The 230686-nt window shown below is 36.4% G+C and carries 177 protein-coding genes and 2 tRNA genes (2 of these 179 running past the window's edge); 82 read left to right on the top strand and 97 right to left on the bottom strand.

What is annotated here, in order from left to right; genetic code table 11:
• The 5 genes in view from IPJ53_10625 to IPJ53_10605 are tightly spaced (at most 49 nt apart) and all read right to left on the bottom strand, a layout consistent with a single transcriptional unit that may run on beyond the window.
• Positions 1-2262: the 5' portion of a tetratricopeptide repeat protein gene (locus IPJ53_10625; protein MBK7799560.1), read on the bottom strand. 489 nt of this gene lie to the left of the window's left edge; the window shows 2262 of its 2751 coding nt (coding positions 1-2262); its start codon is at positions 2260-2262; its stop codon lies off the left edge, out of view.
• Positions 2263-2274: 12 nt separating this feature from the next.
• Positions 2275-5268 (bottom strand): tetratricopeptide repeat protein, encoded by a 2994-nt coding sequence (locus IPJ53_10620; protein ID MBK7799559.1) that lies wholly within the window; start codon positions 5266-5268, stop codon positions 2275-2277.
• 8 nt (positions 5269-5276) lie between these two features.
• Positions 5277-7178, bottom strand: a complete 1902-nt coding sequence (locus tag IPJ53_10615; GenBank protein MBK7799558.1) for a tetratricopeptide repeat protein — start codon at positions 7176-7178, stop codon at positions 5277-5279.
• A gap of 49 nt (positions 7179-7227) precedes the next feature.
• Positions 7228-7833 carry a hypothetical protein gene (locus IPJ53_10610; protein MBK7799557.1) on the bottom strand — a complete coding sequence of 202 codons (606 nt, stop codon included), beginning with the start codon at positions 7831-7833 and terminating at the stop codon, positions 7228-7230.
• 31 nt (positions 7834-7864) lie between these two features.
• Entirely contained in the window at positions 7865-8461 is a 597-nt protein-coding gene (locus IPJ53_10605; protein MBK7799556.1) for a hypothetical protein, read from the bottom strand.
• A gap of 610 nt (positions 8462-9071) precedes the next feature.
• On the opposite strand from IPJ53_10605, the gene IPJ53_10600 reads away from it, so the two are divergent.
• The 7 genes from IPJ53_10600 to IPJ53_10570 all read left to right on the top strand — a co-directional run bounded on the left by IPJ53_10600 (position 9072) and on the right by IPJ53_10570 (position 17994).
• A complete protein-coding gene (locus IPJ53_10600; GenBank protein ID MBK7799555.1) occupies positions 9072-11096 on the top strand; it encodes a caspase family protein in 2025 nt (674 codons plus the stop codon).
• Positions 11097-11107: 11 nt separating this feature from the next.
• The gene (locus tag IPJ53_10595) at positions 11108-12652 is read left to right on the top strand and encodes a hypothetical protein (protein ID MBK7799554.1); all 1545 of its coding nucleotides are present in this window, start codon (positions 11108-11110) and stop codon (positions 12650-12652) included.
• A 16-nt stretch (positions 12653-12668) separates the two neighbouring features.
• Positions 12669-13256 (top strand): sigma-70 family RNA polymerase sigma factor, encoded by a 588-nt coding sequence (locus tag IPJ53_10590; protein ID MBK7799553.1) that lies wholly within the window; start codon positions 12669-12671, stop codon positions 13254-13256.
• 5 nt (positions 13257-13261) lie between these two features.
• Positions 13262-14092 carry a hypothetical protein gene (locus tag IPJ53_10585; GenBank protein MBK7799552.1) on the top strand — a complete coding sequence of 277 codons (831 nt, stop codon included), beginning with the start codon at positions 13262-13264 and terminating at the stop codon, positions 14090-14092.
• 7 nt (positions 14093-14099) lie between these two features.
• On the top strand, positions 14100-15674 hold the full coding sequence (locus tag IPJ53_10580; GenBank protein MBK7799551.1) for a M48 family metalloprotease: 1575 nt from the start codon (positions 14100-14102) through the stop codon (positions 15672-15674).
• Positions 15675-15717: 43 nt separating this feature from the next.
• The gene (locus tag IPJ53_10575; GenBank protein MBK7799550.1) at positions 15718-16947 is read left to right on the top strand and encodes a CHASE2 domain-containing protein; all 1230 of its coding nucleotides are present in this window, start codon (positions 15718-15720) and stop codon (positions 16945-16947) included.
• 117 nt (positions 16948-17064) lie between these two features.
• Complete coding sequence (locus IPJ53_10570) at positions 17065-17994, top strand: hypothetical protein (GenBank protein ID MBK7799549.1); 930 nt, start codon at positions 17065-17067, stop codon at positions 17992-17994.
• A 73-nt stretch (positions 17995-18067) separates the two neighbouring features.
• Here IPJ53_10570 and yajC read toward each other — a convergent pair whose 3' ends face one another.
• Together yajC and IPJ53_10560 are read right to left on the bottom strand one after the other, a co-directional pair.
• Positions 18068-18358 carry a preprotein translocase subunit YajC gene (gene yajC / locus IPJ53_10565; GenBank protein MBK7799548.1) on the bottom strand — a complete coding sequence of 97 codons (291 nt, stop codon included), beginning with the start codon at positions 18356-18358 and terminating at the stop codon, positions 18068-18070.
• Between the two features lie 61 nt (positions 18359-18419).
• Positions 18420-18905, bottom strand: coding sequence for a DUF1573 domain-containing protein (locus IPJ53_10560; GenBank protein MBK7799547.1), 486 nt, complete (start codon positions 18903-18905; stop codon positions 18420-18422).
• A 36-nt stretch (positions 18906-18941) separates the two neighbouring features.
• Between IPJ53_10560 and IPJ53_10555 the strand changes: the two genes are divergently transcribed.
• Both IPJ53_10555 and trxB read left to right on the top strand, forming a co-directional pair.
• Positions 18942-19454, top strand: a complete 513-nt coding sequence (locus IPJ53_10555; GenBank protein MBK7799546.1) for an AAA family ATPase — start codon at positions 18942-18944, stop codon at positions 19452-19454.
• Between the two features lie 29 nt (positions 19455-19483).
• Positions 19484-20416, top strand: coding sequence for a thioredoxin-disulfide reductase (trxB, locus tag IPJ53_10550; protein ID MBK7799545.1), 933 nt, complete (start codon positions 19484-19486; stop codon positions 20414-20416).
• A gap of 38 nt (positions 20417-20454) precedes the next feature.
• On the opposite strand, the gene sppA is transcribed toward trxB, so the two are convergent.
• From sppA to IPJ53_10485, 13 genes are all read right to left on the bottom strand, one after another.
• Entirely contained in the window at positions 20455-22242 is a 1788-nt protein-coding gene (gene sppA, locus IPJ53_10545; GenBank protein ID MBK7799544.1) for a signal peptide peptidase SppA, read from the bottom strand.
• A gap of 11 nt (positions 22243-22253) precedes the next feature.
• Positions 22254-22904 (bottom strand): deoxynucleoside kinase, encoded by a 651-nt coding sequence (locus IPJ53_10540; protein MBK7799543.1) that lies wholly within the window; start codon positions 22902-22904, stop codon positions 22254-22256.
• The gene (folK, locus tag IPJ53_10535) at positions 22904-23413 is read right to left on the bottom strand and encodes a 2-amino-4-hydroxy-6-hydroxymethyldihydropteridine diphosphokinase (GenBank protein ID MBK7799542.1); all 510 of its coding nucleotides are present in this window, start codon (positions 23411-23413) and stop codon (positions 22904-22906) included. Before folK ends, IPJ53_10540 begins: the two co-directional genes overlap by 1 nt.
• Complete coding sequence (locus IPJ53_10530; protein MBK7799541.1) at positions 23395-24945, bottom strand: M28 family peptidase; 1551 nt, start codon at positions 24943-24945, stop codon at positions 23395-23397. Before IPJ53_10530 ends, folK begins: the two co-directional genes overlap by 19 nt.
• A 10-nt stretch (positions 24946-24955) precedes the next feature.
• Entirely contained in the window at positions 24956-26302 is a 1347-nt protein-coding gene (locus IPJ53_10525) for a hypothetical protein (GenBank protein ID MBK7799540.1), read from the bottom strand.
• Between the two features lies 1 nt (position 26303).
• Positions 26304-28133: a UbiD family decarboxylase gene (locus IPJ53_10520; protein MBK7799539.1), complete on the bottom strand. Its 1830-nt coding sequence runs from the start codon at positions 28131-28133 to the stop codon at positions 26304-26306.
• A gap of 49 nt (positions 28134-28182) precedes the next feature.
• Complete coding sequence (locus tag IPJ53_10515) at positions 28183-28965, bottom strand: SDR family NAD(P)-dependent oxidoreductase (GenBank protein MBK7799538.1); 783 nt, start codon at positions 28963-28965, stop codon at positions 28183-28185.
• A gap of 5 nt (positions 28966-28970) precedes the next feature.
• A complete protein-coding gene (locus tag IPJ53_10510; protein MBK7799537.1) occupies positions 28971-30317 on the bottom strand; it encodes a TlpA family protein disulfide reductase in 1347 nt (448 codons plus the stop codon).
• 95 nt (positions 30318-30412) lie between these two features.
• Positions 30413-31135: a hypothetical protein gene (locus IPJ53_10505; GenBank protein MBK7799536.1), complete on the bottom strand. Its 723-nt coding sequence runs from the start codon at positions 31133-31135 to the stop codon at positions 30413-30415.
• A gap of 111 nt (positions 31136-31246) precedes the next feature.
• Positions 31247-31648: a CBS domain-containing protein gene (locus IPJ53_10500; protein MBK7799535.1), complete on the bottom strand. Its 402-nt coding sequence runs from the start codon at positions 31646-31648 to the stop codon at positions 31247-31249.
• Positions 31649-31702: 54 nt separating this feature from the next.
• Complete coding sequence (locus IPJ53_10495; GenBank protein ID MBK7799534.1) at positions 31703-33730, bottom strand: urocanate hydratase; 2028 nt, start codon at positions 33728-33730, stop codon at positions 31703-31705.
• A 3-nt stretch (positions 33731-33733) separates the two neighbouring features.
• The gene (locus IPJ53_10490) at positions 33734-36181 is read right to left on the bottom strand and encodes a glycoside hydrolase family 2 protein (GenBank protein ID MBK7799533.1); all 2448 of its coding nucleotides are present in this window, start codon (positions 36179-36181) and stop codon (positions 33734-33736) included.
• A 188-nt stretch (positions 36182-36369) separates the two neighbouring features.
• Positions 36370-36792, bottom strand: coding sequence for a hypothetical protein (locus IPJ53_10485; GenBank protein ID MBK7799532.1), 423 nt, complete (start codon positions 36790-36792; stop codon positions 36370-36372).
• A gap of 195 nt (positions 36793-36987) precedes the next feature.
• Between IPJ53_10485 and IPJ53_10480 the strand changes: the two genes are divergently transcribed.
• Together IPJ53_10480 and IPJ53_10475 are read left to right on the top strand one after the other, a co-directional pair.
• A complete protein-coding gene (locus IPJ53_10480; GenBank protein ID MBK7799531.1) occupies positions 36988-37323 on the top strand; it encodes a hypothetical protein in 336 nt (111 codons plus the stop codon).
• Entirely contained in the window at positions 37320-40421 is a 3102-nt protein-coding gene (locus IPJ53_10475; GenBank protein MBK7799530.1) for a M4 family metallopeptidase, read from the top strand. The genes IPJ53_10480 and IPJ53_10475 overlap by 4 nt, the downstream gene beginning before the upstream one ends.
• 20 nt (positions 40422-40441) lie before the next feature.
• Here IPJ53_10475 and IPJ53_10470 read toward each other — a convergent pair whose 3' ends face one another.
• Positions 40442-40948 carry a Smr/MutS family protein gene (locus IPJ53_10470; GenBank protein ID MBK7799529.1) on the bottom strand — a complete coding sequence of 169 codons (507 nt, stop codon included), beginning with the start codon at positions 40946-40948 and terminating at the stop codon, positions 40442-40444.
• A gap of 105 nt (positions 40949-41053) precedes the next feature.
• On the opposite strand from IPJ53_10470, the gene IPJ53_10465 reads away from it, so the two are divergent.
• From IPJ53_10465 to IPJ53_10435, 7 genes are all read left to right on the top strand, one after another.
• Positions 41054-42154 (top strand): Re/Si-specific NAD(P)(+) transhydrogenase subunit alpha, encoded by a 1101-nt coding sequence (locus tag IPJ53_10465; protein MBK7799528.1) that lies wholly within the window; start codon positions 41054-41056, stop codon positions 42152-42154.
• Positions 42154-42453 (top strand): NAD(P) transhydrogenase subunit alpha, encoded by a 300-nt coding sequence (locus tag IPJ53_10460; protein MBK7799527.1) that lies wholly within the window; start codon positions 42154-42156, stop codon positions 42451-42453. The genes IPJ53_10465 and IPJ53_10460 overlap by 1 nt, the downstream gene beginning before the upstream one ends.
• The gene (locus tag IPJ53_10455; protein MBK7799526.1) at positions 42453-43862 is read left to right on the top strand and encodes an NAD(P)(+) transhydrogenase (Re/Si-specific) subunit beta; all 1410 of its coding nucleotides are present in this window, start codon (positions 42453-42455) and stop codon (positions 43860-43862) included. The genes IPJ53_10460 and IPJ53_10455 overlap by 1 nt, the downstream gene beginning before the upstream one ends.
• A 317-nt stretch (positions 43863-44179) precedes the next feature.
• Positions 44180-56431: a T9SS type A sorting domain-containing protein gene (locus tag IPJ53_10450; GenBank protein MBK7799525.1), complete on the top strand. Its 12252-nt coding sequence runs from the start codon at positions 44180-44182 to the stop codon at positions 56429-56431.
• Between the two features lie 1027 nt (positions 56432-57458).
• Positions 57459-61829 (top strand): T9SS type A sorting domain-containing protein, encoded by a 4371-nt coding sequence (locus IPJ53_10445; GenBank protein ID MBK7799524.1) that lies wholly within the window; start codon positions 57459-57461, stop codon positions 61827-61829.
• 140 nt (positions 61830-61969) lie between these two features.
• Positions 61970-66478, top strand: a complete 4509-nt coding sequence (locus IPJ53_10440) for a T9SS type A sorting domain-containing protein (GenBank protein ID MBK7799523.1) — start codon at positions 61970-61972, stop codon at positions 66476-66478.
• A gap of 133 nt (positions 66479-66611) precedes the next feature.
• Positions 66612-70874: a T9SS type A sorting domain-containing protein gene (locus IPJ53_10435; GenBank protein ID MBK7799522.1), complete on the top strand. Its 4263-nt coding sequence runs from the start codon at positions 66612-66614 to the stop codon at positions 70872-70874.
• Positions 70875-71005: 131 nt separating this feature from the next.
• Here the strand turns inward: IPJ53_10435 and IPJ53_10430 are convergent, their stop codons facing one another.
• Both IPJ53_10430 and IPJ53_10425 read right to left on the bottom strand, forming a co-directional pair.
• On the bottom strand, positions 71006-71719 hold the full coding sequence (locus tag IPJ53_10430) for a response regulator transcription factor (protein MBK7799521.1): 714 nt from the start codon (positions 71717-71719) through the stop codon (positions 71006-71008).
• 5 nt (positions 71720-71724) lie between these two features.
• Entirely contained in the window at positions 71725-72783 is a 1059-nt protein-coding gene (locus IPJ53_10425; protein ID MBK7799520.1) for a histidine kinase, read from the bottom strand.
• Positions 72784-72925: 142 nt separating this feature from the next.
• Here IPJ53_10425 and folE point away from each other — a divergent pair, with 142 nt between their 5' ends.
• Genes folE through IPJ53_10405 form a run of 4 tightly spaced genes read left to right on the top strand, consistent with a single transcriptional unit; the run spans position 72926 to position 76876 of the window.
• Complete coding sequence (gene folE / locus IPJ53_10420; protein MBK7799519.1) at positions 72926-73504, top strand: GTP cyclohydrolase I FolE; 579 nt, start codon at positions 72926-72928, stop codon at positions 73502-73504.
• Positions 73504-74391 (top strand): ACP S-malonyltransferase, encoded by an 888-nt coding sequence (gene fabD / locus IPJ53_10415; GenBank protein MBK7799518.1) that lies wholly within the window; start codon positions 73504-73506, stop codon positions 74389-74391. The genes folE and fabD overlap by 1 nt, the downstream gene beginning before the upstream one ends.
• A complete protein-coding gene (locus IPJ53_10410; GenBank protein ID MBK7799517.1) occupies positions 74388-74957 on the top strand; it encodes a YqgE/AlgH family protein in 570 nt (189 codons plus the stop codon). Before fabD ends, IPJ53_10410 begins: the two co-directional genes overlap by 4 nt.
• Positions 74958-74968: 11 nt before the next feature.
• Entirely contained in the window at positions 74969-76876 is a 1908-nt protein-coding gene (locus IPJ53_10405) for an ABC-F family ATP-binding cassette domain-containing protein (GenBank protein MBK7799516.1), read from the top strand.
• Between the two features lie 380 nt (positions 76877-77256).
• On the opposite strand, the gene IPJ53_10400 is transcribed toward IPJ53_10405, so the two are convergent.
• The 4 genes from IPJ53_10400 to ribF form a co-directional block, all read right to left on the bottom strand.
• Positions 77257-78999 (bottom strand): hypothetical protein, encoded by a 1743-nt coding sequence (locus IPJ53_10400; GenBank protein MBK7799515.1) that lies wholly within the window; start codon positions 78997-78999, stop codon positions 77257-77259.
• A gap of 65 nt (positions 79000-79064) precedes the next feature.
• On the bottom strand, positions 79065-79709 hold the full coding sequence (locus IPJ53_10395) for a response regulator transcription factor (GenBank protein MBK7799514.1): 645 nt from the start codon (positions 79707-79709) through the stop codon (positions 79065-79067).
• Positions 79710-79814: 105 nt separating this feature from the next.
• Entirely contained in the window at positions 79815-80540 is a 726-nt protein-coding gene (locus tag IPJ53_10390; protein MBK7799513.1) for an RluA family pseudouridine synthase, read from the bottom strand.
• Between the two features lies 1 nt (position 80541).
• The gene (gene ribF / locus IPJ53_10385) at positions 80542-82551 is read right to left on the bottom strand and encodes a riboflavin biosynthesis protein RibF (protein MBK7799512.1); all 2010 of its coding nucleotides are present in this window, start codon (positions 82549-82551) and stop codon (positions 80542-80544) included.
• Between the two features lie 85 nt (positions 82552-82636).
• Here ribF and IPJ53_10380 point away from each other — a divergent pair, with 85 nt between their 5' ends.
• From IPJ53_10380 to IPJ53_10370, 3 genes are all read left to right on the top strand, one after another.
• Complete coding sequence (locus IPJ53_10380) at positions 82637-83731, top strand: Mrp/NBP35 family ATP-binding protein (protein MBK7799511.1); 1095 nt, start codon at positions 82637-82639, stop codon at positions 83729-83731.
• Between the two features lie 18 nt (positions 83732-83749).
• On the top strand, positions 83750-84559 hold the full coding sequence (pyrF, locus tag IPJ53_10375) for an orotidine-5'-phosphate decarboxylase (protein ID MBK7799510.1): 810 nt from the start codon (positions 83750-83752) through the stop codon (positions 84557-84559).
• Positions 84560-84678: 119 nt separating this feature from the next.
• Positions 84679-85143, top strand: coding sequence for a CAP domain-containing protein (locus tag IPJ53_10370; GenBank protein MBK7799509.1), 465 nt, complete (start codon positions 84679-84681; stop codon positions 85141-85143).
• A 10-nt stretch (positions 85144-85153) separates the two neighbouring features.
• Here IPJ53_10370 and IPJ53_10365 read toward each other — a convergent pair whose 3' ends face one another.
• Positions 85154-87271, bottom strand: a complete 2118-nt coding sequence (locus tag IPJ53_10365; protein MBK7799508.1) for a VWA domain-containing protein — start codon at positions 87269-87271, stop codon at positions 85154-85156.
• Positions 87272-87420: 149 nt separating this feature from the next.
• Here IPJ53_10365 and IPJ53_10360 point away from each other — a divergent pair, with 149 nt between their 5' ends.
• From IPJ53_10360 to IPJ53_10345, 4 genes are all read left to right on the top strand, one after another.
• A complete protein-coding gene (locus IPJ53_10360) occupies positions 87421-88680 on the top strand; it encodes an asparagine synthetase B (GenBank protein ID MBK7799507.1) in 1260 nt (419 codons plus the stop codon).
• Positions 88681-88703: 23 nt separating this feature from the next.
• The gene (locus IPJ53_10355) at positions 88704-89783 is read left to right on the top strand and encodes a M48 family metallopeptidase (GenBank protein ID MBK7799506.1); all 1080 of its coding nucleotides are present in this window, start codon (positions 88704-88706) and stop codon (positions 89781-89783) included.
• Between the two features lie 111 nt (positions 89784-89894).
• Positions 89895-90881: a hypothetical protein gene (locus IPJ53_10350; GenBank protein MBK7799505.1), complete on the top strand. Its 987-nt coding sequence runs from the start codon at positions 89895-89897 to the stop codon at positions 90879-90881.
• Positions 90842-92305: an O-antigen ligase family protein gene (locus IPJ53_10345; GenBank protein ID MBK7799504.1), complete on the top strand. Its 1464-nt coding sequence runs from the start codon at positions 90842-90844 to the stop codon at positions 92303-92305. Before IPJ53_10350 ends, IPJ53_10345 begins: the two co-directional genes overlap by 40 nt.
• Positions 92306-92307: 2 nt before the next feature.
• Here IPJ53_10345 and IPJ53_10340 read toward each other — a convergent pair whose 3' ends face one another.
• From IPJ53_10340 to pdhA, 7 genes are all read right to left on the bottom strand, one after another.
• On the bottom strand, positions 92308-93039 hold the full coding sequence (locus IPJ53_10340; GenBank protein ID MBK7799503.1) for a methyltransferase domain-containing protein: 732 nt from the start codon (positions 93037-93039) through the stop codon (positions 92308-92310).
• Positions 93040-93117: 78 nt separating this feature from the next.
• Positions 93118-93669, bottom strand: a complete 552-nt coding sequence (locus tag IPJ53_10335) for a hypothetical protein (protein MBK7799502.1) — start codon at positions 93667-93669, stop codon at positions 93118-93120.
• Positions 93670-93676: 7 nt separating this feature from the next.
• Positions 93677-94240 carry a hypothetical protein gene (locus IPJ53_10330; protein MBK7799501.1) on the bottom strand — a complete coding sequence of 188 codons (564 nt, stop codon included), beginning with the start codon at positions 94238-94240 and terminating at the stop codon, positions 93677-93679.
• Positions 94241-94382: 142 nt separating this feature from the next.
• Positions 94383-95231: an MBL fold metallo-hydrolase gene (locus tag IPJ53_10325; protein ID MBK7799500.1), complete on the bottom strand. Its 849-nt coding sequence runs from the start codon at positions 95229-95231 to the stop codon at positions 94383-94385.
• A complete protein-coding gene (locus IPJ53_10320; GenBank protein ID MBK7799499.1) occupies positions 95228-95713 on the bottom strand; it encodes a 6,7-dimethyl-8-ribityllumazine synthase in 486 nt (161 codons plus the stop codon). The genes IPJ53_10325 and IPJ53_10320 overlap by 4 nt, the downstream gene beginning before the upstream one ends.
• A 9-nt stretch (positions 95714-95722) precedes the next feature.
• Positions 95723-96442 (bottom strand): tetratricopeptide repeat protein, encoded by a 720-nt coding sequence (locus IPJ53_10315; protein MBK7799498.1) that lies wholly within the window; start codon positions 96440-96442, stop codon positions 95723-95725.
• Positions 96443-96530: 88 nt separating this feature from the next.
• The gene (gene pdhA, locus IPJ53_10310) at positions 96531-97574 is read right to left on the bottom strand and encodes a pyruvate dehydrogenase (acetyl-transferring) E1 component subunit alpha (protein ID MBK7799497.1); all 1044 of its coding nucleotides are present in this window, start codon (positions 97572-97574) and stop codon (positions 96531-96533) included.
• Positions 97575-97638: 64 nt separating this feature from the next.
• Here pdhA and recF point away from each other — a divergent pair, with 64 nt between their 5' ends.
• Together recF and IPJ53_10300 are read left to right on the top strand one after the other, a co-directional pair.
• Positions 97639-98748: a DNA replication and repair protein RecF gene (gene recF, locus IPJ53_10305; GenBank protein ID MBK7799496.1), complete on the top strand. Its 1110-nt coding sequence runs from the start codon at positions 97639-97641 to the stop codon at positions 98746-98748.
• Complete coding sequence (locus IPJ53_10300) at positions 98735-99025, top strand: DUF721 domain-containing protein (protein MBK7799495.1); 291 nt, start codon at positions 98735-98737, stop codon at positions 99023-99025. Before recF ends, IPJ53_10300 begins: the two co-directional genes overlap by 14 nt.
• Before the next feature lie 18 nt (positions 99026-99043).
• Here the strand turns inward: IPJ53_10300 and mqnB are convergent, their stop codons facing one another.
• Both mqnB and IPJ53_10290 read right to left on the bottom strand, forming a co-directional pair.
• Positions 99044-99712 (bottom strand): futalosine hydrolase, encoded by a 669-nt coding sequence (gene mqnB / locus IPJ53_10295; GenBank protein MBK7799494.1) that lies wholly within the window; start codon positions 99710-99712, stop codon positions 99044-99046.
• 13 nt (positions 99713-99725) lie between these two features.
• Entirely contained in the window at positions 99726-100373 is a 648-nt protein-coding gene (locus IPJ53_10290; protein ID MBK7799493.1) for a deoxynucleoside kinase, read from the bottom strand.
• A 113-nt stretch (positions 100374-100486) separates the two neighbouring features.
• Here IPJ53_10290 and IPJ53_10285 point away from each other — a divergent pair, with 113 nt between their 5' ends.
• A complete protein-coding gene (locus IPJ53_10285; GenBank protein MBK7799492.1) occupies positions 100487-101161 on the top strand; it encodes an ABC transporter ATP-binding protein in 675 nt (224 codons plus the stop codon).
• Between the two features lie 23 nt (positions 101162-101184).
• Positions 101185-101733, top strand: coding sequence for a cob(I)yrinic acid a,c-diamide adenosyltransferase (locus IPJ53_10280; GenBank protein ID MBK7799491.1), 549 nt, complete (start codon positions 101185-101187; stop codon positions 101731-101733).
• A 6-nt stretch (positions 101734-101739) separates the two neighbouring features.
• On the opposite strand, the gene IPJ53_10275 is transcribed toward IPJ53_10280, so the two are convergent.
• Together IPJ53_10275 and IPJ53_10270 are read right to left on the bottom strand one after the other, a co-directional pair.
• Positions 101740-101925, bottom strand: a complete 186-nt coding sequence (locus IPJ53_10275) for a hypothetical protein (protein MBK7799490.1) — start codon at positions 101923-101925, stop codon at positions 101740-101742.
• On the bottom strand, positions 101885-102436 hold the full coding sequence (locus tag IPJ53_10270; protein ID MBK7799489.1) for a hypothetical protein: 552 nt from the start codon (positions 102434-102436) through the stop codon (positions 101885-101887). The genes IPJ53_10275 and IPJ53_10270 overlap by 41 nt, the downstream gene beginning before the upstream one ends.
• Positions 102437-102494: 58 nt before the next feature.
• Here IPJ53_10270 and IPJ53_10265 point away from each other — a divergent pair, with 58 nt between their 5' ends.
• The 9 genes from IPJ53_10265 (at position 102495) to IPJ53_10225 (ending at position 112066) form a co-directional block, all read left to right on the top strand.
• On the top strand, positions 102495-103409 hold the full coding sequence (locus IPJ53_10265; GenBank protein ID MBK7799488.1) for a CPBP family intramembrane metalloprotease: 915 nt from the start codon (positions 102495-102497) through the stop codon (positions 103407-103409).
• Complete coding sequence (locus tag IPJ53_10260) at positions 103396-105240, top strand: M1 family metallopeptidase (protein MBK7799487.1); 1845 nt, start codon at positions 103396-103398, stop codon at positions 105238-105240. Before IPJ53_10265 ends, IPJ53_10260 begins: the two co-directional genes overlap by 14 nt.
• A gap of 312 nt (positions 105241-105552) precedes the next feature.
• A complete protein-coding gene (ribA, locus tag IPJ53_10255; GenBank protein MBK7799486.1) occupies positions 105553-106137 on the top strand; it encodes a GTP cyclohydrolase II in 585 nt (194 codons plus the stop codon).
• A 1-nt stretch (position 106138) separates the two neighbouring features.
• Positions 106139-106906: a nucleoside triphosphate pyrophosphohydrolase gene (gene mazG, locus IPJ53_10250; GenBank protein MBK7799485.1), complete on the top strand. Its 768-nt coding sequence runs from the start codon at positions 106139-106141 to the stop codon at positions 106904-106906.
• 203 nt (positions 106907-107109) lie between these two features.
• A complete protein-coding gene (gene rpsO / locus IPJ53_10245) occupies positions 107110-107385 on the top strand; it encodes a 30S ribosomal protein S15 (GenBank protein ID MBK7799484.1) in 276 nt (91 codons plus the stop codon).
• A 121-nt stretch (positions 107386-107506) separates the two neighbouring features.
• Entirely contained in the window at positions 107507-109657 is a 2151-nt protein-coding gene (gene pnp / locus IPJ53_10240; protein ID MBK7799483.1) for a polyribonucleotide nucleotidyltransferase, read from the top strand.
• Between the two features lie 93 nt (positions 109658-109750).
• The gene (locus IPJ53_10235) at positions 109751-110614 is read left to right on the top strand and encodes an RNA polymerase sigma factor RpoD/SigA (protein ID MBK7799482.1); all 864 of its coding nucleotides are present in this window, start codon (positions 109751-109753) and stop codon (positions 110612-110614) included.
• Positions 110615-110674: 60 nt separating this feature from the next.
• A complete protein-coding gene (locus tag IPJ53_10230) occupies positions 110675-111103 on the top strand; it encodes a hypothetical protein (GenBank protein ID MBK7799481.1) in 429 nt (142 codons plus the stop codon).
• Positions 111104-111115: 12 nt separating this feature from the next.
• On the top strand, positions 111116-112066 hold the full coding sequence (locus IPJ53_10225; protein ID MBK7799480.1) for a phosphoribosylaminoimidazolesuccinocarboxamide synthase: 951 nt from the start codon (positions 111116-111118) through the stop codon (positions 112064-112066).
• Here the strand turns inward: IPJ53_10225 and IPJ53_10220 are convergent.
• Entirely contained in the window at positions 112063-112386 is a 324-nt protein-coding gene (locus IPJ53_10220) for a CDC27 family protein (protein MBK7799479.1), read from the bottom strand. The two genes, IPJ53_10225 and IPJ53_10220, sit on opposite strands and share 4 nt — an antisense overlap.
• Positions 112387-112442: 56 nt before the next feature.
• Between IPJ53_10220 and IPJ53_10215 the strand changes: the two genes are divergently transcribed.
• Genes IPJ53_10215 through IPJ53_10205 form a run of 3 tightly spaced genes read left to right on the top strand, consistent with a single transcriptional unit; the run spans position 112443 to position 114773 of the window.
• Complete coding sequence (locus IPJ53_10215) at positions 112443-113183, top strand: electron transfer flavoprotein subunit beta/FixA family protein (GenBank protein MBK7799478.1); 741 nt, start codon at positions 112443-112445, stop codon at positions 113181-113183.
• Positions 113184-113191: 8 nt separating this feature from the next.
• Positions 113192-114142, top strand: a complete 951-nt coding sequence (locus IPJ53_10210; protein ID MBK7799477.1) for an electron transfer flavoprotein subunit alpha/FixB family protein — start codon at positions 113192-113194, stop codon at positions 114140-114142.
• Positions 114143-114194: 52 nt separating this feature from the next.
• Entirely contained in the window at positions 114195-114773 is a 579-nt protein-coding gene (locus tag IPJ53_10205) for a bifunctional nuclease family protein (GenBank protein ID MBK7799476.1), read from the top strand.
• Between the two features lie 271 nt (positions 114774-115044).
• On the opposite strand, the gene IPJ53_10200 is transcribed toward IPJ53_10205, so the two are convergent.
• A complete protein-coding gene (locus tag IPJ53_10200) occupies positions 115045-116082 on the bottom strand; it encodes an aminotransferase class I/II-fold pyridoxal phosphate-dependent enzyme (GenBank protein MBK7799475.1) in 1038 nt (345 codons plus the stop codon).
• 85 nt (positions 116083-116167) lie between these two features.
• Between IPJ53_10200 and IPJ53_10195 the strand changes: the two genes are divergently transcribed.
• From IPJ53_10195 to IPJ53_10170, 6 genes are all read left to right on the top strand, one after another.
• A complete protein-coding gene (locus IPJ53_10195) occupies positions 116168-116866 on the top strand; it encodes a CoA transferase subunit A (GenBank protein ID MBK7799474.1) in 699 nt (232 codons plus the stop codon).
• Positions 116867-116877: 11 nt separating this feature from the next.
• Entirely contained in the window at positions 116878-117531 is a 654-nt protein-coding gene (locus IPJ53_10190) for a CoA transferase subunit B (protein MBK7799473.1), read from the top strand.
• Between the two features lie 158 nt (positions 117532-117689).
• A complete protein-coding gene (locus IPJ53_10185; GenBank protein MBK7799472.1) occupies positions 117690-119273 on the top strand; it encodes a DUF1800 domain-containing protein in 1584 nt (527 codons plus the stop codon).
• A 19-nt stretch (positions 119274-119292) separates the two neighbouring features.
• On the top strand, positions 119293-120981 hold the full coding sequence (locus tag IPJ53_10180; GenBank protein ID MBK7799471.1) for a DUF1501 domain-containing protein: 1689 nt from the start codon (positions 119293-119295) through the stop codon (positions 120979-120981).
• Between the two features lie 20 nt (positions 120982-121001).
• Complete coding sequence (locus IPJ53_10175) at positions 121002-123908, top strand: T9SS type A sorting domain-containing protein (GenBank protein ID MBK7799470.1); 2907 nt, start codon at positions 121002-121004, stop codon at positions 123906-123908.
• Between the two features lie 142 nt (positions 123909-124050).
• On the top strand, positions 124051-124260 hold the full coding sequence (locus IPJ53_10170; GenBank protein MBK7799469.1) for an alkylphosphonate utilization protein: 210 nt from the start codon (positions 124051-124053) through the stop codon (positions 124258-124260).
• 171 nt (positions 124261-124431) lie between these two features.
• Here IPJ53_10170 and IPJ53_10165 read toward each other — a convergent pair whose 3' ends face one another.
• From IPJ53_10165 to IPJ53_10135, 7 genes are all read right to left on the bottom strand, one after another.
• The gene (locus IPJ53_10165; GenBank protein MBK7799468.1) at positions 124432-126102 is read right to left on the bottom strand and encodes a formate--tetrahydrofolate ligase; all 1671 of its coding nucleotides are present in this window, start codon (positions 126100-126102) and stop codon (positions 124432-124434) included.
• Between the two features lie 274 nt (positions 126103-126376).
• Positions 126377-127648 (bottom strand): hypothetical protein, encoded by a 1272-nt coding sequence (locus IPJ53_10160; GenBank protein ID MBK7799467.1) that lies wholly within the window; start codon positions 127646-127648, stop codon positions 126377-126379.
• 432 nt (positions 127649-128080) lie between these two features.
• Entirely contained in the window at positions 128081-128428 is a 348-nt protein-coding gene (locus IPJ53_10155) for a hypothetical protein (protein ID MBK7799466.1), read from the bottom strand.
• Between the two features lie 353 nt (positions 128429-128781).
• Positions 128782-131508: a CotH kinase family protein gene (locus IPJ53_10150; GenBank protein ID MBK7799465.1), complete on the bottom strand. Its 2727-nt coding sequence runs from the start codon at positions 131506-131508 to the stop codon at positions 128782-128784.
• Positions 131509-131620: 112 nt separating this feature from the next.
• A complete protein-coding gene (locus IPJ53_10145) occupies positions 131621-136540 on the bottom strand; it encodes a gliding motility-associated C-terminal domain-containing protein (GenBank protein ID MBK7799464.1) in 4920 nt (1639 codons plus the stop codon).
• A 609-nt stretch (positions 136541-137149) separates the two neighbouring features.
• A tRNA-Arg gene (locus IPJ53_10140) sits at positions 137150-137221 on the bottom strand.
• A 106-nt stretch (positions 137222-137327) separates the two neighbouring features.
• Complete coding sequence (locus tag IPJ53_10135; GenBank protein MBK7799463.1) at positions 137328-138404, bottom strand: endonuclease; 1077 nt, start codon at positions 138402-138404, stop codon at positions 137328-137330.
• A gap of 53 nt (positions 138405-138457) precedes the next feature.
• Between IPJ53_10135 and IPJ53_10130 the strand changes: the two genes are divergently transcribed.
• The 5 genes from IPJ53_10130 (at position 138458) to IPJ53_10110 (ending at position 149088) form a co-directional block, all read left to right on the top strand.
• Complete coding sequence (locus tag IPJ53_10130; GenBank protein ID MBK7799462.1) at positions 138458-138805, top strand: MmcQ/YjbR family DNA-binding protein; 348 nt, start codon at positions 138458-138460, stop codon at positions 138803-138805.
• Entirely contained in the window at positions 138792-139910 is a 1119-nt protein-coding gene (locus IPJ53_10125) for an FAD-binding oxidoreductase (protein ID MBK7799461.1), read from the top strand. The genes IPJ53_10130 and IPJ53_10125 overlap by 14 nt, the downstream gene beginning before the upstream one ends.
• 10 nt (positions 139911-139920) lie before the next feature.
• Positions 139921-145893 carry a hypothetical protein gene (locus IPJ53_10120; GenBank protein MBK7799460.1) on the top strand — a complete coding sequence of 1991 codons (5973 nt, stop codon included), beginning with the start codon at positions 139921-139923 and terminating at the stop codon, positions 145891-145893.
• A gap of 64 nt (positions 145894-145957) precedes the next feature.
• A complete protein-coding gene (locus IPJ53_10115) occupies positions 145958-146581 on the top strand; it encodes a DUF697 domain-containing protein (protein MBK7799459.1) in 624 nt (207 codons plus the stop codon).
• Positions 146582-146856: 275 nt separating this feature from the next.
• A complete protein-coding gene (locus IPJ53_10110) occupies positions 146857-149088 on the top strand; it encodes a TonB-dependent receptor (GenBank protein MBK7799458.1) in 2232 nt (743 codons plus the stop codon).
• Here IPJ53_10110 and IPJ53_10105 read toward each other — a convergent pair.
• From IPJ53_10105 to IPJ53_10085, 5 genes are read right to left on the bottom strand one after another with little or no spacing between them, the layout of a single operon-like run.
• Positions 149079-149471, bottom strand: a complete 393-nt coding sequence (locus IPJ53_10105; GenBank protein ID MBK7799457.1) for a c-type cytochrome — start codon at positions 149469-149471, stop codon at positions 149079-149081. The two genes, IPJ53_10110 and IPJ53_10105, sit on opposite strands and share 10 nt — an antisense overlap.
• Positions 149452-150063, bottom strand: coding sequence for an SCO family protein (locus IPJ53_10100; GenBank protein MBK7799456.1), 612 nt, complete (start codon positions 150061-150063; stop codon positions 149452-149454). The genes IPJ53_10105 and IPJ53_10100 overlap by 20 nt, the downstream gene beginning before the upstream one ends.
• A gap of 42 nt (positions 150064-150105) precedes the next feature.
• Complete coding sequence (gene nth / locus IPJ53_10095) at positions 150106-150735, bottom strand: endonuclease III (GenBank protein MBK7799455.1); 630 nt, start codon at positions 150733-150735, stop codon at positions 150106-150108.
• 12 nt (positions 150736-150747) lie between these two features.
• The gene (locus IPJ53_10090) at positions 150748-151767 is read right to left on the bottom strand and encodes an acyl-CoA reductase (protein MBK7799454.1); all 1020 of its coding nucleotides are present in this window, start codon (positions 151765-151767) and stop codon (positions 150748-150750) included.
• Between the two features lie 27 nt (positions 151768-151794).
• Positions 151795-152874 (bottom strand): RluA family pseudouridine synthase, encoded by a 1080-nt coding sequence (locus IPJ53_10085; GenBank protein MBK7799453.1) that lies wholly within the window; start codon positions 152872-152874, stop codon positions 151795-151797.
• A 32-nt stretch (positions 152875-152906) separates the two neighbouring features.
• Between IPJ53_10085 and IPJ53_10080 the strand changes: the two genes are divergently transcribed.
• The 5 genes from IPJ53_10080 (at position 152907) to IPJ53_10060 (ending at position 160091) form a co-directional block, all read left to right on the top strand.
• Positions 152907-154115, top strand: a complete 1209-nt coding sequence (locus IPJ53_10080) for an aminotransferase class I/II-fold pyridoxal phosphate-dependent enzyme (GenBank protein ID MBK7799452.1) — start codon at positions 152907-152909, stop codon at positions 154113-154115.
• Positions 154116-154230: 115 nt separating this feature from the next.
• Positions 154231-156024: an elongation factor 4 gene (lepA, locus tag IPJ53_10075; GenBank protein MBK7799451.1), complete on the top strand. Its 1794-nt coding sequence runs from the start codon at positions 154231-154233 to the stop codon at positions 156022-156024.
• Between the two features lie 27 nt (positions 156025-156051).
• Positions 156052-157890: an arginine--tRNA ligase gene (locus IPJ53_10070; GenBank protein ID MBK7799450.1), complete on the top strand. Its 1839-nt coding sequence runs from the start codon at positions 156052-156054 to the stop codon at positions 157888-157890.
• 15 nt (positions 157891-157905) lie between these two features.
• The gene (locus tag IPJ53_10065; protein ID MBK7799449.1) at positions 157906-159582 is read left to right on the top strand and encodes a glutamine--tRNA ligase/YqeY domain fusion protein; all 1677 of its coding nucleotides are present in this window, start codon (positions 157906-157908) and stop codon (positions 159580-159582) included.
• 38 nt (positions 159583-159620) lie between these two features.
• Entirely contained in the window at positions 159621-160091 is a 471-nt protein-coding gene (locus IPJ53_10060; protein MBK7799448.1) for a DUF962 domain-containing protein, read from the top strand.
• A gap of 53 nt (positions 160092-160144) precedes the next feature.
• Here the strand turns inward: IPJ53_10060 and IPJ53_10055 are convergent, their stop codons facing one another.
• From IPJ53_10055 to IPJ53_10000, 12 genes are all read right to left on the bottom strand, one after another.
• Positions 160145-162628, bottom strand: coding sequence for a T9SS type A sorting domain-containing protein (locus IPJ53_10055; protein MBK7799447.1), 2484 nt, complete (start codon positions 162626-162628; stop codon positions 160145-160147).
• 123 nt (positions 162629-162751) lie between these two features.
• Entirely contained in the window at positions 162752-163720 is a 969-nt protein-coding gene (gene ftsY, locus IPJ53_10050; protein MBK7799446.1) for a signal recognition particle-docking protein FtsY, read from the bottom strand.
• A gap of 80 nt (positions 163721-163800) precedes the next feature.
• Positions 163801-163977, bottom strand: a complete 177-nt coding sequence (locus IPJ53_10045; protein ID MBK7799445.1) for a DUF4295 family protein — start codon at positions 163975-163977, stop codon at positions 163801-163803.
• A 2-nt stretch (positions 163978-163979) separates the two neighbouring features.
• On the bottom strand, positions 163980-164168 hold the full coding sequence (gene rpmG, locus IPJ53_10040) for a 50S ribosomal protein L33 (GenBank protein MBK7799444.1): 189 nt from the start codon (positions 164166-164168) through the stop codon (positions 163980-163982).
• 19 nt (positions 164169-164187) lie between these two features.
• Complete coding sequence (rpmB, locus tag IPJ53_10035) at positions 164188-164421, bottom strand: 50S ribosomal protein L28 (protein MBK7799443.1); 234 nt, start codon at positions 164419-164421, stop codon at positions 164188-164190.
• 22 nt (positions 164422-164443) lie between these two features.
• Positions 164444-164520 (bottom strand) — tRNA-Arg (locus IPJ53_10030).
• A 56-nt stretch (positions 164521-164576) separates the two neighbouring features.
• Positions 164577-166163 carry a S8 family peptidase gene (locus tag IPJ53_10025; GenBank protein MBK7799442.1) on the bottom strand — a complete coding sequence of 529 codons (1587 nt, stop codon included), beginning with the start codon at positions 166161-166163 and terminating at the stop codon, positions 164577-164579.
• Complete coding sequence (locus tag IPJ53_10020; protein MBK7799441.1) at positions 166160-166951, bottom strand: ABC transporter substrate-binding protein; 792 nt, start codon at positions 166949-166951, stop codon at positions 166160-166162. The genes IPJ53_10025 and IPJ53_10020 overlap by 4 nt, the downstream gene beginning before the upstream one ends.
• A gap of 4 nt (positions 166952-166955) precedes the next feature.
• Entirely contained in the window at positions 166956-167849 is an 894-nt protein-coding gene (locus tag IPJ53_10015) for a hypothetical protein (GenBank protein MBK7799440.1), read from the bottom strand.
• Between the two features lie 11 nt (positions 167850-167860).
• On the bottom strand, positions 167861-169417 hold the full coding sequence (gene lepB / locus IPJ53_10010; GenBank protein MBK7799439.1) for a signal peptidase I: 1557 nt from the start codon (positions 169415-169417) through the stop codon (positions 167861-167863).
• Positions 169418-169513: 96 nt separating this feature from the next.
• Positions 169514-170062, bottom strand: a complete 549-nt coding sequence (locus tag IPJ53_10005) for a pseudouridine synthase (protein MBK7799438.1) — start codon at positions 170060-170062, stop codon at positions 169514-169516.
• Between the two features lie 60 nt (positions 170063-170122).
• Positions 170123-173221: a glycosyl hydrolase gene (locus tag IPJ53_10000; GenBank protein ID MBK7799437.1), complete on the bottom strand. Its 3099-nt coding sequence runs from the start codon at positions 173219-173221 to the stop codon at positions 170123-170125.
• Positions 173222-173377: 156 nt separating this feature from the next.
• On the opposite strand from IPJ53_10000, the gene dusB reads away from it, so the two are divergent.
• A complete protein-coding gene (gene dusB / locus IPJ53_09995; GenBank protein MBK7799436.1) occupies positions 173378-174385 on the top strand; it encodes a tRNA dihydrouridine synthase DusB in 1008 nt (335 codons plus the stop codon).
• Positions 174385-175821 carry an HD domain-containing protein gene (locus tag IPJ53_09990; protein ID MBK7799435.1) on the top strand — a complete coding sequence of 479 codons (1437 nt, stop codon included), beginning with the start codon at positions 174385-174387 and terminating at the stop codon, positions 175819-175821. The genes dusB and IPJ53_09990 overlap by 1 nt, the downstream gene beginning before the upstream one ends.
• Positions 175822-175829: 8 nt before the next feature.
• Here the strand turns inward: IPJ53_09990 and IPJ53_09985 are convergent, their stop codons facing one another.
• The 9 genes from IPJ53_09985 to IPJ53_09945 form a co-directional block, all read right to left on the bottom strand.
• On the bottom strand, positions 175830-176192 hold the full coding sequence (locus IPJ53_09985; GenBank protein MBK7799434.1) for a hypothetical protein: 363 nt from the start codon (positions 176190-176192) through the stop codon (positions 175830-175832).
• Positions 176185-176706, bottom strand: a complete 522-nt coding sequence (locus IPJ53_09980) for a hypothetical protein (GenBank protein MBK7799433.1) — start codon at positions 176704-176706, stop codon at positions 176185-176187. Before IPJ53_09980 ends, IPJ53_09985 begins: the two co-directional genes overlap by 8 nt.
• A gap of 27 nt (positions 176707-176733) precedes the next feature.
• On the bottom strand, positions 176734-177327 hold the full coding sequence (locus IPJ53_09975) for a hypothetical protein (GenBank protein ID MBK7799432.1): 594 nt from the start codon (positions 177325-177327) through the stop codon (positions 176734-176736).
• A gap of 103 nt (positions 177328-177430) precedes the next feature.
• Positions 177431-178489: a selenide, water dikinase SelD gene (gene selD / locus IPJ53_09970; GenBank protein ID MBK7799431.1), complete on the bottom strand. Its 1059-nt coding sequence runs from the start codon at positions 178487-178489 to the stop codon at positions 177431-177433.
• Positions 178461-179525: a tRNA 2-selenouridine(34) synthase MnmH gene (gene mnmH / locus IPJ53_09965; GenBank protein ID MBK7799430.1), complete on the bottom strand. Its 1065-nt coding sequence runs from the start codon at positions 179523-179525 to the stop codon at positions 178461-178463. The genes selD and mnmH overlap by 29 nt, the downstream gene beginning before the upstream one ends.
• Before the next feature lie 10 nt (positions 179526-179535).
• Positions 179536-180252, bottom strand: coding sequence for a DUF4412 domain-containing protein (locus tag IPJ53_09960; GenBank protein ID MBK7799429.1), 717 nt, complete (start codon positions 180250-180252; stop codon positions 179536-179538).
• Positions 180253-180312: 60 nt separating this feature from the next.
• Entirely contained in the window at positions 180313-180858 is a 546-nt protein-coding gene (locus IPJ53_09955; GenBank protein ID MBK7799428.1) for an exonuclease domain-containing protein, read from the bottom strand.
• 13 nt (positions 180859-180871) lie between these two features.
• Positions 180872-182548 (bottom strand): 1-acyl-sn-glycerol-3-phosphate acyltransferase, encoded by a 1677-nt coding sequence (locus IPJ53_09950; protein ID MBK7799427.1) that lies wholly within the window; start codon positions 182546-182548, stop codon positions 180872-180874.
• 55 nt (positions 182549-182603) lie between these two features.
• On the bottom strand, positions 182604-183212 hold the full coding sequence (locus tag IPJ53_09945; protein MBK7799426.1) for a YihA family ribosome biogenesis GTP-binding protein: 609 nt from the start codon (positions 183210-183212) through the stop codon (positions 182604-182606).
• An 82-nt stretch (positions 183213-183294) separates the two neighbouring features.
• Here IPJ53_09945 and IPJ53_09940 point away from each other — a divergent pair, with 82 nt between their 5' ends.
• Positions 183295-183936 (top strand): PorT family protein, encoded by a 642-nt coding sequence (locus IPJ53_09940; protein ID MBK7799425.1) that lies wholly within the window; start codon positions 183295-183297, stop codon positions 183934-183936.
• On the opposite strand, the gene IPJ53_09935 is transcribed toward IPJ53_09940, so the two are convergent.
• The gene (locus IPJ53_09935) at positions 183933-184988 is read right to left on the bottom strand and encodes an ABC transporter permease (GenBank protein ID MBK7799424.1); all 1056 of its coding nucleotides are present in this window, start codon (positions 184986-184988) and stop codon (positions 183933-183935) included. The two genes, IPJ53_09940 and IPJ53_09935, sit on opposite strands and share 4 nt — an antisense overlap.
• A 169-nt stretch (positions 184989-185157) precedes the next feature.
• Here IPJ53_09935 and bshC point away from each other — a divergent pair, with 169 nt between their 5' ends.
• The 4 genes from bshC to IPJ53_09915 all read left to right on the top strand — a co-directional run bounded on the left by bshC (position 185158) and on the right by IPJ53_09915 (position 189104).
• Positions 185158-186765 carry a bacillithiol biosynthesis cysteine-adding enzyme BshC gene (gene bshC, locus IPJ53_09930; protein MBK7799423.1) on the top strand — a complete coding sequence of 536 codons (1608 nt, stop codon included), beginning with the start codon at positions 185158-185160 and terminating at the stop codon, positions 186763-186765.
• An 86-nt stretch (positions 186766-186851) separates the two neighbouring features.
• On the top strand, positions 186852-187868 hold the full coding sequence (locus IPJ53_09925; protein ID MBK7799422.1) for an NAD(P)/FAD-dependent oxidoreductase: 1017 nt from the start codon (positions 186852-186854) through the stop codon (positions 187866-187868).
• 12 nt (positions 187869-187880) lie between these two features.
• Complete coding sequence (locus IPJ53_09920; GenBank protein MBK7799421.1) at positions 187881-188198, top strand: 2Fe-2S iron-sulfur cluster binding domain-containing protein; 318 nt, start codon at positions 187881-187883, stop codon at positions 188196-188198.
• A 3-nt stretch (positions 188199-188201) separates the two neighbouring features.
• Positions 188202-189104, top strand: a complete 903-nt coding sequence (locus IPJ53_09915; GenBank protein ID MBK7799420.1) for an EamA family transporter — start codon at positions 188202-188204, stop codon at positions 189102-189104.
• A gap of 3 nt (positions 189105-189107) precedes the next feature.
• Here the strand turns inward: IPJ53_09915 and IPJ53_09910 are convergent, their stop codons facing one another.
• Together IPJ53_09910 and IPJ53_09905 are read right to left on the bottom strand one after the other, a co-directional pair.
• Positions 189108-189953, bottom strand: a complete 846-nt coding sequence (locus tag IPJ53_09910) for a mechanosensitive ion channel (GenBank protein ID MBK7799419.1) — start codon at positions 189951-189953, stop codon at positions 189108-189110.
• A 47-nt stretch (positions 189954-190000) separates the two neighbouring features.
• Positions 190001-193150, bottom strand: a complete 3150-nt coding sequence (locus IPJ53_09905) for a hypothetical protein (protein ID MBK7799418.1) — start codon at positions 193148-193150, stop codon at positions 190001-190003.
• Between the two features lie 73 nt (positions 193151-193223).
• Here IPJ53_09905 and IPJ53_09900 point away from each other — a divergent pair, with 73 nt between their 5' ends.
• Positions 193224-194960 (top strand): ABC transporter ATP-binding protein, encoded by a 1737-nt coding sequence (locus IPJ53_09900; GenBank protein MBK7799417.1) that lies wholly within the window; start codon positions 193224-193226, stop codon positions 194958-194960.
• Between the two features lie 8 nt (positions 194961-194968).
• Here IPJ53_09900 and IPJ53_09895 read toward each other — a convergent pair whose 3' ends face one another.
• Positions 194969-196333, bottom strand: coding sequence for a peptidoglycan synthetase (locus tag IPJ53_09895; protein ID MBK7799416.1), 1365 nt, complete (start codon positions 196331-196333; stop codon positions 194969-194971).
• A 107-nt stretch (positions 196334-196440) separates the two neighbouring features.
• Between IPJ53_09895 and IPJ53_09890 the strand changes: the two genes are divergently transcribed.
• The 5 genes from IPJ53_09890 (at position 196441) to purB (ending at position 200026) form a co-directional block, all read left to right on the top strand.
• A complete protein-coding gene (locus tag IPJ53_09890; protein ID MBK7799415.1) occupies positions 196441-196608 on the top strand; it encodes a hypothetical protein in 168 nt (55 codons plus the stop codon).
• Positions 196609-196664: 56 nt separating this feature from the next.
• Positions 196665-197339: a tRNA (5-methylaminomethyl-2-thiouridine)(34)-methyltransferase MnmD gene (gene mnmD / locus IPJ53_09885; GenBank protein MBK7799414.1), complete on the top strand. Its 675-nt coding sequence runs from the start codon at positions 196665-196667 to the stop codon at positions 197337-197339.
• 84 nt (positions 197340-197423) lie between these two features.
• Positions 197424-197960, top strand: coding sequence for a hypothetical protein (locus tag IPJ53_09880; protein MBK7799413.1), 537 nt, complete (start codon positions 197424-197426; stop codon positions 197958-197960).
• 16 nt (positions 197961-197976) lie between these two features.
• A complete protein-coding gene (locus tag IPJ53_09875) occupies positions 197977-198678 on the top strand; it encodes a TIGR02206 family membrane protein (protein MBK7799412.1) in 702 nt (233 codons plus the stop codon).
• A gap of 13 nt (positions 198679-198691) precedes the next feature.
• Complete coding sequence (gene purB / locus IPJ53_09870) at positions 198692-200026, top strand: adenylosuccinate lyase (protein MBK7799411.1); 1335 nt, start codon at positions 198692-198694, stop codon at positions 200024-200026.
• Positions 200027-200068: 42 nt separating this feature from the next.
• On the opposite strand, the gene IPJ53_09865 is transcribed toward purB, so the two are convergent.
• Positions 200069-200698 (bottom strand): aquaporin, encoded by a 630-nt coding sequence (locus IPJ53_09865; GenBank protein ID MBK7799410.1) that lies wholly within the window; start codon positions 200696-200698, stop codon positions 200069-200071.
• 54 nt (positions 200699-200752) lie between these two features.
• On the opposite strand from IPJ53_09865, the gene ribD reads away from it, so the two are divergent.
• Both ribD and IPJ53_09855 read left to right on the top strand, forming a co-directional pair.
• Positions 200753-201754 carry a bifunctional diaminohydroxyphosphoribosylaminopyrimidine deaminase/5-amino-6-(5-phosphoribosylamino)uracil reductase RibD gene (gene ribD, locus IPJ53_09860; protein MBK7799409.1) on the top strand — a complete coding sequence of 334 codons (1002 nt, stop codon included), beginning with the start codon at positions 200753-200755 and terminating at the stop codon, positions 201752-201754.
• A gap of 100 nt (positions 201755-201854) precedes the next feature.
• Positions 201855-202409 carry a DUF255 domain-containing protein gene (locus IPJ53_09855; GenBank protein MBK7799408.1) on the top strand — a complete coding sequence of 185 codons (555 nt, stop codon included), beginning with the start codon at positions 201855-201857 and terminating at the stop codon, positions 202407-202409.
• A gap of 148 nt (positions 202410-202557) precedes the next feature.
• Here the strand turns inward: IPJ53_09855 and IPJ53_09850 are convergent, their stop codons facing one another.
• The 16 genes from IPJ53_09850 to IPJ53_09775 all read right to left on the bottom strand — a co-directional run bounded on the left by IPJ53_09850 (position 202558) and on the right by IPJ53_09775 (position 219942).
• Positions 202558-202794 (bottom strand): hypothetical protein, encoded by a 237-nt coding sequence (locus IPJ53_09850; GenBank protein MBK7799407.1) that lies wholly within the window; start codon positions 202792-202794, stop codon positions 202558-202560.
• A 13-nt stretch (positions 202795-202807) separates the two neighbouring features.
• Positions 202808-203338 (bottom strand): DUF420 domain-containing protein, encoded by a 531-nt coding sequence (locus IPJ53_09845; protein ID MBK7799406.1) that lies wholly within the window; start codon positions 203336-203338, stop codon positions 202808-202810.
• A complete protein-coding gene (locus IPJ53_09840) occupies positions 203339-203926 on the bottom strand; it encodes a hypothetical protein (protein ID MBK7799405.1) in 588 nt (195 codons plus the stop codon).
• Between the two features lie 9 nt (positions 203927-203935).
• Positions 203936-204430: a cytochrome C oxidase subunit IV family protein gene (locus IPJ53_09835; protein MBK7799404.1), complete on the bottom strand. Its 495-nt coding sequence runs from the start codon at positions 204428-204430 to the stop codon at positions 203936-203938.
• 16 nt (positions 204431-204446) lie between these two features.
• The gene (locus tag IPJ53_09830; GenBank protein ID MBK7799403.1) at positions 204447-205286 is read right to left on the bottom strand and encodes a cytochrome c oxidase subunit 3; all 840 of its coding nucleotides are present in this window, start codon (positions 205284-205286) and stop codon (positions 204447-204449) included.
• Between the two features lie 17 nt (positions 205287-205303).
• Positions 205304-205885, bottom strand: coding sequence for a cytochrome c oxidase subunit 3 (locus IPJ53_09825; protein MBK7799402.1), 582 nt, complete (start codon positions 205883-205885; stop codon positions 205304-205306).
• Position 205886: 1 nt separating this feature from the next.
• Positions 205887-206780 carry a protoheme IX farnesyltransferase gene (locus tag IPJ53_09820; GenBank protein MBK7799401.1) on the bottom strand — a complete coding sequence of 298 codons (894 nt, stop codon included), beginning with the start codon at positions 206778-206780 and terminating at the stop codon, positions 205887-205889.
• A 24-nt stretch (positions 206781-206804) separates the two neighbouring features.
• The gene (locus IPJ53_09815; GenBank protein ID MBK7799400.1) at positions 206805-208655 is read right to left on the bottom strand and encodes a cbb3-type cytochrome c oxidase subunit I; all 1851 of its coding nucleotides are present in this window, start codon (positions 208653-208655) and stop codon (positions 206805-206807) included.
• A 16-nt stretch (positions 208656-208671) separates the two neighbouring features.
• Positions 208672-210177: an OmpA family protein gene (locus IPJ53_09810; GenBank protein MBK7799399.1), complete on the bottom strand. Its 1506-nt coding sequence runs from the start codon at positions 210175-210177 to the stop codon at positions 208672-208674.
• A gap of 16 nt (positions 210178-210193) precedes the next feature.
• Entirely contained in the window at positions 210194-211477 is a 1284-nt protein-coding gene (locus tag IPJ53_09805) for a hypothetical protein (protein ID MBK7799398.1), read from the bottom strand.
• Positions 211478-211510: 33 nt separating this feature from the next.
• Positions 211511-212335, bottom strand: a complete 825-nt coding sequence (locus IPJ53_09800) for a cytochrome c (GenBank protein MBK7799397.1) — start codon at positions 212333-212335, stop codon at positions 211511-211513.
• Position 212336: 1 nt separating this feature from the next.
• On the bottom strand, positions 212337-212858 hold the full coding sequence (locus tag IPJ53_09795) for a DUF3341 domain-containing protein (protein ID MBK7799396.1): 522 nt from the start codon (positions 212856-212858) through the stop codon (positions 212337-212339).
• A 29-nt stretch (positions 212859-212887) separates the two neighbouring features.
• On the bottom strand, positions 212888-214312 hold the full coding sequence (nrfD, locus tag IPJ53_09790) for a polysulfide reductase NrfD (GenBank protein ID MBK7799395.1): 1425 nt from the start codon (positions 214310-214312) through the stop codon (positions 212888-212890).
• Between the two features lie 18 nt (positions 214313-214330).
• Complete coding sequence (locus IPJ53_09785) at positions 214331-217534, bottom strand: 4Fe-4S dicluster domain-containing protein (protein ID MBK7799394.1); 3204 nt, start codon at positions 217532-217534, stop codon at positions 214331-214333.
• 16 nt (positions 217535-217550) lie between these two features.
• Entirely contained in the window at positions 217551-218921 is a 1371-nt protein-coding gene (locus IPJ53_09780) for a c-type cytochrome (GenBank protein MBK7799393.1), read from the bottom strand.
• Between the two features lie 226 nt (positions 218922-219147).
• Complete coding sequence (locus tag IPJ53_09775) at positions 219148-219942, bottom strand: thymidylate synthase (GenBank protein ID MBK7799392.1); 795 nt, start codon at positions 219940-219942, stop codon at positions 219148-219150.
• Between the two features lie 175 nt (positions 219943-220117).
• On the opposite strand from IPJ53_09775, the gene IPJ53_09770 reads away from it, so the two are divergent.
• Positions 220118-221185, top strand: a complete 1068-nt coding sequence (locus IPJ53_09770; GenBank protein MBK7799391.1) for a hypothetical protein — start codon at positions 220118-220120, stop codon at positions 221183-221185.
• On the opposite strand, the gene mutS is transcribed toward IPJ53_09770, so the two are convergent.
• Positions 221182-223764, bottom strand: a complete 2583-nt coding sequence (gene mutS / locus IPJ53_09765; GenBank protein MBK7799390.1) for a DNA mismatch repair protein MutS — start codon at positions 223762-223764, stop codon at positions 221182-221184. The two genes, IPJ53_09770 and mutS, sit on opposite strands and share 4 nt — an antisense overlap.
• A gap of 176 nt (positions 223765-223940) precedes the next feature.
• On the opposite strand from mutS, the gene IPJ53_09760 reads away from it, so the two are divergent.
• The 5 genes from IPJ53_09760 to IPJ53_09740 all read left to right on the top strand — a co-directional run bounded on the left by IPJ53_09760 (position 223941) and on the right by IPJ53_09740 (position 230048).
• Positions 223941-224426 carry a hypothetical protein gene (locus IPJ53_09760; protein ID MBK7799389.1) on the top strand — a complete coding sequence of 162 codons (486 nt, stop codon included), beginning with the start codon at positions 223941-223943 and terminating at the stop codon, positions 224424-224426.
• 165 nt (positions 224427-224591) lie between these two features.
• The gene (locus tag IPJ53_09755; GenBank protein ID MBK7799388.1) at positions 224592-225737 is read left to right on the top strand and encodes an efflux RND transporter periplasmic adaptor subunit; all 1146 of its coding nucleotides are present in this window, start codon (positions 224592-224594) and stop codon (positions 225735-225737) included.
• A 42-nt stretch (positions 225738-225779) separates the two neighbouring features.
• Positions 225780-229127, top strand: a complete 3348-nt coding sequence (locus tag IPJ53_09750; protein ID MBK7799387.1) for an efflux RND transporter permease subunit — start codon at positions 225780-225782, stop codon at positions 229125-229127.
• A 6-nt stretch (positions 229128-229133) separates the two neighbouring features.
• On the top strand, positions 229134-229586 hold the full coding sequence (locus IPJ53_09745; protein ID MBK7799386.1) for a ribonuclease: 453 nt from the start codon (positions 229134-229136) through the stop codon (positions 229584-229586).
• Between the two features lie 93 nt (positions 229587-229679).
• On the top strand, positions 229680-230048 hold the full coding sequence (locus IPJ53_09740; GenBank protein MBK7799385.1) for a barstar family protein: 369 nt from the start codon (positions 229680-229682) through the stop codon (positions 230046-230048).
• An 11-nt stretch (positions 230049-230059) separates the two neighbouring features.
• On the opposite strand, the gene IPJ53_09735 is transcribed toward IPJ53_09740, so the two are convergent.
• A protein-coding gene (locus IPJ53_09735; protein MBK7799384.1) for an aspartate kinase crosses the window boundary here: on the bottom strand, positions 230060-230686 show its 3' end. 669 nt of this gene lie beyond the right edge of the window; 627 of the gene's 1296 nt are visible here — the last part of the coding sequence; the start codon falls outside the window, past its right edge — the gene reads right to left on this strand; the stop codon is at positions 230060-230062.

Here is a 230686-nt window from a genome sequence, read left to right as displayed (position 1 = left end):
TCGATAAAGATTCCCCAGATTCAGATAGGCATCTGTATAGGTCGGATTGAGTTCAATTGCTTTTTTATAAAGCGGCGTTGCATCCCCATATCGGCGGATTTTATAGTAAAGGTTTGCAAGGCCATAATACCCGTGTAAAAAGGTCGAATCAAGTTGAAGTGTTTTTTTGTATTGATGCTCCGCATCAGTATAACGCTGAGTATTCTGGTACAAATTCCCCAGTTCCTGATAGCCATATACAAAGGTCGAATCAAGTTGAATTACTTTTTTGTATAGTTGCTCCAATTCTTTATAGCGGAGGGAAACATTATAAAGAATACCCATATACATATAGCCATCGACCTTATTCGTATCGAGTTGAATGAGTTTTTTATATACTTGCTCCGCATCGGTGTAGCGTTGATTAGCCATATAAACTATCCCCAAATTGTAGTAGGCATTATTAAATGTCGAATCGAGTTGAATGACTTTTTTGAATTGTTGCTCCGCTTCGTCATAGCGACGGGTATCCTTGTAAACATACCCCAGATTGTTATGCATACAAGGGAAACAAATATCCTCTCCAGAACTGTTAATCATCTTTTTAAACCAATATTCGGCTTTTTCAAAATTTTTGTGACTTTGGTAAAATCTCGCTTTTGCATACCAGACCAATATGGAATTGGAATCGACCTTTGTTGCCCGGTTCAACATTTCTTCTTCTTTATCAAACTGTTTTGCTTTAAGATATACCGAAGAAAGATTGAGATATGGTTTTACCCATGCCGGGGTAATTTCCATCGCTTTTCTGGTATAGTATTCGGCAGAATCGATCTGATCTACTTCATAAATGGAAATCAGCGCAGCATATGCATGCGGCATTGCTGGCTGCCAATGTAGTGCCTGAAAAAATTGCTGCTTTTTTTCAACTTCTTTTGTTTGAAGGACGCCTTCAAAATAATGTTTACGCGCCTGCAGTGTGGCAAACATATAATGGTCACTTCCCAACAATTGAGCTGCCCGCGCGAGGTAGGCCGGATAGTTTCTATAGATCACGGCAGCTTTTGCACCAGAAAGAATTTCTGAAGTCAGGCCAGTTTTGAGCATGATATTCATGACCTGTTGGGCGTCGTCTTGCAGAGCGGCGGCATAATTGCGGGTAATAGTAGAATGTAGTCGCTGCATTTTAGTGTCTGAAATAAGACGTCTGTAATAAAAATCAGCGCATGCATTATCCGGCTTCAAAAAATCTTTATCTACGATCGCTTTTTTAAAAAGTCGGTACAACTCTTTTGTTGATGTATCTAAAGTGGTTATTACATCTTCTTCAATCCCTTTGGAATCTATCGCCGACAACATTGCCATTTGATTGCTTTTCCCTGTTTGTATCGATGCCAGAATATCCGGTTTGACAGTTGCTATTTTTTCATTTCGATTTCCCAATACCATTGGCAACTGACTCACCGGTGCAACCTCAGTAGTGACGTGGTCCTCCAAGTAACGGCCTATTTCCTGTAGAGTAATAGATAAATCCTTGTTATTATCTGCAAGACCATATAATGCATTTACCAAATTGAAAGAAAAAGCGCCTCTGCCGCCGCCCCATTGTTCTCCTTCTATGGAGTATTCGTTGGGCTGGCAGGATAATATTTTGATCTCATTCGCAAATTGCTTAGAAAGATTGGAAGCAGTAGCTTGTGCGCCACCCACAGAATTACCTGCTAGTTTTCCAGAACGGCAAGCATCCGTAATGACAATCACTTTAGCTTTATTCTGAATAGAGAGTGTAGAAATAACTTCTTGCAACATCGGCAATGCAAATGCCCCACCTGCCATATAAACGCGTGCAGGAGCATCCCAACAAAGTAGAAAACCAGGCTGGGTTAAACTTTTTTTCTCTACATCGCCATGTCCGGAAAAATAAATGATGGCTTGATCACCTTCCTTGACATTTTCCCAAAGCCAATCCAGAGCATTGGCGAATTGTGCCATCGTAGCTTCTTTGTTTAATAACATTTTAAGATGATCTTTATCTAATTTACCCCCAGCTTCAGATCGCAGAAAATTGGCAAACGCCTCGGCGTCCTTATCGGCATATCTCAGGTCGGGGATGTCATTGTCCTGGTAATCGGAGATGCCGACTACGACGGCGTAGGTGGCTCCTGAAGTAGATTGCTCCGTTTTAGTTCCTAAAGGAGATGCTCCCCTCCCTACGGAGGAGGCAGGCTTATTTTGTGAAAACGCCAGAAAAGGCAATAACATAATGAGGACAATGTATTTCATGAATCTACTTTTTTAGTCTTTGAATTGGTTGGGGAAGTGTTTTTTCATCAGGGCTTTCCAGCGCTCTCCATGGGCGCGGAGGGGGACTAGGTCGGTGTCTTGCTGCATCCAGTCATAGTCCTTCCAGCCGTTGGTCAGCGACAGCTCGAGGGACTCGAAGGCCTTGTCCAGCTCTCCTTTCAGGCTTTGCTCGCAGGCGAGGTTGTAGTAGACCTGATCGGCAAAATGCTTTTTCATCAATGCATCCCACTGCTCCTTTTGGGCTCGCAGTGGGGCGAGGTCGGGGTGAGTTTGCAAGCCTTGATAATCGTTGAAGCCCTTTTGGATGGCTTGTTCCAGATAGGAAAATGCCGCTTGCAAGTCGCCCATTTTGATTTTTAAACTGGCGTAGTTTCGGTAAGTGGGCATGAAGTCGGCATTCAGAGTAAATGCCTTGCGGTACATTTTTTCGGATTCGTCGTATCGGTTGGTTTCCCGATAGATGTTGCCGAGGTTGTTCCAGCCGGCAATGAAGGTGGAATCCGCTGTAACAATGCGCCAAAAAATAGGCTCCGCTTCGGCGTAGCGCTGGGTTTTGAAGTACAAAAACCCGAGACCGTTCCAAGGACTGAGCAACGTCGAATCCAGCGAAATGGCTTTTTTTAAAACCGGTTCTGCTTCAGAGTACCGCTTACTATTGTTGAGCAATAATCCCAGGTTGTTTAATGGCTCTTTAAACGTCGAATCCAGCGCAATGGCTTTTTTAAAATTTGGCTCCGCTTCAGCGCTGCGTCCGGTATTGTTATACAAAGAACCAAGATTGTTCCAAGCACGGGCATATGTCGAATCCAACATAATGGCTTTTTTCAAAACCTGTTCCGCTTCGATGTAGCGGCGGGTACTTTGATATAAACTACCCAGGTTGCTCCAGGAACTGGAATTTGTAGAATCCAACACAATGGCTTTTTTCAAAACCGGCTCTGCTTCTGAGTAGCGGCGCGTTATTTGATACAAATAGCTGAGGTTAACCCAACTCTGGAAGTTTGTCGAATCTACCGCAATTGCTTTTTTCAAAACCGGCTCTGCTTCAGAGAAACGACTGGTCATGTTGTACACAGCCCCGAGGTTTCCCAAGACCGAGATATGTGTGGAATCCAGTTCTAAAGCCCTTTTCAAGCTCAACTCTGCTTCATCATATCGGCGGGTTATGAGGTGCAAATAACCTAGGTTGTTCCATAATGCACAATTTATAGAATCTAGAGCAAGGGCTTTTTTTAATTGCCTTTCTGCTTCTGAGTATTTTTTCTCACCAATACTTAATGAAGCCCAATTATACAAAACTTCTTCTGAATCAGAATCTACCAGGCTTGCCATCTCCATAAACCTCCTTGCTCGGTCATATTGCTTGATTTCGATAATAAGCACACTAGCGGCATCCAGAATGGGCTTTGTCCAGTTTGGATAAAGCTTGAGAGCCTTTCGGGTATAATATTCGAGTGAATCGGGTTGCCGGAAGCTATAACCGAACACTTGACTAATCTGCCAATATACCTGTGGCTGTTCTTGTTGCCATTTTAGTGACTGGCGGAAAAGTAATAAAGCTCGTTCACCTAATTCTGCGTTAGGGTTTCTGTTTGAATTGGCCAGAAGGTAGCCTTCGAAAAAATATTGCCGGGCTTTCAGGGCAGCGTACATGTAGTGCTTGCTGCCCAGTAGTTCGGCCGCACGTTCGAGACAACGAGGGTAGTTCTTGACTTTTTCCGTGAATACCTTTAGTGGCAAACGATCACTGGCCATGGCTCCGAGGGATACTTCCTGGCTGGTTTTCAACCACTCGTTCAGGGTCTGTTGCGCATCGTCCTGCAGGGCGGCGGCATAGTTGCGGGCCATGGTGGAGTGCAGGCGTTGCATCTTCGGCTCGACTATCAGGCGCTCGTAATAGGCATCGGCGCAGGCAATTGCAGGTTCCCTTGCATTGGGGACAAGGAAGACCTTGTCCTTCAACGCCTTTTTGAACAAGCGGTACAGTTCCCGCACGGTTGTGTCCACACTCGCCAGCACCTCGTCCTCTATACCACGTGTCTCAATGGGGGAGAGCATTTGCATCTGGCTGGTTTTGCCGGAGCGCAGGGCAGACAATAGTTTGGCGTCCACGGTGGCGAGTCGTTCGCTGCGGTTGCCCATCACCATGGGCACCTGACTCACTGGAGCCACCTCGGCAGTTACGTGGTCTTCCAGGTAGCGCCCTACCTCCTGTAGGGTAACGGAGAGATCGTTGTTGCCATCGGCCAAACCATATAGAGCATTTACCAGATTGTAGGAAAAAGCACCGCGGCCACCGCCCCACTGCTCGCCCTCGATACTGTACTCCTCAGGCTGACAGGAGAGGATTTTGATCTCGTTGGCGTATTGGCGGGCGAGGTTGGAACCCGTTACTTGCGATCCACCCACCGAGCTACCTGCTAGTTTTCCGGAGCGGCAGGCGTCAGTGATGACGACCACTTTTGCTTTGTTTTGGGCAGATAGGGTGGTTACCACATCCTGAAACATCGGAAGAGCAAAAGCACCACCACCCATGTACACCCTGGAGGGTGCATCCCAACAAAGCAAGTATCCAGGCTGCGTGATGCTTTTTTTCTCCACATCGCCATGGCCGGAGAAATAGATAATGGCCAGATCTCCCTCTTTACTCACTTCCCAAAGCCAGTCGAGGGCTGCAGCAAACTGCCCCATCGTGGCCTCCTTGTTGGTCAGCACCTTGAGGTGGTCCCCATCGAGTGACCCACCTGCAGGCGATCGAAGAAAATTAGCAAACGCCTCCGCATCCTTATCGGCAAAGCGCAGATCGGGAATGTCTTTGTCCTGGTAGTCGGAGATACCTACAACGACGGCATAGGTATTTTTATGGATAGAATTCTGAAGTTCATTATTACCAATGGGAGATACTCCTTTTGAATTCTGCTTTACCGATTGAGAATATAGAATGCTGAAAAAACAAAGATGAACAGTTAAAAAAAAATATTTCATTGGTTCGTTTATTTTTTGTTCAGATGATTTGGAAAATATTTGGACATCAATTGTTCAAATTCAAGGGATTTCCTTAAATTATTGAAATCAGCATCCTGATAGATGTAATCAGGCTCGTTAAACCCTAACCGGCAAGCATTTTCAAGCAATTTAATGGCAGCAGGAATTTCATTTTGGATCGATCTTATACAAGCAAGATTGTAATAGGCTTCTGAATATTTTGGCTCAAGTTTTATAGCACGAACAAAACACCCTTCAGCATCTTCAAAATTATTATTACGCAAATACGCTGTTCCAAGGCTATTCCATGCAAAAACATTCGTCTCATTTAATCTTGTCGCTATCTTTCCATATTTAATGGATTCCAGTGGACTGTTAGTACTTAATTTGCTGAGATTTGAGTAGGGAATGCTCCAACTGGGGGTGAGTTCAATGGCTTGCAATAAATATTTTTTTGCCAATTCTGGTTGGTTCGTACTCGCATAAATGTTGGCAATTTCATTATGTATAAAAGAGGCTTCCGGTTCAAATTCCAAACCTTTAAATTCCATATCTAAAGCTTCTGAAAATAAGCTTTCATCTTTTTGGTCAATGGCTTCAAATCTTTTATTCAATCCCAAAAAATAGTATTTTTTAGCTTCCAAAATTTTATACATAAAATTTTGGGGTCCTGAAAGTTGAATTGATTTATCAAGGTAGGCAGGGTATTTTCGGTATTTATCTTTAAAATTACTTCTCCTGAGTAATTCTTTCGAATCAGCATTCAGATATGCATTGATTGCTTGTTGAGTTTCATCCTGCAATGCGGCGCTTAGTTTTCTCTTGAAATCTGAATTCAATGATTTTATTTCTTCATGGCTTGCCAAAGAGTCCAACAGCATTGATGCGCTTGGTTCGTCTGGAGGCATCAGATGTCCAAGCTTTATGGTGATCAGAAAATTTTGATAAAGGTCTTTGATGTTTTGATTTAGTCCTGAGATTATTCTTTGTTCCTTCTCTGTGCTTTCAGATTTTAGAATGGAAGGGAAAGATGGGAAGTCTTGATTTTGTATGTTCTTCATAAGCGCCATATCTACCTCTGAAATATGGTAATTTAACTTTGAGCAAGCTAAATACAGCAATCCTGATCCTGTTTCCTTTGGTACTTTCAATTGGCTAAAATAATCGCCGATTTCTTTGAAACTAACCTGCATGTTTTTATTCTGGTCTGCCAATCCTAACAAGGCATCCATCAGATGATGGTTTAAATTAATTTTTGCTGAATTCAATTCAGATAAATCGACATTTGGATCCGTAGCTTTGTGATTAAAAAACACCTCGTTTTTAAAAATTGCTTTTCTTTTATCAAGTGGAATTGGATTTTCAAAGTTGTAATTGGACTGTCGAGAATAAAGATGGTGAATGATCAAATAGGGATTTTTTTTTGTTTTGATCAATTGTGCAAAATGTTGCATCATAGGGTAGGAGCCTGCGCGGACGGCATCAGAAGGAGTGTCGTTAAAGTAAAAGAAATCAAGTAAACTCTCAGGTCTTAATTTTTCTGCACCATATCCTGTAAAATATAAAATTATGCCATCATTTTTAGTAGTGATTTGGGCAAGCATATTGATGGCATTTGCAACCCTGGAAAGTGTTGCCTGTTCATCTGTGAGCAGTATTACGTTTTCCTGAGGAAGATTTCCACCACTTTTGGAATAGAGGAAGGCTGCAAAAGTTTCTGCATCCCTTCTGGCATCTTTGAGGTCTGCAATTGCGGGATCCTGATAATTAGAAATACCCACGACAATGGCGTAGGTATTTTTTGGTTTGTTATTAAGAGGTTTATTGAAATGAAAAACATCTTTTTCTTTACACTCAATTATGGTTATTTGAAAACAAAAATAGAATAATAAGAAAAAGATGTTTTTCATATATGGAAGATATAGAAATCAAAGGGAAAATATTTTTCCCTTGTAGATATTATTTGGTTGTCTGGTTGTTGCACCAGATTACCATGTCTTTGCAGGCTGTTTCTCTACAGGCTTGTCTTGGTTGCAACTGTTCTTCACAGGCGCAGTATTTTGCGGCATTGCATGGATCCGCGCTGCTCATGCTGTGGCAGAAGTCGTTGATGAGTTCAACCACACAAGAAGATGGCTTTGCATTTAAAGTTTCACCCTTTTGTAGATTGGTATTCTTTTGCAGGGCAAAAAACTCCGTGCCGGATCCTAATTTACATGCTTGAGCAGCATTGTATTTGATGGATCTTTTAAATCCATCAGCATCCACTTTGGTGATTTTGTTATTTGCTCCAATCACCACAAATTTTCTAGGCATCAAGGCTCTTTTTACTTCAACGATGTCATTTCCACATTTTGAATAGATAATGCCGGTGTAAATTAATTCCTCAGGATTTACTGAACTGGAACCCTCTATAACTTTGGGTTTTCCGGCTTTCATTCCAGGTTTGGTGGTTTGAGTAGGTGGTGTAGACTTTTTTAAATCCTGTCCAAATAGATTAACGTTGGTTAAGTTGAATGCTAATAGCAAACAAAAGGAAAGAGATAATTTTGTAATTGAATTCATTGTTTGTAAATTTATAGTTTATAAAATTAAATTAATCTTCTTTGAAGTCAGGACAGATCATGACCATGTCCTTGCAGCCAGGGTTGCCACATGCACCATAAGTCTCACCTTCACATGAACACATTATAGAGCTGCTGCAATTTTTTGCATATCTTTCCAAATTACAATCTTTGGTCATTTCTTGAGCACAATTGGTTGGAATGGCCCTTGAGTGGGATTTTCCTTGAATATTGGCGTCTTTGGTAAGTGAAATAAAGAAATACTCTTTTCCTGCGCCATCAGGTTCTTTGCACAAACTGGTTGGTTTGTAATTCATAGCAGTTTTAAAGCCGGCAACATCCACTTTACTTACCTTTCGGTCGCTCCCAAAAGTCAACAATTTTCTAGGTAAGGCAGCCCTTTTTACTTCTCGCAATTCCTTTCCGCACTTTATGTAGATAATGCCTGTGTAAACCAATTCGTCCGGATTAATCGAGACACTTGATTTTAAAGTTCCCTTTTTTGGTTTTTCAACGGATTTGGAATCTTTGGAAAGTGGGGTGATTTTTTGATCTTGCGCAAAAGAAATGTTCAGGCAAAATGCAAGTAAAAAATTAAGAATTACGCAGTTAATTGATTTTAAATTCATAAGTATTTATTTTTTAGTTTCAGAAATTATTTATTATATTTTAATGCACATAAGTAGAGTACTGGTTTTTTATTTTGGTTATCACTTTAATTTATTTTTATTTGTTTATTATATTTTATAACCTGTCAATTTTTATAAACCTCAAGATTGAACCGTTTTAAAAACTTGCTTTACTTGAGGTATTTGTTTTTCTGGATTTAGAGTGTTTTCAGATTTAGAGCATTTCTGGGTTTAAATTTTAGAGTTTAATATTAAGTCTCACAAGGACAATTTTAGAAATTTTTAATCTTTGTCAATTAGTAAGCGATTAATAATCAAATTGTTAGCTAAAAGTCAGGCCATAGAAATCGCTCTTGAGCCAAAATTCAGCCATTCCAAATGCAATCTAAAATGTTTTTTGGATAATATACAATGTTGCCTTATCTTTAATTTACACCTTTGTTGAGTTTGTTTTTGACTGTAAATCCTGTAAATAGACTAATTTTAAACTTACAATCCTTCATGTGAACATATTGTTTTCCACTAAGTATTGAAATTATTACCTCAAACTGATAACCATTACCTAAAATATGGCATATAGGGTTGATATTACAAGTTATATATTTGAAACATGAAAAATATTAATTCATTCGTATTCTTTCTTTATTCACTGACCTTGGTTTTGACATTTGCCATAACCAGTGTTTCCGGACAGGGGCAGACAAAAAAGGCGATGTTGATTGGAGTAGGCAGTTATCCTGAGTCTGGAGGATGGGCTTCAATTAATTCTGCCAACGATATAAAGCTGATTAAAACTGCATTGGAAAGTCAAGGTTTTAAAGCTGAGCATATAGCGGAAATCAGTGACTCAAAAGCAACCCGTCAGGGAATCTTAGCTGCAATAAAAAACGACTTGTTGCCAAAGGTTAAAGCCGGGGATATGGTTTATTTTCAATTTTCAGGGCATGGTCAGCAACGACCGGACAAAGACGGAGATGAAATTGATGGATTGGATGAATGTATTGTTCCTTATGATTCTCCAAAAAAATTCAAACCAGGTGTATATGAAGGGGAGAATTTGATAACGGATGATGAGCTTAATCAAAATCTCACTCAGATAAGAGAAAAACTTGGGCCCAATGGTCAGCTTTTGGTAGTTTTGGATGCCTGTCATTCAGGAACAGGAACAAGAGGCTCAGTGCTCGCCCGCGGAACCACTGAAGTGATGGCAAGTGAAGAGTATCTAAAACGGAATCAACAAGTAGTGCTCAAGAAAGACAATAATGAATTGCAGCAAAAAGGAACTGTCACTAATTCCGTAAAACTTTCGCCCATGGTGGCATTCTTTGGATCAGCACAGAATCAACTTAATTATGAAATGACGACTGAAACCGGTGAACATTACGGTTCACTTACTTATGCTCTGTCAAAATGGTTGGTAAAGGCAAAGCCAGAAGAGTCTTACAGAGCTCTTTATGATAAAATAAGAGTGGAAATGAGTGTGATCGCACCGCTTCAACAACCTCAGGCAGAAGGGGAGTTAGATCTTGAAATTGCCAATGGTAAACTATTGGGCAAAGCTTCTTACTATCAGGCTGTTAATGTTTTTTCAGAAACCGAGCTCAGTATCAATACCGGGGAACTGAATGGTGTGTTTAAAGGATCAGAAGTTGCCTTGTTCCCACCCGATACAAGAGACCTGGATCATGCCAAGCCTTTTGTAACAGGAAAAATAACCAAAAGCTTTCCAACTTCTTCTTCAGTAACTTTAGATTCAGCTATAGATAAAAATATCATTAAATCCTCCTGGATTTACATTACCCAAAAAAATCTTGGAGTAATATCTTTACGTATAGGAATCGATATTGCAGATCCTGATTTGGGGAGGCAAATTGAGGATATCTTATTTAGCAAACCATACCTTGTTAAAGATCTGCAAGCACCCAAAATTTGGGTAAGTTATGTTCCACATTCAGATACTGATGGTGCTCTAGTTATAAAAACATTGGATCATTATACACTTGACAGTATAGCGATTTATAAAGCTCAATTGCCAAAGAGTTTATCTTTTAAAATTCATAAAAAATTAAAAGAATATTTACATGGAGATTTTATTCGAAAGCTTGAATTGGAAGGATCTGATATAAAAGTTAGCTTTAAAATCATCCCATTGGATAGTATTGTTGATGAAAAGGATGTAGATAATTTAAAGTACTTAAATGTAGATATTTCAGGATCAAAACAGTTATCGTTAAGTACTAAGGTCAAAATACTGATTGTCAACGAAGGTATAAAACCCGCTTATTTTACTTTACTAGATGTTCAACCTGACAATGTAATCAATGTGTTACTGCCATCGGGAGCTGCTACCCCGGAAGAGATGCGGATCCTTCCTGATCAGAAAATATTATTCCCGGTTGAATTTGAAATAGGTGTGCCATTGGGGAATGAGGTCTTTAAACTAATAAGTTCTGATAAGCCTATTGACCTCAAAGCAACCTTAGGGACAAGAGGTGGAGTTCAACAAAGTCCATTTGAAAAATTATTCAACGAAACTAAATCAGAAGATTCAATGCAAACGAGAGGAGGAAAACCTGTGAGTTTTCCTATGTCTGAAATAAACATTTATTCCGATTCATTTATCATAATTAAATAAAGTTTAAATTTATGAAATTCTTATTCTTTGCCCTTCTTTACTCATTTGGCTCTTTAATACAGGCTCAGGATCTGCATATATATTACAACCTGTACAAGGACAGCTTGTGGTATGAAAAGAACGGAAAGCCAACAAAAGAGCTTGCTGTGAAGCGTGGAAAACAAATATATCTTCATCTGGTGGAATACAACAACTATATTTATCAGTCTGAGATTGAAACAACCTTTCATACTACTCCTCCTCCGGGTTATGAAAACGAATCCAATAGCTTCCTGGGTCTTATGCCAACATTAATCGGTAGTTTGGTGCCTGGTGGAGGGGCTGGTCTGCCTATGATGAATATGCCAGTCTTTGGGAGTATTTTGTCTGCACTATCTGGTCCTAATGCATTGAACTCATCTCGGGGTGATCAGGAAGATCTCGAAGCTTATAAAGGTTTGTTAAAAGAAATGGAATCAGAGAGCATTGAAATAAATAATCAACTTACAGAGATCAATAAAAGGCTCAAATCTTCAAGTCTATTATTGGGCGATATGAGTTTTGTAAACAGCCTCTCGCTAAATTCCAATATCGCGCCTTCCGTGATCAAAGAACTTTTAATGACTTACTACAATGAAGCATTGATGATAGAGGAAGGAACTTCGTTCAACATTAAGGATATTTCAGAATTGAATTTAAAATTGCAAGAACTACCAATGTTGCAAACGAATGTGGCATCAAAAGTGAACCAATACAATAAAAAGCTTTCTGAATTAAGACGTTTACACAACAATCTTAAAAATTCCGACCATGGAATTGAAGCACTCTATCCTTTGCTCAAACAATACGACCAGCAGCAAAATGCAATATCTGGTTCAGTAGCAGCGCTTGAAAATAAGGTGGCTTTGGTAAAAAATAGTAGCGAAGTTGATCACTTAGGTGCCATCCAAAAAGTGTATATTAAATACATGGAAACCATCAACAATAACTTTTCTATTACTTACCATACAGAGGCAACCAGCAAGTTCATTTTGTATGAATTAAAAGTTTATTTGAGGGATTCAAATGTCAATTCAACATTAGCTCCTGAAAGTAGCCTCCAGATATTTAAAACATTAAAACTAAAAATCAATACATACGGAAATTTTGGGGTGTCTACCTCAATGGGAATACAGGGTGCTGCATTTAATAATACACCACAAACTTATTATGTGCAAAACAATGTTTTGACAGCAGAGGATGCAGATAAATACGTCCCTTTGATCAGTTCTATGGTAAATTTAAGTTATCAATTGAAATCTTCTGTAACGCCAGCACTTTCACTCGGTTTTGGAGTGCCTTTGACCAATCAGCAGGCTACTGATAAGTTGGCATTTTTTGTTGGCCCAAGTATAATGATTGGAAAATCCCAGGATCTGGTTATTTCAGGAGGATTTATGTTTTCGAAGGTGAAGCGGTTATCTAAAAATTTTCAAGTAGGGGATGAAATTGTAATTGGAGATGGCATTATACCTACAGAAGGTAAGTTAGAAAGTGGATATTTTCTAGGGATTTCCTACAATTTGGGTGGTAAGTAATTAAATAATTGACAACATGAACCAGGCAAATAACTTAAGCACTGATCTAAATACCACATTGTATTCAAATGATGATCAAATTGAAATTAAAATTGGTACTTTGTATAAATCTTATTTTCCATTGGTCATGCAATACATTGTAAACAATAGTGGGAATGTTGATGACGCTAAGGACATATTTCAGGAAGTGGCGCTTTTGTATTACAAAATATGTCAAAAGAAGGAGCCCGGTCAGATTACTAATGAAAAGTATTATATACTTGGCATGACAAAAAATATTTGGCTAAAAAAATTAAGAGATAAAGGTCGATATATAAATGTAGAGTTTAATGATCATGATGATTCCATTGCAGCAATAGATGAAATGCCTGAACTTATACAAACCAATGCGCTAATTGACCTCGTACTGAATAAATTAACTGAAATTAGTGAGGAATGCAGGAAAATAATTTATGGTGCGTTTTACCTGAAGCAATCTGCTGTAGAAATAGCTCATGCTACAGGATACAGTGAGAGCTTCATAAAGGTAAAAAAATACCGTTGTTTGCAGGGACTCAAAAGATTGGTTTCCGGGTCCCCGGATTTTAAAAATCTTCAATCTTAAATATTATGGACAGGATTATACAAATGGAAGAAGACGTCGTTCGATATTTGGAAGGTGAAATGAGTAAGGAAGAAATCTCAATTTTTGAAAAAAGATTGGAATCTGAACCGGAGCTCAACAATCTATTGTTGGAATATCGTGGTGTTCTGAATGGGGTAGAATATTGGGGAGATGAACAGGTGAAAGCTACAATTGCTAAAGTCCAAAAAGATCTGGAAGTACAGGATTTCTTCAATAATACCAATGCTACCTCTGGAAATTATTTTTTAAAGAGCGGCAATCAAATCAAGTCTGCCATTAAGTTTTTAGTTGCTGCATGTATTCTGAGTGCTGTTGCTTTCTCTGTCTTTATTTGGTTGACACCGGCCAAGATAAATGGGGTGGAATTGTTTTCTTTTTATAACAAGGTGGACAAAAATCAAATACAAAAGGATATTGAAAAATTCAATGTTTCTGGCCTGATTGCTGGAGCTCAGGCTGAAGATACCATAAAGCAAGCTTTGATTTACCTGGCTGAAGGGAATTACAAAGCGTCTTCTATATTGTTGGAATCTTTTAATGCTGAAAAATCTGGAATTCCTTTGGTGCAATTTTATTTGGGGCTTAGTTATTTGAATTTAGAGATGTATGATAAATCGGAATCTTTTTTTAAAAATCTGTGCAAGCTAAATGGTTTTGAACTTAGAAATGATGCCTGCTGGTATTATGCTTTGCAGATGGTTCGCAGAAATCAAAATACAGAGATAGCAAAATCAATATTGCTTGAATTGTCTTCAAACACTTCATTTAATAAGGCATCTGACGCGAAGGAATTATTAGAAAAATTGGATAATTGATTTCTGAATGTTGTCTTTTCTTAAAAATTTCTTTATTGTATTTTTTCTGGTCATCTTATTTAATAGTCAGGTCCAGGCCGGGCACAAAAATTATAAATTGAGAACTGTCGAGAAGGTTCTGTCGAATTTATACCGTGCTGCTTCGATTCCTCAAATCCACAAGCCAAAAATAGCTCTGGTAAAAGGCTCCAGCATTGGAGCTGTTTATGTTCCTGGTCAAAATCTTATCAGGATTGAAGAAAAGCTCTATGATATTTGCATAGAATTTAACAAGGATTCATTGAATGCTTTGGCGTTCGTTATTTCGCATGAATTAAGTCATGCCATTCAGAAGCATGTAAAATTCAGCAATGATGCTTCTAATTTCTTAATGACAAATAACATGGGTAAATCTAAATTTCATGAGGAGAAAGAAGCTGACCTTCAGGGGGCATTTATTTGTTATTTGGCAGGCTATAATCCTTCAAAAGTTTTAAAAAATTTAATTAATTCTATATACGATCAGTATAAGTTAAAGGATGAAATTCTTGCCAATTATCCTCCTAAATCTGAGCGAATTAATAGTTCGGATTCAGTTTTGGAAATGGCAAATGAATTATATCAATTATTTGAATGCGCCAATATTTTGATCATTCAGGCTGAATATAAATTAGCTGATTTGTGCTATCGGTATATTTTGAAAAAGTATCAGGGAGCTGAAATTTACAATAATCTTGGATTGGTGAGTTTGTATTTGGCTTTTGAATTGCATGATGAAGAAAAGGATTACTATGCATATCCATTCGAATTGGACTTAAACTCTAATCTAACTAAAATCAAAAGAGCCAGAGGACCTATTTCGGAAGAAGACAGGATCATTAGAAAAAGGCACATTGTTCAGGCGGTTCAATTATTTGAGAAATCATTGGAACTTAATCCTGAATATTCTACTGCCGCGATAAATTTAATTTGTGCGCTCAATCTTGAAGGAAATTATCTGAAGGCTGTTTCATTTTATAATCAGTTTTTAAAAACCAATAGAAGTTTATTGCCTGATAAATTGATGAAATTAAAAATGGCAGTGGGAATTAGCTTTGCATTGCAGCAACAGAGTAGTTGTTTAACTTACTTTAAATCAGTAATAAAATCACCTGTTTTATTACTAAAGCATATGGCTTACCACAATATAAATATTTTCAATAATTGCTTGCCGGGTCCTTTAAGTTCTGAACCTTGCTTACTTAAAGAGCCGAGATCAAAAGTAGATGATGTTATTTTGAGCTTATATGAATCCGATGTTAGAGCATGTGTGTTAGATGATCGGAATGGTGGTTTTAAATTTTTGTATCGTGTTGATGGTCATTTGATTAGATATCAATTTCAAGCGCCTATAGGACCTGTTTTTTCGATTCAAAGACATTTTGAATCCTCTTTGGAAAATCTAAATTATTTGCCAGTTTTAAATCAGGTAATTGGAAACAGCAATACTTTTTATGCCCAAACCCCCAGTGGAAATTATTTGCATTGTAAGCAAACGGAATTTGTATATTTGCTAGATAGAAAAGGGAATATAGTGGAGAAAATTACTGCGAGGCAATATTAATTTTTTTGAATTTCATTTTATTGTTAATTTAAGTTATTTATTTTTGAATCAGTTTAAGTATTATCACGGTTTTATTTTTTCAATCATATCGGTGTTGTTTCTGTTTTTATTGCACCACCTTCCTGTTAATCAATTATTTATAGATCCTTTTAGTGAAGCAATAAAGCATCAGGATTTGATTGATGTTTCTTTTTCAAAATTCAGGGATCACAGTGATCCAAAATTATTCGACAGCAGAATCTTTATCATAAATTCAGGAATCACTGACAGAAGAAAAGTCGCAACGACAATTAATTACCTTTCCAGGAAATCAACCAAGGTGATTGGTATTGATTTGCTTTTTGATACCTTGTATTCAACTCCTGCTGATACACTTTTGAGAAATGCAATTTTAAGTTCACCGAAATTGACTTTGGCATACTCTTTTGAAGAAGCAAAGTTGCATAAGCCATCGACTATGGAAATGCACAGTCACCCGTTTTTTACCAAGAGTGATAACCAAGCCTATGTAAATCTTGCCACAAACGATGGATTTTCTGTTCGCACTTTTGAACCATTTCATAATGTGGAAGGCAATTTAGTACCATCTTTTTCCACAAAAATTGCATTGATTTTTAATCCTGATATTTTAAGCAGTCTTAATGCCAGAGGTGTAGACAAGGAGTGGATAAATTTTAGAAGAGTTCAGCCAGGAGTCTCCGGCATGATTTATCCTATTAACAGTGGACAAAATTCACATTACGCATTGGTGAACATTGATCAGTTTCTTAATGATACCAGTTCATATGACGATAATTATTTTAAAGATAAAATTGTGCTGGTTGGTTTTTGTGGTGAACATGATGCCTCTCTTTCCATGAAAGATCGGTATTATACGCCTCTTAATGAAAGGTCATCGGGAAGATCTATTCCGGATATGTTTGGGGTAATCATTCATGCCAATATTATTTCTATGTTGCTGGATGAAGATTATATTGATGATGTGCCTGAGTGGTTGTTGTATCTTTTTTCCTTTTTTATATTTTTTATCAATTACTATATTTTTTTAAAAGTAGTCGAGAAAAAACTTTTTTTCACAGTGGCTTTTATCAGGCTTATTCAAATTTTACAGTTTGTTTTTTTATATTCTTGCTGCATTTTACTTTTGTGCGGATTAAATATCAAACTAGGGTTTATTCTAATTATTACATCGGTGATCCTTTCGTTTGAATTGTTTGAGTTTTATCAACATCGGTTTAAGCATAGAGTGAATAAAATTTTGTCAACATATTGATGTTGTGAATTGTTAATTTGAATATTTTTTACATAAAATGTAATAGACTTATTAATTTATTGATAACCTATTGGGTTTTTAGGTACTGTAATACATAGTCCAATTAAATCTAAATTTATGTCACTCAGAGTTGTAATTGTTTTACTTGTAAGTTTTATCTATTCGGTTAGTTTTGTCAAAGGTCAGGAACTTGCTGCCGTGTATATTCAGGGTAATGTCAAAGTATGTAAGCAATCCGAAAATTCAAATTTAGCCAAAATGCTGGTTCATGGACCCGTATTTCTGGATCAAAAACTGATTTTGGCTCAAAATGCAAAAGTTAAACTTCTTAAATCCAGTGGTGAAGTTTGTGAGATTTCAGCACAGGGGACTTATTTAGTAAATTCGTTAAAGTTTGTGGCCCTTCCTGAGAGCTCCATCTTCAGTCGGTTGGGAGATTATTTCCTTTCTTTTTTTACAACCCACACTTCATCCGAGTCTAAAGAAAATTACAATAATACCGTACTTGCTTTTTCCCGAGGAGAAGACGCTGCACCACTATTGAATTTTCCAATGTCAGGTCTGTTATCTGCTGATTTATATAATATAGATTTTAAATGGACTCATTCTTGTGATTCTTGTAATTTTATTCTTCAGATTTATGATTTTGATTCAAAAGCGCTCGTATTTCAGAGCTATGTAAATTCAGTAAATTATACCCTTGTAAGTCCATTAAAATATCTTACGCCAGGCAAAAAGTATTTTTGGAATATTCAGTTGGATAAAAGTGTAATAAAGTCAAACTCATCAAGTTTTACCGTTTCTAAAAAAGGTGATTTTAATTTAAAAATCAGTGAGATTGACAATGCCTTGAGCAAAGAGACACTTAAGTTGCAATCATTGCCACGTACTTTGATGGTTATGAGTAATTTGCAAGAAAATCAGCAAATAAATTATGCTTTCCAGTATGCCAAATTGTCAAAGGCCAAGCAACCTAAAGACAAGTTATTAGCAGAATACTTGGATAAAATTTACTTTGAAGAACTGAAGAAAAGGTTACAGCAATAACCCCTATTTGTTCTTAATAAATAATGCGTTAAGAATGAATAAATCTAAAGTCGACCTTACTTGGTGACTCAATTTAATCTAAATAATTTTTGTCCTTTAAAGATTCAGTTGCTTCCTTTGAGATAGAAGATTTTAGAACTTTGATAAAGGACTTTGAATCAATCTGAAGCTCTACAACAAAATCTTCAATTTTCGTTATTCTCCCTATCATTCCTGCTCCTGTTGCAACCTGATCACCCTTCTTAAGGTTTGCAGAAAAATTGTTTTGTTCCTTTTGCTTTTTTATTTGCGGTCTTAAAAAGAAAAGGTACATAATTCCAAAAATCAAAATCCAAGGCAGCAACTGCATAATCATTCCTTCCATATTCAAATATTTTTATAGCTGTATGTTTACTTGCAAAGCTAATTGCTTTTATTAATTGGTTTCATTTTCTTTTATTTTTTTGAACAAAACACCTTATAGTGACTTCATTTTGAGTGGGTTGTGTGTTTGCAACCACTGCAATGGTTTTGAGTTGCCAACCTGCTTTGTCATGGCTGTCAAAAATAATATTGATCTTACCGGTGTCACCTGGTCGGATAAAACCTTTTGGCCAAGCTGGAAATGTACATCCACAGGAAGAGTTGACATCATTGATCAGAAGTCGCGCATTGCCTTTATTGACAAAGAAAAAGTCATGGGAAACACTGTCTCCTTCTGTAATTGTTCCGAAATCATATTCCTTTTCCAGAAATTCAATTTTAGCAATTCGATCCTTACTATGTGGGGCATCTGCAGTGGCAGAAATTCTAATGGCATCCAGATAAGGATCCAGATACTCCTCTTTTTTAACCTTGGAATCCCTATTTTTGGGTTCGCAGGAATAAAGGCTTAAAGAGAATACAATGTATACAAGGACTAATCGCATCATGCAAATTAATGAACAATTTACAATTGATAAAAGCAAATGACTTTAAATAAACACATTGTTCTGATTGGAATGTCCGGTGCTGGTAAATCTACCCTGGCAAGAGCCTTGGCTGATACATTTAATTTGAATTGTTACGATACCGACCAGTTAATTGAATCAGCTTATGAACTTGATATCAATAATATATGGAAAAATTATGGTGAATTCGAATTTAGGGTTATGGAGCGAAAAGTTTTGTTTAATGTTCTAAACTGTAATCCGGGGGTGGTTGCAACTGGAGGAGGATTGCCATTTTTTTTTGATCATATGCACCAATTGAAACAATGCAGTACAGTTTATCTTAAAGCTGATTACCATCTACTTCTGAGCCGCATTGCTGAATTAGATAAACCTTTGTTTAAGAATGATATACATAAAGAAGATGCCATAAAATACATCTTAAATACAAGGCAATTTTTCTACAATCAAGCAGAGTTAAAATTGGATGCTGGACAGAAAACTGAACAATTGGTGAACATTTTAGGACGGATATTCTTATTAGAAGGCTAATTTTGCTATTATCAATTAAAGTTTCAAAAATGAACATTCATCATTGTATTATAATTGGGTCGGGGCCATCAGGTTATACAGCTGCCATTTATGCAGCAAGGGCTAATATGCATCCTGTACTTTTTACAGGTAGTGAACCAGGCGGGCAACTCATGATAACCACAGAAGTTGAAAATTATCCCGGATATCCTAAAGGGGTGCATGGTCCGCAAATGATGGATGACTTTAAGAATCAGGCTGAAAGATTTGAAACGGATATTAGATATGAAAGGATTACTGGAGTGGACTTTAGCGGTCCTGTCCATAAAATCTGGACAGAATCCGGAGAGGTGTTGCATGCTCATGCCATCATTATTTCTACAGGAGCAAGTGCCAAGTGGTTAGGATTGCCGGCCGAGCAAAAACTTATGAATAAAGGAGTTTCAGCATGTGCGGTCTGTGATGGTTTCTTTTTTAAAGGATTGGAAGTTGCAGTAGTAGGAGGGGGAGATACCGCTGCTGAAGAGGCCAGCTATTTGGCAAAGCTTTGCCCGAAGGTACATTTACTGGTGCGGAAAGATCAAATGAGGGCATCCAAAATTATGCAGGAAAGAGTTGCCTCAAATCCAGCAATACAGATCCATTACAATACAGAAACATTGGATATTTTAGGGGAAGAGGAAGTAACCGGCATGAAAATTATTAATACAGTTACCAAGCAAATATCAGAAATTCCAATAAAAGCTTTTTTTGTAGCTATAGGGCATAAGCCAAATTCTGACCCTTTTCTAAATTGGCTGGATATGGATGAACAAGGTTACATTAAAACCATTCCGGGTACCAGTAAAACTAAAGTGCCAGGAGTTTTTGCCAGTGGAGATGTACAAGATAGAATATATCGTCAGGCAGTAACAGCAGCTGGCAGCGGTTGTATGGCCGCTCTGGATGCAGAAAGGTATTTGGCTGAAAACGGGATTATTTAAGTTTAATATTTTATCGTTTTATACTTCTTAGATTTTACTCAATAGAGAATTTTAATAGGGAGCCTCATTTGAACTCCGGTATTTTTTTGGATGTTTAACCACTCCTCATAATATGGATAAACTGATCCAAGGTTTTCTTTGAGAATCTTTTTTGTCATCGTGGATTTTATATCATCTTCATCACCTTTGATTTGATCAATGAACTTTTGGACAGGATCTTTTTGTTGAGGATACTCTGTAATTCTATAACGATCTATTGAGGCTAAAGTAGCAGCGGATTTGATGGCGTCGTCTAATTCTCCAATTTTACTGATTAAGCCATTTTGCAGAGCCTTTGAACCTAACCAGATTCTACCTCTGGCAATCTCATTAACTTGATCAGTAGACATGTTCCTGCCTAAAGAAACTACTTTTAAAAACGTCTTGTAAGTGTGGTCAATATTCTCTTGAATAATATTAGCTTCCTCAGTTCCCCAATTTTGAGTCAGATTAAATTTGCTGGCCATAGGTCCAGTCCCAATTGTGTCAAAATCAATACCAAGCTTTTCGTCTGTCATTGTTTTTACATTTGGGATCATCGCGAATACTCCGATGGACCCGGTTAATGTATGAGGGCTTGCAAAAATACTGTCTGCGTGGCATGCGATGTAATATCCACCTGAAGCAGCATAATCTCCCATACTGACTACTACAGGTTTGCCTTCAGCCCTTGCTAAGTCGATTTCCCTTAGGATTTCATCAGACATCATGGCTGAGCCTCCCGGTGAATTTACCCTAAGCACTATAGCTTTAACATTTTTATTTTCCCGGATATCTCTGATGATTTTGACATACTTTCTGCCAATTTCTCCTTCCTGACCGGGTCCATCAATTATATTTCCTTCAGCAAAAACAACTGCTATTTTATTTTTTGCACTGTAATCCTGTTTTGACTTTCCGTTGGCTAAAAAATATTCATTTAAGTTGACAAAATTAATTTTAGCTCCGGCATCAAGACCAAGCTTAAATCGTAAGTTGTTCTGCGCGTCTATTTCATAGGCGATGGAATCAATCAACTTATACTCAAGTGCCTTCATGGGGGAAGAGGCTAGAAATTGATCAAAAATATTTTTTAAATGGGCATTTTCAAGGTTTCGGCTCTTCGCCACTTGTTCGGTATAGAGGGCAAATTGTCCATTCAAATATTCAGATAATTGAAGTCTGTTTTCGGGACTCATTTTACTAAGTCTGAATGGCTCTGTAGCTGATTTGAATTCTCCGGCATAATAAATGTTAAATTTCAAACCGATCTTTTCCATCATCTCCTTATAAAATGGAATTGAAGCACCAAAACCTTTTAACTCAACAAATCCGAGCGGATGCATGTAAATTTGGTCAGCAACAGAATTTATAAAATAGTTTTTATGATCAGTGAAATTTACATAAGCCATGATAAATTTTCCTGAATCTTTAAATTTCAACAAGGCATCCCTAATTATTTTCAAGGTTGCATAACCATGTGCGTAATTCGAACTGATCAGGTAAATTCCTTTGATTTTTGGATCTACAGCAGCATTGATAATACATTGGGCAATGTCATGAACGCCCAATACTTTTTGCTCTTTGAAGCTGAATCCGGAAAACTGAACATTATTTGTTTGTTCTGGAAGAAAATCAGGTATTTTAATTTTCAATACAGAAGGATCAGAAATGGTGGCACTTCCTTCTCCGTCCATACTTTTGGAAGCCATACTGGTTCCTATTCCTATGAGAATTAGAAAAAGTAACAGGCCTGCAAGTATGGTTCCTAAACAAGATGCAAAAACAAATTTTAAAAATTGTCCCATTTTTTATTTTTTTAAAACATTATTCTAATATGGTGGAGTCCAGGGTTATATTTATTGGTCAAGATGTTCTTAATTTCTCCATAATGGACAGGGTTATTAATAAAATCAAAATGTTCTGCATCTAACACCAAAACAGGAATAATGGTTTGCGCCTTAAAGAAATCAAAGTATGAATTTTGAACAGTCTCCAAATATTGGTCCGAAATATTCATTTCATATGGTCTGGCTCTCTGGATAATGTGCGTTTTAATTTTTTCAAGAGGGCGATGCAGGTAAAGTATTAAATCAGGTTTAGGTATTTGTTGACTCAACGATGTAAATATTCTTTGGAACAAGGCAAATTCATCCGGAGCTAGATTGTGTTTTGCAAACAACATACTTTTTATCAAAGAATAATCTGCCAGCGTGAATTCAGTAAACAAGTCCTTATTCATTATGGTCGCTTGAAGCTGTTTTTGCCTTTCTGCCAGAAAAAACAATTCAACGGCAAGCGCATAACGTTCCGGCTCCTTATAAAAGTATTCAAGAAACGGATTTTCTGCAAATTGTTCCAAGATCAGGTTGCTATTCAAATCAGTAGCAAGTTTTGTAGTTAAGGTCGTTTTTCCTGCTCCAATATTGCCTTCAATGCAGATATAGTTATAAGGGATATTCTTCTTCATCAATTTATCGTATAAACTTCCAGAGGGTCTTCACATTCTTCATAAAGTTCCTCAATGCTTTTTTTAAATATTGGGTGTATTTCGTTACCGGCAATTTCCATTAAGGGGACAAGTACGAAATTACGTAAATGCAATTTTGGATGAGGAATCTCTAAATCCATTCCTTTAATAACATTCTTTCCCCATAATAAAATATCGATGTCTATAATTCTAGGCTCGTTTTTCTCCTTGCGGACTCTACCCATTTGTTTCTCAATGTTATGAATTTCTTGTAACATCTGATCCGGTGTCAATTGAGTTTTAATTGCGATAGCCTGATTTAAAAAACTCGATTGATCAGGATTTTCCCAAGGTTGGGTCTCATAAAGCGAGGATTCTGACTGGATTTTTCCAATCAAATTTTCAATAAATCCTTTAGCCTTATCTAATTGATATTTCCTCTTCCCTAGATTAGTGCCAAGAAGAAGATATACGATTGAACCGTTAGTGTTTAATGGTTGAGCAGACATTTAATGGTTTTCGTTCGACTGCCTTTTGACAGTGTTGCAAAATACAAGCCTCCTGGAAGATGACCTAAGTCAACAATCTTTCGATCGCTTCCATCTTCTTTTAATATTTTTTGGATACAAATCTGACCCTGCTGATTAATTAGAGTTAATTTGAAACTTTCACAAAAGGCAGGACATTCAATCCATAGCTTTCCTTGATAAATATTTAGCCTGGTTTGAGAGATTATTTGGTCATCATTTTGGGTCTGTTCACTTAAGGTGAAATTTTTACTGGTACCATGTTCTATACCAGCCACCTCAATGAGGCTTGCAATGGTTGCCTTTAAAACATTGGAAGCGAAGGCAAGATCAAGGTAGTGAAGGCTGTCTTTTGGAGTGTGGTAATTTTTGTTTCTAAAATTTGCCCCGTCAGTCAACATCAATGCAGGTATATTTTTGTCCCAAAAATTAGCATGATCACTTCTTCTCAAGTCAGGTACCATACTCCCGGTACCAGGAACTTCCAAAGAAATGTACTTTAAAGAGGGTACATAATTCTTACATGCATTTGCAAAAATTTCTATAAGTTTTTTCGAATTGGTATTTCCGACATTGGTAATAAAATCTCCTTTTCGCTTATTGGCGATGACTTGATTATAAGCCTCCGGGAATAAAAAGTTAAATCCGGTTGGTAAATCCTGAGTATTTTCTTTTTCAGTATAGTAACCAATCATTTCAAAATTGAAAACTGACTCTACAGTATCTTTTTTATTGATTTGATTATTGAGATAAATATTAGAGCCAACCAAACCTGATTCTTCAAGATCAAAAAGAAGGTAGCGAACAGTTTTTTTGGCTGCATACTTGGATAGTACCCGTAAGATTTCCAATACGCCGGCCGTTCCCGAGCCATTGTCATCTGCTCCCGGTGATTGCCCATAACTATCATAATGTGCATCCACTATTTGAATTTTTCCAGGCAGGTCAGTTCCCCATTGATTGGATTCATAGTTAATACAAGTGTATTGAGGTACTGTGGACTTTAGCTCTGTTACCGGAAGATGAGCAGCCATTTGTTCAGTGAGATAAGTCCTTGATTTTTGTAAAAACGCAGGATCAGTCACTGCATTTCTTTTGCCTTGTAACGTAAGAAGATCATTTTCAAACCGTGTGACATTTATCTGATTTAAAATGTCAGAAATATCAATATTTTCGCGATCATAAGCACTTAATATGATTCTAATTTCACCTTGAAATCCATTTGGATTTGAAGTCTGTATGGTAACTTTCTTATTGGCTCCAGGATTAATTGGAAATCCAAAGTCTCCTGAAAAGTTAAGATTGGTGATTTCTTGATGTGCCTGAATACCATTCGCCCAAAAAACTTTACAACGAATCTCAAGCTCTTGGTTATCCTGATCCTTAAGTTCATAAAGCACTTCTATTTTGTCTGATCCAATGCGGTTTATAAGGCATTGTTCTAATTCTGGAATGGAATTGGCCCTTAAAACTTGAAAGATGCAAAGAAATAAAAGGATAAAGATCTGGCGCATAAGCATAAAATTACAGTGAATGAATTCTGATTTCCTTTGGCAGGTAATTTTTAAATTTTCCATTAATTTGTTTCAACCACCCAAGATTCGCCTCTTCAAATCGGGCAATCTGCCAAACTTGCTCGCTATTAGCTTCTGGTAACAAGTATTGGTTAGCCCGAAGATAATCCAAAGCTACATTTTTTTCTAAATTAACAAAAGTCAAATTTGAATTAAGAAATGGGGATTGAGATAAACCATGGGCGGGAAACCAATCCTTCCCCTTGTAATGACCCAATGGAATTCCTATGTGTCTGATTCTCAATCCGGATTCGTAAATTTTTAAGATGGAATCTTCTAAATGCGATGGAATGATTGATGGTGTTGACTGATGGATGATAGTGGAAGAATCAAACGGCAAATCAAGGAATTCAGACCCTTTTAGGGGCAAATCTTTCTTGTGAGCCCAAGCTTTTGTGTGATGTTCCTTATCAGGTTTATTTCCATGTTTTTTTAAAATTGAAAAACTAAATCCTTCGCCTTTATTTCTATGCGGAAAACTCTTATAAACGTGGACATTATTTTCATGGGAAGATATTAAGTCTATGCCATCAATTTCAGTGATTTTAATGGATTCAAAATTCCCATCACTTATGAAATTACTGATTCTGTCTTCATTTTCGAGCTTATTAAAGGTGCAAGTAGAATAGATGATAAATCCACCATCAGCCAATAAATCTGCCATTGATTTTAATATTTCCTTTTGCATACTAACACAGCCCTCGATTTTTTTTCTATTCCACTGAGTGCTGGCCTCCTTTTCTTTTCTAAACATACCTTCACCACTGCAAGGTGCATCAATCAGTATGAGATCGTATTTAACACCGCTTTTTAATAAGTTTTGCAATGGACCATAACTTACCAGGCAATTGGGATAAGCCCATTTTTCTATATTTTGTCTTAGGATTTCACTCCGATGTGAATTAAACTCATGAGAATGAATCAAGGAAGTCAATGGGAAAAGGGAAGATAAGTGAGTGGACTTTCCCCCGGGTGCAGCGCAAGCATCTAAAATGTTTGGTGAAGGGGGTAGGGGAAGTTGTTTTACAATGGATTCAATTACCATTGAAGATGCCTCCTGAGGATAATAGTGTCCTGCATGAAAATAGGGGTCCAGAGTATATATTGGTTTTTCTTCTAAATAATAGGCATGGCTTGCCCAAGGTACCTTTTGAATTAGATTAAAATTATTTTGAGGTTTTAATGGATTTAATCGAATGCTGATAGGAGGTTTTTCATTTAATGCATTTGCAAATGAATCAAATTCATCACCCAGAATTTCATCCATCATGATTTTAAAATCCGGATGTATGTTCATTTTAAGCAAATGGTTTTAAACAAGCAACAGAATGAAATAACTCATCAACTTTATCTTGAACATGTTTGTCAACAATTAATTCTGGCGCATGATGGGGTTTTATTCGTGCATCAATAATTAATGAGCCTTTACAACCCCAATGTTTATTTTCTATGAATTCATCAACTCCATAAATATCGTTCGCAGGATTACTTCTTGTAAATGTTACCCATAAAAAGTTGTTAAAATTGCTGGATACAAATTCAGCATCATCGACCAGGATCAAAAGAGGAAAACCATTGGTTTCGTTATGTTTTAATCCTTCACTGATTGCTTCTACTTCCGATTTGGTTTGAATAGCATTCTTGTATTTTGGGACTCCAAGTGCGATTATCCCTGGAGCTATCAACTTAATTTTTTGAACAGTTGAAATGTTTGGAAAATCACCCAATTCCCGAGAAAGAGTTCTTTGTATATTTCGATTACAGGCCACCACCAACTTTGAGCCACTGTTCCAGTTTTCACCGGAATAGTCAAGTGTGTCAATTGTTGTCTTCGTATAAAAATGCAGATCATTTTTCCAATCTACCCTGCGCAGAAAGTAATCAAAAAATTCAGGGACATTTTTAGTTGTGAGATTCGGTGCATCATCATTAGTTGAAATGAATAAATATTTTGCTAAAGAAGTTTGTCCCTTTCCAAGAATATGGTTTGCCTGAGTAAGAATTTCTTCAGGGGATTTTTCTCGAAATGGCATGTATCTTTCTGATCCAATAGCCAATAACAGAGGATGCACACCTGCCACATCCACGGCATGAATTTCCTTAACCCCCGGAAATTCATTAGTAGTAAGTTCCTTTACCATCTGATGTATGAGGTGGCCGAAACCTGAGTCTTCCTGGGGAGGTCTTCCAACTACTGTAAAGTGCCAAATTGGATCAGTCTTATGAAATATTTTGTGAACTTTTAGAACCGGAAAATCATGTGTAAGACTGTAATACCCCAAGTGATCTCCAAATGGACCCTCAGGTTTTAGTTGATCTTTTAAGACAGTACCCGTGATACAGAAATCAACTTCAACTGGAATGAAATAACCTTCATGCCAGGTGTATGGATATCTTTTATTACCAAGCAATCCGGAAAAAAGTATTTCACTCATTCCTTCAGGTAATGGGAAGATAGAACCCAAAGAATAGGCCGGAGGTCCACCCACTCCAATACTAATTTTAAATTCTTTTGTCGTTTGATTATAGGCTTTATGGTGAATTCCAATTCCTCTATGCAATTGATAGTGCAGTCCTACCTCCTCTTCAGGAAGGTATTGGTTGCCGGTTAACTGAATCCGATACATCCCAACATTGGCATCTTTAAGCGATTTGGATTCGGGAGGGAAACTGATTACTTGAGGTAAGGTTATAAAGGCCCCTCCATCATCAGGCCAGGATTTAATTAAAGGTAATTGACTTATTTTGGTTTGATGTTGAAGCACTGGTTTATTGAAAATAACTTTTTTGGGAAGTGCATTGGTAAGAAATGGTAAAAGGCGTATTGATTTAAACGGAGATTTCAGCAGTTCTGCAGGATTTACTTTTAATCGAATGAGTTGCTCCATTTTTGCCAGCGAACTTCTGAAAATAAACTCCGATCGTTCATTCGTTCCATAAAGATTGGAAGCTGCCATGAATGGACTGGACTTTACTTTTTCAAATAGAATGGCAGGTCCTCCTTTGTCATAAATCCTTCTGTGTATTTCAGCCATTTCCTGATCAGGATCCACTTCTACCGGAATTCGGAGGAGTTGTCCAGTTTTTTCCAGATCATTTAAGCACGAAACTAAATTGGGGTATGACATTTGATAATTTCTTTCAATCCGATCAGTCTATATTTTTATGTTTGAATTCTTAAATGTCCTCATATTTTCTACCACTTCGGTCTACCAGACTTGCAGAAGCCTGTTGGGTACTGGTCATCAAAATGTCCTGAATATTTACATGCGGAGGACAACTTGCCATGTAATAAATTGCATCAGCCACATCTGAAGCCTTCAATGGGGTAAAATCTTTATAAATATCAGCTTTAATTTGATCTCCTTCAAAGCGATTGATGGCAAACTCAGTTTCCTCAACATGTCCAGGACTCACTTGCCCAACTCTAATTCCGTGTGTGACCAAATCTTGCCTGATGCCTTTGGTTAAAGCCTCTACTGCAAATTTTGAAGCACAATATACATTTCCCTTTGGATAAACTTCTTTTCCTGCAGTGGAGCAAATATTAATAATATGTCCACTTTGCCTTTCGATCATTCCTCTGGAAATCAACTGGGTCATGAAGAGAAGACCTTTTACATTGGTGTCGATCATTGTATTCCAGTGTTCAAGTTTACCATCTTGAATAAAATCTAATCCAAGGGCTAATCCGGCATTGTTCAGAAGGATGTCGATTTTATCAAAAGGTGGACTAAGAGATTCGATCGCTTTTTCGCATTCTTCGTAGTTTCTGACATCAAAGGATAATTGACATACCTCAGCGCCATAGTCTTTAATTAATTTTTCGGCAAGTTGATTGATTCTATTCGATCTGCGACCACAGATGATCAATCTGTATAATTTAGTGCTTGCAAATTTTATCGCTGTAGCAAGTCCTATTCCGGAACTCGCACCCGTAATTAAAATATTCTTTTTCAATATTTTTACTTTAATAATTCTGATATAGTTTTTTCAAATTCTTGCTTAAAACTTGTGTAAACTGAGGTTGCCGGGCCATCAAACCCAGTATGAATTTTATGAATTTTGTTGGTTTTATCAAGGAAAATCATGGTTGGAAATGATCTGATACCATCCACCTGTGGAAACGCATTACTTGCGGAATCTTTATTGGCAATCCCACCATACAACACTTGGTACGGCAGCTTCATGGCAGCTTTATAATCTGCAATTCTTTTAAACGCTTTTTTCTTGTCTGGATTTCGTTCAAATGTAATCGCAATCACTTTAAGATCCTGGTTAGGGTGTTCTGTTAAATAATTTTTTAAAAATTCACTTTCATCCCGACAATTTGGACACCAGGTACCCATTATCTGAATAATCTTAACTTTATTTTCATATTCAGAATCCAGATTACTAATTTGAATTCCATCCTGATTTTCGAACTTAAAAATCATTGGTTTATCCTTAACCGATTTTGTAATGTTCTCTGGATTATTAAGTTGAAAATCTTCATTTCTGTTAGCTTCAAATTCAGCTTTATAATTTTTTCCCGAATAAAAGGTACCCTGCATTTTATTAGTTCCAACACTGGCTTCAAATAAAAATAAATGGGCACCATCAAAGCCAGATATGCTCATTTTGTTTCCTGAAATTTCACCGGATAAAAACCTGTAATCACCGGTTTCTGTTCGAAATGTGCCTTGTACATTATTTCCTTGCTGTACAAACTCTCCGATTCCTTCATATTGATCAATGGAATCTTTATCAAAGATTGTTTGCCATTTTCCACTAATATTATACGAACTATTTTCAGGTGTTCGATAGAATCGGTAGGCTTGACCGTAAGTTGCTTGAAATGGAATGCTGTAATTTGATTTATCCAAAACAATAAAATCTCCCGACATTTTATTGTATTCAAAAATACCTTTTATTTGGGCATCATATGGAGTCAGGTGAATGATAAAAGTGTCATTGCCCGTTCTGATATCTCTTCCATGTTCTACGCTGTCAAAACGAATTCTTTCCGTTCCATTGATAAATTCAACATGAAACTCCTTCTCTGCATCATAAATAACCTCAAAATTGACTGGCACAACAGTTTTTTGTGATTCAGGAATAGGGTCTCTTACGATTTCTTCATCTTTGCCTTTGGTTACAATCAATTGGCGTCGGTCATCCAATATAAAGGTTCCTCTCCAAATACCGGGCGTAAGAACATCATTTTGCTTTGGTATGGAAATGCATGATTTGAATAAATTCAATGAAACGATGAACAGTAGAAGAAAATGCAGCTGAAATTTAGCGGGTATTGAGAATTTTGAAACAGCCATTTATTTATTAGTTAGCCTTTAATTTTCACTCATAATACAATATTCAAAGCAAATTTGTTGCAAAAAAGATGCAATGAAAATATAAGTGGTGAAAATTAATTAAGCTCCTTAGTGTTAAGAATTGCGGATGCCTGCATTGGCCAGGATTCAATAATTTTATCATCAATTTCTTCAAACTGGACCATCAATTTTCTAATTTCTTTATTCTGGAGGCTTGAAATTTGTTCAAAAGTATTGATTCCCTGATTTTGCAATTGTTTTGAAACCTCGTCATCAATGCCCATAATCCAATGCAGAGGATCTGAAGGTTTTGCTTTTTTGTGAATACTTTCGAATTTTTCGTCACCAATGAGGTTATTAATAATTTCGAGATGTTGATCTAATATTAATTTTAATTCCTTGATAATGGATTTATCTGAGATCGTTTCAGTCGCATTTACTTCTTTATTCAGTTCTGTTTGGAATGGTTTAACTGTTGCCTTGATCTCAGGGACAACCTGTGATTCGACGTAGTTAGGCTTTGATTCAATTTCTTTTTTAAGCAGAATAAAACGATTTTCAAGCATTTCATATTTGGCTTTCCAATCTTCATAGGCTACTTTATAGGTCTTCTCTTGTGCCTGAATTAAACTAAGCTTATCATCAGCGTCCATTTTTTCTTTTCGACATAAATCAAATGCTAACTTAATTTGATCTTTTTCATTCAGAGCAGAATCAGTTAAAGTCTTTTGCCTTTTAAGATTAAAGAACAATGTCAGAATACTAGCCAAAGCCAATATGGCAAAAATGGAAACAAAAAAAATGTATGTATTGCCCATAAAAGATCTTAAATTAAATCAAAATCATTAATCAAAACACTCTGCCTTGTATCTTTCCATTTAAAAAAAATGAACAGCAGATATTATACGAAATCTAAAATGCAAACAAGTTTAAACTTGTTTGGCAGGATACTCTCTTTGATATTCGTATTTTAGCACATCAAAAGTGGTTATAATTCCTACTAATTCTCCATTGTCTACTACTGGAAGTGCATGAAATAAATGTTCCATGAAAACCTCCGCCGCAGTCCCAATTTTATCAGTTGATTCCAAAAAGGCCAGTCTTTTAGTCATGACGTTGCCAACTTTGGTTTTTTCATAATCCTTATGATCGACGTTCAACTTAAATAAGTCATAGGTAGTTACCAAGCCAACCATTTTTTTCCCTTCCACCACCGGAACATGGTGAATACGGTTGTTGATTAAAATCTCTTTTACTGTTTGCAGTGAATCTTCTTGGCTGACTGTCAGTAGTTTAGTAGTCATAATGGAGCCTACTGTTTCATTCATCATATGCTTGAGGTTTTAAAATTTTGTCCAAAATACAAAGTTATTCAAATTGTCCTATTAAAATAATTTATCTATCAATTCCTGGTCTGCGTTTACAGGAATTGTAATGTTTAATCCACTTTTTTGCTCCATTATCTGACGTGCAGTTGTAACTGCTCCCGGATTCCTTCCCCAGGCTCTTCTGGCAATTCCATTGGCTACATCCCATAACATCATTGATTCAATATTTTGTTCAGACTGATCTGTTCCATCTATGACCATTCCAAACCCACCGTTGATTACTTCTCCCCATCCGACACCCCCTCCATTGTGAATCGAAACCCAGGTTGCTCCGCGGAAACTATCACCTATGACATTTTGGATGGCCATGTCTGCTGTAAACTTAGACCCATCGGTAATGTTCGAGGTTTCCCTATAGGGTGAGTCTGTCCCGGAAACATCATGATGATCCCTTCCCAGTACAATCGGGGCACTGATTTGACCAATTCGGATGGCTTCATTAAGTGCTTTCGCTATCTTAATTCTTCCGATCGTGTCTGCATAAAGTATTCTGGATTTGCTTCCTACCAGGGGTAGATTAGCAGATGCATTTTTGATCCAATTTAAATTATCCTGATTTTGTGATTTGGTATTGCCTTCTGTCTCGTTTACTAACCTTTCCACAACCTCCGCAGCAATTTTATCTGATTCTTTAAGATCTACCAGATTTCCTGAGGTGCAAACCCATCTGAACGGTCCAAAGCCATAATCAAAACACATCGGCCCCATAATATCTTCAACATATGAAGGATATCGATAGGTTCCTTCAGATTCTGATTTCCATATTTCCGCGTTTGCCTTACCGGCTTCCTTTAAAAATGCATTCCCGTAATCCCAGAAATACATGCCTCTTGATGAAAGTACATTGATTGCAGAAACATGCCTCCTCAGTGTTTTTCTCACTTCTTCCATAAACTGGGCTTTGTTCTGATTTAACAGAATTTGAGCTTCTTCAAAATTATATCCAGAAGGACAATAACCCAGGTCATCAATGTTGTGGAGGGAGGTTTGGTCGGAGCCAAGAGCAACATTTATATTTTGAGCCACAACAAATTCCCAGAGGTCAACAATATTACCAGCATACACCAGACATACGCCTTCTTTTTTCAACTGCCATTCTTTCGCCACTTCAAAAAGATCTTTTAAATCATAAAACACATTCTTTTCGAGAATATAGCCGTCAAGAACTCTTTGATTGATAGCAGCAGGATCTACTTCAGCGATGATGCAACAAGCCTTGCAAATGACAGCCGCAATGGATTGAGCGCCCGACATGCCGCCCAATCCAGAAGTTATAAACAGGTGGCCTTTTAAATCATTTTGACCCAAACCCTTCAACCTTCCGGCATTCAATAATGTAATGGTTGTTCCGTGAACAATACCTTGTGGGCCAATGTACATAAAACTTCCGGCCGTCATTTGGCCGTATTGTGTTACCCCCATGGCATTAAACTTATTCCAATCTTCTTTTGAACTGTGGTTGGGAATCATCATGCCGTTGCTTACGACCACCCTCGGCGCATTTTTATGTGATGGGAATAATCCAAGTGAATGCCCGGAATATAATACCAGTGTTTGGTCTTCTTCCATTACAGCTAAATATTTCATGCATAACCGGTACTGTGCCCAATTTTGAAAAACAGCGCCATTTCCTCCATAAGTGATTAATTCTTCCGAGTACTTGGCAACCAAGGGATCAAGATTGTTTTGGATCATCAGCATAATGGCAGCTGCCTGTTTCGTTTTACAGGGATATTCTTCTATTGGTCTTGCATACATGGAATATTCAGGTGCAAATCTGTACATGTATATCCTTCCAAATTCCTCCAATTCTGAAAGAAATTCAAGTGCAAGAATTGGATGCATTTTTGCGGGAAAATATCTCAATGCATTTTTAATTGCCAGCTTCTTTTCCTCAACAGAAAGAACCCCTTGAATATTTCTTTTTGGAGCATGTGGGAACAAAGGGTTTCTGTTTCTGGATTCTGGTAAATTATCTGGAATCCCCTGAAGAATTTGATCCTTAAATAGATTTTTGGAAGACATAAATTACTTTTCTAAATGATCGTAAAGGCTAATGATTTCAAGATCTTTAAGGTCTATTGATTTGTTTTGAGTCTTGCAACTAATGGACAATTGTTCACCCGGAGCCAGATCAAAAAAATTAGGAAAAAAGGAAGATGACTCATTCTCTTCAATATAAACTGCCTTGCAAAATTCAGTAGAACTGATGAGAAATTTATATCCTTCATTTGTCAAAACCAATGAGTCAATTTTAAAAGTTGGTTTTCTGAATTTTACATGTTTAAGTTTTGTAAAAAAGGTAAGGGATTGACTTGATATGGAGTCATAGTTCCAGTCAATTTTTAAAACTGTTTGATCTTCTTGAAGGTTTTCAAATAATTTTATTTTGTCAAGGGTATAAATTCTTTTACACTGTTGTGTGCCCATTTTTATATACAAGGTATCCAAAGCAATGTCTCTTTTGTCTAAAGTCTGAACAGCAATTTTGACTGTTACCAGGATCGGAGCCATTTTATCTGAATTTGCAAAAATTTCTATTTTGTCTCCAGTAGTTTTTGCAGAAACCAGTACTGGTTGAAATACGTTTTTGGTTTTGTGTTGAAGGGCTTTCCATCGTCCCCAGTAATCAATGCTTGACCAGGAAATTCCCGGCCAGCAATCGTTCAACTGCCAATACAAAGTGCCCATACAGTAAGGCTTAGCAAGTCTGTGTGCAGTAATTGCAAGTCCTATACCTTCTGCTTGGTTAAGTTGGTTTAAGTAAATTAGACTTTTAAAATTTGTAGGAGACGGTAAATCTCTTTGTAGATATTCATATATCAATTTATTTCCTCGGGGATGTTTTTGATGCGCCAATAATGATTTAGAATCAAGATTTAATTCTTCTTCAGGCGCAAAAGTTATGATGGTGCTTAATGCAGGCAATGCCTGAAAACCCATCTCACTCATAAATCTTGGCACTCTTTGTTCAAATTCTTCAAATTTCATTTCATCATGCCAGATACCCCAGTCATGGGCATCACCTTCTGTGCGAAATTTTGTATCTCCACGCCCGAAGAGTGGGGATGATTCCCAATAGAAATTTGAATTCGAATTTTCCTTGACTATTTTAGGTAATAGTTGATTAAATAGGTAAGTGTAATCATTCCAAAGTCTATTTTTGGTGGATGCGTCAAGTCCAATTTGCCACCCCCATCTTTGCCAGCCTTCATTGTTTTCATTGTTTCCGCACCATATTGCCACACAAGGGTGAGCGCTAATTCTTTTGACTTGTTCTTCTGCTTCCAATCGTACATTTTCCATAAAATCCTGATCTCCTGGATACATCCCACAAGCAAACATAAAGTCTTGCCAAACTAAAAGTCCAAGCTGGTCACATTTTGAATAGAATTGGTCAGTTTCATATTGTCCGCCTCCCCAGATTCGAATCATGTTAAAATTACATTTCTGCAGGTCCTCCAAGAGCAAATTTGCCGAATCCTCTGAGGTTTGGAACAGATCCCTCGGTATGTAATTCGCTCCTTTTGAAAAAACAGGCTTATTATTGACCAAAAAATAAAAAGATTTACCCCATTTATCAGGTTTGTGCACCAAGGAAATAGTCCTTATTCCAGTTACAATATTTGATTCATAAAGTGTGTTTTGTAAAGTATCCTTGCAGGTAATTTTAACATCATATAATTTAGCTTTACCACTGCCATTGGGCCACCATAATTCCGGGCTTTTGATCTTAAATTTTAATCGATATTCTCTAAACGCCGGGCTAAACCAAACTTTCCGCGTGACTTTGGTAGATCCAAAATCAATATTAATTTCATAGGGTGTAAGGCAGTTAGATTTTCCATCCAAAACAAGCTCCAGATCTGCATGCGTTTTTTTTAATTGAAGCGTATTGATTCGGAGATTTTCTATCATTACATCATCATAGGCAATTAAGGATGGACTTGTTCCAAAACCCATGGTTATATATTTTGGACCAAAATCCCACCCAAAATGAAATTGAGGTTTTCTGGAAACAACCCTGATTTCTCCAGGTAAAGCTGTAGGTGATTTTTGGTAAATTTCCTGTGATTTTCTTTGGGTTGAGGTAAAATGTACGATCAGTTCATTGCCGGAAGCTTTAAGTAATTGCTTGCACTCAAATTTCCAGGTGCGGAAGGCATTATTTGTTTCTCCAAGCAGGGTTCCGTTGAGACTCAACTTCGCATAAGTGTCAAGTCTGGCAAATTGAAGTTCAATTTTCTTACGCAAGAGCATAATTGAGTCCACATCAAATATGCATTTAAAGATCCAGTCTTTCTCTCCAATCCATTGAAGTGTGGATTCGTTTTGTGAATAATAGAGTGGGGGGATGTCGCCATTTTCGAAAAGTATTTTGTGCACAAAACCTGGTATAGCACAAGGTGTCCAATCTTTCTGATCCAATTGTCTGAAATGCCATGTTTTATTAAGTAATTTTATCTCAGGAGTCATAGCATCCAGTTGATTAAAGATTAAAAAGGGTATCAAAACAAGATATGAAATGAAGCGACGCACAAGGATAAAATTGTATTTTACATGGCAATTGAAACAGGATACAAAAAAAACTTGTTTTTTAACTCTACATAATAAAAAAAAAGGCCCTCGTTAAGAAGGCCTTTAATAATAAGAATTAGAATCAATTAATTAACTGAACCTGAAGATTTTACCTCTCCGGTGCTTGCTGAACCTTTGGAACAACATTTACCTTTTTTGGATCCACAAGATTTACCTGAATTAGGAGTGGTAGATGCTTCACTGGCTGTATAATTTACGAAAGTCGCTTTTGCTTCATCGTAAACTACTTCCTGAGCTACCTTATTTCCGTTGGCATCAACACTGTTTTTAAAAAAACAAACGCTTTTAGTGTCTTTGCAAGTTCTTTTTTCAATGGATGCATCGCTTTCTGCAGCTTTCAGTGCTGCATCACTAACAGAGGCTGATTTAGTACAAGAGGAGGCTTTTGCGGCACAACAAGCTTTTTTGGATTGTGAGCAAGACTGTGCAGAAAGGTTTAAAGAACCAAGGAACAGAACAAATGCGGAGAAAAAGAATAGTTTTTTCATTTTTTTATACTTGTTTAATTAATTATTAGATAAAGGTAAAACGATTTTAGAACTCATATAGTTCATAGTTTGTATTTTTAACGAAAATTTAAGTAAAAAATAAATATGTACTTGAAAAACAATACCTTGTGTATTATTATCAGTTCAATTGTTTTAATGTTTGGCTGCTCGGGTTCAAAGACTAACCAAGAAGGAATGAATGATTTTATTGTTAATTTTGGTCATGGTGGGGGATTTGTTGGAAAGGAAGAACGAATTGCAATAGACAAGAAGGGGAAAATCAGCATCTCCAACGGAACCCATACAAAGCTCTCCAAATCTGAAATCAATCAAATTCTTTCCAACATCCAAACACTTGGTTTGAAAGATATGAACTTTTCTGAACCCGGGAACATTTATGAATTTATAGAGATCCTTGATTCTGGTAAGGTTAAAAGATTTGCCTGGGACCCCGGTTCTACTGAAGTGCCTGCATCTTTGAGGTTGTTGTATTCAAATTTAAATTATCTTGTAAAAAATAAAAGCAAGTGAAGAAACTCTTATTTTTATTAACAGTCTTACTCTTAAATCTATGCGTCGTTCAAGCGCAAGTATTAAAGGGTAAAATTGAATTCAAAAACACAGAGCCACCCAAAGTTTTAAAAAAACTTGTTAAAAAAGGCAGGAGTCAAAATCCGGGTCTAACTTCTGGACTGGCGTTTGATTTTTCAAAATTTAAACCTTTGTCTAATGCTCAATTTATTAAATTAAATGGTCAAATTGATGTCATAGACTGGGATAAGAATGGTAATCCTTCTGTCTTTTCTGCACATTTACCTGTTTCAAGAAGCAGAGAAACGAATGATTCCAGAGTTTATGTAGATTTTTTAAAGGGACTTTTAAATCTAAATTTAAACCCAGGGTTGGATTTTAGTTTGATAAAAAGAAGTGCCGATGAAATGGGGACGCAACATCTAAAAATGAACCTAACTTACGAAGGTTTACCGGTGGTTGATGCCGAATATGGATTTCATCATTATGCGAACGGAGAAGTTTTTATTCATGGCAATTTGCTTATCCCGAAAGAGGTTCCAAATATAGAGTCTGCAACCAACGTCAATATAGAATATGCGATTACAGATTATTTTCATAAGGCAGGGATAAATTGTCATTTAAATCAATCGGCAGGACCCTTGAATTCGGGCATTAAGAATAAGCAGGATGCTTATTGGATGAATGTTGAAACAGGCCAATGGCATTTGGTCTCCATGGTCAATGTTACACCGAATTTGCGTCAAAATTGGGACTTGATTATTGATTTGATTTCAGGGAAAGTGCTGAAAGCTCATTCAAATGTTTGCAATTTAGTTCATAACCACTTAGAAGACAAACTTGCCGGTCCATTAGGAAGTGAGCCTGCGAGTGGTAAAGATTTATTTGACATTACGCGCAACTTTAATGTTTGGAAAGAAGGAAGTACTTATTATTTGGTTGATGCTTCTCGAGGTATGTTTATTCCCAATCAATCAAAAATGCCGGCTGACCCGGTTGGTGGAATTCTTACTTTAGATGCAAGAAATACGAGTCCGAGTTTGAGTAATTTTAGTGTGGATCTTGTTCGATCATCAAATAATACCTGGTCAGATAAACTCTCAATTTCTTCCCAGTACAACAGTATGAAGGCGTATGAATATTTTCTAAATACATTTGGTAGGAATTCAATTAACGGAAGTGGAGGTACTATTGTTTCCATTATCAATGTCGCGGACGACAATGGGCGCTCCATGGACAACGCCTTCTGGAATGGAGAGGCTATGTTTTATGGAAATGGTGATGCATTTTTTACTAAATTGGCTAAATCCTTGGATGTAGGCGGGCATGAAATGTCGCATGGAGTGGTGCAGAATACGGCGAATCTTAAGTATGAAAATGAATCAGGTGCTTTAAATGAATCTTTTGCTGATATTTTTGGCGCTATGATCGATCGCGATGATTGGAAAATGGGAGAAGACGTGGTAATTAAATCATTTTTTCCCTCCGGGGCCTTAAGAGATTTAAGCAATCCTCATAATGGAGGTACGAGTAGAAGTCAGATTTATTTTCAGCCAAATCATGTTTCAGAACAATATAAAGGAACTGAAGACAATGGTGGGGTACACATTAATAGTGGAATTCCAAATTATGCCTATTATTTATTTGTGCAGGAATTAAAAAAAATAAGAACAGAGGAGGAGTCAAAAAAAATAGCCGAAAGAGTTTTTTACCACACTCTGACTAACTTTCTTACGAGATCTTCTGTGTTTAAGGATTTGCGAATAGGTGTTGAGAAGAGTTCAGTTGATTTATATTCCGGAACACCGGATGTTTTGGTGAGTGCAAGGAGAGCATTTGATTTGGTTGGAATATTAGGAAATTCCGGAGGAGGAACTGTGCCAAAGAAAGATCTTAGTGTAAATCCGGGTAAAGAATACCTGGTGTGTACAGACGCAAATCAAGAAGGTTTGTATTTATATGATTTTGTAAATCAGCCGGTTGTTTTAAGTAATCAAGACGTGCTGTCTAAGCCAAGTGTCATCGATAATGGGACAGAGATCTATTTTGTGAATGGAAATAACCAACTTTACTATTTGTATTATGATCAAGTGCTCAAAAAATATGTGGAGGAAGAATTAGACAATGATGACATTTACAGAAATGTAGTCGGATCTAAGGATGGTAATTTAATTGCAGTCTTGTTCACGAATGAAGAAGATAAAATTCATGTGTATGATTTTGTGAAAGAGGAGTGGAAGTCTTTTAAGTTATATAATCCTACCTATTCAAATAGTGTTACAGGTGATGTGAGGTATGCGGATCAAATGGATTTTGATCATTCCGGAGAGTATCTGATGTATGATGCATTTAATGAAATAAGCAAGAGTACTGGAGGGGAGTACACCTATTGGGACATTGGATTTTTGCATGTATTTGATAAATCTAAAAATACTTTTGGAACAGGTAAAATAGAAAAATTAATAGCTTCTCTTCCGGAGAATACCAGTGTAGGAAACCCAGTTTTTTCAAAGAATAGCCTGGATGTGGTCGCCTTTGATTATATTGAGTCCGGTCTGTTTTCTGCTGATTATGCCTTGTTGGGAGCTAACATTGAGAAATCTGAAATTAATGTCATAGCAGACAACAGGGAACGTTTAGCTTATTCCAGTTATTCCGTTAAAGATGACAAGATTCTTTTTGACAGTAAAAATGCTTCGCAGTCACAGTGTATTTCAGTCAAACCATTGTCAGCGTCGAAGATTAGCTCAGGAGGTAATGAACAAGTTCTATTGAATGGTGGCAAATGGGCGACTTGGTTTGCATTTGGAAACCGTAGTTTAGTTGGAACCACGGATCCTCAATTGGATGTTGTGGCTTCTTTGGAACCAAATCCATTTTTAAACAGCGCTGTTTTACACATTAATTCAAAGGAAAATGCGGAGGTCGTAATTTCAATATTTTCCTCAATTGGGCAAAATGTTTTTTCAGAGCGGCTTAAACTGTTCGAAGGTGAAAATAAGAAATCACTCAATCTAAATCAACTCTCATCAGGATTATATCAGTTAGTAATCTCCGATAATAACGGGTCAAGGGTATTAAAAATAATTAAAGGTTAAATAGGTAGATATTTCTGAGGTTAATCGAGCCAGACCTCAGTTGCACCATCCTTATTTACTGGAAAGTAAAATCTGACACGGGAGATTGATTTAAGTTCAGATCTGATTTGTTCTCGCAATATTCCCTCTCCTTTACCGTGTATAATTAGTAAATTGGAGCTGTTTAAGTTTAAATTGTGTGCCATAAACTCTCTGAATTTTTCCAATTGGAAACTGAGAATACGCTCCTTATTACCGTTTATCAAGTGGGGGGCTAGCTTATCAATGTGCAGATCGATTTCTTGCCGGTGATTAGATAATATTTTTTTCTTTTTTACAGATTCAATGGGCTCAGGATCCTCCCAAATAAATTCAACCTCCTCACATTCAGGAGCGATTCTAACTTCCGAAGGACTGCAAATCCTGACAGATCCGTTAATTTTTATTTTAAGGTGACCTTCCGGGGCCGTACCTTCAAAAGTACCAATAGAGCCATCTGATAAAAACTGAAGCACTTCACCGATCCAAAGACTTTTAGCATCTATCATAACGATTTTAAAATAAAGGAAAGTAGCCGATTGTTCACTCGTAGCTTTAATTGACGTAAATTTTTTGATTTAATTTTTATCTTCGCAGCTCCAAAAAGAAAGAAATTGAAACTAGCCGTTATAAAAGAAACCAGGCCCAATGAGAAGAGGGTAGCACTTAGCCCTCAGATTGTAAAGCAATTAATTGCCAAGGGTTATGAAGTGATTGTTGAGCAAGGAGCTGGAGAGTTGTCTGCATTTACCGATCAGGATTACGAAACTGCTGGCGCTCAAATATCTAATTCAAAGACAAGCCTTTTTAGAGATGGGGATGTGTTTTTAAAGATCAATTCCTTTAGTTTGGAGGAAATAAGTGAGTTGAAAAATGGGTCTATCACATTAAGCCTTATGTATCACTCCAACCATCCAGAAATGCTGCAGGCACTGGCAAATCAAGGAGTGTCCTCTTTTTCTATGGATGCGATACCAAGGATATCAAGGGCACAAAGTATGGACGTTTTGAGTTCTCAGGGGAATCTAGCCGGATATAAATCGGTAATACTCGGGGCAGAGAACATGACACGAATTTTTCCCCTGATGATGACTGCAGCCGGGACGATAACTCCCAGCAAAGTATTAATTTTTGGGATTGGAGTTGCCGGGCTTCAGGCAATTGCTACGGCCAAGAGGTTGGGTGCAGTGGTTGAAGCCACAGATGTGAGACCTGAGACCAAGGAACAAGCAGAATCTTTAGGAGCAAAGTTTATAACGGTAAAAGATGAAGGAGTTAAAGTAGAGGGCGGATATGCCAAGGAAGTAACAGCTGAATACTTGGCCAAACAGAAGGAAGCCGTCAATAAATCCTTGTTTCTGGCTGACCTCGTCATTACAACGGCTTTGGTAATGGGGCGTAAGGCTCCTGTTCTCATTACTGAAGACCAGGTTAAGCAAATGAAATTTGGATCAGTCATAGTAGATATGGCTGCGGAGCAGGGAGGGAATTGTGAATTAACTGAGCCGGACAAAGTGGTTATTAAGCATGGCGTTAAGATTGTTGGCATAACCAATCTTGCCTCCACCATGGCTACAAACGCCAGTGAATTATATGCCAAAAACGTACAAAATTTACTTCAGCATTTGTCTGATAAAGAAGGGTTTAAATGGGATCTCGAGGAGGAGATTACCAAAGGGACTCTCATTGTTCACCAAGGAAAAGTACTTAAATAATGGGTGTGTTGGAATTTATCCACCAGAATATTGACATCATATATCTGGTAATATTAATGATTTTTGTAGGCATCGAGCTCATCTCACATGTACCTTCTGTATTGCATACGCCATTAATGTCCGGAGCAAATGCAATTCATGGGGTGGTGATTATTGGAGCCATCATAGTAATGGGTCAAGCTGAAGGAGTCTTAAGTTTGATCTTGGGCTTTATCGCTGTAATATTAGGGACACTGAATGTAGTTGGTGGCTTTGTTGTGACTGACCGAATGTTGGAAATGTTTAAGAAAAAGAAATAATGGAACATATTCTTGTATTAATATATCTGATTGCCTCAGTAACTTTTATGTTGGGCTTAAAAATGCTGAGCAAGCCTGATACAGCTCAAAGAGGAAATCTTATTGCCGGTTTAGGCATGACGCTTGCAATTTTTGCGACCATATTCCTTTATCGAGATGGTCAGGGAAATCATTTAGGAAATTTATTTTGGATCTTTGCGGCCTTGTTCGTTGGAACAGTGATTGGTTATATCATGGCCAAAAAAGTACAGATGACAGCTATGCCACAAATGGTATCTTTTTTCAATGGTATGGGAGGAGCTTGTGCAGCATTGATTAGCATCATAGAATATAACCACATGCTTCATATGACGGAAGCTGTAGACATAATGGGTAGTGGGAAGATGATCATTATTCTAGCTGGTTTGATTATAGGTTCGGTATCTTTTGCCGGCTCTATGATTGCATATGGAAAGCTGGAAGGAAAAATCAATGATTTTAATTTACCCGCACAGCAAGTGGTCAATATTGGCCTTGTGCTTGGGATTGCCGTTCTTTCTGGACTATTTGTTATGGACATAGTTACGGGACCATTTTGGTTTTATTTGATATTGACTTTATCTATTTTTTATGGATTATTGTTTGTTTTTCCGATTGGAGGAGCAGATATGCCGGTGGTTATCTCTTTGTTGAATTCATTCACGGGGGTTGCCGCGGCATGTGGTGGATTTCTGTACGACAATTATGTGATGTTGATTGGAGGGATTTTGGTTGGATCTGCCGGGACCATACTTACAGTAGCCATGTGTAAAGCCATGAACAGGTCACTTTTGAATGTTTTGGTTGGAAATTTTGGTGGTGGTGGGGCATCTATTTCATCAGACGGGGGCGCCCAGGGTTCTACAAAAGAAATAACCCGGTCAGATGCGGCCATTCTGATGAAATATGCAAGTAAGGTGGTTATTGTTCCTGGTTATGGCTTGGCAGTAGCTCAGGCACAACACATTTGTCATGAATTGGAAAATTTATTGGAAGAGGGTGGTGTTATTGTAAAATACGCCATACATCCCGTTGCCGGAAGGATGCCCGGACATATGAATGTTTTGTTGGCGGAGAGTAATGTAAGTTATGATAAACTTGTCGAAATGGAGGACATTAATCCTGAGTTTAACACCACAGATGTAGTTTTAGTCGTAGGGGCAAATGATGTGGTGAACCCGGCAGCAAAAACAGATCCCAGTTCGCCAATTTATGGTATGCCTATTTTGGAAGTTGAGCAGGCAAAAAATGTGATAGTGATGAAGCGTTCTATGAAGGCAGGTTATGCTGGAATTGACAATGCACTTTTCTATCAACCTAAAACTTTTATGTTATTTGGTGATGCAAAGGACACTTTAACCAAGCTAGTAACAGAAGTCAAGAGTCTTTAGAGTTAAGATCAATTTTTATAATCATTCCACTTTGAAATTATCCTAATCCTAGCTGCCAAGGTTTGTTAGTACTATAGCCTATCATTTTATGCTGGATAGCATGTTGAATCTGTTTTTGAGGAGGCAGATTCTTTTAATTATGGTTTATATATTTATAAATTTAATATAAATATTTTACCCATAGGTTAGATTTGTAGTCATTTTGTATCTACATTTACATGGTAGAATGTTCTTGTTTGAGATTAGAATGTGATTTTATATAGTCTTGAATTAGAGTGTTTTACAGATATTTTTGTTAGAACCTAACCAACCTGCTCATGAACTCAAAGCATGTTTTCTATGCTGCTATTGCCTTTTTTGGCAAAAGACTCACCTTGATTTTATTTATTTTTCTTAGTTTAAATCTTGTCGTAAGCGGCCAGGTCACGATATCTGGAGGATCAAATGTTAATGGTCCTTATGCAACTGTGGCTGCTGCAGTATCTGCTTTAAATGGAGCTACAATTTCTGGACCTGTAATGGTTAGTGTAACAGCAGGTCATACTGAGACTGTGCCTGCTGGAGGGATCGAACTTACTGCCACCGGCACCGCCATAAACACCATTACATTTTTTAAATCAGGGGTGGGGGCTAATCCGTTGTTGACAGCTTATGTAAATGGAACCGGTACTCCTGGTACTGCTGTTCAGGATGGTGTTTTTAGATTGGTTGGGTCTGATTATATCACTATTGATGGCATAAATATAACCGAAAATTCCCTTAATATTTCCAATCCCTCTACAATGGAGTATGGTTATGCTTTATTTAAGCAAAGTGTAACAAATGGCTGTCAATTTAATACTATAAAGAATTGTTCGATAACATTGTCTTATATAAACAACGCTTCAGGTACACTACCGGCAGTAGATGGATCAAGAGGGATCGATGTTCTCAACTCAACACCTGTAGCTACAACAACCGCCTTAGTGCCAACGATTGCAGCCGGCACGAATTCATTTAATAAATTTTACGCCAATACCATTTCCAATTGTAATTATGGGATTGTATTGAGTGGTTATGCTGCGCCAACTCCATTTATTCTTGGAGACACTTTGAATGATGTTGGAGGAAATTCATCTATGACCGGGAATACTATTTTTAATTATGGAGGGGCTCCGGGCGCTACTAATCCTTCTGCTGCCATCAGAGCAACTAACCAGTGGGGCGTTAATATTTCCTTCAATACGATCAATAATAACAACGGTACTCATTTCAACCATGTGACTACGTTCAGAGGTATTTACGCACAATCCGGTACCAGTGCCTCCGCTACGATTAACAACAACAGCATTACTTTAAAAGGCGGGGCAACGACTTCACAGTTAGCATTTATCGAAAATGGGATAGGTTCTACACCTGTTGGAAATACAGTAAACATAAATAATAACACTTTGACAGGAAGTTATTTAACTGCTACTTCTGGTGTATGTTATGGTATTTATAATTTTGGAGCAACACCTTCTATTTTAAATATTATGAATAACACCGTGAAGGATATCAATTACAGTGATCTAGCATTGACCGGTAGCGGAACATTATATCTTATTTACAATACATCAAGTATTGCGAATATGGCTGTAAATATTATCAACAATACTGTTAAAAATATTAAGCGTTTTGGAACTTCAGGTGGAACTACAATTGGTGTATACAATTCATCAGGAGTTACAGGAATGGCAGTTACGGTCAAGAAAAATTTAGTAGACTCAGTGAGCATTGATGGAGCAGGAACTGCTAGTACCATGTATGGAATTCAAACCTCTACTGGCACAGTAGTCTGTGATAGCAATACTGTAAGTAATTTAAGATGTATTAAATCTACTGGTTCTTCAGCAATGTATGGTATTTATAATTTCGGATCCCCAGTGAATGAAAACTATAATTATAACAATGTTATTAATCTTATCCATTCAGGGACGGGTATAACTTATGGAATATACACCTTTACGACCACTGGTGTTAGGACAGTTTCCTACAATACAATTTACAATATCTCTTCATTTGGAACAACCGTTGGGGGTATTAATCAATCGAGCAGTGCGCCTACTATCTTTAATAATAAGATTTTTGACATTATTAGTTATTCTACCGGAGCTCCTACTGTTTTTGGAATCCAGATTACCAGCACTGGAACTGCCAACAATGCGAACGTTTACAACAATTTGATAGGGAACCTAAAAGCCCCATTCGCAAGCACTTCATCTGCAACTACTCCAACTTTAAGAGGAATAAATTTGACTTCCACGACGGCAACGACCACTTTAAATGTGAGCTATAACACTATCTATTTGGATGCCCAATCAACAGGAGCGAATTTTGGTACATGTGGTTTGTTTGCAACAACCAGTGCAACAGCAACATCTGCTACGTTAAATTTAAATAATAATAATATCGTTAACCTATCCAATCCTAAAGGAATTGGTAAAACTACTGCCTACCAAAGGTCTTCTATAACACTTACCAATTATGGCACTGGGTCTAACAGAAATAATTTTTATGCTGGTGGAAGTTGTATTAATAGATTGATATTCTTTGATGGCACAAATGCTGATTCTGTTTTAGCTGATTTTAAAACCAGAGTTTCCACCCGCGAAGCCAACTCTGTTTCAGAGAGTCCAAATTTCTTAAGTGTTGTAGGTTCCAATGTGAATTTTCTTCATATTGATCCGGCAAAGCCTACACTTTTAGAGAGTGGTGGGGCTGCTGTAGCGGGTATCACAACTGATTATGATGGGAATTCCAGAAATGCATCTACGCCCGATATAGGAGCGGATGAATTTACAGGAACTGTGGCCACTGCATGTTCAGGCCAACCGGTTGCCGGAACCATAACTGCCAATCCAAATCCACTTTGTTCTAATGGAATAACTACCATTTGTGTCTCTGGACAAAGCACAGGGTCGGGGCTTACTTATCAATGGAAATCTTCCAACGCTCCTGGGGGGCCATTCGCAGATATACCATGTGCAAAGGATAAATGTTTTACAACTGATCCATTGGCTACCGGTACCTATTATTACAAGTTAATAGTTACTTGCCCTGCATCCGGCATGTCTGATAGCACTTCAGTTATTTCAGTAATTGTTAACACAAACCCTGTTGCAAATGTCTCACCTGTTAATCCATTCATATGTGAAGGAGGATCTACAACACTTACTGCAAGTGGCGGTGTAAATTACTTGTGGAGTACCGGAGCTACCACACCTTCAATAAATGTGAATCCTCCTTCTGCAACAAATTATACTGTGACTGTGACAGATGCTGTAGGTTGTACAGCTTCTGCATCTTCAAAAGTAACGGTTATAAACAAACCAGTTATTACTTCTGTATCAGCAATTCCTCCTTCAATTTGTAAAGGAGAGAATTCTCAATTGAATGTCGAGGTGGATACCAATTATTTCTTTATCCCTGTAAATTATAATTTAATTGATTCGACAGGGAGTAATGCAATTAAATTGGTAACTGCAGGTGTTGCGGTGACGCCTCTAACTTCTGGAAGCTTGGACGATGGATATTGGTCTCCAATAAGTTTACCATTTCAATTTAATTTTTATGGAATATCCTATTCTTCTTTAACCATTAGCACAAATGGTAATATTCATTTTGAAACTGCAACTGCTTCTGGCTATAACAATACTATGCCAAATACTCTGACCCCCAATGCTACCATCGCTGGTGTCTTTTCAGATCTTAATATGGGGACGAATGTCTCTACAGATGTTTGGTATTTTATTAAGGGTTCGGCCCCAAATAGACAATTTGTTTTGATTGTAGATACTACCAATTTTTTTTCAGGCACAGGACAATGTTCATACCAAATAATTATCAAAGAAGGCTCCAATGAAATTGAAATTCATACCGGGTTAATGACTCAGACCACCTCAAATAAAGTTCAGGGCATAGAAAATGCCACTGGCACCTTGGGATTAGTAATTCCTGGAAGAAATAATACACCATTATGGTCAGGAATTCCAGATGCATACAAGTTTTCGAGGGGTTTAAATTATGTGTGGTCCCCTACAAATTATTTGAACAATAACTTGATAAAAAATCCATTGGCGTCAAATGTCCAAACTTCTACTCTTTACAATGTAACAGTAACCGCTTCAAACGGTTGTTCTTCTTCTGGTTTCACCAGCTTGATTGTAAATCCAAATGCAAATATATCAGAGACAGACAATTCTGGTAATGCCCCAAATGACAGTACCATATGCGCTGGAGATCTTGCTGTGATTACAGCTACCGGTGGCACTATGTATTCATGGAGTAATGGTGCCACAACGGGCGCTATAAATGTAAATCCGATTGTCACTACAAATTATATTGTTACGGTCACTGATGCAGGTGGTTGCAGTGATGTCTTGAGTAGAAAAATTACGGTTACCCAAAAGCCAGTGATTGGAATTAGCTACATGGAAAGCTCCGGAAATACACCTAACGACAGTATTATTTGTAATGGAGCGTCTGTAATGATCACAGCATCAGGAGGAACAGGATACCAATGGAGTAATGGAGGCAATTCAGCAAAAATAACCGTTAATCCTTCGATTAATACATCTTATACAGTAACCGTGACGGATGCCAATAATTGTTCTTCAACCAGAACTACTCAAATCGTGGTTAACCCATTGCCAAATGCAGCGATTGTGCCTCTGAATCCAAGCAATTGTTCAGGAAAAAATATTATCCTAACTGCATCAGGAGGCACCGGTTATTCATGGAGTACAGGGGGTATGACAGATGCAATTACTGTAGCTCCTGTAATGAATACCACCTACACCGTAACGGTTACGGATGCAAATGGCTGTACTAAAACAGCAAGCTCCACTGTGAATGTACTTCCTAACCCTGGGTTATCGGAAAATCACATTGAGCCTACAACTTGCGTTTCTACAGATGGTTCGATCAATCTTACAGTTACCCCAACCGGCACTTATACTTATGCATGGATAGGTCCAAACGGGTATACTAACAATATTGAGGATATTTCCGGACTGGTTGCGGGAGGTTATTCCGTAACCGTAACTTCAAGCGGAAACGGTTGCGCATCCGTTTTAGCAGTAACTTTAAATGGTCCTGGTGGATGTAATGTTTGTCCTGCTATTGGCATTCTTACAACAACCCCGGCAAATGAAGCATGTGATGGCATGAATGTCAATTTGCTGGCTTCGGGTCTTTCTAATATGGGCAATACCTATGGCATAACATTTAAAAGATCAAATGTGGTACTTGCAGACCCATATTCCGGAGGAACTATCATTGCGACAATTCCAAATGCTAGCCTAGGAGGAGGAGGAACAACTGCTACCACCAACCATATTTTTCCTGGTACCGGAACGTATTATTTGTATGCGATACTGTCTCCGGTTCCTACTGATATTTCGTGTAGACCATCAGCTTCCAGAACTCTTGTCATCAATCCAACCCCTGTAGTTAATATAACTCCTGCAGTCGTAAATACTTGTCAAGGTCAACCGGTAAATATGAATGGTAACCCTTCTGGCGGAACTGGGACCTATACTCATCTTTGGACCGGCACAGGAGCAGCTTTCTTAAGCAATACTGGAATTGTTAATCCAATCTTTAATTGCCCAACTCCCGGAACATATTCGCTAACCTATACGGTAACTGATTCAAAAGGATGTTCTGCTTCTTCAACCAGAAGTGTGACAGTAACTAATTGTACATTGACTATCAAGGATCCATGCAGTTGCTTAAATAATGCTACCACTTTAACCAATGGACAATTTAGTGAATTAGTTCAGGTTAATGCACCTTCAGGTCAATCCTGGTCTGTAAGTGCCGTGAGTGGATTGTTTTTAAATTCAAGTCCACCTCCACCGGCAGCTCCTTTAGCCATACCAATAGGCACAACATTAACAGTTGGTACAGCAGATGGTATAGACAATGATAATGACGGACAATTTGATGAGGCGGACGAGAACGTTTATTATACATTGAGAGGTAAGCATGTGGATGCTATTGGTTATACAGTTTCTGTTACAAATAGTCTGGGTGTAACCCTAAGCATTGGAAATACATGTTATTATCCAAACCCACAAATCAATGGGTTAAATGCTAATTACTGCATTACAGATCCAGCTGTTGTATTAAATGGATCTGCCACTTTAGGGGATGGATCCGGTCCAGCATCAGGAGTAGGCGTATTTAGAGTGAATGGTGTGGTAAATACTGTATTTAATCCAGCATCAGTTGGATTAGGAAATCATACGGTCCAATATTGTTTTGACGCTGCAGACAATGTGCCTAATAACAGACATCCTGGTTGTACCCAGTGCGTCAGTCAGGCTGTAACCGTTAATGGTCCACCAACAATCAGTTGTCCTGCGCCACTTACTGTTGGATGTGCTATAGATGTTCCGGCACCAAATCCAGCCAGCGTTGTTGTTACTTCCAATCCATGCGCAAGTCCTGCAACGGTGACTCATGTCAGTGATGTGATCAGTAACCAAACTTGTGCCAACAGATATGTGGTTACAAGGACATATCGCGCAGTAAATAGTTGTTGCCCTGGAAGTGCAGTAACTTGTACTCAAATAATAACAGTTAATGATATTACTGCACCATCGGTAGTTTGTCCTCCTCCGGTTACAGTACAATGTGCTAGTGCAGTTCCACCAGTTAATGTGGCCAGTGTTATCACTGCGGATCATTGTGGAAACGTAGGCATTGTAGTCACTCATGTGGGAGATGTGATTACAAATATGACTTGCGCCAACAGGTTTACAGTAACCAGAACTTATAGATCTACTGATGTCTGCGGTAATTCGGGTACTTGTGCTCAAGTAATTACCGTTTTCGACAATACAGCACCGGTTGTTGTATGTAGAAATATAACTATCTTCCTGGATGCAAACGGCAATGCGACAGTCACTCCACAGCAATTATTATCCAGTGTTTCTGACAATTGTACTGCCACTCCTGCAATAGTTATAACAGCTGTGCCATCTAGCTTTACTTGTGCCAACATAGGTCCAAACAATGTTAATTTGAGGGCTACAGATGAGTGCGGAAACGTAGGCACCTGCTTAGCTGTAGTTACGGTTGTGGATAATTTGCCACCGGTAATTATGGGTTGTCCTACGAAATCACCTGTTACCATAAACCTTGGTCCAGGGGAGTGTGAAGCCAGTTGGGATGCACCGCCATTTATGGCGATGGACAATTGTCCTGCAGGCGCATACTTTGGTAACCGAAATACAACTACCGTATGTTTGCCACCGGCATCTTACTGGTCTATTACCGGAGGAGCTGCCAGTTGGGGAGTGATGTTTGACCTGATCAATACTTCAGGAAGTTTATTGAATTTACAGTTGTTGGGTGAGCGAGCTTTTGCGAACGTACCCCACAACATATATTATACTAGGAATCCTGGTGGGCATGCGCCGGTAGTGGCTACGCCGAATGCTTGGACATTGTGTGCTACACGGACACCGACATCAGGAGCACAATTCACCACGGTGATCGACAGCTTTAGATTGTTGACGGGCACCAGAACGGATACTATTAAACGTTGTGCACCGATCCAAACTGAGACTACGGTATTGGGCTGCTTGACAATGGCACCTGGGGAGACCAGAGGAATCTATATCCATGCACCGGGCACAGGAGGCACGAACGCTTCTTTGTTTAGTGGCTGTGCGGCAAGGCCAATGGGAGATGCAAATATCAATACACCTATAAACGGAGCGACGTATACTGGAGGACAGTTTGCAGCGCCATTTATCAACAGCTCATTTGGATTTGGAGGAGCCAACTGGATGGGTGTGATAGGATACAATTTGGCGAATTCGAATCGGGTGCCATTGGTACAAACTTGTGGTGCGCCATATGGCCCGGGATGTTTTTTCCCTATAGGCTGTACGAAACTATGTTACCGAGCGACAGATGCATCGGGCAATGTGGGTACATGTGAGTTTGAGGTTTGTGTGAATAAATACGCAAATCCGACCAGAGCGTTGGCTTGCAATGACGACATACAAATCAGCCTGGATGATAGCTGTAGAGCTACGATTTATCCGGATATGGTATTGGAAGGAGGTCCATACTCTTGCTATGATGACTACATAGTAGAAGTAAGAGATTGGAAAGGAGGTCCACTGATTGACCGAGAGCCTAATAGACGCGGGGTACAAATCAATGGCAACGACATAGGAAGAGAATTAAAGATAACGATCATAGATCCGGTTACCGGCAACAGCTGTTGGGGCCATGGAAGAGTAGAAGATAAGATAGCACCAAAAATGACATGCCCTCCAGATATAAGCTTGTCTTGCGCATCAAGTACAGCACCAATTGTAGCAGGTCTGCCAAGTGTTTACGAGAATTGTGGAGGAGCGAATATAGGTTATCATGACAGTGAAGTTCAGGGGGGATGTCCTCAGGGCTATGCACGAAGGATAACCAGAACATGGACTGCAACGGATGCATCCGGAAACAAGTCAGTTTGTGTACAGACCATTACAGTAAAAATCGGAGATTTATTTGAGGTGACCGTTCCATCGAACTATGACAATTTGGATCAGCCTGCGTTAGAATGTGATGAGAAGATAGACAGGAATAAGAATGTAACACCACACATGGCGGATTTCCCTGAGTGTGTTGATGGGTATATCCTGGATTCAGCGTTTTGGTTGGCAAATCCTAACGCACCGGATCAGTATCCAAACAGAAGGTTACCGAGAGTGTTGGGCTGGAATTGTATCGATGATTTGAATGATCCACATTATGGACATCCAAGTCCTGATCCAGTGTATTATCCACAGCACAGACAATGGTCACCAAACAATCCATTGTGCTGGGGCCCTGACCGCCACATCATGTGGGTAGGAACAGGACGTCCTGGAGGAGCGGAGTGTTCAAACCTTACGGTAACATACAAGGACATCGTATTTGACCTGGCGACGCCGGGATGTGATGCAGGTCCGATAGGTTGCTACAAAGTATTGAGACAGTGGACAGTGATGGATTGGTGTACAAGCCAGTTGGGTGGCCATAATCAAATCATCAAGGTGATAGACGATGAAGGTCCACAGGTGTTGTATCCGGATAGTGCACGAGTAAATATGGAGAGCTGGACCTGTACTGGAAGATGGGAGGTGCCTGCGCCATGGATATTGGACAATTGTTCAAATGAGGTGCACTATACGGTAGAAGTAGACAATGGAACAGTGTTGGGAGATGAGACAGCAGGATTTGTGGTATTGGATATGCCAGAAGGAATATACAATGGCTATATAGTAGCGACGGATTGCTGTGGCAACATTACGAAGAAGCGAATAGTATTGAATGTGATAGACCGTGTACCACCGCAGGCAGTATGTAGAACAGCTACAGTAGTGAGCCTGAGTGGAAATCAGAGTCCATTGACGAATTATGCGAGATTGCATGCAGAGGATCTTGATGAAGGAAGTTTTGACAATTGTCAGCCGCATGTTTACTTCAAGGTGATCAGAATGGCAGAATTGCTGGGAACGAATAATGGAAGTAATTCAAACAATGTGGTAGCATGTCAGGGACGCAATGGAGATGACAACAGCATACTTGCAGGAAATCAGATCTATTTTGATGATTATACAGATTTCTGCTGTGCGGATGTAGGTACGAAGGTGATGGTAGTGTTACGAGTGTTTGATGTAGATCCGGGAGCCGGACCTGTGACACCGATCAGGATGACGAGCACGAGCAGTGTGTTGAATGGCAGATTCAGCGACTGTATGGTAGAAGTGGAAGTACAAAACAAGGCAGTGCCTACGGTAATCGCACCACCGAACATCGTGGTAAGTTGCTGGTTCTGGTTTGATGTTACGAAACTGACCAATCCAAATGATGCAACTTTTGGAAAGGTAGTAACAAGCTTAACAGACAGGAGGAAAGTGGTAACCAAGGATTTGGTATGCTACAAATTCTGTGAGCGCAATGATTATACAGGTTACCCTGGATATGTACAGACGAATGCACAACCGAAACCTGCACCAAACCAGGCGTGTGAATACTACTATCAGTATTTTGATACTGCGCATTGGGACAGGAAGTATGAGTTAGTATGGGGCTTTGACGGATATGTATTGAGTCCATGTGGATCGACGCCTACGATCACGGTCAATGACCTGAGAGAATGTGGTCAGGGTGTGATCCAAAGGATTATCTCTACGACGGGACCTAATAACATCAATGTAACGGCGATACAGACGATCTGGGTAGTAGATTGCGATCCATTCTATATAGATGATGTGGCTTGTAACGATCCAAGATATACAGACTTGTTGTGGCCAAACGGAGTGTGTACACAGACGCCGGTGACCTTGGATGGCTGTGGAGCAGATATTTCACCAGACAATCCACAATTGGGCAGACCACAGGTGATCAATAATGCAGATGACAACTGTGCGTTGTTGTCGATAGAATATTTTGATGAGCAGTTTAACATAGAGCCGGATGCATGCTTCAAGGTGTTGAGGAGATGGGTAGTGATCGACTGGTGTCAGTACGATCCATTCATCGATCCTAATCATGGAAGGTGGGAGGCCTTACAGGTGATCAAAGTAAGAGATCAAAACCGTCCTGTGGTAAGTTGCAGTGTGGGACCATGTGAGCCTGCGAAAATCGACAGTAAGTTAGGAGTGTGTGTAGGACACATAAGTTTGACAGCAAGTGCTACAGATAATTGTACACCAGCAGACTGGTTGTTCTGGGAATATAAGATCGATGCATTCAATGATGGCAAGGGTGTACATGGAGGCTATGACTTCCGGGTAGGTACATTGACCAGCAAACAATATGCAGCAGGAGATACAGTGGAGTACAGCCACAATCCATTTGCAGACGACAGTCATAATCCGTTCAACGCGAGTGGTACGTACCCGATAGGTATCCACAAGATCAAGTGGTTTGTGGAGGATGGCTGTGGCAATGTGGGAGTATGTGAGAGCTTGTTTGAGATCAAGGATTGCAAAGCACCGACACCATATTGTTTGACAGGTGTGATCACTGTGCCAATGCCAAGCAGCGGCTGTGTGGATATCTGGGCGAAGGATCTGGATAAGGGAAGTTATGACAACTGTACAAGCCAGGAAAATCTGAAGTTGTATTTCGATAATGATCCTACAAAAACTTCTATCACAGTTTGTTGTGATGATTTTGTAAACGCAGGACAGAATGATGAGTTGATTATCGATGTAGAGCTTTGGGTTGAAGATGAAGAAGGAAACAAGGATTATTGTAAGACCATTATAGTTGTTCAGGACAACCAAGATATATGTCCTGATAAAGGGTCTGCAAAAGGCAAGATTTCCGGAAACATAAAGACTGAAACTGGAGTTGAGACCAAGCCTGTTGAAGTTAGTTTGTTCCACAATGGATCTATGATGCGACAGATGATGGGTAGTCCATATAGCTTCGGAGATTTGGCAATGAATACCACGTATAGCATTAAACCAGAGCGTAATGATGAACATGCAAATGGAGTTACAACTCAGGACATCGTAAAGATCCAGAAACACATTCTTGGTCTGGCAGAGATTACAGATCCATATAAGTTGCTTGCGGCAGATGTGAATGCCAGCAAAACGATCACTGCATCGGATATGGCAGAATTGAGGAAATTGATATTGGGAATCAACAGTGAGTTCAAGAATGTGAAGAGCTGGACGTTTGTACCTGCAGACTATGCATTCGCGGATCCAAAATCACCATGGGATGCACCAAGAAGTGCTGATCTGATGTTGGATAAGAGTAAGGTGATAGACTTTATCTCAGTAAAAATGGGAGATGTAACTGGAGATTCCAGAGCAAACGGAGCCCAGAGCAGTCAGAGCAGGACAAGCGGCAAGTTGAGTTTTGAAATCAAAGACCAGGAAGTGATCGCAGGAGAAAGTTACCGGGTGAGCTTCAAGTCATCAGACTTCAGAAATATTTCCGGATATCAGTTTACGTTGAAGTTTGACGAGAATAGTTTGATGTATGAGGGAATAGAGTCTGGTGTATTGAAGACTACAGAAGCCAACTTTGGAACAAAGAGGATATCTGAGGGAATGTTGACGACCAGCTGGAATGCCGATAAGGGAATAAGTTATGGTAAGGAGGAAGAATTGTTTGTAGTTAACTTCAGAGCGACCAGAAATGGAAAGCTGAGCAGTCTACTTACAATTAACAGCAACCTGACGAGTGCTCAGGCCTACGATGAGAAGGACAATGTACTGGAGCCTGTAATGTTTGTAAGGACAGATAAGGGTATCGTAGAGAGCGGAGTATTCGAATTGTATCAAAACGAACCGAACCCATTCAGCAAAGAGACTGTGGTGAGCTATCGATTACCGGAATCAGGTGCTGTGAAATTGACAGTATACGATGTAACAGGGAAAGTACTTCGGGTGTATGAGATGAAAGGTCAGAAAGGATTGAATCATCAGCAGATCAGTAAAGGAGACTTGAATGCCACCGGAGTATTGTATTATCAACTGGATGCTGCAGATCATACAGCTACCAGGAAGATGATATCTGTAGAGTAATATTGAACAAAATATTTTAAAAAAAAAGGCCTGCAGCAATGCAGGCTTTTTTTTTGCTCAGAATTAATTTTTGAAACTTAAGGAAAGCATGAGACTGTAAATCATTTTATGTATTTTATTTCTTGAGATTTTTATTTTTATTGAAAAATAAAAATTTATAGCTACATACTTTAAATTATTTTTTTAACCCTTAAAAATTCTAAAATTGACAATCACCCTTTAAATTAAATTTAGAATTTTCTGTAAACTATAATTTTAATTACAATTTCAAATTTCAATTAATTGATTGCATAATTCAACCAACTAATTGTGTTTAATTGGAAGGTATTTTTTTTAATGATAGATTCTTTGAAGTTGTTATATTTTTTCTGGTTTTATCAATTTTAGTTTCCTATTATTTAAGCAGTTTACATTTGAATGAATTCAGGATAAAGTTGTTGTTGTGTAATTTTAAATCCTGCCAATTTCATTTTGTTCTATTCCGAAATAATTCAAAATAAATCAAGATCATTATATAAGTTATTATTTATGGATAATCAAAAAATATTTAATTAGTTCAAAGTTTAAAATTTTTCAAAGAGCAAGGAGGTGTTATTTGGTTTAAAATGGAGCCTAAGCTTTTGAGCGAAAAATATAATAGATTTATTTGTACACAGCAATTATCGCCCTTTTTTGATGAGTGGATATGATTATGAGTAAGCTTGATATATTTCTTATACAAAATATTTTCACTGATAAGATATTTTTATTAACTGTAAATTATTAATTAGTAATAGTTAATATATGTGAAGTGTTTTTAATATGTATATATTAACTATTTTAGTCATGAGTACAATTCCGGACCTCTTTTTTGGAACACTACTTGCACTTTATTGCGAAGATTAGATCAAGTGAATTCAGGTCACTCGTGCCCTGATATTATTTGATCTGGTTATATCCCCCACAAGTATATCCCCCATGGATCTGTGTTGCCGGCGCAGAGTCATACTGATTTTGGCAAAAACGAATTTACAAAACTTCATTTTTTATGAAAAGACCGTTATTTACAAATTTTTCCTTTTCGTGGACTTTGAGAAGAATAATCCCCATGTTCTTATTGGTGGGTTCTTTCTCCATGTTAAAGTTGGAGGCACAGACATGTGCGACATTAAATTTGGCGCCAAATGCCTATGTGTGCCAGATTAACTCTCCGGCATCTTATTTTATTAACAATTTTGACATTGCGAATGGTTATTCGTTCCAGATAATTTCTGGGTCAGCTACAATCGTTCAAGTGTTACAGACAGTTCAAATTACCTGGCATACCCCGGGTGATGTTGTATTTAGGATGGTGGAAACTCCTCCATTGTTGTCTTGTACTCCTGATACATTTCGTATTAGAGTAGGGGCATTGTCTGCACCACAGGTGAATTGTAATGATACAGTTAATCTTTCATTAGATGAATTTTGTCAAGGTGTTGTAACTCCAGAGATGGTAATTGAAGGCAACGGGTTTAATTATGCGGATTACAATATCGTTGTAAGAGACCCGATTACTAAAATTACAATTCCTGGAAGTCCAAATGTAAATTCAAGTTATATCGGGAAATTTCTTGAAGTTTCTGCCATCCACCGATGTTCAGGTAATTCTTGCTGGGGTGTTTTAAGGGTAGAAGACAAACTTAAACCTATTTTAGCATGCAGAAGTGTAATTGTTAATTGTGGGGACGGAATTTTACCTACTTCACCGGGTGTTGGTTTTCCCAAGCCAATTGGAGCACCAAACCCAACCGCAGTAGTTGGAAAGCCTAATACATTTACGAGTGCATCTTCATTTTATGATAATTGTGGGCCTACGTTATTTACTTATTCTGATCGTGAGGTTCAAGTCGTGTGTCCACCGGCTGTAACATATATTGACACTGTTTTTAGGGATTGGACTGCGACAGATTCATATGGTAATCAAACAAAATGCACTGACACCATTTTAATCAGAGCTGGCTCTATAGCAAATATCGTTTGTCCCCCAAGTTATGATGGAATTGACCCGGATCTTGGTGGGCCTCTTCCAAAAAATCCAGACCCATTACAATGTAATGCAAATTTTGCAAAGGATGGTAATGGAAATCCTCATCCGAGTGTTACAGGATTTCCTACAGGTGTAAATTGTAGGAATATCAATTATACATATACAGACATAAAATTAGGAGTTTGTGTTGGGTCGTACAAAATTTTAAGAGAATGGTTTATTGCAGATTGGTGTACTGGTCAAGATACAACGTGCATTCAATTAATAAAAGTTGTTGATGATAGAGGGCCAATTTTAGTGTGTCCTTCAAGAGATACTGTTGTGACGGCTACTCATTCCTGTTCTGGATCATATGATCTTCCTTTGCCGAGAATTATAGGAACTGAATGTTCCAACCCACTTAGTTATGATGTTTTAGTAAAGAGGGGAGTACCAAATGTAATTCCTTCTTCACTAGAAGCAACAAGAGATGGCGTGACAAAAAGATATGCAGGTACAAATTTGATAGGTTTTCATATTGAAGATCTGCCAGTAGGGTTGTCCTGGCTTTTTTATATAGTTACAGACGCATGCGGAAATTCAACTGAATGTGCAACTGAGATATTTGTTGAAGAAAAGTCAAAACCAACACCAGTGTGCCATCAGGAAACTGTTGTAGCATTAACTGATGCAGGCACTGCAAATGTTTTTGCAGTTTCATTTGATGATGGGTCTCACGATAATTGTGCACTTGATTCATTTAAAGTAAGAAGAATGAATCCATCACCTTGTGGTGGATCTGGTAATACATCTTTTGCGGATTATGTTGATTTTTGTTGTCAGGATATTGTGAACAACCCTATTATTGTAATACTGCAGGTAAAAGATAAGGCTGGGAATACAAATGAATGTATGGTTCTTGTAACCGTACAGGATAAAAAACCTCCAGTGGTTACTTGTCTTCCAAATATCACTGTTAGTTGTGGATACGATGTTACTGACCTTAATAAATTTGGATACTATAGAAGAAATGAATCTGATATAAAGCAAATCATTCTTAATGATCCATCAAATTCAGCATGGGTACAACCGCATCTATGGGGTTATGATGGATTGGTTATTGAAGATTGCAATCTTAAAGTAGATTCATCTATAAATTATTCAATTAATAATTGCGGTACAGGTGCAATCACAAGAAGGTATACTTTTAGTGATGATTTTAATTCACCATACACATGTGTCCAAACCATAACATTAAATAACTTTAAACCATACAATGGAGCATCCATTAAATTTCCTGTTGATACTACACTGGAAGGATGTTTGAGCAGTGTTGATTCAAGCGTGACGGGTCGACCAACATGGCCTGCAAATATTTCTTGTGCAACGATTTTGACTACTTATGAAGATGAAGTATTTAGTCTGGTTGAAAATGTATGTTACAAAATATTGCGAAAATGGACGGTAATTGATTGGTGTAGTTACAATCCATCTACTGGTGCAGGACGATGGACTGACGTTCAGGTAATTAAAGTAAAAAATACTCAAAAACCATTTTTTACAAGTTCATGTAACAATAGAAATTACGATGCAATTTCTGGTGAATGCAATGGATTTGCAGAATTGATTGCAACAGCAGATGATGAGTGTACAGATGATCAGGATTTAGTTTGGTCTTATAAAATTGACCTTGGTAACAATGGAAGTATTGATGTAAATGGTGCTTCAAGTGATGCAAGTGGAGTTTATCCAGTGGGTACGCATAAAATTACCTGGACTGTGGAGGATAGATGCGGAAATGTGACTACTTGTACCTATTTATTTACGATGGTGGATCGCAAACAACCGACTCCTGTTTGTCGTGCTGGAATTATTACAGTAATTATGCCTACCACTGGCCAAATTACTATTTGGGCAAGTGATTTAAATGCAAATAGTTTTGACAATTGTACAACAGCCGGTAGATTGAGGTATTCATTTTCTTCCAATCCGTCCGATGCATCAAGGACCTATTTCTGTGCGGATCTTGATCGTGGTATATCCAAGACATTCGAAAATGTATCTGTGTATGTGACAGATGAAGCTGGTAATCAGGATTTTTGCACAACTAAGGTAATTATACAAGATGGTTTAGGAAATGCATGTCCGGACAATTTAGGTGGTGGAAATACTACTGCAGGTTTGGTTTCAGGTACCATTTCTACCGAACAAAAAAGTTCATTGCAAGAAGCCATGGTTTCTATAAACGGAAACATGCCTTCTATGCCTAAATATCATATGACCCAGCAGGATGGACAATATGCATTTGCATCAGTTCCGCTTTCTGAAAACTATACCATTAAAGCGGTAAAGAATGATGACGCATTGAATGGGGTTACCACAAATGATATTGTGATTATACAAAAACACATTTTAGGAATCGCGCCTTTGGATAATCCATATAAATTAATAGCAGCAGACGTAAACGAATCAAAGAGTATTACAGCACGGGATATTGCAGATTTAAGAAAATTAATTCTTGGTATCACCAGTGAACTATCCATTAAAAAATCATGGGTGTTTGTTGAATCAAATTATAAATTTTCAGACCCAACCCAACCTTGGTCATATAGTGATGTAATCAAAGTGGACAATTTAAAGTCTGATATCTCAGAAAATAATTTCGTGGCGGTTAAACTTGGAGACATAAATGGCAATGCCAAAGCCAATCAGCTGGCAACTGTTGCGTCAAGAAGTTATGCAGAGGCAACATTACAAGTCGGTGAAACGAAATTTCAAAATGGAGAAGAAATCATTTTACCTCTGAATTTAAATGGATTGAATATGCTAACCGGATTACAGGTAGAATTTGAGTTTGATCCTGCTAAGCTTGAGCTTGTAGACATTAAATCTGGTGCATTAACTGTAGAATCTTACAATTACAATCATGATATGATATCTAATGGTAAAATTCGTATGAGTTTTGATCAGGCATCCGGAGTGTCTTTTGAAAAGGAATTGTTTAGTTTTGTTTTTAAAGCCGTTGGTAGCGGGGAATTAAGTAATTCATTTGCCTTAAGTAACGAAAATTTTTCATCACAAGCTTATGGTGCTCAAAATGATGAGATAAACCTTAAGTTATCATTTTTAGATTCCAAATCTGAAGTAAAAGGATTTTATCTATATCAGAATAAACCAAATCCATTTAGTACATATACGGATATTTCTTTCCTTTTACCGGAATCCGGCTTAGCCGTGTTAAAAATCTGTGATGTAAACGGAAAGGTTATTAAACAAATAAGCAGAGAGTTTAAATCTGGCTTAAACAATATCCAGATTAATAACAAAGACTTAAATCAGACAGGAATATTTTATTACATCCTTGAAACGGAGAATAATAGGGCAGTAAAGAAAATGATCCTTATTAATTAATTATTTAATTTATAATCCCCCCAATTTATTACCCTTTTTTACCACATGGTATTCTCGAAGGACCGTTTGAGGATCTCAGAAATTGTCAGATTAAAACTCAATAAATGAAAAATATTAATACAAATAAAAAATTATTCAAGATGAGCGAATTATTTACTTCGACACAACTTTCAAGCTTAAATAGAAGCACAAGTAGGCTTAATTTAAGGCAGTGGGTTGTAATGTTGTTGTGTGCCTTTGGAATAAGCATTCAACTAGAAGCTCAGTGTTTTACCGTTACAAAAACCTTGTTGGGTGTCGCACCTGCAACCAGTGGGATTCAGGGAAATATTGATGTTACCTACCAAATAGTAGTAACCAATACCAACTGTTTGATCGCTGCGAATATGGATGTGCGTGACAATGCAGGGTTAGGGTCTAACTTTGGTACAGCATTGGTTGGTGTCGTTGGTGCGCCTGTTTTGGTTTCTATTGATAATCCATTACCTAACAAGGGTGGAATTATCAATCTAGCCTTCACGGGAAGAGCCCCTAATGACAATCTTACAGATGGATCTGGATTTCTACTATTAGGAGAAAGAGTTATTTACCAGGTAACCTTTCAAGTTAATCCAAGAGCTGCAGGTGCTCCTTCTACACTTAACAATGTAGTGACTGTAAATAATTCACTGCCTACTCCTGGTGGGGTTGCAACTTCAAATGTATCTGCGATACCAAACTGTTGGACGAATTGTCAATTGGCTTGCAACAATACTGTTCAAGTTTCTGTAAACAGTATGTGTGAAGCTCAGATTGTATCTCAAATGATATTGGAAGGTGAATCTACTGAATGCGCAGATTTAGGCTTTTATCAAGTGACCATTTATTATAATAATCAACTAGTCACTTTGCCATTAGGGCAATCCTGGATTGGAAAAAAACTAAGAGTCAATGTGAAAAACATAGTCTGTGGAAACAGCTGTTGGGGGAATTTACTTCTTGAAGATAAAACTCCACCCGTACTTGTTTGTGATCCGAGAGATACTTTTAGCTGTGGTATTAGTATCGATCCAATAAATCTTGGGTTTCCAGTAAATCCTGCATTTGTAAATACAAATGTTTATCCATATATCGTAAATGGAATTGATGCTTGCGGTACAGTAAGTTTGAAATATCGTGACAGTATTGTGAGGTATGATTGCTTGAATCGTGCTTTAAGTGCAACAATATACAGAACATGGTGTGCCACTGATCCCGGAGGATATACAAATTGTTGCACAGACACTATTGATTTACAGAGAGGTACTATCGCAGATATTACTTTGCCTCCTCATTTTGATGGGCAACCGGGCAATCGACCTGCACTTTCTTGTTCAGGTAAATGGAAAAAACTATTTAATGGTTTACCAGATACTTCTGAAATTAAAAATGATTTGATCACCGGCGAATTAATTGGTGGAACAGGAAGGCCTTTAGGTATTTTCTGTGGCAACATTCAATTTGATTTTAGTGATGATACCATTGCTGTATGTCCCGGTACTTATAAATTATTAAGAAGATGGTTGATTATAGACTGGTGTGATCCGAATAATCGTGTAAATTTTATTCAACTTATAAAAGTTGTTGATGAAAGTGCACCTAAAGTTATATGCCCTACAACTATTACAATTAGTACAAATCCTACAACTTGTACCGGTTCTTATATTTTACCTGTTCCGCAGGATTTGTTACCAGGCATCATTCCGGATAGTAGAATTCCATATGTATTGGAAAATTGTTCAAATTGGACTTATTCGGTTTCACATCTGGCTGCAATTGATCCTAATGATTGCACCCCGGATCCAAATACTACAGGATCTACAAAAAATATTACTCGCTTACCTGATGGACGATATCGTGTAGACAATATGCCTTTGGGTTGTAATTGGATTTATTATACGATTTGTGATGCTTGTGGAAATTGTACACCTTGTACCTTCGATATATTTGTTGAAGATAAAACGCCACCAGTAGCGGTATGTCAGCAGAAAACTGTTGTTTCCTTAACCTCTAATGGCTGGGCAACTATACCGGCAAGTGTATTCAATGGTGGTAGTCATGACAATTGTGAAATGGGTTCATACAAAGTAAGAAGAATGAATTTCGGACCATGTGGTATCGCAGGAACAACATTTGCAGATTCTTTGGCATTTTGTTGCTCAGATATCAGAAATAATCCAATCAGAGTTGTGCTTAGAGTTTTAGATAAAGCAGGAAATAGTTCAGAGTGTATGGTCGATGTAATTGTTCAAGACAAACTTCCTCCTGTAATTACTTGCCCAGTTGATACTGTGGTAAGTTGTGAGACTGATTTAAGTAATCTTAACGTATTCGGAACTGCTACTGCAACAGACAATTGTGGGTTTGACATAAGTACAAGAATTGAAAATGGTTTATCCAATTGTGGAGTCGGTGTAATCACTAGATGGTTTATTGCAACAGATGATGGAGGAAGGAAAGATTCCTGTGCACAGACTATTACTGTAAGAGATACCATGCCTTTTAGACTGAGTGATATTATATGGCCTGCTGATTTAGTAATTACAGGTTGTAAGAATAGCGTATCAACAGATGTAACAGGTAAGCCAATTTATAAAAATCAGGATCATTGTAATCAGGTGGTTGCATCATACAAAGATCTTAGTTTTAATTTCGTCGAAGGTGTTTGTTATAAAATATTGAGACAATGGACTGTTATAGATTGGTGTACTTATGATGCACATAATCCAACTAACGGAGTGTGGTATCACACACAGGTTATAAAAATAAATAATACCAAAGCGCCAGACTTTACAAGTTCTTGTGATGACAGAGAACTTTGCATAACAGAAAATTGTGCGGTGAATGCATCTTTCAGTGCTACTGCAACAGATGATTGTACGCCACAAGATGAGTTGCTTTGGTCTTATGCTTTGGATAAATTTAATAATGGAAGTGTTGATGCAAATGGATCGAATCCAAGATTCAATGCGTCGCTTGAAGTAGGAACGCATAAAGTCACATGGACCGTAAGTGACCAATGTGGCAATAAGTCAACTTGCAGCTACTTGGTGAAAGTTAGGGATTGTAAAGCACCAACTCCTTATTGTAATCCAGGCATCATTACTGTAATTATGCCTAGCAATAGGGAAGTAACCATTTGGGCTAAAGATTTTGACTTGGGTAGTTCCGATAATTGTACGCAAGCTTCAAATCTAAAATTTTCATTCAGTCCTGACATCACAAACATTTCCAGAACGATCCGCTGCAGCGATATTGACAATGGTAAATCTGATACTTTTAATGTAGAGGTATATGTAACAGATGAAGCTGGAAATCAAGATTTATGTCGTACAACTCTTATTGTTCAAGACAATCAAAATGTTTGTCCGGATAGAAATGTCAATTCAACTACTGTTGCCGGTTTGATCACTGTGATTAATAATACAAAAGCCGAAAGTGTACCTGTTAAAGTAATACAGGAAACTACGGGGGAAGTGTTAGAGCAAATGACCAATCAGGATGGTAAATTTAGTTTTGTTGATCTGAAAATGGATGAAAGCTATTTTGTTAAGCCTGCCTTGGATGTAGATCCTTTGGAAGGTGTTAGTACCAAAGATATTGTGATGATTCAAAAACACATTTTGGGAATTCAGGAATTACCAAGTCCGTATCAGTTAATTGCAGCAGATGTGAACAAATCAGAATCTGTAACAGCAAGAGATCTTGCTGATCTTAGAAAGTTAATCTTAGGAATTGCAGAAGGATTTCCAAATAACACTTCTTGGAATTTTGTAGATTCAAAGTTTGTGTTTGATCCTTCTAATCCTTACAAGTATCCATCTAGTATAACTTTGAAAGATGTGGATCATGAAATGATGGAAAACAATTTTGTTGCAATAAAGACTGGAGATGTGAGTGGTGAAGCAAGCACAGGATTAGGAAATTCTGCAAACAAACGAAATTTGAAAATTTCCGGTCTTGAAATGGAATTATCAACATTGCAGATGGGACAATCATATACTATCCCAATCTATGCATCTAATGATATGAGTGCTGTTGATGGTTTCCAATTTGAGTTGAAAGCTTTAGAAGGTTCCTTGATTTTTGAAGGTGTTGAAAGTGCTTTAATCAATGTTGATCCATCTCATTTTGCAATCAAGAATCAGCGACCAAGTGAAATGCGCATGTCTTGGTCTGCTGACAAGACAGTGTCAGTTGAAAGGGGACAATTACTTTTCTATTTAAAAGTTAGAGCGCTTCAGAATATGGAATTGAATGGCAATACATTAAAGTTAAGTCAATCAGGCCTTCATGCAGAATTGTACATTGCAAATGAAGAAACAGATTTGAAATTATTGTTTAGATCTGAGGAGCAAAAACCGTTAGAAGGATCTTATGAATTGTACCAAAACATTCCGAATCCTTTCACTGGAAATACTACCGTCTTTTATAGATTGCCTGCTGACGAAAATGTTAAGTTAAGTATATTCGATATGTCTGGAAAATTATTACAGACTTATAATCTCACAGGAAGAAAGGGGATTAACACTTCTGAAATTAATATAGAAACTGAATATAGCGGAATTCTATATTATCAATTGGATACAAAGAATTTCATTGCCACACGTAAAATGGTAGTTATAAGATAAACGGTTCTTGGGTAATTTGGCTAAGCCGGGAGCCGAAAGGTTCCCGGACTCTAGCTAATATCTAAGCTTAAAATCAAACTAACCGATTAAAAAAATGAACATGAGAAATTCAATACAAAATAAAACTGGTCTTATGAATCCAATTATTACTAAACCTTGGGCTGGTCTCAAACTATTGCTTGCAACAGTATTGTGGATGGCTCTAAGTTACAACTCTCAAGCACAATCCTTGGTGGCACAGTTCGGAACTGACACCAGTGTGTGTCCTAACAGTGCATCCAGAGTTTACAACATTAGTCCTGCCGCCGGAGCATGGACATTTAGTTTGCCTAATGGAGGTGGAACAATTGCATCTTCTTCTGCGACTTCAGTTACAATAAACTGGGGATCAGTAGGTGGCACTTTTTATGTGAGGGCCACAGACGGATTCACCGTTTTACTTCGCAGTGTAGTGGTGGAAGGTGACCTTGCTTTGGCTTGCGACGACCTTGTAAATGTTTCGTTGAATGACCGTTGTGAAGCACTGATTACTCCTTCTGTTGTAATTGAAGGCAGTAACTATCCTGATGACAGTTATGCAGTAACGGTGTATAATACAGATGGAAGTATCATTCCTGGTAACTTGGTGAATTATTCACACTTAGGAAAAAAACTGAGAGTACATGTAAGGCATATATGTTCAGGTATTACCTGTTGGGGATATATTTTTATTGAAGATAAATTTATACCTAATCTGACTTGTAGAACTGCAGATATTAGAGTGAATTGCTCTGATGATGTAAGTCCGGCTTCTTTAGGATTTCCTGTGCCTCCTTCTGCGACCATCACTCCGGTTGTCGGAGACAATAAATGTTTTACAGTTAGGGGATTTGATCTTTGTTGTGATGTAGAACTATGTTATTTTGATATTTACACAAAGTATGGCTGCAATCAACCGAATTATGCTCAATATGACAGAACATGGGTTGCAAAGGATTGTAAGGGAAACACAACTACTTGTAAAGAAAGAATATTGGTTCAACAAAGTACTTTGCTAGGTATCGTATGTCCACCAAATTTTGATGGTTTTACCAATCCTGCTTTAAACTGTGATGATAAAGAACCGGCCTCCGGACCTTATCCATCAGGTTGGAATGCCTTAGATAATGGAAATCCATCTCCTTATGATTATGTCAATGCTGCTGGACAATTAATATGGAGGGGTACAGGATATCCTTTAAATGTAAATTGCGATCATCTTGCTGTGTCATATAGGGATCTTAAGATTCCTATTTGTGGCAATTCATTTAAAATATTCAGAAATTGGAAAATTTTTGACTGGTGTACAGGTCAATATATTGAATGCAATCAATTGATAAAAGTGGCTGACCACAAAGCGCCGATTATTGCATGCTCCAACAATTATCAAGTATTTCCAATGGACTATTATTCCTGTACAGGAACAGCAACGGTAAGTGGACCGGACTTGATACTTGATTGCAGTCCTACCACGTTGGCTGTTTCTTTTAAGAAAGCAGGCCCTGATGGAACTCCAGAAGATGGAGATTTTAGAACTGACGGTGTAACTTATTTGGGTGGTGGGAAGGTTAGAATTTCTGGATTGCCTGCAGATACTTCTTGGGTAAGATACACGGTGACTGATGCATGTGGTAATGAAACCAGATGTGTAGTGGAAGTGATAATTGAAGACAACCTTGATCCAGTTGCAGTTTGTGATGAACATACTGTAGTATCTCTTGGAGACAGCGGTGTTGCAAAGATTTTTGCAGCCAGTTTGGATCAGGGCAGTTTTGACAATTGTGCTGTTGACTCAGTATTGGTCAGAAGGATGAGTGATAATTGCAACATATTAGGCAACACAACATTTGGTCCATTCGTCAAATTCTGTTGCGAAGATGTTCAGCAAAGCCCGATTATGGTGGCCTTGAGAGTCATCGATAAGAATGGTAACTTTAATGATTGTATGGTTTTAGTCACAGTTCAGGATAAAATATCACCAGATATCACTTGTCCAAAAGATGTAATCGTAAGTTGCACAACGGATATTTATAATTTTGCAAATGTTGGACAGGCTACAGCTGTAGATAATTGCCCTGGCATTAAAATTACTTATAAAGATGATTCTACTGGATTTAAATGTGCTACTGGCGTAATCAATAGAAGATGGAGAGCTGAAGATCCGGGTGGAAGATTTGATTTGTGTGATCAAAAAATAACTATTGTCGATCCTAATCCATTGACATTTTCTCAAATTTCCTGGCCGGGGGCAGATATCACTGTGGCTGGTTGCAAAATCACTGATGCAGATCCAAATTTAATTAACTCTTTCCCTAGATGGGCTGCAAGACCTTGTGCCAATATTATCAGAGGATATGATGATGAAAAGTTTTATAATGTTGAAAATTTCTGTATTAAGATCATTCGTCATTGGAGGGTTATTGATTGGTGTCAATATGATGTAAATTCTCAAACGCCAACTGGAGTTTGGACATTTGATCAAATTATTAAAGTTCAAAATACCAGACCACCTACAATAGATCCGGTTAGCTGTGGCGTTAAAGCACCAGTATGTGCTCAAGGATCCGCTTGTTCGGCATTTGTAGACCTTTATGGATACGCGACAGATGATTGCACGGATACAACTTCCTTGAAATGGAGTTATACCATTGACTTCGATAACAATGGTTCAGTCGAAGTGACAGGTAATACAAAAAATGCTTCTGGAACTTATCAAAGAGGAACGCACAGAGTAAGATGGTCTGTGACTGATTTATGCGGAAATACCGGGACATGTGATCAGATATTTTCTGTTAAAGATTGTAAGGCACCAACACCATTCTGTAAAGCTGGATTAATCACTGTTGTGATGTCGTCTAATGGTTCAGTTACAGTTAAGGCAATTGATTTTAACGAAAAGAGTGAAGACAATTGTACTGCGAAGCCAAAGTTGAAATATTCCTTTACCGCTAATGTAAATGATACAGCAAGGACTTTTAGGTGCAGCGATATCCCTAATGGAATTTCAAGAGACACTTCTGTAAGGATATATGTTACGGATGAAGATGGTAATCAAGAGTTTTGTATCACAACACTAACTCTTCAGGATAATACAGGAAATGCATGTCCAAACAGATTGACCAATGGAGGAACTGTTTCAGGATTGATCAGTGCAAATACAAATGCTCCTTTGAAAAATGCAACCATAGAACTGAAGAAGTTGAATTCAAAAATGGGTGAGATTAATACCCCGGATGAAGGATTGTTTACCTTTTTAGACCTACCTTTTGGTGAATCATACGATTTAGCACCTTATAAGAATGATGATCCGGCCAATGGGGTATCTACAGCTGACATTGTAATGATTCAGAAACATATTCTTGGCCAGCAAACATTTGATTCTCCATATAAATATATTGCTGCAGATGCCAATAATTCAGGAACAATAACTGCTGCAGATATTTCAGAGTTAAGGAAACTGGTCTTAGGCGTGTCTGACAAATTTAAAAACAATCAGAAATCATGGAGATTTATTCAAGGTGGATTTAAATTTGAAGATGAAACCAATCCATGGTTAAACAACGGATGGCCTGAATTTATACATGTTGATAACTTACAAGGGGAAGTTAAAGACAATAATTTTATGGCTATTAAAATTGGAGACATTAACTATACGGCAAAGACTAACCTGGCACTTGCATCACAAAGCAGAACTGCTGGTAGAATTTATTTTGAACTGGAAGATAAGTCATTGTTGCCAGGTGATCAAATGAGAATTCCCGTCTTTGGTTCATGGAACAATAGAATATCTGGGTTCCAATTGTCATGGAAATATAATCCGAATGTATTGGAGGTTGTTTCTGTTCAATCCGGTCAAGCTATAATTACGGAGGGAAATTACAGTCTGTTAGAAGGGGAGAAGGGCATTTTGTCAATGAGTTGGAATGGCAACGACCCTATTAAGGCATCAAGTAATTTACCTTTGTTCTATATCATTGTCAAATCTAATCATACAATAAATCCTGCCAATGATTTTACTGTCGCGAATTCTGGAATTGAAGTCGAAGCTTATACAGATGAATTGGAAATATTGGATATTCAACTTAGAGATCGAAGTTCTCACAAAGAACTTGTGAAGTTTGAGCTATTCCAGAATACGCCAAATCCTTTCGGCGACAAAACAAATATTGCTTTTTATACCCCAGTTCAGTCCAGTGCTTTGATAAAAATTCATGACCTATCCGGAAGATTGTTGCTTGTGAAGCAAATTAAAACTTCGGTAGGGGTGAATAATGTTCAAATCGATCAGAATGAATTCAGCAATCATTCAGGTGTGTACTACTATACCCTGGAAACCTCAGAATTTGTTGCAACTAAGAAGATGATACTATCTAAATAATCATTGTTAATCAATCGGTTTAGTGAAAGTGTCCTTTGATCCCAGAGGGCACTTTCTTATTTTTAATAACTGCTGAAAAATGAAAGGCTGTTTAACAGGAATAACAGAATTTTTTTAATTTATTAATAAAATTATAGTTTTCTCTTTTCAATCATTTTTTCTATTTCTTCCTTGTAGTTATTACCTATAGGAATGTGTTTGTTTTGTCCTTTTTCAATAATCTCTATAGCGTTCCCTACAATTGCGTTAATTCTGTTGAGATTGACAATGAACGATCTGTGAACTCTAATGAATTTAGTAGATGGAAGTTTTTCTTCCAGGCTTTTCATGGTTTGTAGTGTTATAATTTTGTTTTGGTCAGTTCTTATGATAACATAATCTTTTAACCCCTCTATGTAGAGGATTTCACTAAAGTTTACTTTGATAAGTCTTTTATCTGCCTTGACAAAAATATATTCAGTATTTTGTTCAATTTCAGGCTTAATGTCAAATTCATTTTTTTCAAACAATTTATTGATGGATTTTACAAACCTTTCCATGGATATTGGCTTCAACAAATAATCAAGCGCATTTAACTCAAAACCTTGGACAGCAAATTCAGGATAAGCTGTGGTGAAAATTACTTTGGGTGGGTTTTGAAGTGACTTTAAGAAATCAGTCCCCAATAATAAAGGCATTTCTATATCTAGAAACATTAGGTCTATCTTTTCAAGTTGAAGCACCCTGTTGGCTTCTAATGCATTTGAACACTTTGCCACCAAATGTAATTGGGGAATTTGGGATACATAGGCCTCCAGTATTTCAATCGCTAGAGGTTCATCATCTACAATCAATGTTTTTATCATAAAGATTAATTTTTGTTTGAAATAAAAAGGAAGAGGTGAATTTCATAGGAGTCAGGAAATTCTGATATTTTTAATGAATGTAAGTTTGGGTAAATTAGCTCCAGTCTCTTTTTTACATTTGTGAGCCCTATTCCACCAATTTTTTTACCTGTAAATCCAGGCATTAATTGAGATTTGGAATTTTTTACAATAAATTCAATGGTGTCATTTCTAACTATAAAACTTACTTTAATATAGGCTTTTTCTAAACTAGTTTTAAGTCCGTGTTTAAAACTATTCTCAATAAACGGAATGAAGAGGAGTGGCGCTACTTTTGTGTTGTCAATGTTGCCTGTCACTTCAATTTCAATGTCTGCATTTTTACTTAATCTTATTTTTTCCAGCTCTATATAATTTTTTATATAAAGAATTTCTTTTTCTAAAGGAACTACTTTTTCATTGCATTCATACAACATGTACCTCATCATATCAGAAAGTTTCAGAACAACCTCTGGAGCATAATCGGATTTTTTTAAAGTAAGAGCATATAAATTATTCAATGTATTGAATAGAAAATGAGGGTTGATTTGATTTTTCAAGAATTGTAATTCCGTCTGGATGTTTTTTGTGATGAGATCTTTTTTTTCTTTTTGAACCTTAAGCCAGTCTAATGGAATTCTTACCAAGGAAGAAATGGCTGTTATAACCAACAAACTGATAAAACTAATTTTGGAATCAAGTACCCATTCAAGACATTGTATTTCATATGTCAAGCATAATTGTTGGTTGAAGTAAACTTTGATGGGGGTTAGAATAAGCGCCATCCCAATGATGAAGCCGGTGTAAGTTATAATGGATTGGGATTGAATTAATCTGGGGAGTAAAATCCATAGGTTAATATTAACTGTGAGGACAAAGAAAATGGTGTTTCCCAGGCTCCAGATAGCAGCCAGGGCCTGAGGCCATGTGCTTGGCGCTATATAAAGCCAGATCGTATAAAATATGAGCCAAAAGAGAATTTGGGTCCATGTCCAATTGGTATGGCCGGAAATCTGATTGAGTTTAATTTGTTCTTCAGGACTCATATTATTGCAATATTAATGCAGGTGTTTAATAATTGAATTGTTTTTTCGATTTAATGCACCATTTCATAGACTATTTTTAAAATAAGTCATATCGGTAAACTAATTCTTTATCAGTTGGTTTCGTAATCTATATTTACACAAAATGAAAGAAAATCAAATATTGAGAAATAAAGAGCTCGTCGGATTTTTCGAGCAAATAATTAGTGGTTTAGGAGAGAATTCTGATCGTGAAGGATTGGCAAAAACCCCTACAAGAGCTGCAAAGGCCATGGAATTCCTTACTCAGGGCTATCGTGACAATCCTGTTGGGATTTTGGAATCAGCCCTTTTTAAGGAAGATTACAGTGAAATGGTGCTGGTAAAGGATATTGAACTGTATTCTCTTTGCGAACATCATTTATTGCCTTTTTTTGGAAAAGCACATATCGCCTATATTCCTAATGGATATATTGTCGGTCTGAGCAAGTTGCCCCGATTGGTAGATGTTTTTTCAAGGAGATTGCAAGTGCAGGAAAGGCTTACACTGGAAATAATGAACGCCATCCAGGATACTTTAAAACCTCATGGAGTCGCCGTAGTGATTGAAGCCAGACACATGTGTATGATGATGAGGGGGGTGCAAAAGCAAAATAGTATGACTACAACCTCGGCATTTACAGGAGTTTTTAAGACCTTTGAGACGAGAAATGAATTTATGAATCTTATTAATAAAAACAGTTGATGCTAAATAAAGCATATATATTTCCTGGACAGGCAAGTCAGTATAGGGGAATGGGGAAAGATCTTTATGAATCTTCTGATGTGGCAAAATCACTTTTTGAGCAGGCAAACGATTTCCTAGGGTTCAGGATTTCAGACATTATGTTTGAAGGGACAGATGATGAACTTAAACAAACGCATATTACTCAACCGTCTGTGTTTATACACTCAATAGTTAAGCTTAAATCAAGCGGGAATATTGATGGTATTAAGGGAATGGCAGGGCATTCTCTTGGTGAATTTTCAGCATTAGTTGCATCGGGGGTTATAAGTTTTGAAGCTGGCTTATCTTTAGTTCGGACCAGAGCACTTGCTATGCAGGAAGCTTGTGATTTGAACCCAGGTTCAATGGCTGCCATAGTAGGTTTGTCTGATGAGCAAATTGAGGAGGTTTGTGCTTCAATAAATGAAGAAATAGTGGTTCCTGCGAACTATAATTGTCCAGGTCAACTAGTTATATCCGGTAGTCTTGCTGGATTGCAGCTTGCAGAGAAGAAACTTATGGAAATTGGGGCTAAAAGGTTTATCCTATTGGCGGTTGGAGGTGCTTTTCATTCACCTCTTATGGAACCTGCGCGGGAAAAACTGGCTGCAGCAATCGACAATACCACATTTTCCGAACCAATATGTGCCATTTACCAAAATGTTGATGCTTGTCCATATTCAGATCCCACTCAACTAAAGAGGAATTTAAATCTTCAGTTAACCTCCCCAGTAAAATGGACTCAAACCATGCAAAACATGATTGCTGATCAAATAAATCACTTTACAGAAGTGGGGGGCAATGGTACTGTTTTATCCGGTTTTTTAAAAAGAATTGACAGAAATATACCTGTTGAAACATTATGAGTGAGGGAACAAATACTCCGATCAAGTCTGGGCAAGTACTCTTGTCAGAACCTTTTATGTTAGATCCCAATTTTAAGCGCTCGGTGGTATTAATCGTAGATCATACCGAAGAGGATGGAACAGTTGGATTTGTTCTAAATAAAGAAACTGATTTTGAGCTTTCGGAGCTTGTCGAGGATATAGAGGACTTTCCCTCCAAGGTATTTGCCGGAGGCCCTGTGGCTACCACTACTTTGCATTATCTGCATAATGTTGGGGACATGTTGGAAGAATCGGTCAAAATTGCAAATGGAATTTATTGGGGTGGGGATTTCACAGCCTTGAAGTTTTTAATTGATCAGAAGCTTATTCTTCCTGAAAATATTAGATTTTTTCTTGGCTACAGTGGTTGGACGGCAGGACAATTATCTACTGAATTAGATGAACGTTCTTGGATTATTTCAGAAATGGATCCTAATTACTTGTTTAATAACAAGATAGATGAACTATGGAAAAGTATGCTCAAGGACAAAGGGGAGCATTTTGAAGCCATCAGCCAAATTGATGGGGATTATATTTTTAACTAACAATTATTGCTTTGATCAGAATTCAAAACTTAACACTCAGATTTGGGGAGAGGGCCCTTTTTGATAAAATCTCTTTTACAATTACAGAAGGGGAGAAGTTAGCTGTAACCGGGCGTAACGGAAGTGGTAAATCAACCCTGATTAAAGTTTTGTCAGGCGTTATATCACCTGATGAGGGTTTTATCGAAAAACCTAAAAAACTCACTGTTGGGTATCTTCGTCAGGAGTTACCAGAGGATGAAGGCCGGAGTGTTAAAGATGAAGTTCTGGCATCAATGGAAGAAATAGAAAGTCTTAAAACTACTCTTCAAGAATGTGAGGATTTACTTCATAAACCTGATTTGGATCATGATGTAATGATCAGAGCTGTAGAGACGATGTCTGAAGTTCAGCATCGACTGGAATACCTAAATGCGGATAAATTGGATGGAGAAATTGAAAAAATCCTTACCGGTTTGGGATTTAAGCCAACTGATTTAGTTAGACCGACCAGAGAATTTAGCGGTGGCTGGAGGATGAGGGTGGAGCTTGCAAAGTTATTATTAGCCAAACCGGATTTAATGTTGCTGGATGAACCTAATAATCATTTGGATATTTTATCCATTCAATGGCTCGAGAAATATCTTATTGCCTATGAAGGGAGTGTTTTGTTGATTTCGCATGACTTGATGTTTGTGAATAACATAGCTAAGCGCATCATAGAAGTAGATAGAGGTAGAATTTATGATTACGTTGGTACATATTCTGATTTTATAAACTATAAAAAGGAGCGACGGGAGGTTGAATTAAATGAATACAAATCCCAGCAAAAGCTTATTCAACATAAAGAACAGCTAATAGATAAATTCAGAGCCAAAGCAAATAAAGCAAGTTTTGCCAAATCCTTGCAATCTGAATTAGCCCGAATGGATGTCATAGATGAGCCGGATGATGAACAAGGTTCAATAAGATTGCGATTCCAACCTTCTCATCCTGGAGGGAGAATTGTGGTGGAAGCTCATCATCTTTCTAAGTCCTATGGTCCATTGGAAGTATTAAAGGATCTTGATTTTGTCTTGGAGCGTGGGCAAAAGTTGTCGTTTATTGGTCAAAATGGTCAAGGAAAAAGTACGATGGTGAAATTGCTCAGCAAAGCAATAGAGCCCACTCATGGACATTTGAAATATGGGCATGAAATTAAAATTGGATATTTTGCTCAAGAACATGGTGAGATTTTGAATCCGGATTTAACCATAATGGAAACGGTAGAATATGCCGCACTTCCACAAATTCGTCCAATGATCAGAAAAATTCTTGGTGGATTGGGATTTAGTGGAGAGGATGTGGATAAGCGTATAAAAGTATTGAGTGGTGGTGAAAAATCAAGGGTAAGATTGGCTGTATTGTTAGTTCAGGAGCACAATTTCCTTATACTCGATGAACCTACTCATCACCTGGATATTCCCTCAAAGGAATCTCTAAAAGAGGCAATCAAACAATACAAAGGAACTGTCGTTATTGTGTCTCATGATAGAGAGTTTTTAAGAGATCTTGCCGAACGTACTTGTTTTTTCTCAAATAAAACTATTCGTTTTTTTGAAGGAGACATTGATTATTTTTTAGAAAAAATTGAGGCAACTGATCTTGAAAATACTTTTGCTAAGCAGCAAATTGCAGTACCTATTGAGCAAAATTTAAGTCAGAAAAGCGAATCTCTTAATACTGAAGAAAAGAAAAAGCTTGTTAAGAGAATTCAAGTCCTGGAAAAAGACATAGAATCTCGTGAGAAAAAGAAAAAAGATTTTGAATTAAAAATGGCTGACCCAGATTTTTATAAAGCTCCTGACAGCCAGAAATTACTATCAGAATATAATAGTTTAAAATCAGATATTGAATTAAAAACGATTGAATGGGAACAACTCATTGAGTTGGCAGGATAAAATAAAAAAGGCCATTTCTTCTCAGAAATGGCCTTTTTAGAATGGCTTTGGGGATAAACCTAAATCAAATATATTCTATCACGACTTTTTAACCTTTAAAACCAAGAAGGACTATCAGTACTTTATTTCTATAGCTGCAGAAGCAGTAGATAGAACGATCTCATTGATATTTACCAAAGAATTAATCCCGTATTAGCTAACCAAAACTAATTAATGCCATACTGATAGTCCTTTTCCTGGATCCCATTTTCAATATTCAAATCAAGCATCGTAACTATTAACTTTTTAATCGTTATCGACAGTACAAAGATTGGCTATAATAATTACTTGGAAATCAATGAAAACCCCGATTTTTAAAAATCAGGGTAAACCCTGAGTTTTTAACTTTTGACGGGAACTTGGATGAGCGTGGAGGTACCTTCATTTGGTCTGGATTTAATAGAAAGTTCTCCTTTAAGATATTTAATTCTTGATTTAATATTCTCCAAACCCATACCCTTGTTGATAGCTTCCGGCTGGTAACCTATGCCATCATCCTCTACAATGATTTCAAGATCAGGTTCCTTCAAACTGAGTTGGACAAGAATTTCTTTTCCCTTGGAGTGTTTAATGGAGTTGTTGAGCAATTCTTGAACTATTCTATAGACTTGTAGTGCCCTTGAGGATTCGATGATCTTCTCATTGCCATCAAAACCGTAAGCTTGAAAAATTATTTCGGGACCCTTTTCACGATTGTAACGATTCAGCATATCTTTTATGGCTTCAATCAAACCAAGATCCTCCAGTGCGCCTGGCTTTAAGTCATGAGAAATATTTCTTACCTCCACACATGCCACATCAATCAAATCATGTACTTTGTTAAAATCCGGACTGCTTAGAGCTACCTTATTATCTGATTGTAGTTTGTCAAATCTGAGTTTAATCGTGGATAGTAAGCCTCCCAGACTGTCGTGTAGGTCTTTGGCGATCCTTTCACGTTCCTCCTCCTGGCCAGCTATCATTGATTTCATCGTTTGAAGAGTCAGGTTGTTTTCCAGTTCTGTAATTTTCTGTTGATTGATTTGTTCATTTTGACTGTGGATGATCTCATTTGCCGATAATTTTTGTTGATAAAACAAAATGATGATGAATCCCGCTAAAAGGATAGATGCTATGCTGAATAACAAACCATATAAGGTGAAATTAGATCTTCTGTTTTTGAGTTCGAATAAACGTTGATTTTGAGCAAGGTCGATTCTGTCCTCACGAATTTCTTTTTGTTCATACCGATCAATTGATCGGTTAAGAATTTCATTGCGTTCAATGTGGTGTAGACTGTCATTAGTTTCAATATATTTAAGTAATGCCAGGCTTGCTTCCTGATGTTTTTCCTGATTTCTCAGACAGTCAAATATTTTGCTGTTCAAAGCTTTGTGGTCAGCAAGAAAGCCAATAGCTTCAGCAATTTCAGCAGCTTTTTGGTAGGCTATACATCCTTGTACCGGATTGCCATTTAAAGAATAAAAATCTCCCAAAAATGAATAACAATTGGAAAGCATTTCATTCATTCCATTAGTCTTGGCATATTTTAAAACTTCAAAAAGTTTTGGTTTAGCCAGTGGGTTGTTAAGACCTAACCGTATAAGGGCATCCAAAAGCATATTTTCATTGAAACAAAGTGGGTTGTTTTTGGATGGTTTCTCAGCTTCCGCCTGGCCAAGAAAGTATGCAGCCATTTCATTATTGCCCATTTTATAATAAACAAGAGTCATAAAATTATAGGTTCTCACCAAGTCAAGAATTCGATTGTTCTGACGAAAAAAAACATGACAATATTCAAGATTGACGATTGATTTAGGGTACCATCCGAGGATATAATAGACTTTTGAAAGTAAAAAACGATATTGGTGGACCTTGTTCAAATCATTTAAATCAAGGTATTTTTCTATTAACCGAATGGTAGGAATAATGATCTCATCAAATTTATGCTCCTTTATCAAAGAATCGACTTTGAATGCCAGGCTATCCAAATAAGGGCTGGATTGCTGATTTGCCTCAGTATTGCTAAATAAAAAATCCAAGTCTTGTCCGGACAAATTAGCCAGACTGCTCAGGATTATAAATATAATCAGATAGTTTTTCACGGGTAAACGCAAAGTTAACTGATTGTAAAAGAATTAAAATCAGGGTTTTCCTTGATTTTTTAGAGTCAGATGAGTTTTAATTCATACGCAGCTCTGACCAGCCCGGCGGTATTCTTTACATTCAATTTAGAAATTAGATTGCTTCTGTGGGATTCAACAGTCTTCAAACTAATAAAAAGCGAATTCGCAATATCCTGAGTGGTGTACTCTTTTACTATGAGCGCAAGGACTTCCTTTTCTCTTCGAGAGATTTTAGGAATTAGCAACCTGCTTGATTTTTTTGCAGGATTGTTTTTTAATAATCCTGACATGATGGTTTCAGTGACTTCTGAGCTGAAATATGTTTCTCCAGTGGCAACTGTTTCTATTGCTTTTAGCAATTCTGCTCGTCCGGTGTTCTTAAGTATATATCCAAGGGCACCATTTTTAAGGATTTCGGTAACAAAACTCTTTTCATTGTACATGGATAAAGCCAGGACCTTAACCTTGGGGAATTCTTTTTGAATTTTAGAGGTTACTTCGATTCCACTCATCACAGGTAGGTTAATATCCAACAGAAGAACATCAATCCGATCTCCTGCCAACATTTGAAAAACGGCACTTCCGTCAAAGCACTTATCAACTAAATGGATGTTTGCTTCACTTTGTAAAATGGATTCAATTCCATCAACAAACATAGCATGATCATCAGCAATTGCAACTCTTATCATGAATATTTCTCTTTTTTGTAAGGGAGTGTAGAGAGTGGATAAGAAACAGGATTGAAATGCAAGTTTACATAAATTATATTAATTTATATACGAAAATGTGAAAGTTTATTTTAAACTTCTCCATTTATCTAACTGATGGATAACTGCCCTAAAATCTTTTGGCGGTTCCGCTTGAAAACTCATGGTCTTATCATGCAACATAAAACTTAAGGAATAAGCATGCAAGGCTGTACGATTAATAAGTGGTCTGAATTCTTCTTCTTCCTTTGATAATTTACTTTTCACCTTGATGTCTTTAATTGTTAGCTGATCTCTGATCCCATATAATTTGTCAGCTACAATGGGGCAGCCCATATATGCAAGATGAACCCTGATTTGATGAGTTCTACCGGTTTGGGGTTTTAATTCCAGCAAACAAAACTGCTTCCAAGCCTTCAGAAGTCGGTATTTTGTAACGGATGGTTTTCCTTTTGGGTGATTGACCATTCTGCCATCACCGCCAGCCGAATGTGCGATGGCTGCATTTATAAGCCCTTCATTTTCCGGAGGAGTTGATTCGGCTATGGCCAGGTATGTTTTGACTACCTCTCGGCTTTCAAAGCTCATGCTCAATTCCTTATGGGATTCTGCATTTCGACCAAAACAAATTAACCCGCTGGTCTCTCGATCCAATCGATGTACAATAAACAATGGATCATATTGTAGTTTAAGCAATTGAAACAGATTCTCTTTTGATTGATCATACCTATCCGGAATACTCAAAAGTCCGGATGGTTTATTGACGATCAATATCTGTTCATCCTGATAAATAATATCAATTAAAGTTTTCAAATTAATCAAGGTATTGGGATCCTATATCAGATGTTTTCTTATTGCCAAAGAGGTAATAGTGCAAAAACAAAGAACCTCTAAGCAAACCTGCAAATTGAGTAGGGCCAATCTTTGCTTTTTCTATCATAGAGTTGTAGTGATCCTTTTTGTGCATAAGGTACAAGGTGGACAATATTGAAATAACATACGCTTCAATTACTTTAAAAAAAAGAATGAACTGTCCTGAAAGCAAATACTTAATGCTTATTAAAAAATCTATCATCAACCTAAATGGAAGCAGAATAAAAAGGAAGATGTAAGGAACGTTTTTAAATATAGTTGAAAGATTATTTCTGAAATTTAAAAAGATTTTTCGTGGGTTGGTATATTCCAATGTACCTCCACCAAGGTGGTAAATTCTGGATTTAGGTTCATACCAAATATTGCCACCTGCACGCTGAATCCTCCAACATAAATCAATTTCCTCTTGATGGGCAAAATAATCTCCATCAAACCCACCAAGTGCTTTAAACATTTTTGCATTGACCATCATAGCAGCTCCACTGGACCAGAAAATTTTTTTCGCACTCTCATATTGAGATTCATCTTTTTCCACTAGACTTAACATTCTCCCTCTTGAAAAAGTATAACCGAGTAAATCGATTAAACCTCCCGCAGCACCGGCATATTCAAAACTACCGGGATCTGATACAGAAAGAATTTTAGGCTGGCAAGCCATGTTGTTTGGATCAGCCTTCATCCGAGATAAAAGGGGGCCTATCCATTCTTCATTTACTTTTACATCTGAATTGACTAAAATGAAATAATCTGATTCAATCTGCGCCAAACCTTTGTTATAACCTTCCGCATATCCGTAATTCTTCTTGAGAATAATTCTTTTGACCTCCGGATAATTGTGTTGCAAAAAAAGTACACTGTCATCTGAAGATGCATTGTCGATTACATAAAGCTTTGCATAATTTGGTAGGTGTTTGAATAAATCTGGAAGATATTCTCTTAGGTACTTTTCACCGTTGTAGTTCAATACAACAACTGCAACTTTAGGACTCCTTTTTAATCCGGCCTCTGTCAAATGATAGCGGAATAAAATATCGGTAATCTTTCGATCATCATCCTTAATTTGGTCAGTAAGTTGATCTAAATTTTCAAATTTTCTATCGGGTCTGATGAATTCGACTACTTCAACTAATATTTGCTGCCCATAAAGATCTCCATGAAAATTTTTAAGATGAATTTCAATGGATTGTTGAAGCTGTTCGCCAATGGTTGGCCTTGAACCTATATAAAGTAGGGCATCATAACTTATGTTATTTATTTGGGCAATGGCAGCATAAATTCCTGAATTGGGAATTAGTTTTACTTTTTCAGGTAGCTCAAGATTTGCAGTAGGATAGCCTATCTGAGTTCCTAGATGTTGACCTTGGACCACCTTACCCATAACCATGTAAGGGCGCCCTAAAAGTCTGGTTGCCTTTGCAAAATCATTTAATTGAATTGCTTCCCGGATTTGTGTTGAACTTATCTTGATTTGTTCATCTTCTTTTTTGGCAATTTCAATGAGTTTGAAAGAATGATTGTCAGCATAAGAATGCATGAGTTGAATGTCTCCTAAACTATTCATGCCAAATCTATGATCAAATCCTATGATCAATGTATGAGGAGAAAATTGCTTGATCAGAAAATCTTCAATGTACTCTTCAGCAACCATTTGTGAAAAGCCAAAAGTAAATGGAACTATTACCAAATAATCTAAATTCGTTTCTCCCAGAAGAAAAACTTTCTCCTCCAAACTATTTAGCAAATAAAGATTGGCGGGATCTTGATCCAAAATTTGTCTTGGGTGGGGGTCAAAAGTTATCAAAACAGATTCTCCTCCTACCAGTTTTGCTTGTGCACAAACTTGATCAACAATGTCACGATGACCTTCGTGAAATCCATCAAATGCGCCTATTGTAACAACGGCATTCGTAAATTTAGGTAAAGGGTCTCGTTGAAGATAGATGACTTTCATGGCTCAGCCACAAAATTAATAAAAATTGCCTGCTACAATGTATTTCACTACCCTCAATGTACTTTTGTGAATTATTTAACAAATTATGAACTCATTGATAGAAAACTTAATAGAGGCAATGAAAACCATTGTCGAGCCGATATCGGGAAAGGACATTATTTCCCTGAAAATGATCAGAGAACTTAGGGTGGAGGGGCAGAATATTTATTTTAACATTGTATTGCCAGGTAAAAACTATGCTTCTAAGGAAGATCTCTATCAACTTATTTACCAGGATTTAAGCAGCAAATTCATGGATTACCAAATTCATGCTCATTTTGTTACTCAATCACCTTTTAGCGACACTCCAAATTCTTTATTGCCCCAAATCAATAATTTTATTGCGGTTTGTTCCGGGAAAGGTGGTGTTGGAAAGTCCACCGTATCCGTAAATCTTGCTTTAGCCCTTCACCGTTTGGGATTTAAAACTGGTCTGCTTGATGCAGATCTTTACGGACCGTCTTTACCTACCATGCTTGGAATTAAAAATCAAAAACCCCAGGTAACGGATGTGGATGGGAAAAAACTTTTGGTGCCAATCATGGTCAATGGAATTCCGGTTATTTCCCTGGGAAATATAATTGAACCCGAACAGGCAGTTGTTCTTAGAGGCCCACGGCTGGCAGCAATCATCAAGCAATTCTTTCAAGAAACTTATTGGCCGGATCTGGATTATTTGATTATTGATTTACCTCCTGGCACTGGAGATGTACAACTAACACTGGTCCAAACCATCCCCCTTACCGGAGTGGTGATGGTCACTACACCACAAGAAGTTGCAGTTATTGATGCCATTAAGGCTGCCAATATGTTTACCATGGATCAGATCAAGGTTCCGATACTGGGAGTTGTCGAAAACATGTCCTGGTTTGTGCCGGAAGATGATAAGAGCAAAAAATATTATATTTTCGGAAAGAATGGTGGCACTAGATTGGCCAATTTTACCCACTCTTTATTATTGGGTCAAATCCCAATTGTTGAGACTCTCAGGGAGCGTTCGGATTCCGGGAATGTGTTTGATGCAAATAGCAATGATGAGTATATGAATATCTACCTGGATATTGCTGAAAAGATGGATAAAAAAGTTCAATTGCGCAATCTGGTGTTGTCTCCAACCAGAAGAGTCGAACAAAATGGATAAAAGTCAAAAGGGCTATTTATGTTTAAAGATACTTCGTTTCTGACTTCACAAATTCGATTTAAAAAATCTTTTCTTTGTATCGGTTTGGATCCCGATTTGGAGAAAATGCCATCAAATTTTCGTTCTTTGAATCAGCCATTTTTTGAATTCTGTAGTGAAGTTGTAAGGAATACTTCCCATCTGGCTGTAGCATATAAAATTAACATCGCATTTTTTGAGACTTTGGGCCCAGAGGGTTGGATTCAATTGGAAAAATTGGTAAAAATAATCCCTGAGGAATGTTTGATAATCGCCGATGCAAAACGTGCGGATATTGGAAATACATCAAAAAAATATGCGGAATATTTTTTTGAGCGACTTGGAGCAGACGCTGTTACCTTGCATCCATATATGGGTGTTGATTCATTGGAGCCATTTTTTCAATTTAAAGAAAAATGGTCAATCATATTGGCATTAACTTCCAATCCCGGAGCAGCCGATTTCGAACTTGTTCAAACAGATATAGGTGAATATTTTTTTGAGAGGATTTTGAAAGTTTTTGAACATTCTGCTTTTAAAAATAATATAATGTATGTCGTTGGTGCTACAAAAGCTGAATATTTGCTTAAGGTCAGGCAACATTGTCCAAATGCCTTCCTTCTCATTCCGGGAGTAGGGGAGCAGGGTGGTGATTTAAAAGAAGTCATATTAAATGGCAGGAATATTTCTGAGGGATTATTGATCAATGTGGGTAGAAAAATACTTTATCCAAAATCGTTAAATACTTCAATGGCAGACGTTGTAGAAGCAGCTTCAGATTACCAGTCCCAAATGGCTGATTTTTTTTGAGATTGAATAATTGATTTGATTTCATAAATTATAGTTAAATCAACTGATTTTATTTGACATCCAATGCTTGAATCAAATTAATTTAATTTTGATTCGTTATTCCTCATAAATATTTCACCATGTTCTCTTTACTTACTATAGCTTGGACAATTATATCATGCATTGTTTCAAATCCAAACACGCTTCTACCTTATCAAAGTGAAGTTTTAGAATTGGTGAATGAACAACGTTCCAAAGGATGTAAATGCGGTACAGATTCAATGCCACCCCGTCTGCCATTAAGGTGGAATGTTAAAATAGCACAAGCGGCGCTTGAGCATGCAAGATATATGCATCGCAATGCTTTGTTGTCCCATTCCGATGGAAATGGCCAAAGGGCAGATAAGAGATTAAAGAAGGCAGGATATATATGGCAAGTATTTGCAGAAAATGTGGGAGGGGGTTATGATACTCCGCAGGATATTTTTATGGCTTGGAGGGACAGTCCGGCACATTGTAAAAACTTAATGGGGAATTACGAAGAAACAGCTATTGTTAAATTTGGTGATTATTGGGTTCAGAATTTGGCTACTCAAAAATATTAACCAGTATGGATTAATAACTACCCCAATATCTGCGAAAAAACCATTCTAATCCCAACATTAAAAATAACAGAAAAAATATCCACTTGCGGTCAATTAATGGTTTGATGTCCAATGTTTGGAATATGATGGGTTTGCTCTTTTCATCTCGCATTAATAAATCTGCCAAATCATCCATTTGATTTTTTTGATACACGCTGCCACCTGATTTTTCAGCCAAACCTCTGAGTAAATCTGGTCGGGCAACCAGATTGGTGAATTCAAGTTGATTGGACTGAATATTTAAGCGTCCTTCAGAATTTAACTTCAGGTTGTTCCATTGACAATTTCCTATAAATTTGTATTCTCCTTCAGGCAAAGAACCAGCATTCAATTCATAAAAATTTTCCTTTTTTCCAAAGGTGAAATCATAAGTTTTATTATCAGAAGATGTCAATTTTAAAAATACATCCGGTTTATTAATTCTTTCATAATTGTCATTATAAAGTTCTGCATTAAAAATAATTTGATCCGATTCACTAAAGACCCTTTTGTTCAAACTTATTCTAAACTTTCTCCGATCTTCCTTCGTTGAGGTGTATTGCAAGGATTTAGATAATAATTCATGAAAGGAATTAAAATTGTTATTTTGAATATAATCATTGAGCTTCCATTTCCATAAACCTTCTCCACAGATAATCGAAGTTTTGATTCCGCCTCTTTCTCCAAAAACCCATAGAGGATATTTTGTGTCCACTTTTCCTATCCTCTGATACAACATAACATTAGCGGTAGGATCTAACTGATAGTTTCCAAAAGCAGTAATTAGCGGAGGGTATCGGCTTAGACTCAACAGGGTAGCAGGGTCAATTGTAAAGGAATTAAATAATTCAGAATAGATGGCCTGAGATTCGTTGCTGCTCTTGTTACTTGCATTAATTTTGAGTAAATCTTGTTTTTGATTGAATAAAGAAATTTCTGTTTGCTGACCGATAATAAATATTCTTGATACTTTTAATGCATCCAATCTTGAAAGTATACCTGTAAGGTCGTAAGAAAAATTTGGCAGTTGGTGAAAAATGACCAAACTTAACTCTTCCATTTTTTCAATAGGGTCCTTTGGGTACTTTATTTTTACTTCATAATTTTTATTGGATTCTAAAGATTCTTTAATTGCTGAAATGTCTGGATGTGGTGAATGTGCCAGTATTAAAACTTTTTTTCTTGAATCAAGTACTTCCACGTAGAATTCCTTGCTGTTGTTAAGCAAATTCTTCTCTCCATTGATATGACTGCATTGGATTCTATATTTGTAAATGCCAGGTTTTTCTGAGGTGCTTACTAAATTTTTAGTAATGAAGTAATTTGACTTTTCGATTGTTTCGGATTGGTCACTGATAATGATCCAATTATTATTTTCAAGGCGACTAAGTTTAAAACTGTATTTTGAAGGATCACATTGCCATGCTTGAATATCTATTTGAATTGAAAAGTTATCTCCTGAATAAATGATGTCATTGTGATAAACTCGTTGAATGCTTAAGTCTTTTTCCTGTGTAGAGTCACCATGAATGATTCCATAGACAGGCACTAATCCAGTTAGTGGGTGGTACAATGGATTCTTGCCGGTATTGTAGATTCCATCTGAAAACAATACAATGCCTTTTAAATAGAGTGGATCCATTTGTTCTGAAATATAATCCATCGAATTGCCAAGATCAGTAGATAGTTCGCTAAATGCAAATTCTTTTATAGTTCTTGCATTTTTGCCAAATCCAATTTTTTGAATTTCATATTTTTCAGAAATCTTCGACTCAAAGCGGTTTAAATTTTCAGTAAAATCCTTAACCCAAGTGCTGTCTCTATGAATCATTGAACGTGATTGATCAATGGCTAGCGTGATTACCGGTTTTTTAATTTCCTGATTAAATCGTTTAATCATCGGATTCATCAAAAGAACAAATAGCAAAAAGACAACTGATGTTCTTAAAATCGCCAGCATAAATTTATCCCGATCAGGCCTGTCAAAAAACTGACGGGTCTTAAAATAAAGGAGAAAACCGACTCCTATGGCAAGTAAGAGGCCAAAGAAAAGATAATGAATTGGGTATTGAAAACTAATTTGATCCATTTTACGTTGTAGGGAGTGCAAATATCATAATTTGGACTTCTTTTGCTATTATTTTTTTGGTTTATATTAATATACAGACCATCATATAACTAATAGAAATTTAATTTGTTGTTGAACCTATGACAGCTTATTCCATAAAAGACAAACGGTTAAAATGGGCCAAAATTGGAATGACCCTTTTGTTTTTAGTTTTTTTTGTTCCATTGAAGGCTTCTTATATCCTGATTCCCATGGATGTTAAGCAAGTAAATCATCTAAAGGCCTATGGAATAACCTATTGGGTGATCAATCAAAATATTGAAGCATTTTGGTTGTTAAACTATCGTGGAGGGAGCTTTGCATTTGTACATACCAAAACCTTTGAAAAAGAATGCATTACAAGGGGGGTCAGTTATGAAGTGATAGCTGATGCAGAGTATATCCGAATCCGTGAAGAGATCAATAATCCGGAAATCAATCAGGAAGTTATGAAGCTTGAAAAAGCCCCTCGAATTGCTGTCTACACACCGGAATTTAATGAAAAAGGGGAGCGGATTCAACCTTGGGATGATGCGGTAACCCTAGCACTCACTTATGCCGAGATTCCTTTTGATAAGATTTATGACAAAGAGATTGTCAACGGATTGTTGGCAAAATATGACTGGTTGCATTTACACCATGAGGACTTTACAGGACAATACGGTAAGTTTTACGCTAATTTTAACGGACAGCCTTGGTATAAGGAAAATCAGCGGCGGCAGGAAAATTTAGCAAAAGAGCTTGGTTTTGCCAAAGTTTCTCAGTTGAAACTTAATGTTGCAATTCAAATTCAAAAATATATTGCTGGTGGAGGCTTCATGTTTGCAATGTGCTCTGCCACTGATTCCTATGATATTGCCTTGTCTGCTAGTGGATTAGATATTTGTGCCAAGTATTTTGACGGCGATGCTGCTGACTCTGATCCGGATTCAAAACTTGACTTTTCTACAACCTTGGCCTTTAAAAACTTCACTTTAGTTAAAGATCCATTGCAGTATGAATTCTCATCAATCGATAATAATTTCAATCGAAAAGTGATCCCGGAAAACGATTATTTCCAGCTTTTTGATTTTTCAGCCAAATGGGATCCCATTCCTACAATGCTTACTCAAAATCATACCAGAACTGTTAAAGGATTTATGGGTCAAACGACCGCATTTAAGCGTGAATTTGTAAAATCCGATGTTTTGATTCTAGGTGACAATAAAGCAGTTGATGAAGTGCGCTACATACATGGAAAATTTGGATATGGGACATGGACCTTCTATGCCGGACATGATCCAGAGGATTATCAGCATCATGTCGGAGATCCTCCTACTGACTTGAATTTGCATCCAAATTCTCCTGGATACAGGTTAATTTTGAATAATATCCTCTTTCCTGCTGCGAAAAAGAAAGAAAGGAAAACCTGAATAATATAAAAAAATATGAATCCATGTTGTATCAGGCAGTTTATTATTCCGGCATTAAACCAAAAGGTCAACCAGTAAGCTTTAGTATCGAGGACGAAGAGATAAAAATCCTTGATGAAGAGGGTGAGATTCTCTCGCTTTGGAACAAAGAATTATTAAGTAGACAAAATTATAAGACGAATCATTTATTAATTAAATGGGGGACTCGTGATCCTTTCGAATATCTGGAGGTAAGGGAAGAGTTGGCTTTAGAAGCTCTAAATGAAGCTTTCCCTCAAAAGAATTTTTTTAAGAATCCTGGTTTTAGTTGGGGGGGCTTTTATTCTATTTTGGGGTTGGTAGTTCTATCAACTTTGGTTTTACTTTTTTACACCTATTTTTTTGGTTTGCCAAGGTTAACTCAATGGGCCTCAGAAAAAGTCCCAATTGAATGGGAATTAAAAATTGGGCAATCAGGTATAGATCAATACAGCAATTCTCCTTCACTGGACACCTTGAAAACCCAATATTTAAATGAATTTTATCAGCTTCTTAATCATCAATCTGCCTATCATTTTAATTTCTCCTTTTTAAAGGACTCCACCGTAAACGCTTTTGCCTTGCCCGGAGGGTTTATTGTTGTAAATAAAGGTATCTTAGATAAAATGACAAATTATCGCCAGTTGGTTGGATTGATGGGGCACGAAATTGCACATGTGGAAGAGCGGCATACTCTCAAAACGATGTTCAAGTCTTTAGGTGCTTATATGATAATTCAACTGGCTTTAGGTCATTTGGGAGCAATAAGTGGGGTGGTAGTAGAAAACTTATCATCTATTCAAAATCTTAGTTATTCCAGAGAATTTGAATTATCAGCTGATAAAGCAGCCTTCCATTTGATGAAAAATCTGAATATTTCTCCCAGTGGGATCGTGGACTTGTTTGGAATCTTAGCATTGGAAGAAGCAAATAATAAAAGCTCACTACCTGAATTTATGAGTACACATCCTCTCACAGAAGAACGTTCGAAGAGAATTAAAGCGCTTATTAAAGAGAATCCCTTATCTGGATCTGAGGTGGAATACCCACAGCTCCAAGAAATTTTTGAGAAACTCAAAATTTAGGGAGGTTCTTAGGTATGAATTTGATTTACAATAAATTATTACTTTTGTGCGCTCTAGAAGATGTAACCTTCAAGTATTTGTTTGGGACATTTAGATGATTAATAGAATTATATGGAAGTTTTGAGTTTTATAGACATTGTTAGAATTGTCTGGCTAAAGAAGAATTTATTTATATATATATTTATTTTTACTGCGGTCGTTTCAGCCGGAGTATCCTTATTAATTCCTGAATACTATAAATCTTCAACTACCATTTTTCCTGTAAAATTATCTCAAGCTCCAGTCAACGAAACTGCTTTAAGAAGAGGGAATATTACCGATTTTGGAGAAACAGGGGAGGCCGAACAGGCACTCGAGATACTCAACTCCAATAGATTGATAGAAAGAATAATTGACAAGTTTGATTTGTACACACACTATGAAATTATTAAATCTGAGCCATTCGCACATACCTACGTGGTGAAGATGTTTAAATCAAATGTCAGTACTAAACGGAATAAATTCAATTCAATAGAAATTACAGTGGCAGATAAAGATCCTATGATGGCCTCGGATATTGCGAATTCAATTACTGCCTATTTTGATACCATTAAATACGAGGTTGTCCAGAAGAGAGCAAATGATTTAATTCAAAATCTCGAAAAAAATCAGGCTAACCAAAAAGTAGTACTTGATTCCATGAAAAAAATAATGGATACTTTTTCGATTAAAGGAGTGATGAGCCAGTTCCAAAGAGGTTATCTAATTCAGGCGTACGCTGAATCATCTCCAACAGAAAGAGCATCTCTCAAGAAGTTGGTGGAAGACAATATAAGGTACGGGGAGGATTTTGATAGACTGGAAAGAGTCTATGAAAAAGAAATTGAAAACCAAGTACTCATCAGTAAATTTTTGACCCAAACTAAAGCAGATGCAGAAATCCAATTTTCTCAAAAATTTGTAGTTGACCCTGCAATTCCTGCAGAGAAAAAGTATTTTCCTGTGCGTTGGTTAATTGTAATGATCAGTGTAATTTCTTCTTTTTTTATTGCATTAAGCCTCCTTCTTCTTAAAAACAAATGGCCTCAAATCAAGAAGCAGATAGAGTTAGGGAAATAAGTGGAGAGGTCCTTTCAGATCGCAGGATACTTTATTTCTGTATAGGATTTACTGCTGTATCGGTAGCGCTCATCTACTGGGATTTCCATTATGCATTTTTACTCCCAGTCATTTTTTTTGGCGCTGTATTGTTTTTTCTGAAGCCTGACCTTATTTGGTATGGGATAGCTATTTTAACACCACTGTCAATTAATCCTAATGATGTAGAATTAGGGAGTTTGAGTTTATCATTACCGGCTGAACCTTTGTTATTTCTTTTAGTCGTGCTATTAATTTATTATCTGTTTTCTCAAAAAGACATTGACACCTCCATCTTTACTCATCCGTTTAGCATCTTGATATATTTGTATCTCGTATGGATGCTGATCACCTCCATGACGAGTGTAAATCAGTTAGTTTCAGTAAAATATTTAATTGCTAAATGCTGGTTTATCTTTCCTTGCTATTTTTTTTCATATTTTTTTTTAAAAAATGAAGATAGGATAAGAATTTTTTTGAATCTATTTACTGTTGGAATGTCAATAGTAGCTTTCTATAATATTATTCATTTGTCAACACATCATTTTGAAGACAAACCTTCACAGTGGACCATGCAACCATTTTTTAAAGATCATGCAATTCTAGGTGCAGTTTTGGCCATGACAATTCCAGTTTCTTTCGCCTTAGTCAAATTAAATAGTAAAAATATATTAATCAGAAATTTCTTTATTTTTTTGATATTGGTTTTAATATTTTGTTTAATAATAACTTATTCCAGAGCTGCTTGGGTAAGTATCATTCCAGCTTTATTTCTTTATATTATTTTTAAGTTAAAGGTCAAATTCAGGTACTTATTGTTTGTTTTTTTATTGATCATTTTTTACCTGACTTATAATGTTGAGTCCATCATTAAAGACCTGGAACAAAATAAAGTATCGAGTTCAGATGATTTGGTAGAAAATTTTGAATCCATCACCAACATTTCTTCTGATCCTTCAAATCTCGAAAGAATCAACAGGTGGTCTTGCGCTTTGGCAATGTGGCAGGCGAAACCCTTATTCGGATGGGGCCCTGGGACCTATATGTTTGAATACGCACCTTTTCAATTGGCTCATAATTATACCATAATCAGTACCAATTTTGGAGATGTCGGAAATGCGCACAGTGAATATTTAGGCCCGTTGGCAGAAAGTGGAGTGTTGGGGTTTGTTTTGTTTCTGCTCATTTTTATAATGACATTTTACTACGCTTTTAGGGTCTATTATAAAGCCTATAATGGTAATGACAAGATTTATATCTCCACTGCTGCTTGTGCATTAATGACCTACTTTGTTCACGGGATATTAAACAATTACCTTGATACAGATAAGGCTTCTGTAATTTTTTGGTTTCTTATATCTGTATTGATATACTTTGACATTAAGTATAAGCGATTGAATGCTTAAGATTATCTTTTAGCAATTATTATAAGATTTGGAGAGAGAATTACATTTTTAGATGACCTTCCAGTACTATAGATTATAAGTCTGATAAAGATATTAATGAATGTCCACAACAAACTCCGAACAATTTCTTTAATAAATCCCTTTGTTGCCATTCTTGAGGGTAATGTTTGAATTTCTTTGAATCCCAGACTCAACATCAATTGATTAGCAGATTGGGCATTGAGATGGTTTTCGTGGGTAAAGTCCCCAAATGCATAAATGCTGTTAAATGGAGTGTCCATATTTGGCGTCCTGAAAATTATCCTTGCCTGATCATTCATCCTTGATTTGATCAAATCTAATAAAACCACTAATTCATCTTTAGTAAAATGTTCAATAATGTCCATACAGAATATTACATCATATTGGTCGGGGGTACTGTTAAGATATTCTATAGTTTCTGCATGTTTGACCTCTGTAATACCCAACTGATGAGCAAGCATTACTTGTTCTGCTGAAATATCTATCCCAATTATTTTAGTGTACCCAGCTAATTTGCAGGCGTGTAATAATGAACCATTCCCACAACCAATATCTAAAATTTGTAATTCTTTTTTATCTTGAATGAGTGGAAGAATTTCCTTTGAAAACCATTCACTTTCTTCAATGAATTTTTGAGAAAAGGAATGACGACCTGACTGGTTGACTTGATTAGTATTGTAATTCTGATATAACTTATTTCTGTAAGACAGCATACTATTTTATGAATACAATCCAAAGGTATGCATTGAAGCAGTTATTTCAACATCAAAATTTCAGATCGGTCGGATTTATTACTTGCAGGAATAATAGTAATTGAAATTACCATCAACCGCGCATACGGGACTGTTGCAATAAGGTATTGCCAAAATCTGTATATTTAGTTGGCTTACTTTAACTTGATCAGGTAAAATATTCTTAAAAAGTTTGGATGGAATGAAAGCATAGCGATACAATCCCTCGGCTTTTTCTTTCATCAGTAATTCTGGGAGATTGTTAATTGTGGCTAAATTACCATATCGATATTCTTTTCCATCACTTCCAATAGCTCTGATATAAACAGCAAACTGTTCCCTTAATTTGAGACTTTGCTTCTCTTCAATTCGGTGTGTATAATAGAATATAAAGGGTTCATCAGGTGAACTTAGTAGCTTGCCTTCCGGGTAATTGGGAAATGAATATATTTTGATGGTTTCAAACTTAGATGTGTCCGGTAAGTTGTACTTTTCTTTCGCTAATTGTTCGTATTTTATAAACAGATTATTCTGAACATGATTTACATCCGATGCAGAATTCTTATCTACCTTAAAAACCAACAATATAATTATACAATAATAAATTCTCATTTCTTCATCATTTAATACGACTGAAATGGTACAAATACTCTAAGTCTTCTACATTGTCAGACTCTTGTAGGCATTCCGGAGGAGGCTTCCTGAAGCTGTAAAGCAATCTATCCTCTTGTTCCGGGAATTCAGGGTTGATTAAAGCAATTGTATTTTTTAAAGTCCCATAACTTAAATCCAACAAGTAGGTTCCATTAAGATATACTAATGACCATGAGCCGTTTTGCGGTATAAAGTGGATGGAAGTTCCTGGGGCAATGAGGTATGTATTCTCATTGATACTCAAAGTAGAGGGGTTCATACCCAACATAATTTCAGTAATATCCTCCTTGTTGTTTAAAGTACTGGCCGGATCTATCATTTCAACTTTTTCAAGTTGCCATTCACCGACAAGAGCAGATGATATTTCTGAAATTCTATTATGATCTATTGGGGTTTTCGTGCAAGAAACGGTCATAGCTAAGGCAAACACAAATACCAAATTAGTGTAGGATTTCGGGGTGCAGGATTTTTTTACATTCCCTGAAACATTACTATAAAGTTGAGGTAATCCAATTCTTGTAAAAAGCATAAAACAAATTAAAACTATGATTTCAATTGTTTGAAAAACCACATTATACTCCAAATCTACAATTTAATTCCGTAAATGTTTAAAATATTTAGGAAAAGATTTGGCAAGTAGATAAAATAGAGAATATTAGTAAGTGTGGTTACTAAATCAAATCGAAATATTGCTTAATTTGAATTTTGCCCGATTCATTTTTATGGACAGAACATGCTGTATGAGTAGGGTCATGTTCTAAAATTATAATACTGTTATTTTTTACTGCGAGCTCAAGAAGTTGCAATTTTTCCTTAATTGCCTCTAAGGGTCTCACATCATATGCCATAATATAAGGTAAAGGGATATGGTAGCTAGATGGTATCAAATCAGCCGGGTAAAGGTAATTAACCCCATCAAAGTTGAATTCCAACACCATCATGGCTTCCGTATGGCCATTGCATAAATGAATGGCTATTTCTTCCGGCCAATTATCTTTATGGGGAAGTTGGTCAAAGAAATATAGCTGTCCAGCCTCCTTTAAAGGCATGAAATTTTCTTTTAGAAAGGAAGCCTTTTCGCGATCATTCGGATTGTTGGCCCAATCCCAATGAGTGGAATGAGTCCAATAACGGGCAAAAGGGAAAGTTGGGGAAAGTTCGCCATCCTTATTTCTTAAAACTGCGCCGCCACAATGATCAAAATGTAAATGGGTTAAAATGACATCTGTGATTTTCTCAGGTTGTATGCCTGCTTTTATTAAAGAGGGGATAAGGTCACCATCTCCATGAGGGGAGAAATGAGCTCTAAATTTTTCGTCTTGCTTATGCCCCATACCTGTTTCAACAAGAATGTTGCGATCTTCAGTTTGAATCAAAAGACACCTTAAGGCCCAGGAGCACATATTATTCTCATCAGGTGGATTAAGCTTTTGCCACATGGTTTTGGGAACCACTCCAAACATAGCACCGCCATCCAGTTTGAACATACCCGCATCAATTGGATAAATCTTTGTTATCATTTCAACTTATCTAATTCTTCTTTCAGTTGAATCATTTTAATCGCTGCATGTGCACAGTCGCTTCCTTTATTACCGTGTTTACCACCTGCCCTTGCTTTAGCTTGTTTTTTGTTTAGGGTGGTTAAGACTCCATTCAAAACAGGTTTGCCATACTTTAAGTTTAATTCATGAAAAGCCTTGGCAATGGAATGATTAATTATTTCGTCGTGTTGAGTCTCACCTTTTATAACACATCCAAGGCATATCACAGCCTGTGTCGAATCTTTCTCTAAATACCACTGTGCTGCCAGTGGAAGTTCGAAACTACCGGGTACTCTTCTAACGGTAACTGACTTTGTACCTATTCCGTGTAGTTTAAGTGTATTAAGACAGCCTATAAGTAAAGATTGTATTACATCCTCATGCCATTCGGCTGCAAGGATAACCAATCCGGGAATATTCCCCTCCTTAAGGTTTTTCGAAGAAGGAGACTTTCCTGACATATTTAAATTTTACTGAAGTTTGATGATGTATCGTTCAATATTGCTACCATCCGGAGAACTGGCATACTTTTCTTTGATTTCATTGAAAGCTTTTAAAGCTCCTTCTTTATCGCCTTGTTGTTCTTTTAATATTCCAAGTTTCTTGAGGTAAACCGGAGTCAAAAACTCATTTTTCCTTATTGTTGAAGCCTTTTCATAATTGGATATGGCCGAAGAAAAGTCGTTTAGGTTAGCATTTGCATCACCTAAAGATCCCCATTTTAAAATTGACATGACTTCTCCGTCGCCATCATAATCTTCAAAATATGCCTTAGCTTCCTGAAAATTACCTAAATTTAAATAACACATACCGGCATAGTATTTTGCCAGATTTCCAGCAGGGGTGCCACCAAAATTCTCAGCAATTTCTTTGAACCCTGAAAATCCCCCACCTGGGTTATTTAAGGCTAAATCAAAAGAGTCCTTTTCAAAAAGCATTTCAGCCTGATACATTTGTTCCAATGCATCTTTGTTTTGTGGCTCTATGTATAAGTACTTATATGCTAAATATCCACCTATAACCAGCGCTAATCCTCCTATACCTACGATAAGTAAGCTCTTATATTTTTCAAGAAAGTGCTCAGCCTGATGTTTTACTTCAGAGATATCCAAAATCGTTTCATCTGCTTTAGAGCTGCTGGAAGAAACAATATGTTTAGGTTGTGTCTGTGATCTGTATCCTTTTGCCATGGCTATTTTTTACAAAAACTTTGCAAAAATAATACGGCTTGACAATATAACTCAGTAAATCAGGATAAATTTAATAAACTATTGTCGTTCAATCTATGAGAAAAGGGTAGTCCTTTTGTACATAATTGTCATCATACAAGGCTTCAGGCAGTGGAAAAGGTGATTCCTCAGCAAATTTTATAGCTTCATCAATTTCTAACCTGATATCTTCTTGAATTTTATCAAGTTCTGCCTGGGAAGCGATTTTTTCACTTAAAATCCTCTGTTCAGTTACTATGATTGGATCTAGCGTTTTGTAGTGTTCTACCTCTTCTTTGGATCGATAATTTCCTGGATCAGAAACGGAATGGCCTCTATATCTGTAAGTCTTAATTTCTAAAAAATAAGGGCCGTTTCCTTTTCTACAATGGGATGCTGCCTTAGCTAGGGCTTCATGAACAGCGACAGGATCCATTCCATTTACCTGCTCCGAAGGCATGTCAAATGCTGATCCAATTTTATACAGCTCACTTACATTACTGGTCCGCTCCACACTGGTCCCCATTGCATAACCATTATTTTCCACAATGTAAATTACCGGCAACTTCCAGGTCATAGCCATATTAAAGGCTTCATAAAGAGCCCCTTGTCGAGCAGCACCGTCTCCAAACATGGTTACACATAGTAGACCAGAGTCTCTGTATTTTTCTGCAAAGGCGATGCCAGTCCCAATTGGAATTTGGGCACCTACGATGCCATTCCCTCCAAAAAATCGGTGTTCCCTCGAAAAGAAATGCATGGACCCACCCTTACCTTTTACACATCCTCCTGATTTGCCAAACAATTCAGCCATGCAGGAACTACTTGATAATCCTCTGCACAAAGCCAAACCGTGCTGGCGATAACCGGTCACCAAGGCATCCTCCTTTTTAATTCCCGTTACCAAGCCAGCTGCAATAGCCTCCTGACCAATATAAACATGGCAAAAGCCCCTTATTTTTTGTTGAGAATACATCATCAATGTACGTTCTTCGAACTTACGTACACGGACCATGGTCTCATACCAAAGTAGCCAGGTCTTCTTATCGTAGGTTATTTTTTTTGCTTCTTTTGAATTCGAAGGAGCATTTTTTTTAGTCAAGGTATCGGCCATGGATCCAAATTTGATGCAAAAATACGGCTTTAAGCTTAACTTCGCAACGCTTTTTAGCATCTTCATGATCCTTACGAATCTCAATTTAATTCAATTCAAAAATTTTAAAAATTTGTCCTACCCATGGCAGGATGGCATTAATTTTATAATTGGACCCAATGGAGCAGGAAAAACCAACATTCTGGATGCCATTTATTATTCCTGTATGACAAAGAGTTTTTTCAACTCTAATGATGGGCAAATGATTTTAAACGGAAAAGATTTTTTTAGAATGGAAGCCACTTGGCAGGATGAGGTTGAAACACATTTTCTGGTTGTAAAAATGGCCGAAAACAAGTTGAAAGAAGTAGAGTGGGATCTAAAAAAATACTTAAAGGCTTCGGATCATGTTGGGAAAATACCGGTAGTAATGGTAGTGCCGGATGACATTTTTACTTTTATCCATGATTCTGAAGATCGAAGGAAGTTTATCAACCAGACTTTAATCCAGGTGGATCATCAGTATCTAATGCATCTTCTTCAGTATAATCGACTTCTAAAGCAAAGAAATGCTTCTTTAAAGCTTGCGAAAAGTTCTCAACATACAGACTACCATCTTCTGGATAGTTATCATCAGGGAATGAATCTTTCTGCAAAATACATATATGAAAAGCGTAGGGATTTTCTAGTGCAGTTGAATCCTTTGCTCGATCAATTTTCATTAAAAATCAGTAAAGGTTTACAAAATTCATACATGGAGTACACTTCTGATGCGGCTGAAGATTTGATTTCCAAGTGGCAAAGAGAATATCCTAAGGATCTATTGTTGGCCAGAACACATTCTGGAATTCATAAAGACCAATTGATACCTTTCTTTAATGAAAAAAAATTAAAGGAATATGGGTCACAGGGACAAATTAAAACTTTGTTGCTTGCACTCAGATTGGCCCAATATCGGTATCTTTATAAATATTCTGGTAAAAAGCCAGTGATGTTGCTCGACGACCTTTTTGCAAAACTTGATTCATCAAGGATTGAGTCGCTCTTGGATGTCTTGATTGAGGAACAAATTGACCAATGTTTTATTACAGATAACCATCCAGAGCGCGCCAAAAATTTAGCATCCAAAATAAATTCAAAATCAAACATTGTTTATCTCAACGATGGTAATTTAGCGCCTTATGAAACGGACTAACGATCAGAAACTGGCAGATGTATTAGGTGACTTTGCCAATCAGGAACTATTTAAAAATAAATTGATTCAGAAACGCATTGAAAATATTTGGTTTGAACTTTTTGGAAGTTTGTCAAATGGTTATACAGAAAAAATAATCTACAGGAATAAAATCCTTAGCATTTATGTGAATTCCTCTAACCTCAGGGCTGATTTATCAATGAACAAAAAACAAATTCTTGATAAGCTAAATGAGCATTTGAAGGAAGATTTAATTCTTGAGCTCAATTTTCGTTAATCCATTAATCATTTGGACTTAAATCGTTCCAATAATTTCTAGAATTTTATTATTTAATTGAGAGATGGATTCGGGAATTCTCCATTTTGATTTGTCCCTTGGTTCGACATAATTCGAAATACTTCTGATTGAAATAAAAGGGATGTCTCTCATTCTGCAACCGTAAAATACAGCAGCACCTTCCATGCTTTCCACATCCGCTTTAAATCTCGATTTAATTCTCGAAATATTTTCGGCTTCACCGCTCACAGTATTAACAGTCAGGCCTTTAACCTTTGGGATGTCAAGAGTGATGGGGGAGTCCTTTGTTTTAATCCATCCGTCCTCAAAGGGATATTGCCCGGCATCTAGTAATCTCAATTGAAACAAATCAGAAAAGCTACCATCTTGTTCTTCAGCCCCCAAATCTGCCCAGCATTCCGCAATTACTTCTACTAAAGAACCAAGCTCATATTCTTTATTGAATGACCCTGCTAAGCCTGCATGGACTACTAAGTGGATGTTTTTGAGCTCTGCCCGGCCCAAAGCAAATGACATCATAGGACTGCCTACACCGCCAACCAGCGTGAAAATGCGATTTGACCGATATGAAAATTCCGACAGGGAAGCTAATTCGTTTTGTTTTTCTAAAAACTGAAGTGTCGGGAGGATTTCAAAAACCGTTGCAGATAATAAAAGTATATTCAAAGCGATTGTTGATTTATGGTAAAAACAATCCACCGGTTTGGCTTCCTACCATCTCAAAAATGGTTCCCATGTCTTCGGGTCTGTTAATGAAATCAAGCTTATCTGCATCGACAATCAGCAAGGGACTTTGATCATATTTTTCAATCCATTGGTCATACCGAAAGTTAAGTTTTTTGAGATAGTCTAAACTCATGTTTCCTTCATATTCCCGACCCCTGGATTGAATGTGATTTACTAAGGTAGGGATGGAAGCTTTTATATAAATCATCAAATCAGGTGGCTTTATTGTGCTCATCATGATTTGGAATAAAGTAAAGTAGTTTTCATAATCACGGGCGTTCATAAGTCCCATTTCATGAAGATTGGGAGCAAATATATAGGCATCCTCATAAATTGTGCGATCTTGGATGACAGATTTATCTCCTGAATGTATTTGTATCAGCTGTTGAAAACGAGAATTTAAAAAATAGATTTGAAGATTAAAGGACCAGCGTTCCATATCATAATAAAAATCATTCAAATATGGGTTGGTATTGGCATCTTCATAATGCACATCCCAATTGAACTGCTTGCCTAAAGCCTCGCTTAGGCTGGTCTTGCCGGCACCTATATTTCCAGCAATGCCAATATGCTTTAGGATAGGGGTTTTGTTTTCTGTCATTGGATATTCAAGGTTCTGGCGATCAAATCAAGTCAAATATCCAAATAATCTACATATTATTAGTGAATCCATTAATTTTACTTTTGAATTAGCAAGGCATAAAAATGGAAGAGATCATTGAGTTGAGGAATATTGGTAAAAGGTATATGATGGGGTCTGAAATAATTGATGCCTTAAAGGGTATTAACCTAAAAGTGAATAAAAACGAGTATTTGGCTTTGATGGGACCATCAGGAAGTGGCAAGTCTACTTTAATGAATCTTATAGGATGTCTCGACAGTCCTACCTCTGGAGAATATATTTTGCATGGGGTTGATGTGAGTAAGATGACCGATGGTGAATTGGCTGAGGTCCGAAATAAAGAAATTGGATTTGTTTTTCAGACATTTAATCTTTTACCTAGAATGAGTGCTTTGGAAAATGTCGCTCTTCCTTTGATTTATGCAGGTCTGAATAAGGAGGATAGACAGCTAAGAGCAAAACAAGTGCTGGAAGATGTGGGTCTTATAGACAGAATGACCCACAAACCAAATGAGCTTTCAGGCGGACAACGACAAAGAGTTGCTATTGCAAGAGCGCTTGTAAATAATCCTGCCATTATCCTTGCAGATGAACCGACAGGAAATCTTGATTCAAAGACCTCCCTTGAAATTATGAATATTTTGGAAGAAATCCACATGAAAGGGAATACCATCATACTTGTCACTCATGAACCAGATATAGCCAAATTTGCTAAAAGGGTGGTAAGACTTAAAGATGGAATGATAGAAAGTGATACTAGTCAATAACGACACATTAAAATTCATGTCCGATGAAAATTTACACTAAAACAGGTGATAAAGGCGAAACCTCATTATTCGGTGGCAAGAGAGTGCCCAAGGATGATGTAAGGGTAGAAGCTTATGGAACAGTAGATGAGCTAAATTCAAATATTGGGCTATTGATGTGTTATATTAATCAGGAAAAATCTTTAAAATTTTTACAAATAGTTCAAAATGAGTTATTTGTACTAGGTTCTTTAGTGGCTGCCGATCCAGGTAAAAGTAACTTAAAGCTTCCTCCGTTCAAAGTCGAAGCCATCAAAATGGTTGAATTGGAGATAGATATGATGGACACTTTTCTTGAACCACTCAAATTCTTTGTTTTACCGGGCGGGTCTAAAGGAATTGCAATGGCTCATGTTTGTCGCACAATATGTAGAAGGGCAGAACGCAGACTGGTAAGTTTGAACCATTTGGAAACAGTCAATCTTGATTTAGTAATATATTTAAATCGTTTATCTGATTATTTTTTCACATTGTCAAGATATATTGCTCAACAAGAAGGAATTAGCGAAAAACCCTGGATTCCGGAGAAATGATAGCAATTAGTCCTTCCCAGTATTATAGGGACAATGTCTGCAGCCGGATCGACAACAATAACCTCTCCTTAAATGGTAAACAGCAGTAAAAACCACAAATCCGTTCTCAAGATAATAGTCTTCACAGATGTCACTGCATTTAGATTCCGGATCAGACAATGACTTTTGCGGATTTGAGTTGTTTGTATTCATAGATCCAATAAACTCCAAAAAACATACATGAATAGAATAAAGTACCTGCCAATTCATTCATAAAAAATGGGATTGCAGCTATAAAACAGGCACTTAAACCAGCCAGATCAGAGGAGTATAAAATAGAACCGACCCATACTGCGAAATTGGAGAAAACAAAGAAAATTAATGAGCTCATGATACTCAAACCGATAATTTTTGTTGGATTATACCCATAGGCAGTAAATAGCTTATTGGCAAAAAAAATGATCAGGAAAGAGGTGAAAAACCATTCAAAACCAGAAGACAACCATTGGATAGTATCTGAAGGATATACCATATTGTTTATAACCAGGTCTGCCAAAAAGTAACCGAAGAGTAAGACCAAGCCTGCAATATTCTTTCTAATTACAACCGCACCGAATAAAAAGCCTGCTAAAGAGGAGGTAAAATTAGGAGCATGAGGGATTAATCTGGAAACGATAAGGCTAGTTGTTATTCCAAATATTAGAATCCATTCCTTTTTTGACATGTTGAAGATTTAGAAGCAAAATTAATCTTATTATGTATTTCGAAGTCATTCATTCCAAATGAATACTTTTGCAACAACAAAGATAACGACAAAGGATAATATGTTTTTAGAAAATGCCCGAAATGGGAATAATGCTGGGTGGGTGTACTTTTTAACTATCTTATTGTGTTTTCTGGCCGCAACATTAAGCGCTTTCTTAATTGCTGAATACACTTATATTGACCCTTTAGAGCGCAATAAAACTTTGGTTAGCCTATTATTACCCTTTTGTTTTATTTTGGCTGAACTTATTTTTTGTGTAAGGTATTTACACCGAAGACCAATTTTAAGTTTATTCACTGCATTCAAAAAACTTAGACTTCAAAGAATTTTCTTCAGCTTTTTTGTTTGGTTTTGTTTAATGGGAATTGCTGAACTTGTTGCTTCATTTGTTTTTAAACTAGAATACCAATTTAAATTTGATTTTTCAGCATTTCTCATTTTAGTTAGTATAAGTTTCAGTTTATTATTGATTCAGTCTTTGACTGAAGAATTGTTTTTTAGAGGGTATGTAATGCAGGGACTTTACCTTCTATTTTCTAACAAGTACTTACCGGTGATTGTAAGTGCAGTTTTTTTTGCATTCATGCATGGCGGAAATCCTGAAAATGAACAATTTGGTTATGGTTTAATGTTTGGATACTATTTTATTTCCGCAGTGTTTCTCGGTTTTATCACAGTCGTTGATCAAGGCCTGGAACAAGCCATCGGCATACATGCAGCCACAAATATTTATGGAGCTGTTATAGTAGGTTATCAAGGTGCGATTTTACAAACAGATTGTCTTTGGATGACCAAAGATCCTGATGGAAAAATCATGGTTTTATTGTCGCTTTTCATAATGGCAGCCTATTTTTTTATATCCAGATACTATTTGAAATTTTTACCGATAAAGTATTTGTTCTCTAAAAATAAAATAAATGTTCTTGAGTAAGCATTTCTTCGTTTTTTATTTTTTTTTGGTTACTGAATTGCTAAATGGTCAACCTGATCGATGGCAATTGCGAGTGAATTACCTAATGAATATTAGTCTTGATGATAAGATTCATATGATCTCAGGCGACCAGAAGCTGACGATATTTAATACAAGTCCTGATACTTTAAAAAAATTATACTACCATCTATATTTTAATGCATTTCAACCTGGGAGTGATATGGATATTCGTTCTCGAACAATTATTGACCCTGACAAAAGAATTGGAGGTAGGATAGCTACTCTCAAAGCGGAAGAAATGGGTTACCACCAGATAAATAGGATTGCACAGAAAGGTAAGTCACTAAACTTCAAAGTTGAAGGAACAATAATGGAAGTAACGTTGATCGAACCTATTATGCCTTCGGATTCGGAAAAAATTGTGATAAATTTTGAAGCTCAAGTACCTGTACAAATTAGACGAACAGGTAGAAATAATAAAGAAGGTGTAGATTATTCCATGGCACAATGGTATCCAAAATTATGTAACTATGACCTACATGGATGGCACACACCGCCTTATATTGCAAGGGAGTTTTATGGTCCTTGGGGAGATTTTACAGTAAATATTAAGCTGGATGAAAAATATTGTGTTGCAGCTACCGGATATCTACAGAATTCAAAAGAATGTGTTTGGCCATTAGATTCTCAAAATCGATCCGGAAAAAAAAGAGTTTGGCAATTTTATGCACCGATGGTTCATGATTTTGTTTGGGCAGCTGACCCAGATTACATTCATGACATTTACACCCGTAAGGATGGGAAGCAATTGCATTTTTATTACTTGAAGGACAATCCATACATAAAATCCTGGAAGGACTTGCCAGCTATAATGGATACCGCCCTTGATTATGCACAAAAGCATTTTGGAGAATACCCGTACCTGTCATATTCTTTTATCCAAGGTGGTGATGGCGGAATGGAGTATCCATTGGCTACATTGATCACGGGAAATCGACCATTACACAGCCTGGTCGGTGTGTGCCTCCATGAATGGATGCACAGTTGGTATCAAATGTTGCTCGCTTCCAATGAGAGTCTTTATCCTTGGATGGATGAAGGTTTTACTTCCTATGCGGAAGACTTAATTTCGAATTATATAAAGTCTAAAGGGCTCTTGCCCGGATTTAAAGCTGAAGAGCAATCCTTTCAGGAAACGATGAAAGGATACAGAGAATTTGTGGCTTCAGGCAGAGAGGAAGCTTTATCCACCCACGCGGATCATTATACAACCAACATGGCTTATGGTATGGGTTCTTACACAAAGGGCGCGCTTTGTCTTCTTCAATTGCGATACATTATGGGTGAGCAAACTTTTAACAATGCGTTACAAATTTATTATTCTACATGGAGGTTTAAGCATCCTAACGCGGATGATTTTTTTCGAACGATGGAAAAAGTATCTGGGCTGGAACTTGATTGGTTTAAGGAATATTGGGTTTTTACTACCAAAACCATTGATTACGCCATTGAAGGGATAGAAAGTGAAGGGAGGAGTTCAAAGCTGATATTAATGAGAAAGGATCTCTTTCCAATGCCTGTAGATTTGGAAATCAAACTTAAAAATGGAAAAAGCATATTTTATACCATTCCATTGGATTTGATGAGAGGGAATAAAGATCTTTTGGATATTAAATGGGAGGTAGCCAAACCTTGGCACTGGGTGAATCCTATTTATGAATTGTCTTTGGATATACCAAAAAGTAAGATATTGTCAGTGGTTTTGGATCCATTTCACCAGTTGGCAGATATCCATCCAGAGAATCAAATTTACAATTCTGATCCAGAATAAATTTCCTTGTGCCTGATTAATAAAGCAGGAAATATTTTAAAAATATTTATTTAAAATTTTTGGTAATAAAAGTGAACGAAACTATAAAAAGGTACGATCTTGTGGCACCATTTTTATTTTATCAAGCAAACAAAACGGACAATCATGTTGATTTTCAGTATTGTATCGACCGTATTGCTTACCTGTACGGTTTTGTCATTGTGGCAAGGCAAAAGTTCCTTTAGAAAGGGATAAGCCACTGGTAACCAAAACTCAACTCACTTTTTAAACCCAAATGGCCTTATTTGGGTTTAAACATCAGTTTTTGCCAAGATGACAGATGTAAAAGATGCTTTCTTACCTACCGAAAGTGGAGCTTTCAGAATTTATAGTTATGCTTTTGACGACCCTAACAATCCTCATATTGCATTAGTAACCAATGATTTGGATCTATCCGAGCCCATTTGGTTGCGTATTCACTCAGAATGTCTGACCGGTGATGTATTTGGTTCTTTGAGGTGTGACTGTGGATTTCAACTTCGTAAAAGCCTCGATCTTATTCAACGTTTTGGTGGTATGTTAATATACCTGAGACAAGAGGGAAGAGGAATTGGTTTGCATAACAAGATTGGTGCTTATGCATTACAGGATGAAGGTTATGATACCATTGAAGCCAATCATAAGTTGGGCTTTGGTTCTGATTTAAGAAACTACGAACCAGCGGTTAAGATTTTAAAAGAATGGAATGTCAACCGGGTCAGGTTAATATCTAATAACCCTTTGAAGAAATTATATCTGGAAACGCACGGAATTGAAATAAGCGAATTATTTCCAATGATCAAACCTGTCGATCCTTATAATGAAGCCTACCTTAGAACAAAAAGAGAAAAAATGGGACACCACTTACCACAGGAATAGTATGGATCAAGAAGAACTTTCAAGAGCCTTTTTGGGACTCGTCAAGATCATGGATGAATTAAGGGAAGGGTGCCCCTGGGACCGAAAACAAACCTTCCAAAGTTTAAGAAGTCTTACAATAGAGGAAACTTTTGAGTTGGCGGATGAAATCATTAAAGAGGACTTTAGAGGAATTAAAGAGGAATTGGGGGATGTGCTTTTACATATTATTTTTTATTCCCGAATTGGATCTGAGGGAAATCACTTTAATCTTCTGGAAGTTATTGAAGGAGTTTCAACGAAATTGGTTAACAGACACCCACATATCTATGGTGATGTGAAAGTTGACAATGAAGAAGATGTAAAGAAAAATTGGGAAAAAATTAAACAAAAAGAAAAGAAAACAGGTCTTTTAGCTGGTGTTCCAAGGTCCCTTCCTGCCATGATTAAAGCTTTAAGGCTTCAAGAAAAAACAGCTCAAGTGGGCTTTGAATGGGATCATATTGATCAAGTAAAAGCAAAAGTAGACGAGGAAATGAATGAGCTGCAAACGAACCTTCAAAACAACTGCGCCATTGAAGAAATTGAAGATGAATATGGAGATTTACTTTTTGCTTTAATTAATTACGCCCGCTTTCTCAAAATAGACCCTGAAACAGCGCTTGAAAAAACAAATCGTAAATTTATCCGAAGGTTTGAATACATTGAACGCCTTGCGAAAAGGCCACTTACCGAAATGAGCCTGCAAGAAATGGATCAATTGTGGGAGCAAGCAAAGCAAAATGAATAACTTTTAAGCCGATTTTTCTTTTGTTTGTCTTTTTTAAATTAATTCTGAAATTAAACCAAGCTTTTACTTTTAAAACGTTTTTACAAACGACATTTTATACCCATTTGGACTAAATATTTTCTCATTATCAAATATTTATCTATATTTGCCCCGCTAAAACTGATCTTCGGGATCACATTTGGTAACTTATATATACTTTTACAATGAGTGCTTATTTAACTAAAGAAAAAACAGAGGAAATTTTTAACCAGTATGGTGGGTCAGCTACGAATACCGGTTCAAGTGAAGGCCAAATCGCCTTGTTTACTTACAGAATCCAGGCTTTGTCGGATCACCTCAGGACTAACAGAAAGGACTTTTCCTGCAAAAGAACTTTGCTAAACCTGGTAAGTAAAAGAAAAAAACTCCTCAATTATCTTCACAGCAACGATCTGGAGAGATACAGAAAAATCCTCGACCAATTAGGCCTAAGAAAATAATACAAACTCTTGTTTTTCAATAGTTTGTTATCTCTTTTAGTCTGCTTAAGGCTTGCTTTTTCAATTTTAATGAGCTTCACTTGGGCGAGTGATTAATTAAATTATATTAAAGACAATTATCATGGGATTACAAATTCCTTTTTCCACCTCCTTTAATTTACCTGATGGAAGGGTAGTTACCCTTGAGACTGGAAAACTGGGGACACAAGCTGATGGATCGGCTGTTGTGCGATGTGGAGACACCATACTTTTTGCGAGTGTTGTTTCAGCAAAAGAACCTAGAGAAAATCAGCCTTTCTTTCCACTCTCTGTAGATTATCAAGAAAAGTTCGCTGCAGCAGGTCGTATTCCAGGTAATTTTTTCCGTCGCGAAACTAAATTGAACGACTACGAAATTCTCATATCCAGGTTGGTAGATAGGCCGATACGTCCTTTATTTCCAGATGGATACATGAATGAAACACAAATCATAATCACTTTACTTTCAGGTGAAAAAGATACCTTGCCAGACGTCTTTGCCGCACTCGCAGCTTCAACAGCACTTGTTTGCTCAAATATTAACTGGGACGGACCAATTTCATCTGTTCGAGTAGCGAAGATCAAGGGAGAATTTGTAATTAACCCAGCCAAAAGCGCACTTATTGAAGCCGATTTGGATATCATCGTTGCTGCCACTGAAAAAAATCTTATGATGGTGGAAGGTGAAGCCAATGAATGTTCTGAACACGATATGATTGAGGCCATTAAAATAGGCCATGAAGCCATCAAAGTACAATGTAAAGCACAATTGGCCCTAGCTGCTCAATTGGGAGAAAAAGTCTCTGTCAAACGAACGCTTACCCCTAAAGCAGAAGACCTGGAGGTGAAAGTTGCTATTGAAGCAGCACTTACCGATTCGATCAATAAGGTTGCAGCATCGTCTTTGGATAAATCAAGTCGTAAAGAAGCTTTTGATAAGATTTACAAAGATTACAAAGAGGCTCTTCTTGCAGAAAAAGGGGAAGAGTATATGGCTGAAAAAAAGACATTTGTTGAATATTATTTCGATAAGCTAAAGAAAAGTTTGGTTCGAAAAATGGTCTTGGAAACCGGAAAACGTCTGGATGGAAGGTCAAGTACTCAGGTACGACCAATTTGGTCAGAAATTGATTGTTTGCCTGCTCCCCATGGAGCTTCTATTTTTAATAGAGGTGAAACTCAGTCTTTAACGACAGTCACTTTGGGAACAAAGGATGATGAAATGATGATTGATACGGCATTGGATCTTTATGATGAGAAATTCTTTCTTCACTATAATTTTCCTCCGTTCTCTGTCGGAGAGGCTAAACCCATGAGAGGTCCGGGTAGAAGAGAGGTAGGACATGCCAACTTAGCAGGGCGTTCATTGCGCAAAGTTATGCCCCAAAATTTTCCATATACAGTTAGAATTGTATCGGATATTTTAGAATCAAATGGATCTTCTTCAATGGCAACGGTATGTGCAGGCTCACTTGCACTCATGGATGCTGGAGTTCCCATCAAATCGGCAGCCTCAGGGATTGCAATGGGAATGATAGCCGAAGATGGAAAATTCGCGATACTTTCTGATATTTTAGGAGATGAGGATGCTTTAGGGGATATGGACTTTAAGATTACGGGTACACGCAAAGGTATCTGTGGTACGCAGATGGATATGAAAATTGACGGACTGTCCTATGAATTGCTTGAGCAGGCATTGCTTCAGGCAAAGGAAGGGAGAATTCATATTTTGGACAAAATGGATGAAACTATTTCAACTCCTAAATCTGATTTCAAGCCTCACGCACCGCGAATTGTGGAAATGATCATAGAAAAGAGTTTTATCGGACCGGTAATTGGCCCTGGAGGAAAAATAATTCAGGAAATGCAAGCCAAGACAGGAACCAAAATTAATATAGAGGAAGTCGGGGATAAAGGGGTTATCAATATTGCAAGTAATAATAAGGAAGCCATCGAAGCCGCTGTTGCGATGATCAGAGCTATAACTTTTGTGCCACAGGTAGGAGATGTTTTTGATGCTAAGGTTGTAACAATTATGCCTTTTGGTGCATTTGTCGACTTTTATGGTAAGAGTGGATTGGTGCATATCAGTGAAATCACGCATGCCAGATTGGAAAAAGTAGAAGATGCATTGAAGGTTGGGGATTCAATTAAAGTGAAATTAATTGGCACTGATCCTAAGACCGGAAAACTACGATTGTCCAGAAAAGTACTGTATAATAAGGATGGAAGCCTTATAGATGCGGTAAATTAATTTCAACACAGGATATTTTATTTTTCAAAGCTTTCCCGTGCGGAAACTTTTTAGCTACTTTTTTGCTTATATAACAGTAAGCTCAAATTAGCTATGCGTCAACTCAAAATATCTCAAAAAATCACCAATCGCGAAAGCGAAGCCTTAGAAAAGTATCTGACAGAAGTTTCCAGACTTGATGTGCTTACACCCGAGGAAGAAGTAGAATTAGCCAAACTGATTAAGCTGGGAGATCAGGAGGCACTTGATAAAATGGTAACTTCCAACTTGCGTTTTGTAGTTTCAGTTGCAAAACAATATCAAAACAATGGACTTTCACTGAACGACTTAATCAATGAAGGTAATGTCGGTTTGTTGAAAGCTGCTAAGAGATTTGACGAAACCAAGGGATTTAAGTTCATAACTTATGCTGTTTGGTGGATTCGACAAGCCATATTGCAAGCCATTGTTGAAAATAGCCGTATGATTCGACTTCCTTATAATAAGGTAAGTCTTGTTAAACAAATAAATACGGCACACCAGGAATTTCTTCAGAGCAATGAAAGAGAACCCAGTCCAGAGGAATTGGGTGAGATTTTACACATGGATGCGGTGGCTGTTGAAAGTATTTTAGCATCAGGTGGCAGACACAGTTCTTTAGATGAACCTTTGGGAGGCGATGGAGAGAATCTTGCGCTTCTTGATTTATTGGTAGATGAAAATCAGGAGAGTCCCGATTTACGATTGCTGGATGAATCTTTAAAGAATGAGCTAAAATCAGCAATGGGTAATCTGGCTCCAAGAGAAAGAGAGGTCATTACAGCAATTTTTGGACTCGATGGTCAGGGAAGTAAAACCCTTGAAGAGGTATCCAGGCTATACAATATGTCTATAGAGCGCATCAGACAAGTGAGAGAGCACGCATTCCGCAGATTGAAGAGGAATTTTAACAGGTCGAGTTATAAACATTATAGCTAGTTTTTAATTATTTGATGGACTAGTTTTTGTCATATCTAAAAAAGATATAACTTTGACCACATGACGGTTAGAAATCAGATTAGACTAATAGTATATCGAATGCATGAGAAGGGTTTAGAAATTCTTTTACTGCAACAACCTCCTAATCAAAGTCAGGTAAATTTTGTTGAAGGCCAATATAATTTAGACCATCAGACTCTATCTCAGATTGATACAGTCATTCAATTTCAATCAGAAGGTCCTGATGGTAAAAATGTCCATAATGTGGCCATCGAAGGAGACTATCACGATATTCCCCGAATAAGAAGTTTGATCAGTCAGGATATTAATCTCGTAAAAGGTAAAATCAAGGATTTGTTACCAGATCTTAGCTCAGGAGTTTACATGGCTTCCAAGGAAGCTTTCAAAAAGGTTCTTCCGCATGAATATTCTGCTTTAAAAGAGCTCAAGGATATCATACTCGACCGGAATCTGGTCAAAAATATTTAAGGCTTTTAGAAAATGTTGGAACCTGAAAAAGTCTGTCTTAGCAGTACAAATTTTAATTTTAAAAATCAACGTTCTCTCTACCACGGTAAAGTTCGAGACGTTTATGATCTTGGGGAAGAATTGTTGATGATAACCACCGATCGCATTTCAGCATTTGACTGTATATTACCCAGGCCTATTCCTTATAAGGGGCAAGTTTTGAATCAGATTGCCTGTTACTTTTTGGATGCAGTTAAAGACATTTGCCTGGTCTGGTTAAAGTCCAGTCCTGATCCAAACGTATCTATTGGAATTAAGTGTACGCCGATTCCGATAGAATTGGTTGTTCGAGGATTTTTAGCTGGACATGCCTGGCGAACCTATAAATCAGGAAAAAGGGAGCTTTGCGGGGTCACTTTACCAGAAGGAATGCAAGAATCAGATGAATTCCCTGTTCCAATCATCACCCCCACAACAAAAGCATCCGCCGGACACGATGAGGATATTTCTTATGAAGATATCTTGAATAGAGAAATTATCTCAAAAAGTGAGCTAGATAAAATATACGACATAAGCCTAAAGCTTTTTCGGAGAGGTCAGGATATGGCTGCCGGCAAGGGGTTGATTTTAGTGGATACCAAATACGAATTTGGTTACAGTGGAAATGAATTGGTGTTGATGGATGAGATTCATACTCCCGACAGTTCAAGATACTTTTTGTCAGAAGGTTATCACGAAAGACAACAGAGTGGAGTGGCACAGATTCAGTTATCAAAAGAATTTGTTCGAGAATGGTTAATGAGCCATGGTTTTCAAGGAAAAGATGGTCAACTTATGCCCCACATGCCAGATTCATTTGTGTGGGAAATCTCCAGGAGGTACATTGAATTGTTTGAAAAAATTACCGGTAAAATATTTGAAAAACCTGTGATGGAAGATGTTAAAGAACGGATAGGTCAGCATCTTGTTGATCTTCTTGCTTAATCCTCTTCACCAATTAGCATGTTCATTTTAAGGTTTTTAAGTTCTGAAAGGTCATGGGCTTGATTGTTTTTGGAACAGATTTCAATCCCTTGTTCGATAATGTCCATTCCCTCATTTTTTTTATCTAATTTGAAGTAAGCTTTTGCGAAATGATAATAACAACCAGTATATTTTGGATCTTTTGCAATCAATTCTCCATATAATTCCAAAGCACGATGGTAGTTACCCAATGTTTCATATTCTTTTGCAATGGCAAATAAGATGAAACTGCTTGTAGGGTCATTCTCAAGAAGTTGTAATAAAGTGTCTAGCCTGTTCATATTTTTGGAAATGTATCACAAATTAAACACATATCTTTGTCAGTCTAATTTTATCTATGAATCTTTTAGTTTGTATTAGTAAAACACCGGACACTACGTCCAAAATCAGTTTTGATGCCACGGGAACACGTTTAATTGAAGAAGGTGTTCAATTTATTATGAACCCCTATGATGAATGGTATGCTTTAGTGAGAGCATTGGAATTAAAAGAGAAATTTGGTGGTCAGGTTCATGTGGTACATGTAGGGACTTCAAATTCGGAAATGATTATGAGAAAAGCTTTGGCAATAGGAGCGGATGCAGCATTTCGAGTGGACAAAGAACCCTTAGATTCAATGGATACGGCTAATCAACTGGCTGCTTTTGCCAAGACAAAAAATTATGACATTGTTTTTCTTGGTAAAGAAACAATTGATCATAATGGTTCAGAAATGGGGGCCATGCTTGCTGCTTTGCTTAATTTGCCTTTCATTTCTTATGCGAATCATTTAGAGTTGGATGGAACCAAGGCAACTCTTGATGTTGAAATAGAAGGAGGGATAGAAGTACTTGAGGTAAATGTTCCATTTGTAATATCTGCGGCAAAAGGGATGGCCGAACAACGTATCCCTAATATGAAGGGTATTATGGATGCCAAGAAGAAACCCTTGGAAGTAATCGAAGCGATTTCAAGCATTCAAAAAGTGGGGATAAGCCGCTTCGAACAACCTCCGGTTAAGACTTCTGTTCGTATGATAGATCCTTCCAACATTGATGAGTTGGTGACTGTATTAAAAGAAGATTTAAAAATTATTTAATCACTTGTATGATCTTAGTTTTTGTAGAACATATTGATTTTCAACCAAAGAAAAGTAGTCTAGAAGCTTTGAATTTTGCTAATTCCCTTTCCACAATTGATTCAGGGGAAGTAAAGGCAATTTATTTGGGCACACGCGAGCTTTCAATTAATTTAGGGGTTTTCGGAGTTAAAGAAGTTTATCGCATAGATTGTGAGCATAATTGTGGAAGTGATCAAATTGCTGCAGTTTTATCTGATGCAATAGGGAAACTGAGTCCAAAATATTTTATGCTCAGTCATTCAAGTTTGGGAAAAACGATCGCTGGTCAAATTGCTGTTAAGAGTGGAATGGGATTGATATCCGGGGCTGTTGGAGTGGTTAAAGAAGAGAAAGTAAAGTTCAGAAAAACGGTCTTTTCAGGAAAGGCTTATGCTTATTACGGTTTCAATGAAAATGGAGGGATTGTAACGGTTGTGCCCAACAGCATTTCGGCGGAGTCCTCTTCAAACGAATTAGCACAATACAGTACTCTTAATCTTACAATACCTCAGTCTCAAATTAGGTCTGTTGAAAAAAAATTGGTCAAAGGTAAAACCCCTTTAGCCGAGGCGACAATTGTTGTTTCAGCCGGAAGAGGGATGAAAGATCCTTCGAATTGGGGAATGATTGATGAACTGGCTGATCTTTTGGGAGCCACGACGGCTTGTAGCAGGCCGGTAGCTGATGTGGGATGGAGGCCCCATCATGAACATGTAGGACAAACAGGAATAGCTATCAGACCCAATGTTTATATTGCCATTGGGATTTCTGGCGCTATCCAACATCTTGCCGGGGTAAACAATTCGCGTAACATCATCGTTATTAACAAAGATCCTGAGGCTCCATTTTTTAAGGCTGCTGATTATGGGATTTGCGGAGATCTTTTTGAAGTGGTACCAAAACTAAATGAAGCCATCAGAAAGGCAAAATCTGTTTAAATAAAACCACTTTTTTTTTTGAAAAATAACTTTTATTATGGGGTCTGACCAAATGCGTAAAATCGAACTTGAAATCATCGCATTGTCACACAGTGTGACGCAGACTCAGAATTATGCGGTGGTGTTGGGTGAAGTGGAAGGAAACAGGAGACTCCCTATTGTGATTGGGGGGTTTGAGGCTCAAGCTATTGCTGTTGTTCTGGAGCGTATGAATCCAAACAGACCGCTCACTCACGATTTATTCAAGAATGCTTTGTCCTCATTCGGTGTTGAAATCAAAGAAATTATTATCAACGATCTCGTGGAAGGGATTTTCTTTTCAAAGTTAATTTGTGAAAAGGACGAAGAAAGTATAGAAATCGACTCCCGCACCTCAGATGCTTTGGCTATGGCAGTAAGGTTTAATTGTCCTATTTATACGTATGAATTTATAATGGAAAGTGCAGGCGTTATTCTTGAAGATGTAGAAGATCAGGTAAAAATAGGAGGGGCGCCAAAACCCGGAAGATCTGAAACAAGTTTCGAAAGATATTCCACAGAAGAATTAAATAAAATGCTCCAGCAAGTACTTGGAGACGAGGATTATGAAAAAGCTGCAAAGATTCGAGACGAAATTAATAAAAGAAAATAGGGATTATTAATATCTCCATTTTTTCAAAAGCATCTTAATATTGGAATGGAGTTTTAAAAAACACTACATTCTTCCCATTGCAAAAATTTGAAATTTCCTTAGAATGATTGGGTGTCCCAGTTATTTCTTCCTTTATAATTAGAAGTTATTTGTAATCCTGTTTCCTATATCCAAGTTTGACAAATGAAACATTTCTTAATACAGCACTTTCTGTTTTGTTCATCCAAATCTTTTGAATAGAGTTTCCCTTTTATAATTTGGAAAGTAAAAGTTAAAATTGCTTGAATTTTATTTTGTTCAATGTTTCGCAAACATGGTTGACCATGGATTCATTTATGTCTAAATGAGTCACCAATCGAATAGATCGTTTTCCAAATCCGGTACAATTAATTTCATGATCTCGTAAAGTCTTTATAAAGAGGTCGGTAGAAATATATTCTGAAAGATCAAAGATGATAATGTTTGTCATAACCGGTATTACTTTACTGACATAGGTTTGCTTTAAAAGTGTTTCTTCAATTTTTTTAGCGTGAATGTGATCTATTTGAAGTTTTTCAATATGATGATCAAGAGCATAAATACCCGCCGCTGCAAGCACTCCAACCTGTCGCATTCCTCCTCCCATGGCCTTGCGGATTCTGCGACACTCATCAATGAATGACTTGTTGCCTATCAGGACAGAGCCAACAGGAGCTCCAAGTCCTTTAGATAGGCAAATTGAGATAGAATCTACTAATGGTCCTACTTGAATTGAGGTGTAATTGGACGCGATCATAGCGTTAAAAATACGCGCCCCATCAAGATGGAGGTTTAGGTTGTTTTTTCTACATGAACGGGAGACATCTTTCAGTTGTTCTAAACTGTATGCTTGCCCTCCGGCACGATTGACAGTATTTTCGATGACAACTAATTTAGTTCTGGGTAGCCAATCAAACTTTGCCTTGATATTATCTTCAATCATGTTTCCATTCAAGATCCCATTTTCTCCATGCAATATATTTACCGCAATTTGACTGTGAAAAGCATAGCCGCCTACTTCAAATTGAAATACGTGAGAGTGCACATCACAGAGCATTTCATCTAATGGTTTGGTGTGTCCTTTTATGGCAATTTGGTTAGCCATGGTTCCGGAAGGACAGAATAAGCCAGCTTCATAACTAAACATATCTGCTAGCTTTTCCTCAAGTTTTATAACTGTTGGATCTTCTTTGAAAACATCGTCACCTACTTCTGCTTCTATCATAGCCTTAAGCATCGCAGTGGTGGGTTTTGTTACAGTATCGCTGATAAGATTGATTCTATAGCTCATTTTAATTTTGTTGCATTATTTAAAAATATTAAAGAAATCAGTCAACTTTGTCATTCCGTAATTGACCTAAAATCAAATGCAAAGTATGAATAAAGTGGTAAATGGAGCTGATGATGCAACAAAGGATATTAAAAGTGGAATGACGCTAATGCTGGGTGGCTTCGGCTTGTGCGGCATTCCTGAAAATTGTATTGCTGCATTGGTGCGCATGAAATTGAATAATTTAGTGTGTATTTCAAATAATGCAGGAGTAGATGATTTTGGCCTTGGCTTGCTTTTGCAACAAAGACAGATAAGAAAGATGATATCTTCTTATGTTGGAGAGAATGACGAGTTCGAGCGTCAAATGCTTTCTGGTGAATTGGAAGTGGACCTCATACCTCAAGGAAGTTTGGCTGAGCGGTGTAGAGCTGGAGGTGCGGGGATACCAGCTTTTTTTACACCTGCAGGTTATGGTACTGAAATTGCCAAAGGAAAAGAAGTTCGTATTTACAACGGGAAGCCTCATATACTGGAGACTGCATTAACCGCTGATTTTGCCATTGTTAAGGCTTGGAAAGGGGATACCTACGGTAATTTAATTTATAAGGGAACAGCACGAAATTTTAATCCCATGATGGCCATGGCAGGAAAAATTACCATTGCTGAGGTAGAAGAATTAGTAGAGCCCGGGGAGTTAGACCCAAATATGGTGCACACACCAGGAATATTCGTACAGAGAATTTTTCAGGGAACTAATTACGAAAAGCGTATTGAACAAAGGACTATTCGCCCAAAATCTTAAATAGAACAAACATGCTTGATAAAATAGGTATTGCTAAAAGAATTGCTCAAGAATTGAGAGATGGATGGTATGTAAATCTTGGTATCGGAATTCCAACGCTCGTTGCCAATTATATACCTGAAGGTATACATGTAGAATTTCAGTCTGAAAATGGAATTCTGGGAATGGGGCCTTTTCCTTTTGAAGGGGAAGAAGATCCTGATATGATTAATGCCGGTAAACAAACAGTAACATTAAAAGCCGGAGCGAGTTTGTTTGATTCTGCTACCTCATTTGCCATGATACGTGGCCAACATGTGCAATTGACGGTTTTGGGCGCTATGGAAGTTTCAGAAACCGGAGATATAGCAAATTGGAAAATACCTGGCAAGATGGTTAAAGGGATGGGAGGTGCAATGGATTTAGTGGCCTCAGCAGATAATATTATTGTTGCGATGATGCATGTCAATAAAGCCGGAGAGTCAAAATTATTAAGACAATGCACCCTTCCTTTGACCGGGGTTGGGTGTGTCAAGAAAATCGTAACAGAACTAGCCGTTATAGACGTAACACCAGAGGGGTTTAAATTGATTGAACGGGCACCAGGAGTCAGTGTGGAGCACATCATTGAATCTACAGAAGGGAAGCTCATAGTTGAAGGAGATATTCCCGAAATGCGTTTGTAGATAGTTTACCTAAATTTAAAAATTTGCTTGGTAATGCGCAATTGATTGTTTGCAATCTTATTGCTTATAAATTTTATTTGCCACCATACATAATGCGGTAAATTGTCTTTGCTTCCATTTTTTTGCTTTATATTGTGGACTGTAAAATTTTTCAAAATATGTCAAGCAATCCATGTCTTAAAGGTGATCTCACACCTTATGTTCCAAGTGCTGAAAAACCCTGGAATGAAAGGCGGATACATCATTTGTATAACAAATTATGCAATGGTGCACCTATAAACCTCATCAAGGCTGCTAAGGCCAATAAGCCCGGAGTGATTATAGATTATTTACTGCAGACGGCTAAAGATCACCCTTTACCAGGAGAAAAAAGATCAGGCGTAAGTACCATCGATTATACTTATCAATGGGCCACCGAAAATACTTTTAATTCTGATGGGACGGTCACTTACTATAAGTTTTTAGAGTTGGTTCAAATGTGGTTTAATGGAATGATCCGGGAAGGGGTGCGCCATAAACTTGTCTTGTTTTGGTCTAACCATTTTGTGACCGGTGCTGAAAATTATGGTTACTATCCTACTTGGGTGTTTCAGTATTATTATGCATTGCATAAAAATGCACTGGGTAATTTTAAAACCTTTGTAGAAGATATGGGAAGAAATCCTGCTATGCTACATTACCTGGACGGTCGCTTAAATACTAAAAATGCTCCCAATGAAAATTATGCTAGGGAATTAATGGAATTGTTCACGATGGGTGAGGGGAATTACACAGAGAAGGATGTTGCTGAGGTAGCACGGGCCTTGACCGGATGGTATCTATATTCTTATCGCAATAACACTTCTTACATCGAGCCAAACGTTTATGGTCAGTATTTCTTTGATAAAAACAGGCATGACTTTGGGAATAAACGTGTTCTTGGTAGAAGTTTTACTCCATCCACCACCACAGATGGAAATCCGGATTATAAGTTTGTTCACGATACTATTTTTGATGTAAAGAAAAATGAAATAGCCAGATTCATTTGTACCAAAATTTATCGATTTTATATGTACCAGTTTCCACCTGAGGAAATCATCACTGGTCTTGCTCAGGTGTTTATGCAAAAATGGGACATCATGGAAGTGCTAAAAACATTGTTTAAGAGTGAGCATTTCTTTGAAGAAGAAAATATGGGTGTAGTTATCAAAAGTAACATAGATAACATCGTTCACTTTTATCGTTCCCTAGATTTGAGAATTGATGAAGATTATTTTTTATACGATTGGCAGAGAAAGACAGATCCCAAAAATACTGCAAACAGAGATGCCATGGGAGCTATTTACAATCAAACAGCTAACTTAGGGCAGACACTTTTTAATCCAATAAATGTTGCCGGCTGGCAAGGTTATCGCTCATGGTTAAGTGAATTTGTTTTGGTAAATCGTTGGCGATATAATCGTGATCACATAGATTATTATCTTCCGTACGATTCCACTAAATTAAAGTACAGAGAGTTCCTTAAAGTCCTTAGTGACAATTCAAAAGATCCTGATTTAATTGTGCGAAAAGTTATAGAATATTTTTTCACACTGGATATACCGGAAGAAATAGTACAAAATGCAATTGCGGTATTTAAATCAGGAGTTCCAAGCAACTATTTTGTAGATGGTACATGGAATTTGGATTTAACTGATGTTCCAAGACAATTTTCTAATTTGATGAAGTACTTAATTACTTTGCCAGAATACCAATTATTATAATCGTTCAAAAGAATTATCTATGTCTCAAGATAAATTAAAAAATGCTCCTTCAGCCTTTACCTCAGACCTTGGTATGGCTCATAATGAAGAACACATTCTGTGGAATAGAAGACAGTTTCTGATGACTGGTGGACTTGCAGGATTGGGTACTATGTTGCTTGGAGGTTTGCCCGTGAGCCCTTTAATGGCTGGTGGATTGAGTGCGGCCATGACTCCTGGCGATGAGAATATTCTTGTCATGATTAAAATGTTTGGAGGTAACGATGGTTTAAATATGATCGTGCCATATTCAACTTCAGCAGGTAAAGATGAGTATCTTAAGTTGAGACCTACAATTGGACTCAAATATGGAACTGATTATAATGATCAACATCTTCTTGGTGGATTTGGCGAGACACAATTTGCCCTTCCATCTACTATGGCTGGGTTGATGCCACTTTGGAATGAAGGTAAAATGGCTGTCTTGCATAATGTTGGTTATCCTGATCAGAATTATTCGCATTTTACATCCATTGAATTATGGTCTACAGCAGCCGATGATACCCATGATAAGCGCATTAATTCTGGAATCATGGGACGTTATCTGGATCAGGACTTTCCTTCTTTCTCTGAAACTCCTCCTACTGTTCCGCCAGCCTTGCGAATAGGATACAGTACAGACAGAATTTTTACTTCTCCCGGTAATCAACAGATGGAACTGGTATTCAATGATCCAAACGAATTCTATCGTTTGGCCGCTTTTGGTAAACTTTATGAAACAGAGGGGTTTGGAGAATGTCCTCAAGGAGAAGAAAGAGCCTTTTTACGTCAACTGACCAATAACTCACTTCGATATTCACAAACTGTTACGACAGCTTATAATAAAACTTCCAATAAAGTTGCATATCCAAAGAATACGACTAGCAGACTGGCAGAACAATTGGCCATCATTGCCCGATTGATAAAAGGTAGATTAGGGACAAGAATATTCCTAGTAAATATTGATGGATTTGACACCCATACTGTTCAGAAAGATTATCACATGAGGTTGTTGGGGGATGTTGCAAACTCAGTTAAAGCATTTTATGATGACCTGAAAGTTGATAACGCTCAGAGTAATGTGACAACCATGACGTATTCAGAGTTTGGTCGAACCATAAGGGAAAATGGCTCTATGGGCACAGACCATGGAAATCTTTCTCCATTGATGATGTTTGGAGACGGTGTTAAAGGTGGTTTTAAAGGCAGTCCAATTGACTTAAATGATAAGGTTTTGAAAAATGGCGATACCGTGGTTTATTACGAAACACAAAAGGCAACTGATTATCGTCATATGTTCTCTACTGTTTTGAAGGATTGGTTGTGTTTGGATGGAGAATTGGTAGATTATACAATGGGACAACCTTATCCGAATATGGATTTATTTAATGCACCTTGTGGTGCCAGCAAAGGGTCTAATTTTAATACAATTTTATTAGGGCATAATCCTAATGAAACAAATGTAAGATTGACAGATATTAAATTTTCCATTCAAATCCCAAGTGAGGTGAAAGTTTATGTAAAATCTCTGAACGGTAAGACGCTTGCCAAGTTGTTTGACAATTTTGCACCTAAAGGTTCTTACACTATTCCATTCGACCCTTTGAAGTGGAAGATACCTCCTGGAGAATATGTATATCAGCTTAACGCAGCTGGTAAATCATTTTTGAGAAGATTTGTAATTGTTTAATTCTATTTCAAATGAAACATATGAAACGAAATATTTTCTTTCTTTTGTTTGCACTGACTTTTCCTGTTTTTGGTCAGAATCCAGTGAGCATAGAAAATTTTAGTAATTGTACTTTGCCTCTAGGTTGGAGTCAAAAATCTCTTTTAGGAAGTTATGGATTCAACATTCAGGAAAACAAACAAATGGTTATACCGGACGGACGGTGCATGGTTGGGTATGAACAATTAGACCGAACAGACAATGCCAGAAGAAAATTTCAATTAGTCAGTCCTGCATTTAAGATTGGTGGATACGATCGATATTATGTAGCATTTGATATGCTCTACTTCAAGCCTGTTGCTTCTAATTTGAATTTATACATGAATATAGGAAGTGGAAATGTTCTTGTCAGGACGTTTCCAACGGAATTTAGGGATTATACATCAATTGGCGTTGTACTCAGCATTCCATCCTTTGTAACACTGGTGAGTTTTGTATTGGATTATGAGTCAAACTCCAATGATTTTGGAACCAAAATAGTTTTTGATAATTTCATTCTAAGTCCGGATAATAATGATTGTAACAGATCCATCACACTAAAATCAAATGAAAACTGCATTCCCGGGCATATTGCAGCCAATATATCAACACAACCAGTCACCGTGAGTTGCAGTGGAGAATATACAAATGCGGTTTGGTATAAATACGTAGCGGATTTCACCGGTTTGTTGGAAATTACTGGAAATTCTTCTTACAACAATGTGTTGAGTGTTTTTGAAGGGACCTGTAATTCTCTTCAATCAATTTCTTGTACCAATAAGGATGAGTTTGGGTTTATCGGTGAGCAATTAGAATTAAATGTTACAGTTGGTAAAACTTACTACTTGAGATTTAGTAGGAAAATAAATGATTTTGGCGCAGAAACAGGAACGCATTGTGTTTCAATTAAACCAATTCCTAAAAATAGACTACGGCCAGCTCATGATTTATGCAACGATAAAATTACGGTTCAGGTAAACGGAGCTTGTGTCCAGGCAAGCAACTTGAATGCAAGAATTGAATCAACTTTACCTTCTGCAAATCTCAGATCAAGGGCAGATGTGTGGTATAGTTTTGTTGCAGTTTCAAATCAGGTTCATGAAATTGTTACTCAAGCAAATTTTGCAGATGTTATTACAGTGTTTAAAGGATCCTGTACTGCACTTCAAGAGGTGGCAGTAGAAGATCTAGGCAACACACTTAGCTTTACTCCTAAAGCAGGCACAGAATATTTTGTTCAAATTTCAGGTTATTTTGCTACTGTGGAGGGTCAATTGTGTCTTCAGGTCAAAGAAAAAGTCAGCACAAAACCACTCAATGATTTGTGTGCAACTGCAACTTCACTTGAATTGAATAAAAATTGCACCAGCATACTGTTTGAAAATAACAACCTGAGCACAGTAAAACCATCGTGTGTTGTTTATTCAGCACCTGATGTATGGTATAAATTTGTAGCACCCGCAGAAAGGTCTGTGGCATTACATATTGATGCTGAGTTCGTTTATCATTGGGCAATTTATGGAGGAGCTTGTAATGCATTAATTGAGCGCGAATGTGGACAAGCTCCTGATCCATGTGACGGATTTATTAAAGTGACGGATTTAACCCCTGGTTTGACTTATTATTTACAGATCATAGCTTCAACCTATCCATTAAAGCCTGGGGAGGGAAATCTTTGTGTAAGAATAGATGAATTAAGTAAAACCCCTTCATTCGAAAAATTAAACCTGAATTTAAGTCTTGATTGTTTACATGGTGTTTTAGGTAAAGTAAGTTATGATGTTCAAGGCGGTAATGGTAATTATGTTTATACTGGTCCGCAATCCACTGAGGTTTTTTATCCCGGCCAAAAGATAGAAGCTTTTGTAGAAGATTCTAAAGGTTGCAGAGATTTTGCCTCATTGGAAGTAAATTGTAAATCTCCCACCAGTTGTAAAAATTCTACACTTGATATTGAATTAATCACTACTTGTTTAAAAGACAGTATCGGACGACAAACCGGAGAAGTTTCTTTGAACATAAATGGAAAAGGGGGCAGTGGGGCTTATTATTTCTATGGAACTGCCAATGGTAGTTTTCTGAAACATGGAGATGTTTATAAAATTATTGTAATTGATTCAGATTCATGTTATGTGATTGAAGAAGGGAAAATTTATTGTCCACCGTTCGATTGTTCCCAATCTGCCTTAAAAATTGATCTTGCTTATGATTGTATTGACACTTTGCTAAGAGCAAAATTGAAAGTGGATGTCAGTGGTCAATTGGGTAATTTTACACTTGAAGGCAACAAAACAGATGATTTGTTGGAAACTGGCCAATCTTTTTCAGTAAAGGTTATAGATGAGGCTGGATGCAGTCAGGAGTTAAAAGGTATAATAAATTGTCAATTCGATTCTTGCGCCTTTTCAAGGCCTGCGCTTGATGTTGGCTATATTTGTTTACGTGATGAGTTTAACCGTACCAGTGGTAAGGCTATGTTGTTGGTTAATGGCAGCTCAAGAGCAGGGGGAATTAAGTACCTTGGCAATCAACCCGGAGATACTCTCGAACATCTGCAGGCCTATTCTGTGGAGCTGGTAGATGCATTTGGTTGTGGCTTGTTAAAATCAGGAGTGGTTGATTGTGTACCGCTGTCAACCTATGAATCCAGTAACGATATCAAAATATTGGTTCAGCCAAATCCAACAAGCAATGGTGTGGAGCTAAACTTTCAGGCAGTAGGTCAGCAAAATACTGCTGATTTACAAATCATGAATATTTCCGGTCAAGTATTGCAATCACACAAGATTGGTATTAGATCTGGTAGTAATCAGATTTTTGTGGATCTCAGTGCTTTAAATTCATCTGTTTATCTGATGAGAATTGCGAATAAAGACTTTACTGGTGTAGTTAAGGTAATCAAGATTTAAACTTAATTTGATTGCCATGGTATCCCAGACTTATATAGTCAAATGATTCAAATTTACTTTTAAGGGATTTAATTGGATTGCCTTAATATCTTTGAGCTTCATAATAGATTGTAGATTTATCTGTTTTTGTAAAGAGAAAATTATGGAAGTAAAAGACAGTAACGGGAATATTCTTGTAGACGGGGATTCAGTAACCCTCATTAAAGATCTTAAAGTGCGGGGGTCTTCTCAGGTTATAAAAAGAGGCACAAAAGTTAAAAACATAAGGCTAACCGAAGATGAAGACGAGGTCGATTGCAAAATAAATGGCTCGAGTATTGTGCTTCGCACTGAATTCTTGAAAAAGGCCTAGTTTCAAATTATTTGATTTAATGTAAGGTAGTTGATTATTGCTTTAATAGGTTTTGCTTCAAAGCAATTACTTACCCCAGCAGCTAAAATGAGTTCACCTTTTAGGTGATTTCTTTTATTATCCTGTAATGCTTGAAAAGTACATGTTGTACTTTTAAGGCAATCTATATACCTAGAAGAGGCCTTTTATATTGCCATTGATGTCTATATCTATTGACTCAGCAGCCGGAGTGTCTGGAAGTCCAGGCATACGCATCATCTCTCCGGTGATGGGCACTACAAAACCTGCTCCTGCGGCCAATTCTATTTCGCGTACGGTCAGTGTAAAATCTCTGGGGCGGCCAATTAAATCCGGATTGTCGGACAATGATTTCTGAGTCTTTGCCATGCAGACCGGTAAATTTCCAAATCCTAATGAGTTAATGCGTTTTATATCTGCCTTGGCATCACCTGAATACTCAACCCTTCCGGCACCGTATACTTTTGTGGCTATTGCCTCTATTTTGTCTTCCAGTTTCCAATCCCACTCATAAACCGGTACAAAAGGTTTGTCCCAATGATCGGCTTTTTCCGCAACTTTGGTCGCGAGTTCAATCGCCCCGTTTCCTCCTTTAGCCCAAACCTCTGAGAAAACTGCCTCTGCGCCCAAAGCCTCACATTTATTTTTAATAACAGCTAATTCTTCATCACTGTCTTTGTCAAAACGATTAATCGCCACTACAACAGGAAGTCCAAAAGCTTTCGCATTCTCCAAATGTTTTTCTAAGTTGGCACAACCTTTTTCCACCGCTTTGGGGTTGATCTCATTTAATGTCTTAAGAGATTGGCCGCCATGGTATTTAAGAGCTCTAACAGTTGCTACAATTACTACCGCATTAGGTGAAATTCCTGCAGTGCGACATTTGATATCAAGAAACTTTTCAGCTCCCAGGTCAAAACCAAATCCTGCTTCAGTCACAACATAGTCAGAAAGAGACATACCCATTTTAGTAGCAATAATGGTATTTGTGCCCTGGGCTATGTTTGCAAATGGTCCACCATGAATGATGGCTGGGTTGCCTTCAATGGTTTGTACAAGGTTTGGTTTAATTGCATCTTTTAGCAGTGCAGCCATGGCTCCTTCAGCTTTTAGATCTCTTGCAAAAACAGGTTTTCTATCCAAAGTAGTACCTATGAAAATATTTCCCATCCTTCTTTTGAGATCTTCAGGGTCTTTTGACAAACAAAGGATGGCCATGATTTCTGAAGCGGCTGTAATGTCAAAACCTGTTTCACGTGGAATGCCATTGCCGGTTCCTCCGAGGCCAATAGTGATTTTACGCAAAGACCGGTCGTTCATATCCATGACTCTCTTCCAGGCAATGGTGCGGGGGTCTATTCCCAAACTATATTTTTTATTTTGAATATTGTTGTCAATAAGGGCAGCCAATAAGTTGTGGGCTTTCTCGACTGCTGAAAAATCTCCTGTAAAATGCAGGTTTATGTCTTCCATTGGTAGAACTTGAGACCAACCTCCTCCTGTGGCTCCACCTTTAATACCGAAGACTGGGCCGAGTGAAGGTTCCCTTAACACAACAGTTGTCTTTTTGCCAATTTTATTGAGACCTTCAGCAAGTCCAATAGATGTAGTTGTTTTTCCTTCTCCGGCCGGGGTAGGAGAGATGGCAGAAACCAGTATTAATTTACATTTCTTTACTTTCTCTTCATTAATAAGATCAAGAGGCAGCTTGGCTTTGTATTTACCATACAACTGTAAATCGTCTTCGGGGATGCCTAATTTTTGAGCAATTTTACTTATGTGCTGCGGGATAATGGATTGCGCAATTTCTATATCTGAATTCATAACTCTGTTTATTTGGTAATTTGCCCCAAAACTGCAAAAATTAATCCAATTTTAGTGCATGTGTTTAAATTGTTTCAAAAAGAGCCAAGCCATTCTATCTATCCAAAATATGATGTAGAGAAATGAAGATATTTTGATATCAAAAAGTGCAAGATTCAATAAATCAGTTAGGTTTGATTTTGTAAATTGCTTACTGGTGTGCATTTAGTTATTTTTTCAGGGATCTATAAAAAGTTGCGTTGAACCAGGGCTGAAAGCATTCTAAATTAATTTATTAGAATGTTTCCTTTTTTTTTCTTTCAAGAAAATACTTTGCATTTAGATTTAAACAAGAATCAATGCTGATTCCAAGTTTATATGCTTGCTTTTCTACTTTTGGAAAAAAGGTTATATCCCTAACTAAATCTTCTTTAATTGCTTCAAGTTTTTTATGAATTTCTGGCAAGGAATAATCAAGAGTATATTCTGGTTTAATCTTAAAAACAGCACATTTTTCCTTTTGACCCATTTCATTATATTGATTTGTTTCAAATAAAAATACCAATCGGTTGTCATTTACCAAACTATCTAGGTTAATTTTGCTATGTATGCCAGAGTAATATTGATCCCAGATTATTATTGTATTTAAAGGAAAAACCCTGCTTTTATCTAAAATCGATGTGCATCGTTCATAACCATTTCCATAAGGATCAATATTGAGTAAAACGGATATAAATGGAGCATCATATAATAATAATCTTTGAGAATAATCCGGCTCAAATTTTTTCAATTTTTTAACGGTTTCTACAAGGATGTTTTGGGATGTTTTAAGATGGTAATCATTCCATTTTAATGAATATTCTCCGCTATACAGCATAAATAAGTGCAAACTTATTAAGCTATATATCAGAGTTGACTTGAAATTCAATTTAAATTGAACCTCTTCCAAAAATTCAAATGGGATCACTGCAATAATACTTATCATGGGTAGAATACCAAACATAACTCTTGTCAAACCTAAAGAGTTAAATCTTCCTGTTGCCCAGGCAATGGAATGAAAAAAATAAAAACCAATGATTGACCCGATTACCAGGATGATTAAAATCCAAAATTTTAAACTCGACAATTTTTGCAATATTATATTATGACCAATCATGACTAATAATAAACCAACTATAAATAAAACAGTAATTGTCGGTCCAATCATATTTGGAGTCAAAGAGATAAAATGTAAAGCATCCCCACTTCCATAAAAACCCTCATTAACTGGGTAAGGCACATTGTGTAAAGTCCATAAGAAGTCACCATCAAAATATTTCATCCCTAATAATCCAAGGACTAAATGGCCAATTGTTAAAAAAGGAATAACATGCCACCTTTTGATTATGAGTAGATAACTTAATGCTAATATTAAAATTATCAAACCTTCAGAACGAATAAATGGCATGAAAGAAATAAAAATTGTTGCGATAATTGACCATCCTGAAAGGTAAGCAAGGATAGCAAAAGTCAGAAAATTTGCAAATAGAGGTTCCGTAAGTCCGGATGGAACGATTTTAAAGCTCATCAAACAAAAGCCAAGGAAAAGAGAAGGCAACCAATTAAATTTGAATCTTAAATTTTTTGCAATTAAATACAGTAAAGATTGAGAAAAGACTAGATTCAACAGGTTGAAACACTGTATTCCTTTAAAACCAAAATGAGCAAATGGAAATGCTAAAAAAGTATAAACAGGCTTGCCCCAATGATCGAAAAATAATTCTGTGTGGGTGCTTGCATTTTTTGCAATCAGAAAATGAGTAAGGCTGTCGCCATCATCACCAGTACCATCAAAGATAAAAATCCTAATAGCATAAGTCAACAAAGTGCAACTAAGAATGGCAAGTATGTGGGTGTGTTTTTTAATAAAACTATATAGAGACTCTATGCTGCACCTAATATACATTTAATCTATTGGGTTTAATCCTGATTATACATTTAGTATTGTAGTTTAGTTGGATTAATTTAGTATATTGTCTCCAAAGAGAATTCCTTTTTTTGCATCATAGCTTGCTACTCCAGAATGAAGATAAAGCTCTTTTTTATAAGGATATTCCCTTGCATCTACGATGTAAACTTTACAGCCTAAAGCCTTTGCCAGCTCCTTGTTGGAATTTCGCCAGCAATGGGCAAGTTCTTCGGTTGTCTCATCATAGGATTTTTTCCACTTTCTTGTAAACATGACCTCCAGATAAATAATGCCGTTCTTAAAATTTACCAAACGACTGCAAAGACCATAGTTTACTCTATATACCACATCTGCGCTCAGGAGATGTTTTCTATTGATTTCTTGAATGTTGATACCCATACACAGATTAGCACATAAAGTATGCCAATGTGTATTTTTATCGTGACTATTTTAAAAAATCATACTTATGCAAAAAATAAGTAATATAATAATAGTCAATATATTATTTGGCAAATACATAAATATATTGACTAATATATTAAAAATGTTCAAATAGATAGCATTAAATGGAATTAAAACATATTATGAAATAATTTAATGTGTTTTGTTTAATTGCTTTAATAGTTGTTCTGTGTTTATAAAAATGAAGGATAAAATAATTGTTGGAAAAAGAACTAAATCAATGATGCCAATAACAATATTCCGATTAAAAACAGAATTGATGAATGTCGTCTAAAATTGAATATAAGTTATTACTCCAGGATCAATACCTTCTTGTTGATCTGTAAATTGTCTTTACATATTCTAAGTATATACAAACCCAAAGGAAGTTCATTTGTATTCACGTTTATATAATGAGCGGATATTGGAATATATTTACTAAACACAATTTTTCCTTTAAGGTCTAATAATCTTAACTGGCTGTTCCTGAAAACCTCCTCAACCAAAACTGTGAAAGCTCCATTGCTTGGATTTGGAATTATTTGAATGCCAACATAAGAACCAGCTGTTGTGCTTAGTGGGTCACACTTATAAATAAATGAACTCGTACATTGATTGCTGTCGCTTACCAACAATGTGACCAGTTTTTCATTGGTTTCAATTGAATCTGTCACATTTCCATTATTCCATAAATATGAATACTTAGAATTTGGATCATCACTTATAAAAACCAGTTTGCAAAAGCCAGGAAGGTCACTAGGTTTTGAGACAATCTTTCCTTTGATTTCTGGATATATTGAAATTTCCTTTTCGAGTATTGAAATGCATCCTTGGTCATCGCTTACGGTCAAGGCATATTTTCCTGGTTGATAAATTTTTGTAAACTGAGTTTGGTCTCCGGTACTCCATTTGTAAGAAGCAAATTTTCCCGTGCTAAGCACTGTGCTGTCACCTGGACAAAGAGCATCTGGACCTAAAATTAAAGCTTTTGGATTTGGCCATACATTTACATAGAATAAACTTCTAATTACAAAATGTTCGTTGCAATTAATATATACCTCAATAGGGAAAAGGCCGTTTGTGTCAAAAAGTATTTCAAATTTATGCGTTGTAAGGATTTTAGTTTTATCCCAAGAGATGGTAATATTATTAGTTCCAAAAGAGTACCCAGCATTTATTAAATTTGAATCATTCAATATAATGGACTGACCTTGACAAATGTAAAAGGTGTCAACTCCAATCCATTTGGAGTTATAGAGGATCGAGCTGTTTTTTGATATATTTAAAACTTTGTGATTTCTGTTGAGATTATAATCATTATTGTTAGGTAGTTTAACAAATTCCTTACTCATGAGCAAACTAAATTCATCGTAACGAACAACCAAATAGTAGGTTAGATTGGAAATTGCTTTTGGAAAGAACACTCCGACTGTAAAGTTAGTATCCACCAAAACACTGTCTGAACGCAAAAGAGCAGCTCGTCTGTCGATAATTTTAGAAGAATCAGCCACATCCCTTAATTCTACTAACACCCATCGAATTATATCAGGAGGTATAAAACTAATTTTTTCTAAACCCTGATAATTAAAAGGAGTTGTGTTGAAGGGCTGAGTTTTTTGAACTTTAGGCCTTTGACCATTAAAACACTCTGGATCCAGAGGAACTTCAATTTTTGCAATGGTAGGGTCAGGAATGCAGCGACCACCTAAATTTGCATCCATCCACATTAGACGACTTTTAATCCAGGTTTTCAATCGTTTGATTTCATCAGGATAGGAAGCAGCAATATAAGCATTGAATCCTCCCGGATTTGTTCCAAGAATTTTCCACTTGGCAAAATGTCTTTTTTGCGCTGCATCTAAAGTGTCAAAAGCATAGTGATCAATAAACTTGAATAAGTAATTGGTATCCCAGATTGTTTTTCTTAATTCGAGATAACGACACTTTACTTGATTTAGATAATTACTGTCACTCAACAGCCTTCTCCAAATTATTGGTGTTGGCAAGGTTGCAGGCATACAACCATCATACATCCATCCATTAGTTTGTGCTCCTGAACAAAAGCTAGCATTCCCAAATGCAAAATTATAATCCCAGACTGGTCCCGCCTTTAACATGCCTTGGCTGCCATCAGCCTCTTGCTTTTCTTTATAAAAATAACTGCTGGCCTTATATGCATCAATGTTGCGGGAGAGTTCAGTGATCAAAAAATAATCGATGAAAGAATTTAAGCTCAAATATTTTTTATAACCATTTTTAGGATCCGCAAAACCAGGTGAAGCTATTAATCGCTCCACGGTATCAATGTAATTACGGATATAATTCTGTTGTGCAGGTTTAATGTCTTTGGCGTCCGGGTAATGGTAAAGCCAGGTAATGTCTTGATTGGTAGTAGATTTTATTTTGGAAACAAAACTGAGATCCGTTGGACTGTTTCTCTTGTCAATTTTCATAATGTATCCTCCGGTCAGTTCTTGCCCAGAGATATCTTCTGGGTTTAGCTTTGCGACATCCACCCTGTTTTGATCACGTTTAATAGATTCAGTTAATATGTATATCCCGACATATTCGTTGTTTAAGATTAGTTCGCAAAATCTCGTTCGTGGACCCCAATGACCCATTTCATTCCAAAGGTGATAAGTGAGGACATTTCGCATCATACTGATGTCGTTGTAAGGTGCATATAAAACCCAGTCTTCTTCTTGAGGCATATCAATCAGCGAAGTGTCAAGGTCATCTCCGCTAATACTGTCACGGAGTTCTATGCCATATTGTTTTTGAGGATATGATTGAGAACTGTTGCCACGGACTTCAATTGCGATAAAATTATTGTAATTGTACTTTTTGTCTTTGACAAAATTCATTTTACCTGGACCGTTGAAAATGATCTTCATATGGGCCAGAATCTTTGGCTCATTTGCGATGGTTTTTCCACGAGTATCTATAATGCAAATAGGTAGATTTGAAGAGTCTAATTTTACCACCTGGCTGTTCAAGCTAAAACAAATCAAATTTAAAAGCAGAAATAATCTAGTCATCAGGTATACATTTAAACACTAATTGAAATCAAATTTAAGAAATGATAGGAAATAAATCAAAATAGAAATCAATAATTGACTTAGTTAAAAATTAATAGTTATTTGGGATAAACTATCTTATTAAAGTCAGGTCTCCTGAAATTTTAAATGGCTTTCCATTGGTGAAAATGCCGGAAAAGAAATAGACATAGGTGCCAGAATTGCAAGGAATACCATTAAACTTTCCATCCCAGAAATTATTAGCTTCGTTGGTGCAAAATATTAGTTCGCCCCAACGTGTGTAAATTTCAGTTTTGATCGTGCGAATACCCTCATAAAAGATTTCAAATTTGTCATTAATAGCATCGCCATTGGGTGAGAAAACATTGGGAGCAATTATTTTGTGGCAAATTTTATATTTGATTGATACAGAAAGTAAACTATCACATCCTGCATGATTTTTAAAAGTTGATTGAAAATCACCGGGCATTTTTATTGTATTATTTCCAATTTTAATATACTCATCTTCACATAGAGTAGTATCTAAAAATCCTGAAGATGTATTGTTTACTTTTAAATAAAATACAATGGAGCTATCACATCCATATTGGTTTAGAAAATTTTGAAAATAGAACCCTTGTTGTGTATAACTAATTCCATTGAAATTAATACTTTCACCGTCGCAAATTTGAGAATTAATTGAATCTAAAGAATTTGACAATATCGATATATTACTAATGTACACACTGTCACATGAGCCTGCTTGATTCAATGTGTCTTTATATAGGCCTGCATTATTGTAAAATTTATTTCCTATTTTGACTGAATCTCCCTTGCAAATAGAAAATGCTTTATTTAGAATTGGAAGTGGGTTAAAATTGATGTGATGAGTAACTATAGAATCACACTGATTTTTTCGAATGATAGTATCATTTACTATTCCTTCATTGTAATAAAAATTATTGGAGATTAATACAGAATCGCCTTTACATATACTGTGATTTACATCGTTTAGTATAAAATTTCCTACTGATAAATTAAGTATGGTCAAACTGTCACATCCTAAAATATTCTTAGACTTGATTTGGTAAACTCCGGATGAAAAGTATTCCTTTCCGTTGATAAACAATGTGTCGCCAAAGCAAATTCTACTTGATTGTAGAATTGTATCCTGTCTTAAGTAGGCAATCGAAATAGTTAATATAGAATCGCATCCCATGTGATTAGTTTCCATTGTGGTATAAGATCCTTCTTTAAAATATTGGATTGCATTTATTTCAATGGTATCACCTTTGCATATTTTTTGGTTCAAACTTGAGACGCTCGGATTTATTGTTTGCACTTTAAATACTACAATAGAATCACAATGTTGTAAATTTTTAAATGTATCTCTAATTATAGTTGCATTGGTAATTAATTGGCCATTAAAGATCAATGTGTCCCCGAGGCAAAAAGTTGTGCTATCAAATGTAGTGATATCAAGATTTTTAGATACTACTAAAACCTCGAATAAAATTGAGTCACACGACAATGGACTAGTAATTTTAATAGTATTTTTACCAACCTTTATATTGTCAAATCTTCCATGGTTTTGTCTTAAACTATCATTTAAAGTATAATTATTGATTGAAGAGTTTAGATTGACTGAAATTGAAATGAATGAAAAACTGTCAAGACAACTTAATTCTAAGTCATAGCTGTCGATTTTTGCTATTAAAGGAATATTTTTAAATACGAGGTCATATGTTTTAGTGATTTCACATCCACGATTATCTCTTATAGCAATTTCGTATGTTCCGCTACTTAAGTTATTAAAATGGCCATCATTCTGCCAATTACCGCTATTTATTCGGTAGATGTAATCAGGTAATCCTCCTATCCCATTTATTATTATGCTCCCTACATTATTGCATCCTGGATGCTGAAGAAAAATTAATGAATCAGATAACGGAGAGAAATTTGTAGCAATAATGAGGGTGTCTAATATTGAACCACAAAAATCAGTTATTCTAATTAGGTTTGTGGAATTATTGGTTAAATAAATGGAATCTGATATTTTAATTGGTATTGAATTTATTTCAATGCTGTAATTTTTGACACCACCTGAAATTTCTATTTTGTAAGGTATTAAATTTGAATCACAAAAAGTATTACCTGCGATTAATTTTAAACTGATTGGTGTGGGTAATTTTGAAGAAAATGAAATTTCACAATGAGTCTTATATGCTCCATTTTGACCGTTTGTTGCCCCATAATTAATAGGAGTTTGTGTTGATCCGTAAAACCAACCATGATTACCGCCCATCATACTTGGGTTGGAAGTTGATATTGGATTATTGGCATAATAAATATATCCTCCTGAACCACCTCCACCTTGGCCTATACCATGACCATTTACACCTGTTGTTACCCAATAAACATCACCCGCTTTTCCTCCATTAGTATTTGTGTTAAAAATAAAACCTGTTACATTAGTAGCATCAATCAAAATTGTACCACCAGCGCCGCCACCACCTGTTGCATCACAGCCTTTGTCTCTATTATTGCCCTTTGTTACATCAGAGTCTAAACTAGATGAGCCATTGGAATTTAAATTCAAATTACTTGCCTGGAAATTTAAGGAGTTAGTTTTAATTATCACAATTCCACCACCATTTCCACCAGAAGACCCAGCACTGCATTGCAAATTGCTATGTCCTGCACCTCCTCCGGCTCCCATAAACAGTTTCCCAAAACTACATGGATAATCAATTTTTAAACCTCCAAGACCATGTGAAGCTTGAGCGATAGGATAAAAATCAAAGTAACCTCCCTGACCTCCATCACCTCCTAAAGCGCCACCACCACCACCTGTATTGTGATTATTACCACCTCCACCAGCATTGCCTTGTTTTCCTCTACCATATTGCTTCCCAAGTATGTAATTGGCAATTCCTTCTCCTTTTTTCCCCCCATCCAAACTATTTGATGAGAAAAACGATCTAAAATTTTGAACAATGTCTGGAGCATGCTCAACTTGACCACCTCTAAATCCAAGGCCACTAACATCGATATTACCCTCAACTTGTGTATGGTTTGCCAAGAAAATCAATACCCCTCCTTTTCTTCCATCAAAGGGCAAGCAACTTAGATTGCAAACTGAAACCGAATCAAAAACTGGAATATAAATAAGTTGAACCGTTCCTGTTATGTCGTAATTAAAGTCCAACTCATATTTTAATCCAATTTTATTTCCATTGATGTTACCGATCTCATTGATTTCGTAGTTACCCGAATTTCTAATATTCTGTATGTTACCAAAGTCAATTGTATTTGTCTCATCTATTTGAGCTCCTTGCATTTGAATGATTAGAACTTTGTTTCCAATATCAAAGAGTTTCGGGTCTTCAACAGAAACAACGTTCTTGTTACAAATGTCAAAGACAGGACTATATTTATTTATTATTCCGGAAATACAAGGTGGACATTTATCTGGAACATTTATAGTTAAGCTTGAAATACAACCAAACTGATTGATAAATTCAAATTTTGTGAGCCCAGTTTTTAAATTTGAAAAAATTAACGAAGATTGCCATTGGAATTGGCCCTCCAATCTTCCTTTGATATTTTGTTCAGATAATTTATTGCCGAAAGTTACAATACCATTTTTACCACAAGTACAACTATCAATTGATATGATATTAATTTCTGGAATTGTATAAAGTTTAATCTCTTTTGTTATTGATTTGAGATTAGTAAAGTTTGGAATTTCATTATTTATTTTGCTAATTTCTATTTTGATATCAGCTGTGGATAATATTATATTTTCACATGGAATATTTAATTCAATCAACTCATTGGGTGGTAAATTTAAGTTATAATCAACAAATTGGCTATTGCCATTTAATACAAATTCGACCTTTAATGTTTGAATATAATCCGTTCCAACGTTTAGAACTGTAAACTTTGGACATACTTGTATACCACATACAGAATCTGGAACCATTAATGCAATTATGTTGGCGTCAAGTGGAATTACGCCCTGACAATTGATGTTTTTGAACAACTTTGGTCTTGTTTCTTCCAAATGAAAAATCATTCTACTCAGTTGGCCCACTGAGAATTTAAACGGAAAACAATTTGAATAATCCATGTAATTGTCATTATTGTCTACGACATCCGGCACCTCTGTATTACATGAATTTATATTGCAACTTGAAAATGGTGCGCTGTTATCAGGGGGTGTGTCACAAACATAATCGCCATCAGTAAAACAATTGATATTTTTGCATCCTCCAAAGAACGTATGGTGCAAGCCAAGATAATGACCAATTTCATGTGCGGTTATCCGAACCCCAGATTCTGTATTCCAGTATCTTGATTCTACAACAATTCCATCTAATCCACAAAAGGCTCCAGGAAAATAAGCATATCCTGCTAGGCTGCATCCGAGTCCATTTTCGAACAAATCAGTGACTAGCCAAATATTTAAGTATTGATCGCAGTCAAGAAATGAAAGTGCCTTAAGATCCTGGTCTGAATTTATATCTGTCGATGGATGATTACAGTCAAATGAATTGACTAAATCAGATTCAATTCTGAAAATGCCGGATATAGGCTTTTGGTTGGAATCTCTTCTGGCTAAACAGAGACTAATTTTTGTATCTATCCCTTCCGCTGAATAGAAATGATTTTTATTAGCCAATGCATCATTAAGCAGTTGTAAACCTTTTAAAATTTCAAAGTCAGTTAGATTGCTCCCGGTTCCAACTGGTGATCCGGGAGGAGCAATAATGTGAACAACTAAAGGGATCTGGTAATCAAGTCTGCGCTCTTTAATTGAAAGGTTTTCTATGTAATTAAGGTATTTTCTTTCATTTTGAAGTATTATTTCCTCTGTTTTGGTGTCTGAGTTGGACCATTTGCGATATACCTTCTCAAAACCACAATATGTTTCAGAGTTTGCTTGACTGATGGTTATATTTGGGTGTAAAATGGTAATTATTAAATAGCATGCAAATATTTTAATTTTTAAATTGTCAAATGGATTAATTGATAAAATTAGGTTTTTCATTAATGTGTATTAAATTATAGTCTGTATTTAAACACAAAGTTTGTAGACAAGATAAAGTTAACAAATATTTAATATTGATAACCAGTTTTTTTTAAGTAGGAGACAAAATATTTAAATGCACCAGAAAATGTCTATGAACAGTTAGCAAAATTACCAAATAACTCAATTAAATCAAAGTTGCTAGCATACTTTACTGCCTCATCAAAACTATAGTGTCTAGTTTGATGCAAACCAAGAATCCAATAGTTTTTCTTACACATATACCGGAAAATGACCAATTTGCTTCCAATCGATGATGCTTTTATAATCTATCTTTATGAAAGACGAATTGATGTTATTATTAATAAAGTTAATTATTAGTAGACAAAATATTCCCTAATGCTCATGACATCAAATCATCAAGCGGCAATTATTATTATTGTATTGTGAGAGGAGATACGATAAGTAACCTTATATAAACAGCCGAATATTTAACCATGCTGCTCAAATATTTGTCCTTTTAAATTTTTAGTCATTGTTATTTTTTATTGTTTGTAATAACAAATCGGGAGACAAATAAGATAAATGCTTCGTAAATATTTGATTATTAATTATTTAAAATGTCCTTTGTAGTCCCGACAGGAATCGAACCTGTATCAAAAGTTTAGGAAACTTCTATTCTATCCATTGAACTACGGGACCTGCATTGCTCATTATAAGCTTAAGGCCTGCAAATTTCTAAAATTTTTGGAAACTGAACCCAGGATTGTGCTTAAAGAATGTTAACACAAAATTAAATCGTTGACAACTAGATCTTTGTAATTAAATCCCGATATGTCGAACCAGATTTATTATTTCTTATTAAAAGGAAATAAACACCTGTAGGTAGGGCAGTCAAATCAATTGAAATATTTCCCAATGAGGTGTGGATTGACTTGATAAAATGTGTTAAACGACCGTCAATGTTGTACAGGCTAAGCTCCAAATCACCATAAAGAAGATGATTCCAATTTATGGTTAATTGATCATATATAGGATTGTTAAGATTAAATGAACTGGCGAAATTAGGATCTTTAGTTTCGTTGATATTTAAACAAGGGTTAGATGTAGGGCAATAGGTTCTTCGGGCAAGGCTGCAATCCAATACAAAAGGATTGGCTTTTTTATTCTGGTATTGTGCGATTTGGAAGGTGCGTGTCCATTCCAATGAATCTACGGGATCTTTAAGGTGCCAGTCACAAAGGTCTTTTTTCATGCCTTCAAAAAAGGATCGATCAGACTGTAAATCATACATGGTGATGAAGTAAAAAACCGCCCTTGCTACATTCCCTTTGTGATCTTCTCTAGGTTCAAATTTATCACGGTAGCCTTCGCTGTATTCATCAATGTCCTTAGCTGGTTTTATGCTCATTGACCCAGATTTATAAAACCAGTTTTGAGTCAGTCGGTCATCAATTTCTCCAAATGGATAATTGGATCTTGATTCATTTACCGCTGCTCGTGAAGGAAATAAGTGATGCATATCGGATCGGGCATTACCTGTTTCAGCGCCTTTACTTTGCGGGAAAGTATGTTCACAATTAATCCCATTATTGCTGCCACCTTTTGCTAGATAACCTATTGGATCAAAATCATTTGGATCTAAGTATAAAGCATGTCGGCTATAAACACAGTATACAGTATCTTTTATATTATAGATTTTCTGATACATTTGAACGCGAGCGTTTGCGTAGTCAAGTACTTGATTAGGCTTGTAGGACTCTATAAGTTTACCAATCAAAGTAAATCCTGAATCTGTCGGAAATAGTGATTGGTTGTTCCACTGGCCGGAGCAGGCCGAGACACAAAATAGAACCCAATTACAACATGTAAATAATTGTCGCATCCTTGCAAAATTAGCAAATAAGGGTGGATCTTTACTCAAATATTCCGATACTGATGAATCTGGAGACTTTTATCCGATATTGTGAGACTAAGCCCAATGTCACAACAGATCTTCCATTTGGACCTGATACACTAGTGGTGCGGGTACATCAAAAGATTTTTGCCTTAACCGGATTGGATTCTCCTGAGTTAATGATCAATCTTAAATGTGATCCAGAATATGCAATAGAACTGAGGCAAAACTATGAAGAGGTACAACCCGGATATCACATGAATAAAAAACACTGGAATACCGTTTCTTTTGAGGGGAAATTAACTGATCGAATGCTGAAGTCATTGATCGATCATTCCTACGAACTGGTTTATCAAAGTCTTCCAAAATCAATCCGTGAAAAGAAGTAATATTTACTTAAAAGATTATGATGTAGCCATTGTGGGGGCAGGTCTAGCAGGTTGTATCTTGGGGGATCGGTTAACCAAAGCTGGTTATTCAGTTATAGTTTTTGACCAGGTTGCTCCTGGTGAAGCCAGTAAGGTAAGTTCGGGTTTGATTAATCCGGTGACGGGTTTGCGTTTTGTCAAGACGTGGAGATTTGATGAATTGCTAGAGAATGCTATGGTGTACTACAAGGATCTTGAAATCAAGTACGACCAAAAAATTGTACATCCATTGGAGATTTTAGTATTCCTTAAAGAAATTGAAGCTGAAAATAACTGGTTGGCCAGGACCGAGGATCCACTATATTCTTCTTTTATTTGTTTGGAACCATCTCCTGAGTACTTTAGTGATCAATTACAATTACCCTTGAGTTTAGGGAAGATTCGCAACGCTTATAGAATCGATATTCCTAAAGTGGTAAGATCTCTTAAAATTGATCTGAAGAATAGATGTGAATGGTTGGAAGCCCAATTTGATTATTCCGGCTTGAAATTATCAGGTGATTCTTGGAGTTATTCAGATTGTTACGAATTTAAAAAAATAGTTTTTTGTGAGGGGTATAAGATTGTGGAGAACCCTTTTTTCAACTGGCTCCCGATCCACGGACTGAAAGGGGAGTTTTTGAAGGTCACCATTCCGGTTGAAATGCCTGCGGAGGTTTTGCAATCTGACTATACAGTGATTCCGATGGGGCACCAAAATTTTTGGGTTGGAGCAAATTATGAATTAAAAAATATAACAGAAAGCACTACAAAAGAAGAACGTTCAAAGCAGGAAGCCTTCTTGGACCAAACCATTAAATCAGCCTATCATGTTCAGGAGCATAACTATGGCATCAGAGCATCCAGTAGAGATCGCAGACCAGCTGTTGGAAGACATCCACAATTACAAAATCTATATGTTATCAATGGACTTGGAACTAAAGGAGTCACGCTTGCACCCTTTTGTACTAACCATTTGTTATCTTTATTTTCTGAAGGTGTTGAACTTCCCTCGGAGATCGATATTAAAAGATTTGTTAAAAAAGGTTTCTATCGAATGAATGAATCATTTGATCGTTCTATTTAAAAATTATTTCATGAAAATTCTGCTAACGATTTCTTTATTGGCTACTTTTCTGCTTTCAGTAGTTTTTCCTAAAAATGAACATTCCATGGATGGTAAAAAATTTCCTGAATATATTGCTGAATGGCTGATTGCTGATCAGTTGATATCTCAAGGTCTGGTGGAAGATGCCATGGTTCAGATTGAAAAAATTTATCTTCTTGCAAAAGCAGATGAAAATCATCCGCAATTGTATAAATGTCTGCTTAAGATTGAAACTCTGGCAGTACAGAAAGATGAGTTAGGACAAAAAGGAATTATTAAGAGGTTGGAAGAAAAGTCAAAGACTCTTAAGGAACCATCTTTGTCACTTTTGAAATCAGTGCTTGGCGAATTGTATTTCAATCTGTCACAAAATTCTTATTACGGTCGCGGCGGGAAAACTGATGTACAGGGAATTGAACAAGATACAGCAGATTTGGACAGTTGGTCGAATGTAAATTTGATTAAAAGTTCAAATAAATTCTACCTATCCTCTATACAGGCTGATGAATTAAAAAAAGCAGGGACGGAGGATTATAAAAGTATTTTGGATTTGAAAAATGATCAACTCTACAGACCGGTGCTGTTTGATGTATTGGCACATCGAGCCATAGCTCATTTTGCTAATGTGCAAAGCAGTCTGGTAACTTTTGGGCAAGAAATCAAGCCTGCGAATCAATTTGCTCCTGTAGAACAATATTTACAACTTGATTTTGAACCCGGCTCCGTCTGGTCTCTATTTCAGAAAGTGATCGCATTTCATCGCCAGAATATGCAATTGGAGGCGGTTATTGATGCCAATCTTGCCAGATTGAAATATGCTTATCATTTAAATGCAGGTTCTGAAGAGTTTCAAATCATGTATCTAAATGCATTGGGAGAATTTGAATCAACCTTAAGGTCTTCCTCCCAAAAAGATTTAGTTAGGTTGGATTTAATTGAATATTACTATTCGAATGCAGTGACACAAGAATCTCAAATACCCACGCCAAAAACAAAATACCTAATTAAAGTGGATTCGATTTGCAAAAGTATGCTGTCTACAAGCGATACCACCTTAAAGAATAAAATATCAGCGTATCAATCACTAATCCGAAAATTGGATTTCAATATTAATTTAGAAGAAGTGAATCTACCTGGAAAACCATTCCGAATGTTGGTTCAACACAGGAATTTGAATGAATTAAATTTCAAAATTTATAAATTAACCCCTACTAATGTAGATCTGAATCCGGGTGTGGAGCAAGATCAGTTAATTACTTATTTTCTAAAACAAAAACCCATTCGTCAGTGGAAAGATCAATGGCAGCCAAGTCATGATTTTAATTACCATCAAATTGAACTTAAAGTAGATGAACTGGAATCGGGGGCTTATGCAATTCTAGCCTCCGTTGATAGTAAACTAGATAAAAATTCTTTAGTGAAATTTGGATATTTTCAAGTCTCCGGAATTGCTGCCATTACGCTAAACGGTATTGGAGGTGGTCAGCAAATTTTGGTGATGGATAGAGAAAAAGGTCATCCTATTAAAGGCGCCATTGTAAAAACTTACGAGCCTACCAATAAATACAATCGCAGTCAACCTGAATTTAAAATTCAAGATCAATTTCTTACCGACAAGGATGGGAAGGGTATGGTGAAACCAAAGAATGGTTTTAGGTTTAAAATTGAATATAAAAAAGAAAATTTGTATTCGGACCAATGGTTGTATAGCTATTATTCCGAGTCTGCTGGTGACACTAAAACAGTTCAATACTATACGGACCGTAAAATTTATCGACCTGGACAGACAGTATACTTTAAAATATTGAATTTGCAGTTGGATAAAAACAGCCTGCCAAAAATTCTTCCAAACCAAAAATCCACTGTAATCCTTTACAATGCTAATCATCAAAACATCAGTGAACTCAAAGTAAGTGGTAATGCTTATGGCACAGCGCATGGTAGTTTTGTGCTTCCTGCATCTGGGTTGAACGGAGATTTTTCATTGGGAATTGAAGGGATGGGACGTTTTTATTTCAAAGTAGAAGAATACAAACGTCCTTCTTTTGAAGTTAAATTAAAAGTTCCTGAAGATGGAATCAGTTTAAATGATTCTGTAAGAGTAAAAGGATCTGTTCAAAGTTTTAGTGGCGAGCCTCTTGCAGGTTGCACGATAAGTTATAAAGTTTTGAGAAGTACTTATGCTCCATTTTATCCATGTTGGAATTTTAAACAAATTTTTCCCTCTCAAGAGGACCAGTTGGATTATGGAAAGTCTACCACTGATGAAGATGGGAATTTTGAATTTGTATTTTTTAGTAAAGCCTCACCTGGTAGCGTAGAGCAGTCCTCTATTAATCAGTTTAAATTAATAGTTGAAGCTCTCAGTTCAACAGGAGAAACGCAAACTACCAATGGTAATTTACAGCTTAGCCATCAAAAGATATTTTTGTCCTCCAATCTCAAAGCATTCATGATGCAGGATTCAGTAGAAAGAGTTCGTGTGTTTTCGAAAAATTTGAATGGCACCTCCCTCAACGTAGAAATGCAATGCAAGGTTTTTGAAATTGAAGTGCCAAAAACATTTTTAAGAAGAAGATTGTGGAGTAAACCAGATCTCAACAAATATTCACTAAAAGAATACAAAAGAAATTTTCCCTATGATGTATATGATCGAGAAGATGAATTATCCTCATGGCCAATCGGCAAACTTTTGTATGAAATAAATACACCTGAAACATCTGAATCAATTTTGGCATTGGCCAAAATTCCAGCATCAACAAGAGCCATTAAGTTGGTTGTTCAGGCCAAAGACAAATCAGGGAGGATACAAACGTATGAAGATTATTCTATTCTGATAAATGAAGGGGGAAGTTTGATTTACCCAAAGCCGGAATTACTTCCACTTTCTGATCAAGTTATTCCAGGACAACCGGCTGATTTTATAGCAATTTCGGCAGCAAAGGATAGCTGGTTTTATGGTGTTTATGAATCCCGTAGTGGGACACAAAGCAATTGGTTTAAAACAAGTTCATCGATCAAACTAAGGTATAATCCGATCGTCAATGATGGAGGATCAATATATTTAAGCACCATTTGTGTATTGCAAAATAATATTTTTGAAATTCATAAAGAAGTAAATATTCCATGGAAGTCCAAGAAGTTGGATATCCGTACCAACAGTTTTCGAAGTAAAATCCTGCCAGGCTCAATGGAAGATTGGGAATTGGAAGTCTTGAATGCGGATGGGAAACCCCAAACAGTTGAAGTATTGGCTTCCATGTATGATGCTTCTTTAGATGCAATAATTCCATTTAAATGGGAAGCTGATTTTTGGCCATCCTATAATTCGAGACTTGGCATAAATTCGGTTGGTTTTAACATGATGTCATTGCATTCCATTTCTTATCTTGATTGGTTGGGTTTAGATGGGCTTCCGGCATTTAAAGATTACACAAGTCTCAATACTTTTGATATCACAAATTCATATAACCCTTGGGTGGTAATGGCAACACCTATGCAATCCAGAGATGCAGGTGCAGGGAATGATGGTGTCCGTTCTCCTGGGAAATCTGTTAGGTTTGAAAAACAGAAGGAGGAAGCTGGGGATGCGTTAGAATCTTTAAAGGAGGTTGAAAAACCTAAGGAATTTCAAATGAGAAAAAATCTTAATGAAACTGTCTTCTTTTTTCCTCAACTCAATACTGATCAGCAAGGGAAAGTTAAATTTTCCTTTAAAATGAATGAAGCACTTACACGTTGGAAATTGCAAATCCTTGCCCAATCAAAAGACTTGAGTTGTGGTCTACAAACTTATGAAGTCATTACACAAAAGCCTATACAAATAAAGCCATTTTATCCTAGATATTTTAGACAGGGGGATGAAATGGAGGTTTCTGCATTAGTTTCTAATTTGTCAGATGAGTATCAAAATGTTGAAGTTTCTTTAAAAATATTGGATGCATTGACTAAACAAGATTTGAGCAAAATATTGAAACTTAGGGAATCCGTCCAAATTGCTAAACTTGATGTTGGGAAAAGTCAATCCGTTTTTTGGAAACTAGCCATTCCTAAAGATGAAACCAGGATGTTACTGGTACAGTTTACAGCAATTACTCCCAAACATACAGATGGAGAGGAAATGATTATTCCGGTCATCACTAACCGAAAATTGATTACGGAATCAATGGCGTTGCCTATAAAAGGAAATGAAAAGAAGACTTTTAATTTTGAAGCCTTTACAGAGGCTTTTACCTCGACGGCAGTGCCAGTTAACTATGTCATTGAATTTAGTTCCCATCCGGTTTGGTATGCAATTCAATCGATGCCATACATCATGGAATATCCTCATGAATGCAGCGAACAATTAATGAGTCGCATATTTGCAAATTCTCTTGGCCAGCATATTCTAAGTAAGTATCCTAGAGTTAAAGATGTTCTTAACCAAATAAGGATTCAGGGAGTAAATAGATCTCCATTATTGTTGAATCAGGAACTAAAATCTGCTGTGTTGGAAGAGACCCCTTGGGTAATGGATGCTAAGAATGAGCAAGAACAGTTGGACAGGATTAGTTTGCTTATGGATCTTAACAACCTAAGCCACAATCTTGATCAATCAGTTCGAAAGTTGCAAACTCGACAAGCTTCAAATGGAAGCTTTTCATGGTTTCCCGGAGGTTATCCTGATAGATACATGACTCAACACATCATTAGTCAGATTGCACATTTGAGGCGAATGAATGTTTTGAATTCCAATAGTAAAGAATTGTTGACCATCGTGAATAAGGCTCAGCAATATCTCAATGAAGAAATTCTTAAAGATTATGATCAACTTGCCCAACAAGTTAAGAATGGATATGCTAAGTGGGAGGACAACAATCTTTCACATGTTCAGCTGCATTATTATTATTGCAAGTCCTATTTTTCTGATTGGCCTTCGAATGACCAGTTAAAAGTTGTGCACAATTACTATAAGTTGCAATTGGAAAATCATTGGAAAGCAAGAAGTCTATATGATCAAGGTTTGGCAGCCTTAATATTGCACAAAATGGGGGACAAGAACACGTCCTTATTAATTGTGAAATCTCTGAAGCAACGTTCGATATCACATCCGGAATTAGGTATTTATTGGAAAAATAACTGGAGCTTCTCTTGGTATGAACAACCTGTGGAAACTCAGTCACTCATGATTGAAGTATTTTCAGAAATAATAAAGGATCCAATATTTGTTGATCAGATGAAAGTCTGGCTTTTGAAAAACAAGCAAACACAAAACTGGGGGACAACAAAATCAACGACCGAGGCTATCTATTCTTTATTGGCTTTTGGGAATTCATGGGTAGAGTCATCCCGTACAGTTGAAATTGAGTTGGCAGGTAAAACTCTTGATATTGGTCAAACTGCTGCAGGGACGCAATATTTTAAAAAGTCAATTCCTGTCGATAAAATAACAAAGGAAATGGGTAAAATCATGGTAAATAATCCAAATCCCAATATTGCCTGGGGAGCCGTTTATTATCAATACCTTGAAGATCTGGACAAAACTAAAGCTTCTAAAAATGGAGTCCTCGAGCTTAATAAGCAATTGTATATTAAAAAGAATAACAATAAAAAAGATGAACTAATACCTATCACTGAAAGAACACCAATAAAACTTGGTGATGTAGTAACTGCAAGAATTATTCTCAAAACTGATCGTCCTATGGATTATGTTCATCTGAAGATAATGCGATCTGTTGGTTTGGAGCCTACTATTCAACTTTCATCTTACATTTGGGAAAATGGGGTTTCCTATTACCGATCACCAAGGGATCTTGCCACCGATTGTTTTTTTAGCACTTTGCCAAAAGGAACTCACGTAATTGAATATGAAATGAGAGCAGTTCATAAAGGGAACTTTTCAGATGGGGTGACAACCTTACAATGCATGTATGCACCTGAATTTGCAGCACACAGTAAAGGATTAAGGATAATGATCGAATAATTTAACAAGTTCATCTAAAATCAGGATTCTATAAATTGGACAGGTATTAACTTTGAAATAAAAAATGAACGAAAAAAGTAAATCTAATCAAGCAGATGATGTTATCCGAAACCACACTATCTGGTCAATGGGTGCAGGGATGATTTGGGTGCCAATTGTTGATTTTTTAGCAGTTTCTGCAATTCAATTGGATATGATCAGACAATTGAGTAAAATCTATGATCAGGATTTTAAAGATTCACAAGGAAAAGCAATTATTTCGGCCTTAACCAGTTCAGGGGCATCTCGTTTGGCAGCTAGAGCTGTTAAATTTATTCCCGGTGTAGGTACGATCCTTGGTGGTATAACCATGTCTGTCATGAGTGGTGCCTCAACTTATGCATTGGGTGAATTGTTCAAGAAACACTTTGAAACAGGAGGGACTGTCCTTGATTTTGACCCAAAGGCTTTTAAATCTCGGTATGAAGAGTTATTTGAAAAAGGGAAGGAGTATGCCCAGCAGGCTCAAAGTCAACGAAATAGTCAGGAGAATAAGCAAGAATCACAAAATTTTACCAATACTCCAAATGATGAAAAAAGGACCAGATCTACTATAGATCAATTGAAAGATATTGCCGAGTTAAAGGAAAAGGGCTTGTTAAGTGAGGAAGAATACGAATCTTTCAAAAGAAGGATACTTGAAAACTGAAAAATTCGGCTCTAAGTCTTTTAGTGTGCCATATTGTTTGAATTGTTTTAACAAATTTGATTTCTTCTCAACAGATTGAGGTGGTAACTATTTATATGAAGCAATAGGCCAATGGGTATTCTTTGAGTTTTTGTGTTTCATGGATCTTTTTTAGGATATTGATTTTTAATGGCTGTTTCTTCACAAATCTTTATTTAAGACGTTTGATCTTGGGATAATGCTTCCGGTTGATCGGATTGTATTATTTTTGCGATCCATTATTTAGACGGTAGAAAATGAAGTACTACATTATCCTTGCTCTGGCCTTGTTTAGTTCAAATATTTTTAGCCAAAAAGGCGACATTCGTGGAAATGTGTATGATAAGAGTACGGGGGAACCCATTTCTTTTGCTTCTGTCTACCTTAAGGGAACCACGGTAGGAACTACTACAAATGAGTCGGGATTTTATACATTGTCAGCAATACCAATCGGGGATTATACGCTCGTAGTCAGCTTTATTGGTTACGATACCCTGACCTACGATTTTTCACTTAGAAAAGGTCAAATAATTAACAAGCAATTCAGTTTGGTTGAATCAAACATAACTTTGGATGAGATCAGTATATCTGGAAAGAAAGAACAATCCAGAACTGAAGTGAGAGTTTCGTCTATATCTATAACTCCAAAGGAGATCAAGGCTCTCCCATCTACCGGTGGGGAGGCAGATATTGCCCAATATCTCCAAATCATACCAGGGGTTATCACTACTGGAGATCAAGGGGGGCAAATTTATATACGAGGTGGATCCCCGGTTCAAAATAAAATCCTGTTGGATGGAATGACAATCTTCAATCCATTTCATTCCATTGGAATCTTTTCAGTTTTTGAAACTGAAATCATTCGTTCTGCGGAGGTTCTTACGGGTGGGTTTAGTGCTGAGTATGGAGGAAGGGTATCTGCAATTGTTGATATGAAGACGAGGGAGGGGAATAAAACCCACTTTGGAGGTTTGGCTACTGCAAGCCCATTTATGAGTAAACTTCTACTGGAAGGACCGATTAGTAAGTACAAAGAAGGCAAAGGAGGAAGTACTTCGTTTCTGTTGACTGGCAAACAATCCTACATCGATCAGACGTCCAAGACTTTATATAAATATGCTTTGGATACACTTACAGGCAGTCTTCCATTTAGTTTCACTGATATTTATGGAAAAGTATCAACAATTAGTGAAAATGGATCATACTTAAATTTATTTGGTTTTAATTTTAACGACAGGGTTAAATATGCCGGCTTGGCTAATTTGAACTGGCAAGCTAGTGGGGGCGGAGCTAATTTTAAATTGATTCCTGGAACTTCAAGCATCATTGTTGGCGGTAGCGTTGCTTTTTCTGATTATAAAATAAAGCTGGATGAAAGCCAGTCCGATCCAAGGACAAGTAATATTAGAGGACTTCAGGCAAACATAGATTTTAGTTATTTTGGCAGGAGGTCAGAAATTAAATATGGGCTTGAATTCAACGCATTCAAGACCGATTTTGAATTTACCAATTTTCTCAAAGTGCCTATTGTCAGTGAGAGCAATAACACAGAAATAGCGGGCTTTGTCAAATATCGTTATGCTTCAAAACTCTTCGTCTTTGATCCAAGTTTTAGGATTCAATACTATGCTTCTCTATCACAAGCAAGATTTGAACCCCGTCTAGGTATGAAGGTAAACGTCAGCAATCGATTTAGGCTTAAAGCGGCGGGCGGACTTTATTCTCAGAATCTGATGAGTTCTGTAAGTGAAAGAGATATTGTGAATCTTTTTGTAGGATTTCTAACAAGTCCGGAATTAATCTATGCAAGTCATGCTGTAGGTGGGTTTGAATTGGACTTGAGTACTAATACTGAGTTGAATGTTGAAACTTATTATAAAGATTTTAGTCGTTTGTTTAATTTAAACAGAAATAAAAGAAAAGTTCAGGATCCTGATTATACAGAAGAGACTGGTAATTCTTATGGCATTGATTTCTTGTTAAAATCAAACTGGGTGAATTGGAGACTTTGGTTAGGCTATTCGCTTGGCTTCGTCAATCGTGATGATGGAGTACAGAAGTTTCCGGCATTATTTGATCGTCGCCACAACATTAATTTTGTCCTGGACTACCAGTGGGGTAGGGCGAAATGTTGGGAAGCAGGCATGAGATGGAATCTCGGTTCCGGTTTTGCCTTTACCAAGATTCAGGGATTTATAGGAGATAATTTTATACCGAATGGACTTGAAACCAATTTTGGAATTGAGAATCCTGATATTGGTGTTGTCTATGCTGAAAAAATAAATTCAGGAAGGTTGCCATATTATCACAGACTTGACCTTTCGATTAAAAGAAGAATTGATTTTACTAAATTTCTTAATCTTGAAATTGTTGGAAGCGTTACCAACGCTTACGATCGAAAAAATATCTTTTATTTTAATGTTGTGGAAAACAAACGTGTAAATCAACTGCCTATTTTACCTTCTTTGCTTGTTGCGCTTCATTTTTGATTGGTGCATTCCTTTATAGCAAGATTTATTTCTTCTATAGTGAAAGGAACTTTTAGATTCCAGGTATTAGAATTCAAATAATTCAAAACGTTGCAAATCTGAATGTTGCTTAATTCAGTATGTGCTGGCATTTCTTGTTTGCCTTTTCGAAGTCTTTCGGTTGTAATACCTTTTTTTATCCAACATGGAATTTGACTTCTGTTTTGATCGTACCAAAGGACGTCTTTGAGTCCGGGATATAAATCTCTCAAACCATCCATTTGTGCCCCATGACAGCCGGAACAGTAGGTCTCATATACAAGTTTGCCTTCCTTGAATGTTTCCGGAGAAAAGTTGCAAGAAAAATAAATTGTAATTAATGCACTAAATTTTAACAACTTCATCAAGTAGGATTTGAATGTCTTTAATTAATCGGTCTGTTTCTTTTTCATCTGTTCCAAGACAATAAGAACGAAGGTGTCTCTTTTTGTCTACTAATAATATCCATCCACTATGATTTATACCACCAGGACTATCCGGGTCATCTACTGCAATACTCATGTATGCATTCATGAGGGAACGGATGTCTTCCTTTTGTTTGCCTTGTAGAAATAAGAAATTAGCATTTTCAATCCCTAATTTGTTTGAATATTCTTTAAGTCTTGGAATGCTGTCTTTCTTAAAATCCAAACTATAGCATAAGTAAAGAATATCCTTTTGTTCAGAAAATTTGTCTTCAATCCTCATCATGTTTCTCATAACCTTAGGACAAATTGTCGGACAAGAGGTAAAGAAAAATGCAGCCAAATGAATTTTGCCATCTAACATTTGGGCATTGAATTCCAGGCTGTCCTGAGTCAATAGTTGAAAATCAGGAATCTTTGAAAAAATCGTGTCGTTGTTTTCTATAGTATAATTACCTAATATAGGAAGACTTTTTTCTTTGCAGGATTGCAATGCGAAAAGTAAAAAAAAATAGAAATAAAATGTTTTCATCTCTGTAAAATTTGAATTCTGAAAAGTAAGATACATAAAATATTACATTTTTTTTCGTCCGATCAAAGAGCATATAGGACAATTTTCTCTTGTATGACCTCTTGCTGGACAATATTTTCTTCCAAAGTAAATAATTTGCAAATGAAGTTTGTTCCAGCTGGAAATTTGGAAAATGCTTTTTAGATCACGTTCTGTCTGAGTTACATTTTTACCATTTGTAAGTCCCCACCTCCAAGCTAAGCGGTGTATGTGTGTGTCTACTGGAAATGCAGGTGTGTCGAAAGCCTGACACATTACGACAGAGGCAGTTTTGTGGCCGACACCCGGAAGTTGTTCGAGTAATTCAATGTCGGCAGGGACGTTGCCATTGTATTCTTCCGACAATATTTTTGAAAGTGTTTTAATATTTTTTGCTTTGGTTCCAGAAAGACCACATGTCCGAATGACGGCTTGGATTTCATCCAAGGAAACATTTTTCATTTTATGTGGATTATCAGCTAAGGCAAATAAAGCAGGCGTTATTTTATTGACTCGCTCGTCAGTACATTGCGCAGAAAGTAAAACTGCGATCAATAATGTATAAGGGTCCTTATGTAGAAGAGGAACTTCTACTTCCGGAAAATATTTGTCCAGCGTATCTTGGATGAATCGTGCCTTTTCCTGTTTAGTCACCAAATTTTAAAACTACAGTTGTAACAAAAAATTCATGGTGTCATTCATGTCTGCATAATCAGATAACCCAGGATATTGAGCCATTCCGGGAGCTGTTACCACTTGGTCGCCGATTTTTTGTGCGCTAATGACACATTGGATGAAATCCCTATTCTTCAAAATGTATTGATAAACGGCTTCATTATTTTGGTAATGTTCAAAATAAAGACAAGCTAAGGGTGAGGCAATTCCAGTATGTTCTAATAATAAAATGCTTTGTCCTTGTAAGAATTTTACTTTGTTCAAAAGATAAAGTGCTAATTGATAATCGTAGTTGTTTTGAAACTTATAATGATTTCTAACATAATCAAATTCCTTATCTAAGATATTTAAGAAATGATCAAAATTAAAATTTACAGGAACAAGTATTTTGCTTACATTTCTGCAGCCCATTCCATAATAGGAAAATATATCCTGCCCGATGGCTTTAATGGTTTCATCATCTTCCTCACCCCCTAGTACTGCTATTGAATTTCGATGTCCCCTGATGATATTTGGTTTGTGTTGAAAATAATATTTGAATTGATTTGCAGCCAGGGTGCCACCAGTTGCAATAACCGCATCATAATTTTTTAATTGATGAACGATGTGAATGTTTGCATATAAATTGCTGTCAATTTCTTTGATGAGTGAAAAGATCCAGTTATATAAATGGGTATCTTTTTCAGACAATTTAATTTGGACAGCATTTCCTGAAATTAAAATGCATATCAAATCATGCATGGAAACCAAAGGGATGTTGCCAGCTGATATTAATCCAATAAGTTTAGGTTTATGCGTTGAGGGAAAACTGTAATTATTCACCCATTTATTGAGACTTTCTGTATTTAAATAATTATTTACTATGTGGTCGACCATTCGGAGAATTTCTTTTTCGGTAAACCACGGGTTTGCATTTTCTGCATTCCGGAAAGCCTCATTTTTTAATCTGGCACTATTAGACATTTCCATGCCCAATTTGTGTAATGTCGATATAATTTTTTGAACCGGCATTTAAATTGATTAGGATAGAATTTTATTTTAGTTCTGTTCTTCAGATTCAGCTTCCTCAACTTTATCTTTTCTAAAAGAAAGATAATGCCGCCATTTTTCAACTAATTGAGTGAAATCCTCTGGAGGTTCTATTTCGAAAAACATCTTCTTCCCGGTAACCGGATGAATGAATCCAAGGCTTCTGGCGTGTAGGGCAAAACGCGGCATGAGCTTAAAACAGTTCTGGACAAATTGCTTGTATTTTGTAAATACCGTACCTTTTACTATACGATCCCCTCCATAACGTTCATCGTTAAAAAGTGGGTGACCAATAAATTTCATGTGAACTCTGATTTGATGTGTTCTCCCTGTTTCAAGTCTACATTTTATCAGACTGGCGTAATAAAAAGATTCTATGAGTTCGTAGTGGGTAACGGCATGTTTCCCTTCCGTTCCATCTTCAAAAACAAACATCCTTTGTCTGTTCTTAGGATCTCGTCCAACATTTCCAACGATAGTCCCAGAAGAGGGTTCAGGATCACCCCATACCAAAGCAATATATTCTCTTTCTATGGTGTGGTCATAGAATTGCTTAGATAAAGCAACATGCGCAAAATCTGTTTTTGCAACGATTAGAATTCCAGAAGTTTCTTTATCGATTCTATGTACAAGTCCATACCTAGGTTTCTTTTCAAGATTCGGATCAATTCCAAAATATCCAGCAAGCGCATTTACCAGTGTTCCGGAGCTGTTTCCGCCAGCCGGGTGGACTACCATCCCTGGTTTCTTATTTACCAACAAAATATCATCATCTTCGAAAAGAATGTCAAGTGGTATATTTTCCGGAATTATGTCCTCGTTTTCATGAAATCTCGGGAAAACCACATCTATCACATCCAAAGGTCGAATTTTGTAATTCGATTTTGTAGGTTTTTGATTAACGGTGATCATGCCTGCTGTGATGGCATTTTGAATCTTGTTTCTGGATACTTTTGGAATCTTTTCATTGAGAAAATGATCCAAACGTAAAGGTCCCTGACCGGGGTCTACGGCAAACTGAATGACTTCAAACTCACTTTCGTCAACAATTTGGTCTTTCTGAACTTGTATATCTTGTTCTAAATTCAAGGTGAGGGCTTACTTTTGTAAAAATTATATTAATGGAGAGCAAAGCTATAAAACACTTCGGTACTGTATTGTTAAAAACAGTTAATGATACGAGAACGACGACACCCCATCAAATTCCAATCTATGCCACAGCTGCTTTTGAATTTCAGAGCATCGAAGAAGGTATAGAGATTTTTAAAAATCAACCCGGAGGTCATGTTTACAGCCGTTATGGTAATCCTACGGTTGAGGCAGTTGCTCAGAAATTAGCAGATTTGGAAGCATTTGATTCAGGTCAGCAAGCTTATGGATTGTTGACTTCCTCTGGAATGGCTGCGATCCATTGTGTCATGCAGACTCTTTTGAGACCTGGAGACTTAATCCTGACTCAAAGTAATCTTTATGGAGGAACAACCGAGTTGTTCCAAACGGTATTTGGCCAAAATCAAGTTGATTTAATGTTTATGGATTTCAAAACCCCAGAAGAAATTGATCTCGCCATCCAAGAGAAGGCTGGTAAGGCGGTTATTTACCTGGAAACACCAACCAATCCTGTTTTGAATAGCATTGATATCAAAATGATATCAACGATTGCCAAACGCCATGGTGTTAAGGTAGTAGTAGATAATACATTTTCTACACCTTATGGCATGCGTCCATTATCATTGGGTGCCGATGTCGTTGTACATTCTACCACAAAGTTTTTACACGGTCATGGAGCCTCTACAGGGGGCGCTATTTTGAGCTTTGACAAAGAATTGATTTATAATCGGTTGTGGGTTTTTCTTAAATTGATTGGAAGTGTGGCGAGTCCATTTGAAGCCTTTTTGTTGGATTTAGGCCTTAAGACCCTTGAAATTAGAATGAAAGCCCAATCATCTAACGCTATGAAATTAGCAAAATTCCTGGAAAAACAGCCAAATGTCACCAGAGTCAATTATCCCGGACTAGAAAATCATCCAGATTATGAGTTGGCTAAAAAACAAATGCATTGCTTTGGGGCAATGTTGAGTTTTGAAATTAAAGGTGGAATTGATGAGGTGTCAAAGGTGCTGAGAAAATTACAATTATGTGTAATCGCGCCTTCATTAGGCGAAACTGAAACTATGATATTGCATCCCGCGACGATGTCACACCTTAAAGTTCCAAAAGATATCAGGTTAAAAAATGGGATAACGGATGGTTTGATCAGATTGTCTGTTGGGCTTGAAACAGTAGATGATTTGATATTGGATTGGGAACAAGCTTTGAAGGCAATCTAAGCTTATTAGCTGCATCTTGGCTACAAATACCACAGTTTATATTAAATTTTTAGCTTAAAATTGGCTAAAGGCTGTTAACTTAGGTACTTTTGCAGCGCGAAAACGAATTGTAACAATGGAGCATATCAGAAACTTTTGTGTAATAGCACATATTGACCATGGCAAAAGTACTTTGTCTGACCGCCTGTTGGAATATACTAAAACTATTTCCGTCAGAGATATGCAAAATCAAGCACTGGACGATATGGATCTGGAGAGGGAGAGAGGAATTACTATCAAGGCGCACGCGATTCAGTTAAAATACCTTCATACGGATGGTCAGATGTATGTTTTTAATTTGATAGACACACCCGGACACGTAGATTTTTCTTACGAGGTTAGCCGATCAATTGCTGCTTGTGAAGGAGCTTTACTGTTAATTGATGCAACCCAGGGGATCCAGGCTCAGACCATTTCAAATTTATATTTAGCCATAGAGCACAATCTTGAAATTATTCCTATCCTCAATAAAATTGACATGGACAATGCCATGATTGATGAGGTATCTGATCAAATAATCGATCTTATTGGTTGTGACAAAGAGGATATCGTTCTTGCCAGTGGAAAAACAGGAGCCGGAGTTCCGGATTTGATGAAGGCTATCGTAGAGCGCATTCCAGCGCCTAAAGGAGATCCAAAGGCTCCATTGCAAGCCTTGGTCTTTGATTCTGTTTATAATTCTTTTCGTGGAATAATTGTTTATTTCCGTGTGCTTAATGGTACAATCAAAAAAGGCGAGAAAATTAAATTTTTCAATACTGGAAAGGAATATGATGCGGAAGAAGTGGGTTATCTCCAAATGACTTTGATGCCGATGCCGGAGGTAAAATGTGGTGATGTGGGATATGTTATTACCGGAATTAAGGACGCCAAGGAAATCAAAGTAGGAGATACTCTTACTGCAACTGCAAATCCTTGCAGCGAGGCCATTAAGGGATTTGAAGAAGTAAAACCAATGGTTTTTGCAGGAATTTATCCAATTGAAAATGAGCATTTCGAAGACCTTAGAGACAGTTTGGAAAAGCTACAATTGAATGATTCTTCTTTGGTCTACGAGCCTGAGACGTCTGTTGCTCTTGGATTCGGTTTTCGATGTGGTTTTTTGGGAATGTTGCATCTGGAAATTATTCAAGAAAGGTTATCCCGTGAGTTTAATCAAGAAGTCATAACAACGGTTCCGAACGTTTCTTACATAGCCGAAACCACCAAAGGCGAAATTCTCAAAATCAATACACCTAATGATTTGCCGGAGCCAAATTATCTAGAATATGTAGAAGAGCCATATATCCGGGCCCAGATCATTACGAAGCCTGATTATATTGGGACCATTATAAAACTTGGAATGGAAAAAAGAGGTGCTCTTGTCAAACAGCACTATCTCACGCCAGAGCGAGTGGAACTTACATTTGATATGCCACTGGCTGAAATTGTTTTTGACTTTTATGACCGTTTGAAATCATCCACAAAAGGGTATGCTTCATTCGATTATCATCCTTTAGATTATAGAAAGTCAGACTTGATTAAACTGGATATAAAACTTAATGGAGATAATGTGGACGCACTGACAGCACTCGTTCATCGATCTAAAGCGGATGCAGTAGGCAGAAAGATGTGTAAAAAACTTAAAGAAATTCTTCCTCAACACCAGTTTGTAATTGCAATCCAAGCTGCCATAGGAGGAAAAGTGATTGCTCGGGAAACCATATCTGCACTTAGGAAAGATGTAACTGCAAAATGTTATGGTGGTGACATTTCCAGAAAGAGGAAGTTATTGGAGAAGCAAAAAGAAGGTAAGAAAAAAATGCGCCAGATAGGTTCTGTAGATGTTCCACAAAAAGCATTTCTTGATGTTTTGAAACTGGATGATTAGAATTCATCCAACCTTACATTTCTCAATATGAACTATTTAAATCATATCTATACATCCTTAGTTGAGTTATTTCAATCTGAATACAATCTTGTTACCAATTCACAGGATTTCAATGTTTCAGTCTGTAGAAAAGAATTTGAAGGAGATTTTACCATTGTGCTTTTTAACTGGGCAAAGAAAACCGGAAATAGCCCTGATGTCATAGGTCAGGTAATTGGAACTTACTTATTAGAAAAAGAAATGATTCAATCCTTTAATTTAATTAAAGGATTTATGAATTTTAGCATGAAAGAAACCTGGTGGATTGAATCGCATAATCAAATCAATTCACAAAAAATTGATGAGAGAGTTAAAATTTCCTATCCTGAAAAATATTTAGTAGAATATTGTTCTCCTAATACCAACAAACCTCTTCATCTAGGCCATATCCGAAACATTTTATTAGGTTGGTCAGTTTATCGCATTCTCCAGGCAGTAGGACATGAAGCGCACACGACTCAAATAATCAATGACAGAGGAATAGCTATATGTAAAAGTATGCTTGCATGGAAATTATTTGCAAATGGCAAAACACCGGAGGAAGAAGGTAAGAAATCAGATCATTTTGTAGGAGACTATTATGTACTGTTTGAAACCAAATTTAAAGAGGAATACAAAAATTGGCAAATTGGTAAAGAGGCAATTGTAATTTACCAATCAAAGAGAAAGGAAGGTGAATCTGAAGAAGTTTTTTTTACAAGATTTAAAAATGATTATTTTAATCAATTTAGTGTTTTAGGTAAAGAAGCTGGAGAAATGTTGCGGAGCTGGGAATCCGGAGACAGTGAAGTTGTAAGTCTTTGGAAAAAAATGAATAAATGGGTCTATGATGGATTTGATTCAACTTTCGCAAAACTCAATGTTTCATTTGAATCTGTCTATTATGAATCCAATACCTACCTTTTAGGAAAGGATATTGTTCAGCAAGGATTGGAGAAGAATGTTTTCTATCAAGAAAATGATGGCTCGGTTTGGATTGATTTAACTCATTCTGGTTTAGATAAGAAAATTTTATTGAGAAGTGATGGGACTTCGGTATACATTACACAGGACCTAGGTACAGCGCAGATGCGACATCAGGCTCATCAGGCTGATCACTACATATACGTTGTAGCAGATGAGCAGGATTACCATTTTCAGGTCTTGTTTGAAACCCTACGCATGCTTAATGTGCCATATGCAAAAGGTTTACATCATTTATCTTATGGTATGGTTGAATTGCCTTCCGGTAGAATGAAGTCAAGGGAAGGTACCGTGGTTGATGCAGACGATTTGATTGCAGAAGTTATAGAAGAGGCTGAAAATTCTGCGATGGAGCGTGGGGAACTTTCCAGCATCAGTGATCAGGAAAAAAATGATCTGATCGCCAAAATCGGAATGGCTGCATTGAAGTATTTTTTGTTAAAAGTACAACCCAAAAAGCGCATGGTATTTGATCCCAAGGAATCTGTAGACATGCAAGGGCATACCGGTCCTTACATTGTTAATGCCTTTGTGCGAATTAAATCAATATTGCGTAGACAAGAACCCCAAACGGATCATTTGCCCCCTATTTCAGTTACACAAGGAGAGAAGGAATTGATTGGTTTATGTTTGAATTATCCCAAAGTTTTACAGGAAGCTGCCCAGCAATTGGATCCATCACATCTTGCCAATTACTTGTATCAAATGGCGAAAGACTTTCATCGGTTTTATCATGATTACAGGATTCTTAATGCTGAAACCGAAGAAATTAAAATGTGGCGGTTAAAAATTTGTAAAACATTTAGTGATCATTTAGAACATGGGATGGGCTGTCTTGGAATTCCTATGCCGGATAGAATGTAAATAAATAGCAACAACATGTCAGAATCAACAAGTAATGAGCATTTCAATTTTATTGAAGAGATAATAGAGGATGATATAAAAAACAATAAACATGGAGGAAGGATTCATACACGATTTCCACCAGAGCCAAATGGATATTTGCACATCGGTCACGCAAAGTCTATTTGTTTAAATTTTGGGCTTGCCCAGAAGTATAATGGAAAAACAAATTTAAGATTTGATGATACAAATCCGGTTACTGAGGAAGTCGAATATATTGATTCAATTAAAAGTGATATAAAGTGGTTGGGTTTTGATTGGGAAGGAAGAGAGTATTATGCATCAGATTATTTTCAACAAATTTATCAATTTGCTGTACAACTTATAAAAGCTGGGAAAGCTTATGTGGATGATTCATCAGCAGAAGAAATAAGTAAAATGCGAGGCATTCCGACTTCACCCGGAATCATGAGCCCTTTTAGAGATCGCACTGTTGAAGAAAATTTAAGCTTGTTTGAAACCATGAAAAATGGATCTTTCAAGGAAGGTGAAAAAGTTTTGCGTGCTAAAATTGATATGGCTTCTCCGAACATGCACATGCGGGATCCAATTTTATATAGAATATTGTTTACTCCTCATCATAGGACTGGTACGACATGGTGTATATATCCAACATATGATTTTGCACATGGCCAAAGTGATTCGATCGAAGGTATCACACATTCTATTTGTACCTTGGAATTTGAAAATCATCGTCCACTGTATAATTGGTTTATCCAGGAGTTACAAATTTTTCCTTCAAGACAAATTGAATTCGCTCGTCTGAATTTGGAATATACAGTCATGAGCAAAAGAAAACTTTTGCAACTGGTAAATGAAAAAATAGTCTCCGGATGGGATGATCCTCGAATGCCAACGATCAGTGGAATGCGCCGAAGAGGTTATCCTGCGTCTGCGATTAAGCAATTTGCAACAGAAGTAGGTGTGGCCAGAAGAGAAAATTTGATAGAATTACCTCGTCTGGAAAATGTCATCAGAGAATGTTTGAATCGAGTTTCAATCAGAGTAATGGCCATATTGGATCCCATTAAAATAACTATTACAAATTATCCTGAACAAATTGACTTTATTGAGGTGGAGAATAATCCGGAAGCTCCTGAAGCAGGAAGCAGAATGGTTCCATTTGGAAAGAATATTTATATTGAAAAAGAAGATTTTATGGAGGTTCCACCTCCTAAATATTTCAGACTTTCACCTGGAGGCATGGTCAGATTAAAATCAGCATTCATTATACGATGTGATGAAGTAATTAAAAATAACAAGGGAGAAGTTGATCATCTTTTATGTACTTACTTTCCAGAAAGCAAAAGTGGTCAGGATAATTCAGGATTGAAAGTTAAAACGACCATTCACTGGGTAGAACAAAGCTCTGCGGTAAATGCTGAAGTGAGATTGTATGATAGATTATTTAATGTGCCTGAACCAAATTCTGGCGAGGAAGATTTTAAGTCACTTATAAATGAACAGTCACTTATTACTGTGACAAATGCCTGTGTGGAGCCTAGTCTAAAAGATGCTGTTCATGAAACAAGATATCAATTTATAAGGAAAGGTTATTTTTGTCTCGATGTGGATTCTGAAAACGATAAATTAGTATTTAATAGGATTGTTTCCTTGAAGGATTCTTGGGCCAAAATTTCCGAAAAAGGATGATTTGATTGATCGCCATTTTCAATTTAAATAAACTTTTGATGAAAAATATTGAAGTATTGTTGTCAAAATATGGGGAAAGTCACACCAATAGAATAAATAAATTCATTCATTGGATATGTGTTCCCTTGATCATGTTCAGTTTGATAGGTCTCATTATGTTGATCCCTTTCCCTTTTAAAATTAGATCACTTAACTGGGCTGTGATAGTTCTTTCGATGGCTTTGGTCTATTATTATAGACTTTCAAAACCATTTTTTTTTGGTTTTATGATTATTTCAGTTGTATTAATTAAAGTTAATCAACTCCTTATAGAGTATTGTATTTCCAATTCGTGGAATGCAGGATTGGTTTTGTTTCTAATTTTTGTTATTGCCTGGATAGGACAGTTTGTTGGACATAAAATCGAAGGAAAAAGACCTTCATTTTTCGAAGATCTTCAGTTTTTACTCATAGGCCCAGCTTGGTTATTGCATTTTGTTTATAAAAAAATGGGCGTCTCCTATCTTTAGCCTGCTGATGATTAGATTATTCATGAAGTATAAATCAATCGGTATTTTACGTATTACATCTTACTTAATAACCATTTTCTTCGATTGATGCCTTCTCGTGTTTGAATGGATATTAAATACAATCCACTGGATAAATCGCTGAGTTCTAAATCAAAAATATTAGCGTGAATATTAGATTTGTTTAGAATAATTTGACCGCGAGAATCTTGGATAGCAATATAAATTAATTCATCACCCTCTGAATGAATTGTAAGCCTTCCATTAGATGGATTAGGATACACATTAATCTTACTAATTGAAAAATCTTTGGTAATAACATTGCAACCAAGTTCGAATGGACCAAATGTAAAAAGACAAGCCATACTGTCACCTTCAGGTTTGTCTGAAGCAATAAAATAATATTTACCTACTTTAAATTGATTTGGATTCTGATTTGGTAATTTATTTTGAAGACTCTCGTCATACCAGAAACCTTGAACATTGCCATTGTTGAATTCCAGCAGTATCTTTCCATCTGCTTCTAAACAACTTGAAGGGTTGGTTATTTTAACATCTAGTAGCCTTATTAATGTATCTGGATAGTCTACTTTGAATTTTATTTGTTCTCTACAAGCATAATTGTCTTCGATAAATAACAGACTGTCATTAATATTTAAATCTTTTATTTTTTGAATTAAAAATGTGTCAAATATTCCTATCAATCTTTCTTGTACAAATATTCGATAAGTGTCTTGTAAGGCATGGGATGATTGTACAAACATTTCCGGGTCACGCCCTGTGCATCTGTCATAAATCAAAGTATCAATTTTTAAACTTAATGGATTTTTAATCTGCACTTCATAGTTATAATTATAAAAATTATTGCTTTGATCTTTGGCTGTAAAATTAAGAGTAGATGAGCCAACCGGAAATATTTCATCTGGTTGAGGGCCGGAGGTTTGTTTGAGTTCTGTCACAACGCAATTATCGGTTGCAACAGGTCTTGGTACTAAAAGATTGCATCGATAACTAATACTGTCTTTCCAGGTAAGAATGCTTGGTCTTATAGTATCCAGAATTTCAATTGAAACAAATCCATTGGTAACATTACCTGCAAGGTCTTTTACACTAATATTCATTTCAGACAATGTAAGATCTTTGCAAGTAAAAGTGTCTTTATAAATTGTTATAACCACACCCGTGTCACAATTCTCTGTCACATTTCTTTTAAATAATCCCGGGTCAATTAAAGCATATCCTTTTGTATTTAGATATAATTTTTGCGAAGGGAGCTTTGTAATGCTTGGCTTAATAGTGTCAAGCACATTAATTAAAAGTGAATGCACCTTTACACAGTTGTTTTTATCAGTAATCGTACACATGTAAGTGCCGGGCAATTTATTTCTGATTCTACTGTCTTTCTCGCCCGTGTTCCAAGTATAACTATAAGGCTCCGTTCCACCTTTGGTGATTAATTCTACATCTCCACTTGATTCACCAGGACAAGCAGGGTGCTTGCTAAATAAATTCTGAACAGAAAGTGCGTCAGGTGCATTAATGGTAAAGATTTTTATAAATTCACAAGAATTGTTATCAGATACGGTAACTGTGTAATCACCTTTTTTAAGATTACTGATGTTTTTAGTCTTTTGGCCATTTGACCAATTGTAAGAATAAGGGCTAATTCCACCGGTAACAGTAAGATTGATTAAACCATCTGCATCTGAAGCACAATTAAGATTGAATTTTCCACCCCAACTCAAATTTATTGGAGTTGGCTGAGTTAAAGTTTTATTCAGAACTACTGAAGCGCCTATGTTGTCCGAAACAGTTACTGAATATGATCCGGCTGAAAGACCATTAACTGTGGAAGTATTCAATCCATTTGACCAATTGTATGAATTGGGAGGGACACCATTTGTTGCAAGGACTGTAATGCTTCCATCTGTAAAACCATTGCAGCTAATATTCTTAAATTGAGTAATTGAGGCTCCCAAGGGTGGGGGGCCAGGCATATTTCCTGTTGCCTGTGCTAAATCCATTAAATCATTAGAATTTCCGTTGGGAATGTTGGCTATAATTGCTGCTGTATACATGGTAACAACTTGTCCGGATGCCATAGTTGGGGCAGTCCAGGTTACGGTCCAACTTACCTGGTTGCCTCCAGAGAAGTTTTTTGCTGGATTGTGTTCCCAATATGATCTCCCACCTGAAGGCGTTATAGTTGAGCTAGAACTTGCATTTGAAAAAGTGCCAATATTGTTATTGGATTGATCTAAGGCAACCAACTGGAAACCACCCCTTTCTGCATCAGTTGGGGGTGTAGTGTTATTGTTTATTCTAACAGTAATAGTATATGCATTTCCTGGAGTAATGCTAGTAGGCAGACCTTGAATCTCCACATTGCCACTTAGGTTTCCATGGCCTCCAGGTGTATGACAATTGGTACACATACCGTCACCAGGGGCTCCAGTATATCCATTAGGAGGGTTGTCAGAATATCCTAAAAATAAGATAGATGCAAAAAGTAAAGAAAACAAAAAGTATAATCTATTCATATACAAAAGTCTATTTATGATAAAGTTATGCAGTTTAACCTAACTCAAATAACCTTAATCCAATTAATTGTATTTATTAATCTAGATTAAGTAAACCAGAAAAAATTAAATTAAGAAAGGCAGTTAAAATTCCGAATCAGACTTTTTAAACAACAAGTCTATAAATGCATTTCGATTAAAAATTTGGAATTTCTCTATTGATTCCCCAACACCAATATATTTGATGGGTATCTTAAATTGGTCAGAAATGCCTAAAACAACTCCGCCACGTGCAGTTCCATCAAGTTTTGTTAAAATTAACCCTGTCAAGTGAGTAGTTTCTGTAAAAAAACGGCATTGCTCAATTGCATTTTGGCCGGTGGTTGCATCCAGTACCAGCAACACTTCATGAGGAGCTCCGGGCATTGATTTATTGATAGACCGGTAAATCTTACCTAGTTCATTCATTAAATTGGTTTTGGTATGTAATCTACCCGCGGTATCAATGATAACTATGTCATGACCTTGCTTGAGTGCAAATTGAGTTGCTTCATATGCAACTGCGGATGGATCGGCACCCATCCCTTTAGTAAAAAAGTCGCACCCCACACGTTCAGACCAAATTTTCAATTGATCTTCTGCGGCAGCTCTGAAAGTATCTCCAGCTGCGATTAAAACTTTCTTACCTTTTTGATTGAATTGATGTGCCAATTTGCCAATTGAAGTAGTCTTTCCTACACCATTTACTCCAACAACTAAAATTATATGAGGGTGTGTTTTTCCGGTATCATAATCATCAAGATCTTCAGTTTTGTTTTCTGCGAGAAGGAGACTAATTTCTTCTCTCAGTAAATTGCTAAGTTCCGAAGTGCCTAAATACTTGTCCTTTGCGACCCGATTCTGTAAGCGATCAATGATCTTTACGGTTGTCTCCAGTCCAATATCAGAAGTAATAAGGACTTGCTCCAATTCATCCAGTATTTCTTCATCAATGCTTGATTTTCCCGCAATAGCTTTGGTGATCTTTTCAAAAAAACCAGTTTTGGTTTTTTCTAGACCCTGTTCCAGGTCTTCTTTTTTTTCTTTACTAAAAAAACGATCAAAAAAGCCCATGTGACTCTATATTTAAAATAAAAAATGAGACGTCCTTTAACAAGAACCTCTCATTATCTCTTTATTAGCCTTAAAATGAATTACTTAGATTGCTCGAAGAATTCTTTTACTTTATCCTTATGTACAATTAGTTCTTTATATGTGTACTTTCCGGTTACCGGATCCTTAATAGATTTTATAACCTTTACAAAATCCCTTCCGGAACCTAAATTGGCAGCACGTTGTGCCACCTTTGCGTTTTTGGATACCTTAGCCATAACTATTTAATTTCTTTATGAATGGTATATTTTCTAAGAATAGGATTAAACTTTTTCAACTCCAATCTGTCAGGAGTATTTTTTCTGTTTTTCTCCGTAATGTACCTGGATGTGCCAGGACTGCCACTTGCTTTGTGCTCAGTACATTCAAGTATGATTTGCTGCCTGTTGCCTTTACTCTTTTTTGCCATCTCAATTATAGGTTAAAGATTAGGAATTCGCTTTTTTGTCAAGCTTCTTTAAATAGTCGAAAAGTCCTAATTTATCAATCGTTCTAAGTGCTTTTGCAGTCACTTTCAGTTCAACCCATTCATTAGTTTCCGGAACATAAAAGCTCTTCTTCTGAAGATTTGGATTAAAACGTCTCTTTGTTTTCCTGTTGGAATGAGAAACTTTGTTGCCAAATAATGGCCTCGTACCGGTTAAATCACATACTTTTGACATAATTCGTTCTTTTTATAACACCTGGTGACTCCGTCAGGATTCAAACCTGAAACCTCCTGATCCGTAGTCAGGTGCTCTATTCAGTTAAGCTACGGAGCCTCTGAAAATTAGGGTGCAAAGATAAAAGCATTTTTTTAAATATTTAATAATCCTAATCATATTTTAAAAAATGCTTTTGAAAGCTTCCCATTGTCCGTCCGGATCCATAGGTAGTAAACACCTGTATCACAGTTACTTAAACTAATTGTTAGGCGGTTGTTTACACCCGGCTGAAAGTTCAAATCCTGATACCAAATTCGTTGCCCTAGAGTATTTACGACTTCCATTTCATATTTACCAAATCGTTCAAAACCTAGAAGCACTTTTAATTCGTCTCCAATTATTGGGTTGGGGCGTATGTCAACGAACTCATTGTCTACCAATGTGTTGCAATACTTTTCAAGGCAAATCAGCGATTTGCTGGCGTTAAATCTTCGACCAGAAGAGGTAATGTTTTGAAGACTTTCATTAACATCTCCGCAATTCAATATGAAATCTCTCATTAAAAGTAATCCCTCCTTTGGATTTGATTTTACAAAGTTGGCATAGGTACTGCAATATTGATTTAAAAGAGCAATTCCTCCACCAACCTGGGGTGCTGAAAGAGAACACCCTGCGGAATAGCCTGTACTCCCGCCTGCCTCAAGAACAGGAATGTTTTCTCCACTTGCACCAATATCTATATGTTCCTTACTAAATCCTGCCGCATCTACCTTTTTATCATTAATATCAGTATTGGTCACTGAAATCAAGTATAAACTTGGGCAAAGGGAAGGAATATCTCCTTTTAATGCTACATCGTGATCAGAACGGTTAACGGTTGCACACACGTTCAAAATTCCAACGGAACCCAAATAATCATACAATGGGCAAATCAGTGGAAATTCATCAGGAAATGCCGTGTCATAACCTAAAGAAATGGTTGTAGCAACGATATAGGCACCGGATTTTCCATTGCTCTTGAGATAATCATCTTTCATTTTATGGAAATAGGTGTAACATTCCACTAAATGAGCATCATTCGATGCAGAGCAAATCAGCATTTTAATATGTTGATTTGATCCGGATAAACCAATTCCATTATCTCCCTGAGCACCTACCAAACCTAAAATATTAGTTCCATGATTATTTAAAGGGTGATTATCTCCTCCATTAAAACTTGCGGAGTTGTATCCAAAATAATCATCAACAAAACCGTTCCCATCATCATCCAATTTATTATCAGGTATTTCTTTATAGTTTACGAACAAATTAGGCTTAATTTCTGCAAGATTAAAGTCAAATCCATTGTCAATTACCCCAATCACAATGGTGTCACCTAGGGGACTGATTCCCTCATTTTGGTAACACCACACATCTTCAAACCCCATCTTGGTAAGATTCCATTGCTGGTTGAACTCTGGGTCATTGGGACGGCAAAATCTTGGTTGAAGGGTATGGTTCGCTTGAAAACTAATAACCGATGGATGATTATTCAGGATTTCAATTTCCTGAAAATTTGTATAGAATTCCGGGAATTCAATTAACGCCATCTGGAAGTTTCCAGCTAAAATATTCACCTTAATATTTTCTGATAAATTTGACCTGTGTTGGTCATTGAAATTTGGGATGGAGGTATATTTAATCAGGTATTCATGTGGGATAACCTGGCTCATTAGATCAGAAAATACTATGAACAAAAATATGGGGAGTAATTTTTTCATCTGGATTGAATTGATGCTTTAAGATTGCGAAAATACGAAAAAGAATGTGTCAGTCTACTTCCATACCAGGAGAAGGATTCTCCATCTACCAATCTTGTGGAAATAGGATCAAACAAAGCGGAGTGTTTTTCTTTGAAAGGGTAGGGTTCTGATGAAAGTAAAATGAGGTTAGGGTTCAGAGATTTGATTTCCTCAATTTGTGTTACTGGATATCTTAATTTGTGTCCAAATACATTTATCCAACCTAACTGATTGATCATGTCGTGAATAAAAGTATCAGCTCCCACACTCATATACGGATCCTTCCAAATAAGATAACAAACGTGTAATAACTTATTTTGGTTTTGAAAAGGCAGTAATTGATCCTTTTCATTCATAATGTTTTGAATAATTACTTCAGCCTCTGAGCTTTTATTCAACATTGCCCCAACTGTTCTAATCATTTGGTAGGCATCGGATAGATTGTGAACATTGCTCACCCATACAGGTGCATGTTTTTTAAGTAAAGAAATATCCTCTTGTCTGTTTTCTTCTTTATTCGCAATAATTAAATCCGGTTTTAATTTTATTATAAGATTTATATCAGGGTTTTTAGTGCCTCCAACTCGCTTCTTTGATAGATACCATTCTTTTGGATGAATGCAAAATTTAGTAATTCCTATTACCTCCTTATCCATCTTAAGATCAGAGAGTAATTCTGTTTGCGAGGGAACCAAAGAAACAATTTTAGTTGGCGTATTCTGCAATTGAATAATATCTCCAATCTGGTCAACAAAGAATTTTTGCAAAATTCTAGGGAATTAGATTTACGAAAATTAATGAATTTTTATATAAGTTGAGTCGATTAATATTCCTAATGCCAAGTGATGAAAGATCCGCTACCTCTTTCCAAATTGAAGTGTCGGGTTCAAGTAACAAAATCTTTGAATTTTGGGCACATATTATTTTGCCATTTTCCAAAAGAGCAAAGTCTTCAACTTTTTTTGGCATTTCTGCAATGGTCAAAAGTTTTTCTTTACTAATGCTGTAGGATTTAAGTAACCACTTATCATCTAAAATTTTATGCACAAATAAAATTTTATCATCAGAGATCACTTCAAATGTCCTTCCTATATTGGAAGCAAAAATTCTTCTGGAAATATTTTGCTCCTCACAAATTGCCATAATGTGCTGATCATCCAGTATAAAGCATACCCACTTATTATAACCAAGACTCCGGTAATAGCCTATTTTACCATGTTCCCCCAAGACTGTTCTCTTAAATTCACCGGTTACTCTATCATAAGCGACTAATTTTTGTGTAGAATCATTTTTAGGAACATTTATGCAAGTGATTTCGCTGTTTGGACCAACCTGATTTATTCGGGGTGAATAATCAGATCCGGAATTTGCAATTAATCGTGTGTAAGTTGCCTTATCTAAATCAAAAGAGTATATATCAGTACTTTCCTCTTCCTTGGTTTTAATGGTTGCCAAAAAATGACCTTGGTCAATTTGAAAAGGCTGATTATTGTAGCCATTTCGATTAAAATCACTTAAAAAACTTATGCTCTTAAACTTCCATTTGGGTGCATTAAAATCTACAACTTCTGCTTTATACAAATGAGATAACGGTAACTGGGCAGATAAATTCTGGTATTGGGAAAAAAGTAAAAAATACAGTATCAGGATTTTTATTTTGTACATTAGAGATTATTTTACTGTGCACTTGCTGAACGAAAAATTCTTTTCCAGTTAATGCCTTCTTTCAAACTTGCATTTTTTAAGCTGAACCAAATCAATAATGGTTTTCCAACAATATGATCTTCCGGCACGTAACCCCAAGCCCTGGAGTCTTCTGAATTATGCCGGTTATCTCCCATGGCCCAATAGTAATTTTGTTGAAAAGTATAAGTTTGTGCAGGATTTCCATTTATGTATATCTGATTATTTTTTACTTCTAATTTATTATTTTCATAAACTGAAATAACACGATCAAAAAGATTGAGATTTTCCAATGTCAAATTAACAGTAGCACCTTCTTTTGGTATCCATATTGGCCCATAATTATCAAAATTCCAATCTTTTCTACCATTTGGAAAAACGGAATTGTCTTGTGTTGGGTATGGCATAATTTCAATATCCGACCCCATGGCTTTAATTTTATCATATTGATCCTGATCTAGATACAACAATCCAGATTTAGCATTTGGATCATAAATGTTAACACCCCATTCGCCAAGTTTCTTAAGATTTATATTGGTAGTGGTAGATTTGACAATATACAGATACTGCATATGTTTAGGGTTTTCTGCGGGATTCCCATTAATATATAGTTGTCTGTTGATAACTTGAAGACTGTCACCAGGCATTCCTACACATCTTTTTATGTAGTGGTCTTTTTTATCAAGTGGTCTTATTCTCAACTCTGCTCCACGAGTGTCTTCATCTGCGAAGGGGCTATTGTCTTTTTGAAAAGCGGCCCAAGATCGGGTTTTGCCTAAATAAACACTGTCTCCGACTGGCCAGTTGAAAACAAACGGGTCATTACGCTTAATTGCGGTTAGTTTGGGTAACCTGTAATATGGAAGACTAGGTTTTTCCAAATAAGATTCAGTTCCAATGATGGGTATTGTATTATGTAGCAAGGGGATCATGGCAATTGTCATAGGAGTCCTGATTCCATAATGCACTTTACTGACTAATAGGAAGTCACCGACTTTTAATGAACCCTCCATGGAAGGGGTTGGAATAACATAAGCCTCCAAAATAAACATGCGCAGAAAAGCTGCAGCGAAAACAGCAAATATGATAGATTCAACCCACTCTCTACTGGCTGATTTATAGTATCGGCTTTGTCTTTGGAGTCGGTCGTATTTGCCACTATCTTTAGCTTTTTGAGCAAGGTGTAAATCATTCAGAAATTCTTTTTCTTTAATATAAGCGGGCTCAATAAATTGAGAATTGGGGTCTTTTGCAATCATCGTAAATATGGCAGGAGGATAAATAACTGCAAGTGCTGAATGCCAAAACCTCATTTTGCCAAATGACCTTACTAAATCTACACTCATTCCTGCAAGAATAAATATATTGACGATTGGAAAAAGTAACCAGAGCGCATGAGCTCTGGAGTGGCCAATAGATGCACACCATTCTGCAAAATTAACCCCAGGTATCCATGCTTTTATCGCTTCTATCCCAAGCTTGGGAAATAACCAATACAAGCTTAAGCATAATAATATATAGCTGATAATCAAAAAGATAAGAATCGACATGAAAAAGAAGTTTTAATTTGATGCAAAGATACTCAAATTAAAAAGGGGAGGACAAGTATTTAGACCAAGTTGCTTTTAACATAGATGTATCCGAATTTAATTTATACCAGACATTATTTCAGATTTTGTCAATTTTCTAAATTCTCCGGGCTGCAAATTTTCAATTTTTATTTTTCCAACAGCTATTCGAATAATTCTCAAAACTGGGTAACCTAAAATTGCACACATTTTTCTGATTTGCCTATTTTTACCCTCATGCAATTTAACTTCTATCCAGGAAGTCGGAATATTTTTTCTTGTTCTGATCGGTGGAATTCTTTCAGGTGTTTCTGGAGCGGGATTAAGTAGGATAACCTCACATGGCTTGGTAGTATAAAATTTATCTTTCAACTTAATTTGTACACCTTTGGAAAAGTTTTTTAGAAAATTTAAATCAACGATGCCTTCAACTTGAACCCAATATGCCTTGTTGAACTTATTTACAGGATTCAATATGGTTGAATTTAATTTTGGATCATTGGATAAAATCAAAAGTCCTTCGCTATCCTTGTCTAGTCTTCCGATGGGGTAGACGTCAGTAGGAAATTTGTACAAGTTCCTTAATGTAATATCTCCTTCAATTTCAGGGGTAAATTGAGAAATCATCCCATACGGCTTGTAAACGGCAAAGTAATTAAGATTTTTCACAAAAAATTAAAATGAGTACTATTCAAATTTGCTTGGTGATATTACATCCCATTCTGATTTTCGTATCAATTGATTAATTTCTTTTAATTCATTATTTTGCAAGTTCTTAAAATACAAAATCTGCTGATCAATCATATCCGTCAGAACCATTGCCAATTCTTCAGCTTGATTTGTGGGAGGATAGGAGGATCCATTGTACAAGGCAATTAAATGCGCTAATTTATTGGTAAGTTTAATAGGGAAATTTATAGGGTCTTGGACACTTTGCATTTTTGTTTGGTACAATTCATTTTCAATAGAATTCAAAGTACTGTCAATCTGTGATTTCAATTTGAAAAAAGTAGTAGACTTATCGTTTTTTTCAATTTTTGCAGCAAATTCCGAAAGTTGTTTTCTGACATCACGTATATTTAAAATAGTTTTATGTGACTCGTCAACTTTGTTTCTTAATTTCATTATAAAATTATAAAGTCTTACTACATCCTGATCTGTTACAGGAAATCTTAGGTCTCTAATAATTTGGCAGTCTATTGAGTCTATATAATTTTTTGATTTATAAACTATTTTGTATTTACCCGGAGGTGCCAGCGGCCCATCTAATGAAGCACCCCACATAATCATCCCATCTACAGATTTAGCTGATTCCATAGTAAATGGAACCAATATAAGATTGGCGCCTGATTTAAGTTCAATTCTATACTTTTTGTCTTTATGAAAAGTGGATAATTGGGTAACTAATTCTCCTTTTGTACTTAATAATTTTATTTCCACCGAGTCCTTTAAATTAAAACTGTCTAAATAATTGTATAGCATTATTTGAGAGGGATGGTTTATTCCTGCGTTGACAATGGACTTATCCATTCCTCCACTCATTCTATAGGCAGGTTTTGGCGGTAATAAATATTTCTTTTGGGTTTGTTTTTCCTGAATATTTCTTAGAGGCGTAAGATCATCGATCATCCAAAGACTCCTTCCTTGGGTAGCAGCGATTAGGGAGTAATCTTTTATTAATAAATCTGTGATGGGCACTTTAGGTAAATTCATTTGAAAATTATACCATTTCATTCCATCATCAAACGAAACATACATCGCTCTTTCAGTTCCACAATACAACAAACCTTTGGTAACTGGATCCGCTCTTAGGACACGGGTAAAGTGTTCATCATCGATCCCTGAAATAATTTTTTTCCAATTTTTGCCATAATCCTCTGTCTTATAAAGATAAGGTTGGTAGTCACCTGATTTATAGGATGTTGCCGCTATGTAAGCGCCTGCTGCATTAAAGGGGTCTGCTTCGATACTGTTTATCATACACCAAGATGGAAGGTCTTTAGGTGTAACATTGGTCCATAGTTTCCCTCCATCCATTGTAAGATGAACCAATCCATCGTCACTCCCGACCCAAATCAAATCTTCCTTTTTTACTGATTCTGCAATTGCAAAAATGGTGCAGTAATATTCCACTGAAGTATTATCCTTTGTAATGGGGCCACCGGAAGGTTTTAGCTTACTTGGATCGTTCCTGGTTAGATCAGGGCTTATGGTCTCCCAACTTTGCCCTTCATTATAACTTACATGAAGATGATTCGATGCAGTGAAAAGTTTTTTTGGTTTATGACGCGAAAATAAAATAGGAAAATTCCATTGAAATCTATATTTAAGATTCTCAGCTCCATAACCAATAGGATTGTCTGGCCAAACATGTATATTTCTCGATAGATTATTCTTATGGTCATATCTGGTGAGATAACCTCCATAGCTGCCACCATACACTATGTCAGGATTGTCAGGATCAACAGCTATGTGGCCGGATTCCCCTCCAGCGGTGGATTCCCAATCTTCATTTCCAATTTTATTTCCACTCGTTCTATGCGAAATTCTAACGGTGCTGTTATCTTGTTGGGCTGCATAAATTCTAAAAGGAAAAGAGTTGTCCACAGTTAATCTATAAAATTGTGCAGTTGGCTGGTTTTGGACTGAAGACCAATTTGATCCGGAATTCATGCTGATCTGAGCTCCACCGTCATTGCCAACAATCAAATTTGAGGGGTTTTGGGGGTTGATCCAGATATCATGATTGTCTCCATGTTGAGTTGAGATGGTTTTAAATGATTTTCCACCATCCGTTGATTTATGAAATGAAACGTTGAGAACATAAACCGTATTGGGATCCAACGGGTCAGCTTGTAATCTGCTAAAATACCAGGCTCTTTGTCTTAAGTCCCTGGATTCATTGATTTTTTCCCAACTATCTCCTCCATCATCGGACCTAAACAGTCCGCCATTTTCATTCTCAATCATGGCATAAAGTCTGTCTGGGAGGGTAGGGCAGATGGTAATACATGATATCCCCCAAATGCCTTCAGGTAGGCCTTTATTTTGTCTAATTTCTCTCCAGGTTTCACCACCATCCGTGCTTTTCCACATCGACGAACCTTTTCCACCACTTTCCAAACTATAGGGTGATCTTTGGACTTTCCAAGTTGTTGCGTACATAATACGAGGCAAACTTGGATCAAAAATGAGGTCTACTGCACCGGCTGAATCATTTACAAAAAGCACTTTTTTCCAATTTTTTCCTCCATCTATCGACTTGTAGATGCCTCTGTCACTACTGGGTTTATATAAATCTCCCATTGCAGCCAGATATACAAGATTAGCGTTCTTTGGATGAATCCTTATTCTGCTAATGTGTCTGGTATTTTTTAATCCCGAAAAAACCCAAGTTTTTCCTCCATCTTCTGATCTCCAAACACCTTCACCTGATGAGACATTTCCCCTTACAGTTTCTTCTCCTGTACCAGCAAACAGGATATTTGGGTCTGATTCAGAAATAGCTACAGCGCCAATAGATCCTCCAAAATAGGAATCAGAAATATTCTTCCAAGTCTTTCCGGAATCACTCGTTTTCCAAACACCACCTCCCGTGGATCCCATTATATAGGTGTTAGGTTGGTTGACTAATCCGAAAACCGCGCAAGATCTACCCCCTCTAAAAGGCCCGATATGTCGCCATTCAATTGCAGAATAGTACTTTTCAAATGGGTTGAAAATATTTTGGGATTGCATCGAAAATCCAAATAGCAGGAGGATTAATGGAAAGAAAAATTTATGCATACTTAAATTTGTTACCTTGCAAATGTACATTCATAATCAATAAACCATATAGTGTTGTGCTGGATTGGAAGAGCAATTAAGATAATTGTTGATCCAAGATTGAATTTATTTGGATTTGGGAGATATTTTGATGGATAGAATTAATTTTGCCTGATAATGAGTTTAATTAAAATTGGATCGGTAGAATTACCTGAATTTCCTTTGCTGCTAGCTCCCATGGAAGATGTGAGTGATCCTCCCTTTAGGGCACTTTGTAAAGAACAAGGGTGTGATATGATGTATACAGAGTTTATTTCGGTTGAGGGCCTTATAAGAGATGCTGAAAAAAGTGTACGAAAACTGGATATTTATGAGGAAGAAAGACCTATAGGGGTCCAGATTTTCGGCGCCGAGTATGATTCAATGATGAGGGCTGCTGAAATTGTGGAGGAGGCAAAGCCAGAGCTTTTAGATATCAACTATGGTTGCCCTGTCCAAAAAGTAGTATGCAAACTTGCGGGTGCAGGTATTCTAAAGGATATCCCCAAAATGGTTTCTCTCACCGAAGCTGTTGTGAAATCTACTAATCTTCCCGTTACCGTCAAGACCAGACTCGGGTGGGATGACCATTCTATTTTTATCGAAGATGTAGCTGAAAGACTTCAGGATATTGGAATTAAAGCATTGACCATCCATGCTAGAACACGCGCCCAAATGTACAAGGGACATTCGGACTGGAGTTGGATTAGTAAAGTGAAAAATAACCCAAGAATCCACATTCCTATTTTTGGAAATGGAGATATTGATTCTCCACAAAAAGCTTTGGAATTTAAGAATAGATATGATGTTGATGGAATAATGATTGGACGTGCCAGTATAGGATATCCCTGGATTTTTAGAGAAATAAAGCATTACTTTAATACAGGCGAGATTTTACCTCCTCCAAGTTTAGAGGAAAGAGTCAATGCAGCACTTAATCATCTCAAGAATAGTATCAGGTGGAAAGGGGAGAGGCTTGGAGTCCTGGAAATGAGAAGACATTACACCAATTATTTTAAGGGGCTTCCCGGAATAAAGGAGCACAGGGCTAAGTTGGTAACAGAATTAGATCCATTAGTTTTATTTGAAATTCTTGACCAAATTCAATTTGAATATTCAAAACTAAAAAGTTTAGAGTTAGTCTGATGAACAATCAATTAATTTTTAAACTTGATGCATCTGAACGAAAAATTTTAGACATCATATCAGGTTGTGGCCAACAATTAAATTATCCGGTTTATGCCATTGGCGGATTTGTTAGAGATCGACTGATTGGTAGACCGTGTAAGGATATAGACATTGTCTGCCTTGGTGATGGAATTAAATTAGCCCAGGAAGTAGCCAGTAAATTTAGACCAATACCCAGTATAAACATTTATGAGAGATTTGGTACTGCTATGATCAGGCATCATGATCTCGAGATAGAATTTGTAGGGGCAAGGAAAGAGTCTTATAATTCAGAATCAAGAAAGCCAACAGTCAGTCCGGGAACTTTGCAGGATGATCAGTTGAGAAGAGATTTTACGATTAATGCCATTTCTTTTAGCTTGAACCAAGAAAATTTTGGCGAAATTATTGATCCATTTAATGGTCTTGATGACCTTGAGAAGAAAATCATCAGAACTCCTGCAGAACCTGATGTTACCTTTTCTGATGACCCGTTAAGGATGATGCGTGCCATTCGTTTTTCTACGCAATTAGATTATGAGATAGAGCCTCGCACCTGGACAGGAATACTAAATAATGCAAAGAGAATCAGAATAATCTCAAAGGAGCGAATTAGTGCCGAAATTGAAAAAATTATTTTGTGCCCAGTGCCTTCTTCAGGCTTTGATAAACTTTTTAAATCCGGACTATTGGAACTTTTTTTTCCTGAACTTTGCATGCTTCATGGAGTTGAATATCAGGATGGTAAAGGTCATAAAGATAACTTTTATCATACGCTCCAAGTGCTTGATAATTTAGCAAAAAAAACAGATAAACTTTGGTTGAGGTGGGCCGCAATTTTGCATGATATTGCCAAGCCTCAGACAAAGAGGTATGACTCTGAACTTGGCTGGACATTTCATGGTCATGAAGCTTTGGGTGCTGCCATGCTTCCCCGTATTTTTAAAAATTTAAGAATGCCGCTGGATCATAAAATGAAATATGTTCAAAAGTTGGTAAGATTACATCTTCGTCCCATAGCACTAACGCAAGAAATTATCACTGATTCTGCTTTGAGAAGGCTCCTTTTTGATGCAGGAGAAGATCTGGAAGATCTACTAATGCTTTGCGAAGCGGACATTACTTCAAAAAATTCTGAAAAAGTTAAAAAGTTTTTAAATAACTATTCAAAAGTTAGAGAAAGACTTATTGAAGTTGAAGAAAAAGATAGAATTAGAGAATGGCAGCCACCAATCAGTGGTGAAGAAATTATGAATACCTTCAGCCTGAAGCCTGGTAAGGAAATTGGAATTATTAAAAATGCCATAAGGGAATCAATACTGGATGGTGTAATCCCAAACGAATACGATGCAGCCTACCGCTTAATGATTGAAAAAGCCAGAGAATTAGGACTCAATCAAATAAAGAGTTTATAATTCTTTTTTTATGGCTTGGAATTAAGCTCTCCTACCATCATGAAGTTATTTTTTGGTTCTATTCTAAATCCGAAGGATTTTCCCTTATTTACAAAATTAGTTTTAGCCTCCCCAAAGTTTCCATTGTATTCAATTTTGAATGCCAATCGACTGAGCTTATTTCCGTCAAATTTTAATTCACTGTAGTCTAATTCCACACCCGATGTTTTTAAAACTTGCTTTATGGAATCTAACAATGATTCACTCATTTTTCTTCCGAATCTAAGCTCAATTACTTCATCACTTTTTACAAAAGAGTAGGGAGTGTATTCCAAATTACACCCCAAAAAAGAATAAACTAAAATGATAATTTGAATACCCTTTCTAAACATCCTTTTGTTCAGGTGTTTTATCATCAGATTGCCCATCTCCATCTATAGCATCCTGTACTTTATCCCTTGTGGAAGCATATATTTCTCCAGCCTTATCAGCTAGGTTTTTAGCTGTATTCTCAACCGTCTCACCTAGATTTTGTGCCACGTCCTTTGTTTTGTCCCAGACTTGATCTGCAACTTCAGAAGCTTTTTTATATGTCTCAGACTCTTTAAGTTCTTGGATGGTTTCAGCAACTTCTTCTTTAGCTTCATTAGCCCATGATTTTGCTTTTTGAATACCTTCAGCGGCATCTATCTTGGCTTCTTCAAATTCTTCTTTAGCTTTATCAGCAACTGATTTAGCTACGTCAGCTACCTTTTTGTAAGCATCAGATTCCTGAATTTCATTGATGGTTTCTTTAATTTCATCTTTAGCCTTGGCTGCTAAATCTTCAGCTTTATCTTTTACAACCTCAGCTTTTGATTTTGCTGATACGAAAAGATTTCCAAATAAATTTTTTAAAATACTCATTTTGAATTAATTAGATGTTTTTAATGATTAATCTTCTTTTGGTAGTTCTAGAGTGGGTAGCTTGCCAGGTGCTTCTGATGTTGAATTTGGTTTGGACCCTCCCATTTTAGAACCAACCTCCTGGTTCTCGAGCCAACTCTCAGCTTTATCGAAAAAACCCTTGTGTTTGGATTCTAAATTTTCTCCAAAATCAACTGGAGTATCCGCCAGACCATCCTTGTCATGATCTATGGACGCTTCTTCAGCATCCTTTTCCTTGGATTTTTCAATGGCCTGATCTATGAAATTATCTACTTTTTCCAAAGTTTCCTTAGCTTTTTGCTTTACGTTTTCTCTTACTTCTTTGGTGCTTTCGTCAAGCTCTTGAACTTTCTCTTTAAGCTCATTCCAAAGATGACCTCCCTGTTCGACAACTTCCTTACCAGTTTTACTTAAGAATTCTTTGGCTTTATCTCCAAACTCAGGAGAATCAGAGTTGTCATCAATTTGATTATGATTGACTGAATTACTCTCGAACTTTTGAAAGGGTTCAGTTTGAATGTTTCCGGACTTATTTTGGCTAGGCACAAAATCTGAATCAGTTTTATTAAAAACCCCTTTTAACCAGCTAATTAAACCCATTCTTTTAATTATTTTCTCTTACAAAGTTAATCATTCCTGGGCATATTATTTTGCAAAAAATCAACAGTTTCTTTCCCATAATTTATATTATGTTAAGTTGGTTTTAGCTTTCAGTTGAAACTGACAAGACACTTACCAGAAAGTCGTTTCCTTGGTCAATTGGTTCAAATTTGCCAATTTTATTTATACCAATTTGATGTTCTGTAAGTATTGCTTCAAATTGATTTTGGAATTCCGGATCCACAGCACACAATAATCCGCCACTAGTTTGTGGATCAGCTAATAGTTTAAACCAAGAGTTTTCTTCAAGTTTTACTTTGTGTCCATATGAGCTCCAGTTGCGATGAGTACCACCAGGAACTGCCCCAAGATTCGCATATTCCCAAACACAAGGATCAAGAAAAGGCAACTTAACATAATTAATGTTTGCTTTTAAGCATGAAGCTTCGCAAATCTCCAATAAATGTCCACACAAGCCAAATCCCGTTACATCAGTCATGGAGTGGACAAATTCTTTGGATCCTAGAATCTGACCAATTTTATTAAGTTTTAACATGGAGGATTTAGCAAGATCTTGATGCTCGGCTTTAAGAATTGATTTCTTTTCTGCTGTGGTGAGAATCCCTACCCCAAGGCCTTTTGTCAAGTAAATTAAATCTCCAGGCTTGGCTCCGGAATTCATTTTAATATGATTTGTTGGAATTTCACCTGAAACTGCAAGTCCGAAAATTGGTTCTATAGAATCGATACTATGACCGCCTGCCAAAGGAATTCCGGCTTCAAAACAAACTGCTCTGGCACCTTCAATTACTTTTCTGGCATATTCAATTGGAATTTTATCGATAGGCCAAGCTAAAATAGCAATCGCCATTAAGGGTTTCCCACCCATTGCATAAACATCACTTATGGCATTTACGGAAGCAATCCGACCAAAATCAAATGCATCGTCAACAATAGGCATGAAAAAGTCTGTTGTGCTGATCATTGCTTTACCATTGCCAAGATCAAATACCGCAGCGTCATCTTTCTGCTGATATCCTACCAGAAGATCAGAAAAAATAGGCCTACTTTCGGATTTTAAAATTTCATCCAATACCGACGGACTAATTTTACATCCACAGCCCGCCCCATGACTAAATTGAGTTAACCGAATAGTATTCATTAAAATTAATTTTATTTTTTTCTTGTATTAAGGATTCACAGATTTCTATAACATTATCATGATCAAAATTAAATTTTAGGACTCTTGAAGGGTTTTTTCTTCCTAATCCATAATCGTAAAATTTATCATAATATTCAAGTGCAACCGCAGCAGCATCTTTTATTTGATTTGATTTTATAAAATGAATTGCAAGGTCTGTAGCCTGATGTCCTAACCTTTTTCTTATTTTTTCAAATGAAAAAATTAAGTCTGCATGATTATCCAAATTATAGGTGGAAAGAATATGTCGAATCCGTATGTTAAAATCCACATCTATATGGAATAAGATTCCATTTTGCATATGATTCCAAAATGAATTAGGGATGTAAACTTTCCCAATTGTTTTTGACTCATTTTCACACCAAACTGGTTCAGATGTTTTAAATTTGACTAATTCACTGAATAATAGATTTTCAAATTGTTCAGTACTTGGCTGAGCATCTTCATCTATCCATCCAAAAGCAGAGCCTTTGTGGTTTGCCAACTTCTCCAGATCAATTATTTGTTCACTAAAAGTGGACATTTCTCTCAAAACTTTTGATTTCATTGATCCTGTCTTTCCTCCTAAGACAATGAGCTTCCAGTCAGGCTGTTCAAAAAGTTTGTGGACTAAACTTCTATAGGCTTTATATCCTCCGGTTATTACTTTAATATTAAAACCAGCATTTGACAGCAGCCAGGCCATGCTTGCGCTTCTTTTTCCTCCACGCCAACAATATAAGGCCAGTGTACCATTTGTATTTAAAGAATCAGCTTGTTGGACAAATGCAGATAGTTTTGGGCCAACAAATTCTAAACCTTTTATTATTGCTACTCTTGAACCTTTTTTCTTATATAGAGTACCTACTTCGGCTCTTTCCTCATTTGTAAAAAGTGGAAAATTTAATGCCCCTGGGATATGACCATTTAAATATTCTAAAGGTGATCTTACATCCAATATTGGAGAACTATCCGTTAGCTTTAATATGTCTTCAGCATTTATATAATCTATCGACATTTATTTTTTATCAGAAACCTAGATTGCCTCCTCCCATTTTCTTCGTAAATTCTTCCAATGTCATTTCTTTATAACCCGAAGAAGGAATATCGAAAATATTTGAGTTAAAATTCTTTACAACTTCCTTGGTAGTGACCACTAATTTCATAGATTTCATGTCAAGTGTATATTCAAGAGGCAATCCTCCAAAATTTACATCATCAGCTTCTTTAATAATGCCATGTGGACTTTTAATTTGATCGGTAACATAACAAATGATAGAAATCTTTTGCCCGTTGTTATCAATGGTGGCTGTTGACTTATAACAATCATAACCTTGGATTTTTTTTCGGTCATTTTTATCAAAAGTAACTTTAGAATTTGCATTGCTAATATCTGAATTTACATTTTTGGAATTTTGTCCTACCTGCTCGTCCAATTTAATTTTGTACTTCTGCCCCATCATCTCTTGCAACATGATGCTGCTTTTTGTCTGTTTATCATAAAACATTTTAGTCAATATTAACCCACCCATCATACTCATATCAACTCTCTGTTTTTGATTAGTAAAATAAACATCCATAGTGGAATTTCCCATTAAACCAGCCATTTGCTTCATATCTTCCTGCCCATCCACATTTATGCTCACTTCATATTTAACATGTGCAGTCAAGAGAGGTTGTGATGCACCATGGGCCGAAAAAAATATGGTGAATATTAGACTTTGAAGAATGATTAAATTATTCATAGAAAGATTTATTTTTGAGTTTAACGAATTGCCGCAAATTTAAGTATAAATAGGATTGAATTAAAACACCCATTCGTCGACATATTTTGAAACTAATTTAGCAAGGTTAAGTGAATCAGGCAAAGCTCTGTGATGTTGACCTTCAAACTCAAATCCATTGGTTTTCAAAACTTTATCTAACCCCATAAGTTTATTAAGCTCTTTATTTCGGTGATATTGATGTTTTATGTCAACATATGGGATCAGCCATTTTGAATCTAGTTTGTGGAGTTTACAGTCAGTTAAAATCAAATTGTAGTCTGCCCTACCCCAGGCACAAAAGCCATAACTCACATCCGGAATGTCCGCCCAATCTAAAAAACGATCTAAAACCTCAGGAAAAATTTTAGCTTTATTGATTTCTTCCTGGTTGATTTGGGTCAGATTTTTACAATAAGGCGATAGGAATTTATGGATATTTGGCTTAACCAGGCTGGAAAAAGTTGATTCAATCTCACCATACTGGTTCATAATACACGCGCCAATTTCAATAATTTCCTGCTGGTATAAATGACTTACATGTGATTCCCAACAGGTTGCCTCTAAATCAAATATGAGAAACTTCATTCAAAAAATAAAACTAATTTTGAAGGTCAATAATATCCCAATGTATCAAATCATCAATTTCCAGATTTGAAAGTTTATTGGAATAAAATAATAAAACAAGAAAATCCTCACTAACCAACCTGTTGTTTTCATCCCTTTTTAAAGGTCTTTTACTGTGATAAACTCCTAATGCGTTAATACCATAATTTATGAGAAGGTCAATATCCAATTGTAGCTCTTCACATTTTATCAACTTGTTATGTTCACATAAATCATATAGAACTCGCCTGACTTCCATGCACAATTGCTTGAATCCTATTTCAGGAAAATACATTTCTTCTTCTGGCAACTGAACCAGGTTGTAAATATCCTGCCCCGGATTCAATTTGGAAAGTAATTTGAAAGCTGCATATGAGACTAAGTGCGAAGGTAATATATAATTATACTTTTTGTATTGCTCAATAATTTTTTCAGATAGCTCTTTGGTGTAAATGCTTTCTCTTTGGCTGTCAAGAACAATTTTTCCATCCCTTAAAAAATAATCCTTTTGATTAATCCTGCTACCAGTTTGGGAAATGCTTTCTCCAGATTCATTTACCGAATTCCCAAAAACATCCATAGGACTACCGAGCGTCATATATACTTTTGATGACTTTTTTACAAATCTATATAAGAAAGTAACGTATTGCCATAATGAAAATGAAGATTCGCGTGAAGTATATTTTTCCTGCCCTGTAGTTTTTAAATATTGAATAATAAGTGATCTTGCCTCCAATACACTTTCATATGAAAGTACAGCTGGAACTATAATTATTTTTCTCAAACTCTCTTGTTGAATTAAATTTCGTTGTGCCAATAATAGAGAATTTAAAAGGCCTAGTTTTAAACGGTCTTCCACTTCTCCAGATCGAGATCTCGTTCCTCCTGGAAAAAATATGGAATGAACCCCTTCCATAGCAATTAGTTTTGAATAGGAACTAAGTGTTTGAAGATAAATTTGATTTTTTTTTCTTCTGTCCACTTTATAGGCACCAAGTCTATTCATGAAAAAAGCAAAAAATTCTGAATCAAAGAGATTTAATCCAGCCCCATAGGAAAAAGCTGGCAAGCCTGCAATTGCATCAACCATGTATCCAACCAGGATAGAATCTAGGTTGCTTGAATGTGTTGGAACTAAAATTATAGTGTGATCTAGGCATAGTTTCCTTACAGAATCAATTTCGCCCTTTAAAATCATGGCTTCTGCAAGCTTCTTTCGTTTTGTAGCGTATGAACTAAAAATATTCCATCCCACCGGATAAAACATAGCAGTAAAAAAAAATGTAAGAGCTTTTCTTGCAAAATAGAAAGTATTGATATTGAAATGTCCGGATATCTCTTCTGTATATCTTTTTATCAAGCGAAAGATAGAGTCCCTCGTACGCTCTTGAGTGTTTCCCTCTGCATGATTATCATTATATTCTTTTTGCAGCTTTCTAAAAAACTGCATTTCATTGGGTGGGTCCGCCTTCCATGGATTAGATTTAATCCTTTGTTTTTCCTGATAAATTGTTTTGGCTAAAATCTGATCTAACTCTTCTTTTGACATAGTATCGAAATAGTTCAAAACATCTTTTTCGACAATTTGTACGAAGTCTTTTCTTTTTTGGCTTAATTTATAAACTGGCCAATCTGTAATCTCTTTAAGCACATGTGGATATTGCTGATCCATTTAATCTAGAATTTAAGTATTTTTAAATCTTTAAATAATTAATTTATAAAAATAATTACTCAAATTGCTCACTTAATGCCACAATTTTATCTAATTCAATTAGTATCTCCTCTTTCCCAATGTGTTTTTCAACACTGGTAACAATTCTTGGGGGAAGCTCTTCCCATTTTTCCAAAAGTTTATTTTCCCACATTTCTAGATTTTTTTTTAATTCCATTTTTTTACAACGGTCAGACTTTGTAAAAATGATGCAAAATGGCGTTTGTTCATCACCAAAAAAATTAATTTTATCAAGATCATTTTTTTGAATAGGAATTGAAATATCCACAAGTAAGAAAACGCAAACCAAATCTTTCCTTTCTTTGATATAATGTTTAATTTGCCCATCCCATTTTTCTTTGACAGATTTAGCAACTCTTGCAAAACCAAAACCTGGTAAATCCACGAAGGTTAATTCCTGATTGATTTGGTATAGATTGAAACTAATGGTCTTGCCGGGTGTGGATGAGGTCCTGGCTAAATCTTTGCGATTGCAGATATAATTTATCATAGAACTCTTCCCTACATTTGATCTTCCCCAAAAACAAAACTCAGGTTTGTCAAATATTGGAATTTTCGAAAATTTCGGAAATGATCCAATAAACTGCACGTCTCTAATTATCATGTAAAGTTAAGTTTATCTTAATGAAAGGTAAGGTATAAAAACTTGTTGTTCAATTACGTTATTTTTGTAAAAATATAATAATATGAAAAAATTGGCTTTTGCACTATTAGTGTTCTTTTTAGTTGAAAATCAATCAAATGCACAATTTAACTTTGGCTTAATCGGGGGGATTTCCAGTGTAGATATTAAGCCTTCCACCTTGAATATTACTGATAAAAACAAGCTGGATTCCTTTTCGCTCGCTTTCGACAATGCAGATTATGGGTTTCATTTTGGAGGGTTTGTTCGAATATCATTTAATTCATTTTTTATTCAACCTGAGGTGGTATTCAATTCTAACAGAACAACATTTAAATACAAAAAATTCAAATCAGCCCAATTCTATGATACTTTATTTTTAAAAGAAAGATATCAAAACTTAGACATTCCTTTAATGTTGGGCTTGAAATTGGGGATACTTAGATTCAATGCTGGGCCGGTAGCGCACATTTTTATTAACAACAAATCGGAACTTACTGATCTCAATGGATATGAGTCTAAATTTCAAACGGCTACATTCGGCTATCAGATGGGGATCGGCTTTGATTTAAGTAAAATAATGTTCGATTTAAGATACGAAGGAAATTTTACAAATTTCGGCGAGCACATTAATTTTAATGGAACAAAATACGCGTTTGATAAAGGTCCGACCAGACTTATCGCTACCTTAGGTATCAAGTTCTAATGATGTGTTATTCTTGGATCAAAAAATCTATACAGTATATCGGTTATAATATTCACCAATACAAAGATGATTACCGTAATTATACAACAACCAATAACTACGGGGATATCAAATTGGTTTATTGCTGTTATGGTAAGCATTCCGAGGCCTTTGTAATTAAAAACATATTCGACAAAGAATGCACCAGTTAGCAATGAAGCAAACCAAGAACTAATTGTGGTAAGAATTGGATTTATTGAATTTGGCAGAATGTGTTTCGTTAAATATGCCCATTCCGTAAGACCTTTAGCCTTGGCTGTCCTCAAATAGTCTGATCCCATCACATCAAGTATGGATGCTCTGGACATCTGGCATATCATGGAAACTGGTCTTATTCCCAGCGCTATAGTTGGCAGGATCAAATTTTCAAGATGTAACCCGACTTGACCAAAATCATTAAATTCCCACAAACTACCTTGTATTGAAAGGCCTGTCCAAGAACCTAGATAAAATGCAAAAACCATTGCAAAAAGTATAGCTGATATATAACTTGGAATTGCATACACTAAAGTACAGAATGATAAAATTATTCTATCGGCTAATTTTTGATGCTGTAAGGCACTCCACCAGCCTAATGTCAAGCCAATAATAATGGCAAGGAGCATTGAAGTGAAAGCTAAAATTATGGTAGCAGGAAGAGCTTCAGTTAATGTATTCCATACACTTTTTCCACTGGTATATGATTTTCTAAAATAAGGGTGTTTTACAATTAACTGATGCATCTTAAACTTTTTGAGAACAAAAAGTGTGTAATCTTCTAGTCTTGTATCACTATTTGAAATCCATAAGATTGGGCTTAAGTCTTCAAAGTAGTGAAACACCTGCAGTCCAATACCCTGATCCAAAAAATACTTTTTCTTAAAAATCTCAATTGTTTCTTCATCTGTTCTTTGTCCAAAACTCATTCTTGCTGGGTCTACCGGGGCAAAATAGACAATCACGCACACCAATCCCGAAACAGCTAAAACTGCAAAAATGCCCAGTACTATTCGCTTTACAATATAATAAAACATTCGTTCAAAATATTTTCAACCCTATTTTATTCAATTTAATGGGCTAAATTAAACATATTTTAAACAAAAGCGTTCCACTAGCTAAGTTTGAAAATTTTAGTTCGTCTTTTGCCTTATTTCTTTATTTAAGATATAAAGGCTTAAATTTGTCTAACCTAACAAATAAATTTTGAATAAATACAGCTCTACTTATAAACTGATTTCACCTGATAGTATCACACAATTTAAAAAGATGGATCTTGACTATTGGATGCATCCTGAAAAATTTAGTGAATTTATAAATCTCCTTCCTTTATACCAAAACATTCCAGAACAAATAAATCAGAAGAATTCTAATTATACCCATCGGGATGAATGGTATGAAATCATAAAGAAACAGTATGCTAAAATTTCAATATCTGATCCAATTCACCACCAGATAAATCGTTTCAAAAACAATAATTGTTTTGCTATAACCTGTGCACACCAACCCTGCATGCTAGGAGGGCCTTTATACTGGTGGATTAAAATTGCGCAAACCATTAAAATCTCAAGGGAGCTTAATAAACTTTACCCTCAATTTCATTTTGTACCGGTATACTTCTCTGGGAATGAAGATCATGATCTGGATGAAATAAATCATTTTTGGCTTTTTAACAATAAAATAATTTGGCCAACCAACCAAAAAGGACCTGTTGGTAAAATGAACTTAGTGGGTTTAAAAGAGATGTTTGATGATGTTATGTCTTATTTTACCAATAATGAAGATGCTAAAAATTTGATTGGTGAAATTCAGCAATTTTTAAATGTTTCAGAAAGCTATGGAGATTTCATGATGCATTTTGTTCATTATCTTTTTGGCTCATATGGATTAGTCTATTTTAATCCTGATCAAATTGAATCAAAAAAAATATTATTACCTGTTTTGGCAAAAGAGTTTGCCGATCGAATAAGTGTTCATTACACTGCCGATAAAATAATGAGATTGGAATCACTGGGCTACCCTATTCAAGCAAAACCAAGAGAGATTAATATTTTTTATATTTCAGATCAGTACAGAGGTAGAATTGTTTTTGAAGGTGAAAAATTTGCAACCCATGATCAAGTGTTTAGTTGGACAAATTCTGAATTGTTATCAGAATTGAATACTTATCCCGAAAGATTTAGTCCCAATGTTTTACTAAGACCCGTTTATCAAGAGAGCCTGATTCCAAATTTAATGTTTATAGGTGGAGGTGCAGAGATTGCATATTGGTTGCAACTTAAAGACTTATTTAATCATTGTAATGTTACTTTTCCGATTCTTAAAAGAAGGGCCTCGGTCATGATGTGCAGCAGCTCATTGCAAAAGAGAATAGCTAATCTTGGATTGGAATTAAATGATTTTTTAAATCCTACTTCCATTGTTGAAGAGAAATTGTTACATCTTAAATCAGATTTCCCTCATGAAATAGAGCAAATTAGAATTGATCTATTATCTGGATTTGAGGATTTAATAAAATTGTCCAATACTAATTTCAAAAGTGGAAATACTAGTTTGATTGCTGAGATTAAGAAAATCGAGCATTCTATTGAAAAATTATTTCATCGTTTATTTAAGGAAGAAAAATTAAAGTTTGAAACTGATGTTACAAAAGTGACTAAAATAAAAGAGGTACTTTTTCCTGATAATTTATTACAAGAAAGAAGAGAATCTGGAATTCAATATTTTATTCAAAATGGAAGGTCCTTTATTGATGATTTAATTGAAAATATCCCAGGTGAAGGAGATAATTTTGTTTTGCTTTTGGAAAACTAGTACAAACTTATTAGTGAATAAAACGTCAATAATATGTGTTATGATAATCTTAAACAATAATTTTGTAACAATATTTTGATTTTGACATGACTCCCGTAATTAAAACTGATATTCTGATCATAGGTGCTGGCCCATGTGGGCTTTTTACTGTATTTGAGGCCGGACTACTAAACTTGAAATGCCATTTGGTCGATTCTCTCGGCTCTCCAGGTGGTCAACTAACAGAAATTTATCCAAAGAAACCTATCTATGATATTCCTGGGTACCCTGAAATTTTGGCATCGGATTTAGTCCAAAACTTGTTGAAACAAATTGAGCCCTTCAGCCCCAAGTTCACTTTAGGCGAAACAGCAGTATTACTAAAAAGACTGGAAAATCAAAATTTTGAAGTAACCACAAATAAAGGCACTGTTTTGGAAGCACCTGTCATCGCCATAGCGGGTGGTTTAGGTAGTTTTGAACCCCGAAAGCCTTTAATCAACAATATCGAATATTACGAGGATAAGGGGATAGATTACATCATCCGAGATCCTGAAAAGTACAGAAGTAAAAATGTAGTCATATCCGGAGGAGGTGACTCTGCTTTAGATTGGGCTTTATTCTTGGTAAACATCGCATCAAGTGTCACTGTAATTCATCGACGGACTGAATTTAGAGGTGCCCCTGAATCAGTTCTCAAATTATTGAATTTTGTTAAGGAGGGAAAGATTCAGTTATTGACCGAATCTGAAGTGACTCATTTGGCCGGTGAACAAAAACTTGAATGGGTTATAGTTAATACACCAACCTCTGACCAACACAGGATTGACTGCGATTATTTTATTCCTCTTTTTGGTCTTACTCCAAAATTGGGTCCTATTGCTGATTGGGGATTAGAATTAGAAAAGAATGCTATAGTGGTGAATACCACTGATTTTGGCACCAACATTGAGGGTATTTTTGCTATTGGAGATGTGAATACCTACCCCGGAAAGCTTAAATTAATTTTATGTGGTTTCCATGAAGCGGCCTTAATGGTTCAATCAGCTTATAAAGCAATAAATGGAGGACGAAAACCAAGTTTTAAGTATACCACTGTAACTGGAATAAATAGATTAGATTAAGTATTTTATTGAATGGAAGAAATTGAAATAGTCGTTGTAGACCGAGAAAATGTAGAAGTTGTTTTGAACATACCAGCCCAAAGTGGTTTAAATTTAATGGAATTGTGCAAAGCTGCAGGGCTCCCTGTGGAGGGTACTTGTGGAGGGTTGGCTTTATGTGGGTCATGTCATGTCTTGTTAATTTCAAACAACAGTTTACCAGATATGAGTGATGCAGAAGCTCTGATGTTAGATCAATTACCTTTATCCAAATCTAATAGCAGATTGGCCTGTCAAATCAAATTAAATCAGGATTCAAATCATTTAAAAGTTAAGCTTGCTCCCATCTAGATTATGAATCGCGTTAATTCAAAAGCTTATCTGGCATTGATTTTAACATGTCTGATTTGGGGAACAACATATCTGGTTAACAAGTTAGGAGTTACCAGAATTCCGCCATTTTTGTTTACTTCAGTTCGTCAGATTGTCTCTGGATCAATTATACTATTGTACCTATTTCTTATCAAGAGAATGCCTTTTCCTTCAAAAAAGTACCTTCTGTTCCAAATGTTACTAGCCTTACTGCTAATTACTTTAGGCAATGGAATAGGTACCTATGGCTTGTCCTATATTGACAGTGGGATTTCAGCAATTCTGGCATCACTTTCTCCAATAATTATAGCTTTGCTTACTATTTATTTCAGGCCGGCAGATAGCTTGAATCCGCTTGGATGGATGGGGATTTTATTGGGTTTCGCAGGATTGATATTAATATGCTTTGATAAATTTACTTTGCCTATTGGCCAAAACACAACTGCAATTGGGTTAATTCTTACCATTATTTCAGTTGGATCCTGGGGTATTGGGTCAGTAATCAGTAAAACCAGAACCTATACATACTCTCCACTTATGGCATCAGGGTTTCAAATGTTGTTTGGTGGGTTGCCCATGGTTATCCTATGCTTTACTTTTGAAGATTTAACCAATTTCTATTTAACAAAAGACATGTTTCTGATTTGGTTGTATTTAATAGTGATGGGCTCATTAATAGCATACAGTTGTTATACATATGCATTAAGGCACTTGCCTGCGACAGTAGTGAGTATACAAAGCTATGTTAATCCAATAATTGCCATTTACTTGGGATATCTTATATTAAATGAACCAATGACACACCGACTGGTATATGGTGCTATTTTCACACTTTTAGGAGTCTTTATTTTAAATTATTCCGAATACAGAAAACATAAAGCTTGATATTCAACTCATCAATTGGATTTTTTTTAGTATTTCTGTAAGAATTCTCGATTTAATTTCCTCTGCGATTTTTGGATTTACCTGATTCAATTTAAATTGAATTTTATAACGAAAATCATCTTTATTAATTCCGGTAATTTTCAATTTTTCTGAACCAGGATCCAGGTAATTTTTATATTCCAAAAATGTTTTATCCATTGTTCTTTTGAGTTCTTCAAGGGTCACATCGTTATCAGTTGGGATTGAAAACTCAACATTATATTTCCTTATTTCTTTTTGGGTGTAATTTACAATGTCAGAAAAGTATGCCTTTGAATTTGGAATATAAATGATGTCATCGTCCTCATTATGAAGAATAATTTTATAAATATTAATGCCCATCACTCTCCCTTTGTAATCTCCAATTCTTACATAATCCCCCAAGGCAATGTCTTTTGAAAATGACAGTAAGATTCCTGTCAGAATATCACTCACCAGATCTTTAGATATAATTGCAATGGCCGCTGCCACTATTGACAAAGCGGTTAAGAATTTTGAAAATTCAATTCCAAAGAAACCGACAATCATTACTATGATGGCCAAAGTAGTCAGTAGATAGTAAATATTTTGAAGTCCAACAATTACATTATCTGAATACTTATGGCCCAATTTTTTTCTTTTTCTATAGACGAATTGATTAAACCTTACAATCAAATTGACAGATAACCAAAATATGAGAAACTGATGCATTGATTTTATGACAGGTGTGTAAAATACTTCAGGTAATCTAAAAGTATCCAACACCCCCTCCTTTGAAATCAATAGAATTATTAACAGTGATATTTTAAAAATAAACTTAAGAATTTCCATCTTTGCCAATCAATAGGTTGAATTTTAAAATTAGGTAAACATTTAAATTACTTTTTCTTTTTAAATGGATTCCAATCTTTCACTTTATCTTTAATTTGGTCAACCTCCTTTTGACCACCTTCCTTTAATATTTTATCAGCTTCTTTACCCAATTTATCGTTTAAAACATCTTTACCTTTATTGATTAAACTCGAGTCAACATATTTAGAAGCTTCATTGGAAGCTTTCTCCAATAATTTTCTTTTTTCTTCCTCCGCTTTTTTGGCGGCCAATAGCCTTAAACTATCTTCCATTCTTTTTACTTCCTTTAATGCTTTTTGTTTGTTTTTATCAATTTCATTTTCAGCCCTATGAATTAAAGAGTCCTTTGCTTTGTCTATTGTTTCATTCATTGCATTTTTTGCCCCTTCCTCCAGGCTTTGACCATCTGTACCCAAAAGTTTAAAATTAATTTTAGGATCTAATAATTTGCCACTAAGATTAACCAATACGTTCACATTACTACCAACCTCAATGTTATAACCTGTTTTGGATGCAAGGTTTTTAAGAAATGCAATGCCGGTTTCAGTAGTTGCTCCAACAACATTATTCTTAAATTTGGATCTTGGAATTTTGAACGTGAAATCATAATCCATTGGTCCACTTATTTTGTGTGATCCTGAAAAAATCATTTCTACATCGTTTATCTTCTTCGATACAGGTTTTACAAATACTGATCCGTTTTCAACATTAAACCAATTTTTAGTATTTTGAAGACTAACACTCTTTAATTCTTTAATATTTAACCGTTCAGCTACTTGTTCCAATGGTTTATATCCCTTAATTACACCATCAAGGGTTTCAATTATTCCATTCAAATTCAAAGAAGAAAAATCAGGCATCATGTCATTATTTAAATTTCCAGAACAAACTATCGATGAGTTAAAACTTCCTTCAATAAATTTTGCAATGGGTGCAAGAATTTTGAAACTAACAATCGATTCATAAGCCTTATTAAACTTTAATCTTTTCATGTCGTATTTCATGTCAAAATGAGGGCGCTTAGGATCTGTTGTATTGTATATCCCATTTAAAATCATATTCCCTCCTAGTGTTGAGGTTTCGAAATCATGAACCTGCATTTCTTTATCCAATACTTGTATTAAACCTTTTGCTTTGTCTAATTGCCACTTATCGTAGATCAACGTCTCCACACCAAATCTCACATCTAGCTCCATGTTCTCAGGCACCACAAATGGTTCGGAGACTGTTTGGGCATTAGCCATTGAGTTAACTCCCTTGGGATCACTTTCCATGAATTTAACTACATCAAACCGATTTCCTGTAATTTCCAGTTTGCCTTTTAACGTCTTGTTTAAAAATGCATAAGCCATAGGTGCGCCCAAATTTCCATTAATACTTATTGTATTCGTGTTAACAGTCATTTTTAGGGGGTGTAAATAAATTTGGTCATGATTGAGATTGCCGTCAATGGATACATTTTCTATTTTGTATGAATCATAAATCACGTTTTGATAGGTTCCTGTAAATGAAATAGTTGTCTTCCTTACAAGGTCGAGTACAAAATATGAAGTGTCAGGTAGCAATATGCTAACCTTATTATTATCGGTTGCTGAAGCACTTTCATCCATCCACTCATTTGCATCTAAAAGCCGACCATTAAAATTTAAGCTGCCGGTTAATTCCCCCTTGTCAAGTATTAAAGCAAAAGGATTTATTAGAATTCCTTTTAGATTTATGTCACTCTTTCCAAATAGAACTTCGCTCTGCTTAATTTCACAAGATTTATTATCAAAAGCCAAATCCATATTTGGAATACCAATTCCTGGCATTGAAGGATCTTTATAAGTCAATGAATTTATTCTGAGGAATCCTGAGATACTCATTTCATCGAATGATGATTGCTCAACCATTTGTTGATTTAAATTAAAAATTAAATCACAATCAATGGTGCCGCTTAATTGAGTAACTTCATCCAAAGGCATAAATTTTTTGAAATCATCTAAAGAAATTTTCCCTGCAATTTTACCATCGATATGAATGTTATCACTAAGTTGAGTTAGGTTTAGGTTTCCAAGAAAAAGATTATTATTTAATTCAAAACTCATTGGATTTATTTGAATAAAAGCTTTATCCAAACCTGGGCCTTTGTTAGCAGTGGTTAAATCCAAATTTACTTTCTGCAAAGAAACTGGCATTCCGGGATATTGTATTCCTCCATTTTTTGCTTTTAATATAAAATCCCAATCCGGGTATATTTTCCGATTTGAATTGTACACACCAACTATCCTTCCCTTCAAATTAAAATCTCCGGTTGATTGCAGTTCTTTAAAATTTCCTTTATATGCATTGGGAATTAGCGAGAACAACTCTTTGAATTCTGTTCCGGGATTTTCAATACTCAAATCAAGGCTAGTAGAACCATCTTCATTCAGCTTGAAAAAACCATTCATAATGACTTTCAAAGCATTTAAATCAAAATTTCCTTTTTTGATGGAAAAAATTGAACTATCCTGATTAATTATCAAATCCAATTCAGAATTTAATTTGCACTTATTGAGCAAATTAATGTTCTGTGAGGTGAGTGAGATGGATCCAACATTGGTTTTAGTTTCAAGATTTACTATATTGTTTTGAAAATTACCCCTTCCATTGTGGTTTAAATTTTGGATGTCTGCAAATATTCTATTGATTCTGTCATCGAAAACAATTATTCCCGACTCTATCTCATAATGGTCCAAAATTAATCTTAACGGACTTTCCTCCTGTCCGGACTTATTTTTATCTGGTCTTAGTAAATTAAAATTGTTAGTAGAATCTTGGAATGATATTAAATTAATTTCCGGTTTAATTAAATGAAATGCTTTAATGGTCAAAGCCTCGTTTTTTGAAATTATATTCCAAAAATCGAAATCCAGCCCCGCTTCCTCAGATTTAAATAAAATGGAACTGTCCTGATGGACAAAAGAAGTAACTACAGGCTTGTAAATATTTAAACTTAGCCTTGGAAAATGCTTAAATACCGAAAGGGAAATATCTGAAAATTCAAAATTACCGTTAATTTCCTGATTTACTCCATACTTTAATTTCTCCTGAATTTCCTTTTTATATAAAATTGGAATGAGGAGACCAATTAGGAATATCAGAATTACTAAAACACCCAAAATTTTAAAGAACCATTTTAATTTACTGTTCATAGTGACGATTTTAAAAAGAATCTAACGGTCTGACAATGAAAATATTGAATACCGATATAAATTCCAACCCCAAATGATTGATTTTAGTTTAATTTGCAATGTGAAAATACTTGAAATTCGAGATCTGAGTGTTTCTTTTAAACAAGGAAATTTATGGCAAAATGCCATAAATGGAATAAATTTTAGTGTATTTGAAGGTGAAGCTTTAGGGATTGTTGGTGAATCAGGTAGCGGGAAGTCTGTAACTTCATTAAGTATTATGAAATTATTGAGTTCTCAAGCGAAATATGATTCTGGAAAAATTCTATGGAAAGAGCATGAAAGTCAAACTGTTGACTTGCTCAAATTAAGTGAAGATCAAATCAGGCATTATAGAGGTCGAAAAATTGCCATGATTTTTCAGGAGCCTATGTCAGCTTTAAATCCTTTATTGAAATGTGGTTTTCAAGTTAAAGAAGCTCTGGTTGCCCATAATATGGGTCGAAAGTCTGAGTTAAGGAGCAAAGTTGAATATTGGTTTAGCAAAGTTGGCTTGGAGGATGTCGCTAGAGTTTATGATTCATACCCACATCAATTAAGTGGTGGTCAACTTCAAAGGGTCTTAATTGCAATTGCCTTATGTTGTGAACCTAAAGTCATTATAGCTGATGAGCCTACCACAGCACTTGATGTTACCATTCAGAAAAAAATCTTGGACTTACTCGAAGACATTCGGAAGGAGATGAATCTAACTCTAATCTTTATTTCACATGACCTTGGTGTAATTAAAAATCTTTGTGATCGGGTGCTGGTGATGCAAAATGGTCAAATAATCGAGTCAAATACCGCCGAAAACATTTTTTTGGATGCTAAGCATCCATATACTCAAGGTTTGATTAATTGTAAACCTCCTTTAAATTGTAAAATAAGGCATTTGCCTATCGTGCAAGATTTTCTGGAAGGTAGCAAAAAAGAAAAGTGGTTCAATGATACCATGATTATATCAAATCAAGAGCAGCAGCGAAAGTTGGAAGATTTTGACCAAAGTCGCTCGCTCTTAGAAGTTGCGAACCTTCAGGTATCTTATCCAATTGAAAGAAATATTTTTGGTAAGGTTACAAAAAGTTTTGACGCCGTAAGAGACGTTAGCTTTAAAATCAGACCGGGTGAATCATTAGGATTGGTTGGGGAATCTGGTAGTGGAAAATCCAGCATTGGTTTGGCAATTCTAAATTTGATTCAAATTGCAGGTGGTCAAGTAAGTTATGATGGTTTTGCAATAAATAATTACAGTGTTCAGGATTGGAAGCCTTTACGAAGGGAATTACAAATCATTTTTCAGGATCCGTATTCCTCTTTAAATCCTCGAAAAAGGATTGGGGATGCAATTGTGGAACCAATGGAAGTTCACAAACTTTACAAAAATTATAAAGAAAGAAAAGAAGCAGCCCTTGAGCTTTTGTTAGAAGTTGGTTTAAGTGAAGATCATTTTGACCGGTATCCCCATCAGTTTTCAGGCGGACAAAGACAAAGAATTTGTATTGCCAGATCATTGGGGTTAAAGCCAAAGTTTATAGTTTTTGACGAATCTGTTTCTGCTTTGGATGTATCAGTTCAGGCTCAGGTATTAAACCTTTTAACCAGCCTTAAGGAAAAGTTTAAGCTTAGTTATTTGTTTATTACTCATGATTTTTCAGTCGTAAATTTTATTGCAGACCGTATAATAGTAATGAAAAATGGTGAAATCGTTGAAGAAGGGTTGCCATTTCAAATTTTAAATTATCCTTCAACTGAGTATACAAGAAACCTCATAAATGCAATACCCCGATAATTGATTTTTTAACTATTTACAATTTCTTTAGCCAGACTTCTGATATTCAATCCTCCAAAATTCCCTGAGCCAAGAAATAAAACGACTTCAGCTGATTTTGCAATTTTAAGAATTTGTTCCTTTAAAATGTCTGATTCATTAATCACCAATAAATCAGACCTGCCAAATGACTGACGAATGAAATCTTCTTCTAATTCAGGCATGCGTTTTATTTCTAACGCTTTTTTATCAAAAAAGATGATGCCATTATCAACTGGATTCATGGTTCCTAAATATTGAGGGATAAAAGCTTTATTTAAACTACTATAGGTATGTAATTCCTGAATAGCAAGCACTTTTCTCGTTTTAAATTTTTCTCTTATCGCCTCCAAAGTGGCTTTGACTTTTGAAGGAGCGTGTGCAAAGTCTTGGAAAACGAATTTGTCTTCTGTTTCTTCAAGAAGTTCCATTCTTCTTGATGCCCCTTTGAAGTCGCTGATGGCTTCATTGCAATCTGATTCAGAAATTCCCAACAAGTTACAAGCCAATCTGATAGATTGAATATTTTGCAGATTATGTTTACCGAAGACATTTAATTTATAACATGCGCTCTGTCCAATTAAATAGGTTTCTTGATCTTGTTGAACATAAGGAGCCTCCTTGTAAGGAATGCAATTAAGATGAGTTCCAAATTGCCCAATAAGAGTCACCAACTCGGGATCTTTTTCAAAATAAATAAGATTTCCTCCTGTTGGCATAGACAAAATAAAATCGGAGAATGCTTTTTTGTATAAGTCATAGGTGGGAAAAACATTGTAATGATCCCAGGCGATTCCAGTTATAATCGCAATTTGTGGCTTATAATGAAGAAATTTAGGACTTTTATCCATGCAAGAACTTAAATATTCATCACCTTCAATTAAAGCTAAGTCTGCATCTGTAAAGGATACCATTTCGTTAAATCCTTCAAGTTGAGCTCCCACCAAATAGTCAAATTTTTTGGATAGCTTCTTCAATACATGCATAAGCATAGAGGTGGTCGTCGTTTTACCATGACTACCTGCAACTACCAACCTTTGTTTTTCATTGAACTGACTAAACACAAATTCCGGAAAAGATGAAACTTTTAATCCCAGTTGAAGGGCTTTCTTCAACTCAGGGTTGTCATCCTTTGCATGCATTCCAAGGATTACTAAGTCCAATTCAGCATTTATTTTTTCAGGAAACCACCCTTCTTCGGGAGGCATTATTCCAGCTTTTGATAACCTGGATTTTGCTGGTTCATAGATCTGATCGTCAGAACCACTGACTATATGTCCCCCATGATGCAATGCCAGGGCCAAATTATGCATTACACTCCCCCCTATCGCAATGAGGTGAATCTTTTGGATCATATGATAAAATTGTTTAATTCGACTCAAACTTAAAATAATTTGATATAATAATGTAACTTTGCGCTGCGTTTTATTGACATCGGTTTTTCAACATTAAACTTACTGCCATGAAATTCAAAAGAAATCCATCAGCCTACCCTGTTGTACTTGTTTTGTTCCTTTTAACCCTGACATCTTGCAACCGCGGTTATGGATGTCCTTATGATTTTAGCTTGGATACTGTAGTAGCAAATACTGCTTCTGTCGTTCTAAAGTTTATTTCGCTGATATTTTAAGATAAATCATCTGTTATATTTTTAGACCAGTTCCGGCTTAGGGACTGGTCTTTTTTATGATTAAACCTGTTATTTTTAATTCTGCCGATGGTTCAGATAGTGTACTCCACCCTATTTGGAATTCCTATTATCATTCCAAACATGGAGCTCTTTCGGAGAGTTTGAAGGTCTACATAGAATATGGTCTTGCTTATAGAAGTCAAATTCAAAATTCAATCAAAATCTTTGAATTTGGTTTTGGAACGGGACTTAATGCTTATTTAACACTACTTTTTGCAATTCAGAATGGAGTCACAGTCAACTATCAGACCATTGAAAACATGCCACTTCTTGAAGATACCTGGAGTAGACTAAATTACCCTAATATCCAGACCGCCTTAGGTTCATCCAATGAGTATTTTCAGCTTTTACACAGGCTTTCCTGGGGGCAAGAATTCATTGTTTGTAACAATTTTTTATTGACAAAAAATAATTCGAGTTTTGAGTCTTTTAAACCTGATTCGGAATTTGATATAATCTATTTTGATGCCTTTGGCCCAGAAATTCAACCAGACTTATGGACTTTAGAAAGTTTGGAAAAATTGTACTTTATGTTGGCTCCAGGTGGAATATTGTTAACGTTCTGTGCAAAAGGACAATTTAAAAGAGACCTAAGATCATTGGGTTTTATAGTAGAAGCACTTTCAGGTCCGATTGGTAAAAGAGAAGTTACCAGAGCTATAAAGCTTTAGGTAGTTGGCATTCTCAGACTTAAAGTTATCTAACTGACACAGGTTGACAATTTTTAATATATTTGACACAAATTATTATTACTTATGAGTCTTGACAAATATTTGGGGGTTGGATCAAGAGTTAAACATCCTGCATTCGGGGATGGAGTTATTATTGAATCTGATGTTGCTGCTTATAGAGTCTGTTTTATGCAATTTGGCCTCAAGTTAGTAGGCAAAGACTATAGTTCCTGGGAAATAATCGAAAAAATAGAACCTGAAGAAGCTGTATCATTTAATGAAGCCGAAAAATCATTGGTTAAAATTTTAAGAGCATGGTCAGACATTACAGAGGTGGTTCCCTTAAATGATAAGTGGAAAAATGGCATGATGACTCTAAAGTCTGAGGACCCTTCTATAAAAGAGAAAGAAATACCAATAGAAGCTTTTTTTCATAAAATCATAATGACCCGTGATCGGCTCAGGGTGATGGAACAAAGAATCAACTCCAGTAAACTTACAGATGAAGAAAAGCTTAATTTGCAGCAGTATATCACCAGAATCTATGGCAGTCTTACGACATTTAATATTCTCTTCAAGTACAAGGAACATCATTTTGTAGGTGAAAAATCATCTGAATAGATATTAAATCTGAATCATGCATGAACATTATCTTGTACCTCTGTTTTCTTTTATTTGGTGGTTCGGAATAATTGGAGCATTTATTTTTTATTTTAGTCTCGGAAAATTAGGAATTTATTTTCGTAAACGTGGAACTGAAAGGATATACAAAAATGTATTATTTGGATTATTTGCAACCAGAGAAATTTTAATTCATGGTTATTACATTTACACAGGAGTCTTCAGTATAAAGGATTCTCTTCCTTTGCACTTATGCAACATCTCCTATGTAATGTCTTTGATTTGTTTATTCAAATTCATACCTATATTATTTGAATTTGTACTGTTACTTGGAATGGTGGGAGCCTCAATGAGCTTTATTACACCTGAAATGACCCACGGCTATCATCCTTTTTTAGCATTTGATTATTACCTTAGTCATGGCCTTATCATCTTTATGCCGATGTACTACTTTTTTGTTGATCAAATACGTCCCAGACCTGGATCATGGCTTAAGGTATTTTTACTAGGAAACCTCATTTTAGGAATAGTTGGACTTATCAATTATTATTTGGGATCTAATTATATATTTTTATGTGATCCTCCAAAAGTAGACAATCCTTTGGTCACAGGAGGATTTCCATATCATATTTACGGATTTGAGATTATTGGTTCAATTTTTATTGGAAGTTTTTATTATATTTTCAGAAGACTCAAATTCAATTTATTTGTAAATTAATAAATGATATAAATTGTTAACAAATATTTCAGCGATTGACGGACGGTACTTCGAGAAAACGAGGATTTTAGAAGCTTATTTTTCAGAGCACGCATTATTCAAATATAGAGTAAAGGTAGAAATACTCTATTTCCTTCAACTCATCAAAACCGGGATTGTCCAAATTGATTTAGATAAAAAGTTGGAACAAGATCTTAATTCCATTTACGAAAATTATTCTATAGCGGATTCACAAAGAATAAAAGAATTTGAAAGTCAGACAAAGCATGACATCAAAGCAGTAGAATATTTTATAAAAGAAAAACTTGGCAGCATTGGGCTAAGTCGTCATCTTGAGTTTGTACATTTTGGTCTAACTTCTCAAGATATCAACAATACTGCTTTGCCTTTAATGATTAAAGATGCTAGCCAATTGGTGCTCATTCCGTTTGTCGAAGCTTTGCAAAAGGAACTTTTACAATTAATAGCCCAAATAGGGCATTTGCCAATGCTGGCTAGAACCCACGGACAACCTGCAAGCCCTACGACCTTAGGAAAGGAAATAAGAGTCTTTGCAGAAAGGATTGAGATACAATTAAATCGATTTAAAGAAATAGAGTTTAGTGGAAAATTTGGAGGCGCAACCGGCAATCTAAATGCCCATAAAGTTGCTTATCCCGATCTTAACTGGCCTGTATGGTGTGAAAAATTTCTCATGGAAAAATTGGGAATTTCAAGGCAGAAAACAACTACTCAAATAGCTCATTATGATGAAATAGCAGAATGGTGTCATCAATTAATTAGGATGAACACCATTTTGCTTGATTTTTGTAAGGATATTTGGACCTATATATCAATGGAGTATTTCAAGCAGAGAATTAAGGAAGGAGAAATTGGGTCTTCTGCCATGCCGCATAAAGTAAATCCAATAGATTTTGAAAATGCAGAAGGCAATCTTTCTTTTTCAAATGCAATACTTGGATATTTAGCCGAAAAGTTACCTATATCCAGATTGCAGAGGGACTTGACAGATAGTACGGTGTTAAGAAATGTTGGAACTCCATTAGGACATATGCTGATTGCATTCCAATCAATTTCACAAGGCTTAAGTAAACTGGAAGTAAATCGTTCGAAAATCCAGGAAGATTTGGACACACATTGGATCGTTCTGGCTGAAGCCATTCAGACCGTTTTAAGAAGAGAAGGTTATCAACAACCTTATGAAAAATTAAAAGATCTAACCAGAGGTAAAACTGTGGTGACTCAGGATGATTTAATTGATTTCATTAATAAACTTGACATAAATGAAGAGGTCAAAATGGAATTAAAATCAATAACCCCTAATAATTACATTGGGTACGCTGAGTAGTTTTAACACAAGCATTTCAAGTACTCCACCTACATTCTGATTCTATTGTTCCCTGCCATTGATGAATAGGAATAAATAGGCAGCGCCAATAGCGCCAAGTATTTCTCCCACCCAATAAATCCAGATATTGCCAAATCCTGAAATATTGCTTATCCCAAAACCCAATGAGATGGCAGGGTTTAATGCAGCTCCTGAAATTTTACCAAAAATTATCTGGCAGGACACATAAGCAAATCCAATTGCAATTCCATAAAATGAATTTCCAATAGTTGCCCTTGAAGTTGCTACATTTAAAACTACATAACAAAATAAAAAGGTACCTAATAGTTCGACAGTGATGGCCTGTCCAGCAATATTGGTTAGATCCATTCCGGCTCCACCTTTTTGCAATAAAAAAACAGAACTAACCAGTGATGCAAAAGCAGCTCCGGCAAACTGAACCAGGATATAACCGGGTAATTCAACAGAACTAAGTTTCCCTCTGAGAAAGACTGCCAAACTAACTGCTGGATTGAAATGACCTCCAGAGACATGACCTCCAGCATAAACGAGTGCCATCAGCATCCCACCTACAGCAAAAGGTGTCAGATTGTTCTGGCTAGGAATCAAACATAATGAAAAACTTAACATCAGGAAAAATGATCCGATAAATTCTACCAGTAGTTTTTTCATCTTGGTTAATTTTGTTTGAAATTAAAAGGCTTAAAAGTACGAATTTAACCTATAATGCATGAATCTCAAGAATTATACATTGATTATTGTTTAGATATATCTCGAAGATCCCATTTAAAGGTATCTCCCAATCCGATGGTGGGCGCTTTGATAGTTCACAACGGAATAATTGTCAGTGAAGGTTGGCACAAAGAGTTTGGAGGACCACATGCAGAAGTGGAGGCAATTAATAATATCCCTGCACAAGCCAAACATTTACTAAAAGAGGCTACATTATTTGTCAGTTTAGAGCCATGCAATCATCATGGTAAAACTAAGCCCTGTACTGACTTAATCATTCAATCAGGTATTCCTCATGTGGTGATTGCAGCATTGGATCCAAATCCAATTATGTCTGGTAAAAGTGTGCAAATTTTATTGAATGCTGGTATTAAAGTTGAAGGGCCGATTGCCCAACATAAGTGGGAAAATATCAATCATACCTTCAGACAAAATATTTTAAAAAAAAGGCCCTATATCGTACTAAAATGGGCCCAAAGTCAGGACGGCTTTTTATCAGAAACGAATGGTGCGACTAAAATATCTAATATTTATTCTGATATTTTAGTGCACAAATGGAGAAATGAATCGGATGGGATTCTCATTGGAAGACGAACATTGGAAATAGACAACCCTAAACTCAATAATCGTTTATGGGTGGGAAAAGATCCAAAAAAATTTGTTTTGGGCAGTTTAAAGCAGCAAAATTTGAAAAATTTCAAAATTTCAGACAATCCCCCATTTCCTTTAATTTTAGACTCCGAAATTCCTATCAAACAATCCTTGTTTGATTTATACTTTAATCAAAACATAGGTGTTTTATTGGTTGAAGGAGGACTCCAATTGTTATCAAGTTTGATTGAAGCTAACCTGTGGGATGAGGCGAGGGTAATAACTAATTCAAATCTGGAGATTGAAAAGGGCCTAATGGCTCCGGTTGCGAAAGGAAAATGCATTTCAAAATTTGTATTAGAAAATGATTCAATATGTATATTAACTAATAATAAGGCTGTTTAAGTTAAATATATTTTAAAATAGCCCTTTTTGACCACTATCAACTTGAACAAATACGATTATCATTGTTAATTTGTAGTTTGATATAAAAGTCTATGACCACATGAATTGTCTTGGAATCAAAATATTAGGATCAGGGGTATTGACCATATTCTTTTTCTTAGGTATGGCCAATCTTTTATATGGTCAATCCAATCAAATTAACTGGATTTCCTGGGAACAAATGGAAATTCAAATGAAAAATCAAAAGAAGAAGGTAGTGGTGGATGTTTATACAAATTGGTGTACTTGGTGCAAAAGAATGGAGTCTACTACTTTCAGAGATCCAAATGTAGTGAAAGCTATAAACAAAAATTATTATGCTGTAAAGTTTAATGCCGAGCAACGAGAAGATATTAATTTTAGGGACAGAGTTTTCAAATACGTTTCGAAAGGAACCCGGGGATATCATGAATTGGCTGCTGAAATAACACAAGGTCAATTATCATATCCTACGATTGTTTTTATGGATGAAAATCTAAACACCATACAACCCCTGTCTGGATACCTCGATGCTCCAACTTTCGAAATGATCAGCAATTATTTTGGCGGAAATTATAATAAAAATACTCCTTTCAGAACTTTTCAGGAGAACTATAAAATGATTAAAGATCATTAATTCTTTTTGGTGGAAAAAGTGTGTGTGTGCTCGTGGTTATTTTATTATATGTTCTTATTGATCAACCACACATTGTTTAATAAAATATTACAATTACACTTCTTTTTTGTTGAGTTCAGAAATGAACTAATCTTGAATGCTTTTTAATTTAATTCTTCAAAGCTTTTCTATTTTTTCTATACAAATAAATCATGGTGCCAACTATCAAATAAGGTAATCCTAGAAGATAAAGAATTCCTGTATTCAATCCCTGGCCTGCTGCTCCCCCACTCTTTAGATTACTCTCAGCAGCCATTTTACACATGGGACACTGACTAAATACTGTAATATTTACCATGAGTAGAAATAAGAAAGCGATTAAGAATTTCATGTATTTCTTTGTCATATGCAATTATAATTTAGCTGTAACAAGGATATAACATCAGATAACACAATGGACCGGTAATACAAACGTATAACCAGACAGGAAAAATCCAACGTGCCAATTTTTGATGAGCAACATCTTGTCTGGTAAATCCCCTCACAAAAGTAAACAACACAAAAGGAAAACTGACTGCAGCTAGAACTACATGGGTTATTAATAGACTAAAATATACATATCGGATAATTCCCTCTTTACAATACAAAGTCTCAGGTGTAGTGATGTGATACAAAACATAACATAAGAGAAAAATAAAAGACGTTGACATAGCAATTGTCATCATTTTTTGGTGTTCCCGCACTCTTTTATTTTTGATATGCCAATAAGCAATTAATAGAATTACAGCGCTGAGTGCATTCATTGCGGAATAAACGGGTGGTAAGAAACTAAAATCAAATGAAGACTCCAAATGAATCCTTCTCATAAGTACTACGACCAGCAATACAACACCACTCACAATACTTGCTGCAATATTCAAGGTCTTGATTTGACTCTGATTCTTCAACATTTAATTTTTAAGGCTAAGAAAAACGGGCAAATGTCGTACTAAAGATTTAACATCTGACTCGTCAATTAAACTATAATAGTTTCTCACTCTATTGTGTTCGTCCAAAAGTATTGCACACGGGATGGATTGATACTTTTCCGGAATTATAAAAATACTGTTGGCAAATGGATAAACATGATCCTTTGCCATATAGGTATTTACCCACTTCTTATTATTTTGTGGCCAGTTCAAAATATGCCCAACGTCTGACATTTTTTCGCCAAAAATTAAGCCGGTTATAGTGAATACATTTATATCAAAATCTATGGAAGTCTGTTTGTAAAGATTTTCAATTACCTGTGCAGCCTTTACCCTATTATCATCACCACCCAATATCCCAACCAGCCAACGCTTTCCTATTAATGAATCGGAATAAAAAAGTGATTCGGATTCAGTTATACACTGAAAACTTGAAATTGTTTCTTTCGGGGTTAAATAAGCCATGGCTTCCTTCCTCATTTGAGTACCCTCATTAAGAAAGTACCAGGCAAACAAAGGCATTCCGATAAGGATCACCAGTACAATTAAAACTTTTAATCCTCGGTGCATAAGCGTCACCTAGTGGGTTTCTGGCAAAGTATGCGAAGTAGTATCATGCTTCATTGTATCTGAATGAGTCTCGGCAGGCATAGACATATGGCTTTCATCATTTCCTGCTTCTTTTGGTAGATCGCCTTTCCCGTGTTGAATACTCGATTCAAAACTGGATATAGGTCTATCGTTTGTCTTTGCACGCCAATGAAGCCAAGTTGTTCCTTCTGAAAAGAAAGCAATCATTGCCCAAATTAACAACATCGTAGGCAATAAGACGCTTCGAACCAATCCAGGAACCTCATACCTCATATGCATAAATTCATAGACAATGAAATAGGCCTTGTACAAACTAAACCCAATCATTAGGATATACATTAACCAGACTGGCAGATGAAATCCATGTATAACATACCCTTTTCCAATCAGAGCTATAAATACCTCAATAAGTGTAATTACACCTAACAGTATCAAACCTTTAAAAACAACTTTTTTCCCTTCCTCGTAACTTAAATGTCCCATGATAATAACTCGATAATTAGAGTAAATAAAAAACTAAAAATACAAATACCCAGACAAGGTCTACAAAATGCCAGTAAAGCCCTATTTTTTCAACCATTTCATACCCATTATTTCTTTTGGCATAAATTCCACTGGCTACATTGAGCATAATGATCAATAAAAATACGACGCCACTAAAAACGTGAAATCCATGAAAACCTGTTATACAAAAAAACAAAGCGCCAAAAGCTTTGGGTCCTAATGTCTGTTCTTTAATTTCACCTGATTCCGTTTTAAATTTTAAAGGTTTAAAATGTCCATCATGTGCATGTATTATGTACGACTGCCCCTTCATAAAACTATCACCCTCTTTGATGTCATGACCGTCTCCTTCCAGATAAATGCCATTTTCAGTGTGGGTGCCGAAAGGATTTTGCTTGATAGTCATATTTTCACCCTTAATTAGGGTTGTCCATTCCCAGGCTTGACAACCAAGAAATGTTAATCCTCCCAATATTGTTAAAAACATCCAGAATACTACCCCTTTTCTATTTTCACGATGTCCTTCCTGAACTGCTCTTACCATGGTAACTGAACTGACGATCAAAACAAAGGTCATGATGGTAACAAAAACCAAGGGCATATGATGTATGCCTCCAGGAAGTGATGAGAATACGAAATCTGGTACGGGCCATGTCGGCATACTAAATCGTAAGGTACCGTATGCTATCAGAAAAGCCGAAAATGTAAAAGCATCCGAAAGCAAAAAGTACCACATCATCAACTTTCCATAACTGGCTTTGAAAGGTTCATTGGCTCCTGACCAGGTAGAACTGGATGAAGCTGTGTGTGTGTCTATTGAATGATCTGTAGCCATTTAATTAGAATTCCTTGTTATTGTAAGATTAAAAAAACCAATAAATATATCCAAAGTATACCGACAAAATGCCAGTATTGCCTCAATAAATCCAACTTTAAAATTTTCATAGGGTCCGGGGAAAAAGTGCGGGTATTATGAACCAATACACTAATTAAAAAAGCAACCAATCCACCGATTACATGCAAAGCATGAATTCCTGATATAACATATAAAAATGAAACCGAAACATTCAAGTCAATGAAAAGCCCCTGCCCGACCATTGCTTTCCAAGCCATTATCTGCAAGACTATGAAGACTACTCCCAGAATAAAACCTAAGGATAGGTTTCTCTTAAATCCCGATATCACATTCTTCTTATAAGACCTAAAAGCTTTTTCAAGAAACAATGAAGAAATCACCATGGAGATTGTACTATAAAAAAACAATACAGGGAGCTTAAATTCATACCAATTTCCTACCGGCTTGCGCACCAAATAGGCACTTGTAAATGCACCAAACAACATGCAGATAGATGCCATGGCAATCCATAATCCGAATCTAAGTGCTTGCGCCCGGTTTGGAGGTAATTCCTTCTCGATCATTTGTACTATCGGCATATTAATTCATATAATTGTTAAGAATAAATACAAACAATACAACTGGTAAATAAATTATAGAACAAAACATCAATTGTCTGGCTGATGTTCGATCATTTCTTTTGTATAGGTTGAATCCAAAAAAGGCATAAACCAAAATAGTAATTGTCAGAACAAGAAAAAATAGGATATTTAAAGAACTGTTGTACAGCGATGGCAATAAAAACAAAATACTGAGTATTGCATAAAATGCGGAATACAAGCCAAACGCTGGATCCGGAGAACCATTATTGTCCTTTATCAATTTAAATCCGGCCTGGGTATAATCCTGATGTCCCAACCATGCTATTGACCAAAAGTGAGGGAATTGCCATAAGTATTGTATTCCGAAAAGGCACAATGCTTCGTTGGTTAAGCCATTCTGAGCAGCGACTCCGGCAATTAAAGTTGGTAAAGCACCTGGAATAGCACCAACAGGAACGGCCAGGGTAGAATAACGCTTTAAAGGTGTGTAAACAAATGCGTATAAAACCAAAGAAAACATTCCCAATGTTGCAGCCATTGGATTAATCGCAGATAAAGCCAATGCTCCGAAAGTAGCAAATAATCCAGCCAATAAAATAGCAAATGAAACGGACATCCTACCCTCAGCCAATGGTCTGAACATGGTCCTGACCATTAGTTTGTCAAAATCTCTTTCTAAAACCTGATTAATGGCATTTGCCGAAAAAGTTATAAACATTCCTCCAAGACACAATAAAGCAAAATTTAACCAACTGAATTGCTCCCTGGCAAAGATGATATAGCTAGCGAGACTGGAAAAAACCACCATCAGGCTAAGCTTAAACTTAACCAATAGACCAACATCCGCAACAATATGCTTCAGATGTAAGGTATATGTTTGAACAGATCTCACTTGTTTAAGGATAAATTTTTTATTTTAATGACTGCTTTGTTCTTCGCCCTCTCTAAGTGGTATATGCTGCTGGGTAAATTCAATACCGTCCTTGCCATAATCGTAAGCCCATCTTTGAACAGTTGGAATTTTGCCAGGCCAGTTTCCATGTCCAGCTTCAATTGGAGTTGTCCATTCAAGGGAATTAGATCCCCAAGGGTTTTGAGATTCTACTTTCTTTCCTCTATACATACTCCAAAAGAAATTTACTACGAATAATATTTGTGCGAAAAAGGTAATGATTGCTGCAATAGTGATAAACTTATTCATATCATCAAAACCTGAAAACGCCTCAAAACTATCAAATCTATAATATCTTCTAGGGACTCCAGCCATTCCTAAAAAGTGCATTGGCCCAAATACAGCATAAGCTCCTATGGTTGTAATCCAAAAATGAATTTTTCCAAGCGTTTCATTCATAAACCTTCCAAACATTTTTGGAAACCAGTTATACACACCAGCAAACATACCGTAAAATGCAGCCACACCCATTACTATATGAAAATGTGCAACTACAAAATATGTGTCATGTTGCTGAATGTCTATTGCTGAATTACCAAGAAAAATTCCGGTAAGTCCACCAGAAATAAACATTGAAACGAAGCCAATGCAAAATAACATAGGTGTATTCAGCCGTATGTTTCCTCCATAAAGAGTACTGATCCAGTTAAATACTTTAACTGCAGATGGCACCGCAATAATGAGCGTAAAAACAACAAAGAAATTAGAAATAAATGGGTTAACACCTGACATAAACATGTGGTGAGCCCAAACAATAAATGAAAGGAAAGCAATCGCAAGAATTGAATACACCATGGCACGGTAACCAAATATAGGTTTACGAGCATGAACAGACATCACCTCCGAAACTATTCCCATTGCAGGTAGTATAATGATGTATACTTCAGGGTGGCCTAAAAACCAAAATATATGCTGATACAAAATAGGACTACCTCCAATTCGATCTAAAGCAGCTCCATTGATAAAAATATCAGAAATATAAAAACTAGTTCCTAAACTCCGATCAAAAATCAATAACAGGAAACCTGAGAATAGAACAGGAAAAGACAATAGTCCAAGTATTGCTGTGACAAGAAACGCCCAAATTGTTAAGGGCATTCTCCATAAGCTCATTCCTTTGGTACGTAAATTTAGCACAGTGGTAATATAATTCATTCCACCTAGAAGTACAGACACTACAAACAAAGCCAAAGAAACTAACCACAAGGTCATACCCGCACCAGATCCAATAGAGGCTTGTGGTAAGGCACTTAATGGTGGATAAGCCGTCCATCCACCCGAAAATGGACCAGTGCTTAAAAACAAAGAATACAATAAAACAGCTCCTGAAAGAAAGAAGAACCAATAAGAAAGCATGTTCAAAAATGGGGAGGCCATGTCCCTAGCTCCAATTTGTAATGGAATTAATAAGTTGCTGAAAGTCCCACTTAATCCAGCGGTCAAAACAAAAAATACGATTATGGTACCATGCATGGTAACCAAAGCATAATAAAACTCAGATTCCAATGTTCCTACACCTGCTTCATTAATGGTAATCCATTTTCCTAATACTGGTTTTAACCAGGCAAGGCTTGCATCAGGAAACCCCAACTGCAATCGGAATATAATTGACATGGCGGCACCTACTAATGCCCAAAACATTCCTGTTATCAAGAATTGCCTGGCAATAATTTTATGATCCATGCTAAAAATATACTTGGAAATAAAACCGAATTGATATTTATCCCCTTCATGATGTTCATGGAAATGGTCATCGTAACCCTGGGTTTCTATTAACACATCGGTTTCTTTACCATTATGGTGACTACCTGACATAATCCTTTATTTTATTTTAAAATGATAAAATTTTAAATTCAATTCTTCTGTTCTTAGACCTTCCTTCTTCTGAATCATTGCTTTCTACAGGTTTACTCATTCCAAATCCTGAGACTGTGATTCTTGAAGGCTCAATCTGTTTTCCTATAAGGTAATTTTTTACTGACTCTGCACGCTTTTTTGATAATTCAAGATTCAGATTTGCATCGCCTACATTATCAGTATGTCCGCTAATTTCTACTTTTAGTTTTGGATATTTAGTAAAGGCTTCCTGCATAACTTTAAGCGCAGGTTCGGATTCCGCACTTAATTCTGCTGAGGCGGTCTCAAAATACAAATTATCCAATCTGAGCAATCTGTCGGCCTGGTTCGTATTTGCTGTATCAAGAGCTTTATTAAGAGCCATTTCAAATTCTTTGGCTTTTAAATTTACTTCAATGCCTATAGGTTTTCCTTTAAATGGATCTTCCTCTGTATTCCTCACACTACTTAGATAAAATGACTTCTGGGAGGAGTTCCACTTTTCAAATTCTTCAGGCGAAACTATTCTTACCAATCTTCTCATGCTGTAATGACCCTTGCCACACAATTCAGCACAAGCTAATTCATAATTAAAAGTTTTCCATTTAGGAGGACTATTAGGATCAGCAGGATCAGATGGAACATTATATTCTGGATATTTCCTTAACTCTTGACGATATTCTTCTGTAGTTTTAATTGGTGTAAAGATAAAATAGGTTGGGATTCCGGGCACAGCATCCATTTTTACCCTGAAATGCGGCAAGTAAAAATTATGCAATACGTCCCTTCCAATAATTCTAACCCTGATTTTTTTACCTTTTGGCAAGACCAATTCATCAGAATTAAAATCATCTAAATTTCGCTCATCATGCCAGTCTTGTCCAAGATCATTTTTACCAGCTTTGATTAATCTGAAATCCTTTACGCCTAATTTTCCATCTTGTCCAGGATAGCGTAGATTCCAGGCAAATTGCCAGGCGGTAGCCTCTATTTCTATATAGTCTTCGCCTTCAGAAATATCGGCCATAATTTCGTTCCAGGCAACCAAACCTTTTACTACTAAAATTACCATGACAAAAGCAGGAATTGCAGTCCAAATCATTTCCAGTCGATTGTCGTGAGGTAAAAACAAAGTTTTCCTACCTGGAGAATATCTGTATTTATAGCTAAACCAAAATAAAGCAATATGACAAATGATGAAAACTATGATGGTAAAAAATGCTGTCACATTAAACATAGAGTCAATTTTTGATCCATGCTGAGAAGCAGCCGTATGCGGACCATACCCTAACATCACGTTGGCATAATGCAAAGATCCCCAAATAAACGCAGCAAATAAAAGCACGCAAAATGCTAAAAGCCATTTAGCATGAGTATTGGCTTCGCTGACTTTAACAGCTTCTTCTCCTTTTAATTGGTCACTGATTTCATTTATTTTGGCCAATTGTACCAAAACCACCGTAAGGAGTATAACAGATAGAATTATGATTAAACTCGTCATTTCTCGTGTTTTTCAATTATACGTGATGATGTAAACTCTCTTGTAAAAATGGGTCCTTCTTCGGAGTGAGAGCTGCTTTGGAAAGAAAATGTAAAGTGGTTGCAAAAAACAAAGCCACAAAACCCAACATTAAACCTAATTCAGGTAAGCCAGGCAAAGTATCTCCTGACTTAAATCCTGATGCTTCATGTCCACCATGAGCTGCTTCAAGAGTTGTATGGTCAGAAACGGCAGTGGCAGCATGTCCTGCAAGTTCGTGAGCTGTGTGCAATGCGCCGGGTTTTACCATTTGGAACAAATCAATCCAGTGACCAAAAAAAACTATGATTGCCACCAAGATTAATGTCCCGTATTTGCGTTTTGTGTCATTGCGTATTAAGATTAAAAATGGCAAAACAAAATTCATGACCAAATTACCATAAAACAACACAGGATATTCCTGAATTCTGGTCTGGAAGTATACGGTTTCTTCCCCAATATTTCCATACCAAATAAGCATATATTGTGAAAACCATAAATATGTCCAAAACACTGAAAAAGCAAACAAGAATTTACCCAAGTCATGAAAATGCTCTGAATTTACATTGTGGTAATAACCTCTACTTTTAAGATATATCAGAAGTAAAATTGTTAAAGCAATCATACTAACAAAACAACTTGCACCTGTGTACCAAGCAAACATTGTACTGTACCAATGAGGATCAACAGACATCAACCAAAGCCAAATAGCCGCAGCACTGGAAAAGCCAGCAATAGGTAAAAATAATGCAGCATAGAATTTCATTGATTTGTAATGTTCCAATTTGTGGTCACCATGGTCATCTTCTGCAATAGTTAGGCTTCGCATTTTACGAGCAAAGAATAGCCAAGTAGCCAGAATTCCAAGACCCACAAATGTGTAAAAGTTTTTGTTAAGGAATCCGGATTTACCTTTTATAATTTCATCAGTCGCAGCAGTATCAGGATCAGCCCAATGATATAAATGGTGCCATCCAAAATAAACTCCCAAGGCAATTATACCCATCAAACCAAGACCAACAAAAAGGAATTGAGACATGCCATCCCAAATCCTTCTAAACACAACGTTCCATCCGGCATAGGCTGTTACAGAAATACAAATAAAGAAAATGGCCATCAAGGAAATAAGTGTAAAAAACACTCCATTGTGAAGTAAATTTGTCCACAGTCTGGTATGAAATTCATCATCATTCAGAAAAATAACAATAAGAGATAACACTCCTATTGCTCCCAAAATACCCAGTACTGCTTTATCTTTTGATGGTAATTGAATTGAACTCATTTTTCGCTAGTTTTTCTTTGAAAGTACTTCAATTTATTTTTTTGGAGCCACAACAGATGCCGCGGTATTTGAAACTGTAGCCGCTGCTTTTTTTGCATCTGCAATTGCCTGAGATCCGGTAAATGTATTTTCTGATTCAGAATACTTTAAATTCTTTGATGCTGCTTGAAGAGATCTAATATAGTGAATGACTTCCCATCTTTCTTCGTATGAAAGCTTATCAGAATATCCTCCCATAACATTCAAACCATACATGATGGAATGATAGTATCTACCTTCGTTTGAAGCAATAAATTCATCCTTTAAAAAATTTGCAGGTTGAGCCGGATAAACTCCCCCGTCATCTCTTACAAGATATCCTGCACCATCCCCCTTAGCACCGTGGCAAATACTGCAATAAATATCATAATTGGCTTTTCCCTTTTCCAACCCAGATTTAGTTAGAGGAAAAGGATTTGATGTCATTTCTCTACCTGCTCTTATTCTGTCTTCAGGGGTGTCTTGATAATAATAATTTACATGACCATTCTTAGGGGTACTAATTGAATTATTAGTTGAAGTCCCTTTCATCATTGATTTGAACTGAGACATTGAACTTGAATCTGAATTATTAATACCACTGTAACCTCTTGCTATTGTGCCGTTGACAGGCTTTTTAGGCTTACTAAAATTGTGATAAGTCTCTTTTGAATCCCAGGTATGATAATAATAGTAATTATCAACATTGGCTTCATATGCAACTGAATGAGCCATATCGGGCATGTATTCGTGTCCTGTTTTGTTTCCTTCTGCAGGAGAACAAGAATTAAGTATTAGAGAAAGAATAATATACGAACTGAGTGATATAAGTTTCTTCATCTTAAATCGTTTTACTGTTTACTTCATCTGCACCTGTCTCACTAAAAAATGACTGGGCCACACCTTCAGGAACATCTGCTCGATCAAAGGCCAGGCAAAACTTATCATCTGTGGTTCTTAAATCTAATTGTGGATTCGTTACCCCAGGCCATAGTCCACAAATTGTATAAAAGGTAATGGTCATTCCCCAAGCTGCGAAAAGAACTGTCAATTCAAAAGTTATGGGAATGAAAGATGGTACAGGCCAATATGGCTTACCTCCAAAAATAATTGGCCAATCGCGTGTAAAAATCCAACTCATCCCAAGAAAGGCAGTCAAGGTTCCTAAAGCCCCATAAATAAATCCTGCCTGATGGAGTCTGGATTCACTCAATCCCATAGCCTGATCCAAGCCATGAACTGGAAATGGAGTATAAACGTCCATTATTTCGAGATGCTTGCTTCGTGCATTTCTTACAGCCCTAAGTAAATCTTCTTCATCGCTATAGATACCGTAGATTACTTCTTTATTAAATTGCCTCATATTAATAAGTTCAGAACTTTTTAAAATAATTAATGATCGTGATGTTTAGCGGCTTCCGGAGCATGCGATGCATTATGGTGAGCCTTTTCACCAATGTATTGATCCCCTCCAACTTTTAAAATATGCTTAACCTCTGCAATAGCTACAACTGGTGCCACCCTTGTGAAAATCATATAAAATGTGAAGAATAAGCCAATTGTCCCAACGAAAATCCCAATCTCTACCCAAGTTGGAGTATAATAACTCCACGAAGATGGAAGATAATCCCTTGCAAGAGTGGTTGCAATGATCACAAACCTTTCAAACCACATTCCAATGTTTACAAAAATCGACATGAAGAATGTTACAAAAATTGATCGCCTGAATTTTTTAACCCAAAAAATCTGAGGTGAAATAACATTACAAGCCATCATCCCAAAATAAGACCACCAGTATACGCCCATAGCCCTGTTAAAGAAAGCAAATTGCTCATAAACATAACCTGAGTACCAGGCAATAAATAATTCAGTGAGATAGGCCACCCCTACAATTGTTCCGGTAACCAGGATCACTTTATTCATGGACTCAATATGTTCAAGAGTAATGTACTCTTCCAATTTCAAGATTTTTCTTGTAATTACCATTAGGGTTTGTACCATGGCAAATCCAGAAAAAATAGCTCCCGCAACAAAATATGGAGGGAATATGGTGGTATGCCAACCAGGAATTACAGAGGTAGCAAAGTCAAAACTTACAATGGTATGAACAGAGAGAACCAAAGGGGTTGAAAGTCCAGCCAATACCAAAGATAAGGATTCCCATCTTTGCCAATGTTTTGCTGAACCAGTCCAACCAAAAGATAAAAAGTTGTACACTTTCTTGCGGAATCCGGTAGCTCTGTTTCTTACTGTAGCAAAATCAGGGACTAATCCTGTATACCAAAATAATAGAGAAACTGAAAAATAAGTGGAGATGGCAAAAACGTCCCAAAGAAGAGGTGAATTAAAATTTGGCCATAAAGATCCTCGCGTGTTCGGATAAGGGAAAAAATAAAACACCACCCAAACTCTACCTACGTGAATTACGGGAAATAAGGCGGCACATATAACGGCAAAAATTGTCATGGCCTCAGCTGCACGATTTACACCCGTACGCCATCGTTGCCTAAAAAGCATTAATATAGCAGATATCAAGGTTCCAGCATGCCCGATACCAATCCACCAAACAAAGTTTGTAATATCATAACCCCATCCAATGGTTCGATTTAAATTCCAGGTTCCGGTCCCCATCCAAATAGTCCATACGATGCAAAAAAGTCCGTATGCTAGAACAGTCACTGAAATCAGAAAGGCAATTACCCAGGCTCTGCTGGGTGTTCGCTCTGTGGGTGAACATAAATCCTCTGTAATCTGATGATAGGTTTTATTCCCTTCAACTAAGGGCCTTCTTACCGGCGCAACATATCCTCCTGCCATTTTTCTTAATTTTTATTTTTAAGCATCAAGATTTTCATCTCTGTTATTCACTTTCATGGTATAATTTACCACAGACTTCACGTTGATCTCTTCTAACACGATGTAATTAAGTGGGTTATCCAATTTTTTTGATAATTTTCCATCCGGATTGTTCATGTCTCCAAAAGTTATCGCACCAGTTGGACAGGCTGTTTGACAAGCCGATTTAACATCATTATCCAAAAGGGCTCTACCTTCTTTTTTAGCATTTAGCTTACCTTCCTGAATTCTCTGGATACAAAATGAACATTTTTCGATTACCCCTCTTGATCTTACCGTTACATCCGGGTTCAAAACCATCCTGACCAAATTTTCAGCATAATATGGCTTTTTACCTTCGCCAGCTATACTGTGTTGATTAAGAGGAAACAAATCAGCAGCAGTAAAATCAAACCAATTAAACCTTCTAACTTTATAAGGGCAATTATTTGCACAATAACGGGTTCCTACACAACGATTGTAGGCCATCTGATTTAATCCATCTGAAGAATGGTTGGTTGCGTTTACAGGACATACATTTTCACACGGTGCATTGTTACAATGCTGGCACATCATAGGTTGATAAACTACATTAGGATTTTCAACATCTCCGTAATAATATCGATCTATTCTTAACCAAGTCATTTCATGATGTCTGGATACTTCCCTTTTACCTACTACAGGCACATTGTTTTCAGCCATACATGCTACTGCGCATGACCCACATCCAATACAAGCATTTAAATCAATATGCATCCCCCAATGATGACCACTGTTGTATAAATAATCATGCCCGGGGTAAAGTGTTTTTGAATTTAAATTCTGATGTTCTTTTCTTTCTTCTTCTAATTTGGCAATATTTTCTTTTAAGTCTTTGAAATTGCTTTGTCTTATAATAGATCTTTTGGTCAGGGATCCTTGATATCCTTTTGTCATTCCCTTAAAAGCATCATCTATCAAGGCAGCTTCATCTGCATTGATTTTGTTCCCTGAACTCTTTTCTATGGCAGTTACCCCAAGTGTATGATGGTGTTGAACACAGGCAAAGTTTTGTTCAATGTCCCCCTTGCTTTTACCCAAATTAACTTCCGCATTGTAATACTGAAAGTAACCTTTAGTATCTGTTTGAACAAACGGAAAAACATCTGTTCCTACATCTGTACCACAAACTCCTGCACTCTTTCTACCGTATCCCAGTGGAATGGAAAGAGTACCGGCCATTTGTCCAAATTGTTTGATAACTCCTACTGTCAAACCATTTGATCCAAATGTTAAATCAGCAAGCTCTCCATTTTCTTTAAAGTCATTAAATACAATAAAATTTCTATCGCCATCAAAACTTACAGGTACTGAAACATAATTTCCCCAGGCACATCGAGTAATTGGATCGGCTAATTCCTGCAGCCAAGGATTATTTGCATACTGTCCGGTTCCTATTCCAATATTTTCAATAAAAGAAATTTCAAGCGGGTTGGAGGACGGTAAAGATACCATTCCAATGGCGCCAGCTGTATTTCCAGCGAAGTTGGGAGCCCCTGAATTTGAAGTATTTAATTCAAATACCCCATCATGAAGACATTTATCCCAAAAGGACTGGAAAGAAGAAGCTCCACTTTTAGGAAAAATCTGAGTTTGCCATGTCGACTTAACAAATTCGTAATATGGCTGCTCCGAAGAAGGTGATAACAATGTACTCGCACTCCACATAAGCAAAGAATGCGGAGCCTGACGTGAATTAAATATAGGATTGATGGCGGGCTGAATTAAAGAGTAATGTCCTTTCTTAGCCTCAACATCTCCCCATGATTCAAGAAAATGATGATCTGGTGCAATAAAATTACATAAGGATGTAGTTTCATCGAGTAGTGTGTTGAAACTTACTTTTAGCCCGACTTTTGCCATTCCGCTTTTGAAGCGGTCTGCCAAAGGGATATCATAGCATGGATTTGAATTCCAAACAAACAATGCATCCACAGTGCCAGCATTCATCTCATTGATTAATTCTGTCAACATCAGGTCATTTCCTTGACGCTGAAAAGATGCATTTGAAAAATTTACAGTCGATCCAATATTACCTAATAACTGATTAATAGCATGAATCAGGGTTTGCTCTGCAACGTTATTTGAAGCGGAAACAATTAATGACTTTCCTTTATTAGCCAAAAGGGCTTCTGCAGCTACAGTAAGGGCTTTTTTCGCTTTTTCATTTAAGGCAGGTCCGGCTGATGTGGTTCCTCCAGTTTTGGAAGCAATTTCATTATAAAGAAATGCTATGGCAGCACCCATTTCGCTAGGCCTTACTAAAATTCTGTTATCGGCGTTAGACCCACTTAGGGACATTTGGGATTCAACCTGAAAATGCTTGGACATACTAGGATTCTCAGGATTTATAGATCTTCTGCTGACATATTGCGCCGCGTATTCTATTGGTGAGATCCAGGTACCTAAAAAATCTGCATTAAAACTAACAATAGTTTCAGCTAGATCGAAACGATATTCAGGAACTACCCTTTCTCCAAAACAATCTTCCGTAGCTTGAAGTAAGGCTGCACTGGATACAGGATCATAAGAAATATGCTTTGCTCCTGGAAACTTGGCACAAAAATCCTGAACCGCTCTTTTAGCTGAAGGGCTCATAACAGTACCACTCAAAATTCTAATTTTGGAAGTGGCGTTTAGTTTTCCCATTACTTCTTTATCAAGATCTTGCCAGGTAAGTTCCTTAAGTGTATTACCATCGAAACTGGCCGGGAATTGAAGCCTGTTAATATCATATAGAGAAAGTACAGAAGCCTGTACACGTGCTGATGTACCACCTTTAGTAATAGAAGACAAGGCATTGCCTTCAATTTTAATTGGCCGTCCCTCTCTGGTCTTTACTAAGATTGAACAATAATCACCTCCATTTACAAAGGAGGATGCATAATAATTGGCTATGCCAGGAACGATTTCATCTGGAGCGATGACATATGGTATGGCTCTCTTGACAGGGATTTCACAAGAAGCCATAGTAGCTGCGCTGATTCCAAAACCCAACAATTTGAGAAAATCCCTTCTGTTAGCAGAAAGCTCAGGAGTTCTTTCATCCTCTAAAAGCGTGTCGATGGCTACATGGTTAACTTCTGAATCAGTTTCAGCCAAAAACACAGGATCATTCGTTAAATCCTTTTCACTTACCCAGGTGATTTGATTATGGTTCTTCATTTATCTTACATTAAAATCAATAATGACATTTTTGACATTCTAAACCTCCGATATCTGAAACTTTTACAGAAGATCGGCTACCACTTTTAATTTCTTCATGGTAGGCTTTATAACTATTGTAATAAGCATTGTCTTGAAATTTCACATCTGTTTGACGATGGCAATTAATGCACCAGCCCATGGACAATGGAGAATATTGACGCAACAGTTCCATTTCCTCGACTTTACCGTGGCACTTTTGGCATTCAATCTTACCGATTGATACATGTTGGGCATGGTTAAAGTAAACATGGTCTGGGAGATTGTGAATTCTAATCCACTCAATAGGCCCAGAAACTTTTGGTTTCGCCTCATGAGTCAAAGCCTCTTTAATATCTGACCATTGCTTTTGTACCTCCTGGACAGCGTCTGGACCTAAGGATGCTGTCTTATTTTCCTTTTTGTATTCCTCTCCTATCCATTTGGTATAGATTTTTTCAATATCCTCATTACTTAGGGAAGAATAATTGTCAATGTATTTATCCGTTGTAGGGTCAAAACCAATTGAGGCATAAATCTTTGTAATTTCTGCAGTGCCGTATTTTGAACCTTTCTTGATGGCTTTGTGGCAATTCATACAAGTACTCGCAGGAGGAATTACACTGTGCTTACTTCTTCTTGCTCCATCGTGACAATAATTACAATCAATTTTGTGAAGGCCTGCATGCGTTTGATGACTAAACTTTATGGGTTGTTGTGGAGCATAATTTTGCTGCCTTCCCAGAGATATAGCATTGTTAACAGTTGTGTATCCTCCAAAAAGTATTAACCCGAACAATACAAAAGTAATAACTGATTTACTTACTAATTGATCCCAGATCGAAACTCTTTTAGCATGAATGTCTCCTTCTGAGATATTTTTGGTGTGGTTTAATTCGCTGTTAAGATTCCAAAGGAAAAGAGAGAGAATGATTAAAAGAGCAAAAATTAGATATAACCAAACATTCGAAACGGGGCCTGAAGTGGTGGTACCGGTCCCAGTACCTACAGCATTTGCTGCCTTTGGAGGATAAGTGCCTGCTGCAACACCATCAATGTAAAGCAACAGACTTTCTATCTCATCGTCACTTAGATTAGGGAAGGAGGTCATAATGACTGGTTTGTACTTACCCCAAAGCTCAACAGCCTTTGGGTGTCCAGATGCAATCATCCCTTGTGAATTTCTGATCCATTTATACAAATCAGATTTCGGATAGGCAGCCCATCGCTCACTTACCCCTGCAAGTGCAGGTCCAGTGAGATTGTCCTTCATATTTTTATTGTGACAACTACCACAATTATTTTTAAAGGAGGTTTTCCCAAGTTCAATATCTGGTGCAGCTTGAAGAACTGCAACAGTGAAGAACATGATAAAAAATGAGTTAAGAACCTTTTTGCAGCTCATAAGATATTGAAAAATAGATGAATACAAATTTATAAAACTTAAAAGTTAAATATTCGCACTTACTTTGGTGCAAAAGTAATCCGAAAAACCAAAATTCAAAAAATTACCTACTTGTTTCGAGTCAATTTTTTGTAAAAAATTAGATTTAGTTCCCCTAACCACTTTTCGCTTTGTTAAATCACAGTTAAAATTATACGGCTATTGGTGCTTTAATGGCCGGATAATATTCATAATCTTCAAGTGTAAAATCGTTAAAATCAAATTCAAATATATTTTTTATACTTTTATTTATCCTCATCTTGGGTAATTTATAAGGAATGCGGGTCAATTGTTCCCTGGCTTGTTCAAAATGATTGTTATAAAGGTGCGCATCACCAAAGGTATGCACAAATTCACCGGGCTCAAGATCACAGACTTGTGCAATCATCATGGTTAAAAGGGCATATGATGCTATATTAAAAGGGACCCCTAAAAATATATCTGCACTCCGCTGGTATAACTGGCAAGATAACCGACCTTTTGCTACATAAAACTGAAAAAGACAATGGCATGGACTAAGTGCCATCTTAGGTAAATCTCCTACATTCCAGGCTGATATAATCAATCTTCGGGAATTTGGGTCCTTTTGAATTTGATTGATCAATTGCTCCACTTGATCAATTGTAGAACCATCAGCTGTTTCCCATGATCTCCATTGTTTTCCATATACTGGCCCGAGGTTGCCTTCAGAATCAGCCCATTCATCCCAAATGGAAACATTGTGTTGCTTCAGGTAACTTATATTAGTTTCACCCCTCAAAAACCAAAGTAATTCATAGATGATTGACCTTAAGTGCAATTTTTTGGTGGTGATGAGCGGAAACCCAGCTTCCAGGTCAAACCTCATCTGATACCCAAAGATACTCTTGGTGCCTATTCCTGTACGGTCTGGCCTTTCTATTCCTTCGTCTAATACTTTCCTTAGAAAATGGTGGTAGGCTTCCATGACAGTTGCTGATTTTTGGCAAATTTAAACATATATTATAAAATATTATATAAGATTTTTTTATCTTTCAATATAAAGCCTGATTCAGAATCCCTTAAACAATAATCAGTTGTATCTTCAAGCTTATATTTCAATAACTTGAAAAACGACCTTTACCCATAAAAATCTTCCGATTATGAAAATTGTATGTGGTTCTATTATCCTTCAAATTTTTGTGTTCTTTAATTTACAAGCTCAATCACCATTAGATCAAATCAGGGTATATAGCAAAGAAATTAAAATATTTACCGACAGTATCACCTATTTTGAAAATCAACTAGAGCAACAAAAGATAAATGCAATAGAATATCAAGTTGCTATGGGCAGATTAAGTGACCAGATAAATTATTTTAGTGCTTACATATACAACGAAGCTTTACCAATTTTAGACTCAATTTATATCGCAAATAAGGAAAAGAGTTTTGTAGATTCCATTTATATTATTGAGACAATAGACGAAAACAATCCTGTTGTGCCTGAAGAAAATGGTACCCTCGAAGATCCCGGTATTGAAATACCTCCTGTGGACAAGCAAAAATTTAATCCGGTTATGACTGCTACTAAAATCCTTATGGGCACAGACTCAAAAAGAACTAGTTGGAATTTAGTTATTGGAATTGGGAGTTCAATTATTCAGTCAGAAAATGAGAATACGGGTATTAAACCAAATATTAACTTATGGCAAAGTTTTCGTATTCCACAGGATATTGGTCTTACTTTTAGAACCAGGATTGGACCATCTTTTAGTAAATTTGGGTTGTCTTATGGAGTCCTATTCAATTATTTAAGCTTATCGCAATCCAGTAATTTTACAAAATTGGAAATTCAGGCTAATAGTAATCAGCCACGATTTGTTGATGCCAATAATGAAGGGTTAGATAAATTAAAGATTAAAGTAACCTACTTAAAAGTTCCATTGGGAATTGATGTTAGAATAAATAAAGTTTGGTTGTCCGTAAACAGTTACTTGAAGCTTTTACTTTTTTCCAAGCAGGTTTTCAATTTTAATGAATCCTCTGCGAATAAAAGCCAACTCATTTACAAGAATCATATAGGCATCAATCAATATACTTTTGGTGTAGAATACCTGCTTGGTTATAAAAAATATGGAATTGTTTTGCAGCAGGACTTTACTAACCTTTTGAGTAAGGATGCACAAGACAGTTTTAATGTCTGGCAATTTGGTTTGCGATTAAGGATCTAAATATTATTTATTTTTTTATTCCAATCCAGTAATTTTAATAAACACTCAACTGGTGACATTGCAGAGATATCCATTTTTTTTAGTTCCGATAATATATCTTTTTCATACTGGTGCCCAAACTGCAGAATACTTAATTGTCTGTTGTCTGTGATCTTAAAATCTTGAGAATACTCCGCACTTTTCTTAGAACCTCGCTGAGATTCCAATTCAATTAAAATTTCCTCAGATCTGTTAATAATGTCTTCAGGCATACCGGCCATTTTAGCCACATGTATACCGAATGAATGCTCGGATCCTCCTGAAACCAGTTTCCTTAAAAATATTACTTTCCTGTCAAATTCCTGTGTAGCTACATGGTAGTTTTTTACCCTTGGAAGTTCATTCGTAAGTTCATTTAGTTCATGATAATGAGTTGCAAATAATGTCTTTGGTCTTAAGGAGTTTTTATGTAGAAATTCAACAATAGACCAGGCGATAGATATACCATCGTATGTACTGGTTCCTCTGCCGATTTCATCAAGTAGTATCAATGATCTTGCAGATAAATTGTTGAGAATAGATGCGGTTTCATTCATCTCCACCATAAAAGTAGATTCGCCGGAAGAAATATTGTCGCTTGCCCCTACCCTCGTATAAATTCGATCAATAATTCCGATTTTAGCAGATTTTGCAGGTACAAAGCAACCTATTTGTGCCATAAGCACGATTATGGCTGTTTGTCTCAGAATAGCTGATTTTCCGGACATATTTGGACCTGTAATGATAAGGACTTGTTGTTCGTCAGGATCTATCCAAACATCGTTGGGAATAAAAGCCTCTCCTTGTTGCATTTGCCTTTCTATAACTGGATGCCGACCTTCTAAAATTTCAAGTTGAAAAGAATCATTAACATCTGGCTTTGAATAATTATAACGTTTGGAAACTTCTGCAAAACTTAACAGACAATCTAATTCAGCAATAGATTGGGCATTTTTTTGTAAGGGTAAAACATATTGTTGGAGATGTGCTACCAATTGTGAGAACAACTCTTCCTCTAATAATAAAATACGCTCTTCAGCGCCTAAAATTTTTGATTCCAACTTTTTCAGTTCATCCGTTACGTAGCGTTCACCTGTAGACATGGTTTGTTTCCGGATCCAATGCTCAGGAACCATCCCCATGTTTTTATATTTATTGGTTACTTCGAGAAAATATCCAAAAACTGAATTATATCCGATTTTTAAATTATTGATACCTGTGTTGATGGCCTCATTTTTTTGAATGTCCAGAAGTAAATCTTTACTGTTCTTGAGTACATATCTTAAATCATCCAGCTCTTCATTAAAACCATCTTTGATGATACCACCTTTATTAATAGAATGAGGAGCCTCATCAATAATTTGTGCCTCCACAATTTCAAACAATTCTTGAATTGGGTCCAATGCATGTTCAATTTTATTCAGCAATCCGGTAGATTTGTTGGCTAGTGAGAGTTTTATTTTATCAACTTTTGCAAGGGTGGTTTGGATAAATTTTAATTCCCTGGGATTAATTCTCCTTAGAGGTATTTTCGAAACCAGTCTTTCCAGATCACCAAAGGATTTTAGGTTTTGCTTTAACAGATCTGTAAAATCCTGATGAATCAATAAATATTCAACCGCTGATTGTCTGGCTAAAATCTCTTCAATATCTAACAAAGGCATGCTTAGCCATTTGCGCAGATGTCTTGATCCCATGGGAGTATAGGATTCATCAAGTATATTTAATAAAGACTTGCCTTCCGGATGGATAGGATCAAGCAATTCTAAATTCCGAACTGTAAACCTGTCCATCCACACATAATCATCATTATTCAATCTGCTTAAATGTGATAGATGCTTTGGGTTTTTGTTCTCAGTGTTTTCTAAATAAAATAAAATGGCTCCAGCAGAAATTTGACCTGAAACTAAATTCTCAACCCCAAATCCTTTCAAATTGCTAACTTCAAAATGATGCAACAATTTTTTATAGGCATACTCTTGACTAAAAACCCAATCTTCCAGACCATAAGTATAATAATGGTCGGAAAAAAGTTGATCAAAAATATTCTTCTTTGATTTAGGAAGTAACACTTCGGAAGGTTGAAAATTTTGCAAGAGTTTGTTTAAATATTCCTGATCACCTTCTGCAACATAAAATTCTCCTGTTGAAATATCGGCAAAAGAAACTCCACAAGGTTTGGAATCCCCAAAGTAAACTGCTGCTAAAAAATTGTTCCTTTTTTGATCCAGTATTTTTTGATCCAATGTTACTCCGGGTGTAATTACATCAGTGATTCCCCGGTTAACAATTTTTTTACCCTTTGAAGGTTTTTCCAATTGTTCGCAAATAGCCACTCTCAATCCTGCCCTTACTAATTTTGGCAAGTAAGCATCCAATGAATGATAGGGAAATCCTGCGAGTTCAACATCAACTCCTCCATTATTCCGCTTTGTTAATACAATACCTAGGATTTGGGCGGTTTTTTCGGCATCAGAACCAAACGTTTCATAAAAATCACCCACTCTGTAAAGAAGTAAAGCATCTGGGTGTTTAGCCTTCATAGAATAATATTGCTCCATTAAGGGAGTCAATGACTTAACCTCGAAAAGTAAATTCTGATCTGACACAATTTAAGTCTTTGGGACAAAGATAGGGCGCATACGTATATTAATTTTTTATATTCAAATTTATTTCTACATACCTTGGAACATCTGGTGTTTTTCTTAAATTTGAGCTTTAATAAAATTAAAAAACAATGACAAAATCAGGAGCATTTAAATCCTTGTCTGACAGTGAGTATAATTTACTAATTAATTCAGTGCCACTGGTTGCTGTCCTCATCGCAGGGGCGGATGGACAGATAGATCCTAAGGAAAAGGAATGGGCTAATAAAATTGTAAAAATCAGATCATTTGCCAATACCATAGATCTAAAACCACTCTATCAGGATTTAGAGGAGAAATTCCCTTCAGTCCTGGAAGAAACTATTCAAAGGTTACCATCTGATGCAGATAGCAGGAATATATTGATAACAAAAGAATTAAGTCAACTTAATCCTATTCTTGCGAAACTTAACATTCAACTTGCCTCTCAGATATATGACAGCTTGCTGTCCTATGCAGAACACATAGCCAAAGCCTCTGGTGGCTTTTTGAGAATGATGGCTATTAATCAGGATGAAAATATTTACATAGGTTTACCTATGTTGGATCCTATTTTCTTTGATGATTCCGATGAATGAGTTATTCTTTGATCGAAATTAAACCTCTAAACCTTTTGTTAATGGATTCCTAAAAGCACCTGGTTACACCTCTATTTCCCCATCTTTAATACTAATTCTTCAAAGAATTAAAACCATTATTTATTTAATACGTTAATGTTTCGTTCCTTCTAATCTCGGATTTTTATGAAAAACTTAATATTAATTTCGTTTATAAGCATTTCAATATTTCTACTTGAGTCTTGTGGAAAATCAAAGGATAACCAAGTTAAGGATCCTGCAATTGAACTTTCAGAGTTACGAAAGCTCGTTGGAGAATATAATTTGAGAATCAGAGATTTAGAAAAACAAATTTCGAATGCTGACACCACTCTGTCTAAAAAATCCAAAGCTAAGCTCGTTGGGTTAGATACTTTGAAAAAACAGAATTTCAACGAATACATTGATGTACAAGGCGTTGTAGATGCTAAATTGAATGTCTTGGTGGCACCCCAAATGCCTGCTGTTGTTACCTCAATACTGGTAAAGGAAGGTGATTATGTTACCAAAGGAAAAGTAATGGCTATTCTGGATGGCAGCACCATTCGTCAGGGAATGCAAGAAGTTAAAACCGGTCTTGAAATGGCTAATACTATGTACCTCAAACAAAAATCGCTTTGGGAGCAAAACATTGGGTCAGAAGCCCAATATCTTCAGGCAAAAAATCAAAAAGATCAACTCGAAGAGAAACTAAAATCGATTCAGACCCAATTGAACATGACCTATATTAAAGCTCCTATCAATGGAACAGTTGATGAAGTAAAGGTCAAAATCGGAGAAATTGCCGCTCCGGGGTTTGCCGGGATCAGATTAGTCAACAATCATGAATTAACTGTCCGCGCAAAAATAAGTGATCTATATTCTGCTAAAATGCACAAGGGAGACAAGGTTTTACTTTACTTTCCAGACTTTGAAAAAGAATTAAATAGTAAAATCGATTTTATTGGTCAAACTGTAAGTATGAACAACCGAACCATCATGGTGGAATCGAACCTGCCTCCAAATAAATTACCCATCAAAACAAACCAATTGGTCAAACTAAAAATTAATAACGGAACACAGAAAAATGTATTGGTTGTCCCTACTAATATCATTCAAAAGAGTATCAATGGTGAGGATTACATTTTAGTTGCAGATGAGAAAGATGGTCAGTTAATAGCAAAAAAACACATTGTGAAAACTGGAAGTCAGTATAATGGACAGTCTGTAATTTTATCTGGACTTCAAGAAGGTGATCGTTTAATTACTGTCGGTTACTCTGAACTTGTAGATGGCCAAATGATTCAAAATTAAAGATTGGCCTAACTTCAAATTAGTAATATGGAACTTAACAATATTAAAGAATTAGGATTCACCAAATGGTGCATTAAAAATTCAACCAGTATTTATGTAATTACGATACTGATTTGTTTTGCAGGTTTTGTTGCTTACAATAAAACCCCTAAAGAGCTTTTCCCTGATATTGTGATTCCTACAGTATCCATTGCTACTATCTATCCAGGTGCCAGTCCCCAGGACATTGAAAACTTAATTACTAAACCCATTGAAAAGCAATTAAAGTCCATCAATGGCATTAAAAAGATCAGCAGTAATTCAGTTTCAGATTTTTCACTGGTAATAGCTGAGTTCAATACAGATCAGGATCCAAAAGTTTGTAAGCAGCGAGTTTCCGATGCTGTTGACAAGGCTAAAAAAGATCTGCCAAATGATTTAAAAGATGACCCACAAGTTCAAGAGTTTGATTTTAGTGAGTTACCCATCATGAACATTAATATTGCGGGGGATTTTCCATTGGACAGAATTAAAAACTATTCAGAATTACTCAAAGATAAAATCGAAACGCTCAAAGAAATTACCCGTGTGGATATTGTGGGAGGTGTAGAAAGAGAAATTCAGGTCAATGTTGACATGTACAGAATGAATCTTTCTGGTGTTACTTTTGGTGATATTGAAGGTGCATTGCAAAGACAGAATCTTAATATTTCGGGTGGGGAATTAAAAATTCAAGATCTCAGAAGAAATTTAAGAATTACCGGAGAATTCAATAAACCAACGGATATTGAAAATATTGTTGTAAGATCCTTTACCGGCACACAAGTTTTCATTAAAGATATAGCTGAAGTTAAAGATAACTTTAAAGAGAAACAAGATTTTGCACGACTTGACGACAAAGCAGTTTTAACTCTTAATGTCATTAAAAGAAGTGGGGAAAACCTTATAAACGCCACAGATAAAATTTATCAAATCATTGAAGATTTTAAGAAGAATAAATTTCCTGAAGGGATTACGGTTAAAGTTACTGGAGATACTTCTGACAAATCCAGAGTGCAATTGCATGATTTGATTAATACAGTAATTTTAGGATTCATCTTTGTGGTTTTTGTCCTGATGTTTTTTATGGGATTTACCAATGCTTTTTTTGTTGGTCTCGCTGTACCTCTCTCTTGTCTGGTGGCATTTCTGGTAATGCCCGTATTTGACATGTCAATGAATGTTATTGTACTGTTTTCTTTTCTTTTGGCTTTAGGTATTATTGTGGATGATGCAATTGTTGTAATTGAAAATACACACAGAATATTTAACAAGTACAAGGATTTAACTATTCAGAAGGCCGCTAATTTAGCCGCCGGCGAGGTGTTTATTCCTGTTCTGACAGGTACACTGACCACACTCATGCCTTTTGTTCCACTACTCTTTTGGCCGGGGATCATAGGTAAATTTATGAGCAACCTTCCAGTTACCCTCATTATAACCTTAGGAGCTTCTTTATTTGTTGCATTCGTTATGAATCCTGTTTTTGCAGTGTCTTTTATGACAAGAGATGAAACAAATAAAAAGAGTACCTTGATGTCTTACAAGGGTTCATTTATATTTTTAATATGCACTGCTCTGGTGGGGTATTTTGGCTTGGGTAAAGGATTGGGGAACTTTGCAATTTTGTGTATAATACTGATATTATTATATCACTTTATTCTTGAAAGGGTTATTGTTTTATTTCAAGAAAAATTATGGCCTGTTGTAATAAACAGTTATAAAAAAACTTTAGTATTGTTTATCAAAGGTTGGCGACCTGTGTTTATTGTATTGGGTGTTTTTGCGTTTCTGATTATTTCATGGGTTGGTTATTTATCTACAAATCCACCGATAGAGACTTTTCCCAATGGAGAGCCAAATTTTGCATTCGTCTATTGTAAAATGCCAATGGGGACTGATGCAACAGTTACCGACAGTGTGACTAAAATTATTGAAGAAAGAGTTCTTAAAACAATTGGACACAACAATCCTATTGTAACATCTGTAATTTCAAATGTAGGTTTAGGGGCCGGAGATCCGGACAATCCTGATCGTGTAGCAACCCCACATAAAAGTAAAGTTTCTGTTGCTTTTGTAAGATTTGCAGAACGTAACGGAAAATCGACTACAGAAATCTTAAAATCACTAAAAGATGAATTCAAGCATGGAATTGCAGGGGCAGAAATTACGGTAGAGAAAGAAAGAAATGGTCCTCCTGTGGGTAAGGCAATTAATATGGAAATCAGTGGTGATGACTTTGATGTGTTGGTTAATTTATCCAAACAAATTAAGGATGAAGTTGAATCAGCTAATATTCAGGGCGTCGATCAACTACTGTCAGATTTCCAGATAAGTAAGCCTGAAATTATTATTGACATTGATGAAGAGAAAACCCAAAGAGAAGGTATTTCTGTTGCTCAAGTTGCGATTGAAATCAGGACAGCATTATTTGGTAAGGAAGTTTCAAAATTCAGAGATAAGAATGATGATGCTCCTATTCAATTAAGGTTAAGAGAAGAGGACCGAAACAATGTTGAAAGGATGCTGAATCTTAACATTGCCTTTATGGACATGGCTACTCAACAATTTAAGCAAGTTCCTCTTTCAGCATTGACAAAGGTGCGATATGGTAATTCAGTCAGTACTATTAATAGAAAAAATCAAAAAAGACTCATTAACTTATCTTCTGATGTGAATCCTGGATTTAATCCAAATGATGTTGTTGCTAAAATTCAAACCGTAGTAAGTCAAATGGATATTCCGGAAGGCTATGAAGTAGATTTTACTGGGGAATTGGAACAACAGAAGGAAACTATGGACTTTTTAAGTCTAGCATTTGGTGCTGCATTGGCATTGATGTTTTTGATTTTAGTAACCCAATTTAATTCCGTTGTAAAACCATTTATAATTTTTAGCACTGTATTGTTTTCTTTAATTGGAATTGCACTTGGCTTTGGTATATTTAAAATAACATTAAGTGTTGTAATGACAGGTGTCGGCATATTTGCACTGGCCGGTATTGTAGTCCGTAATGGAATCTTGTTATTAGAATTCATTGATGAGTTGAGATTAAGGGGGATGGAAGTGAGTGAAGCGGTAGTTGAAGGTGGCGCAACCAGGTTAACCCCAGTTATTCTTACTGCAATTTCTGCTATTTTAGGTCTGATCCCATTGGCAGTTGGGCTTAACATGGATTTTGGCACTCTACTGACTGAATTTGATGCAAAATTTTATTTAGGTGGAGACAATGTAGTTTTTTGGGGACCTCTTGCCTGGACTATAATTTTTGGTTTGATCGTGTCGACTTTTCTTACATTGTTGATTGTCCCGACTATGTATATGCTAGGATACAATACGAGAGCCTGGTTTCGCAAGACTTTTTCGCGTTGAGAAAAGGTGATTTCACTGACCAACCTGAGTAAGAATTTAGCATGGCTTTTTGCCATTGCTGGGCTTTTGGCTTGCAAACAGGATAAGACCTATTTTAATAGTTCGGTACCACAGGAGAAAGTTGCGTCTGTCGAAACTTCCGTTGATTCTTTTCTCACGGAAAATCCTCGATATAAGAAAGTTGCCGGAATACCAGAACAAGTTTACATTGTATTGGATTATGTCAAAAAGCATAACAAACCTTTGCCTGGCTTTGAGGGAGGTAGAACATTTTACAACCGTGAAAAAAAATTGCCCAAAACAAATATCTATAATATAGTTTATCGTGAATGGGATATTTATCCTAAAGTCAAAGGCAAAAATCGAGGAGCTGAAAGATTAATCACCGGTTCAGATGGAAATGCATATTATACAAACAATCATTATCGTACCTTCATTAAAATTTTTCCAATTCCATAATCAAAAGGTTCATATTGTCAAATGCCTGAAATAAAATTAATTGAGTTTAAGGATCACCTTGAAAAGCTGGATTTTGAATTTTCCTATATTGGTATGATTGATGGTAATCATTGTGATACTTATAAATCTTTATACGATGAGTTTGCAAAAGTCCTTCAGTTTCCTGATTACTTTGGGAAAAATATGGACGCATTATATGATTGCCTTTTAGATTTGTCCTGGATTGAAGAGCGGGAGATTCTATTGGTTATTCATAGATTTGATGAAATCTTAAAATCAGAATTAGCCATTCACCCTGACGCAAAGACTGAATTACTTTTATTACTTGATCAGGTATGTGAGAGAGATGAATTAGATTTTACTGTTGAACCTGACTTAAAGGTGCTAAGGATTGCAATTGTTGAATCTTGCGATGCAGAGGAAATATTAATAAACAACAAAATTCCTTTTGAGAAAATATAACCCTGATGGGTTTATTCTAATTTCCTGTGAATGATCGCGGGGGCGTTTTTCACAACCAATTGCACTGTACTCTTGATCCTCTCCTCAAACAAGATAATTTTCTCTTCAAATAATTTTGGCAGCATGGCATCATTATAATGCCTCACTGTATATAAATCAAGATCTGGATCTACGACAACTTTAAATTCATCTTTTAACTCAGTTAAAAGATTTTTGATTTTTGAAGGATCATGATTGGAACAAATGGTAAATGAAATTGCAGTATTCCTCATCATATTAACCTTTATTCTGTGTTTTTCAAAAAGGTTAAATAATCTGGCAAGGTGATGTTCCGCTATAAAAGACAAATCTTTTGAAGAGAAGTGAATCAATGCCTGAGATTTTTCCACTACTACAATTGGGGGATATTCTGGATCAGGATCGGCAGAGATGTAAGTACCTTCAGATTCGGGTTCGAGAAACGACTTTACAAAAAGAGGGATATTTTTATTTTCTAATGGCTGAATGGTTTTAGGATGTATGACTTTGGCTCCATAGTAGGTCATTTCTATAGCTTCTGTGTAAGACAGTCTGTCAATTTTCGTAACATTCTCAAACACCTTCGGGTCTGCTGTCAATACTCCCGGTACATCCTTCCA

The organism is Candidatus Vicinibacter affinis (assembly GCA_016714365.1).
Classification (GTDB): Bacteria; Bacteroidota; Bacteroidia; order Chitinophagales; family Saprospiraceae; genus Vicinibacter; species Vicinibacter affinis.
This window is presented reverse-complemented; position numbering and strand designations above follow the sequence as displayed.

What these genes read in the sequence shown, in the direction of transcription:
- IPJ53_10500 (MBK7799535.1), bottom strand. Translation starts at nt 31,648, where the DNA reads ATGATGAATGAAACAGTAGGCTCCATTATGACTACTAAACTACTGACA.
- IPJ53_10335 (MBK7799502.1), bottom strand. Translation starts at nt 93,669, where the DNA reads ATGAGAATTTATTATTGTATAATTATATTGTTGGTTTTTAAGGTAGAT.
- IPJ53_09900 (MBK7799417.1), top strand. Translation starts at nt 193,224, where the DNA reads ATGATTGATTTTAGTTTAATTTGCAATGTGAAAATACTTGAAATTCGA.
- IPJ53_10320 (MBK7799499.1), bottom strand. Translation starts at nt 95,713, where the DNA reads ATGTCAGGAAAGTCTCCTTCTTCGAAAAACCTTAAGGAGGGGAATATT.
- IPJ53_10345 (MBK7799504.1), top strand. Translation starts at nt 90,842, where the DNA reads ATGGCCTCAAATCAAGAAGCAGATAGAGTTAGGGAAATAAGTGGAGAG.
- mutS (MBK7799390.1), bottom strand. Translation starts at nt 223,764, where the DNA reads ATGGAGCAATATTATTCTATGAAGGCTAAACACCCAGATGCTTTACTT.
- IPJ53_10115 (MBK7799459.1), top strand. Translation starts at nt 145,958, where the DNA reads ATGAACGAAAAAAGTAAATCTAATCAAGCAGATGATGTTATCCGAAAC.
- IPJ53_10435 (MBK7799522.1), top strand. Translation starts at nt 66,612, where the DNA reads ATGAATCCAATTATTACTAAACCTTGGGCTGGTCTCAAACTATTGCTT.
- fabD (MBK7799518.1), top strand. Translation starts at nt 73,504, where the DNA reads ATGCTAAATAAAGCATATATATTTCCTGGACAGGCAAGTCAGTATAGG.
- IPJ53_09895 (MBK7799416.1), bottom strand. Translation starts at nt 196,333, where the DNA reads ATGATCCAAAAGATTCACCTCATTGCGATAGGGGGGAGTGTAATGCAT.
- IPJ53_10070 (MBK7799450.1), top strand. Translation starts at nt 156,052, where the DNA reads ATGAACTATTTAAATCATATCTATACATCCTTAGTTGAGTTATTTCAA.
- IPJ53_10585 (MBK7799552.1), top strand. Translation starts at nt 13,262, where the DNA reads ATGGACAGGATTATACAAATGGAAGAAGACGTCGTTCGATATTTGGAA.
- rpmG (MBK7799444.1), bottom strand. Translation starts at nt 164,168, where the DNA reads ATGGCAAAAAAGAGTAAAGGCAACAGGCAGCAAATCATACTTGAATGT.
- mazG (MBK7799485.1), top strand. Translation starts at nt 106,139, where the DNA reads ATGGATCAAGAAGAACTTTCAAGAGCCTTTTTGGGACTCGTCAAGATC.
- IPJ53_10445 (MBK7799524.1), top strand. Translation starts at nt 57,459, where the DNA reads ATGAAAAGACCGTTATTTACAAATTTTTCCTTTTCGTGGACTTTGAGA.
- IPJ53_09990 (MBK7799435.1), top strand. Translation starts at nt 174,385, where the DNA reads ATGAACAATCAATTAATTTTTAAACTTGATGCATCTGAACGAAAAATT.
- IPJ53_10170 (MBK7799469.1), top strand. Translation starts at nt 124,051, where the DNA reads ATGGAAGTAAAAGACAGTAACGGGAATATTCTTGTAGACGGGGATTCA.
- IPJ53_10555 (MBK7799546.1), top strand. Translation starts at nt 18,942, where the DNA reads ATGACTTTAAATAAACACATTGTTCTGATTGGAATGTCCGGTGCTGGT.
- IPJ53_09835 (MBK7799404.1), bottom strand. Translation starts at nt 204,430, where the DNA reads ATGGGACATTTAAGTTACGAGGAAGGGAAAAAAGTTGTTTTTAAAGGT.
- IPJ53_10100 (MBK7799456.1), bottom strand. Translation starts at nt 150,063, where the DNA reads ATGAAAACATTTTATTTCTATTTTTTTTTACTTTTCGCATTGCAATCC.
- IPJ53_09800 (MBK7799397.1), bottom strand. Translation starts at nt 212,335, where the DNA reads ATGAAGAAACTTATATCACTCAGTTCGTATATTATTCTTTCTCTAATA.
- IPJ53_10350 (MBK7799505.1), top strand. Translation starts at nt 89,895, where the DNA reads ATGGAAGTTTTGAGTTTTATAGACATTGTTAGAATTGTCTGGCTAAAG.
- IPJ53_10615 (MBK7799558.1), bottom strand. Translation starts at nt 7,178, where the DNA reads ATGAAAAACATCTTTTTCTTATTATTCTATTTTTGTTTTCAAATAACC.
- IPJ53_10620 (MBK7799559.1), bottom strand. Translation starts at nt 5,268, where the DNA reads ATGAAATATTTTTTTTTAACTGTTCATCTTTGTTTTTTCAGCATTCTA.
- IPJ53_10325 (MBK7799500.1), bottom strand. Translation starts at nt 95,231, where the DNA reads ATGATAACAAAGATTTATCCAATTGATGCGGGTATGTTCAAACTGGAT.
- IPJ53_09880 (MBK7799413.1), top strand. Translation starts at nt 197,424, where the DNA reads ATGAGTCTTGACAAATATTTGGGGGTTGGATCAAGAGTTAAACATCCT.
- IPJ53_09985 (MBK7799434.1), bottom strand. Translation starts at nt 176,192, where the DNA reads ATGTTTAGAAAGGGTATTCAAATTATCATTTTAGTTTATTCTTTTTTG.
- IPJ53_10015 (MBK7799440.1), bottom strand. Translation starts at nt 167,849, where the DNA reads ATGTACAAAATAAAAATCCTGATACTGTATTTTTTACTTTTTTCCCAA.
- IPJ53_10025 (MBK7799442.1), bottom strand. Translation starts at nt 166,163, where the DNA reads ATGAAAAAATTACTCCCCATATTTTTGTTCATAGTATTTTCTGATCTA.
- IPJ53_10485 (MBK7799532.1), bottom strand. Translation starts at nt 36,792, where the DNA reads ATGAAAAAACTATTCTTTTTCTCCGCATTTGTTCTGTTCCTTGGTTCT.
- IPJ53_10430 (MBK7799521.1), bottom strand. Translation starts at nt 71,719, where the DNA reads ATGATAAAAACATTGATTGTAGATGATGAACCTCTAGCGATTGAAATA.
- IPJ53_10315 (MBK7799498.1), bottom strand. Translation starts at nt 96,442, where the DNA reads ATGGCAAAAGGATACAGATCACAGACACAACCTAAACATATTGTTTCT.
- IPJ53_10560 (MBK7799547.1), bottom strand. Translation starts at nt 18,905, where the DNA reads ATGATGCGATTAGTCCTTGTATACATTGTATTCTCTTTAAGCCTTTAT.
- folE (MBK7799519.1), top strand. Translation starts at nt 72,926, where the DNA reads ATGAAAGAAAATCAAATATTGAGAAATAAAGAGCTCGTCGGATTTTTC.
- IPJ53_10595 (MBK7799554.1), top strand. Translation starts at nt 11,108, where the DNA reads ATGAAATTCTTATTCTTTGCCCTTCTTTACTCATTTGGCTCTTTAATA.
- IPJ53_10440 (MBK7799523.1), top strand. Translation starts at nt 61,970, where the DNA reads ATGAGCGAATTATTTACTTCGACACAACTTTCAAGCTTAAATAGAAGC.
- IPJ53_09940 (MBK7799425.1), top strand. Translation starts at nt 183,295, where the DNA reads ATGAAAAAATTGGCTTTTGCACTATTAGTGTTCTTTTTAGTTGAAAAT.
- IPJ53_10260 (MBK7799487.1), top strand. Translation starts at nt 103,396, where the DNA reads ATGTTCTTGAGTAAGCATTTCTTCGTTTTTTATTTTTTTTTGGTTACT.
- IPJ53_09910 (MBK7799419.1), bottom strand. Translation starts at nt 189,953, where the DNA reads ATGGAAATTCTTAAGTTTATTTTTAAAATATCACTGTTAATAATTCTA.
- IPJ53_10510 (MBK7799537.1), bottom strand. Translation starts at nt 30,317, where the DNA reads ATGGCTGTTTCAAAATTCTCAATACCCGCTAAATTTCAGCTGCATTTT.
- IPJ53_10490 (MBK7799533.1), bottom strand. Translation starts at nt 36,181, where the DNA reads ATGACTCCTGAGATAAAATTACTTAATAAAACATGGCATTTCAGACAA.
- IPJ53_09830 (MBK7799403.1), bottom strand. Translation starts at nt 205,286, where the DNA reads ATGGCTACAGATCATTCAATAGACACACACACAGCTTCATCCAGTTCT.
- IPJ53_09775 (MBK7799392.1), bottom strand. Translation starts at nt 219,942, where the DNA reads ATGGAAGCCTACCACCATTTTCTAAGGAAAGTATTAGACGAAGGAATA.
- IPJ53_10580 (MBK7799551.1), top strand. Translation starts at nt 14,100, where the DNA reads ATGTTGTCTTTTCTTAAAAATTTCTTTATTGTATTTTTTCTGGTCATC.
- IPJ53_10460 (MBK7799527.1), top strand. Translation starts at nt 42,154, where the DNA reads ATGGGTGTGTTGGAATTTATCCACCAGAATATTGACATCATATATCTG.
- IPJ53_09805 (MBK7799398.1), bottom strand. Translation starts at nt 211,477, where the DNA reads ATGAGTTCAATTCAATTACCATCAAAAGATAAAGCAGTACTGGGTATT.
- IPJ53_10470 (MBK7799529.1), bottom strand. Translation starts at nt 40,948, where the DNA reads ATGATAGATGCTAAAAGTCTTTGGATCGGTGAAGTGCTTCAGTTTTTA.
- IPJ53_10150 (MBK7799465.1), bottom strand. Translation starts at nt 131,508, where the DNA reads ATGACTAGATTATTTCTGCTTTTAAATTTGATTTGTTTTAGCTTGAAC.
- IPJ53_09950 (MBK7799427.1), bottom strand. Translation starts at nt 182,548, where the DNA reads ATGGATCAGCAATATCCACATGTGCTTAAAGAGATTACAGATTGGCCA.
- IPJ53_10290 (MBK7799493.1), bottom strand. Translation starts at nt 100,373, where the DNA reads ATGACAGAAAACAAAACCCCTATCCTAAAGCATATTGGCATTGCTGGA.
- sppA (MBK7799544.1), bottom strand. Translation starts at nt 22,242, where the DNA reads ATGGGACAATTTTTAAAATTTGTTTTTGCATCTTGTTTAGGAACCATA.
- IPJ53_09770 (MBK7799391.1), top strand. Translation starts at nt 220,118, where the DNA reads ATGAAAATTGTATGTGGTTCTATTATCCTTCAAATTTTTGTGTTCTTT.
- IPJ53_09890 (MBK7799415.1), top strand. Translation starts at nt 196,441, where the DNA reads ATGAAATTCAAAAGAAATCCATCAGCCTACCCTGTTGTACTTGTTTTG.
- IPJ53_10455 (MBK7799526.1), top strand. Translation starts at nt 42,453, where the DNA reads ATGGAACATATTCTTGTATTAATATATCTGATTGCCTCAGTAACTTTT.
- rpsO (MBK7799484.1), top strand. Translation starts at nt 107,110, where the DNA reads ATGAGTGCTTATTTAACTAAAGAAAAAACAGAGGAAATTTTTAACCAG.
- IPJ53_10410 (MBK7799517.1), top strand. Translation starts at nt 74,388, where the DNA reads ATGAGTGAGGGAACAAATACTCCGATCAAGTCTGGGCAAGTACTCTTG.
- IPJ53_09755 (MBK7799388.1), top strand. Translation starts at nt 224,592, where the DNA reads ATGAAAAACTTAATATTAATTTCGTTTATAAGCATTTCAATATTTCTA.
- IPJ53_10065 (MBK7799449.1), top strand. Translation starts at nt 157,906, where the DNA reads ATGTCAGAATCAACAAGTAATGAGCATTTCAATTTTATTGAAGAGATA.
- ribD (MBK7799409.1), top strand. Translation starts at nt 200,753, where the DNA reads ATGCATGAATCTCAAGAATTATACATTGATTATTGTTTAGATATATCT.
- IPJ53_09975 (MBK7799432.1), bottom strand. Translation starts at nt 177,327, where the DNA reads ATGGGTTTAATTAGCTGGTTAAAAGGGGTTTTTAATAAAACTGATTCA.
- IPJ53_10005 (MBK7799438.1), bottom strand. Translation starts at nt 170,062, where the DNA reads ATGATTTCTCAATTTACCCCTGAAATTGAAGGAGATATTACATTAAGG.
- IPJ53_09905 (MBK7799418.1), bottom strand. Translation starts at nt 193,150, where the DNA reads ATGAACAGTAAATTAAAATGGTTCTTTAAAATTTTGGGTGTTTTAGTA.
- trxB (MBK7799545.1), top strand. Translation starts at nt 19,484, where the DNA reads ATGAACATTCATCATTGTATTATAATTGGGTCGGGGCCATCAGGTTAT.
- IPJ53_09795 (MBK7799396.1), bottom strand. Translation starts at nt 212,858, where the DNA reads ATGAGGCAATTTAATAAAGAAGTAATCTACGGTATCTATAGCGATGAA.
- IPJ53_10175 (MBK7799470.1), top strand. Translation starts at nt 121,002, where the DNA reads ATGAAACGAAATATTTTCTTTCTTTTGTTTGCACTGACTTTTCCTGTT.
- IPJ53_10605 (MBK7799556.1), bottom strand. Translation starts at nt 8,461, where the DNA reads ATGAATTTAAAATCAATTAACTGCGTAATTCTTAATTTTTTACTTGCA.
- rpmB (MBK7799443.1), bottom strand. Translation starts at nt 164,421, where the DNA reads ATGTCAAAAGTATGTGATTTAACCGGTACGAGGCCATTATTTGGCAAC.
- IPJ53_09850 (MBK7799407.1), bottom strand. Translation starts at nt 202,794, where the DNA reads ATGACAAAGAAATACATGAAATTCTTAATCGCTTTCTTATTTCTACTC.
- ribF (MBK7799512.1), bottom strand. Translation starts at nt 82,551, where the DNA reads ATGAAAGTCATCTATCTTCAACGAGACCCTTTACCTAAATTTACGAAT.
- IPJ53_10280 (MBK7799491.1), top strand. Translation starts at nt 101,185, where the DNA reads ATGAAAATTTACACTAAAACAGGTGATAAAGGCGAAACCTCATTATTC.
- IPJ53_10060 (MBK7799448.1), top strand. Translation starts at nt 159,621, where the DNA reads ATGAAAAATATTGAAGTATTGTTGTCAAAATATGGGGAAAGTCACACC.
- yajC (MBK7799548.1), bottom strand. Translation starts at nt 18,358, where the DNA reads ATGGAAGGAATGATTATGCAGTTGCTGCCTTGGATTTTGATTTTTGGA.
- IPJ53_10120 (MBK7799460.1), top strand. Translation starts at nt 139,921, where the DNA reads ATGAAAATTCTGCTAACGATTTCTTTATTGGCTACTTTTCTGCTTTCA.
- IPJ53_09955 (MBK7799428.1), bottom strand. Translation starts at nt 180,858, where the DNA reads ATGAAGTTTCTCATATTTGATTTAGAGGCAACCTGTTGGGAATCACAT.
- pdhA (MBK7799497.1), bottom strand. Translation starts at nt 97,574, where the DNA reads ATGGCCGATACCTTGACTAAAAAAAATGCTCCTTCGAATTCAAAAGAA.
- IPJ53_10195 (MBK7799474.1), top strand. Translation starts at nt 116,168, where the DNA reads ATGAATAAAGTGGTAAATGGAGCTGATGATGCAACAAAGGATATTAAA.
- IPJ53_10495 (MBK7799534.1), bottom strand. Translation starts at nt 33,730, where the DNA reads ATGTCTTCCAAAAATCTATTTAAGGATCAAATTCTTCAGGGGATTCCA.
- IPJ53_10130 (MBK7799462.1), top strand. Translation starts at nt 138,458, where the DNA reads ATGAATCTGGAGACTTTTATCCGATATTGTGAGACTAAGCCCAATGTC.
- IPJ53_10270 (MBK7799489.1), bottom strand. Translation starts at nt 102,436, where the DNA reads ATGTCAAAAAAGGAATGGATTCTAATATTTGGAATAACAACTAGCCTT.
- IPJ53_10360 (MBK7799507.1), top strand. Translation starts at nt 87,421, where the DNA reads ATGACCCTTTTGTTTTTAGTTTTTTTTGTTCCATTGAAGGCTTCTTAT.
- IPJ53_10395 (MBK7799514.1), bottom strand. Translation starts at nt 79,709, where the DNA reads ATGATAAGAGTTGCAATTGCTGATGATCATGCTATGTTTGTTGATGGA.
- IPJ53_09915 (MBK7799420.1), top strand. Translation starts at nt 188,202, where the DNA reads ATGAATCGCGTTAATTCAAAAGCTTATCTGGCATTGATTTTAACATGT.
- IPJ53_10570 (MBK7799549.1), top strand. Translation starts at nt 17,065, where the DNA reads ATGTCACTCAGAGTTGTAATTGTTTTACTTGTAAGTTTTATCTATTCG.
- IPJ53_10215 (MBK7799478.1), top strand. Translation starts at nt 112,443, where the DNA reads ATGAATCTTTTAGTTTGTATTAGTAAAACACCGGACACTACGTCCAAA.
- mnmD (MBK7799414.1), top strand. Translation starts at nt 196,665, where the DNA reads ATGATTAAACCTGTTATTTTTAATTCTGCCGATGGTTCAGATAGTGTA.
- dusB (MBK7799436.1), top strand. Translation starts at nt 173,378, where the DNA reads ATGAGTTTAATTAAAATTGGATCGGTAGAATTACCTGAATTTCCTTTG.
- IPJ53_10540 (MBK7799543.1), bottom strand. Translation starts at nt 22,904, where the DNA reads ATGAAGAAGAATATCCCTTATAACTATATCTGCATTGAAGGCAATATT.
- IPJ53_10145 (MBK7799464.1), bottom strand. Translation starts at nt 136,540, where the DNA reads ATGAAAAACCTAATTTTATCAATTAATCCATTTGACAATTTAAAAATT.
- IPJ53_10090 (MBK7799454.1), bottom strand. Translation starts at nt 151,767, where the DNA reads ATGCCGGTTCAAAAAATTATATCGACATTACACAAATTGGGCATGGAA.
- IPJ53_10105 (MBK7799457.1), bottom strand. Translation starts at nt 149,471, where the DNA reads ATGAAGTTGTTAAAATTTAGTGCATTAATTACAATTTATTTTTCTTGC.
- IPJ53_09810 (MBK7799399.1), bottom strand. Translation starts at nt 210,177, where the DNA reads ATGACGAGTTTAATCATAATTCTATCTGTTATACTCCTTACGGTGGTT.
- IPJ53_10045 (MBK7799445.1), bottom strand. Translation starts at nt 163,977, where the DNA reads ATGGCTAAGGTATCCAAAAACGCAAAGGTGGCACAACGTGCTGCCAAT.
- IPJ53_10235 (MBK7799482.1), top strand. Translation starts at nt 109,751, where the DNA reads ATGCGTCAACTCAAAATATCTCAAAAAATCACCAATCGCGAAAGCGAA.
- IPJ53_10480 (MBK7799531.1), top strand. Translation starts at nt 36,988, where the DNA reads ATGAATGATTTTATTGTTAATTTTGGTCATGGTGGGGGATTTGTTGGA.
- IPJ53_09760 (MBK7799389.1), top strand. Translation starts at nt 223,941, where the DNA reads ATGACAAAATCAGGAGCATTTAAATCCTTGTCTGACAGTGAGTATAAT.
- IPJ53_10265 (MBK7799488.1), top strand. Translation starts at nt 102,495, where the DNA reads ATGAATACTTTTGCAACAACAAAGATAACGACAAAGGATAATATGTTT.
- IPJ53_10135 (MBK7799463.1), bottom strand. Translation starts at nt 138,404, where the DNA reads ATGCGACAATTATTTACATGTTGTAATTGGGTTCTATTTTGTGTCTCG.
- recF (MBK7799496.1), top strand. Translation starts at nt 97,639, where the DNA reads ATGATCCTTACGAATCTCAATTTAATTCAATTCAAAAATTTTAAAAAT.
- folK (MBK7799542.1), bottom strand. Translation starts at nt 23,413, where the DNA reads ATGTCTGCTCAACCATTAAACACTAACGGTTCAATCGTATATCTTCTT.
- IPJ53_09920 (MBK7799421.1), top strand. Translation starts at nt 187,881, where the DNA reads ATGGAAGAAATTGAAATAGTCGTTGTAGACCGAGAAAATGTAGAAGTT.
- ftsY (MBK7799446.1), bottom strand. Translation starts at nt 163,720, where the DNA reads ATGGGCTTTTTTGATCGTTTTTTTAGTAAAGAAAAAAAAGAAGACCTG.
- pyrF (MBK7799510.1), top strand. Translation starts at nt 83,750, where the DNA reads ATGTTTAAAGATACTTCGTTTCTGACTTCACAAATTCGATTTAAAAAA.
- IPJ53_10300 (MBK7799495.1), top strand. Translation starts at nt 98,735, where the DNA reads ATGAAACGGACTAACGATCAGAAACTGGCAGATGTATTAGGTGACTTT.
- IPJ53_10370 (MBK7799509.1), top strand. Translation starts at nt 84,679, where the DNA reads ATGTTCTCTTTACTTACTATAGCTTGGACAATTATATCATGCATTGTT.
- pnp (MBK7799483.1), top strand. Translation starts at nt 107,507, where the DNA reads ATGGGATTACAAATTCCTTTTTCCACCTCCTTTAATTTACCTGATGGA.
- IPJ53_10110 (MBK7799458.1), top strand. Translation starts at nt 146,857, where the DNA reads ATGAAGTACTACATTATCCTTGCTCTGGCCTTGTTTAGTTCAAATATT.
- IPJ53_10080 (MBK7799452.1), top strand. Translation starts at nt 152,907, where the DNA reads ATGGAGAGCAAAGCTATAAAACACTTCGGTACTGTATTGTTAAAAACA.
- IPJ53_10450 (MBK7799525.1), top strand. Translation starts at nt 44,180, where the DNA reads ATGAACTCAAAGCATGTTTTCTATGCTGCTATTGCCTTTTTTGGCAAA.
- IPJ53_09925 (MBK7799422.1), top strand. Translation starts at nt 186,852, where the DNA reads ATGACTCCCGTAATTAAAACTGATATTCTGATCATAGGTGCTGGCCCA.
- IPJ53_09780 (MBK7799393.1), bottom strand. Translation starts at nt 218,921, where the DNA reads ATGTTCTTCACTGTTGCAGTTCTTCAAGCTGCACCAGATATTGAACTT.
- IPJ53_10520 (MBK7799539.1), bottom strand. Translation starts at nt 28,133, where the DNA reads ATGTCATACCCCAATTTAGTTTCGTGCTTAAATGATCTGGAAAAAACT.
- IPJ53_10225 (MBK7799480.1), top strand. Translation starts at nt 111,116, where the DNA reads ATGTTGGAACCTGAAAAAGTCTGTCTTAGCAGTACAAATTTTAATTTT.
- IPJ53_10590 (MBK7799553.1), top strand. Translation starts at nt 12,669, where the DNA reads ATGAACCAGGCAAATAACTTAAGCACTGATCTAAATACCACATTGTAT.
- IPJ53_10275 (MBK7799490.1), bottom strand. Translation starts at nt 101,925, where the DNA reads ATGAATACAAACAACTCAAATCCGCAAAAGTCATTGTCTGATCCGGAA.
- ribA (MBK7799486.1), top strand. Translation starts at nt 105,553, where the DNA reads ATGACAGATGTAAAAGATGCTTTCTTACCTACCGAAAGTGGAGCTTTC.
- lepA (MBK7799451.1), top strand. Translation starts at nt 154,231, where the DNA reads ATGGAGCATATCAGAAACTTTTGTGTAATAGCACATATTGACCATGGC.
- IPJ53_09865 (MBK7799410.1), bottom strand. Translation starts at nt 200,698, where the DNA reads ATGAAAAAACTACTGGTAGAATTTATCGGATCATTTTTCCTGATGTTA.
- IPJ53_10180 (MBK7799471.1), top strand. Translation starts at nt 119,293, where the DNA reads ATGTCTCAAGATAAATTAAAAAATGCTCCTTCAGCCTTTACCTCAGAC.
- IPJ53_10380 (MBK7799511.1), top strand. Translation starts at nt 82,637, where the DNA reads ATGAACTCATTGATAGAAAACTTAATAGAGGCAATGAAAACCATTGTC.
- IPJ53_10600 (MBK7799555.1), top strand. Translation starts at nt 9,072, where the DNA reads ATGAAAAATATTAATTCATTCGTATTCTTTCTTTATTCACTGACCTTG.
- IPJ53_09785 (MBK7799394.1), bottom strand. Translation starts at nt 217,534, where the DNA reads ATGAAGAACCATAATCAAATCACCTGGGTAAGTGAAAAGGATTTAACG.
- IPJ53_09875 (MBK7799412.1), top strand. Translation starts at nt 197,977, where the DNA reads ATGCATGAACATTATCTTGTACCTCTGTTTTCTTTTATTTGGTGGTTC.
- IPJ53_10505 (MBK7799536.1), bottom strand. Translation starts at nt 31,135, where the DNA reads ATGGGCAATACATACATTTTTTTTGTTTCCATTTTTGCCATATTGGCT.
- IPJ53_10355 (MBK7799506.1), top strand. Translation starts at nt 88,704, where the DNA reads ATGTTGTATCAGGCAGTTTATTATTCCGGCATTAAACCAAAAGGTCAA.
- IPJ53_10525 (MBK7799540.1), bottom strand. Translation starts at nt 26,302, where the DNA reads ATGAACATACATCCGGATTTTAAAATCATGATGGATGAAATTCTGGGT.
- mnmH (MBK7799430.1), bottom strand. Translation starts at nt 179,525, where the DNA reads ATGTCGATAGATTATATAAATGCTGAAGACATATTAAAGCTAACGGAT.
- IPJ53_10155 (MBK7799466.1), bottom strand. Translation starts at nt 128,428, where the DNA reads ATGGGTATCAACATTCAAGAAATCAATAGAAAACATCTCCTGAGCGCA.
- IPJ53_09960 (MBK7799429.1), bottom strand. Translation starts at nt 180,252, where the DNA reads ATGAATAATTTAATCATTCTTCAAAGTCTAATATTCACCATATTTTTT.
- IPJ53_10160 (MBK7799467.1), bottom strand. Translation starts at nt 127,648, where the DNA reads ATGAGCTTTAAAATCGTTCCATCCGGACTTACGGAACCTCTATTTGCA.
- IPJ53_10220 (MBK7799479.1), bottom strand. Translation starts at nt 112,386, where the DNA reads ATGAACAGGCTAGACACTTTATTACAACTTCTTGAGAATGACCCTACA.
- IPJ53_10330 (MBK7799501.1), bottom strand. Translation starts at nt 94,240, where the DNA reads ATGCTTTTTACAAGAATTGGATTACCTCAACTTTATAGTAATGTTTCA.
- lepB (MBK7799439.1), bottom strand. Translation starts at nt 169,417, where the DNA reads ATGTCGATTCTTATCTTTTTGATTATCAGCTATATATTATTATGCTTA.
- IPJ53_09935 (MBK7799424.1), bottom strand. Translation starts at nt 184,988, where the DNA reads ATGTTTTATTATATTGTAAAGCGAATAGTACTGGGCATTTTTGCAGTT.
- selD (MBK7799431.1), bottom strand. Translation starts at nt 178,489, where the DNA reads ATGAATACTATTCGGTTAACTCAATTTAGTCATGGGGCGGGCTGTGGA.
- IPJ53_09855 (MBK7799408.1), top strand. Translation starts at nt 201,855, where the DNA reads ATGAATTGTCTTGGAATCAAAATATTAGGATCAGGGGTATTGACCATA.
- IPJ53_10165 (MBK7799468.1), bottom strand. Translation starts at nt 126,102, where the DNA reads ATGAATTCAGATATAGAAATTGCGCAATCCATTATCCCGCAGCACATA.
- IPJ53_09825 (MBK7799402.1), bottom strand. Translation starts at nt 205,885, where the DNA reads ATGCCGATAGTACAAATGATCGAGAAGGAATTACCTCCAAACCGGGCG.
- IPJ53_09980 (MBK7799433.1), bottom strand. Translation starts at nt 176,706, where the DNA reads ATGAGTATTTTAAAAAATTTATTTGGAAATCTTTTCGTATCAGCAAAA.
- IPJ53_09740 (MBK7799385.1), top strand. Translation starts at nt 229,680, where the DNA reads ATGATTGATGGTAATCATTGTGATACTTATAAATCTTTATACGATGAG.
- IPJ53_10230 (MBK7799481.1), top strand. Translation starts at nt 110,675, where the DNA reads ATGACGGTTAGAAATCAGATTAGACTAATAGTATATCGAATGCATGAG.
- IPJ53_10190 (MBK7799473.1), top strand. Translation starts at nt 116,878, where the DNA reads ATGCTTGATAAAATAGGTATTGCTAAAAGAATTGCTCAAGAATTGAGA.
- IPJ53_10340 (MBK7799503.1), bottom strand. Translation starts at nt 93,039, where the DNA reads ATGCTGTCTTACAGAAATAAGTTATATCAGAATTACAATACTAATCAA.
- IPJ53_09815 (MBK7799400.1), bottom strand. Translation starts at nt 208,655, where the DNA reads ATGTCAGGTAGTCACCATAATGGTAAAGAAACCGATGTGTTAATAGAA.
- IPJ53_10000 (MBK7799437.1), bottom strand. Translation starts at nt 173,221, where the DNA reads ATGCATAAATTTTTCTTTCCATTAATCCTCCTGCTATTTGGATTTTCG.
- IPJ53_10205 (MBK7799476.1), top strand. Translation starts at nt 114,195, where the DNA reads ATGCGTAAAATCGAACTTGAAATCATCGCATTGTCACACAGTGTGACG.
- IPJ53_09840 (MBK7799405.1), bottom strand. Translation starts at nt 203,926, where the DNA reads ATGCACCGAGGATTAAAAGTTTTAATTGTACTGGTGATCCTTATCGGA.
- IPJ53_10610 (MBK7799557.1), bottom strand. Translation starts at nt 7,833, where the DNA reads ATGAATTCAATTACAAAATTATCTCTTTCCTTTTGTTTGCTATTAGCA.
- IPJ53_09845 (MBK7799406.1), bottom strand. Translation starts at nt 203,338, where the DNA reads ATGTTGAAGAATCAGAGTCAAATCAAGACCTTGAATATTGCAGCAAGT.
- nrfD (MBK7799395.1), bottom strand. Translation starts at nt 214,312, where the DNA reads ATGGCAGGAGGATATGTTGCGCCGGTAAGAAGGCCCTTAGTTGAAGGG.
- IPJ53_10185 (MBK7799472.1), top strand. Translation starts at nt 117,690, where the DNA reads ATGTCAAGCAATCCATGTCTTAAAGGTGATCTCACACCTTATGTTCCA.
- IPJ53_10530 (MBK7799541.1), bottom strand. Translation starts at nt 24,945, where the DNA reads ATGCGCCAGATCTTTATCCTTTTATTTCTTTGCATCTTTCAAGTTTTA.
- IPJ53_10210 (MBK7799477.1), top strand. Translation starts at nt 113,192, where the DNA reads ATGATCTTAGTTTTTGTAGAACATATTGATTTTCAACCAAAGAAAAGT.
- IPJ53_10200 (MBK7799475.1), bottom strand. Translation starts at nt 116,082, where the DNA reads ATGAGCTATAGAATCAATCTTATCAGCGATACTGTAACAAAACCCACC.
- IPJ53_10055 (MBK7799447.1), bottom strand. Translation starts at nt 162,628, where the DNA reads ATGAATAGATTATACTTTTTGTTTTCTTTACTTTTTGCATCTATCTTA.
- IPJ53_10425 (MBK7799520.1), bottom strand. Translation starts at nt 72,783, where the DNA reads ATGAGTCCTGAAGAACAAATTAAACTCAATCAGATTTCCGGCCATACC.
- IPJ53_09945 (MBK7799426.1), bottom strand. Translation starts at nt 183,212, where the DNA reads ATGATAATTAGAGACGTGCAGTTTATTGGATCATTTCCGAAATTTTCG.